The organism is Arthrobacter sp. KUASC02, from assembly GCF_059739395.1.
The window spans coordinates 1930567-2159315 of the sequence record NZ_AP046053.1 but is presented as its reverse complement, the minus strand read 5'-3'; the positions used below and the strand labels follow the sequence as shown (position 1 = coordinate 2159315).

Here is a 228749-nt window from a genome sequence, read left to right as displayed (position 1 = left end):
CACCGCGCCGTGGAAGCACGCCGCCATTTCGGGCTGGATCCTCGACCCGGACCGCAAGAAGATGTCCAAGTCCAAGGGCAACGTGATCGTGCCTACCGATGTCCTCGAGGAGTACGGTTCGGACGCGGTCCGGTACTGGGCCGCCTCGGCAAAGCTCGGCGCGGACACGGCCTACGAGATCGCGCAGATGAAGATCGGCCGCCGCCTGGCCATCAAGCTCCTCAACGCCTCGAAGTTCGTCCTGAACCTGGGCGCCACGGAAAACTCGGTGGTGTCCACGGACCTGTCCGTACTGACCAACCCGCTGGACCGCGCCGTCCTGGCACAGCTGTCCGACGTGGTGGCACAGGCCACGAAGGCGTTCGAGAACTATGACTACGCCCGGGCGCTGCAGATCAGCGAGAGCTTCTTCTGGCAGTTCACGGACGACTACGTGGAACTCATCAAGGACCGGGCCTACGGGGCGGCCGGCGAAGCAGAGCAGGCATCAGTGCTGGCGGCGCTGGCCACCACCCTGGATACGTTGCTGAGGCTGTTCGCGCCGTTCCTGCCCTTCGCCACCGAAGAGGTCTGGGGCTGGTGGCGCACCGGATCAGTGCACCGTGCCGAGTGGCCCGCGGCGTCAGAGGTCTCCGACGGCGACACCACCATGCTCGCGACGGTCGGAATTGCACTGAGCGGTATCCGCAAGGCCAAGTCCGAGGCCAAGGTCAAGCAGCGCACCGAGGTGCTGTCCGCCACGATCACCGCCACGGAGTCGATCACCACGCAGCTGAAGGCCGGCCTGGCCGACCTGAAGGCCGCCTCGAATGCCCGCGAGCTCACCCTCGTGGCAGGCGACGGCGAATTGACGGTCAGCGATGTTGTGCTGGCCCAGCCGGAGCTAGCGCCGGGCGCCTAGCCCGCTCACCGGCTACCGGACACGCGTGAAGCCCCATCAGCGTTCGTCGCTGGTGGGGCTTCCGTCTTCGGGTGTCACCCTGTTTTTGGGCAAAGGGGAAGCCCCATCAGCGTTTTGCCGTTGGTGGGGCTTCGACTTTTTCGATTGTCTCGTGACGTCTGTGACAATCTGGCGGAATCCTCGGAATTTCAGGTCTTCCTACCTCGTCACTGGTAGCCAGCTTCTGACTTTGCCGAAGGCTGCGTCAGATGCGTGTCACTGAATCTTTGGTTTCCGTGTCCCTCTTCTTTCGAAGTGGGTAAGAACTATTGTTGTCCCACCCGGGCCGATCCGCAAGGGTCCCGAAAGAACTACATCCTAGTAATTCCGGTTCCCCCTGAGGGGCGTTAGGCGGAGCTTGTCAGTTGAATTCAGGCCGTTCAGTGCGGCTGCGCTTGATCTCGAAGAAATGCGGGTACGAAGCCAGGGTCACCGCGGCGTCCCACAGCCGGCCGGCTTCTTCGCCCCGGGGAATGCGGGTCAGGACCGGGCCGAAGAATGCCGTGCCGTTGAAGGCCACCACGGGCGTTCCCACATCCTGGCCTACAAGGGAGATGCCCTCTTCGTGGCTGGCGCGAAGCTGCTGGTCGAAGGCGTCCGAGGTCGCTTCGGCCGCGAGACCGGCAGGGAGCCCGCAGTCCGCCAGGGCCTTGCCGATCACGACGGCGAAATCCTTTTCGCCGGCGTCGTGGATCAGGCTGCCCATGGCGTCATAGAGCGGCTTGATGACCTGGTCACCGTGCTGCTCGCGGGCGGCAATGATGACGCGTACCGGGCCCCATGCCTTGTCCATCGCCTCGCGGTAGCCGGGGTCCAGTTCGCGGCCCTCATTCAGGACGGCAAGGCTCATCACGTGCCATTCGGTTTCAATGTCGCGGACTTCCTCCACTTCGCCCACCCAGCGGGACGTGATCCAGGCGAAGGGGCACAGGGGGTCGAACCAGAAGTCGGCTTTGCTCGCGGTGGTTTCAGGCACGGAGATCTCCTCGTAAAGTCATCGGGGCGTGGCGCACCTCAGGCGCACATCAAGCAAGAGCGAAGAACTAAGCGGATTTATTCCGGCGCTTAGCCACAACGTCGTGCGCGATCATGGTGGGCTGCGCCTTTTTCGCCACGACGTCGGCAGTGATGACGACGCTGGCGATGTCGTCCCGGCTGGGGAGGTCGAACATCACGGGGAGGAGCACTTCTTCCATGATGGCGCGGAGCCCGCGGGCACCCGTGCCCCGTTCCAGTGCCTGGTCGGCGATCATGTCCAGGGCTGCGTCGTCAAACAGCAGTTCCACACCGTCCAGCTGGAACATCTTCTGGTACTGCTTCACCAAGGCGTTCTTCGGTGTGGAGAGGATCTGGATCAGGGCCGGACGGTCCAGGTTGGAGACCGTGGTGATGACGGGAAGCCGGCCGATGAATTCCGGGATCAGCCCGAACTTCAGCAGGTCTTCCGGCATGACCTCGCCGTAGGAGTCGGAATTGTTCTTGACTTCGTTCAGCGGAGCACCGAATCCGATGCCCTTCCGTCCCGAACGGGAGCCGATAATGTCCTCGAGCCCTGCGAAGGCTCCGGCAACGATGAACAGCACGTTGGTGGTGTCGATCTGGATGAATTCCTGGTGCGGGTGCTTCCGGCCGCCCTGCGGGGGAACTGAGGCCACCGTGCCTTCGAGGATCTTCAGCAAGGCCTGCTGTACGCCTTCGCCGGAGACATCACGGGTGATGGAAGGGTTTTCGCTCTTCCGCGAGATCTTGTCGATCTCGTCGATGTAGATGATGCCCTGCTCGGCCTTTTTGACGTCATAGTCAGCAGCCTGGATCAGCTTCAGGAGGATGTTCTCGACGTCCTCGCCCACGTACCCGGCCTCGGTCAGTGCCGTGGCATCAGCGACGGCGAAGGGAACGTTGAGGCGTCGGGCCAGCGTCTGGGCCAGATAGGTCTTACCGCAGCCGGTGGGGCCGATCAGGAGGATGTTCGACTTGGCGATCTCGACGTCGTCGTGATGGACGCCTTCGGCGAGGCTGCCGCTCTTGGGCGCGTGGCCGGCCTGGATCCGCTTGTAGTGGTTGTAGACCGCGACGGCGAGCGAGCGCTTGGCGGGCTCCTGGCCGATCACGTATTCCTGGAGGAAGTCAAAGATCTCGCGGGGCTTGGGCAGTTCGAAGCTGCCGAGGTCCGCTACTTCGGCGAGTTCCTCTTCAATGATCTCGTTGCAGAGTTCAATGCACTCGTCGCAGATGTAGACGCCGGGCCCGGCAATGAGCTTGCGCACCTGCTTCTGGCTCTTTCCGCAGAAAGAGCACTTCAGCAGATCCGTGCTCTCGCCAATCCGAGCCATATGTGAACCCCTTAGTATCCTGCTGCTACCGCAGCACTGCACCGGTTGCTGGAATCACGGTGGGTCCGGAAGGTCCGGCCGTGACATGTTCCACTCTAAGTCACATTCGGCCTGAGGGGTGGAACCTTACGTATTGAAAACGAAAGCCGGTGCGGTCCATTTTCCATGAACCGCACCGGCTCCGCGTGTCGTGCTTAATTACCTGCTGATCGCCTGCGGCTTGATCTTTCGGGAATCAAGAACCTGGTCGATCAGGCCGTAGGACTGTGCCTCGGCGGCGGTCAGGATCTTGTCACGCTCGATGTCGTTGTTGACCTGCTCGGACGTACGGCCCGAGTGCTTGGCCAGGGTGTCTTCGAGCCAGGACCGCATGCGCATGACTTCGGCTGCCTGGATCTCAAGGTCGGAGGCCTGTCCGCCCTGGCCGCCGGACAGTGCCGGCTGGTGGATGAGTACGCGTGCGTTGGGCAGTGCCAGGCGCTTGCCGGGCGTGCCGGCCGCCAGCAGGACAGCCGCCGCACTTGCCGCCTGGCCCAGGCACACGGTCTGGATCTCGGGGCGGATGTACTGCATCGTGTCGTAGATGGCCGTCATGGCGGTGAAGGAACCGCCCGGAGAGTTGATGTACAGCGTGATGTCGCGGTCCGGGTCGGTGGACTCGAGCACCAGCAGCTGTGCCATAACGTCGTCCGCGGAGGCATCGTCCACCTGGACGCCGAGGAAGATGATCCGGTCCTCGAAGAGCTTGGTGTACGGGTCCTGGCGCTTGAAGCCATAGGGCGTACGTTCCTCGAACTGCGGCAGCACATAGCGGCTGGTGGGCAGGTTCCCGGCAGACGATCCGAAATTGTAGTTCATGTTCATTTCTCCTGGAATCATTTCTGTCTTCGCCGGTTACTTTTCCGAGCCGCTGGCGTTTTGCGTTCCGCCGCCGCCGGCAACAGATCCCGCGTGAGCGGCAATCTTGTCGAAGAAGCCGTACTCGAGGGCCTCAGGAGCCGTAAACCACTTGTCGCGGTCATTGTCCTTGAGGATGGTCTCCACGGTCTGGCCGGTCTGGTCTGCGGTGAGTTCCGCCATGACCTTCTTCATATGGAGGATGAGCTCAGCCTGGATCTTGATGTCCGAGGCCGTGCCGCCGATGCCGCCGGAAGGCTGGTGCATCAGGATGCGCGCATTCGGGGTGGCGTAGCGCTTGCCCTTGGTGCCCGATGAGAGCAGGAACTGGCCCATCGACGCGGCGAGGCCGGTGGCGACGGTTACGACGTCGTTCGGGATGAACTGCATGGTGTCGTAGATGGCCATGCCGGCCGTCACGGAGCCGCCCGGCGAGTTGATGTAAAGGTAGATGTCCTTATCCGGGTTCTCCGCGGACAGCAGCAGCAACTGCGAGCAGATCGCGTTGGCGTTCTCATCGCGGACCTCGGAGCCGAGCCAGATGATTCGCTCTTTCAGCAGGCGGTTGTAAATGTAGTTGTCCTGGGCTGCCGGATCGACAGTAGCCATCCGGGGGGCCCCTGCTTGCTGTGACATATGTACTTACCTCTCGCTGGCGACGGTGACGTCACGGGACGACGCCACTGAAAATCACTACTTGGACACTAACCGGTTTCGCGGCCGTTTTGTTCACGCGGATCGCGCTGTTCGCTGACGGCGCACGATTGCCGCAGCGGCCCACCGCACAGCACTGCACCGCCGGTGTGCGGGGTTGGCTCAGGGGTTAAACAGGAAGCCCCCGGATCAGGGATCCGGGGGCTTCCGTGCAACGTGGTGTTAGAACTTCACGGCTGCCGGATCGTCGCTTGACGCTTCGTCCTTGGCGGCAGCTTCGCCTTCAGCAGCTTCGCCGTCGACGGCGGGAGCTTCTTCAGCTTCGGCGGCAGGAGCTTCTTCGCCACCGGGGCGGACGAAGTCGCTCAGGTCAACCTTGTTGCCCTCGGAGTCGGTGACCTCGGCCTGGCCCAGCACAACTGCCAGGGCCTTGCGGCGGCGGACTTCGGAAACCATCATGGGAACCTGGCCGGACTGATCGATGATCTGTGCGAACTGGTTCGGGTCCATGCCGTACTGGCTGGCAGTGGTCACGATGTAGTCGATCAGCTCGTTCTGGCTGACGCCGACCTCTTCCTTGTCAGCAATGGCGTCCAGGATGATCTCGTTCTGGAAGGCACGCTCGGTGTTGGCCTTGACCTCGGCGCGGTGCTCCTCGGTGTCGTGGTCACCCTCGCCGTGGGAGTTCTCGGCCTTGAAGTGCTGCTCCAGCTGCTCTTCGACCACCGAGGCGGGAACGGGGACCTCGACGAGCTCAACGAGCTTGTCCAGGACCTTGTCGCGTGCCTCGACACCCTGCTCAACAACCTTGGATTCGGCAGCCTGCTTGCCGAGGTCCGCACGCAGTTCTGCAAGCGTGTCGAACTCGGAAGCCAGCTGGGCGAAGTCGTCGTCGGCCTCGGGAAGCTCGCGCTCCTTGACGGACTTGACCACTACCTTGACCTGGGCGGCTTCGCCGGCGTGGTCGCCGCCAACGAGGGTGGTCTCGAAGATGGCGTCCTCGTCAGCGCTGAGGCCGGTGACGGCCTCGTCCAGGCCTTCGAGCATGGTGCCGGCGCCAACCTGGTAGGACAGGCCTGAGGCGGAGTCAACTTCGGCTCCGTCGATGGATGCGGTGATGTCGATGGTCAGGAAGTCGCCGTCGGCGGCCGGGCGGTCCACGGACTTCAGGGTGCCGAAGCGGCCGCGGAGTTCGTCAAGGGCCTTGTCAACATCGGCTTCGGTGGACTCGGCGGCGGCTACCTCGACCTTGATGCCGGAGTAGTCCGGCAGTTCGATCTCGGGACGGATGTCAACCTCGGCGTGGAACTTGAGTTCGCCGTCGGTCGCGGTGGGGTCCGGAACCTCGGTGATTTCAACCTCGGGACGGCTCAGCGGACGGATGCCGGTTTCCTGGACTGCGTCCTGGTACCAGCCGTTGAGGCCTTCGTTGATGGCCGTTTCCAGCACGTAGCCGCGGCCAACGCGCTGGTCGATCAGCTTCGCGGGGACCTTGCCCTTGCGGAACCCAGGGACCTGGATCTGCGAAGCAACAGTCTTGTATGCCTCTTCGATGCTGGGCTTCAATTCCTCAAAAGGGACCTCAACATTGAGCTTGACCCGCGTGGGGGTGAGGTTCTCGACAGCGCTCTTCACAGTCTAAGTACTCCTGGTTTTGTGGGATGGGGTTCTGCAAACGCAATGATCTGACAAGCTGCAGAGTCGGGGTGACAGGATTTGAACCTGCGACTTCCTGCTCCCAAAGCAGGCGCTCTAGCCAAGCTGAGCTACACCCCGTAAGTGCACAGAACAGTCTACGGTCATATCGGCCGGATATGCACATTTGACACCGGGGCCCTGAATTAGGTTTAGTTATATCCGGCTCGAGCAGCCGACCGGAAGTGCAGCGCCGCAAGCGACGTACAGCATGTAGACGTACAGTAGTAGCAGCGCACTCCCGGGGACGTAGCTTAATGGTAAAGCCTCAGTCTTCCAAACTGATTACGCGGGTTCGATTCCCGTCGTCCCCTCCAGGACACCAGTCTTCTCCAAGACAACAAACAGCCCCTCTCCGGAGGGGCTTTTTTGTTCCCCTTTTTTGTTCCCTGCCTTGTTTTTGTTCCCTGCCTCGTTCCCTTAGGAACCCTGCTGGCACACAGGGCACCAGTAGAGTTTGCGGGCAGCCAGGTCCGTCAGCGCCACGGGGGTGCGGCAGTTGCGGCATTCGAGGCCCTGCCGCCGGTAGACGAAGTGGGATTCCTCGGGCGCCGGCAGTCCGGCAGCCGGCTCTGTCCAGTAGCTGGGAGGCGTGGTAATGATCCTGCCGTCGCGGACGCCGTCGGACATCACGGCAACGGTGTCCTCCCACAGTGCGCCGGCCGCACCGGCGTCCAGGGCACGGCCCGGCAGCCAGGGGTCCAATCCCTGGCGGAAGAGCAGTTCTGCACGGTAGACATTCCCGACGCCGGCAATCACCTTCTGGTCCATGAGCAGAGCCGCCAGGGGCGTCTTCCGCGCCGTCACTCCGGTGACGAAGGCTTCCCGGTCCCCGGGAAGGTTGCGGAGCGGGTCCGGCCCAAGCCGTGCCAGGACGGCGCCGGCCTCAGCCTCGGTGATGGCGTGGCAGGTGGTGGCGCCCCGGAGGTCAGCCCAGCCGTGGGCGCCTGCCAGCCTGACCCGGACCGCACCGACAGGCGCCGGCGGGCCGGAGTAAACCGAACCGTCGTCCGCTGAAGCTGCGGCGCCGTCGTCGAACACTTCCCGCTCCCCCACTTTCCGGGGCGCTCCGATGCTGGAGGCACCGCGGAAGGAGGCGTCACCGCCGAAATCCCACGCACCGTACAGGCCAAGGTGCACGTGCAGGACGAGCCCGCGGTCGAAGTGCAGGAACAAGTGCTTGCCGTGGGCCACCGTGCCCACGAGCGTGCTGGCGTCCAGCAGCGCCGCGCCGTCGGCGAACCGCCCCTGCGGACTGGAAACAGCGAGTCTCTGCCCGGAGAACACGTCCGCAAACTGGCGTGCCAGCCGGTGGACCGAATGCCCCTCCGGCACTAGGCGATAACCTCGCCGGTGTTCTCGTAGGCCGCGATCTTGCCGATGCGGCGGACGTGGCGTTCGTCGTTGCTGAACGGTTCCTGCAGGAAGGCCTCGATGATTTCCGTTGCTTCGTCCACGCTGTGCTGGCGGCCGCCGACTGCAACGACGTTGGCGTCGTTGTGCTCGCGCGCCAGCGTTGCGGTGGACAGGTTCCAGGCCAGCGCGGCCCGCACGCCCTTGACCTTGTTGGCGGCGATCTGCTCGCCGTTTCCGGAGCCGCCCAGCACGATGCCCAGGGCGTTCACTCCGGCAGCCTGGTCCGCCACGACGGCGAGCGCTGCGTTGATGCAGAAGGAGGGGTAGTCATCCAGGGCGTCGTAGACCTTGGGCCCGTGGTCCACCACGTCGTAGCCCTTGGCCGTGAGGTGGGACACGAGGTGGGCGCTGAGCTCCATGCCGGCGTGGTCGGTGGCGATGTGGACGCGCGGAAAATCGGAAGATGTGGTCACGGCAAGGTCCGTTCAGTCATAAGCACCGGTAGGCTTCCGGGCTGCTTCGGGGGGTCGCATTCAAGCGTACTAGGGTGCGGGCACAGGCTGCCTGCCATGAACACTCTGCGGACGCCCGGGCCGGCGGGCCCGGCGCCACGGCACCCAGGGCCGGCGGACTCAGGGCCGGCGGGCTCAGGGCCGGCGGGCTCAGGGCTGGGGCGGGCGCTTCTCGCCGCGGGCCCGGGCAGCTACGCGGGACAGGACGGCGGCCACCCTTTCGGCCGAGTCGGGACTGCCGCCGCTGACGGCCGCTTTCCGGCCGTCTGCGCGGTTGACGACGACGGCGGGTCCGCTGCTGACCAGCATGGCGGTGGTCCCGCCGTGGTGGCGGTAGCCCCAGCCGCCATAGTCTGCGGCGCGGACATCGGCCGGGGTTGCCGAGGAAATCGCCGACGCCGGAATTTCCATCACGCGGACGAATCCGGCGGCGAAAACCCGCAAACCGCTCCGGTCAACGATGATACGGGCGAAGAGGAAGGCGGCCGCCAGCACCGCCAGCACCACCAGGAGTGCACCCAGCCACGGGAGGGCGATGGAGACCAGCGCTGCCGGGAACAGCGAGGCGACGCCCAGCATCACAAACACCGAACTGCGCGCATGGACCCACAGCCGTACTGAATCCGACGCCAGCTCGGGGTCCGATTCGCGCTCCAGTGCGTCCCGCAAGGCGCGCTCATCGTCCACAGACCACCGCTCGTCGGCCTTGAAAACGAAGCCCATGATGACGCCCAGGGGTAGTGCCGCCCCGCTCCCGAGGGCCAGGACGGACATATCAACACGTGCTTCGCGGACGTCGGCGATTCCCGCCTGGCCCACGAGGACTGCTGCCAGCACCGTGGTGACAAAGAGACTTAGGGTGAGCCCGGCGCCCATTATCACACGTCGCATGACGGCGGGCCGGCTCAACGGCACGGCCTGCCCCAGGACGAGCCAGCCCACCACCGCGATGATCAGGCCGCCGCAGGTCACGAAGGCGGAGAACGGCGCAAAGCCGGCCGGTCCGGTCCCGGACCACAGCACCGCCATGGGGTCCGGCACGTCCGTCCGGAGCAGGAAGGCACAGACGACGAATGCGGCGGCCAGCAACGCAGGGAAACCCACCGCGAACCGCAAAGCCCTGACGTCCACCGAGTCCCTGAACTTTCCCATACCCCAACGCTACTCCGTGCCGATGCCGCGTGATCCACCTAACTTGCCATCGCCGGGTGAAGTGAAAGAATAACTTCACAGTGCCGGCGATGACCGTTGCCGGCCGGCAACCGCAACCCTTTCTGGAGGCCCCACCTTGCCAGGCATGAACCTGACGCGCGCCGAAGCCCGTGAGCGCGCCAACCTCATCTCCGTTGAGTCCTACGACGTCAGCCTGGACCTGACCCAGGGTGACAAAGTCTTCGGATCCACTACCGCCGTAAAGTTCAGCGCCCGGCCCGGATCCTCCACCTTCATCGACGCGGTTACCCACAAGGTTCACAGTGTCATGCTGAACGGCGTTGAACTCGACCCGGCGGAGGTGTCGGACGGTGTCCGCATCCAACTGCCGTACCTCGCGGCGGAGAACGATCTGCTGGTGGTTGCCGACGCCCCGTACATGAACACCGGCGAAGGACTGCACCGCTTCGTGGACCCCGTCGACAACGAGGTCTACCTGTATACGCAGTTCGAGGTTCCGGATTCGCGCCGGATGTTCGCGGTGTTCGAGCAGCCCGACCTCAAGGCGAGCTTTACGTTCACCGTCACCGCGCCGTCGCACTGGGACCTGGTGTCCAACTCCCCCACGCCTGTCCCCATCGAAACCATTCCCGGTGAAGACGGCGGCGCACGCTCGGTCTGGGAGTTCGCCGCCACACCCCGGCTGTCCTCCTACGTCACGGCACTGATCGCCGGTCCGTACCAGTCGGTGCGCAGCGAGGTGAAGTGCGCCGACGGGCGCATCGTTCCCCTGGGTGTGTTTGCGCGCAAGTCGCTCATGCAATACCTCGACGCCGACAACATCTTCGAACTCACCCGGCAGGGATTCGAGTTCTTCGAGGCGCAGTTCGGCTGCCCCTACCCGTTCGCGAAGTACGACCAGCTCTTCGTGCCCGAGTTCAATGCCGGCGCCATGGAAAACGCCGGCGCCGTGACCATCCTGGAAGGCTACGTTTTCCGCGGCAAGGTCACGGGCGCGCAGGTGGAACGCCGCGCCATCACCGTCCTGCACGAGCTCGCGCACATGTGGTTCGGCGATCTGGTCACCATGCGCTGGTGGAACGACCTGTGGCTCAACGAATCGTTCGCCGAGTACATGTCGCACCTGGCGGCGGTGGAGAACACCGAGTTTGACCATGCCTGGACCACATTTGCCTCGGTGGAGAAGTCCTGGGCCTACCGCCAGGACCAGCTGCCCACCACGCACCCCATCTTCGCCGAGATCAACGACCTGCAGGACGTTGAAGTGAACTTCGACGGCATCACCTACGCCAAGGGCGCCTCGGTTCTGCGCCAGCTGGTGGCCTGGGTCGGTCCGGAGCAGTTCATGTCCGGAGTGCGCGAGTATTTCAGCAAGCACGCCTGGCAGAACACCGAGCTCAGCGACCTCATGGTTGAGCTGGAAAAGGCCAGTGGCCGCGACCTGGACGAGTGGGGGCGGCTGTGGCTGGAAACCGCCGGTGTCAACACGTTGACTCTCGATGTGGCGGTGGATTCTGCCGGAGCCATCACCTCGTTCAGCATCGTGCAGTCCGCGGTGGCCGAGCAGCCCACCCTTCGCCCGCACCGCCTCGCTGTCGGGTTCTACGACGTCACTGACGGGCAGCTTGTCCGGGTGCACCGCGAGGAACTGGACGTCGACGGGGAACGGACCGAGGTGCCCGGCCTGGCCGGTCTGCGCCAGCCGGACCTGATCCTGCTGAACGACGACGACCTCGCCTATGCCAAGGTCCGGCTCGATCCGAAGTCGCTGGCCACCGCAACGGCCCACCTGAAGGACTTCCGCGAGAGCCTGCCGCGGACGCTCGTCTGGGGTTCCGCCTGGGACGCTGCCCGCGACGGCGAAACCCCGGCCCGCGGCTACGTCGAACTGATCCTCGCCAACATCGCGTCCGAATCCGATTCCTCGGTGATCCTGGTCCAGCTCCGGCAGCTGGCCACAACGCTCAGCTATTACGTAGCCGAGGAACACCGGGAAAAGACGTCCATAGCCGCAGCGGACACTCTCTGGGACCTGGCCGGTTCCGTGCCGGCGGGCTCGGATGCGCAACTGCAGTTCGTGAAGTCCTTCGCGCTGCTGGCGCGCAGCGACGGCCAGCTGGATACCGTTTCGGCGCTGCTGGACGGCTCGGCATCCCTGGCAGGCCTCACCGTCGACCAGGATCTGCGGTGGGAGCTGCTTGCTTCGCTGGTAGCCGGCGGCCGGGCAGGCCAGGACCGGATCGACGCTGAACTTGAGCGGGACAACACCGCGAACGGCCAGAACGCGGCCGCGCTGGCCAAGGCCGCCATCCCCACGCCCGAGGCCAAGGCTGCGGCCTGGGATTCCATCGTGGTGAAGGGCGAGCTGTCCAACGCCCTGCAGGCATCCGCGGTGGCAGGATTCACCCGGGTGCTGGACCCGGCTCTGCTGGCGCCGTACACGGAGAAGTATTTCGACGCCGTTCCCGGCATCGTTGCCAACCGCACCCATGCGCTTGCCCAGCAGATCGTCGTCGGACTTTACCCGGCCCAGCAGACCACGCAGGAAACTGTGGACCGGACGGACGAGTTCCTGGCCGCGCTGCCGGAGGACAGCACCGCGCTGCGGCGCATGATGCTGGAGAACCGCGACGGCGTGGCGCGCGCGCTGCGGGCCCGCGAGGCCGACATCGGATAGCCGCCGGCATCTGTTCCCACGAACCGGAACCCCGGAGCTGGCGTGCTGCTGCTCCGGGGTTCCGGCGTTCGGCCGATGTGGAGTTGCGGCGTCACTAGAATTGCGGCATGAAGCTTGATGAGCACCGCTACGCCGTGACTGTCCGATGGACCGGGAACCGGGGGGACGGAACGTCGACCTACCGGGGGTATTCCCGCGACCACGACATCGAGATCCCCGGCCTTCCCGTCCTCAAGGGGTCGGCCGACCCCACCTTCCACGGGGACAAGACGCGGTACAACCCCGAACAGCTGCTGTTGACCGCCCTCTCGCAGTGCCACATGCTCTCTTTCCTGCACGTGGCAGTGAAGCACGGCGTGGTGGTAACGGCGTACGAGGACCGCGCCGCGGGCCTGATGCGGACCAACCGCGACGGCAGCGGCCAGTTCGAATCCGCCACGCTCAGGCCCGAAGTGACGGTGGCCGCCGCCGTGGACGACGCGCTCATGGAACAGCTGCATCACGAGGCAAACAAGGTCTGCTTCATTGCCCGGAGCGTGAACTTTCCCGTGCTCCACGAACCCTCGGTGCACGTTGAGGAACCCTAGCCCCAGGCAGGGAATGGTCAGGGCAGGAATTCTTCCACGAGCCGCCGCTCAGTCCCGGCACTGAGCCCGGCTTTCCGTTCCCTGTCCAGGCCGCGGCGGCGTTCGTCCTCGAGCGTGTCCCGCAATGTCTCCTGCCACGGCCGCAGGTTGAGTCCGGCCGCAACAGCGGCCGCGTTGGAGCGTGTGGCGAAACCGTCGTGTCCCGCCGGGAGCCAGAGCGGCAGCGAATCCGGACCTGCCCAGTACCCGATCCCCCGGGCAACCAGCCAGTCTTCCGGGACGCTGTACGTCCGGCCGGAATACATACCCTGCCGCTGGGATTCATCCAGGTAGTCATCGAACCGCACGCCGGTGCCCACCGCATTCGAGGCACCCGTGATCTGCAGTCCGGCGGCCTTCAGGATCCACGCGGCGAGATCGCGGACGTCGATCACCTGCGTTGCACTGGAGCCGATGTCCGGAACGATGGCGGGTTTGCCATCCCGGGCAAACCGTGCGGGCCAGTAGCCGTAACGGTCCGAACTGTCGCCGGGACCACCGATCAGCCCCGCCCGGCAGAGGTGGACCTTACCCTCGGCGATGGTTGCCGCGTAGTGCTCAATCGCCGATTTAGCCTCGCCGTAATTCTCCGGGGCAGCGGCTGTGCCCGGGGTGAGCGGCGGTAACAAACCCGCGCTTTCGTCTTCGCCCGGCACCGAATGGTCTGCGTAAACGGAGCAACTGGACACCACGGTCCAGTGCGCTGCCACGGGCGCCAGAGCCTCCAGCGCGTCCCGGGCGTGCTCCGGATCACGGGTTACGTCGATGACGGCGTCCCAGTCCCCTGCGGCCTGTTCATAGGACTGGCGCCCGGCGGCCCGATCGGCCCGCAGCCAGGCCGTTCCCTCCGGCGGGACGGCCGCCGAGCCGCGGGCCAGGCAGGTAACATCATGGCCCGCGGCGGCCGCCTGCCGGGCAATTTCGGCGGACAGGAAAGCGGTGCCGCCAAGAATCAGGATGCGCATGTGGCCACGCTACGGCGCTAGTGTTGAAGGTGAACAGAGTGTTATGCGCCCGGCGAACGCCCGGCAGCTCCGGCGGAAGCCGATAAGCAATAAGGAGCATCCCTGCCGATGTACAGCATGTTGTCGATCACCCCGCCCGCCACACCGGATATTTCCGGAATCAACGCCGCAGGAATTGTGATCAGCATCGGAGTGGGCGTCACGATCTGGCTCGTCGCGTCCTTCGTGATAGCCGGAATCACCAAGAGCGTGGCCGCCGGCACCACCTTCTTCAAGAAACCGCACTTCCGCTGGGTGGCCCCGGCCCTGCGGGCACTGGACCACGAACGCCGGGTCCAGCGTGCCAAAACAATCGGATCCCTGCTGAACAGCGTGGCGGGTGTCCTCATCGCCGTGATCACGATTATGTACGTCCTCAAGAACCTGGACGTGGACATCGCGCCGCTGCTGACAAGCGTGGGTATCCTGGGTGTCGCCATCGGCTTCGGCGCCCAGCAGCTGATCCGCGACTTCCTCGCCGGCATCTTCATCACCATCGAGGATCAGTACGGCATCGGCGACATCATTGAGACCAGTGAAGTGGTGGGCACCGTCGAATCCATGGGCCTGCGCATCACCCGCGTCCGTTCCGACGACGGCGCCATCTGGTACCTGCGCAACGGCGAAATCCTTCGGGTGGGCAACCGCTCCCAGGGAAACTATGTAGCCCCGGTGGACGAATCCGCGGAGGCGCCCGCCCCTGAGACCGCACCCCAGCAGAAGGCCGGAGAATAGAACCATGACGATTCCCAGCGCCGGCGAACCCCGCCAGCCACAGCAGCTGATGCAGAACGATCCGTTCACGCAGCCTGGCTACACCGACAACTTCTACGACGCAGTGGGCGGCCACGAGACGTTCGTGAAGCTCATTGACGTCTTCTACGACGGCGTGGCCACCGACCCGCTGCTCCGGCCGATGTATCCGGAAGAGGACCTGGGGCCGGCGAAAAGGCGTTTCCTGATGTTCCTCGAGCAGTACTGGGGCGGCCCCACCACCTATGGCGAGGAACGCGGACACCCGCGGCTGCGCATGCGCCACATGCCGTTCCGCGTCACCCCCGAAGCGAAGGAGCGGTGGCTGCACCACATGCGCGCAGCAGTGGACGCGCTGGAACTTCCGCCGCTCTATGAAGGCACCCTGTGGGACTACATGGAGCGGGCAGCGCTGTCGATGGTGAACAGCCCCTCGGACGCCTGAGAACGCTTCCGCATCCCGGCCGACACGCGGTTAGCGCCGTTTCCGCCGCGTCGCGAGTGCGGCGCGTGCGTTGCCGCCGGCATGCACCAGCAAGGCAATCAGAAGGAACGCCACCAGCACCTGGGCCGTCGTCGTCAACGCGGCCGGCCAGCCGCCCTCGAGTGTCGGATCGAGGAAGTCGTATACGTACCACCCGTCGATTGCCCCGCGCATCCAGGAGTAGACCAGGAAAGCGGACGGGTAGATGAGCCAGGTGAGCGGCCGGGACAATTTTCCGCGGACGGTTTTCGTGACCAGGAGCCAGTCGAGGGCTATGAACAGCGGAGCCAGGCGGTGGTGTGCCAGCTGGGGCCAGTACATGTCCCAGCTCCACCACGGCTCGTCCGGCGGGGCGACGAGGACCGCGTAGATGATTCCTGTCATGACCAGATAGAACGTGAGTGCGCCCAGCAAATGGTCCCACCACTCCGGCAGCCTCGCCCGCGTCCGCGCGGCGGAATAAACAAGGACCAGTCCGAGGACGAGGTTCGACTGGACTGTGAACTCCGAGTAGAGCTGGCCGATGTCCACATCGCTGCCCGGAAGCGTGGCGTCGTACGTTTTCCGGACCAGGGCCACCAGGACGAAGAGGCCGACTGCAACGCGGAGCAGGCGGATCCAGACGCGGTCGGGATGCAGCGCATCGTTGAAGCCGGGGTGCCGCTCGATCGGGGGAACCAGGATGGCCACGTCGCTCATGCGGTCAGTATGTCAGGCTGCCGCGCCCGGCAGGGAGGAGCTAAAGTCCCGACCCTGTGCGCGCCAGGACGTGGCCGCGGGATCCGCTGAGCCTGAACCAGCACCGGCACATGTTCAGAGGACGGTGATCTCTCCTGCGAGATGGGCGACTGCGACGCCCGCGTGCACCCGGACAGCATCGACCAGACAGTCGTCGTCCGCGTAAAATCCCGGGCTGTGATTGGGGAAGAGTCCGCGGCCGCCCTCCAGCGGCCGCAGCTCATCGGCGTCCATCTGCGTATCCTGGACCCCGAAGCTCAGGTAGGCGCCGCCAAAGGCGTTGACGAACTCCGACATGTCGTCGTAGCCCAGCGTCAGCGGCACTTCGACGACCCTCCCCGGACCGAGGATCCGGCTGAGCGTTGGCAGCATGGCATCAATCCACTGCGGCCGGTTGACGACTGACGGCACGGGCTGCAGGAACTCCGTTTCGGCCGTGCAGCCGTAGGCCGCCGCCTGGTGCCCGGCAAGTCGCAGCAGTTTCTGCTGAACGGCGTGCATGTCGGATTCTACGGCGCAGCGGATTGTCCCGAACAGGGTCACCGTCTGGCCGATGATGTTAAACCGGCCCGCGTCCTCAACGTGGCCAACACTGACGGAGACGGCATGGTAGGCAGGAACCTGCCGGTAGAGCTCACCAATTCCGCCGATGATTCCCGCGGCCGCCGGCATCGGGTCTATCCCCATCCACGGCGTGGAGCCGTGCACCTGCAGGCCCGTGATGGTGATCCGCACGACGCACGAGGACGCATATGCGGTTCCGGCACGATAGCCCACCACGCCGGCAGGCAACGGCGAGACGTGCAGGCCGAACATCATCGTTGGTTCCGGGTCAGCCAGGGCTCCAGCGGCGAGCATGGCACGCGCTCCCCCGGTCTCGTTCAGCGGCGGCCCTTCCTCGGCTGGCTGGAAGACGAAGACAACTGTGCCGGGCAGCCGGTCGCGAACCTCCGCCAGGACACCGGCCGTGGCGAGCACCACCGCCGTATGGCAGTCATGGCCGCATGCGTGGGAGACCGGGTGGGGACCGCCCGGATACCCGTCGTCAATGGCTGTCGACGCGAACTCCAGGCCGGATGCCTCGGCGACCGGAAGGGCGTCCATATCCGCACGGAGGGCAGCGACCCTGTCCCCCGGCAGTCCCCCGCGCAGGACCCCCACGACGCCGTACCCGGCGATGCCGGTGCGGACCTCGTCGAGGCCAAGGGACCGCAGATGACCTGCGACCAGTGCGGATGTGGTTCTCTCGCGGTTGGAGAGCTCCGGGTGTTGGTGCAACCGGTGACGGAGCGCGATCAGCTCGGCACGGCGCGCCCGGGCCATGCGGTCAATTAGGGGGCCGAACTCCGTTGACATCGCTCGATATCCCTTCCGCCGGCAACAAGGGAGCTAAAGTCCCGACCCTGTGCGCGCCAGGACGTGTCCGCGGGATCCGCTGAGCCTGAACCAGCGACCCGCCCGGTAGAGCTGCTGTTCGCTGTCGGCGAGGAATCCGAGGGTGAGGGCGGCGAAGGCCGCTCCCAGCGGCAGCCCGGCAGCTCCGGGGAGTTCCCTGCCCCAGACTGTGGCCCGGGCGTTGTTGACGATCAGCGCGCCGGGTTTGTCCGGGATGATGGCGGCGATCTCGGTGATGCCGGCCTCGGCGGCCTGGCGCAGTTCAGCGTCCGCCAGTGTGGCCACGCGCTCCCAGCCCGTGCGTGGCGCGCCCACGCCCGCCCACGATTCGGTGACGGTCATGGGCGGCAGCGGCAGTTCGACGTCGTTCTCCCCTGCCCGGGCGAGCCGGTCCAGCACTGCCGAAATCGGGACGGTGACGTCCGTGTCCGCCGGCTGCGCGAGGGCCATGGTCCGCAGCCCGAGGATCGTCGGCGTCGCCTCGCCCAGCAGCCTGGGGCGCAGCACGCACACGTAGGCGGCCAGCACCGGGCCGGACGCCTGGAGGCGGATGGCGCCGTCGTCGATCGACTTGGCGCGGGTGGCAAAGGTGCGCAGATCGGCGAGGTCGCGGGGATCGGTGAACTGCAGGGGCTGGGTTAGGACGTCAGACACAATATCGACTCTACCGGCTGTGCCTCTTTGGGACGGCGCCGGAGTCACGTCTAAAGTCGAACCATGACTGAAGCCGACGCCGGACCGCAGGGGACACCGCCCCCGGACCCCACCTCCTCGCTCATTGAACTCCTTGACCTCGGCGAGCTTGAGGGGGCCAGGACCGATGAGGACATCTTCATGGGCCCGTCCCAGCGGCAGCCGCGGCAGCGCGTCTTCGGCGGCCAGGTCCTGGCACAATCGCTCATCGCCGCGAATCGTACCGTTGACCCCGCGCGCAGCGTCCATTCCATGCACGGATACTTCCTGCGCCCGGGTGATGCCAACAAGCCCATTACGTTCGGTGTCCAGCGGCTGCGGGACGGCCGTTCGTTCTCCGCCCGCCGGGTGCACGCGTACCAGGACGGCATGCCCATCCTGTCCATGATCGCCTCCTTCCAGGAGGAAGACGAGGGAATCGACCACCAGTCCGCCATGCCCGCGGGCATTCCCGACCCCGAATCGCTGCCCAGCACGGCGGACCTCCTGGGCAAGTTCGACCACCCGGTGGCACGGCACTGGGCCTACGAGCGTCCCTTCGATATCCGGCACGTGGACCCGCCGCTGTACGTTTCGGCCAACGGCGAGAGAGACGCCCGCAATGCCGTGTGGATGAAGACCTTCGGGCCGATGCCGGATGACGCCAACACGCACCGCGCGGCCCTTGCCTACGCCAGTGACTACACGCTGCTGGAATCCATTCTGCGCAGACACGGTCTCAGCTGGATCACGCCGGGCATGAGCGTCGCAAGCCTCGACCATGCCATGTGGTGGCACCGGCCCGTGCGCGTCGATGAATGGCTGCTGTACGTCCAGGAATCTCCCAGCGCCCAGGGCGCCCGCGGGCTGGCCACCGGCAAGATCTTCAGCCGGGACGGCCAGCACGTCGCAACGGTGGCCCAGGAGGGCATGGTCCGGGTTCCCACCGACCTCAAAAACAAGGTAGCGGGCGCTGTCCAGGCCAAGGTCCTCCAGCACCAGCTGCGCAAGGCCGGGAAGGGCTGACCCGGCAGTTCCGGTGAACAGCCGACGACGGCCCGCTCCTGCCCGTGAGCAGGAGTGCAAGAAGGCCGGCTCCCCTCGGGGGAACCGGCCTTCTTGCGTGACCGCGGTGGCTGTGGAGCCTAGTCGCGGGTCAGGCGGCGGTGCGTGACGCGGTGCGGCTTGGCCGCATCGGGGCCGAGGCGCTCCACCTTGTTCTCTTCGTACGACTCGAAGTTGCCTTCGAACCAGTACCACTTCGACGGGTTTTCCTCGTCACCTTCGTAGGCGAGGATGTGGGTGGCCACCCGGTCCAGGAACCAGCGGTCGTGCGATACCACCACGGCGCAGCCGGGGAACTCCAGCAGCGCGTTCTCGAGGCTGCTGAGCGTTTCGACGTCGAGGTCGTTGGTCGGTTCGTCAAGGAGCAGCAAGTTGCCGCCCTGCTTAAGGGTGAGCGCCAGGTTCAGGCGGTTGCGCTCACCACCGGAGAGGACACCTGCCTTCTTCTGCTGGTCCGGGCCCTTGAATCCGAAGGCAGCGACGTAGGCGCGGGAGGGCATTTCAACGTGGCCCACCTGGATGTAGTCGAGGCCGTCGGACACAACTTCCCAGAGCGTCTTATTGGGGTCAATGCCGCCGCGGCTCTGGTCAGCGTAGGAGATCTTGACGGAGTCGCCGATCTTCAGGTCGCCGCCGTCCAGCGGCTCCAGGCCCACGATGGTCTTGAACAGGGTGGTCTTGCCGACACCGTTCGGGCCGATGACGCCGACGATGCCGTTACGGGGCAGCGTGAAGGACAGGCCGTCGATGAGGGTCCGGTCTTCGAAGCCCTTCTGCAGGTTCTTGGCCTCGAGCACCAGGCCGCCGAGGCGGGGTCCCGGCGGGATCTGGATCTCTTCGAAGTCGAGCTTGCGGGTCCGGTCCGCTTCCGCGGCCATTTCCTCGTAGCGGGCCAGGCGCGCCTTGGACTTGGTCTGGCGGCCCTTCGCGTTGGAGCGGACCCATTCGAGTTCTTCGGTAAGGCGCTTGGCCTGCTTGGCGTCCTTCTTGCCCTGGACTTCCAGGCGGGCGCGCTTCTTCTCCAGGTACGTGGAGTAGTTGCCTTCGTACGGGTAAAGGTGCCCGCGGTCCACCTCGGCGATCCATTCCGCGACGTGGTCGAGGAAGTACCGGTCGTGGGTGACGGCGAGGACGGCACCGGCGTAGCTGGAGAGGTGCTGCTCCAGCCACAGGACGCTTTCGGCGTCGAGGTGGTTGGTGGGCTCGTCCAGCAGCAGGAGGTCAGGCTTCTGCAGCAGGAGCTTGCACAGTGCGACGCGGCGGCGCTCACCACCGGAGAGGAGCGTGACGTCGGCATCGGCCGGCGGGCAGCGGAGGGCATCCATGGCCTGCTCGAGCTGGGAGTCGAGGTCCCATGCGTCGGCTGCGTCGATGGCTTCCTGGAGCTGGCCCATTTCCTCCAGCAGGGTGTCGTAGTCAGCGTCCGGGCTGGCCATTTCCTCGGAGATCTCGTTGAAACGCTGGATCTTGCCGTAGATCTCGCCAACGCCTTCCTGGACGTTGCCCAGGACCGTCTTCTCCTCGTTCAGCGGCGGCTCCTGGAGCAGGATGCCCACCGTGTAGCCGGGGCTCAGCCGTGCCTCACCGTTGGAGGGAGTGTCCAGGCCAGCCATGATCTTGAGGATGGTGGACTTACCGGCACCGTTGGGGCCAACAACACCGATCTTGGCACCAGGGAAGAAGGACATGCTCACGTCGTCGAGAATGAGTTTTTCGCCAACAGCCTTGCGGGCCTTGGTCATTGTGTAGATAAATTCCGCCATGGTTCCAAATCTAGTGGGTCGGCGGGGTTAACTCACATTCGCGGTTGTCATTGGCAGGCGCCTTGGTGGCGGTTCGCGCCAGGCTCAGCCGCCGACGAAGCACTTTCCCGTTGCCAGCACGGGCAGGACTGTGACGACGACACTTCCGTCGCGGATCTGGCCGATCACACAATCGGCCCCCTGCAGGGCGGCGGCCTCAATGGCGTCGACCTCCAGGCCGGTGGGCGTGCGGCTGGCGGATACCTGCAACGAACCGGCGGGTATTCCGGCGCCGGTCAAGGCCGCTGCCAGCTGTTCCTGGCCCGGTTTGGGGTTGGCCGCGGCGACGCCCTGGAGCGCGTTGGTCACAGTGTCCTTCAACCTGGCAGTCGCCGCGTCCGGTTCCGGCGCCGCGGCACTACCAGAGGCGGTGGTCCCGGCCGTCGCTGTCGGTGCCGGCTGCGCGGCCCCGGCTGCCGGCACAGCGGCCGGGGAGGCCGACTGCTGGGCCTGGGAACCGGGATCGGCGCCAGTGCCAGTGCTGGTGCAACCGGCGAGTGCCACCGCAAGCATGGAAGCGGCGAGTGCCAGCGCGGGCGAGCCTGCCAGGCGCCGTCGGGGTCCGGACTGTCGGGGTCCGGACTGTCGGGGTCCGGACTGTCGGGTTCCGAACTGTCGCGTTCCGGACCGGCTGATCCGGTCCTTGCGAATTCCGGACTGTCGCTGGGATGTCTCTGCTCGGATCACTTGGCCATTCTGCCATGCGGCACCGCAGGGGGACGGTGCCGCACTGGCGGCATCAGCGGGATCTGTTCAGGCGGCGGCCCCGGTAAGTTCGCCGGTCTCGGAATCGAGCTGCAGGACGTCGCCGTTTTCGTCGTCAACGAAGATCCCGTCTGCGGACGAGTCGCCGGTTTCATCGGGGTCGCCATGGTCGCCGATGCTCTGGGTCTCGGAGGCAGAACCTTGCGGGTCCTGGCCCGCGCCCTGTTGCGAGGGGTTGCCGGCGTTGCGGATGAAATTGGCGGAACCCCACATGAGGTCGTGGCCGACGGAATCCGCGTCGATCTCGGCGGAGTGGTAGATCCGGCCCTCCTTTTCCCAGCTCCGCATTTTGAGCCTTCCCACGATGATGACCCGCTGGCCCTTTTTGATGCTGCAGGCCATGTTCCCGGCAAGCTGCCGGTAGCCCTGGACGGTGAACCAGTTGGTATTTCCATCGACCCACGTACCGGATGCGCGATCGTACCGGCGGTCCGTGGAGCCAAGCCGGAAGGATGCCGTTGGGACGCCCCCGGGTGTGGTGGAAGTCTTGATCTCCGTGGCGACGAAGCCCCGGACGGTCATGTTGTCAGTCATCTTGGTGTCCTGTCTCGAATGATGATGCCCTAGCAGGCACCTTCAGCTTCACGCCGCAACGCCGCCGTTTCGAGGCACAGCTCCCCCTATGTGCAAAACTACGGGGAGCACGGGGGTGTGGGGGATGAGTCAAAACGCCGCAAGCCGGCTGACTGGCCGAACCCGCGCGGCACTGTAAACTTTTCTAGGCGCCGCCGGAGCAGTCCGAAAGCGCCCACGTGCCCCAGTAGCTCAGGGGATAGAGCAGCGGCCTTCTAATCCGCCGGTCGGGGGTTCGATTCCCTCCTGGGGCACAAAAATGAAGCGGCCCGCCCCTGCAGCACTGCAGCCGCGGGCCGCTTCTGATTAGCGGTGATCAACGCCGCCGGGGTGCCCCTCCGGCGTGTCATCCATCTCAGCGATGTCGGGCTCGATCGTTGCGGCCAGGTCGCCGGCAATGGAATCCCGTGCTGCCTCGTCCGCCGGCCGGGACGTGCCGTCGTCGCCGCGCGCGCTGCCGTCTTCGTCTGGAATCTCGGTCATGTGCCCAAGCTAGCCCCGGACGTCCGGATTGTCGACGGGTCACGGCTCCGCCCCAACCCGCCGCCCCCGGCAGGCGCTATGCCGTCAGCTCTCCAGCAATTCCTTGAGGTTTCCCAGCACCATGTCCCAGAGTTTCGCGGACTCCTCCGCCTCGGAATCGCTCTTATTGTTTCCCTGCCTGATGCTGACCTGCGTTCCCGCCGGCGCCTCATCCAGCCGGTACTCCACAGTGTGGTAGTTTTCCGGCACGTCCGGCAGCCCCGAGAGCGGGCTGTAATGGGTGATGCGGAGCATCTCCCCGGGCCGGTTTTTGAGCACGATGCCCTTATCCTCGTAGCTCTTGCCCTTCCACTCCCCCGCGAACGTCACGGGGTCACCTTCCCGCCAGGTAGTGGTCAGGGTGGTGCCGAGGAAATATTGTTTGACGATCGCGGGATCGGTCAGCGCCTCCCACACCACGCTTACCGGTGCCTTCACGAGCACCGTGGCTTCAGCGTCTTTGATCTGGTCCTTCATGTGCTTGCCTCCTCCGCACGACAATACGCGCGAGCCCCCGCCCTGTTAAGGGTCAGGACGACTACGGAACAGGACGAAGGCCCGGCACCGCTTGGGGCGGTACCGGGCCTCAGGACGGGTGCGGTCAGGCGGGAGTCAGTCAGGCGTACGGCAGGACGAGTCCCGCGTAACGCTCCTTCATCGTTGCCAGGACGCTGTCGCCGTCGGCGTCCCAGATTTCCTGGTTGAAGATTTCCACTTCGATGTCGCCGGTGTAGCCGGCGTCCCGGACCCAGGTGCCGATCGTGGCGAAGTCGATGACGCCGTCGCCCATCATGCCCCGGGACAACAGCGCATCGGCCGCGATGGGCAGATTGAAGTCGCACACCTGGTAGGAAGCAATGCGGTGCTCCCGGCCGGCCCGTTCAATCTGCGCCTTCAGTTCCGGATCCCACCAGACGTGGAAGGTGTCGACGGCGACGCCGACCGCCTTTGCGTCGTACGGTGCCGCCAGGTCCAGGGCCTGGCCGAGCGTGGAGATCAGGGCGCGGTCCGCGGCGTACATCGGATGCAGCGGCTCGAGCACCAGCCGGACGCCATTTTCGACGGCGAACGGAACCAGGTCGGCGAGGCGGTCGGCAACGCGCTGGCGGGCAGCCACAACGTCCTTCTCCCCCGGGGCAAGGCCGCCGACCACCAGGAACAATTCCTGCGTGTCCAGGGCCACGGCTTCGAGGATGGCGGCGCGGTTGTCGGCCAGCGCAGCAGCTTGTCCCTCGGCGTCAACCGCCGTCAGGAAGCCGCCCCGGCACAACGAGGACACCCGCAGGCCGGCGTCGCGGATGAGCTTGGCCGCCTTGTCCACGCCCGCTTCGTGCACGCGGTCACGCCACGGGCCGATGGCGGGGATGCCGGCGCGGGCGCAACCGTCAACGGCCTCGGCCAGGGTCCATTTCTTGGTGGTGGCGCTGTTCAGGGACAGCCGTGAGAAGGGGGACGGTCCTGGGTTCAAGATCATACTCCCACCCCGTTGATCCGCAGGTAGTCCGACATCCGGAAAGCGGCCAGGGCAGGGTCTTTCAGCAGACCGGCCTGGTCGGCCAGTTCGAAGGTCTTCGCCAGGTGCACCACGGAGCGGCCCGAGTGCAGTCCGCCCACCATCTGGAAACCCGGCTGCTTGCCGTTGAGCCAGGACATGAACGCGATGCCCGTCTTGTAGTAGAACGTGGGGGCGCTGAAGATGTGCTTGCCGAGTTCCCGGGTGGAGTCCAGGATGGCTCGGGCCTTGACGGCGTCGCCGGCGTCGTAGCTCTGCAGCGCGGCCGATGCCGCCGGGTAGATGGCGGCGAAAATGCCCAGCAGGGCGTCCGAGTGGTGCGTTCCGTCGCCGTCGATCAGTTCCGGGTAGTTGAAGTCGTCGCCCGTGTAGAGCCGGACGCCTTCGGGGAGGCTGGCGCGGAGCGCTACTTCGTGCGACGCGTCCAGGAGCGAGACCTTCACGCCGTCGACCTTGTCCGCGTGTTCGCGGATCAGGGACAGGAACGTATCGGTGGCCGTGGCGACGTCGTCGGAGCCCCAGTAGCCGGCCAGTGCAGGATCAAACATGGTGCCGAGCCAGTGCAGGATGACCGGCTGGTCAACTTCCTGCAGGAGGGTCGAGTAAACGTGCAGGTAGTCGTCCGCTCCGCTGGCTACCTTCGCCAGGGCCCGGGAGGCCATGAGGATCACCTTGGGACCGGCTTCGGCCACGACGGCGATCTGTTCGCGGTAGGCGTCGATGACGGCCTGGATGCCCACGGCGCCTGACGGCAGGGCGGCCGGATCCAGTTGGTCGGTACCGGCGCCGCAGGAGACGAGGTCTCGGACGGACTTGCCGGCCGTCGCCGCGCCGCCGGAAGAGACCACTGAAGCGGCCTCCACGCCGGTGCGTTTGATCAGCTGCTGGGTGGCGGCCCAGTCCAGGCCCATGCCGCGCTGCGCCGTGTCCATGGCGTCGGCAACGCCAAGGCCGTAGGACCAGAGCTCGTGGCGGTAGGCCATGGTGGCGTCCCAGTCGAGGCGGGCGGGGGCGCCCGGGGTGTTGTCCGCGGTGACTTCCGGGATGACGTGGGCCGCCGCGTAGGCGTGGCGCGAGGTGATGGGCGCCGCTGGCCTGGACCAGGCCGGGGCGGACTGGAGCCGGTACTCGCGGGTTCCGCCGTCGTGGGTGGGAAGGATCAGTGATGTCATCAGAGTGAGATCTCCGGGATGTCGATGGTGCGGCGTTCGTTGTTGGACTGCAGGCCGAGTTCGGCGAGCTGGACGCCGCGGGCGGCGGAGAGCAGGCCGAAGCGGTGTTCGCGGCCGGCGACGACGTCGCGCAGGAATTCTTCCCACTGCAGCTTGAAGCCGTTGTCCAGTTCGGCGTTGGCGGGGACTTCCTGCCACTGGCTGCGGAAGGATTCCGTGACGGGCAGGTCCGGGTTCCAGACCGGCTTGGGGGTGTGGGCGCGTTGCTGGGCGACGCACTTGTTCAGGCCGGCGACGGCTGAACCGTGGGTGCCGTCGATCTGGAACTCGACCAGTTCATCGCGGTAGACGCGGACGGCCCAGGAGGAGTTGATCTGGCCGATGACGGGCTCGCCCGCGGGGGTTTCGAGTTCGAAGATGCCGTAGGAGGCGTCGTCGGCCGTGGCTTGGTATTCCTTGCCGGCTTCATCCCAGCGGGCCGGGATGTGGGTGGCGGTCTTGGCATTAACGCTCTTGACCTTGCCGATGATGCCTTCGAGGACGTAGTTCCAGTGGCAGAACATGTCCGTGGTCATGCCGCCGCCGTCTTCCTTGCGGTAGTTCCAGGACGGGCGCTGGGCTGCCTGGACGTCGCCTTCGAAGACCCAGTAGCCGAATTCGCCGCGGATGGACAGGATGCGGCCGAAGAAGCCTTCATCCACGAGGCGGCGCAGCTTGACCAGGCCGGGCAGGTACAGCTTGTCGTGCACGACGCCGGCGGTGACGCCCGATTCCTTCCCGATCCGGGCCAGTTCGATGGCCTCTTCGAGGGTTTCGGCCGTGGGCTTTTCGGTGAAGATGTGCTTTCCGGCGCGCATGGCCTTCTTCAGCGTGGCGGCCCGGAGGCTGGTCATGGAGGCATCGAAGATGATGTCCACCGTGGGGTCGTTGATGACGGCGTCCAGGTCGGTGGACCACTCGGAGACCTTGTGCAGCTCGGCGAGCTCCCTGATCTTCGCTTCGTTGCGTCCCACCAGGATGGGCTCGACCTGCACCTTGGTGCCGTCCTCGAGCGTGAAGCCGCCGGCGTCACGGATGGGGAGGATGGAGCGCAGCAGGTGCTGGCGGTAGCCCATCCGGCCGGTGATGCCGTTCATGGCGATACGGATCGTCTTTGTTTCGAAGCCCATGTGTCCTCCACAGTTCGTTGTCTCATCGAGCGTTGGGAAAGCGCGTTCCCACTGCATTTATGATGCATCTTCCGGCGCCTCATGGCAAGCGCTTTCCCGAAAGTCGTTCAAACTGCCATAATGGCCACTACGCGCACGTTGGCTGAACAGGAGAAACCGGTGGCTGCAAGCACTCTCACCGAGGTGGCACGACTGGCCGGGGTCTCACCGGCTACTGCATCACGCGTGCTCAACGGGTCCGCCCGCAAACCCGGTCCGGGGGTTTCCGAGCGGGTCCGGCAGGCGGCTGAAGCCCTCGGCTATATCCCCAACGCCCAGGCCCAGGCGCTCGCGAAATCCAGCTCGGGACTCGTGGGCCTGATCGTGCACGACATTGCGGATCCGTATTTTTCGGCCATAGCCCGCGGCGTGCAGGACGTGGCCCGTGAACAGCACAAGATGGTGCTGCTGGCCACCACCGGCGGGACGCCGGCCGATGAGAAGGAAGCAGTAGCCGCCTTTGCGGCCAGACGGGCCGACGCCATTGTCATTGCCGGCTCCCGTTCCAGCCGGCCGGAGGACGCTCAGGGCAATGCCGAGCTCGCCGCCGAACTGGACCGCTACTGCCGCAACGGCGGTCATGTCGGCGTGGTGGGGCAGGCGATCGTCGGAGCCGGCGCGCTGGACGGATACCACTTGGTGGAAGTGCCGAACGAAGAACTTGCTGCGGAACTCGCCGCGAAACTGGCGGCCAGCCATCCGGGTGACTTCGTGATCATCGGCGGGCCCGAGGGACTCATCACCTCAGACGACCGGGTCCGCGGCTTCCAGTCCGGCCTTGCCGCCGCTGGCCGCCCCGCAGCTGAAGTCCTCCGGGCATCGTTCAACCGCGCCGGCGGCTACGACGCCGGCCTCGCGCTGGCCGAACGCTTGAGGACTGCCCGGGAAGCCGAACCACTGAATGAGGGCGCACAGCCCGGCCTGTGCATTTTCGCCGCGAACGACGTCATGGCCATCGGCGCCACGGCGGCGCTCCGTGCCGAGGGATTCAGGATTCCCCGCGACGCCCTGATCGCAGGGTTCGACGACATCGAAACCCTGCGGGACTTCCGCCCGGGACTCTCGACCGTCCGCCTGCCGCTGGAGGAGATCGGCCGCCTGGCCACGCTGAGCACCGTGGGGTCCGGTCCCGGCGCTACGGAAGGACACCACGACGACGGTCCGGCCGTCACGGGTCAGGTGACGCTCAGGCGGAGCACCGAGTGGACCGCCTGAGCGGCAGTCCCGCGACGCCGGCCGGCCTCACCGTCATCCCGGCCCGCCAGCCTGCTGCCCGGAGGTCCCCGGCCATGCTGGTCCTTCCGGGCGGCGGCTACGAACACCACGCCGACCACGAAGCCGAACCGGTGGCCGAATGGCTGGCGTCGCTGGGCATCCACGCTTTCGTGCTCCGGTATCGGGTGGCGCCACACCGCCACCCGGCACCGCTGGCGGACGCGAAGGCCGCCGTATCCTGGATCAGGCGGGGCAGCCACGGGCTCGCAGTGGACAGCTCCCGCGTGGGCGTGCTGGGATTCTCCGCGGGCGGCCACCTGGCCGCCACCCTCGCCTCGGGACTTTCCGCCGGAGACGACGCTCTCGACCTGCCGTCGTCCCGGCCGGACCTTACCGTCCTCTGCTACCCCGTGGTGTCCTTCCAAGCGGCCGTCCACCAGGGCAGCATCAACAACCTGCTCGGCGACTCGCCGTCCGGTGACCTCCTGGCAGAGCTTTCTGCCGAGCTCACTGTCACGGACGGCACTCCCCCGGCCTTCATCTGGCACACATCCGACGACGACGCCGTTGATGTGGAACACAGCCTGCGCTATGCCTTGGCGCTGCGCCAGGCAGCCGTCCCTGCAGAGTTGCATATCTTTCCGCACGGCCGCCATGGGCTGGGCCTCGCTGACGGGGTGGCCGGCGTCGAGCGATGGACCGAGCTTTGTACCACCTGGCTCGCCGGACACGGCTGGTGCCCGTGACCGCCACGTCGGTGACCACAGCGCCGGCCGACTGGCCCGACGTCGAACGCCTTTTCGGAGTGCGCGGTGAGCCGTCGCGCTGCTGGTGCAGGTTCTTTGCCCTGACGGGAGCCGAGTGGAATGACGTCACGCCCGGGGACCGGAAGAAACAGTTCCGGGCGAAGTTCGACGCCGATACCCCGGCACCGGGGGTCCTGGCCTTCAGGGAGGGACAGCCGGTGGGCTGGTGCGCGGTTGAACCGCGCGACTGCTACCCAAGGATCCTGCGTTCGAAGGTGTTCAAGGCGGCCGGACCGGCCGTGCAGAGCCCGCCGGAGGACGGTCCCGAAGGTTCCGTCTGGTCGGTGACCTGTTTCGTCGTCGCGCCGGGGCACCGTCGCAGCGGCGTGGCTGCAGCACTGCTTCGCGCCGCCGTCGGCCATGCCATGGATCACGGCGCCGGCGTTGTGGAAGGCTACCCGGTGGATCCGGAGATGCGTCCCAAAGCCGGCCCTGCTGACCTGTACCACGGAACGTTGAAGCTGTTCCTGGACGCAGGCTTCGAGGTGGTCAGCGATGCGGTGCCCGGCCGGGCAGTGGTCCGCCTCGCCGTTCGGGCCTGAGGCCTCGACGGACCCGAAGACCTAACGTGAAGACCTAGCGTGCCGGTCTCAACCCCTGCGGCGAAGCCAGCACCGAACGCAGGGCGCTCCCGGCCGCGCCCAGGAGGGCGGCCGACTGGCCGAGTTCCGAGATTGCCACACCGGCCGGGCCGACGACGCCGGGCGCAAAGTCCGCCAGGCTCCGGACAACGGCGGGTCCAATCCACGGTCCCATCCGGGTGAAATGGCCGCCGAGGACAACTGCTGAGAGATCCATCAACCGGGCAGTGGACGCCGCGGCAATCCCAAGGTAGTGCCCGGCGCGCGCCACTGCGGAAATGGCGTCCGCATTTCCGGCCGCAAGCAGCTCGGTGAGGTGTTCGAGCCGCGCGGACGCGGTCCCGTCGGGAATGCCGGCTTCAGCGAAGATGGCTTCCTGGCCCGCGAACGTTTCCAGGCAGCCGCGGCCGCCGCATGAACAGTCCGGCCCCGAAGGATCCACCACTACGTGCCCCACTTCGCCGGCCTGCCCGCGGGGTCCCGAAAAGAGCTGCGAGCCGATGACGAGGCCGCCACCGACGCCCACTTCGCCGGAGACAAAGAGGTAGTCCTGGAAATCAACGCCGTGCCCGTACCAGAGCTCCGCCAGCGCAGCGCAGTTTGCCTCGTTGTGGAGGAGTGTGCCCTGCGGTGCCCCCGGCAGCAACCCGTGCAGCTCAAGGGCAACCCCGTGCCATTTCAGGTTGGGGGCGCTGGAAACAGTTCCGGACCCCGTGTCCACAAGGCCGGGAACAGCCAGCCCCCCGCCAAGGATTTCGACTCCGCCCGCGGATGCCTCCGAAGCAACATCGGCGGCGAGACCCGCCAGCAGGGCCATCACGGCTTGCGGTGATTTGCCGCGGTTGCCGCATTCCAGTGTCCTGTGGATCCGCAGGGTCCCGCCAAGGTCAAGGAGCCCGGCCGAAATGTAGTCGACATTGATTTCCATGCCCACCACGCCGCGACGGGTGCTGAGCTCAAGGCCCACGCCAGGGCGGCCGCGCTCACCGTCCCGGGCCGCACCGGATTCCGCCACCAGGCCGGCGTCCACGAGCTCGGCGACGAGGCTGGACACGGACGCCTTGGTCAGGCCGGTCCTGGCGGCCAGGTCGGCGCGGGTGGGGCGAACGTCCGGATCGGTCCGAGGCTCCGCGAGGGACGCCAGGATGCGCACCAGGTTTCCGCGCCGGACATCCTCGACTCGCCCGGGCGCAGGACGGACCGTACCGCCGTCGGCATTTTTTCCCAGTGACATTTCCGCCGCCTTCATCATTGACCTTAGTCAATCATGATGCATATAGTTCAGATTGAAAACTAATTGATCCACTGCCGCTTCGGCGGTGGGCCGCAGCCGGGACTCCACCCTCCACAACCCTGAACCAAGGATGCTTCATGACTCTTCAGCCCACCCCTGCAGACCGCTTCACCTTTGGCCTTTGGACCGTCGGCTGGACCGGCGCCGATCCGTTCGGCGTCGCCACCCGCCCGGCCCTGGACCCCGTCGAGGCCGTTCACAAGCTCAGTGAACTCGGCGCGTACGGCATCACCTTCCACGACAACGACCTGGTTCCGTTCGATGCATCAGCGTCCGAACGCGAACTGATCCTGAAGAACTTCAAGACCGCCCTGGCCGAGACCGGCCTGAAGACACCCATGGTGACCACCAACCTCTTCAGCCACCCGGTCTTCAAGGACGGCGGCTTCACATCCAACGACCGCTCCGTCCGCCGGTTCGCCCTCAGCAAGGTCCTGCAGAACATCGACCTTGCCGCCGAGCTGGGTGCAGAAACCTTCGTCATGTGGGGCGGACGCGAAGGCAGCGAGTACGACGGTTCCAAGGACCTCTCCGCCGCCCTGGACCGGATGAAGGAAGGCGTGGACACGGCTGCGGCGTACATCAAGGACAAGGGCTACGGCCTGCGGATCGCCTTGGAGCCCAAGCCCAACGAGCCCCGCGGAGACATCTTCCTGCCCACCGTCGGCCACGGACTGGCCTTCATCGCCCAGCTCGAACACGGCGACATCGTGGGCCTCAACCCGGAAACCGGCCACGAGCAGATGGCAGGACTGAACTTCACCCACGGCATCGCCCAGGCACTGTGGGCCGGAAAGCTCTTCCACATCGACCTCAACGGCCAGCGCGGCATCAAATACGACCAGGACCTCGTCTTCGGCCACGGCGACCTCACCAGCGCCTTCTTCACCGTGGACCTCCTCGAAAACGGCTTCCCCAACGGCGGCCCCACGTACGACGGCCCGCGCCACTTCGACTACAAGCCCTCCCGCACCGACGGCTACGACGGCGTCTGGGAATCGGCGAAGTCCAACATGTCCATGTACCTGCTCCTGAAGGAGCGGGCCCTGGCCTTCCGCGCCGACCCGGACGTCCAGGAAGCGCTGGCCACCTCCGGGGTCTTCGAACTCGGCGAGCCCACGCTCGCCGCCGGGGAGACCGCCGCGGAGCTGCTCGCTGACGCGTCCGCTTTCGCGGAGTTCGACGCCGATGCTGCCGCGCAGCGATCGTTTGCATTCGTCCGGCTCAACCAGCTGGCCATCGAGCACCTGCTCGGAGCACGCTAGGCCCGGCTCCCCCGCCCAACAAACACCCGCTGCCGCCGGACCCGTACTCCCGGGTCCGGCGGCAGAGCCCTTCAGAAAGAACCGACATGCCGCTGGTAGCAGGAATCGACAGTTCCACGCAGTCATGCAAAGTGGTGATCCGGGATGCGCAGACCGGCACCCTCATCCGCCAAGGGCGCGCGGCCCACCCCGAAGGCACCGAGATCCACCCGGACCACTGGTGGACCGCCCTCCAGGAGGCCATCGCCCGGGCCGGCGGCCTCGATGACGTTGCCGCCGTCTCCGTTGGCGGCCAGCAGCATGGCATGGTGTGCCTGGACTCCTCCGGCACCGTGATCCGTCCCGCACTGCTGTGGAACGACACCCGCTCCGCAGGCGACGCGGAACAACTTATCGCAGCTGCCGGCGACGGCGATGCGGCGGCAGGCGCCGACGTCTGGGCGCAGGCGACGGGTACGGTCCCGGTGGCATCACTGACCATCACGAAACTCCGCTGGCTTGCCCGCAACGAACCGGACAACGCGCGCCGCGTTGCGGCCGTGTGCCTGCCGCACGACTGGCTGTCCTGGCGCCTGGCCGGCCACGGCCCGGGAAGCGGGCCGTCGTCGCTGCAGCTCCTGCGAACCGACCGATCGGACGCGTCCGGCACCGGATACTTTTCCACCGCCTCGGGAACCTATCTCCCGGAAGTCCTCGAAAAGGTACTGGGCCATCTTCCGGCGCTTCCCGCCGTCGTCGGCCCCCTGGAAGCCGCCGGCAGGACGCCGGCCGGCGCACTCATTGGCCCCGGCGCCGGCGACAACGCTGCCGCAGCCCTCGGCGTGGACGCCCGGCCGGGTGACGTTGTGGTGTCGCTGGGGACATCAGGAACGGTATTCGCCGTCTCGGAGACCCCGTCCGCCGATGCCACCGGACTCGTGGCAGGCTTCGCAGATGCCACGGGCAACTTCCTCCCGCTGGCCTGCACCCTGAACGCCACCCGGATCTTCGATGCCACGGCCGCGCTGCTGGGAGTAACCCTTGCCGGACTCACCGAACTGGCCCTCGCCGCCCCGGCCGGTTCCGGCGGCCTCACACTCGTGCCGTACTTCGAAGGCGAGCGCACGCCCAACCTGCCCGACGCCACAGGATCCCTGCACGGGGCCACCCTGGCCAGCTACACCCGAGACAACCTGGCCCGGGCCGCGATCGAGGGCGTGGTCTGCTCCCTTGCGGACGGCCTGGCCGCCCTGCAGGCCCAGGGAGTGAAGGCCGGCCGGATCATCCTGGTGGGTGGCGGGGCGCAATCAGCGGCCGTGCAGCAGATTGCTGCGTCCGTTTTCGGACTCCCCGTGGTGGTGCCCGAACCAGGGGAATACGTGGCCGACGGCGCCGCCCGCCAGGCGGCAGCCGTCCTGACGGGTCAATGGCCGCAGTGGGGTTCCGGCGGCACCGAAGTAGAGGCAGCCGACGGCGGTGCACCGGAGGTCCTTGCACAGTACCGGCGGTACGCCAGCAACTATCTCGCCGGCTGACGCCTACCTCAGCGACTGATTGCGCGGACGGTCCAGCTGGCCTCGTGGGACTCCCCCGGGGCCAGCCGGACCACGTCGGTTCCGCTGTTGAAGGCGTCAGGCGGGCACGTCATGGGTTCAACCGCGAGGCCCAGCCGGGATGGCCCTGCGGGCTTGTCGGCCGTGTGGATCTGCAGCCACGGCCACGCAGAATCCCATTCCAGTTCGACGCCGGTGCCGGACGGGTCGTAGGCCCGAACTGCCGCGAGTCCGTCCTCGTTGGGAATCAGGCCGGCAAAGGCGTGGTCGATTTCGACCGCACCCAGGACCCGCTCAAACCGGAAGTCAAAGGCATGGCCTTCGACGCCGGCCATGCCCTCCGGCAGCAGCCGGTCGGCGGACACCTCCATGAATTCGGTGGCCGGGATCTGCACGGTCCACTCATCCAGCGGGGCAGGTCCGGCGAGGAGGTACGGATGCGGGCACACACCGTAGGGCGCGGCGTCCGGGCCAACATTCTCGGCGCGCACCGTGCCGCGCAGCCCGTCAGCCCGGAGTTCGTATTCAACAGAGATGTCAAGGCGCCCCGGATACCCCTTTCCCGGTTCAACACGGGTACCGAGGCGGACGGAGGATGCGGTGTGCTCCTGGAGTTCCCACAGCGCGCCAAACACCAGGCCGTGCAGTGCAGTCCCCCGGGCTTCCTCGTTGACCGCGGACCGGAACTCCTTGCCGTCGAAGCTGTACCGGCCATCAGCCAGCCGGTTGGGCCACGGGGCGCAGATGACGCCGCGGTAGTCAGGAATCTCCCCCTCGGACCCGAAGCCGATGACCAGATCGCGGCCTTCGTGCTGCAGCTCCCGGAGTGCTCCTCCACGGGCCGTCGCGATTGCGGTGTAGGGGCCGAAACTGATCTCATGCTCGGTGGGGGTCATAGGTGTCCATTTACTGCCGGAGATGGTGTGTTAGCGCTCACTATTCTAATACACCGCCTGTCGGACAGGGCAAGGATGACGTGACCGTCCGCCAGTAGAGTTGCCACCATGGCGAACGAAGAACTGATAGCCGGAATCCGCAGCCGGCTGCGGGACTCGGCAGACCCGGTGCGGGCAGCCGGAAGCCAGGCCTACATGAAGTCGGACATGCCGTCGCTTGGAGTCAGGGTTCCCGAGGTGCGGAAGATCACCCATGGCGCCGCCGCGCAGTGGCCCTGCAGTTCAATCCAGGACCTGAGCAATACAGTCCTGGCGCTCTGGCGTTCGGCCGCATTCCGGGAAGAGCGGTATGCCGCCATTGACCTGACGGGTTCGCGGCTGGCCGTCGGCCGGCTGGAACTGCTGCCGGTATACGAAGAGATTATCCGGACCGGGGCGTGGTGGGATCTGGTGGACGGGGTGGCGCACCGGATGTGCGCCCTGCTGCAGGCACACCGTCCGGAGCTCGACCGGATCCTCCGCGCCTGGAGCAAGGACCCCGATATGTGGATCCGCAGATCCGCCATCACCGCCCAGCTCGCGGCAAAGGCCGCCACCGACCCGGAGCTGCTCGCCTCGGTCATCGAGGCCAATCTGTCCGACCCGGAGTTTTTCATCCGGAAGGCCATTGGTTGGGCCTTACGCGAGTACGCGAAGACCGATCCGGCCTGGGTCCGGGAGTTCGTTGACCGCCACGGCACGGAGCTCAGCCCGCTCTCCCGCCGCGAGGCCCTTAAGAACCTCCCGGCCGGGTGACTTCCGGCCCGGTGACTCCCGGCCCTGCGGCCGCCTCAGATGACCGGGCGGGTGGTAACCGGCTCATCCGGCTTGCTGAACAGCTGCTTCGTTTTGGGATCCAGGAAGATCAGGTACAGCGCGAACAGCAGCGCGATGATGGCCGCGGCGTTGCGTGCCAGTGCCAGCGGAAGGCCCAGGTCCTCCGTCTGCAGGTAGGGGAAGACCTCGAGCTGGTCTGAGATGGCGTAGACCATAAAGAAGGACACGATGAAGTAAAGAGCTTTCACCTGCCAGTCGTCCCGGATGCCGGTGACGGCGAACAGCGGGATGAGCCACACAACGTACCAGGACTGGATCATGGGAGCGAGCAGGACCACGGCCGCGAACCCCAGGGTGAGCCGGCGCATCAGGCGGTCGTGGTCGCCGCGGAAGATCTGCCAGGCGACAATTCCGACGGCCAGCAGTTTGCCGGCGTCGTAAACCCATTTGGCCAGTCCCCAGCCGTCCAGCCCGAAGGCGTTCGAGATGGATGCCACCACAAGCCCCAGCAGGCCCACCGGTGCGTACCAGATCCAGATACTGCCCGGCGCGGAGAGTCCGTTCACCCAGCCGAAGCCAAAGCCGTTCACCAGGCTCATGGCGTACAGCATCGCCAGGCTGATGCCGGCAGTGAGTCCCCAGAAAACGAACTTCCGCGGCCAGCCGGCGTTCTTTCCCGCCCATAGGAGCCCGATAAACGGCAGGAACACGATGGTGATCGGCTTGACGGAGATCGACAGCGTCACGAGGACCAGCCCGAACACCACGCGCTTGGTGGCGCAGTAATAAAGTCCGGCCAGCGCCAGGCCGATCATGAGCGCATCGTTGTGGACACTGGCGATGAAGTTGGTCAGGAACAGCGGATTGGCTGCGGTGAGCCACAGCGCGCGGTGCGGATTCACGCCGTGCAGCTCCGCCAGTTTGGGAACGTACACAATGCACAGCACCACGCCCACCAGGGCGGCACCACGGAAGAGCATGATGCTCGCCTCGGGCTGCACGTTGGTGGACCACACCACCAGTTGTTCGATCCACAGGAACAACTGCCCGTAGGGAACGGGTGCCTCGGTCCACATCTTGTCGGCCCCGAGTTGGAAATAGTTGGAGAGTGCCGAAATCCCGTTTTCGTAGGGATTGAAGCCTTCAACCATCAGCCGGCCCTGGCCGATGTAGGCGTAGACGTCACGGCTGAAGAGCGGGACCGAGAACATCATGGGAAGCCCCCACAGGGCCACAGCCTGCAGGGTGGCCTTCCGGGCACCCGCGCCCCAGACGCGGACACGCTGGCCAAGGCGAAGCCAGGCCCGCACCAGGAGCATGCCGCCGACGGCCAGCAGCACGATGGACAGTGCCACCCCTACCGCTTCAGTGCGCATCCAGATGAACAGCGGCAGCCGGCGAAGTTCAGAGACGGGCGCAAGCCAGCCGACGCCCAGCGAGCCGATCGCCATGAACATCGAGCCGGCGAACCCCGAGAGGAGCGGCGAGAGGGCGTTGTCCACTTCAGCCTCAACCGGCTCCGGTGACGTACCGGCAGCCACTCTTCCCGCCGCAGGCACAGGCGCCGTCATCTCAGGATCGTCCAATCTGTTGTGGGGCATTGTTCACCCGCTAGCAGCCGGTCACGCCGGCGGGGGTGGGGCCGCGGCAGCAAAAACAGCGCACCGCCACGTATCGAAATCCTAGCACCGGACAGCTCCGTGGCAGCGGAACGGTAGGCTGGTCGGGTGCCTATTACTAACGAACGCATTGTCTGGATCGACTGCGAGATGACCGGCCTGGACATCAAGAATGACGCCCTAATCGAGGTGGCCGCACTGGTGACGGACTCCGAACTCAACATCCTGGGTGACGGCGTCGACGTCGTCATCCGGCCGGACGACGCCGCGCTGGCCCAGATGAACGATTTCGTCCGCGACATGCACACCCGATCCGGGCTTCTCGAAGAGCTTCCGCACGGAAAGACGATGGCAGAGGCCGAAGCCGTGATCATGGAATACATCGCCAAGTGGGTTCCGGATCCGCGCAAGGCTCCGCTGGGCGGCAACTCCGTGGGCACGGACCGCGTCTTCCTTGCCCGGGACATGCCGGCGGTGGTGGAGCACCTGCACTACCGGGTCATTGACGTCAGCACCATCAAGGAACTGTCGCGGCGCTGGTTCGCGCGGGCCTACTTCCAGGCTCCGGCCAAGCACGGCGGGCACCGCGCCCTCGGCGACATCAAGGATTCCATCGATGAGCTGCGCTACTACCGGGAGGCAGTCTTCGTCCCGGCGCCGGGACCGGACAGTGCCACCGCCCAGCGCATTTCGAAGTCCGTCATGGCCTCCGCCGAGTCCCTTGCAGCGGCGACGGAAAAGTAATCTGCGCCACGTTTGAAGGAAATTTTCCTAAAACCGGCAAAAGTGGCAAAAACAGCCCCGCGGAGCAGGTAAGCTATATGACGTTGCCTTCCAAGACAGCCGGTAACCCGGACGGTCTCGCGGGGCACATGGTGGGCTTAGCTCAGTTGGCAGAGCGCCTGGTTGTGGTCCAGGAGGTCGCGGGTTCAACCCCCGTAGCTCACCCTCATGAAGGGCAGGATTTTCGCCCTTACCTAAAGGCCGCACCGGTTATCCGGTGCGGCCTTTACTTGTTTCCGCACTGCATCAAAGGAACCACCTGACATGACCGTTCTGCCGATCACCATCTGGGGCGAGCCGGTTCTCCACCGCCGGGCCGCCGAAGTGGAAGTCTTCGACGACGAACTCCGCACCCTTATCGCCGACATGTTCGAAACGAACGACGCCGCCAACGGCGTGGGGCTCGCCGCCCCCCAGGTGGGCGTTGGCAAGCGCATCTTTGTGTACAAGTTCGCGAACGACGACGGCGTGCCCCCTGCCGGCGCCGTGGTGAACCCGGTCCTGACGCTGTCCAAGGTTTCCGGCGCCCTCCCGGACCCCGATGAGGAAGTGGAGGGCTGCCTGTCCTTCCCCGGCGGCCAGTACCCGCTCAAGCGCGCGGAGTGGGCTCGGGTGCAGGGCTTCGACGGTGACGGGAATCCGGTGGACTTCGAGGCCACGGACTGGTTCGCCCGGATAATCCAGCATGAATACGACCACCTGGACGGCAAGCTCTACGTGAACCGGCTGATGGACCGCTACGCCCGCAAAGCCATGAAGCAGGCCAAGCGGAGCGGCTGGGGCGTTCCCGGCCTGACGTGGATGCCCGGCGTCGACCCCGACCCGTTCGGGCACTGATTTTTAATCGGGCACCGGTTTTCGTCGGACACCGGTTTTAATCGGACACCGGGCGGCCGCCCCTAGCGGTCGTCCTATCGCGGAATGAGGGTCTGCTGCTGCGGGCACGAGGCCAGGACACGATTCATGGCGTCTTTTTCGGCCTGGGTCACCCACAGCGCGTAGGCAGCTTTCACTGAGATCTGGCGGGCCACGTAGTGGCACCTGAAGGCCTTGTTTTTCGGAAGCCAGCCGGCTGCGTCCGAGGCGCTCTTTTCCTGGTTGGCGGGACCGTCGGCGGCCACGAGGTTCAGGGGATCGTTGGCGAGGTTTTGACGCTGTAGCGGCGTCAATTGCTGGGCGCCCTTCTGCCACGCGTCGCCCAGGGCCACGACGTGGTCAATCTGGACGGCTTTGCTGCTCTCCGCTCCCCTGGTGAAGGTCACCACCGCTCCGGTGTACGGCTCATGGAATTCCCCGCGTGCCACGCGGCACCGGGAACCCTCGGTGAACTGTGCCCCGCCGAGGTCCCGCCGGAGGATGTCATTGCGGGTGTCGCAGCCGTTGCGGTCCACATCCAGCCAGGCCTGGCCGAATGCGGTGCGTTCGTAGTTGTCGTTGGCCGCCCGCCCTTTCACCTCGAGCGATTCCAGCGCATCGGCCGCACGGCCTTCCGGTACAGGCCGGACAGGCGGAACAGCTTTCATCCACGCCGGATCAAGCACAGGAGCGGTGCTGGGGCCCGTGACGGACGGCTCCGCCACGGCAAACTGGCCTGCCGTAAAGAACCAGCACACGGCTGAAACCAGGCCGGCGGCCAGCACTATCAGTACAGCCCAGGCCTGGCGGGAGCGGCGCCGTGCACGCCGGTAAGCCGCCCAGCTGATGGTCATGGTTGCAGAGCCCGATGTTGATTCCTACGCACCGGACGAGCTTAGGTGCGGCCACTGACAATGCGGCCGATATCCACAGTGTGGAGGGGCAGTTACTGCTCTTTCATCACACGTTTCAGGTCCACGGTGGCGAGGTCCAGCAGCTCCTCAAGCTGTTTGATCCTGCTATCGGGAATCTCTCCCGCAGCATGCGCCACTCGCGCCTGTTCGAGGAGGCGGGTAGCTTCCTTGTGGTTCTGCCGCGCTACGTCGAGGGCGTGTTCGAGGGTGGTTTCATGTTCGAGAGTCGATTCGTGTTCCATGACACCATTTTGGGTCCGTTTCCCGGCCGATGCCAGAGCACCGGCCGGGAAACCTCAGACCCGGATCCCGTCCGGACTGCTAGACCGCGATTGCTGCCAGCGCCGCGGCGGGTTCCTTGACGGGGAACGACGGCGGGTTGACACCGGCCATTTCCTCCATCACGCGGACCACCTGGCAGCTGTAGCCGAACTCGTTGTCGTACCAGACGTAGAGGACCAGGTTCTTGTCGTTGGAGATCGTGGCCAGGCCGTCAACAATGCCGGCACGCCGGGAACCGACGAAGTCCGTGGAGACGACCTCGGGGGAATCGATGTAGTCGATCTGCTTGCGCAGCTCGGAGTGCAGGGACATCTGCCGCAGGAAGTCGTTGACCTCGTCCTTGGTGGTGCCGTTCTCCAGGCTCAGGTTCAGGATGGCCAGGGAAACGTCCGGGGTCGGGACGCGGATGGAGCTGCCGGTGAGCTTGCCAAGGAGTTCGGGGAGCGCCTTGGCCACGGCCTTGGCGGCACCGGTTTCGGTGATCACCATGTTCAGCGCGGCGGAGCGGCCGCGGCGGTCGCCCTTGTGGAAGTTGTCGATCAGGTTCTGGTCGTTGGTGAACGAGTGGACCGTCTCGACGTGGCCGTGGACCACGCCGAACCTGTCGTTGATGGCCTTCAGGACCGGGGTGATGGCGTTGGTGGTGCAGGACGCCGCGGTGACGATCTTGTCCGAGTCCAGGATGGTGCCGTGGTTGATGCCGTGGACGATGTTCTTCAGCTCGCCCTTGCCGGGTGCCGTGAGCAGGACGCGGGAGACGCCCTTGCTCAGGAGGTGCTGGGACAGGCCTTCGGCGTCGCGCCAGCGTCCGGTGTTGTCCACCACGAGGGCGTCCTTGATGCCGTAGGCCGTGTAATCCACGGTGGAGGGGTTGTCCGAGTAGATGACCTGGACCTGGACACCGTTGGCCGTGATGGTGTTGTTCTCGGTGTCCACCTTGATGGTGCCCTCGAACGATCCGTGAACGGAGTCGCGGCGCAGCAGGCTGGCGCGCTTGGCGAGGTCGTTGTCCGAGCCGCGGCGGACCACGATCGCGCGTAGACGGAGTCCGTGACCGCCACCGGCCTTTTCGATGAGGAGGCGCGCCAGCAGGCGGCCGATGCGGCCAAAGCCGTAGAGCACGACGTCAGTGCTGGTGCGGTCGTCGCCGCCACGCTTGCCCACGACGTCCGCGAGTTCAGCGCGCAGGAACTCCTCCAGGCTCGCACCGTTGGCCTCGGCCTTGAACTTCTGGTTCAGGCGGGCGATGTCGATGGCAGCAGCACCCAGATCCAGCCCGGCGAGGGCATCCAGCAACGGGGCCGTCTCTTCCAGGAGCAGCTCGTCCTTGCTCATCCGGCGCGCGAAACGGTGCGCCTTCAGGATGTTCATGGTGGACTTGTTGATCAGGCTGCGGCCGTGGATGGAAGTCACCACGTTGTTCTCGCGGTACAGCCGGCCGATCACCGGGATCATGGCCTCGGCAAGTGCCTCACGGCCCATCCACGTATCAAGACAAGAATCTGACGTCTGGCTCACAGAACTACCTTCCTTGGGTCAACCACATACGTCCTCGTATGCGGATGTCGGCCACCGGAGGTATTCCGGGGCACAGGCATCGGCGGGGATTCGGTCCACCCCGGACACCTTGGAGAATCGCAAAGAAAAACCGCCGGCTGCGAACGCAGACCCGGCGGCAGAACTTCTACGTTCGCTATCCATTCTAGGGCGGCGACGCCGCCAGTACTGCCCCGCAAAGCGTGAAGTCACTCACATGCCGGTGACGGCAGATGTGCCGCCAAAGCGGTGATGGATGGGTTGACCGATACGCCGGGTTCTGTGTTCCCGCGCCGTTGCCGGTGCGGGAGTAGCGGCCATCCATCTACGAACGCCGTTGCCGACGCCCTCCAGCGGCCTACCCGGACACTCGGGCGAGCAGCCCTCGAACGTGCCCTGTCTGGCCTTGCTCCGGGTGGGGTTTACCTAGCCTTCCCGGTCACCCGGGAAGCTGGTGGTCTCTTACACCGCCGTTTCACCCTTACCTGCTTCGTGCCGCTTTCAAACCGGCGCGACGCAGGCGGTCTATTCTCTGTGGCACTGGCCTGCGGGTTGCCCCGAGTGGGCGTTACCCACCACCCTGCTCTGCGGAGCCCGGACGTTCCTCGAGCCACTTGCGTGACGCGCGGCCGCCTGGTCAACCCATCCGCATTTCATTCTACGTGCTGCACCGGCACCCGCCGTGCGGGACGTCCTGCGGACCGCCCCGGAGGGACGTTTCGGGCGCACGGAGGGACGTTTCGGGCGCCAGGTGGGACAATTGGACCAGGTCAACTCATGCAAGAAAAGAGGGGATCCTGATGGACCCCACCAGTACGTACATCGCTATCGCCGTCGCAGTGCTGCTGCTCATCTTCCTGAAGATGTCCATCCGGATCGTGCGGCAGTATGAGCAGGGGGTGCTCTTCCGGCTTGGCAGGGTCATGGGCATTCGGCTCCCGGGCCTGCGGTTCATCATCCCGGTTGTCGACCGCCTTCCGTTGGTCAGCCTGCGGATCGTGACCATGCCGATCCAGTCGCAGGGCATCATCACCCAGGACAACGTGAGCGTCGACATTTCCGCCGTTGCCTACTACCGCGTGGTCGACGCCGTGAAATCCGTTGTGGCCATCGAGAACGTCGCGGCCGCAATCGACCAGATCGCGCAAACCACGTTGCGGAAGGTGGTCGGCAGGCACAGCCTGGACCAGACGCTGTCAGAAACCGAGCGCATCAACAGCGATATCCGGGAAATCCTTGATGCCCTGACGCTGGCCTGGGGTGTCGAGGTGACCCTGGTGGAACTGAAAGACATCCAACTGCCCGAGAGCATGAAGCGCGCAATGGCCCGCCAGGCCGAGGCTGAGCGGGAGAAGAGGGCAAAGATCATCGCCGCGGAAGGCGAGGCCATCGCGGCAGCGGCGCTCGGCGACGCGTCGGACACCATGATGGCGCATCCGCTGGCCCTGCAGCTGCGGAACCTGCAATCGCTGGTCGAAATCGCGGTGGACAAGAACTCGACGGTTGTCTTCCCGGCGCCGCTGATGAGTACCATCGGCGAACTGTCCGCGTTCCTTGCCCGGGAAAACCAGGCGGCGACGGCCGCCGCCAAACCGCCGATCAAGGCGGCCTGAGCGGCGGGCCGGTATGGGGGCCTTCACGCCTATGATCGGCTTATGGAATTCCCGACGCTCGGACGCAGGCGGCTGCTGGAACTCGGAGCCGGCGGTGTGACCGCCGCTGTGCTGGCGGGGTGTGCGCCGGTCAGTGACGGCCTGACGGCGTCGAGGGCGGAAGTGCGCAGTGGTTCCTTCACGTCGAGGTTCCGCCCGGATACGGGGACGAACTGGTCCGTGGCGATTCCGGGCGGCAGTGCCGGCAGCGACCAGCAGCCCCTGCCCGTGGCACTCTTCCTGCACGGTACGGGCGCGGACCACCGGATGGTTTTCGACGACCTGCAGGCTGACCGGGTCCTGGCGCAGCACGTGGCCCGCGGCGGGCAGCCTTTTGCGATCGCGGCTGTGGATGGCGGCGAAAGCTGGTGGCACCGGCGCGCAACAGGAACGGACACGCAGTCCATGGTGGTGGAGGAATTCCTCCCTTTGCTGGCAAGCCAGGGGCTGGACACCGGCAGGACCGCCGTGTTCGGCCTGTCGATGGGCGGCTTCGGCGCCCTGCTCCTCGCCTCCCAGCACCGGCTGCCCGGCCTCCGTGCCGTCGCAGCGATGAGTCCGGCAGTGTGGAGCATGCACGACGCCGGGCGGGCGGACAACTTTGACGGCGCCGCAGACTTCGAGGCCAACGACATCTTCGCGCTCAGGCCGGAACTGGAAATGTTGCCCAAGAGGATCGACTGCGGCACCGCGGACAACCTGCTCTACAGCGTGAAGGACTATGTCAGCGGCCTGCCCGGGGAGCATGAAGGCGGGTTCCAGGACGGCGGCCACGACAGCGGCTACTGGCGCTCCATCCTGCCGGATGTCATCTCGTTCCTGGGGCGGAACCTGGCCTGACCACCGGCACAGCACTCCGCCCCCCCGCGCCGGTAAGATCGTACGGTGCTGATTCTGCTGCCCCCGTCTGAAGGCAAGACCCCCGCTGTCCATGGTGAAGCCGTCGACTGGACCGCCCTGAGCTTTCCCGTGTTGAACACTTACCGGGCAAAGGTGCTCGAAGCACTGGGGGACGTCAGCGCCCACCGGGACGCACTCGCGCTGCTGGGCGTCGGAGCTTCGCTCAGTGCCGACGTCGAACGCAACACCCGGCTGCACACGGAACCGGCGGCGCCGGCGCACCAGGTCTATTCCGGTGTCCTGTACGACGCACTTGGCTACCAGTCGCTGACGCCGGCGCAGCGCCGGAAGGCGGATGAATCGGTGCTGGTCATCTCCGCCCTCTGGGGCGCCATCCGCTTTGCTGACCGGGTGCCCGCCTACCGGCTGTCCATGGGTACGTCACTGCCCGACGTCGGCCGCCTGGCGTCATTCTGGAAGCCGCAGATTTCGGCGGCCCTGGCAACCGCAAGCGAAGGGGAGCTACTGGTGGACTGCCGCTCCAGCACTTATTACGCGGCTTGGGCTCCCCCGCCGGCGCAGACCGTTGCCGTCAACGTGTTTACGGAGGTGAACGGCGTGCGCAAGGTGGTCAGCCACTTCGCCAAGCACACGCGCGGCGAGCTGGCCCGCCACCTGCTGACGCGCCGGGGTGCCGCTCCCCGGACCCCTGCTCAGCTGCTCAAGGCGGCCAGCGAAAAGTGGGAAGCCGAGCTGGTCGAGGGCACTTCACGCAAAGCGCACGCCCTCAACATCATTCTCGCTGCCTAGGCCCATTCGGCGGAGCGGACCAGGATGCAGCCGGAGTCCGGGCAAAACACGATGTCGTCCTCGGCCGCTGCCTTGATCTCGGCAAGGTCGCCTGGGCTCAGCTGCATCCCCGAACCTTCGGATTTGCCGTGGAACAACCGAGCCGCCCCGACTCCGCGCTTGGCGAGCGTCTTGTCGTAAATTGCCAGCAATCCGGCATCAAGGCCGGCGGCGAACTCCGCACGAGCGGCGCCCACTTCGGCGGCCTCGGCGGCAATCTCCGCCAGGGCGGCGTCCAGCTCAGCCCGGATCCCGCCGAAGGATCCCTGGACGTCATCCACGATCTTCTGCTGGGCCGCCTGGCGTTCACGGAGTCCCTCCAGCCGTTCCATGACCTCGAGCTCCACGTCTTCAAGGGCCGAGCGCCGCTTGTTGAGCGAGGCGATGTCGCTTTGCAGGGCAACCAGGTCCTTGGACAGGCCGGTGCCGCTGTTCAGTCGCGCTTCATCGCGTTCGATCCTGGACGCCACCTGCTCCACATCGGCTTCCGAGCGCTTGAGCTCGGTTTCAGCGTCATGGACCGCCATTTTTGCGGCACCGAGTTCGCCGTTGGCCACGGACAGCGCAGCCTGCAGGTCGCTGATCCGGGGATCGTTTTCGAGGGTCCGGCGGCGGTTGGACAGCGATTTGAGCCTGGCGTCGAGTCCCTGCAGTTCGAGCAATTTCAACTGTTCTGCCGGTGCTGCCTTGGCCACTATTACCTCCGCTTGTTCCTACCGGCCACGGCCGGGCACCGGACCGGCGCAGTTTAGACTCTAGCGCCTAGCGTGCTCGCCTGCCTCGCTAAACCCGGCAGGGCCCCCGCACGCGAGGCTTAGCCCGGAGTCAGAATGAAGTCCCACGGATCACTGTTGGTGGTGCTGACCCGGATGTCGACGTCGTGGCCCTGGTCGCTGAGGACGTTTCCGAGTGCCTCAGCCGCGGCCGGCAGCCACAGCCACTCGCTGGCGAAGTGGGAAACGTCGATGAGGTACGGCCTGTCATTTACGGCATTCTCACGCGCCTCTGACGCCGGGTGGTGGCGGAGGTCCGCGGTCACGAAGAGGTCGGCGTTGCTCGCCCGGACCTCGTTGAACAGGGAGTCCCCCGCGCCACCGCACACGGCGACGCGCCGCACCAGGCCATCCTTGTCCCCGGAGACCCTGACGCCGCCGGCGACCGAGGGCAGGATGCCGTAGACGCGAGCTGCGAAGTCCCCGAGCGTCATGACGTCTTCAAGGTCCCCGACGCGGCCGATGCCTTCCTCCGGCAGGCCGTTCGTGGCGGGAGTCAGCGGCACAACATCATGGAGGCCAAGGGCGTCCGCAAGGACATCGGAGACGCCCCCGACCGCGGAGTCACCGTTGGTATGGACGGTCAGGAGCGCGGTTCCGGATTCGATCAGGCGGTGGACGGCTTTGCCTTTGGCAGTCGTGGCCGCAACGGAGGTAACGCCCTTGAGCAGAAGGGGGTGGTGCGTGATCAGCAGGTCAGCACCCCATTCGATGGCTTCTTCGATGACGTCAAGGGTGGGATCGACCGCGAACATGATCCTGCTGACGACTGCTGAGGGATGGCCTGCGACAAGGCCCACCTCGTCCCACTCCTCGGCGAGTGATTCGGGCCAGAGTTCTTCGACGGCCAGCAGGATCTCGCCCAGTGCCGGGGCATCCGAGGGTTCGGCAGCGTCAGACTCAGCACCGGCCGGATCAGCAGCGGTACGGGCGTCTTCTGCAACGTCGGTGTTCACAGGTTCCATACCCTCATTTTTACCCTATCCGCCGTCTTCGCCCGCACGCGCAGCAGTCTCGTAAGGTGGTTGGGGAATCATCGGCGCGCTTCAACCATTGAAGAGGACATGAAAACTTTTGTGCTTGGCGGAGGCTGCTTCTGGTGCCTTGACGCCGTCTACCAGCAAACCAAGGGTGTTACGTCGGTCATTTCCGGCTATACCGGCGGCCACGACCGCCATCCGGACTACTACTCGGTCTGCTCGGGCACCACAGGCCACGCCGAGGTGGTGGCGGTGAGCTTTGATGAGGACGTGATCCCGGCCGAGGTCATCCTGGACATGTTCTTCGCCCTCCACGATCCCACCACGCTCAACCGCCAGGGATACGACGTCGGTACCCAGTACCGCTCGTCCATGTTTTACGAGACCACGGAGGAAAAGATCCTTTTCGAGGAGGCGATCGAACGGAACCAGGCGCTGTGGGCGCATCCGATCGTCACAGAAGTCAGCAGGCTGCCCGTATTCCATGTGGCCGAGGATTTCCACCAGAACTACTACGGCAAGCATCCGGAACAGGGCTACTGCCAGGTGATCATCAACCCCAAGCTGGCCAAGGCAAGGAAATATTACTCTGCATGGCTTAATGCTTAGCTAGGCTCCGGCCGCCCTCGTTAGGCTGACCTCAGTATTCGCTGTTCAGAGAACTCTTCAGAGATAGGCACAAATACATGGCACGGATCTACGACGACGTCACCCAGCTTGTCGGCGGCACTCCGCTGGTCAGGCTCAACCGGCTGACCGAGGGCCTCGACGCCCAGGTGGCGGTCAAGCTCGAGTTCTACAACCCGGCCAACAGCGTCAAGGACCGTATCGGCGTGGCCATTGTGGACGCAGCGGAGAAGTCCGGCGCCCTCAAGCCCGGCGGAACCATCGTCGAAGGAACCTCCGGCAACACGGGCATCGCCCTGGCCATGGTGGGTGCCGCCCGCGGCTACAAGGTCATCCTGACCATGCCCGAGACCATGTCCACCGAGCGCCGTGTCATGCTCCGCGCCTTCGGCGCCGAAATCGTGCTTACCCCGGGTTCCGAAGGCATGCGCGGCGCCGTGGAGAAGGCCCAGGAGATCGTGGCCAACACGGAGAACTCCATCTGGGCCCAGCAGTTCGCCAATGAAGCCAACCCGGAGATCCACCGCACCACCACCGCCGAGGAAATCTGGTCCGACACCGACGGCAAGGTGGACATCTTCGTCGCCGGCATCGGCACCGGCGGCACCGTCACCGGCGTCGGCCAGGTCCTGAAGGAACGCAAGCCGGACGTCCAGATCGTTGCCATCGAACCGAAGGACTCCGCCATCCTGAACGGGGGCGCCCCCGGCCCGCACAAGATCCAGGGCATCGGCGCCAACTTCATTCCCGAAATCCTCGACACCAACGTCTACGACGAAGTCCTGGACGCCACCCTGGAGGACTCCGTCCGCGTTGCCCGCGACCTCGGCGTCAAGGAAGGCATCCTCGGCGGCATCTCCTCGGGTGCGATCGTCTGGGGAGCCCTCGAACTCGCCAAGCGCCCGGAGAATGCCGGTAAGCTCATCGTCGCGGTTGTCTGCGACTTCGGCGAGCGTTACATCTCCACCGTGCTCTATGACGACATCCGAGGCTAAGCCTTAGCCCGCCATTCACCGTTTCCTGTAGAAAGGTCTTTGTGAGCTTCTTCGCAAGACTTAAGGAAGACCTCGACGCCGCCCGGTCGCATGACCCGGCGGCTCGAGGCTCTTTTGAGAACTTTTTTGCCTACTCCGGCCTCCACGCGATCTGGGCGCACCGCCTGACGCACAAGCTCTGGCAGAATCCGTCGCTGCGCTTCCCGGCACGGCTGATTTCGCAGCTGGCACGGTTCCTGACCGGGATCGAGATCCACCCGGGCGCGACCATCGGCAAGCGCTTCTTCATCGACCACGGCATGGGCGTGGTCATCGGTGAGACGGCGGAGATCGGTGAGGACGTGATGATCTATCACGGCGTCACCCTGGGCGGACGCTCGCTGGCGAAGGTCAAGCGGCACCCCACCATCGGGGACCGCGTGACCATCGGCGCGGGCGCCAAGATCCTGGGCCCCATCACCATCGGCCGGGACAGCGCAGTGGGCGCCAACGCCGTGGTGGTGAAGGACGCCCCGCCGGAATCCATCATCACCGGTGTTCCTGCAACATGGCGCCACCGGGATGCCCAGCGCGAAACCAAACCGGCTGTGGACCCTGCCGAGTACTACATCGAGTACCGGATCTAGCGGCCCAGCCGCTGGTAGATAGTCCAGAACACTACGTCGAACGCGCGGTCCGGCAGGATCCTTCGCAGAGCCAGGATGGCGCGCGCGCCCTTGCCCACCGGGTAGCGCGTCTTCGGCCGGGCTGCCGTTGCGGCGTGGACAATGGCATCGGCGATGACAGCCGGGTGCGTTGACATGCTGGAACCTTCGGTGGAGGCCAGCGCCGCGGCAACGATTTTCGCCTGGTCCCGGTAGGGGCCATGCCCGGACGTTTCCAGCAGGCTCTCGCCCGAGATGCCTCCCCATTCAGTCTGCGTGCCCGCCGGTTCGATGATTGACACCTTGATGCCGTGCGGCTTGAGCTCCAGGCGCAGGGAGTCACTCAGGCCCTCGACGGCGAACTTCGTGGCGTGGTACCAGGCGCCCAGGGGCTCGTACATCTTGCCGCCGATGGAGGAAACATTGATGATCCTCCCTTCGGCGGCGGCCCGCATGACGGGCAGCACCAGCTGTGTCATGCGCGCCAGGCCGAAGACGTTGACGTCGAACTGCCGCCTGCCTTCAGCCAGTTCCACCTCTTCCAAGGACCCGTAGGACCCGTAGCCGGCGTTGTTCACGAGGACATCGATCCGGCCGTGCGCCTCGAGGATTCCGCCCACGGCCGCCGCCATGGACGCCTCGTCCGTGACATCCAGCGCCAGCACCTTCACCCCGTGGGCCTTCAGCGGCTCCATCTTCTCGACCCGGCGGGCGCCTGCGTACACAGTGAATCCGCGCTCACTCAGCTTCCTGGCGGCCTCGAAGCCGATGCCGGTGGACGCACCGGTAACAAACGCGACTGGCTGCGACATGGGCTGCACTCCTTGGAGACGACAATCATTGGACAGGCTGCGATGGGAAGCCGCTGCCACCGAGAGGGTAGTCCGCAAACGGCAACGGCCGGCACGTCCCAGAGTATCCGGGAAGCGCCGGCCGTTGCCTTCATAGCACGGTGTGGCTTGAAGCTAGTGGGTGTCCACTGCCTCGATTTCGGACTTGTCCTCGCCCCACAGGGTGTGGAACGTGCCCTCGGCGTCAACACGGCCGTAGGTGTGCGCACCAAAGAGGTCGCGCTGGCCCTGGATCACCGCGGCCGGCAGACGCTTGCGGCGCAGGCCGTCGTAGTATGCCAGTGACGAGGAGAACACCGGCACCGGGATGCCCAGCTGAACAGCCGTGGCCACCACGCGGCGCCATGCCGGCAGGACCTCGGCGATGGCCTTGGTGAAGGCCGGTGCGAACAGCAGGTTGGCGGGCTTTTCCTCAGCGGCGTAGGCCTTGGTGATTTCCTTCAGCAGTTCCGCACGGATGATGCAGCCGCCGCGCCACAGGGAAGCGATCTCGTCCAGCTTCAGGTCCCAGCCGTATTCCTTCGCGGCCGAGGTCAGCATGTCCAGGCCCTGGGCGTAGGAAACCAGCTTGGAGGCGTACAGCGCCTGGCGCACGTCCTCGACGAACGTTTCCGGAACCTCGACGGCGATTTCTTCGCCGGCCAGGAGTTCCTGGGCCAGCTTGCGCTGCTCGGCCTGGGACGAGAGAGCGCGTGCGAACACGGATTCGGCGATGCCCGACGTCGGGGATCCCAGCTCGAGTGCGGAGATAACCGTCCAGCGGCCCGTGCCCTTCTGGCCTGCGGCGTCCACCACGACGTCGACGAACGGCTTGCCGGTGCGGGTGTCGACGTGGCCGAGGACCTCGGCGGAGATTTCGATCAGGAAGGAGGCGAGCTCGCCCTTGTTCCACTCAGCGAAGATCTTGGACTGCTCGGCCGGTTCGATGCCGGCACCCGAGCGGAGAAGGTCGAAGGCTTCGCCGATGACCTGCATGTCGGCGTATTCGATGCCGTTGTGGACCATCTTGACGAAGTGGCCGGCGCCGTCGGTGCCGATCCAGGCGCAGCAGGGCTGGCCGTCAACATTAGCGGCGATCTTTTCCAGCAGCGGTCCGAGGGCGTCGTAGGACTCCTTGGAGCCGCCGGGCATGATGGACGGGCCGTTCAGGGCGCCTTCCTCACCGCCGGAAACACCGATGCCTACGAAGTGCAGGTCCTTCTTGGCCAGGGCCGCTTCGCGGCGGCGGGTGTCCTCGTAGTGCGAGTTGCCGGCGTCGATGATGATGTCGCCGGCTTCCAGCAGGGGTTCCAGCTGTTCGATCACGGAGTCGACCGGCTTGCCGGCCTTGACCATGATCAAAACGCGGCGGGGCTTTTCCAGCGAATCCACGAGCTCCTGGAGGGTCTCGGTACGCACGAAGTCGCCGTCGTGTCCGTGCTTTTCCAGCAGCGCGTCAGTCTTCTCAACAGACCTGTTGTGCAGGGCAACGGTGAAGCCGTTCCGGGCCAGGTTGCGGGCGAGGTTGGCCCCCATCACCGCAAGGCCGGTGACACCGATGTGTGCTGACATCAAAACTCCAATTCATTTCTGTGCAACGTGTGCATTCTGTTCCGCACTTCCTGCGGAACACGCTTCAAGAACTAGTGGCTGTCAATAAACCATATGTATTTCCGTCGACAACGGGAAAGTTGCGCCCACGTTTTGGAAGGTGGCGCGTCACAAAACAGTCTATGATGCCGCCAGCGTCATGCCGGGCGCAGATGCACGCCCGGGCCGGGACGGTGCCGCGCAGGACGGCGCCGCCAGCCAGATTATGCTTACGACTATGTCAACCAGCCTCCACCACCGCGCCATCGAAAACCTGGGCACCCGCATCGTGAGCGGCGCGCTGCCCACTGGCCATGTGATGCTGGCTGAACAGCTTGAGGACGAACTGAAAGTCTCGCGCTCCGTGGTCCGCGAAGCAGTCCGCGTCCTGCAGTCCCTCGGCCTGGTGGAAACCATTAAGCGTGTGGGAATCCGGGTGCTTCCGGCCCACCGCTGGAATCCGTTTGATCCGCTGGTCATCCGCTGGCGCCTGGCCGGTGACGGCCGCGGCGCCCAGCTCAGGTCCCTCGCGGAGCTGCGCTCCGCCGTCGAGCCCGTTGCCGCCGAACTGGCGGCCGCCAACGCCCCCCAGGCGATCCGGCAGGAACTGCTGGACGTCTCGCTGGCAATGCGCGACGCCGGCCAGGCCGGCAATGTGGCCGAATTCCTGGAGCTGGACATCAAATTCCACTCACTTCTCCTCACCGGATCCGGCAACGAAATGTTCGCCAACCTCGTCGGGCAGGTGGCGGAAACGCTGACCGGCCGCACGGTCCACGGACTCATGCCGGACCGCCCGAGGGAGACGGCCCTGCAATGGCACGTTGATGTGGCAGAGGCCATCGCCGCAGCGGACGCCGCCGGTGCCCGCGAGGCCTCCGGCAGGATCATGCGCGAGACGATCTCTGAGATGGAACCCGGCTGGCGGGACCAGCCCAGGGTTTTCATTCCGCTGCAGCAGGGCTGAACTCCAAGAGTACCTTGCCGGATTCGGCGGAGTTCCGGGCCATTTCGAAGGCTTCCAGGGCGTCCTCCAGCGGGTATTCGTGGGTGATGACCGGGTCGATGAGCAGGGTGCCGTCGGCGAGGGCCGTGATGACGTCGTCGATCTCGTCGTTGAAGCGGAAGGAGCCCTTCAGTTCCAGTTCGCGGGTGATGGCGAGTGAGATCAGGACCGGTTGCGGGCCGGTGGGCAGCAGGCCCACCATCACCACGGTGCCGCCGCGGGCGGCGCCCTGGATGGCCGAGGCCAGGCCGTGGTGGTTGCCGGAGGACTCAATCACGACGTCGGCCTCGACCGCGGCGATCGCCGCCGCGTCGGAGGCGGCGAGCACGTCGTCCGCTCCCACGGCCGCCGCGATGTCCAGCGGCTTGGCGTGCATGTCCACGGCCACGATCCGCCGGGCACCGGCCCGTTTCAGCACCGCGACGGCCAGCGCACCGATGGGGCCGCTGCCGATCACCAGGGCCGTTTTGCCGCTGACGTCCCCGGCCCGGGCCACCGCGTGCCAGGCCACGGAGGCGGGCTCGATCAGCGCCGCGGTCCGCAGGCTAAGGCCTGACGGCAGTGCCCGGAGCATCCGTGCCGGCAGGTTCACGTACCGGCTGAAGGCGCCGTCGGTGTGCGGGAAACGGGCGGCACTGCCCAGGTACGTGCACCCGGGTGAGAGGTTGGGCCGGTCCGCCGGATACCGGGCCGCGCCCGGGCCGGGCGTGGCCGGATGGACAGCAACCGGGGTCCCCGCGGCCGGTCCGGTGCCGTCCGCCGCGCCCTGCAGCACGGTGCCGACAATTTCGTGCCCCAGCACCAGCGGCGCTTTCAGGATCGATTCCCCGGCCGCGCCGTGCAGCCAGTAATGCAGGTCCGAACCGCAGATGCCACCGTAGCGGACTTCGATGACGGCCTCGTCCGGAGCAGGCGTGCCAAGAGGCACGTCCTCGATCCGGAGGTCACCGGCCGCGTGCGCCACCACGGCCGGGCCGCCGGCAGGAAGCTGGTGAACTCCGCCCATCAGACCACCACCGTCATTCCGCCGTCGATGAAGATGGTCTGCCCGTTCACGAAGTCCGAGCCGCTGGAGGCCAGCCACACCGCAGGACCGGCCAGGTCCTGCACGGTCCCCCACCGGTGCGCCGGAGTCCGGCCCAGGATCCAGGCGTTGAACTGCTCATCGTCCACGAGGTTCTGCGTCATCTCGGTATGGATATAGCCCGGCGCGATCCCGTTGATCTGCAGGCCCGAGGCCGCCCACTCCGCGGTCATCGCCCGGGTCAGGTTCCGCAACCCGCCCTTCGCCGCGATATACGGGGCGATCGTGGGCCGGGCCAGGTCGGTCTGCACCGAACAGATGTTAATGATCTTCCCCCGCCCGCGCGGGATCATGTGCCGCGCCGCCTCACGCCCCACCAGGAACGCGCTCGTCAGGTCCGTGGAGATCACCCGCTCCCAGTCCGCCACATCCAGCTCCAGCATCGGCACCCGGTGCTGGATCCCGGCATTATTCACCAGGATCTCCAACGGACCCACGTTCTCCTCCACCCACGCCACACCCCGCGCCGCCTCGGCATCGGACGTGACATCGAACGCGCAGCTGTGCACCCGCCCCGGCGGATACCCGGCCGCCATCGCAGCCTCCGCCGCCTTCAACCGCTCAACATTGATGCCGTTCAACACCACCGTCGCCCCCGCATCCGCCAGCGCCCGCGCCAACGCATTACCGATCCCCCGGCTCGAACCGGTCACCAGGGCAACACGCCCCGTCAGGTCAAAAAGTGCACTCATTTGGTGTTCCTCAATTGGTCTGGGCTGTTTGGTGGTCACAGAGATTGGCGATAGTTTGCCGGACGGCGGCGAGGTCGAGGTCCCCGAGTCCCTGGCGCTTCAGTTCGGCGTAAAGTTCGACGCCGGCCGAGGCCATGGGCACCGCCGCGTCCACGGCGGCGGCGCTTTCGAGGACGAACGAGAGATCCTTGTGCATAAACTTCGCCGGTCCTGTGGGTTCGTAATCCTTGGCGGCGAGTCGGGGCCCCACAACGTCCAGGACCCTGCTGCCGGCCAGCCCGCCGCCAAGCACCTCATACAACGCCGCAACGTCCATGCCCAAGCGCTCGGCGAGCTCGGCTGCTTCGGCGAGTGCCGCCGTCGTGGTTCCCACGATGAGCTGGTTGCAGGCTTTTGCCAACGACCCGGATCCCAGGGGCCCCAGCCGCCGGACGGTGCCGCCCATGGCGTTGAACAGCGGGAGGAGCCGTTGGAAGTCCCGTTCCTCCGCGCCGGCCATGATGGCCAGGGTCCCCTTCTCGGCGCCCTTGGTGCCGCCGCTGACGGGTGCATCGACAACCACTGCGTTGCCGCGGCTCACAGCCGCCACCCTCGCCCCGAAATCCTTCACGGCCGCGGGCGACACGCTGCTCATGACGACGACGGCGGTCCCGGGCGTGGGCGGCTCTGCGGCCCAGCCGGCGAAGAGCTCCCGGGCCGCGTCCTCTATGTAGGACAGGTCAGGGAGCATGAAGATGATGACCGGCTGGTCCCGCAGTGCCGCGACGTCTGCGGCGCGGATGCCGCCGCGTGCGGCAAAGTCGTCCAGGGCGGCAGTTGACCTGTTCCAGCCGGTGACGGTCCAGCCGGCCTTCAGCAGGTTGACGGCCATAGGGCCGCCCATCAGGCCCAGCCCGACGAAACCGGCCCTCTTTTCGTTAAAATTTTCGCTCAGATCAGGGTTTGCCTGCGCATCCATCGGCAGCGGCACCTCACTTCATCGTGGTTATCGTCGTGGTCAGTCGTTTGTTAACAGGAGGAAATCTGTTCAATATCCTAGCCTCCATTCAGTATGATGAACACTATGACGACTAAAACCACCGTCGCAATCGCCGTCCCGCTCGAAGCTGAGCTGGTTGAGCGCATCCGCGCCGTAGATCCCGCCGTGACCGTCCTCTATGAGCCCGACCTCCTCCCGCCCGAGCGGTTCCCGGCGGACCACTCCGGCGACCCGGAGTTCACGCGCACTCCCGAACAGGAGGAGCGCTACTGGGACATGCTGAACAAGGCCGAGGTCCTGTACGGCTTCCCCAACGAGAGCCCTGCCGGACTGGCCCGCATCGCCGGCAGCAACCCGCGGCTTCAGTGGATCCACGCAATGGCCGCGGGTGCGGGCGGAGCGGTCAAGGCTTCCGGCCTGGACCAGGAAACCCTGCAGAAATTCAAGGTGACCACCTCAGCCGGCGTTCACGCCCTGCCACTGGCGGAGTTCGCCGCGCTGGGAATCTTCAACGGCTTCAAACGCAGCGCAGAGCTAGCTGTGGACCAGGCCGCCAAGGTCTGGCCGGAACTGCGCACACCGACGCGCCTGGTAAACGGCTCCACGCTGGTGGTGACGGGCCTCGGCGAGATCGGGCTGGAAACAGCCCGCATCGCACGGGCACTCGGCATGAAGGTTAGCGGCACCAAGCGGAACGTTGAGCCGATCGATGGCATCGAAGAGGTTGCCGGAAACGACGGCCTGGCCGGCCTGCTCGCCTCGGCCGACGCCGTCGTGAACACCCTGCCCGGCACGCCGTACACGGAAAAGCTGTTCAACCGCGAGGTATTCGCCGCAATGAAGCCGGGGACGGTTTTCGTCAACGTGGGCCGCGGTACCGTGGTGGACGAAGACGCACTCCTGGAGGCACTCGATAACGGCCAGGTGGGCTACGCCTGCCTCGACGTGTTCGCCGTCGAACCCCTGCCGCAGGACAGCCCGCTCTGGAACCACCCGAGAGTCATGGTTAGCCCGCATACGTCGGCCCTGAGTGCCGCTGAGAACCGGCTGATCGCCGAGCGCTTCAGCAGCAACCTGCGCACGTTCCTCGACGGCGGGGAACTCCCCCACCTCGTGGACACCGTGCACTTCTACTAAGCCGCACCGCAGAACGATGCCACGAGGGCGGTGAGCGGAGGGGGTGCGTGTCCGGCCGGCAATGCGTCGACGAGCAGTGGCGCGTATCGGGCCTTGTTGCCGCTGCGTCCTCCGAAGAACCGGCGCAGCTGCATCGTAATCGGCCGTTCCCGCAGCGACGGCTGGCGCTGGAGGCGCCGGAACGATGCGAGCTCGCCTTGAGCCGCGATGACGTTGAGCACGCCATCGATCCCCAGGCTGCGGATGAGCTCGTCCTCCAGATCTGCGTGACAGACGTGGAACCCGCGCTCGGCCAGGGAACCGGACCCGATGCCGGCCCGGCCGAGCGCGCGGGCGATGCCACGGGATTCCCCGGCATCACACAAGCCGACTATCCTGTGGCCTGCGCCATTCGGGCCATAGCGGTCGAGGAAGTGCACGATGCTGGTCGCGCCGCCCATCGGGACGACTGACACCCGCAAGGCTGTCAGGTCATAGCCGAGGCGACGGGCCAGCGCCTCGACCGCCAGCCGGTCACTCTCACCCTCAACCAGCGCCGTCGTCGCCTGCATGGAAGTCGCCTGCATGGAACCAGTATGTAGGACGGCGTCTTGCGGCGGCATTCCTGGCCCCTGCCTAGTGCGGCTCTGCCTGGTGCGGCCTTGCCCGTTCCACGTCGGCGGCGCTCCCGGCGTGCCCCCGGGCCTTAAGTCCTGCCACCACGCCGTCGATGTCTGCTTCCGGCCGGTTCTGGCTGAGCTTGGTCTTCGCCTCGATCCGGGTGATCACCAGTTCCAGGCCCACGATGGCGCGCAACTGCCCGGAGATGTAACGCTCCGGTGCGTCGTCCACGCTCCACGGGTGGTCGAAGCCTGCTTCGTTTGCGTCGGTCAGCCGCCTGACCTGACCGGCGAGCCAGGCCGGATCGTCGTGGACAACCAAGGTTCCGTAGACATGCGCCGTGGAGTAGTTCCAGGTGGGAACAACGCGCCCGTGCTCGGCCTTCGATGCGTACCAGGACGGCGAGATATAGGCGTCCGCCCCCTGGATAATGGCGAGTGCTTCTCCGATCACCGGTTCGGACCACTGCGCGTTGTTCCGGGCCACATGGGTGTTCAGGGCACCGTGTTCGCCGATCGAGGGGTCATAGGAGAACGGCAACATCGTGGCGAGCAGGCCCTGCGATGTCATGGTGACCAGATTGGCGGCGGCCGGCCGGGCCAGGAGATCCTTGACGGCGTCGGGTCCGGCTGCGAAATGGGCTGGGGTGTACATGGTGCTAATCCTTTGCAGGCTGGAGGGAACTTGTGGCGTGCAGAGCCGCGGGTTGCGCCGCGTGCGGAGCGGGCAACGGTTTGAGGCGGACCCGCACGGCTGCGCCGGCGCAGACGATAACCGCCACGCCGCCGACGATGGTGGTCCAGGTCAGGGCCTCGCCCAGCAGGAAGCCGGCCCAGCAGATGCTCAGTACTGGCTGGACGAGCTGGATTTGGCTGACCTGCGCCATGGGCCCGATGGCCAGTCCCCGGTACCAGGCGAAGAAGCCCAGGAACATGCTCACCACACCGAGGTAGGCGAACGCTGCCCACTGGACCGGTGAAGCCGACGGCGGCTGCTGAGCCAGGGAGAGCAGCGTCAGGACCACCATCAGCGGCGATGCCAGCACCAGCGCCCAGGATACGGTCTGCCAGGGGCCCAGTTCGCGGGCCAGCAGGCCGCCTTCCGCGTAGCCGACAGCCGCTGCCACCACCGCGCCCAGGAGCAGCAGGTCCGCAGCGTGCAGCCGGGCGAACCCGCCGGACTGCAAGGAGGCGAAGGCAATAGCCGCCAGCGCGCCCAGACCGGTGATCAGCCAGAACACCAGGGGCGGACGTTCGCGCCCCCTCAGCACAGCGGCCGTCGCCGTCGCGGCAGGGAGCAGTGCGATCACCACCGCGCCGTGGCTGGCCGGCGTGGTGGTGAGCGCGAAGGATGTCAGTAAGGGAAATCCGATCACGACGCCGGCGGCCACCACGGCGAGCCGGGCCCACTGCACGCCGCGGGGAAGCCGCTGCCGTGAGATTGCGAGGGCAAAGGCAGCGAGGACGGCGGCCGCCACTGCGCGGCCGGACCCGATGAACAAGGGCGAAAGCCCCGCGACGGCGACCTTGGTGAACGGAACCGTGAACGAGAAGGCCGCTACTCCGAGGAGGCCCCACCAGAGTCCCGAAGGAGTGCGGGGCAGTACCACTGGGTTCAACATGGCAGTAGCGCTACTATTGTCTTCCATGAACAACGATAGCAGTTCCCGAATTGCGACGCGACTGCGGGAGTGGGTCGCCAAGGCCGCGCCAGGATCGAAACTGCCGTCCACACGGTCGCTGGTCGCCGAGTACCAGGCAAGTCCGGTGACCGTGCAGAAAGCCCTGCAGACCCTCACCGCGCAGGGGCTGATCGAGAGCCGGCCCGGCGTCGGAACGTTCGTCCGGGCCGTCCGGACTGCGCGGCCCTCGGACTATGGGTGGCAGACGGCGGCCCTGCGGTCACCGCTGGTACCGCTGCCCTTGGCCTCCAGCACCATGCGCGACGTCGCCAACAGCGCCATAGCTTTCCACTCCGGCTACCCGGACCGGGAACTCCTGCCTGAGCGCCTTGTCCGGGCGGCACTCGCCCGCGCGGCCCGGAGCGACGCAGCTTTGTCCCGTCCCCCGGCAGCGGGCCTGCCGGAACTGCAATCGTGGTTCGCACACGAACTCGGCGCCTCGACCCCGGCCGGAACCACGCCGCCGAACCCGAGTGACGTCGTCGTACTGCCGGGAAGCCAGAGCGGGCTCAGTTCCATTTTCAGCGCGCTGGCCGGCCGCGGACAGCCGCTGCTGATGGAATCACCAACCTACTGGGGCGCCATTCTGGCGGCCGCGCAGGCCGGCGTCCGCGTTGTTCCGGTGCCCAGCGGACCGGACGGTCCGGACCCGGCGGAACTGGCCCGGGCCTTTGACGAAACAGGCGCGCGCCTGTTCTATGCCCAGCCGAACTACGCAAACCCCACCGGTGCGCAGTGGGCGGCCGGGCGGGGTGACGAGGTTTTGGAGGTGGTGCGCGCGAAGGGTGCGTTCCTGGTGGAGGACGACTGGGCGCACGACTTCGGCATCACCACCAGTCCGGTGCCTGTCGCCTCCCGCGACGACTCCGGCCACGTGGTGTACCTCCGCTCGCTGACCAAGAGCGTATCCCCGGCCATCCGCATCGCAGCCGTTATCGCCCGCGGCCCGGCGCGTGAACGGATTCTCGCAGACCGGGCGGCCGAGTCGATGTATGTCAGCGGCCTGCTGCAGGCGGCAGCGCTCGACGTCGTGACCCAGCCCGGGTGGCAGACGCACCTGCGGAGCCTCCGGCACCAGCTCCAGTCGCGCCGCGACCTCCTGGTCACCAGCATGCGCGAGCACGCCCCGCAGGCACACATCGAGCAGGTTCCCAAGGGAGGCCTGAACCTGTGGGCGCGGCTGCCCGACGGAACGGACCTCGAACGGCTGACCCGCGACTGCGAAAGCGCCGGGGTCATCATCGCCGCCGGGCGGGAGTGGTTCCCGGCCGAACCCGCCGGCGCGTTCATCCGCCTCAATTACTCAGGGTCCAACCCGGGGGCGTTCCCCGAAGGGGCTCGGATCATCGGCCAGGCACTGGAGCGCAACAACGCTTAGCGACAGGCGGGCACGGCAAAGGCTGTGGCTCCCTCCGCGCGGAGGGAGCCACAGCCTTTGTTCCGAAGTGCAGTTGCGGCGGTGCGGGTGGTTCTAGCTCGCGTCCTCGGTCAGGACGAGGTCGCGGCCCACGGTCTCCGGAGTGAAGAACGTGGTGGCGAACGAAATGAGCGCCAGCACCAGCGAGTAGATGGCAAGCACCAGCCAGGAGTGATCCGTGGCCGCCAGCAGCGACGCGCCGACGAGGGGAACGAGGCCGCCGGCCAAGACAGCGGAGAGTTCGCGGCTCATGGCAACGCCGGTGAAGCGGTACTGGGAACCGAACAGTTCCGGCAGGAGCGGGCACTGCGGTCCGAGCATGGACTGGACGCCGATGGCGATACCCACCACCATGACCACCCAGACAAGGGTCACGTTGCCCAGCGTCACAAGGTAGAACGCCGGGAGTGCGATGACGGCCTGGAAGAGTGCGCCGTAGCGGTAGACCCGCACCCGGCCGAAACGGTCCGAAAGCGCCCCGAAGGTGACCACCATGACGGCGGCGAAGCCGGCGGCAATGAGCAGGCCCACGGGCCCGATGAACTTGTCGCCCGGGAACACCCCGTCCTTGGCTGCCAGGAAGGCGATCAGGAGAGCTGAGTAGATCGACGAGTTGCCGTTCTCGCCCATGCGCAGGCCGATGCCCACCAGGACGTTCTTCTTGGAGTGCTTCCACAGCTGGCCGATGGGATTCTTGACCACGTTCTTGTGCTTTTCGAGCTCCTGGAACACCGGAGTTTCCTTGAGCCGGAGCCGGATGAAGATGGCTACTGCAATCAGGAAGATGCTGGCCAGGAAGGGCACTCGCCACAGCCAGCCTTCGAGCACTGCCTTGTCAGCCATGGCAATCAGCGCAAAGGTTCCGGCGCCGAGGAGGGTGCCGAGCTGGATGCCGACGAACGGCAGGGAAGCAAAGAATCCACGACGGCGGCGCGGCGCGACTTCGGATATCAGCGTGGTGGCGCCGGCCTGTTCAGCCCCGGCGCCGAGGCCCTGGAGAATGCGCAGCGTCACGAGAAGGACCGCACCCAGCATGCCCGCCTGCTCGAACGTGGGAAGCAGGCCGATGGCGAAGCTTGCGGTTCCCATCAGGCCGATCGTGAGGATAAGGACCATCTTCCGGCCGAACCTGTCGCCGATGTAGCCGAAGATGACCCCGCCGAACGGTCGGGCCGCAAACCCCACGCCGTAGGTGGCGAAGGACGCGATCAGCGCGCCGTCTTCACCAAGGGGCTTGAAGAAAAGCGGTCCGAAGATCAAAGCCGAAGCGAGGCCGTAAATGTAGAAATCGTAGTACTCCAGAGCGGAGCCCACGGAGCTGGCAAGAGTTGCCCTCCGCAGTTGTTCCGGTTCGACGACGGCGTCGTCCGCATCGGCCAGTGGTGATTCAGTACGAGTTGTCACAAGCACTCCCTTAAGAACACTCCAGACCCCCGTTGGTCTGGTGGGATAGCGACGACACCGGTGGTGTCGATCACTATATTGAACAGCGTACAGCACCCTGAACGGTTCGCCAATGATGAAAGCTGATTTATTTTCCGGCGGAATCTGGGCCGGCCCTCAGCCTCCCCTTCTTACCCCATGGGATTGCCCAGCGACCGGGCCAGCTCCTGCAGTTCCTTGACCATCATGGCGCCCTGCTCCTCGGAGTAGGTGGCCTTTAGGGCGGTGACGGACAGCCCCAGGCTGGGCCCGTGCGCACCCCTGGTGGGAACCGACACCGCCAGGCAGACGACTCCCGTGGTGGACTCCTCGTCCTCGAAGGCATATCCGCGCTCCCGGATGAGGGGCAGCTGCTTCTTGAATTCAGCACCCGTCCGGAGCGACTTCGGGGTGAGTACGGGAAGTTCCTGGTCGTCGGGGAACATTTCGTCGATGTCGTGATCATGCAGCCTTGCAATGAGCGCCTTACCCACAGCGCACAACGACACCGGCATCTTGTCACCGATATTCGAGGTCAGCCGGACCGCGGGATGCCCTTCGTAACGGGCCAGGTAGATGACGTTGGTCCCGTCCAGCATGGCGATGCGGACAGTCTCGCCGGACAGGGTGGGTGCCTGCTCACAGAAGCGGTAGAACTCCTGCACCTCATCAAGCCTGCTCAGGTAGGCAGCGCCCAGTTCCACGAGTTTGCGCCCGAGCGTAAAGTCGGCCCCCTGCCGGTTGATAAGGCGCGCTTCCTCAAGGGCAAGCAGGAGGTTCGATGTTGATGACTTGGGGATTCCGAGTTCCCGGGAAAGATCACTCAGCGTCAGCCGACCCGTCGCGGAGGCGGCCAGGGCCTCCAGTACGGCGGCGGCACGCGTCACGGCCGGCGCAGGGGACGCACTCCCTAGTCCGTCGGAAGTGCGGGGAGCCCGGGAATCGGCCATGATTCTCCTTCAGTTAAAGCGCGTCCGTAAGTGCGCCGTTCATTCACAACTGTTCATTCAGCTGAACAGTAACCATCATAATGTCTGCCGGCCCGATTTGCTCGCCCTTCGCGGATCGCCGGAGAGGGGCGGCCGCCGGCGCCGAGGGGCCTTCGACCCTGGAAGGAGAGGCCGGGGCATGGAAATGTTTCACATTTCGAAAAATTCACTGTATATTCATTCCAAGCCTTCCACCGCGGCATCCCCCAATAGCCGCGGTGGAAGGCTTTTCCAATTCCCCGGGATTCCGCTGTCCATCAACGGTCCAGCGGATCACGCGGCGTCGGCAACGGCCTCCCGGAGCCGCCAGCCTCCACCGAGTCCGTCGCGGATCAGTTCCATGGTGGTCAGGGCCGAGTTCTCGTTCCGGCCCAGGCGGGCCTGGACCCGCCACACCTCGATGTCCACTCGTCCCAGGCCCCTGGGCATCCTGCGCTCGGCCTCCCACCAGCTGATGCGCTCAAACCAACGGACCGGCTCCGCGCCAATGGTCCATTCGCGGCCACCGCGGAGAACGGAAAGCGGCCGGCCGTCCGGTGCCAGCCTCATCATGACGTGTTCCATGCCGCCACACTATGGACGGGGTCCGACATTCTTCCCTGGCGCCAATGAACACGTCGCGGATAACAAAAAACCCCGCCGGCGCCTGCCTGATCGGCCTGCAACGACGGGGTTTTGCTGGTGGGTCCTACCGGGATCGAACCGATGACATCCACGGTGTAAACGTGGCGCTCTACCAGCTGAGCTAAAGACCCAAATCGCGGCTTCCGCGCCTCAGCGCTTCAACCAACGAACAGCAACTCTACCGGACAAGTCCCGGAGAACGCCAATCGGACAACCCGGCCAGGGGGCAGTGCGACGCACGTCACAGGTCCGGCAGTTCGGCGGCCAGCCACGTCAATGATTCACTGACCCCCGCCTCCAGCTTTATGGTGGCGAGGTCGTCGCCGCGCGTGGCTCCCCGGTTGATGATCACCACCGGCTTCTCCTGCTTTGCTGCGTGCCGGACGAATCGAAGGCCGCTCATGACCGTTAGTGAGGATCCGGCAACAACCAGGGCGCCGGCCTCGTCGACCATGGCATACGAGCGCTCCACCCGGTCTTTCGGTACATTTTCGCCAAAGTACACAAAGTCTGGTTTGAGGGTGCCTCCGCAGGCCGGGCAGTGAGCCACGACGAAACTGCCGATCAGGGCCGAGTCCTCCACTGTTGCATCGGCGTCGGGTGCAATCTCCACCACCCCGTCCGCCAGGGCCCGTTCCAGGAATCCGGGGTTCAGCTCCTCCAGGACTCCTGCCAGCAGGGTCCTGCTGTAGCGGCGGGCGCAGGACAGACAGGCCACCCGGTCGAAGCGCCCATGGAGGTCAACGACATTGACGCTGCCCGCATCTTCGTGGAGCCGGTCCACGTTTTGGGTGATGAGGCCGGTGAGAAGGCCCCGCTGCTCAAGCCGGGCCGCAGCCGCATGGCCCTCATTCGGATCAGCGCGCCGGAGGTGCGACCAGCCGATGTGGTTACGGGCCCAATACCGCTGGCGGTTACCGGCGTGGCCGATGAACTCCTGATAGGTCATGGGCGCCCTCGGGGCAGCTCCGGGCCCGCGATAGTCCGGGATGCCCGAGTCTGTGCTGAGGCCGGCTCCCGTGAGGAGCGCGAAGCGTTTTCCGGCTATGGCGTCCCTGATCTTCCCCAGGACTCCAAGTTCGTCCGGGGCGGGAGCGGCAGCACCCACCGGCGGCAGGCTGGCGAATCCAGTCATGCCAAGTCCGGGGTGCCGCTGCCTCATTCCGTCAGTTCCTGCCGAGCTCCGCCAGGGCCGCGCGGTATCCCGCCAGATCACGGGCCTGGCCGCGAGGATTCACCACGACGTACCGGATGATGCCGTGCGCGTCGATGATGAAAGTTCCGCGCTGTGCCATGCCGCTGCCCGGGTCGAAGACGCCGTAGTCCGATGCCACTGCCCCGTGCGGCCAGAAGTCGGCCAGCAGATCAAATCCGTAGCCTTCCTTTTCCGCATAGGCCCGCACCGTGAACTTGCTGTCCACGGAGATGGCCAGGACAGTTGCGTCCGCGTCTGCGAACAGCGAAAGGTTGTCCCGGATCTCGCAAAGCTCGCCGGTACAGATCCCCGAGAAGGCAAACGGATAGAAAACGACGACGATGTTGCGTCCCCGAAGCTCCGACAGCCGGACCGGTTCGCCGTACTGATTGACCAGCTCGAAGTCCGGGGCCGGCTCGCCGACCTCCGGAACCCTGGCCGTCGCGGAATTCTCTGCCTGTTGCAGTGGCTGAAGCGTCACTTGTTCTTCCTGGTGACCAGGCGCGTGGCGCTCCAGTCCTTGGAGACACCGGCCGAAGTGGTGAGGTGAAGCCCTGCCGTGGGTGCTGCTTCCTGGATCTCCGCCGGGGACACGTAGCCCTGCCGCCCCGACTTCGGAGTCAGAACCCAGACCACACCGTTCTCACTCAACGTGGTCAGGGAATCCATGAGCGTGTCAACAAGGTCCCCGTCGCCGTCCCGCCACCAGAAAATGACGGCGTCTACAACGTCATGGTCGTCTTCATCCAGGAGTTCGGACCCGGTGAGGTCCTCGATATCGTCACGTAAGTCGAAGTCGACGTCGTCGTCGTAACCGAACTCCTGAATCAGATCCCCGTTTTTGAAACCCAATTTTTCCGCCACATTTACCGAAGTGGCGGCGTCGGCCTCACTCACGTGTTCCTCCAATGCTTAGTCATTTGCATAAATCTAGTGATTTCCATTACTACAAGCCAACACCCTTTGTGCCTGCTCTTCAAGCTACTGCCCCCGCGATCCCACTTATTCTGCGTCACACCAAGGGTCTGGCGGGGGTCCGGCCCGGCGGCTGCCGTCACAAACCAGTATGACGTCAAATACGACGAGGACGTCAGGCAGCGGCTACGCATCGGATAGCTCTCACAGCTAGAGTGGCTGATGACGTCTATGCCGGCGGGGCGATCGCCCTGGATTTAAGCGGTCATAGACGTGATAGGACCCTGCCCGGCGCACATGACCGGGCTGTTGTAACCGATACGTCGCACACGTCGCGTTCACGCCAGGCAGTTACCCTGCCGGACCTGAGTGCGCCGATGCATGCGCGCAAAGAGAGGTTGGACGTGGCTGCAGGAGAAGATACCTCCCATATCCTCAGCGGGTTGACTAACCAGCTGCCTGATCGTGATCCGGAAGAGACCGCCGAATGGATTGAGTCCCTGGATACGCTGATCAGGGAACAGGGCACCGAGCGTGCCCAGTACATCATGCGCAGTCTCCTGCAGCGTGCCGGCGCCCAGAGCGTCGGGGTTCCGATGGTCACCACCACGGACTATGTGAACACCATCCCGGTGGACCAGGAAGCGGAGTTCCCCGGGAACGAGGAATACGAACGCCGCTACCGGGCCTACATGCGCTGGAACGCCGCGGTGATGGTGCACCGGTCCCAGCGGCCGAACATCGGGGTGGGCGGGCACATCTCCACCTATGCCGGTGCCGCGACCCTGTACGAGGTCGGCTTCAACCACTTCTTCCGCGGCAAGGACCACCCCGGCGGCGGGGACCAGGTCTTCTTCCAGGGCCACGCCTCCCCCGGCATGTACGCCCGCGCGTTCATGGAAGGACGGCTGACCGAGGAGGACCTGGACGGGTTCCGGCAGGAAAAGTCCAAGGCCGGGCACGCCCTGTCCTCCTACCCGCACCCGCGGCTGATGCCGGAATTCTGGGAATTCCCCACCGTGTCCATGGGCATCGGGCCGATGAACGCGATCTACCAGGCCCAGTCCAACCGGTACCTGCACAACCGCGGCCTCAAAGACACCTCCGACCAGCAGGTCTGGGCGTTCCTGGGCGACGGCGAAATGGACGAGCCCGAGTCCCGCGGCCTGCTCCAGCTCGCCGCGAACGAGAACCTGGACAACCTGAACTTCGTGATCAACTGCAACCTCCAGCGCCTGGACGGACCCGTCCGCGGCAACGGCAAGATCATGCAGGAACTCGAAGCGTTCTTCCGCGGCGCGGGCTGGAACGTGATCAAGGTCGTCTGGGGCCGGGAATGGGATTCCCTGCTGACCAAGGACGCCGACGGGTCCCTGGTGAAGATCATGAACGAAACCCCCGACGGGGACTACCAGACCTACAAGGCCGAATCCGGCGGGTTCGTCCGCGAGCACTTCTTCGGCAAGGACCCCCGCACCAAGGAACTCGTCGCGGACCTGACCGATGACCAGATCTGGAACCTCAAACGCGGCGGCCACGACTACCGCAAGGTCTACGCCGCGTACAAGGCCGCGACCGAATTCAAGGGCAAACCCACCGTCATCCTGGCCAAAACCGTCAAGGGCTACGGACTCGGACCGCACTTCGAAGGCCGCAACGCCACCCACCAGATGAAGAAACTCACCCTGGATGACCTCAAGTCGTTCCGGGACCACCTGCGCATCCCGATCACGGATGAGCAGCTCGAGGGCGACCCCTACCAGCCGCCGTACTTCCACCCGGGTAATGACGCACCAGAGATCAAGTACATGCTGGAGCGCCGGGCCGCCCTGGGCGGGTCCGTTCCGGAGCGCCGCAGCAAGCACGCCGCCCTTGCGCTCCCGGACCCGAAGTCCTACGAGGTGGCAAAGCGCGGGTCGGGCAAGCAGCAGGCAGCCACCACTATGGCGTTCGTGCGCCTGCTCAAGGACCTCATGCGGGACAAGGAGTTCGGCAAGCACATCGCCCCGATTATCCCCGATGAGGCACGCACGTTCGGTATGGACGCGTTCTTCCCGACGGCGAAGATCTACAACCCCAAGGGCCAGAACTACCTGTCCGTGGACCGGGACCTGGTCCTGGCCTACAAGGAATCCGCCCAGGGCCAACTGATCCACCCCGGCATCAACGAAGCCGGCGCCGTCGCAGCCTTCACCGCCGCCGGCACCGCCTACGCCACCCACGGCGTGCCGCTGATCCCGGTCTACGTGTTCTACTCCATGTTCGGCTTCCAGCGCACCGGCGACGCCTTCTGGGCAGCCGCGGACCAAATGACCCGCGGCTTCATCATCGGCGCCACCGCAGGACGGACCACCCTCACCGGCGAAGGACTCCAGCACGCCGACGGCCACTCCCCCATCCTCGCCGCCACCAACCCGGCAGTGGTCACCTACGACCCCGCCTACGGCTACGAAATGGGCCACATCGTCCGCGACGGCATCGAACGCATGTACGGACCGGATTCGACCGACCGCAACCTGATGTACTACATCACCGTCTACAACGAACCCATCACCCAGCCGGCCGAGCCGGAGGACCTGGACGTTGAAGGCGTGATCAAGGGCATTTACCTGCTTGCACCGGCCAAGATCGACGGCCCCCGCACGCAGATCCTGGCCTCGGGCGTTTCGGTGCCGTGGGCGCTGGAAGCCCAGCGCCTCCTGGCCGAGGACTGGGGCGTCTCCGCCGACGTCTGGTCCGTCACGTCCTGGAACGAACTGCGCCGCGACGCCATGGCAGCGGAAGAGGACGCGTTCCTCAACCCCGGCCAGCCGGCACGGGTTCCGTTCGTGACAGCACAGCTCGAAGGTGCCACCGGCCCCATCGTGGCGGTCACGGACTACATGAAGGCCGTCCCGGACCAGATCCGCCAGTACCTCCCGAACGAGTTCGCCTCGCTCGGCGCGGACGGCTTCGGCTTCTCCGACACCCGCGCCGCGGCCCGCCGCTTCTTCAAGAACGACATCCACTCCATCGTGGTCCGTTCCCTCGAGATGCTGGCCCGCCGCAGCGAAGTGGACGCCCAGGCTCCCGCCCAGGCGATTGAGAAGTACCGGCTGAACAACGTCAATGCCGGCTCCACAGGAAACGCCGGCGGCGAATCCTGATCCGGACGCAGTGAATCACGACGGCGGCGGTCCCCACCACAAGGCGGGGGCCGCCGTCGTCGTTGTGCTCCCGGCGTCGTTGTACTCTCGTCGCCGTTGTGCTCTCGGCGTTTGTGACGCAGCGCAAATCGAGTTGTAGCCTTTGCACAAATGGAGCTTGGCCGGCGCGCACCGTATGCTCGATGCATGGCAGAGCCAACCCCCACTCCCGCAAAGCGCAAGCCGGCCTCCCGCGCCCTGACGCCGGAAAAAACCCAGACGCTGAAGAAACTCCGGGCCAGCGTGGGGCAGTTGTCCACCACCACCATGCGACAGCTCGAAAAATCGCTGCCCTGGTACGGGCGGCTCAGTTCCGATGAGCGGTCTGCCCTCGGCATGGTGGCCCAGAACGGCATCGCCGCGTTTGTGACCTGGTACGAGCGGCCCAGCTCGCCGTCATGGATCCTCACGGATGTTTTCGGGACCGCCCCCACCGAGCTGACCCGCTCCATCAGCCTGCAGAAGGCGCTCCAGCTCATCCGGATCGTGGTGGAGGTGGTGGAGGACCAGGTGCCAGTCATCGCGCCGGAGGCGGACCAGCCTGCGCTGCGGGAAGCCGTGCTCCGCTATTCACGGGAAGTGGCCTTTGCCGCCGCCGATGTCTATGCCCGGGCAGCCGAGTCCAGGGGTTCCTGGGACACCCGCCTCGAGGCGCTGATTGTTGACGCCATCCTGCGCGGCGAAAACACCGATGCCCTGCGGTCGCGGATTGCCGCCCTTGGCTGGAAAGCACAGGAGCGATTTACCGTCATGGTGGGCAATTCGCCGTCGGAACCCAGCGCCAGCTACGTCAGCGAGCTGCGCCGGACCGCCGGCAGGTTCGCCGAGGACGCGCTGGTGGGGATCCAGGGGGACCGCCTGATCCTGATCCTTGGCGGAGTCCAGGACCGGGAGAGCGCCTACCTGAAGCTCAGCGAACTTTTCGCCCCGGGCCCTGTTGTCTACGGGCCGGAAGCGGGATCCCTGCTGGAAGCCAGCAGTTCGGCTCAGTCCGCCTTTGCAGGGCTGACCGCGGCGCGGGCCTGGCCCTCGGCGCCGCGCCCGGTGGCGGCTGACGACCTGCTGCCGGAGCGGGTGATCTCCGGGGACGACGCCGCACGCCGGTCCCTCATCAAGAACATCTACCGGCCGTTGATTGCCGCGTCCAACGGACTGGTGGAGACCCTGGGCACTTATCTCGAACTTGGACACTCGCTCGAAGCGACGGCGCGTGAGCTCTTTGTGCACGCCAACACCGTCCGCTACCGGCTCAAGCGCGTTTGTGACGTCACCGGCTGGGATCCGCTGCTCCCCCGGGAGGCATTTGTGCTGCAGGCGGCCCTTGTGGTGGGACGGCTTTCCGTGCCGCCCAAGGCGCCCACCGAACGCCAGACGTCCCGGAACGGCAACTGAACCGTTGTAGACTTCCTACAAACTGACCCAGTGAGCTTGGTGCATGAATACACCGAGAATCACGCGGTAATTTGGAAAGCTGGATACGTGCTTGCAATCGTCTGCCCTGGACAGGGCTCCCAGACCCCTGGTTTTCTGGCCCCTTGGCTGGAACTGCCTCCCGTCGCCGGCCATTTGGCCTCCCTCAGTGAAATAGCAGGCATCGACCTCACCGCACACGGCACCACGTCGGATGAGGAAACCATCAAGGACACGGCGGTGGCGCAGCCGCTGATCGTCGCGGCCGGCCTGGTCGCCGCAAAGTCTCTGTTCGACGTCGAACTCAGCGCCCTCCCCGTCATCCTCGCCGGACATTCCGTCGGCGAGATCACGGCGTCGGCGCTTGCCGGAGTCCTGACCGAGACCGAGGCGATGACCTTCGTCCGGGAGCGTGCCAACAGCATGGCCGCTGCCGCCGCTGTCACCCCCACCGGCATGAGTGCCGTGGTTGGCGGGGACCCGGCCGAGGTACTGGCCGCCATCGAAGCCGCCGGCGCCACGCCGGCCAACGTCAACGGCGCCGGCCAGACGGTCGCGGCGGGCACGTTCGAACAGCTCAAGGCCCTCGCGGAGAATCCTCCGGCCAAGGCACGCGTGATCCCGTTGAAGGTTGCCGGGGCGTTCCACACCTCGCATATGTCACCCGCCGTTGCGGCGCTGGAAGCGCTGAAGCCCTCGCTGCAGCCCCGGAACCCGCAGGTGCCGCTCCTGTCCAACTTTGACGGCCAGGAAGTGACCGACGGCGACGCAGCTGTCGGCAGCCTCATCGCCCAGGTCTCCCGCCCGGTCCGCTGGGACCTGTGCATGGAAACGCTGGTGCAGCGCGGCGTCACCGGAGTCATCGAACTTGCACCGGCCGGAACCCTGGCCGGACTCGCCAAGCGGGGCATGCCCGGGGTCAAGACCGTTGCCGTCAAGACGCCGGACGACCTCACCGCTGCCCTGGCCCTATTCGCAGAACTGGAGGGACAGGCATGAGCGCTCCCGCACTCAAGCAGGCGCCACTGCGCGAACACACCCGCATCCTCGGACTCGGTGCTTACCGGCCAGACGTCATCGTCACCAACGAAGACGTCTGCCAGTGGATTGATTCCTCGGATGAATGGATCCGGCAGCGCACCGGCATCGTAACCCGTCACCGGGCTCCCGCAGACGTCAGTGTCATTGACATGGCTGAAGGCGCGGCCCGCGAAGCCCTGGCGAAAGCGGGCATCGAGGCCAGCCAGCTGGGCGCCGTGATCGTGTCCACTGTGACGCATCCGTATGCGACGCCCTCAGCTGCTGCCAGCCTGGCGGACCGGATTGGGGCCACACCCGCTCCGGCCTTCGACATCTCCGCTGCGTGTGCCGGCTACTGCTACGGCATCGCGCAGGGCGACGCGCTGGTCCGTTCCGGCGCAGCCGACTATGTGCTCGTGGTGGGCGCCGAGAAGCTTTCGGACGTCATCGACAACACTGAACGCACGATTTCGTTCCTGCTGGGCGACGGCGCCGGCGCCGTCGTGATCGGCCCCTCCGACATTCCGGGCATCGGCCCGTCGGTCTGGGGTTCGGACGGCAGCAAGTGGGACGCGATCGGCATGACGCATTCCCTGCTCGACGTCCGTGAGCTTGCCCTTGCCGCGAACAAGTCAGGGGCGCTGAGCACCGAAGAGGCCGAGGTTACCGACGCCGCCATCTGGCCCACCCTGCGCCAGGACGGCCAGACTGTCTTCCGCTGGGCTGTGTGGGAGATGGCCAAAGTTGCCCAGCAAGCCTTGGACGCGGCCGGGATTTCGGCCGAAGACCTCGCAGCCTTCATCCCCCACCAGGCCAACATGCGCATCATCGACGAGATGGTCAAGAAGCTCAAGCTTCCGGAGACCGTCAAAGTGGCCCGGGACATTGCCGAAGCCGGAAACACGTCCGCGGCCTCCATTCCGCTTGCCACCCACCGCCTGCTCCAGGAAAACCCCGAACTCAGCGGCGGACTCGCCCTGCAGATCGGATTTGGCGCCGGACTGGTGTTCGGTGCCCAGGTCATAGTGCTCCCGTAGCCGAACCCTTTACCCACAACTGAATACGTTCTGAAAAGCACGGATTCGCGAACCAAGCCGTAATCGCGGCTTGAATCATTTCCGGCAGCACCTGCCGGCAACAACAAGAAAAGGAGCCATCAATGGCTAGCAACGAAGAGATCCTGGCCGGCCTGGCTGAAATCGTCAACGAAGAAACCGGCCTCGCCACCGAAGCCGTCGAGCTGGACAAGTCCTTCACCGAGGACCTGGACATCGACTCCATCTCCATGATGACCATCGTGGTCAACGCTGAGGAAAAGTTCGGCGTGCGCATCCCGGACGAAGAGGTCAAGAACCTCAAGACCGTCGGTGACGCTGTCAGCTTCATCGCTGACGCACAGGCCTAGTCCTGGCTCCTGCCGGCAACGGCCGAATCCGGTAGCCGGTCCGGGGCGCTGTTCCAGCGTTCCGGACCGGACACCGCTGAATGACCCCAAGTTTTCCCCACGCATCCCCGGCCAGGCATTTCCCGGACTCGGCATGCGCACCGATAGAGAGTGATCCCATGGCACGCAAAGTAGTCATTACCGGTCTGGGTGCCACCACGCCCATTGGCGGCGATGTCCCCACAATGTGGAATAACGCGCTGAAGGGCGTCTCCGGCGCACGCACGCTCGAGGACGACTGGGTAGCGAAGTATGAACTGCCCGTCCACTTCGCAGCCCGCGCCTCCACTCCCGCCCTGGACGTCCTGAGCCGCGTCGAAGCCAAGCGCATGGACCCGTCCACGCAGTTCGGCGTCGTGGCCGCCCGCGAAGCCTGGGCCGACTCCGGCATTACCGAAGTGGACCACGACCGTCTGGCCGTGGCTTTCGCCACGGGTATCGGCGGCGTATGGACCCTGCTGGACGCGTGGGACACGCTACGCGAGAAAGGCCCGCGCCGCGTCCTGCCGATGACCGTGCCCATGCTGATGCCCAATGGCGTGGCAGCAGCGGTAAGCCTCGACCTTGGCGCCCGTGCCGGTGCGCACACTCCGGTGTCCGCCTGCGCGTCAGGCACCGAAGCCCTGCACCTCGGCCTGGACCTGATCCGTTCCGGCAAGGCAGACGTCGTGGTCTGCGGTGGCGCCGAAGCGGCGATCCACCCCATGCCCATTGCCGCATTCGCCTCGATGCAGGCTCTGTCCCGCCGCAACGACGATCCCGAGCACGCCTCGCGCCCCTACGACACGGGCCGCGACGGCTTCGTCATGGGTGAAGGCGCCGGCGCCCTGGTCATCGAGGCCGAGGAACATGCGCTGGCCCGCGGAGCCCGGATCTACGGCGAGCTGGCCGGAACGTCCGTGACGGCAGACGCCTATCACATCACCGCCCCGGACCCGCAGGGCCTGGGCGCCACCCGCGCCCTGAAGGCGGCCATGTTCGACGGCCGGATCCAGCCCGAGGAAGTGGTCCACGTCAACGCACATGCGACGTCCACGCCCGTGGGTGACAAGCCGGAATACACCGCCCTTCGCGCCGCCCTTGGGGCGCACGTCGACAATGTTGCGGTCTCCGCGACGAAGTCTCAGATGGGCCACCTGCTGGGTGCCTCGGGCGCCGTAGAGGCCGTGCTGACCGTGCTGGCCGTCTACGAACGCAAGGCGCCGGTGACCATCAACCTGGAAAACCAGGACCCGGAGATCCCGCTCGACGTCGTCACCAAGACTGCCCGCGACCTGCCCGCCGGCAACATCGTGGCACTGAGCAACTCGTTCGGGTTCGGCGGCCACAATGCCGTGATTGCAGTCCGCAGCATCTAACGTCCCCCGCTGGCAATCGCAAGAGGCCCCTGCCGTCCGGCGGGGGCCTCTTGCATTATGGAGGGTGTAGCAAGGCGGGGGCCGGTCAGCCCACCTGGTGCAGCCAGCGCACGGGTGCGCCCTCGGCCGCGTGCCTGAAGGGCTCCAGCTCTTCGTCCCAGGCTTCGCCGAGCGCAAGTGACAGCTCGTGGTAGACGGCGGACGGGTCGCCGGCGCCGGATTCGTAGGCGTAACGGATGCGGTCCTCGGAGACCATGATGTTGCCGTGTACGTCGGTGACGGCGTGGAAGATTCCCAGCTCCGGAGTGTGCGACCACCGGCCGCCGTCAACGCCCTGGCTGGGCTCTTCCGTGACCTCATAGCGAAGATGCGCCCAGCCGCGCAGGGCGGACGCCAGTAGCGCGCCGGTGCCCGGGGTGCCGGTCCAGGACAGTTCCGAACGGAACATTCCGGGCGCAGCAGGCTGAGCAGTCCACTCAAGGTCCGTCCGCTTGTCCACGACCGACCCGATGGCCCACTCAACGTGGGGGCACAGGGCGGTCGGGGCCGAGTGAACGAACAAGACACCGCGGGTCATTGCAACAGACATTCCATCCTCCATAGCTGTAGGTACGTCTTCCCCAACGACCTCTGCCTGGATGTGTGTCTGCCGCGCCGGGTCCGCATGCTGCCGGTGGTCCCTGCAAAGCTATGAAATTAGTGCCGGCCGATGCCTGAAACCGCTTGAGGGCGAGCTTCAAGCCTGACTTGATAGTTGCCGGGCATGAGTCTTATTGTGCCGTACCCCGCCTAATTACGCCAGTGCAATTCGGCGCGCCGGAAGCGGCCTGGAAATTTCACGCGCGCGGGTGCGCCTGCTGGTAGCTTCGCCGGAGCCGGTCCACCGAGACGTGGGTGTAGATCTGCGTGGTGGCCAGGCTGCTGTGGCCGAGGATTTCCTGCACGGCCCTAAGATCGGCTCCGCCGTCGAGCAAATGGGTGGCCGCGGAGTGCCGGAGTGCGTGCGGACCGGTGGCAGCGGTGTCGCCCAGCGCATCGAGCAGGTCCTTCACCACCGCGCGAACCTGCCGTTGGTCCACCCTGCGGCCCCGGACCCCCAGGAAGAGTGCCGGACCGCTCCCCTCGGCGGCCAGCAGTGGCCGTCCGCGTCGCAGCCAGTCGTCGACAGCGACAGCGGCCGGGAGCCCGTAGGGCACCGTCCGTTCCTTGTTGCCCTTGCCGAGCACCTTCAGTGTCCGCCGGTCGGGGTCGAGATCGTCAACGTCCAGCCCTGCCAGCTCCCCCACCCGGACACCGGTGGCGTACAGCAACTCCACCATGGCGCGGTCTCGAAGGGCGAGGGCACCGCCGTCTTCTGCAGCAGCCTGCAGCCCGTCCAGGACACGGACAACCTGTTGCTGGTGCAGAACGCCGGGCAGGGATTTGTCCCGCTTCGGCGCCTTCAGGCGAAGCGCAGGGTCGGCATCGAGGAGCTCTTCACGGACTGCCCAGGCGGTGAAGGACCGTGCGGTGGCTGCCCGCCGCGCCAGTGTGGAACGGGACATGCCAGCTTCGCTCTGCGTGCCGAGCCAGCGCCGCAGGGTGGCCAGTTCGATCCCGTCGAGGTCGGTGGCCCCGTCGGCAGCGGCGGCCGACAACAGGCTGTGGACGTCGGACAGGTAGGCACGAACTGTGTGGGGCGACCTGGCGCGTTCATGTTCAAGGTAGCGGCCGAAGCCGTGGGCCGCGCCAGCGAGGGCTGCGGGAAGTTCGGGGGTGTCCACGCTCCCACTTTCCCACTGTTTGGCAGCCACACAACGGACCGCAGGGCTCAACACGCCTTGCGGGAACGCTTCCAGCCGCCGCGTTCGGATTCAGCGAGCCCCAGCAGCCCCAGCCTGCCCAGCCCCGCCCTGACGGAATCAGCACTCAGCCCGGCAACTGAGGTCAGCTTTTCGACCGAACTTGTGGACCGCAGCGGCAGCGCGTCGAGCAGGATGAGGTCCTCCAGCGTAAGCCCGTCATGGTCGGCGGGCTGTCCCGGGCCCGGTTCGGCCATCGATTCACCGCTGGGCGAGGCAAGTTCGGCAATCTCCCCGGCATCTGTGACGCACACGGCTCCCCCCTCGCGAATCAGCCGGTGGCAGCCGGCGGAATTGGCACTGTGCACGGACCCGGGGACGGCGCCGACGGCACGGCCCAGCGTTTCGGCATGGTGGGCTGTGTTCAGTGCGCCCGAGCGCCAGCGGGCCTCCACCACCACTGTGACGGAGGACAGCGCGGCGATGAGGCGGTTCCGCTGCAGGAACCGGTACCGGGTGGGAGCGGATCCGGGCGGGACTTCAGCCAGGACAGCCCCCTGGTTTGCGACGGCCCTGAGCAGGTCCTCGTTGCCGGATGGATAGAAGCGGTCCACTCCCCCGGCCATGACGGCGATGGTGGGCATGGTGTCGCCGGCACCGGCCAGCGCAGCCCTGTGGGCGTGGGCATCAATCCCGTAGGCCCCGCCGGAGACGACGGTGAAGCCCCGTTGGGCCAACGAATACGCGAGGTCGCCGGTGACGGCTGCACCGTAGCTGGTGCTGTCGCGGGACCCGACCAGCGCAATGGACCTTGACGCTGCGGGCAGGGGCTGTTCCACGCCACGCCACCAGAGGCAGATGGGTTCTTGAAGGTCCAGGTCCGTCAACTGCCGGGGCCACAGGGCATCGGAGGGCATGATCATGCGCCCGCCCAGCCGGTGCATGGTGGCGAGGTCCCGCTCCGGAGCAAGGTCCGGTATCCGGGGAGCCCAGCGTTTGAGTGAGGCGTTCATTCCCGGCCAGCTGCTGGTGCCGTTCTCTGCCAGCAGCGCGGTCAGAGCCTGTTCAAGCTCCGGACCGGATGCCAGTTGTCCGGTGGCGATTCGAAGCGCATCCACCGCGCCTGCGGTCCTCACGAGCGCCAGGCCCACGGCGTCCTGGGGCTCCATCAGACGCGACAGGGCGGCCCGCGCCAGGCGTTCAGTGTCAGTCATCGTATTCCTTTCAGGCCGCAGCCGAGGCAGCTTGCCGGAGACCCAGCGCTTGCCCGATATCGTCGTGGTCCGGGGTGTCACGCCCGGCGAGGTCCGCCAGTGTCCATGCGAGGCGCAGGACGCGATCGTATCCGCGGGCCGTGAGTACGCCGCGTTCGAGCGAGTGGTCCAGGATTCGCGTGGTGGGTGATGAGAGGCGCAGTGCCCCGCGGAGGACGCGGCCGGGCACTTGTGAGTTGGTTTCCAGCCCCAGGGGATGAAGCCTCAGCAGCTGACGCTCCCTGGCGGCACGGACCCTGGCGGCGATGGCGGGAGTGTCTTCCTCCGCGCCCGTCCGGCCGAAGTCCGCAAGCGATACCCGTTCCACCTGCAGCTGGATGTCCACCCGGTCCAGCAGCGGCCCGGACATCCGTGCCAGGTAGCGGCGACGCATCATCGGCGTGCAGGTGCAGTCGAGTCCTTTGCCCGATGCCTTACCGCAAGGGCAAGGGTTGGCGGCAAGCACGAGCTGGAACCTTGCCGGATAGGCGGCGGTACCGGCGGACCGGTGGATGACCAGTTCGCCGCTCTCCAAGGGTTGCCTGAGCGCGTCAAGGACCCGCCGCTCGTATTCCGGGGCCTCGTCAAGGAACAGCACGCCACGGTGGGCCCTGGACGCCGCTCCCGGCCGCGGCAACCCCGAGCCGCCCCCGATGATGGCGGCTGCGGTGGCGCTGTGATGGGGATTCTCAAATGGCGGCCGCCGCACGAGCTGCACGGCGGCAGTCGGCAACGCACACAGGGAGTGGATTGCGGTCACCTCCATGGCCTCGGTGTCAGCCAAATCCGGCAGCAGGCCCGGAAGCCGTTCAGCCAGCATTGTCTTCCCGGCCCCCGGCGGACCGGAAAGGAGGAGATGGTGCGCACCGGCGGCAGCAACTTCGAGCGCCCTCCTCGCATCACCCTGCCCGGAGACATCGCACATATCCGGCACCACCCCGGCCCCGGAGGCAGCGTCGCCTGAGGCATCTTCGTCGTCGGGTTCGAAGTCCAGGGCCAGTTCCTGCGGATCCGCCCCGAAGTCACAGGCGAGCCGGGCCAGGGTCCTGTACCCGCGGACCCTGGCTCCCGGCACGAGCTCTGCCTCAGCCGCATTTGCGTTCGCCACCACAATGTCCGGAAACCCGGCCTGCACGGCGGCCATCACAGCGGGGAGGATCCCCCGGACCGGCCTGAGCCTGCCGTCGAGGCCCAGTTCGGCGATGAACACAGTCCGCTCAGTTGATCTGATGTCATTCGCGGCGCGAAGGACAGCCATGGTGATGGCCAGGTCAAAGCCGGAGCCCCGTTTCGGCAGCGACGCCGGGATAAGGTTCGCGGTGATCTTTCGGCGGCTCAACGGGATTCCCGAGTTTTGCGCGGCGGACCGGATGCGTTCCTTGGCTTCGTTGAGTGAGGCGTCCGGAAGGCCGAGAATGACGAAGGCCGGGAGGGTCTGGCCGATGTCGGCTTCGACTTCGACGATGTACCCGTTGAGTCCCACAAGCGCCACAGAGTACGTCCTGCCCAGGGCCACCTACCCCACCCCCTTGAGGTGCTCGACACGCGGCTGGCCCGCCCCGTCATCCAGGACCGCAACGACGTCAACGCGGCGGAACGGCATGCGGAGTTCGTGGTCGCGGCACCATGCCGACGCGAGCCGGTGCAACCGGGCCAGTTTGGCAACGCCGACGGCTTCGAAGGGATGCCCGTAGGCAAGGGATTTGCGCGTCTTCACTTCGGCGATGACGAGCGAGTCGCCGTCCAGGGCGACGATGTCGATTTCACCTTCAGGGCAACGCCAGTTGCGGTCCACGATCCGCATGCCCTGTGATTCCAGATATCCGGCAGCTAATTCTTCCCCGCGCCGGCCAAGCAAGTCTTTGGCTCTCATTGTTACCTCCGCCACCAGCCTGCTGGAGGGCCGAAGGCCGGCATACCGGCGGAGGGAGCTATGTGGGAAACCCGGTCAAAAGGGTCCTGTGGAGGAGATGTTGACGCGTGGAGTCAGCCGCTAGGCGCGGGTTCCGCATCTCATGCAATGGGCCGACTGGTGTGGCCGCTCATCATAGAATCCGGCATGGCTGCTCCAGATGTGCCCAAGGAACCAACAGAGTATTTTCATGGTGAGATCTTCTCTGATTTCAGCCAGGTAGGCGGTGCCAGTAAGAGCCCGCGGTGCTCGTACTGAAGCACCGCCAGTATTTGTCTGCACGACGCGGAACCCCTCCGCACTGCGGCAGGCCGTCGGACAGAAACTACGAATCAATCCCTAAGAGTAGTCTCGCGCCAAGGACCGCCGGGAGGCCAGACCCCGGGCAAAAAACAGGTAGCGCAACCTGCAGATAAGGGGGTCGGCTACGGTGCCGGGCGCCCGGCCCGGCAGCGCGCGTGTCCGCCGCTGCGGTCAGTTGCCCAGGTCCACGTCCTTGGGAAGGGCAAGTTCCTCGTTTCGGGGCAGTTCTTCGACGTTGACGTCCTTGAACGTAATCACCCGCACGCTCTTGACGAACCGGGCCGAGCGGTAGACGTCCCATACCCAGGCGTCCTGGAGGGTGAGGTCGAAATAGACTTCGCCATCGGCGCTGCGCGCCTGCAGGTCCACGTGGTTGGCGAGATAGAAACGCCGTTCGGTCTCGACTACGTAGCTGAACAGCCCGACGACGTCACGGTATTCGCGGTAGAGCTGCAGCTCCATGTCGGTTTCATAGTTCTCAAGATCCTCGGCACTCATGGTTCCATCTTGCACCATTCCGCGCGGCCCCGCGGCCAGGGTCGGAGATCCGGGGTCAGAGAATCTGCCAGCTGACCCGGTGATAGGGGGTTGGCCCGGCAGCTTTGAGGGCCTCCTTGTGGGACGCCGTTCCGTAGCCCTTGTTTTCGTTCCAGCCGAAGGACGGGTACTCATCGTGCAGCGAACGCATCAGCTGGTCCCGCTCCACCTTGGCCAGGATGCTGGCTGCCGCCACGCTCAGGCACTGCATGTCCGCCTTGACCAGGGTGTGGACCGGCGCGTCGCAGCTGGGCCCGGCCGGTGCGTCGTCGAAGAGGGATGCCTGCGTTTCCGGTGAGAGCCAGTTGTGGCTACCGTCGAGCAGCACCACGTCGGGCGTGATGCCGGCTGCCAGGATCTGGAGCCAGGCCCGCGTCCCGGCTGTCCGCAGGGCCGCGATGATGCCCATCGCGTCGATCTCGGCCGCGGAGGCGTGGCCGACCGCCGACGCGACGCTCCAGCTCCGCACCAGGGGCTCCAGCCGTTCCCGGTCGGCTTCCTTCAGGAGTTTGCTGTCCCGGACGTCGTCGAGCAGCACTGGCCGGCTCAGGTCCACGACGGCAATTCCGACGGTCACTGGTCCTGCAATGGCGCCGCGTCCTACTTCATCGATCCCGGCCAGCAGCCGGGCACCGGAGCTCAGGAAGCGGTGCTCGTAGTCGAGGGTTGGTGCAATGGACATCTATTTTCCAGCCGGCGCGGGAACGTTCCGGAACACATCGGGATAGTTGCCCAGCCCTGTCAGCCGGTTGAGCGGCCAGGCAATGACGGCCGCCTTGCCCTCAATGTCAGGCATGTCGATGAAGCCGCCGTTGCTTTCCTGGTGGGCGCGGGAATCGGCTGAGTGGTTCCGGTTATCGCCCATGACCCAGATCTTGCCGTCAGGGACAACGACGTCGAAGTTGCGGATGTCCGGGACCTCCGCCGGGTTGATGTACGTTTCGTCCACGGCCTGGCCGTTGATGGTGAGTTTGCCGCCCGCATCGCAGCACACCACATGGTCGCCCGGCAGGCCGATGACGCGCTTGACCAGGTGCTGCTCCGAATTATCGGGCAGGAGCCCCACGAAGGTCAGGCCGTCCTGGACCCAGGTGAAGGGTCCGTCCGCCTTTTCCGGCGTGGGCACCAGCCACCCCTTGGTGTCTTTGAAGACCACCACGTCGCCGCGTTCGAGGGCAAACGGCTCCGGAACAAGGAGGTTGACGAAGATCCGGTCGTTCACGTCAAGCGTGCTGACCATCGATTCCGACGGGATGTAGAACGCCCGGAACAGGAACGTCTTGATCAGGAATGACAGCACCACGGCGATGGCCACCACCGTGAGCACCTCTTTGATCCAGAGGTACACCGGGCCATGGGCCCTGCCTTCCTTCGCCGGCTTCGACGGGCCCGATTTCGAATGTGCGCCTCTCGAACCGGCGGCCCGGCTGTCGGTCGGGTGAGCGGGCGCATCGGACTCTGCCGGCAGGCTCGTCGCCGGAGCCGCCTCCGGAAAGGAGGTGTCCCTGTCCGTGGCAGTCCCCGCGAGGTCGCGGCCGGCGCGATCGCGCTTGAACGGATCAGGAGTCCGGGGGTCAATCTCGGGCATCTACTGTCCGTCCTTCGTCGTCGTGCTGGTTTCTGCGGGCCGGGGTACGGCCGCAAATCTGTCGAGTGGCCAGATGATCTGGACCGGCCTGCCGATGATCCGGTCCAGGGGCACCATACCGCCACCCGGTGCGCCCAGCAGGCTTCGGGAGTCGGCGGACATGGACCGGTGGTCTCCAAGCAACCATAACCGTCCGGCCGGAACGATCACACTGAACTTCTGCTTGCTCGGAGCGTCTCCGCCATAGAGGTATGGTTCCTCAAGCGCCTGACCGTTCACTGTGAGCCGCTGCCGGTCATCGCAGCAGATCACATGATCGCCGGGCAACCCGATAACCCGCTTTATGTAGGTTGTATCACTGCCGGTGATGCCAAGCCAGTGGCCGGCCGCCGCCACGCCGTCCTGCAGCGGTCCGTTGCCGCTGTTGAGCGGGGCGAACGTCCCGCGGCCGTCGAAGACCACAACGTCACCGCGCCGGACAGGTTCGGACTGGAAGTCGGTGCGGGAAACGAGAATCCTGTCACCCGCACCGAAGAGCGGCTCCATGGAGGCGGACGGGATGTAATAGACATCCAGCCAGAGGCCGCGGACAAGCCCGCTGATGAGCAATGCCAGCGCGATGGCCAGCAACGCAAAACGCCAGCCCAGTTTCCTGGGCTGGCGTTCTGACTGGTCCATGATCCGTATCCTGTGGCGCTGTTGCGGAAGAGCTCCGGCGCGGGCCGGATCCGGGTTCTGAACCTGCCGTGGAAGTCCGGAGGACTTACTTGGCGGTGCTGAAGTCGCGCTTTTCCTTGATCTTCGCAGCCTTACCGCGCAGTGCACGCATGTAGTAAAGCTTGGCGCGGCGGACGTCACCCTTGGTGACGACCTCGATCTTGTCGATGATCGGGGAGTGTACCGGGAAGGTACGCTCTACGCCGACACCGAAGGAGACCTTGCGGACCGTGAAGGTTTCGCGGATGCCGTCACCCTGACGGCCCAGGACAAAGCCCTGGAATACCTGGACACGGGAGTTCTTGCCTTCGATGATGTTCACGTGAACCTTGAGGGTGTCACCCGCACGGAACTGGGGAACATCGGTGCGCAGCGAGGCTGCATCTACGGTATCGAGGATATGCATTGATCCACTCCTGGTGAACGCCACAGGTCATCCACTTTGGGTCACGACGGCCAAGCCGGGACTTGCCCGGAATCACCGCCGAAAGTTTTCTGATCCGGCCCCTTCACTGCTTGAAGGCGCCGGGGTGCCGGGCTGTTGGTGACGCTCCCCCTGTGGCAGGTGCGCACCCAGCAGGCACAAGGACTAATTTTGCCACATCCGGAGGATTCCGGCTAATCCGGTCCTGCCTGGGACGAGGCGCCGGCGGAACCTCTGTCAGTCTTCCGCCGGAGTGCCGTTCCCGCCCTCGGACGGGCGGCGCCTGAGGCGACCGTCGACGACGTCGTACCCCAGATCCCCGAGCGCGGTGCGGTCCGCGCGGGGAAGCTTGCCGGCGTCGAACTCGGCCAGCAGATCGGGGCGGCGTTGCGCCGTACGGCGGTACTGCTCGTGGCGGCGCCACTGGGCAATCTTGCCGTGGTTGCCGCTCAACAGGACGGGCGGAACGTCGCGGTCCCGCCAGGTGGAGGGCTTGGTGTACACGGGGTACTCCAGCAGGCCGTCCGAGTGCGACTCTTCAACGAGCGATTCCGGGTTGCCGACAACGCCGGGAAGAAGCCGGACGATGGCTTCGGTCATAGCCAGCACGGCTACTTCGCCTCCGTTGAGGACGTAGTCACCCAGGCTCATGGGCCGGACCGTGAAGTGCTCTTCCGCCCACTCTATGACCCGCTCGTCGATGCCCTCGTACCGGCCGCAGGCGAAGATCAGCTGGTCCTCCTCGGCCAGTTCGTGCGCCAGTGCCTGGGTGAACCGTTCGCCCGCCGGTGACGGGACAATCAGCACCGGCTTCCGGTCGGTGGCATCGTCCCTGGCTGCGGCCACCGAGCTGAGCGCCTGCGCCCATGGTTCCGCTTTCATCACCATGCCGGCGCCGCCGCCGTAGGGGGTGTCGTCCACCGACCTGTGCTTGTCCGTGGTGAAGTCCCGGAGGTCGTGGACGTTCAGGTCCAACAGGCCGTCCTGGCGGGCCTTCCCGATAAGGGAAAGTTCCAGGGGCGCGAGGTACTCCGGGAAGATGCTGACGACGTCGATCCTCATTTAGGCGTTGTCCCCGGCCTCAGACTTGCCCTGCCCTGTTGCGCCGGACTCATCGTCCCCGGAATCCTCAACGTTGATCTCGAACAGCCCGGGCGGCGGGGTGACCAGGATGTACTTCTCCCCCACGTTGACCTCGGGCACGATCTCCTCGACGAAGGGAATCAGGATCTCCTTGCCGCCCGCCGCCTCCACCACAATCAGGTCCTGGACCGGCATGGTACGGAGCCCGGAGACCTTGCCGACGACGGTGTCGCCCACGCGGACCTCGAGGCCGACGAGCTCGTGCTCGTACCAGCCTTCGTCGTCGTCCTCGTCGAGCTCTTCCGTCTCGATGAACAGCCGGGCGCCGCGCAGGGCCTCAGCCTGGTTGCGCGTCTCGACGCCCTCGAATCCCAGCAGCAGGATGTCCTTGTTCCAGCGTGCACTGTCCACGGTCAGCGTTCCGACCGAGGCGGGCTCAACCACGAATTCCGTGCCCGGAACGAAGCGGTCCTCCGGCGCATCGGTCAGGACCTGGACGGTCACTTCGCCGCGGATGCCGTGCGGTTTGCCGATTCGTGCCACCTGAAGCTGCATCTGTTCCTCTGTTCCGGGATTCGTTCTGTACTGGTTTTACTGCGGCCGGTTGCGGGGACTCGCTCCACCGCGCGCCCGCCGCCGCGCCGGGTTCTTCCTGAAAACAGTCCGGCCCCTCCACCATAATCTGGTGAAGGGGCCGGACTTGAGACAAATAGTGCGGGGCGTTTACCGGCGGCGGTCGGTGTCGACGACGTCGACCCTAACCTGTTCGCCGCCGGCCAGCGCCGCAACGACAGTGCGCAGTGCGCGTGCCGTGCGGCCCTGACGACCGATCACCCGTCCGAGGTCATCCTGGTGAACTCGCACCTCGAGGGTGTCCCCGCGGCGGTTGTTCTTGGCGCTGACCTTGACGTCCTCAGGACTGTCAACGATCCCGCGGACAAGGTGTTCGAGCGCTTCTGCCAGCAATTTACTCAGCCTCGGTGGTCTCTGCTTCAGCTTCGGTGGAAGCTTCGGCTGCTTCGTCCTTCTTGGCCTTCTTGGTGATGGCTTCCGGGATGATCACGGAACCCTTTTCCGGGGTAACGAAGGCAGCCTTGGGAGCCTTGGTCTTCAAGGTGCCCTCCTGGCCGGGGAGACCCTTGAACTTCTGCCAGTCACCGGTGATCTTGAGGATCGCGGCAACCTGCTCGGACGGCTGTGCGCCGACTCCGAGCCAGTACTGGGCACGGTCCGTGTCAACCTCGATGTACGAGGGCTCTTCGGTGGGGTGGTACTTGCCGATCTCTTCGATCGCACGGCCGTCACGCTTGGAGCGTGCGTCCATGACAACGATGCGGTAGTACGGTGCGCGCATCTTGCCGAAGCGCTTAAGGCGAATCTTTACGGCCACTTTTGTGGTCACTCCTGTTTCTGAAACGGGGTCGAGCCCGGCGTTCTGCACCCGTGGGGCGGGCCGTACTAGGGGGTTCTAAAAGGACAAGATCCGGACGCGGAGAGAGGGGCCACGCAGATCAAGTACCTGTTCATTGTGCCAGATCAGCGCCGGGATTTCGACTTGACACCCGGCGGCCCGGTCAGGCCGACCAAACGTACAGGCCGGTCCGGGCGTTGGCGTCCACGCTGCCGGCCATCTGCGCGAGCCGCTGGACATAGCCAAGGGCCTCCTCGGAGCCGAAGGGCATGTCCTCCTCGGCCGCCCACCTGGCGGCAACATCCTCCAGAACGTTGCCCTCGCCCTCGATCTCGTAGCTGAGGAGTTCCGCGAGCGCCCGGACCATGGCCGGCGGTACGCCCAAGAGGGAATCACTGGCCACGTCCACCATGGCGAGTTCATAGTCCGCGCCGGCCGCGTGCACGGCCGCTCCGGCCAGGTCGCCGAGCTGCTCAATCTCGAAATCGCTGATGTCCGGAATCCGCAGCGAGTCAGGAGCCGCGGGCCCGCCGCCCTCAAGTGCCCCCGCGCGCTTGAGCGCCTCATCGTGGGTGGAAACAAAGATTTCAGTAAAACCCATGGAAATCATCCTCACTCCGTCGGCGCTGCGATGGTCCCGCCGGGCACCTTTACAGCTGCCCCGGACGTCCGGAATCAGCCTAACGCAGAAGGACGCGCAGGTCAGCGACGCCTCAGCGGACGGCGACGCGGATCCGGTTGCGCCACGGATCCTCGAACCGCAGCTCCACTCCGGTGTGGTGCGACGCCACACCGGCAACCCGCAAACGGTCGGCGAGTGCGCCGACGTCGTCCGTTCCCGGCACTTCGATCAGGACTTCGCCCAAGCCCAAGGTGTCCTTCCGGGGCCCCGCTCCGCGGCTGTTCCAGACATTCATTGCCATGTGGTGGTGGTAGCCGCCGGCGGAGACGAACAGTGCCTGCCCGTGCCATCCGGCGGTTTTCTCGAAACCAAGAGTGCCCACGTAGAAGTCATGGGCCGACCGGACATCGCCCACCTGAAGATGGACGTGGCCGACGCCGGCATGGGACTCACGCTGGCCGCTTACCGCTTCCTCAGTGAGGAATTCCTGCAGGAACCGCTGCGGCGGGAGGGCAAGGCTGTCCATGACCACGCTGGTCCCCTCCCAGGACCAGTCACTGCGGGGACGGTCCCAGTACAGCTCGATGCCGTTGCCCTCGGGGTCGCTGAAGTAGAAGGCCTCACTGACGAGGTGGTCGGCGCTGCCGGTGAACAGCCGCGGCTCATACCGGGCCGCCGAAGCCACCGTGGCAGCGAGCGACGGCCTGTCTTCGAAGAGCAGGGCGGTGTGGAACAGTCCGGCTTCACCCCGGGCCGGAAGGTTGAGCCCGGGGGCGGGTGCCAGATGGACCAGGGGCGTTCCGCGCCGGCCAAGGTACACGCCGCCGTCCTGCTCAGCCACGACTTCCAGCCCGAGCGCGCGCTGGTAATAGTCCGTCATCAGCTTCATGTCCCCGACCTTGAGCATCACCGTGCCCATGGCGAGATCCGCCGGCAGCAGGTCCTTGCTGCTGGATTCTGTGGTCATGGCAACTCCAAACTCCCGAAACTCTGCCGCCGGTCCTCCGGTGACGCTTACATAGAATAAATTACTTGAACCTTCAATTTATTCCTGGCGGAGCCGACGTCCCCGAAGAATGATGTGCGCCAGGTTCCGCAGCGTTTCCGGACTGATCCTGGGGTCCTGTTCGCACAGTACGACGTCGGCGCTGGCACCCTCGGCGATACCCTCCGCTCCGAGCCACTTCCGGGCGCCCCACGACGCCGCGTCCAGCGCCGCCGCCGCCGGCAGGCCGGCGGTGTGGAGCGCCTGGATCTCGTCCACGATCCGGCCATGGCCGATGACGCTGCCCGCATCCGTCCCGGCGTAGATCGGCACACCCGCTTCGAAGGCTTCCACAATCCGCTCGTTCCGCCGCTGCCACAAGGCGCGCATGTGTGCGGCATACACCGGAAACTTCGCTTCCGCCCGGGCCGCGATGTCCGGGAACGTTGCAATGTTGATCAGCGTGGGAACAATAGGGACGCGCTGTTCCACGAAGCGCGGTATGTGCCGCGGGAGGAGTCCGGTGCCGTGTTCGATGCAGTCGATGCCGGCGTCGAGCATGTCATCCAGCGTGTCTTCGGCGAAACAGTGCGCGGTCACCCGGGCACCTTCATCGTGGGCGGCGCGGACGGCATCCCGCACCACGGCGGCCGGGAACGACGCCGCGAGGTCGCCGGCGCCGCGGTCGATCCAGTCCCCCACGAGCTTGACCCAGCCGTCACCCGCGCGCGCCTGCTTCCGCACGGCTTCGACCAGTCCGTCCGGCTCGACTTCAATGGCGAATCCGCGCAGGTAGCGGCAGGTCCTGGCAATGTGGCGTCCCGCCCGGATGATCCGCGGCAGCTCCGGACGCTGCTGGATCCACCGCGTGTCATGCACCGCTCCGGCGTCGCGGACCAGCAGCGTGCCGGCCTCAAGGTCTGTCACGGCCTGCTCTTCGGCGATGGACTCGGACACATCCCCGTCGGGTCCAAGGCCGATGTGACAATGTGCGTCCACGAGGCCCGGAAGCACCCAGCCGTCCAGCACCACGTCCGGCGGAGCGGCCGGCCGGGTGAATGTCAGCCTGCCGTCCAGGGCCCAAAGGCCGTCCCGTTCCTGGTCGGGGGCGGTCAGCACGGTCCCGGTGAATTCGATGATTCCACGCATGCCTCCAGCCTAGACCGCGGTTCCGGGTCGTGGATGTGAACCTCGTGTGACGTGGAGGCTGCCCGGGCCTGTGGTAGCTTCGTCTACGACCACACGGGTGCCCCTGCAGGGGCTGAGATCGGGCTGACGCGGCCTGCGACCGTCGAACCTGTCCGGGTAATGCCGGCGAAGGAAGTGAGTATTCCGTGAATACACCAGAAACACAGCTGAACCCTGCCCAAAATGGGTCCGCCGCCAGCCAGGCGGGCACTCATGAAACGCAGTCCCTGAAGTCCCATTCACTGGCGTTCATCGCCGACGAGGCCACCGGGATCCGGGTGCCGGTGACCGAAATTGCCCTGGAGGATTCGCCGGGGGGCGCGGCCAACCCGCCCTTCCGGGTCTACCGGACAGCAGGGCCCGGCAGCGATCCGGTGGTGGGATTGGAACCGTTCAGGACCCGGTGGATTGAATCCAGGGCGGACACCGAGCCGTACAGCGGCAGGGAACGGAACCTCCTCGACGACGGCAAGTCGGCCGTGCGCCGGGGCGCTGCGTCCGCGGAGTGGAAGGGCGCGCAGCCGGTGCCCCGCCGTGCGGTCGCGGGCCGCACCGTCACCCAGATGCACTACGCCCGGCAGGGCGTGGTGACTCCCGAAATGCAGTTCGTCGCGCTACGGGAAAACTGCGATGTTGAGCTGGTGCGCAGCGAAGTTGCCGCGGGCCGAGCCATCATCCCCAACAACATCAACCACCCGGAGTCCGAGCCGATGATCATCGGCAAGGCCTTCCTCGTGAAGATCAACGCCAACATCGGCAACTCGGCTGTTACCAGTTCCATCGCCGAGGAGGTCGACAAGCTGCAGTGGGCCACCCAGTGGGGTGCAGACACGGTGATGGACCTGTCCACCGGAGACGACATCCACACCACCCGGGAATGGATCATCCGCAACTCGCCGGTGCCGATCGGCACCGTGCCCATCTACCAGGCCTTGGAGAAGGTCAACGGCGAGGCCAACAAACTGACGTGGGAAATTTTCCGCGACACCGTCATCGAGCAGTGCGAACAGGGTGTGGACTACATGACCATCCACGCCGGAGTCCTGCTGCGCTACGTACCGCTGACGGCCAACCGCGTCACCGGCATCGTCTCACGCGGAGGATCCATCATGGCGGGCTGGTGCCTGGCCCACCATCAGGAAAACTTCCTGTACACGCACTTCGACGAACTGTGCGAGATCTTCGCCAAGTACGACGTTGCGTTCTCGCTTGGCGACGGGCTGCGGCCCGGCGCGACGGCGGACGCAAACGACGCCGCGCAGTTCGCAGAGCTGGATACGTTGGCTGAGCTGACGCAGCGCGCCTGGGAATTCGATGTGCAGGTGATGGTGGAGGGCCCCGGACATGTGCCGTTCCACCTTGTCAGGGAAAACGTGGAGCGCCAGCAGGAACTCTGCAAGGGAGCACCCTTTTACACGCTCGGGCCGCTGGTCACGGACATAGCTCCCGGCTACGACCACATCACGTCAGCCATCGGCGCCACGGAAATCGCCCGTTACGGCACGGCCATGCTCTGTTACGTCACACCCAAGGAACACCTGGGGCTGCCGAACAAGGACGACGTGAAGACCGGTGTGATCACTTACAAGATCGCCGCCCACGCCGCCGACCTCGCCAAGGGCCACCCGGGGGCCCATGAACGTGACGACGCCCTGTCCAAGGCCCGGTTCGAATTCCGCTGGCGGGACCAGTTTGCCCTGTCTCTGGACCCTGTCACGGCTGAGGCCTTCCATGACGAGACGCTGCCGGCGGAACCGGCAAAGACTGCGCATTTCTGCTCCATGTGCGGGCCCAAGTTCTGCTCCATGCGCATCAGCCAGGACATCCGGGACGAATACGGTTCAGCCGAAGCCCAGACCGCCCTGGCCGAGATGGCGGCAGGCATGCGGGAGAAGAGCAACGAATTCCTGGCAGCCGGCGGCAAGGTCTACCTTCCGGAACTGCAGCTTCCCCGCCAGGAACAGCCGGACCTGCGCAATGCCACAGCGGGTGAAGGCGCCGCTAAGACGCCTGTGAGTGCTGACGCCGGCTGACCTCTGCAATAAATGACCGGATGAACCGGTCTCCCTCCACGGAGTCCTGAGGCCGGTGCCCGCCCGCTGCAACGCGGTGCAGGGCACCGGTTTCGCGCAGGTACCCGGCAATCTCCTCGTACAGCGGCTCCCAGCCGCCGGTGAGCACAAGCGTAGGGACTCCCGGGACGATCTCCAGCGGCGCCTCCCACGGGGGCGCCTGCAGCCGGAGCCTGCGGGCGCTGTTGAGCGCTTCCGGTGTGGCCGGGCCGTCGCTGTGAACGGAAAATGCGCGCCGGACGAACTCCCGCTGGAAGTCGTCGTCGCCCAGCTGGTGCCGCACATCGAATAGGGGCTGCATCAGGGACCGGTGCGCTGCCGTCGCGGGCAGTTCGGCGGTCAGCGACAGGCACGCGGGCTCCACCAGGGTGAGGGAGTGCACCAGGTCCGGGCGCTCCACAGCCGCCATCATCGCCGCGATGGCGCCCTGGGAATGGGCCACCACATGACCGCCGGCAGCGCCGCGGCCTTCATCCGCCAAAGCGGCCAGCACAATCCGGGCGTCGGCCTGGAAGTCCGACTCAAGAGGTTCCGCCACCGGGTCAAAGCCGTAGCGGCGCAGGAACAGTGCGTCATAGGCAAGTGCCATGCCGTGCTGCTTGGGCCACGCGGCGGACCCGAAGGCCCCCGAACCGTGGACGAACACTACGCGCTGCTTAAACATGCCCCAACCCTATGGCAATGGCCGGATAATTCGGCGGGCGACATTGAACCGGCCGACAATCACGTTGCCCGCGCGGAAGACTGCCCTGCCGGTAACTTACTTGCTCCCGCCGAGGAACTTGTCGAAGCCCTTGGGCAGGTTGAGCTGGGACGGATCGAAATCCGCTCCCTGCTGGCCGAAGGCGGCACCGGTGGGCAGTGCCTTTCCGGCGTTGGCACGCCGGGCCTCCGCCTCGCGGAGCTCCTGGGCTGCCTTGGCCGGGTTTCCCGACTTGGCCTTCTTCTTGGGCGCGTTCTTGGCGCCCTTGCGGGCACCTCCCGCGCCGCCGCCCATGCCCGGCATCCCCGGCATGCCGGGCATTCCGCCGCCGGCTGCCATCTTCTTCATCATCTTCTGCGCCTGGGCAAACCGCTCCAGCAGGCCGTTGACGTCCGACACATGCATGCCCGACCCCTTGGCGATGCGGGCCCGGCGTGATCCGTTGATGATTTTCGGGGCCACGCGTTCGTGCGGCGTCATGGAACGGACGATCGCTTCCACGCGGTCGATTTCGCGTTCGTCGAACTGCTCCAGTTGCTGGCGGATGTTCTGCGCGCCCGGCATCATCATGAGCATTTTCTTCATGGAGCCCATGTTGCGGATCTGCTGCATCTGGGCGAGGAAGTCGTCGAGGGTGAAGTCTTCCTGGTCGGCGAACTTCTTCGCCATCCGCGCCGCTTCGTCCTTGTCCCAGGACTTTTCCGCCTGCTCGATCAGGGTGAGGACATCGCCCATGTCGAGGATGCGGGACGCCATGCGGTCCGGGTGGAACAGCTCAAAGTCGTCAACGCCTTCGCCGGTGGAGGCGAACATGACCGGCTTGCCGGTGACCGACGCAACGGACAGGGCGGCACCGCCGCGGGCGTCGCCGTCGAGCTTTGAGAGAACGATGCCGGTGAAGTTGACGCCTTCATCGAAAGCGAGCGCCGTGTTGACGGCGTCCTGGCCGATCATGGAGTCGATGACGAAGAGCACTTCGTTCGGCACGATGGCGCGGCGGATCTGGCGCGCCTGCTCCATCATGTCGGCGTCCACGCCAAGTCGTCCGGCGGTGTCAACGATGACGACGTCGTGGAGCTTCTGCCGCGCTTCCTCGACACCGGCGCGGGCAACCGCCACGGGGTCGCCCGCAGGATGGTCCAGTTCGGTGGACGTGGCACCCGGGTGCGGGGCGAAGACGGGAACTCCGGCGCGCTGGCCGACCACCTGGAGCTGGGTTACGGCGTTGGGCCGCTGGAGGTCGCATGCCACGAGCATGGGGCTGTGGCCCTGGGACTTCAGCCACTTGGAGAGTTTGCCGGCGAGGGTGGTTTTGCCGGCACCCTGAAGGCCCGCGAGCATGATGATGGTGGGGCCGGTCTTGGCCAGCCGGATGCGCCGGGTTTCGCCGCCCAGGATCTCTACGAGTTCCTCGTTGACGATCTTGACGATCTGCTGGCTGGGGTTCAACGCACCGGAGACCTCGGCGCCCAGGGCACGCTCGCGCACCCGGCCCGTGAACTCGCGGACCACTGGCACAGCAACGTCGGCGTCCAGGAGGGCCCGCCGGATCTCGCGGACCGTGGCGTCAACGTCCGCCTCGGTGAGGCGGCCCTTGCCGCGGAGATTCTTGAAGGTTGCTGTCAACCGGTCAGAGAGTGAATTGAACACGCGCCGTGCACTTCTTTCAGTGGATCTACAGCTGGCGGCCGGTGCGGCTCGCCAGAGTCGTGACTGTTGTTGGCCTGGACCAACTGCCTCGACAACGGGACTCGACTATCTAGGGTACCAAGACAGCCCTTCAAGATGGCATGCTGGCAGGATGGCCACCCAAACAACTGTAAAAACCCTGCTCATCCTTGGTGCGTCAGGGGATCTTACCGGCCGGCTGCTCCTGCCGGGGCTCGCACGGCTGGCCGCCCGGGGCCGCGCCGACGGGCTGACGCTCGTGGGGGCAGGGTCGGATCCCTGGACCCGGGAGCAATGGCTTGAACGTGTGGAGACGTCCTTTGCCGACTCGAACTCCCAGGCGGACGCCGCCGGCAAGCGCGAACTCAAGCGGATTGCGGGGTCAACGTCGTATCACCAGCTTGACGTGACTGCCCCCGGCGGACTTGCCTCCCTGCTGTCCGGCCTCGAAGCCCCGGTGGCCGTGTACTTCGCCCTTCCGCCCCACGTCAGCCAAAAAGCCTGCGAAGTGCTGGCCCCGGAGGACGTGCCCGCCGGCACGCGCCTGGTGATGGAAAAGCCGTTCGGCTCCAGTGAGGATTCCGCCCGCCACCTCAACGTGACCCTGGCGGCGCTGGTCCCGGAGGACCACATCCACCGGGTGGACCACTTCCTGGGCAAGGCGACGGTGCTCAACATCCTCGGCCTGCGCTTCGCCAACACCTTCCTGGAGCCGGTCTGGAACCGCGATTACATCGAGAAGGTGGAGATCATCTTTGATGAGGACCTGGCGCTGGAAGGCCGCGCACGCTACTACGACGCCGCCGGCGCGCTCCGTGACATGATCCAGAGCCACCTGCTGCAGATCATGGCCCTGATGGCCATCGAGCCGCCGGCAACCGTCGATGAGCGCGATCTCCGCGACGCTGTGGCCACCCTCCTGCGCGCCAGCAGCATCAAGGCCCCCTACCGCGCGAACACGCGGCGGGCCCGATACACCGCCGGGTCCATCGACGGCAGGCAGGTCCCCGACTATGTCAAGGAAGCAGGCGTGGACGCGGCCAGGAACACCGAAACACTCGCGGAGGTGCAGGTGGGCATCGACAACTGGCGGTGGCAGGGTGTCCCCTTCATCCTCCGTTCCGGCAAGGCGCTCGGAGCAAAACGCAAGGAGGCAGTTGTCACCTTCAAGCCAGTGCCGCACCTGCCCGCAGGATTCACCGGCGTCGACTCGCCTAACCAGCTCCGGATCGGGTTCGGACCCGACACCCTGCAGTTCGACGTCGACGTGAACGGCCCCGGCAACGTCCTGAGCCTCGACCGCGTAACGCTCAACGCCGAACTCAGCGCTTCCGACCTGCTGCCGTACGGCGAAGTGCTCGAGGGCGTCCTCACCGGCGATCCGCTGCTCTCAGTGCGGGCGGACACCGCCGAGGACTGCTGGCGGATCATTGAGCCGGTGATCAAGGCATGGGAACGCGGCAGCGTTCCCATGGAGGAATACGCGGCCGGAACGTCCGGTCCCGAGGGCTGGCCGGCCTAGGTGCTCCCAGCGCCGCCGTTACCAAGGTAACTGTTCCCAACACAGCGGTTCCCAACGCAGTTCTTCGCAACGCAGCGGTTCACAACGCAAAAGCGGGCCCGGCACCTTGTCAGGTGCCGGGCCCGCTTGAGGCAAAGCTCATTGGGCTGGCCGTCGGCTAGATGGCGGCTGAGCCGCGTTCACCCGTTCGTACCCTTACAGCTTCAAAGACGTCCACCGTCCAGACCTTGCCGTCACCGGCACGGCCTGTGTTGGAGCTGGCGATGATGACATCCAGGATGTCGTCCGCCTGTTCGTCCGTGGCCAGGACCTCAACGCGGATCTTGGGAAGCAGGTCCACGTTGTACTCAGCCCCGCGGTACACCTCGGTGTACCCGCGCTGCCTGCCGTACCCGCTGGCGGCGCTGACCGTGAGGCCCTGCACGCCATAGGATTCGAGCCCCTCCCGGATGGAGTCGAGCTTTTCCGGCCGGACGATTGCTGTGATCAGTTTCATGCCCCCACACTTTCCTTACCTGTTGCTGCGTCAGTCTTCTTGCCGTCTTCGGCTACCGGAGCGGACTCCTCGCCCTGCTTGCCGGTGATCAGTTCATGCAGCGGCTGGAAGCTCCCGCCGTGGCCGCCGACGCCGAATTCGTAGGCAGTTTCTGCGTGCAGGCTGAGGTCCACGCCCACAACTTCCTGCTCCTGGGAGACGCGGAAGCCCATGGTCTTGTGGATGGCCAGTGCGATCACGGTCGTCAGGACGGCCGAGTAGGCGATGGCAATGCCCGCCGCTGCGAGCTGGGCCCACAGCTGGGTCAGTCCGCCGCCGTAGAACAGGCCGCCACCGACACCTTCAACCGGGAGGGCGATGAAGCCGAGTGCCACGGTACCGATAACGCCCGAGACGAGGTGGACGCCGACAACGTCCAGTGAGTCATCGAAGCCCCAGCGGAACTTCAGGCCGACTGCCAGGGCGGAGGCCACACCGGCGACGACGCCGAGGCCCAGCGCGCCGATCGGGCTGACGTTTGCACAAGCCGGGGTGATGGCGACCAGGCCGGCCACCACGCCGGAAGCTGCGCCCAGTGACGTGGGGTGGCCGTCGCGGATGCGTTCGGTGATGAGCCAGCCGAGCATGGCAGCTGCCGGTGCGGCGAGGGTGTTGACCCAGATCAGGCCGCCCTGTTCCGCCGTGGTTGCTGCGCCGCCGTTGAAGCCGAACCAGCCAAACCACAGGATCGCTGCACCGAGCATTACGAACGGGATGTTGTGCGGGCGGTGGTTCGGGTCCTTGCCGAAGCCCCTGCGGTTGCCGATGATCAAAACGAGAATGAGTGCGGCCACACCGGCATTGATGTGCACCACGGTGCCACCGGCGAAGTCAATGGCAGGACCGAGAGCCTTGCCGACTGCGCCTTCAGGCCCGAAGAGGCCTCCGCCCCAGACCATGTAGGCGATCGGGCAGTAAACCAGCGTGACCCAGACCGGGACGAACACGGTCCAAGCGCCGAACTTTGCACGGTCCGCGATGGCGCCGCTGATCAGTGCCACTGTGATGATGGCGAAGGTTGCTGCGTAGCCGACCTTGATGAGTCCGTCCGGGGTGGTGATTCCCTCGAGTCCGAACGTTGCGAACGGGTTGCCGACGATCTGTATGAAGCCTTCGCCGGAGCTCATGGATGCGCCCCAGAGTACCCACACCACACCGACCATGCCGATGGAGATGAAGCTCATCATCATCATGTTCAGCGCGGCTTTCGCACGCGTCATGCCGCCGTAGAAAAATGCCAGCCCTGGTGTCATGAACAGCACAAGTGCCGCCGCAACCATAAGCCATACGTGACCTGCGGTAAGTTCCATGGTGCACGTCCTCCCTTGCCTAGATGCTTTGTTGATCCCGCGGAGTTCTCCGCATGCCCAACGCCTATTTGCGTTCTAAGAAGATTTTTGCCGGGCTGTGTTTCGCCGGCGGAGGAATTAGATGTCCGGGTTGTTACAAGAACCTCCCGGAAGTAAATGGTGCATATCTCACTTGTTACGGTTATGTTTCACCAGTCCCAAACGCCCTCCACAGCACTCCGCAAGGACAACGGCACCATGAACGATCGTTTCCGCCCCGGTAAGGCCTTGCCCGGCCGAAATGGCGGCCCACCAGGCCACCCCGGCCCCGCAGCACAGGCTGCCGGCACACGCCTTCCGCGCGATATTAAGGTGATGCTGGTCGCAGCCTTCCTGATTGCGCTTGGTTTCGGGCTGGTGGCGCCTGTGTTGCCCCAATTCGCCACCACCTTCGACGTCGGAGCAACTGCCGCCGCCGTCATTGTGAGCATTTTTGCCTTCATGCGGCTGCTGTTCGCGCCTGCCGGCGGCGCGTTGATCGTGAAGCTGGGCGAACGTCCCGTCTATGTTGCCGGCCTGTTGATCGTGGCCGTCTCAACTGCGGCGTGCGCGTTCGCCCAGGACTATTGGCAGCTGCTCATTTTCCGGGGACTGGGCGGCGCGGGCTCGGTGATGTTCACGGTCGCATCCATGGCCCTGGTGGTTCGGCTGGCACCGCCGGAAAGCCGCGGAAGGGTTTCCGGCGCCTACGCTTCCGCTTTCCTCATCGGCAACGTCTGCGGCCCCATCGTCGGCGGATTGCTCGCCGGCTTCGGCCTGCGCATCCCGTTCCTGGCGTACGCGGCCGCGCTGGTCCTGGCGGCACTGGTGGTCCAGACCCAGCTCAGCCATGTGCCGGGGAAATCACGGAAGGACGGCGGCACCGGGCCGGCGATGGGGCTGGGCGAGGCGATGCAGGACAGTGCCTACCGTGCTGGACTCTTTTCCAGCTTCGCCAACGGCTGGGCTACGTTCGGTGTGCGCATGGCCACGGTGCCGCTCTTCGCCGTGGCGGCGCTGGGTGGGGGGCCGGCTGCGGCGGGCTGGGCGCTGGCCGTCTTTGCCGGCGGCAACGCCGCGGCACTGACAGTCTCGGGGAAACTTGCTGACAGCCTGGGACGCAAGCCCCTGATGATTGCCGGTTTGGTCCTGACGGGCGTGGCGACGGCGGGAATCGGGTTGACCCACGACATGACCTGGTTCCTGGCGGCCTCCGCCGTCGCCGGAATAGGTTCCGGCCTGCTGGGTCCGGCACAGCAGGCCGCCATTGCCGACGTGATCGGCAACGGGCGCTCCGGCGGCCGGGTGCTGGCGGTCTTCCAGATGATGTCCGACGCGGGTGCCATCGTCGGCCCCGTCCTCGCCGGTGTGCTCGCGGACCGGTTAGGGTATGGCTGGGCCTTCGGCGTGACCGGTGGTGTGCTGATCGTGGCTGCCGCCGGCTGGCTCTTCGCGCGGGAGACCGTCCATAGGCCTGCCTGAGCAGTGCACGTAGTTCAGCAGCGCACCTAGTTCAGCAGCGCGTCCACGAAGCTCTCGGCGTCGAACGGTGCGAGGTCGTCCGCGCCTTCGCCCAGCCCGATCAGCTTGACCGGAACCCCGAGCGTCTTCTGGATTGCCACCACGATGCCGCCCTTGGCGGTGCCGTCCAGTTTGGTGAGCACGATGCCGGTGATGTTGACGACCTCGGAAAACACGCGGGCCTGGTTCAGGCCGTTCTGTCCGGTGGTGGCATCCAGCACCAGAAGGACCTCGTCCACTTCGGCCAGCTTCTCGATGACGCGCTTGACCTTGCCGAGCTCGTCCATCAGCCCGACTTTGTTCTGCAGCCGGCCGGCGGTGTCGATCATCACGACGTCGACCTCCTGGTCGATTCCTGCCTTGACCGCTTCATAGGCGACTGAGGCGGGGTCGGCGCCGTCGACGTCGGACTTCACGGTGGGAACGCCGACGCGCTGGCCCCACGTGGCGAGCTGTTCGGCGGCTGCGGCACGGAACGTGTCCGCAGCGCCCAGCAGGACGTCCTTGTCTTCGGCCACAAGGACGCGCGCGAGCTTGCCCACGGTGGTGGTTTTTCCTACGCCGTTGACACCGACCACCATCATGACGGAGGGCTTGTCAGCGTGGCGTTCGGTGCGGAGGCTGCGGTCCATGGTCGGGTCCACGAGCTTGATCAATTCTTCGCGAAGCAGGGCCTTGACCTGCTCGGGGGTCCGTGTCCCCAGCACCTTGACGCGTTCCCGGAGGGCGTCCACCAGCTGGATGGTCGGTGCGGTGCCAAGATCCGCCAGCAGGAGGGTTTCTTCGACTTCGTCCCAGACGTCTTCGTCAATCTTGTCGCTGGACAAGAGCGCGAGCAGGCCCTTGCCGAGGATGTTGTTGGACCTGACAAGGCGTTCACGGAGCCGGGTCAGCCGTCCGGCAACCGGCAGCGGAGTTTCGACAGCAATGGTTTCAAGCCCCGCCGCCTCGTCCGGGACCTCGGCCGGTTCCAGTCCTTCGAGGTCGACGGCGGCTGGCGCCTGGCGCTCGGTTGTCACCGCCGGGCGGTCCTCCACCAGCGTTCCGCCCGCGCCGCGCACGGGTTCGACAGGATCGTTGGCGTCGCGGGTGCCCGGGTACTTCGTGATGTTCCGGCGGGTCTTCAGGAGGACCGGGATCAGTCCGCCAACGACCACCAGGGCAGCGAGGATGGCAAGGATAATGGGGAGGATGTCATTCACTCCCCTAGCTTCTCACAATCGCGGGACGCGGCCGGAGACTGACGCCGGCGTCGGCCGCGGGGCCGCAGCCGGGCTAGACTTCGGCGCCGAGGCGCTGGCTGATGACCGTTGACACCCCGTCGCCCCGCATGGTGACGCCGTACAGGGCATCGGCAACCTCCATGGTCCGCTTCTGGTGCGTGATGACGATCAGTTGGCTGGACTCACGGAGTTCCTCGAAGATCGTGATGAGCCTGCCCAGGTTGGTGTCGTCCAAAGCAGCCTCCACTTCGTCCATCACGTAGAACGGCGACGGGCGCGCCTTGAAGATGGCCACGAGCAGGGCCACTGCGGTCAGCGAACGTTCGCCGCCGGACAGCAGGGAGAGCCGCTTGATCTTCTTGCCGGCCGGCCGTGCCTCCACCTCAATGCCCGTGGTGAGCATATCCGACGGGTCGGTCAGGACGAGCCGTCCCTCGCCGCCGGGGAAGAGCCGGGCGAACACACGGACGAACTGTGCCGAGGTGTCCGCGAACGCTTCGGCGAAGACCTTCTGGACACGGTCATCCACTTCCTTGATGATGTCCAGCAGATCCTTGCGACTGGATTTGAGGTCCTCCAGCTGGCTGCTGAGGAACTGGTGCCGTTCCTCCAGGGCCGCGAACTCCTCCAGTGCCAGCGGATTCACCCGGCCCAGGGAGGAGAGATCCCGCTCGGCCTTGCGAAGCCGTTTTTCCTGCTCGCCGCGGACGAACGGTTTGCCTTCCGGGATCGGCCTGCCGTCCTCGTCCACCGCCGCGCGGAGGGCCGCCCACTTGTCGGCGGATTCTTCGGCGGTCACGGGCACGGGCTGGTCCGGACCGTAGTCCGCTACCAGCTGGTCCGGAGACAAACCGAGCTCCTCGACCGAGCGCAGCTCGAGGGCCTCGATCCGCAGCCGCTGCTGCGTCCGGGCAAGCTCGTCGCGGTGCACCGAATCCGTCAGTTCCGCCAGCTCGCGGCCCAGGGCGTCATTCTGTGACCGTACCTCCACAAGTTCGCGATCCCTCAGCTCCCGCTCTTCCTCCGCAAGGTCCCGGGCGCGGAGGGCGAGATCCACGGAGGTGTCCATGAACGCGATGGCCTGCTCCGCCGCAGCCGAAACGGCAGCGGCCCGGCCCGCCTGGAGCCTGCGGCGGCGGGCACGCCGCGCCGCTTCTTCCCGCGCCCGGCGCTCGGCCGCCGCGGCACGTTCCAATGAAAGGGCCCGGTTGCGGGTGGCGGTGAGTTGTTCCTCGGCGCTCCGGAGCGAAAGCCTGGCCTCCATCTCGGCAGACCGTGCCGCGGACGCCGCCAGCGCCAGCTCGTCACGGAGCTCGGCCGAGGGCTCCTCGTCCGCGGGGGCCTGCCGGGCTGCATCGAGGCGTGCGGTCGCGGCTTCGAGGGCCTCCTGTTCGGCGACGATGTTTGCCTCGGCCCCGGCCAGCGACGCACCGAGCCTTTCGCTCTCCCCCACTGCGCTCCGGAGGACCGAGTTTAGATGGCCCAGCCGTTCCGCCACGGCGGCCAGCCGGGCATCTGATTCGTGGAGACGGTCCAGGGCGGCGTCTGCGCGTTCCTGGGCCTCGGCCTTTCGCGCCACCGCCGAGGCCAGTGCAAACCGGTTCCGTTCGAGATCGGCGCCAACCGCGGCGAGCCTCGTTTCGGCGTCGTCGACGGCAGCCTGCACTTCCAGCAGCGACGGTGCACTCGCCGAGCCGCCCCGGACGGTGAAGGCTGTGAAGACGTCGCCCGCGCGCGTCGCAACCGTCAGACCCGGCTGCTCGCGGATAAGCTCCGACGCCGCCTCCAGGCCGTCAACAACCACAGTGGCATCCAACACGCTGCGCACCAGGGTGTCCAGCAGCAGGTCCGCCGCGGCACCGCCGGCGTCAGATGCCCTGACCAGCTCCGCAGCCCATCGGGCACCCCGCGGAAGGGGACGTCGGGCGGACACAGCGGGTACAACAGACATCGCTTCCGGGTTGTCCTGCCCAGCAGGGGCCGCCAGCAGCAGCGAGGCGAGGCCGGCGTCGTCGTCCTTAAGCAGTTGCAACGCTTCGACGGCGGTAACGTCGTCCCGGACGACGACGGCGTCAGAGCAGTTCCCCAATGCGGCGGCGACGGCCGCTTCATAGCCGGATTCGACGGCGAGCATCGAGGCCAGGGGCCCGATGACCCCGGGCAATCCCGAGCCGGCCACGCGGCCGGACCCGTCCTTGCGGTTGAGCCCGAGCTGGAGTGCGTCGCGCCTGGCGAGCAGCGAATCGCGTTCCCGTTCCCCGTCGCGCCCGGCCGACGTGAGGGCTTCAATGTCGGTCAGGATTTCGTCCAGGGCAGCGCTGGCATCCTCGTAATCGGCGTCAAGGGATTCCTCGCCGTCCTCGACGCCGGCGACCTGCGATTCCAGCGCCGTAAACTCGCTCTGGGCGCGGCGCCGCCGCTCGTCACCGGCGGCCTGGGATTCCCGGAGCCGGCCAAGTTCGGCTTGTGCCGCCTCAACGCGTGACCGTGCCGCACCCACCTGGCCGGCCAGTTTTGCCAGCCCCTCCCGGCGGTCGGCAGCCGCACGAAGCACAGCAGCCAGCCGTTTGTCTTCGGCACTCGCCGCACTCTCGGCGTCCTGCTTGGCTGCCGTCGCGGCTTCCAGCGCGGTGCGTTTTTGCAGGATCCCGACTTCCAGTGCGGCTTGTTCTTCGCGGACGCGGGCAGCGTTTCTTTCAAGCTGTTCCGGATCCCGTCCCGAGTCCGGCATCTCGTCCGCGGCGCCCAGCAACCGGCGGCGTTCCTCCGCAAGCGACCCGAGGGAACGGAATCTTTCGCGGCCTGCCGAGAGCTGGTACCAGGTGTCCCGCGCAGCGTTGAGCTTGGGCGTTGCCTCGGCCGCCTGCCGTTCCAGCGCCGACTGCCGCTGACGACCGTTTTCGAGGCCCTGCTCCACAATCGCCCTGCGCGCCTTCAGCGCGGATTCATCCGCCACCTCCTGGGCCAGGACGGACCGCAGCTGCACAAGGTCGTCCGCCAGGAGCCGGGCTCGGGCGTCCCGCACTTCAAACTGCACGCTTTGGGCGCGGCGGGCCACTTCCGCCTGTTTGCCGAGCGGGGTCAGCTGCCGCCGGATTTCACTGGTGAGGTCACCCAGTCGCTGCAGGTTCGCCTGCATCGCCTCCAGCTTCCGGACCGTCTTTTCCTTGCGCCGGCGGTGTTTGAGAATCCCGGCGGCTTCTTCGATGAAGCCGCGCCGGTCCTCCGGTGTGGCGTGCAGGACCTTATCCAGCTGCCCTTGCCCCACAATCACGTGCATTTCACGGCCCAGTCCGGAATCGGAGAGCAGTTCCTGAATGTCCAGGAGCCGGCAGCCGGCGCCGTTGATGGCGTACTCCGACCCGCCGGTGCGGAACAGCGTGCGGGAGATGGTCACTTCGCTGTACTCGATCGGCAGGGCGCCGTCTGTGTTGTCGATGGTCAACGAGACGTGGGCCCGGCCCAGCGGCGGCCGGCCCGACGTGCCCGCGAAGATGACGTCCTCCATCTTGCCGCCGCGCAGTGTTTTGGCACCCTGTTCGCCCATGACCCAGGACAAGGCGTCCACAACATTGGATTTTCCGGAACCGTTCGGACCGACCACTGCAGTGACGCCCGGCTCGAAGTCGAACGTCGTGGCTGACGCGAACGACTTGAATCCGCGGACGGTCAGGCTCTTGAGGTGCAAGGTGGTTCGGATCTCCTGAGTGGCTGATGTTCTGAGCTGCTGAAATTCTGAGTGCTGAACTTCTGAGTGCTGAAATTCGGCGTGTTCCTGCCTCAAATCTACTGCGTGGCACCGACATTGCCCGGATTTGGGCATGTTCACGCCATGAGACCCTTGCCTCGCGTCCCCGCGTGCCCTTAGACTCGCGGCTAGAGGTTGCTTGACGCTGCTCGACCCGGTGGTCTCACACCGGATCGACTTGGCAGGATACAGCGAAGCTGGACTGGCCATGATGCAGTGAGGGGCGTTTTGGACGCAACCTTCTGTTGGACGACAACTGAATATCTTGGTTTGGCTGCGCCGGGGGGCGGCATGCAGGGCAGTGCATTGAGCACCGCCTGATCCGCAACTGCGCACTCACTCCAGGAGTTCACATGTCCGTATCCTCAGTCGATCGCACCATTAAAGCCTTCAAGCAGGTCGTCTTCCTGCTGGCGTTGGCCATGGTGGCCGCGCTTCTGCCCGCTGCGGCACCGGCCGCGCTGCTACCGTTTGCGTATGCGGCGGACCCCTGCGCCCCGGTTGTGAACGCCATAGCATGTGAAAACTCCAAGCCGGGAAGCCCTTCATCCGAGTGGGACATTACCGGCGCCGGCGATTCGGATATCCAGGGATTTGCCACCGATATCAGCGTCAACGCCGGGCAGCCGATCAACTTCAAGATTGACACCAACGCGTCCAACTACACGATCGCCATTTACCGGACCGGCTGGTACCAAGGCCTCGGCGCCCGCAAGATTGCGGACGTCACGCCCCTTGCCTTCCGGCAATCACAGCCGCAATGCCTGAACGATGCGGCAACCGGCCTCTATGACTGCGGTACGTGGGCCGTTTCCGCAACGTGGCAAGTCCCGCCGACTGCCGTCTCGGGCGTGTATGTCGCCCTCCTGAGGCGCCCGGATAACGGGGCTTCGAGCCATATCACGTTTATCGTCCGCTCCGATGGCAGCCACTCGGATGTCGTCTTCCAGACCTCCGATACAACGTGGCAGGCCTACAACGACTATGGCGGTTCGAATTTCTACTACGGAACCAACGGCAGGGCGTACAAGGTCAGCTACAACCGGCCGGTTGCCACGCGTGGTGGTCCGGCAGGCCGTGACTTCTACTTCAGCAACGAGTACCCCATGGTGCGTTTCCTGGAGAAGAACGGCTACGACATCAGCTACATCAGTGGCATCGACACCCACCGTAGCGGCGCGCAGCTCCTCAACCACAAGGTTTTCCTCTCCGTGGGCCACGACGAATACTGGTCCGGACCACAGCGGGCAAATGTGGAGGCCGCGCGCGATGCCGGCGTGAACTTGCAGTTCCTGTCCGGTAATGAGATGTACTGGCGCACTCGGATCGAACCGTCGCCAGTGGACAGCGCGGCCGGGCGGACAATCACGTCCTACAAGGAGACCTGGGCCAACGAAAAGATCGATCCCAGCCCCCAATGGACCGGAACCTGGCGTGACCCCAGGTTCGCTTCGCAGGCCAACGGAGGCGGTCTGCCGGAGAACGGACTGACCGGCACCATGTACATGTCCAACTTTACGGATCTTCCCGTTACCGTCAGCGCGGCGGAGGGCAAGTCACGTCTCTGGCGGAACACATCCCTGGCCTCCCTCGCCGCGGGAACCTCTGCCCAACTGGCACCCCATACAGTGGGCTACGAGTCCAACGAGGACCTGGACAACGGATTCAGGCCCGCAGGGCTGATCAGGTTGTCGACGACAACCGGCCCCACACCGGAGTATCTCCAGGACTTCGGCAATACAGTGAAACCCGGAAACACCACTCACAACACCACGCTTTACCGTGCTCAGAGCGGAGCGCTGGTCTTCTCGGCCGGCACGGTCCAGTGGTCGTGGGGACTTGACCAGGAGCACGACGGCAACGGTGCAGCCGCGGACCCTCGTATGCAACAGGCCCAGGTCAACCTGCTGGCGGACATGGGGGCCCAACCCGGGACGCGCGATGGTGCCTTGGCCGCGGCAAGTCCCAGCAGTGATACGGCAGCGCCAACAGCGACGATCTCGTCCCCCGCCGAAGGAGCTGCCGTTCCGCACGGCACCAGCGTCACAGTTTCCGGCACTGCAAGCGACGCCGGCGGCATTGTCGCCGGCGTCGAAGTCTCCACCAACGGCGGAGCCACCTGGCATCCCGCCCAGGGCAAGCAAAGCTGGACCTATACGTACATTCAGAAAGGCCTCGACACGGCAAGCGTTAAGGTCCGAGCTGTGGATGACAGCGCCAACATCGGCACCGCGGTGACGCGGAACCTGCAGCTCAGCGGCCCGTATACGGTGTTTGGACAACAGGTTCCCGCGGTACCGGATTCCCAGGACGGCGGCGCCTATGAGCTAGGCATGAAGATCACACCGAGCATCGACGGGTTCATCACCGGAGTCCGGTTCTACAAGAGCACGGCCAACACGGGAACCCACATCGGGTCCCTCTGGAACTCGTCCGGACAGCGGCTAGCCACCGCGACCTTCACCGCCGAAACGGCCTCGGGGTGGCAGAAAGTGCAGTTCAGCCAGGCCGTGGCAGTTACAGCAGGGCAAAAATACACGGCCTCCTACACCGCTCCCAAGGGCCATTACGCTTCGCAGGAGTATGCGTGGTCGAGCTTCGGGTCCAATGAGCCGCCGCTGACAGTCGCGGGAGGATTCGGCAGCGAACCGGCCGGCGTTTACGGCAGTCCCGATGCTTTCCCGCAGAACAGCTTTGGCAACGGAAACTATTTCGTGGATGCCGTGTTCGAGACGGTGGACACCACCCCGCTGACCGCTTCGGGACAGTGGCCGCTGGGCGGCTCAACCAGCGTTCCGCAGGCCACAACGGTCGGGGCGGTCTTCTCCAAGCCAGTGACGGCGTCAAGCGTTCAGCTGACTCTTAAGGCTGCCGACGGCACTACTGTGGCAGGCACAACCAGCTACGACTCCACAACCCGCAAAGTGACGTTCACGCCGGGCGCCCCCCTCGCGCTGGCAACCACTTACACTGTGACCCTCAGCGGCACTGCCGCCAGCGGCGGGGCCCTGACCGGCGGCGGGACGTGGTCGTTCACCACGGTCCTGTCGCCGCCCCCTCCAGGAAGCTGCCCGTGCAGCTTCTACGATGACTCGGTCCTGCCAGGAATCCAGGAGGTCAGGGACGGCGTACCGGTGACCCTGGGTATCCGTTTCTCCAGCACGGCAGACGGCACCGTTACGGGCATCCGTTTCTACAAGTCAGCCGGCAACACAGGCACCCATACCGGCACACTGTTCACGGCCGCAGGGCAGCAACTGGCAACAGTTACCTTCGCCAATGAGAGCACCGCAGGCTGGCAGACGGCGTACTTCAACCAGCCCGTGGGGATGTCCGCGAACACCGAGTACATCCTGGCCTACAAGACCTCGACGGGAGCCTACTCGGCGACGGTGAACGGCTTCGGCCCCGGACTGACCGTGGGTAACCTACGGGCGAACTCCGATGCCGGCGCCTATTCGTACAGCAACGACTTCCCGAATGTCCGTTCCACTGCGAGCTACCTGGTGGATGTCGTGGTGCAGTACCCGGAGCCGGCATTTGTGGCGGGCGCCCAAACCCCGCTCCCCGGTTCGTCCAGTGTTGCGCTGAACACAACTGTCAGCGCGACGTTCTCCAAACCGGCCACTGCAGCGAGTGTCCAGTTCACACTGGCTGGTCCCGGGGGCACAAACATCACCGGGACCACGAACTACGACCCGGCAACAGGCAAGGTGACATTCACGCCGTCGGCACAACTTGCGGCGGCCACCAGCTACACGGCGAGCCTGACGGCCACCTCCACCACAAACCAGCCGCTCAGCGCCGGGGGGACCTGGACCTTCACCACGGTGCCGCTCCCCCGGACCGACGGAGTCTGCCCCTGCACCCTTTACCAGGACACGGTCACCCCGACCGTTCTGGAAGTCAAGGACGGAGCCCCGCTGGCCCTGGGCGTACGGTTCGCCAGCTCCACCAGCGGACAGGTTACCGGCATCCGCTTCTACAAGTCCGCCGGCAACACCGGAACCCACACGGGAAGCCTCTTCAGCATCACGGGCCAGCAGCTGGCGACAGTGACATTCACGGCCGAGTCCAGCGCCGGCTGGCAAACGGCTACCTTCAGCCAGCCAGTGGCCATCGCAGCTGACACCGAGTATGTGGCAGCCTACAAGTCGCCCACCGGCACGTATTCGGCAACACCCGGCGGCTTCACCACCGGGTTTACGAGCGGACCGCTGCGGACGGCAGCCGACTCCGGCGGGTTCTCCTACAGCGGCGACTTCCCGGGTTCGTCGTCCAGCTCCAGCTACCTTGTCGACCTGGTCTTCCAAACGTCGGGTGTGGCGCCTCCGCCTCCGCCGGAGCCTTTGACGGTGACTGCGCAGTCGCCGGCACCGAATGCCACCGCGGTGGCGCTCAACGTCCAGCCGAGCCTCACGGTGTCCTCGGCCGTACAGCCCGGCGCTTCACTCACCCTGGCGGCCGGCGGAGCCAACATTGCAGGAGCGTCGGCGCTGTCCGCGGACGGCCGCACGCTGACGTTCACGCCGGCACAACAGTTGCCTGCCAATACCGTCATCACAGCGAGCGCGTCCAATGTCGTGTCGCTGGCGGGCGCGGCGCTGGCGCCCACCTCGTGGCAGTTCACCACACTCACTCCTCCGCCGCCCACGCAGTCCCTCTTCGCGTCCTTGCTGCCGCAGATCGCCGCGTCAACGGATGTCCGGGCTGTGGAGCTCGGCGTGGTGTTCAAGTCCTCCGTTGCCGGTTCTGTCACGGCCATCCGCTTCTACAAAGGGACAAGCAACACGGGCACTCACACAGGTTCGCTGTGGACGGCATCTGGTGTGCGGCTGGCCAAAGTGACGTTCACGAACGAAACGGCCAGCGGCTGGCAGACCGCATTGCTGCCGACCCCGATAGCGCTGACAGTAGGCACGAACTACGTCGTGTCCTACAACGCCCCGGTGGGCCGCTACTCCTATACGCCGAACTTCTTTTCCAAGGCGTGGACAAGCGGTGCCCTGACAGCCAGGGCCAACAACAACGGGCTGTACCGTTTTGGTTCGGGAACGGCGGTTCCCAACCAAACAAGCAATTCGACCAACTACTTCGTGGACGTTGTCTTCGCCCCGAAGTAATCCGGATCCGGAAAACGTGACACCCTGAGGGCCCCTCGGCCAAACATCGAGGGGCCCTTTGCTATACCCAGGGAGCCCTCGGGCCTCACCGCGGAAGAAGCCCTCGGCCGTACCGCTCACGGCGGTGCGGCGGGGACCCTCGCCTACGGCTGGGGTTGTGTTGCGGGGTAAGAGGTCGCCGGTGCGGCGGGCGGATCCTGCGGCGGGCGCTAGCGCACGACGGACGGCGACCAGGCGTGCTCTATGAAGAGCGAGGCAGGGGCAGAAGGATCTGTCCCGATCTGCCAGATATCGCTGTCGCCCGCGGCGCCGTCGCGGGGCAGCCCGTAGAGCAGTGTTCCGTCATCGAGCCACTCGATCTGGTCGTCGACGCTGCGGGCCTCTGACAGGACCGTTTCGACTCCGCTTTCCAGGTCCAGGACGGCGATCTTCCAGTGTGCGGCCATGGCCGTGCCGGTGTTCTTCTTGTAGGCAACGCGGGTGCCGTCCGGCGAAACCGAGGGGCACTCGACGCCGTCGTGGACTGCCGTAAGGGTCCTGGCCGAAATGCTTCCTTTAACGAGCCAGATGCGCCCTGACGACGCCGCCGTGGCATAGAACGCGTCAGCATCCCCGGGGACGAAGGTCACGCCCCAGATATTCCGGTCCGCCGCCGTCACCTGCACCCCGTTGGCCAGGAGGGCGAAGCCTTCCAGGCTCCCGGTTCCGGCGCCTCCGTCAGTCCGGCTGATGGACGTTTCGGTAGAAAAGCCGGCAGCGCCGTAGGAGTGGCCGGAGACAAACACCGTGGTGGACACCAGTGAGCCGTCAGCGCTCATCCGTGTACGGCTGGGGATCCCCGGCAGAGCCCACCGGCCGGTGGGCTGCCATTGCCGGTCCAGCAGGACTGCCTCGAAGTTGGTGACGAGCCCGCGGTTTGTCTTCAGGCAAACGAGGTTCCGGGCGGTGCCGTAGACCCGGTCGCAGGCCTCGGACGCCAGCGACCGCCGGCCGCCGGGTGCCGCCAGCGGAACGGTCCCGGCCATCCCGTACCCCTGTCCAGCCGCCGTGTTGCGGAACAGGACAAAGGGGGCTTCCGGGAGGGCACCGCCGGATGCCACGTTGACGGCGGACGCTGCCGAGCGGCTGTCCTGGAAGCGCTGGAAGGCGACGGCAGCGTAGGAGCCGGCAGCCGTAAGGACCACCACTGTAATCGCCAAAAGGATGATCCAGCGTTTCCTGCGGCTTGCGGGGTTCAAGCTGCTTGCCTCTGGCGTGCGCCCGCCCGCAGGATCAGCAACGAGGCAGGTACGGCGACGGCCAGGCAGCTGCCCACCACCACCATGGCCGTGGACGGACCCAGTGCGAACCACAGCACGCCAAAGCCGGCCGAAGCTGCCATCCGGCTCAGGGCCACGACCGTCTGGGCTGCGCCGATGCCCGTGGCCAGCTTGTCCGGCGGAGTGAGCTGGCTCGCCAGGGCGGCGAGGACGCCATCAGTCGCGGCGTAGAAGGCTCCGAGTAGGACCAGGCAGGCCAGGGTCGGGCCCAATCCGCCAAGCGGCGCCGCAGCGAGGAGATAGCAAAGCAGGAGGGCCACATGCCCCGCCACGAAGACTTTCGCTTTTCCCCAGCGGTCCGCCAGCTTGCCCAGCGGGATCGCAAGGACGAGAAACACGACGTTGGTGCCCACGTAGAGCAGCGGAAACCACTGCACCGCAAAGGAGTCCCGGTCCTGCAGGACGAGGTAGATGAATCCGTCGCCCACGGTCAGCAGTCCGAGCAGTCCCGAGGCGACGAGCAGCCTGCCCAATCCGGGCTCCCGCAAGAGGCTCCAGCGGAAGACGAACACCGGGCCCGGCCTCCGTTCCGGCGCGGGTCCCGCCGGGTTTCCCGTCTTCAGGTTGGGCACGAGCAGTGCGAGCGCGGCGACGCCGATCACCGCGAAGGCCAGGGAGACCACGAAAAGGGTGCCATAGCCGTTCGGAATCAGCATGAGGATGAAGAATGCCAGCAGCGGTCCGCTTGCGGCACCGATGTTGTCCAGCATCCGGTGGACGCCGAAGTGGCGCGCCAGGTATTCGGGCTGGGCGGACACCGTGATCAGCGCATCCCGCGGTGCCGTCCGGATCCCCTTGCCGATCCGGTCACCGGTCACGATCGCGGTCAGCGCCCAGAAACCGCCGGCGAAGAGGAAACCGATCCTGGCCACCATTGACAGTCCGTAACCGGCGAGTGCTATCCGTTTTGGATGCCCGCTGCGGTCCGCGGCCCAGCCTGCAGCGATCCTGACAATCGCGCTGGCCCCTTGGTTGATTCCATCCAGAATCCCGAACGCAATGGCGGACAGGCCGAGAAATCCGGTGATGTAGAGCGGGAGGACGGCGGATACCGATTCTGAGGAGACATCGGTGAACATGCTGACGACACCGAGCCAGAGGATGACGGGGGACAGCCGGAATGCCCGCGGGGGCACCGTGGAATCGTTGGCTGCCGGCAGCGCGTCCTTCTTGCCGCCGTTCCGATCCGAGACCGAGATATACATGGCCGCTACCCCGCCGTCGTGTGAAGGTTGCCGAGCAACATGAAGCGGGTACTGCCCGTGCCCGTCGCTGATGTTGTCAGGGTCACCGAATCGGCGCCCCTGACAAAACGGACCGCCCGTTGTCCCTCCGTTGCGGGGGCCGGCTCTGACCAGAAGTTGAGTTTTGCGAGCTGCTGCTGGAAATGGCCCACGACGGAGTCCTGGCTGGCCGCCGATATGGCATCGGCCGTCACCTGCAGCACCGTATCAGCGGCTGATACACCGGTGGAGACCACAACGCTTCCGTCCGGAAAGCGGAGGGATTCCTCGGGGAAGCCAGCCACGATTTTCCCTTGGGCCGAGGCTGTTGGCGGCAGCGGCATGCTAACCAGTGCCGCCGGCGTGGACGGCACCGGAAGCCCGGTGGGGGCCGCCGCCACAGGGGGAAGAACCTCCTGCAACCCGGCGGCCGGTGCGGGGCTTCCCGTTCCCTCCCCTGCTCCGGGAGATTGTCCGGTCCCGCTGTCTGTCGCCGTTCCAGGCGCGGCGGGTATCCCTGCGTCCGGACCTCCCTGCGCCGGAGAGGCTTCGGCCCCGTCCGGGGCGGCAGTGCCGGTGCCTGACGGAGCCGACAGGCTTGCGTCCGGGGCTCCCGCCAGCTGATCGAAGACAAGAGCGGCACCGCCCAGCGCTGCCGCGACACTCACCCCCACGATGACAAGCCTCTTCGCTAACATTGGGCCCCCGCCTCCCGTTCAGGCGTTGAAGACCAACGCGCCTGCGATTCCGGCAGCCTCGGCCGCCTTGGGCACAGTCTGACACCGGGAAAGACAGCTTCGATAGAGTGGCGCTACCTGCTTTTTCGGCCTACCACCGGCCGTTGCGGGGCCTCGGCTGGCAGACGGGGCAGGTGTAGGAGGACCGGTTCATGAATTGTTCGCGTTTCATGAGGCTCACTATTCCTGCAGCTGCGCAGCGCCTGCACTCCTGGTTTTCCCTGCCGTAGGCGTTGAGGGACCGGTCAAAGTACCCCGAGGCGCCGTTGACGTTGACGTACAGGGAGTCGAAGCTGGTCCCGCCCGCGGCGAGGGCATCCAGCATGACCTCACGGGCGGCGTCGAGAACCCTCAGGGCATCGGCGCGGCGGAGCGTATCGGTGGGTCGGGCGTAATGGAGGCGTGCACGCCACAGTGCCTCGTCCGCGTAGATGTTGCCGATGCCGGAAACAAGCCCTTGATCCAGGAGGGCACGCTTCAACCCCGTCTTCCGGTTCCGCAAGCGGCGGTAGAAGGAGTCGAAGGAAAAGTGCGGGTCCAGCGGATCCCGGGCGATGTGTGCGGCTTCCGCGGCAATGTAGGGTGCGGGCACCTCCCCCAGGCCGCCGGGTCCGCCGTCGGCCGTGGGAACCAGCGACGTCACGAACAGTCCGCCAAAAATGCGTTGATCCACGAACCTGAGCTGTTCCGGCATTCCATCAACAGGGCTCAGCCGCAGGCGGATTTTCAGGTGCTTTTCGTCCGGCACACCGGAATCCTGCATCAGCAGCTGGCCGCTCATTCCCAAGTGCGCCATCAGGGCCACGGCAGGACGGTCATTGGCCGGCGTCGCAGCTGCCGGTTCCTCCAGGGGAAGCCAGAGGAACTTGCCGCGGCGCACCACATCCATGACCCGGGCGCCCTCAAGGTTGCCCGCGAAGTCCTCGGCGCCGAGCACATGCCGGCGGATGGAACGCGGATCCAGGACGTCAACGGAGGTGATTGTCCGGCCGCAGACCCAGCTCACCAGGCCGCGGCGGACAACTTCAACTTCCGGCAGTTCGGGCACGAAGAACCTAGAGGCCGGCTTCGGATTCCGCCGGAACGCTAGCCTCGCCGGCAGCCGACAGCTTCCGCCAGGCATCGGCTGCGGCTTCCTGCTCAGCTTCCTTCTTGGAGCGTCCGGCCCCCTGCCCGTAATCGGTTCCGCCGATCCGGAGCACCGCCACGAACGTGCGCGCGTGGTCCGGGCCTGAGCCCTCCACCGCGTAGTAGATGCTGCCCAGCTGACGGCTGGCTGCGAGTTCCTGGATGCTGGTCTTCCAGTCGGTGCCTGCCCCGAGCGCGGCGGCATCCTGGAGCAGCGGGCCGATCAGCCGCATCACGAGTTGGCGCGCCGTCTCAATGTCGTTGGACACATAGGTGGCGCCAATGAGCGCTTCCATGGTGTCGGCGAGGATGGACGCCTTGTTCTTGCCGTCGGTGAGCTTTTCGCCCTGTCCGAGGTAGATGTATTCGCCAATGCCAAGGCTCCGGCCGATTCCGGCAAGTGCCCTGGTGCTCACCACGGCTGAGCGCCGCTTCGCGAGATCGCCCTCGGGCAATGCAGGGTTGTCCCGGTACAGGGCATCGGTCACGGAAAAGCCCAGGATGGAATCGCCCAGGAACTCAAGGCGCTCATTGGTGGGTATGCCGCCGTTTTCGTAGGCATAGGAGCGATGTGTCAGAGCAAGACGAAGCGTCCCGGCATCAATAGAGACACCGAGACGCTTCAAAAGCTCTTCAGTTGAAGACGTCATGTTCAGCCAGTGGGCCGATTAGACGTCCGCGACCTTGCGGCCCTTGTACTCAAGGAACAGCGCAGTGCCAGCCGAGTCGGTAACGACCTTTGCCTGGTGCGGCAGGCTGTAGGTAACCTGGCCGTTCTCAACGGTCTTCACCAGGTGGGGGGCGGTTGCCTTCCACTGGGAGCGGCGGGCGCGGGTATTCGAGCGAGACATTTTCCGCTTCGGGACAGCCACGGCTAACTCATTTCTCTCTAGAAAAACACTTACAAATCAATTTTGCCGGTCAGGCTTAGCCAGATCAGCTAGGGCAGCCCAGCGAGGATCTACGACCTCGTGGTGATGCCCCGGCTCGTCTTCCAGGCGTACTCCGCATTCGGAGCAAAGGCCCTGGCAGTCTTCCCGGCACACCGGCTGGAACGGCAGCATGGTTACAACTGCGTCCCGCAACACCGGCTCAAGATCGATTAAATCGTGCTCGATTCGATATTGCTCTTCTTCGTCTTCTTCAGCAGAGAACTGGGCGTCCTCGTAGAAGAAAAGTTCTTGCACATTGACCTCAAGGTCATACGCAAGGGGATCCAGGCATCGGCCGCACTCGCCGGTTACTTCGACGTGAACGGTTCCTGATACCAGGATTCCTTCGTGTACGGCCTCCAGCCGCAGATCCAGCCCGACATCCGAGCCTTCCTGCACGCCAATGAGGGCCACACCAAGGTCACTTGGTGCGGGTACATGTTCCGTCAGCGTCCGCATGCTCCCCGGACTGCGCCCGAGGTCCTTGACGTCGAACGCCAAGGGCGAACTAGCATCTCGTTTAATGAGAACTCCTGTTGAACATATGACCGACGTACTATCTTAGCCTGATCTTCCGGATGGACTCAAACCGGGCGAAAGCCACACAGTTCAGCACCGCGGGACAAACTAAGGAATGGGCCGCGAATCCGGCCGGGGCCGTTGCGTACCGATATAGCCTACCCTCTGCGGGGCTGATCCGGAGACGACTCGCCCGCCAGCAGCCGTTTCAGCACCGACCTCGGCACATAGTCCGACACACTTCCGCCCAGATTGAAGACTTCCTTGATCAGCGTTGATGACAAGTGCAGGTAGTGGCCCTCGGTGGGAAGGAAGACCGTTTCCACGCCGCTGAGCTGGCGGTTCATGGTGGCCATCGGGAGCTCGTAGTCAAAGTCCGAGGACGACCGGAGGCCCTTCACAATGGCGGACACCCCCCGCTGCCTGCAGTATTCCGCAAGCAGGCCCTCCCCCACGGGCTCCACCACAATGCCGCGAAGCGACGCAAGGGTCTCGCGCGCCATGTCGATCCGCTCCTCCAAGGTGAAACGGTACTTCTTGGCGTAGTTGGTGGACACCGCCACAATCACTTCGTCAAAGAGGCCGGCGGCCCTTGCGATGACTTCCAAGTGGCCATTGTGGATCGGGTCGAAGGAGCCTGGGCAAACGGCGCGTCTCATGTTCCGAACCTACCGCATACACGGAGCGGGATAACATGACTGGATGCCCGAGTCGAACATTCCCTTCACCGTTGCAGGGGGCGTAGTTCTTGTCACCGGAGCCGCCATGGGCATGGGCCGGCTGCACGCCCTTCGCGCCGCGGCCGACGGCGCTGCTGTCGTGATCCTGTGGGATGTGGACGGCGACCGGCTGCAGGGCGTTGCCCGCGAAGTCACGGAACTTGGCGCCCGCGCCGTGGCCCGGCAGGTGGATCTTGCGGACCGTGACGCCATTGCGGCGGCCGCACGGGAATGCGCGGCCGAAGGCCCCCTGACGCTGCTGGTGAACAATGCGGGAATCGTGCGCGGCGCCCTGTTCTGGGAGCACCGGTCCGGCCCGGACATCGCGTTGACCATGGACGTCAACGCCCTGGCGCCGATGTACGTCACCCTTGCGTTCCTGCCGGACATGATGGCCGACGCCGGGCGTCCCCGCCGGATTTTGAATGTCGCCTCTGCGGCCGGAACAGTCCCAAATCCGCGGATGAGCGTTTATGCAGCTTCCAAGTGGGCCGTGGTGGGCTGGAGCGACTCGCTGCGGATCGAACTGGAGCAGGAGGGCTACCGGCACCTCCGGGTCACAACGTTCTGCCCGAGCTACATTTCCACCGGAATGTTCGCCGGCGCCCGGGGTCCGCTGCTCACGCCGCTCATGACTCCGGATGACGCGGTCCGGCGGGCATGGCGGGCGATGGCCGCAGGGCGCCCGCTCCTGATCGCTCCGGCGACGGCCAATCTTGGCAAGGTCCTTCGCGGGATTCTCCCGGTCCGCGCCTGGGACTTCATCGGCGGACGAATCTTCCGGATCTATACGGGCATGGAAAAATTCACCGGACGGGCAGAGAACTCCGTCACCAACCGACAGGCAGGCAAACAGTGAGCACAACAGTTCCGGCACCGTGGCAGCGGGCAGCGTCGGGAGCCAACCTGCTGGCAGCCGACGGCCGCCTCGGTGTCACGATCTTCGAGGAAATGACCACCCTCGCGGTCCGGACCGGCGCAATCAACCTTGGCCAGGGCTTCCCCGATGAGGACGGCCCGGCGGAAATCAAGGCGGCCGCACAGGCGGCGATCAACTCGGGCGCCAACCAGTACGCGCCGGGCAAGGGAATCCTTCCCCTCCGGGAGGCCATTTCGGCACACCAGCAGCGGTTCTATGGACTGTCCCCGGACCCGGAAACTGAAATCATCGTCACCACCGGCGCCACCGAAGCCATCGCCGCCTCGCTGCTGGCCCTCGTGGAGCACGGCGACGAAGTGCTCACCTTCGAACCCTTCTATGACTCCTACGGCGCCATGATCGGGCTGGCAGGAGGCACGCATGTGACGGCGCCCCTGCTGGCTCCGGATTTCATGCCGGACATGGACGCCCTGGAAGCAGCCTTCAGCAGCCGCACCAAGGTTGTGCTCATCAACAATCCGCACAACCCCACCGGCGCCGTTTTTCCGCGTGAGGTGCTGCAGCGCGTCGTCGACCTTGCTGCCAGGCACAATGCCGTAATCATCACCGATGAGGTCTACGAACACCTGACCTTCGGTGCGCAGCACATCCCCGTGGCAACGCTGCCCGGGGCTGCCGGCCGGACCATCACCATCTCCTCGGCAGGCAAGACATTCTCCTTCACCGGCTGGAAGATCGGTTGGCTGAGCGGACCCGAACACCTCGTATCCGCCATCAGGACTGTGAAGCAGTTCCTCAGCTACAGCTCCGGCACGCCGTTCCAAGGCGCCATCGCCGTGGGGCTGGCCCTTCCGGACGATTTCTACACCGGGATCTCCGAGACCCTCAGGCGGAAGCGGGACATCCTCAGTGACGGGCTCAAGGCTGCCGGCCTGGACGTGTTCACGCCGCAGGGAACCTATTTCGTGAATGTGGACACAGCTCCCCTGGGGATCTCCGATTCCGTCGACCTGGCCCGGAGGCTTCCGGACCTGGTGGGGGTCGCCGCAATCCCGGTACCCGTCTTCTGCCACCCTGCGGGCGCCGAACGGACCCGCAGCCTGCTCCGTTTTGCCTTCTGCAAAAAGACCGAGGTCCTTGAAGAAGCCGCATCGAGGCTCGCTACGCTCCGCGACAGGCTCTGACGATGCCTCCGCGGCCCGCGGCGGGGTCACGCTTCCTCCGGACCACCGGCCAGCACGCGACCATCGAACCGGACGCCTTTACGGAGGGATCCTTCGTGCTGAGCATCGGCGGTGCGGAGCAGTCACACGTGAATCTTGCCGAGCCGGGAGAAATATTCTACGAGTACCTTCGCCGGATCGGACACGTTGTGGACCTGGCAGCCCCTGCCGGTGAGCCTGTCAGCGCCCTGCACCTCGGGGCCGGGGCACTGACGCTGGCCCGCTACATCCAGGCGACCCGGCCGGGGTCCCTGCAGTACGCCGTGGAGCTTGAGCGGGAGCTGCTGGACTTCGTCCTGCAGCAGTTGCCGATGCCGGCCGGAACGGTGCTGCACACGCTGATCGGCGACGCCCGGGACGCACTGGCGGAGCTCCCGGCGGGGCTGCGGTTCGACGTCGTGATCCTGGATATCTTCTCCGGACCGGAAGCGCCGGCGCACATTGCCTGCGCCGGGTTCTACACGGAAGCGGCTGCCCGGCTGACGCCGGATGGCGTGCTGATCGTCAACGTGGGTGACGAACCCGGGCTGACGCTGGTCCGGAGCCAGGTGGCAGCGCTGCGGCAGGTCATGGACGGGGTGGCCGCGTTCGCTGAGTCCGGCATGTTCGCCGGGCGGCATCCCGGCAACATCATCCTCATCGGCACGCGGGGTCCGTGGCCGGCGGGATGGACCGAAGAGCTGACGGCCCGCGGCCCGCACCCAGGGACGGTGCTGGCCGGCGTGGACCTCGACGGGCTCTCTGGCTAATCAGGCGCCATCCTAGTCAGCTGCCGCCGCCCACGGGTTCGGCAAACCACAGCTTGGTCTCGCCGTATTTCTTGTCCGCGAACCGTTCCAGCGACGCCGGCCACGCCGGTTCCGGGCTGCGGGACGAGCGCTCCACGACAACGACGGCGCCCTCCGCCAGGTAGGGTGACAGCTCCTCCAGCACAGCGGCCATGGCGGGCTCGTCCAGCGGATACGGCGGGTCCAGGAACACAAGGTCCCACAAGGTTCCCGGCACGGTCCGTCCCAGGAAGGACTCCACCCGGGACCGGTGGACCGACACCGCCTTGCGGCCCACGGACCCGTTAATAAGGTCAGCGTTGCGCTGGCAGGCCTCGCTGGCCTTGCCGTCGAACTCCACGAGGTCAACCGTTTCCGCCCCGCGGCTGGCGCTTTCCACGCCCAGCGCCCCGGAGCCCGCATAGAGGTCGAGAACGCGGGCACCTGCCACCACATTGAAGGCCTCAAGCCGTGAGAACAGTGCTTCCTTGACCCGGTCCGTGGTGGGACGGGTCATGGACCCGGGCACGCTGGCCAGCGTCATTCCACCGCCGGCACCCGCAATGATACGGCTCATGCGCGTACCCCCATGCCGCCTGAAGCTGTGCGTCCGCTCCTAGCCACGCTCAAGGAACGCCTCCTTTTCGGGGTTCAAATACTCTTCGATTGCCTCCGCCAGTGCGGAATGGTCCGCCAGGGCCGGATCCGCGGCCACGATCTGCTGCGCGTCCTGGCGTGCCTTCGCAATGACGTCCTCATGTTCCAGCACGCGGAGCAGTTTCAGTGCGGAGCGTCCGCCGGACTGCGAAGCCCCGAGGATGTCCCCTTCGCGGCGCAGCTTCAAGTCCTCCTGCGACAGTTCGAAGCCATCGGTGGTGGCTGCCACGGCATCCAGCCGGCGTCGGCTGGGGTGTCCGGGTTCCAGGGTGGTCACCAGGAGGCAGGTGCCGGGCAGTCCGCCGCGGCCCACCCGTCCGCGAAGCTGGTGCAGCTGGGATATGCCGAATCTGTCCGCGTCCAGGATCACCATCAGCGTGGCGTTGTGGACGTCAACACCCACCTCGATCACCGTGGTGGACACCAGCAGTTTGGTTTCATTCGCGGTGAAGGACGCCATGGTTGCGGACTTCAGGACCGGATCCTGCCTGCCGTGGAGCGGCGCCAGTGAAACGCCGGCCAGCGCAGGTTCATCCTGGAGGTGTTCGACGACGGCGGTAACGGACGCGAGCTCGCGGGCAGGTCCGTCCCCTTCCAGGTCCGCGGCTGTCGGTTCCGCTTCCCCGGGGCTGAAGTCGCCGTCGTCGTCCTCGCCGATCTTGGGACACACCACGTAGACCTGGTGGCCGGCGTCGATCTCTTCCCGGGAACGGGACCAGATGCGCCCGGCCCAGCCGGGATTTTCGGCGAGTCCCACCACGTGCGTGGAGATGGGGGCACGGCCCGCCGGGAGTTCGTCCAGCACCGATGTTTCCAGGTCGCCGAACACGGTCATCGCCACGGTCCGCGGGATGGGCGTGGCGGTCATGACCAGCAGGTGGGGCGGTTTGCTGGCCTTCGCGCGGAGGGCGTCGCGCTGTTCCACGCCGAAACGGTGCTGTTCATCCACGACAATCAGCCCGAGGTCGTAGAAGGAGACATTGTCGCTCAGCAGCGCATGCGTTCCGATCACGATCCCGGCAGTGCCAGAGGCCGCATCCAGCATGGCCTGCTTGCGGGCAGCGGCGGGCATCGATCCGGTGAGCAGCGTCACCTGGACGGCGTCCGGCCCGGATCCGCCCAGGAGTCCGTCCCGGGAGAGCGGACCGAGCGTCCGGCGGATGGATTCGAAGTGTTGCGCGGCGAGGACTTCGGTGGGCGCCAGCAGCGCGGCCTGCCCGCCGGCATCAACCACCTGGAGCATGGCGCGCAGGGCAACGATGGTCTTGCCCGAGCCCACCTCGCCCTGGAGGAGCCGGTTCATGGGGCTGTCCTGCGAGAGCTCCTCCGCAAGGGTCTTTCCGACGGCGGACTGGCCGGCGGTGAGGGTGAACGGCAGCTGGCGGTCGAACGCCGTCAGGATTCCGCCTGCGACCGGCCGCCGGGCTGTGGCCTCTTCGGCCGCCAGCTGGGCGCGGCGCCGGGCCAGGGCGGACTGCAGCACGAGGGCTTCCTGGTACCGAAAGCGGTCCCGGGCCCGTTGCCAGTCCCCCGGCACCTCCGGCGTGTGGATGAGCCGGTAGGCTTCGGCGGCCGGCAGGAACTTTTCCCGCGCCGAGACGTCGCCCGGCAGGGGGTCGTCCAGGAGTTCCAGGTCGACGGTGTCCAGGAGGGTTGAGATCACTTTCTGGATGGACCAGCTGGTGAGTTTTGCCGTTGCCGGATAGATCGGGATGGGCATGGCGGCGAGCTTCTCCGGATCCATGCCCGGAGTGTCAGGGTCCTCGTCGAGCAGCTGGAAGTCAGGGTTCGTGAGGCTCAGGTTGCCGGCGTACCGGGTGACTTTCCCCGAGAACAGGGCCCGCCGGCCCGGGAGCAGCTCCGCTTTGGCGCGGTAACCGTTGAAGAAGCTCACCTTCAGGGTGCCGTCGTCATCCGTGATCACAACGTCGGTCAGGGTGCCGCGGCGCGCCCGCATGGCCCGGGTGCTGCTGGACACGACGCGCGCGATCAGGGTGACCTCTTCGTCCAGCGGGACCTCGCTGATGGGCGTCAGCTCGCCGCGGTTGAGGTAGCGGCGCGGAAAGTAGTTGAGCAGGCCGCCGACGGTGGTGATACCGAAGTGTTTCTCAATGACGGCCGCGGAACGTTTGCCGATGCGGCGTTCCAGGCCCAGTTCCAGCTCAGCGTTCATCTCAGTCGGGGTCCCGCGGCAGGGCGAGCTGGCTGACAGAGATGTCCGTGGGTTCGCCGAGGGATCCGATCAGTGCCACGGCCGGTTCAGGGGCCGGGACGTGCACGTGCACCCGCCAGCGGTATTTCCCGTCGGCGTCAGTGGCACCGCCCACCTGGCTCATGATCACCGAATCACCCATTTCATCCAGCCGCTGGCGCAGTGTGGCGGCGTCCAACGGCGAAAGGCTGATGGTGCACATGACTTCCACGCCGTCGTCGTCGGGCATGTCCGCATGGATGTGCGGATCCTGGACGTCATAGCCGTGGAGGCCGTCCAGCATGTCGCTTTGAAGTTCCTCGCCGAGCACCGCTGAACGCAGGCAGTCGAGGATGAGGAGCATTCCGACCCCGCCGGCGTCCACGACATGGGCCTCGTGCAGGGCCGCCAACTGGTCCTCGGTCCTGACGACCGCTTCGAGGGCCGCCTCAACCGCCGCATCGAGGGCAAGGCCCAGGGCGTGGTTGCTGTCATCGCCGTTCTGGTCGGCATCCACGCCGGCGGCAGCGCGCGCGGCCGCCTCCATGACCGAGAGCATGGTCCCGGGAACGGGATCGCTCAAGGCGGACCAGGCCCTGATCTGGGCGCGGTTGAGGGCGGCTGCCAGCAGCGGCGAGCTCAGGCGGGCATGGCCGGCCAAAGGCTCAGCGGCGGCGCACAGGAACACCGAGAACAGGGTTCCCGAATTGCCGCGAGCCTGTTCCATGGCGGCCTGGCCTGCCCGCGCAAGCACGGCCCCGACGTCCTGCTGGCCCGGGGTCCTCCCGGGTTGCTGCGAAAGTTCGGGGTCGGGCGATATGGCGGCGCCGTTGACCGCCTGCGCAGCGGCACGGACCGTCAGGTAGAGGTTGGTGCCGGTGTCGCCGTCGGCCACGGGAAAAATGTTGATGGCGTTGAGGCGGTCGCTGTGGTTCCCGAGCGCTGTTTCGGCCTTGCCCAACCACCGCTTCATCGCTTGCGCGTTGGCGGCAATCTTAGTCTGCAAAGTGATCCCATCCCACAGTGTCCGCGGGCCGGCCCGCTATCTTCACGCCAGTGCTTTCCGTTGGTGCAAGGGCTTCTACTGAGCCTATCGCAGCGAAACCCGGAGGCAGCTGTACGTCCGCCGGGAATGTGGCAAGGAGCCCATGGTCTTCCCCGCCGCCCAGCACCCAGGCCATGGGGTCGGCGTCCACCTCGTCCGCGGCGGCGGCTAATGGTTCCGTGAGCAGCTTCAGTGCCGCCGGATCGAGGTTCAGGACGATACCGCTGGCGGCGGCCAGGCGGTGGCCGTCGCGGACCAGTCCGTCGGAAATGTCCATCATGGCCGAGGCGCCCGAAGCCAGGGCAGCCGGCCCGGCTGCCAGCGGCGGTAGCGGCCGGCATTGCCTGTCCATAACGGTTCGCAGCGCCGGAGACAGCAGGTCAACGGCCGGCCCGGATTCAAGCAGGGCAAGCCCGGCCGCCGCGTGCCCCACCGTTCCGGCCAGGGCGACGGTATGGCCCGGGCGGGCGCCCGAGCGCAGAACAGGCTGCTTCCCGGCCAGGGTGCCCAGGATGGCCACCGTGACCGCGAGTTCGCGGCCACGGCCGAGGTCGCCGCCGGCCACCGAACATCCGTCGGCGCCGAGGTCGTGGATGGCATGGGAAAGCCCGTCGGCAAAATCCTCGACCCAGGAAACGGGCGTCTCGGGCGGCAGGGTCAGGCTCACCACCATGGCCGTGGACCGCGCGCCCATGGCGTTGATGTCGCTGAGGTTTTGCGCTGCAGCCTTCCAGCCGACGTCGAAGCCCGTGGTCCGGTATCCGTTGCGCCACACCAGCCGGAAATCCTGGTCCTGGACCTGGGTGTCAATGCTGACCACGGTCCGGCCGTCCGGGGCTGCCACGATGGCGGCGTCATCACCCGGTCCCAGCAGGAGCGCCGAGGCCGCTGCTCCGCCGTTCGGGTGCAGATTGTTCAGGCGCGGGAAGATCCTGGCGAGGAGTTCGGATTCGGAAAGTCCGGCGACAGTGAGGTGAGATTCAGGCACACCACTACGCTACAGTCCGGGACCGACATCCGGTTCCGGGGCCGGGCGCCGGCATCTCCTGTCCGTCCGGCCGGGCGCCCGGGCCGGGATAGGCTTAAACCATGCACCAGCTCCGCACCCCGGCTTCCCTCCGTTCGCTTCGCCTGCCCGCAACGGCGGCGGCTGTGGTGCTGGCCCTCAGCGGATGCGCCCCGGTGGTGGATGTGGCGCCGGCCAAGGATGCGGCCAACCCGGCCTGCGCCCCCATGATGGTGGCCCTGCCGGACACCATGGGGGATGCGGGGCTGCGGAAGACCAACAGCCAGGCAACCGCCGCGTGGGGCGATCCGTCCAAGGTCATCCTCCGCTGCGGGGTCAATGTTCCCGGCCCCACCACCGACCGCTGCGTCAGCGTCAACGGCATCGACTGGGTCATCAAGGAAGGCGACCCCGTGTGGACGCTGACGACCTTCGGCCGCGAACCGGCCACGGAGATCCTCATGGACCCCGACCAGATCAGTTCCGCGACCGTGCTGGCGGAACTCTCGGCCGCTGCCGGGAAGATCAAGGCCACGAGGAACTGCGTGGGCCAGGAAGAGCTGCAAAACCTGCCCACCGGGCAATAGGGTCCCGACCAATAGGGTCCCGACCGGCCGGGGCCAACGGCACACGCGTCCCGGCCGGGCGACGCTAGCGCAGCCCGGTCTTCCGGTTCAGCGCCAGGTAGATCAGTTCGTCAATGAGTTCCGCGTAGCCAAGGCCGGAGGCGGCCCACATCTGCGGGTACATGCTTTTCGGCGTGAAACCGGGCATGGTGTTGATCTCATTGATGATCAGCTCACCGTCGGGGGTGTAGAAGAAGTCCACGCGGCTCAGCCCTTCGGCCCCCACGGCGTCGAACGCAGCGGCGGCAAGCTCGCGGACCCGGGCGATCGCCTCATCGGGGAGGTCTGCGGGGCAGCTGAGCGACGCGGCGTCGTCCTCCACGTATTTTGCGTTGAAGTCATAGAACTCGTGTTCGCCAGGTGCCACGGCGATCTCTCCGGGCATGGACGTGCGCGGTGCATCGGTGCCGCGCCCTTCGAGGACGGCGCATTCGATTTCGCGGCCCACGATTCCGGCTTCGATCACGAGTTTGAGGTCATGCTCACGGGCCGCCTCGATGGCCGCATCCAGGCCCTCCAGTGAATCCACCTTGGAGATGCCCATGGAGGACCCCGCCCGCGCCGGCTTGACGAATACGGGGTACCCCAGCAGGTCAACGCGTTTGCGGACGGACTCGGGGTCCGTGATCCACTGGCGGTCCGTCACGGCAATGTAGGGTCCCACCTGCAGGCCGGCGGCTTCGAAGACCACTTTCATGTAGTGCTTGTCCATGCCCACGGCGGAGGCCAGCACGCCGGCACCCACATAGCGGGTATCCGACAGTTCCAGCAGGCCCTGGATGGTGCCGTCCTCACCGAACGGACCGTGGAGCAGCGGGAAAACAACGTCCACGGTGCCGAGTTCCTGCGGCACTTCGTTCGGGGACGCCACGATGAGCTGGTGTTCGCCGCCGATCTCAGCAAGCGTTACCGTCCGGGCCGACGGCGCCACCTCGGGAAGCGATGAGGCCGAGAGGGACCACTGCCGGGTGTCCCCCGGGGCGAGGACCCACTGGCCGGTCTTGGCGATGCCGATGGGGATGACATCGTACTTGTCGTAGTCGATGGCCCCGAGAACGCCGGCGGCCGTGACGCAGCTGACGGCGTGCTCGCTGGAGCGGCCCCCAAACAACACGGCGACGCGGGGTTTGGTGTGGCCGTGGCCGTTCTTGTTCACTTGTACTTCCGACACAGTCAGTAATCGCCTTCGGATTTCAGGTCCCGGGCCAGCAGCAGCGGTCCCAGTTCGTCAACGGACAATTTTCCGGCCAGCACGGCAACCACTGCCGCGGTGATGGGCATCTCGACGCCGAGCTTTCCGGCAAGTTCGTGCACGGCCTGCCCGGACTTGATCCCTTCGGCTGTCTGGGTCATTTCGGCGGTGACCTGTTCCAGCGTCAGCCCCTTGCCCAGCAGGCGTCCGGCGGTGTGGTTACGGGACAACGGCGAGGAGCAGGTGGCGACCAGGTCGCCCAGGCCCGCCAGGCCGGCCATGGTCTGCGCTTCTCCCCCCAGTGCCAGGGCGAGCCTGGAGGTCTCGGCAAGCCCGCGGGTGATAACCGAGGCTTTGGTGTTGTCACCCATCCTTTTGCCTTCGCAGATACCTACCGCCAGGGCGATCACGTTTTTCACGATGCCGCCGATTTCAACGCCGACGACATCGGTGGTGGTGTACGGCCGGAAATACGGCGCGGTGCAGCTGCGGGCGATCCAGGAGGCCACCCCGGCGTCGGAACATGCCACCACGGAGGCGGTGGGTTCCTCGCGGGCGATTTCCATGGCCAGGTTCGGCCCCGACACCACAGCGATGCGCTCGGCTTTGATACCCAGTTCCTCGCAGATGACCTCGCTCATGCGGGCATCCGAACTGAGTTCGAGGCCTTTCATCAGGGAAACCACGTAGGCATCCGGGGAGATCAGGTGCCGCCACTCGCGCAGCTGCAGCCGCAGCGACTGGGCGGGAACCGCCAGCACCACCAGGTCTGCGCCGGAAAGCACCTCGGCGACGTCGGTGGAAGCGGTGATGCTGTGCGGGAGGTCGATGTCCTTGAGGTACTGCGGGTTCCGGTGCAGGGTGTTGATCTGCTCAACGACCTCGGCGCGGCGCCCCCAGAGCCGTATGCTCCGCTGGACACCGGATGCCGTTGCTGCATCGGCAAGGATCTTGGCAAAGGTGGTGCCCCAGGAGCCTGCTCCGAGGACAGCGACCGACATGGCTGAGCCCGCTGCGGCCTGCTCAGGGGTCATTTGCCGCCCCGATCGATGTTGCGCCCGTGCTTGCTCTGGTTGTGGGCGGCCGGATCCCACCGCTCAGCGGGAGGCTGTTCCGACCGCAGGGTGGCCAGGAGTCCGGTGATGGCGTCCATGATGACGCCGGTGGCAGCCGTCAGCGTGGCCTTGTCCAGCGGCCGGCCCTCGAAGGCGCTAAGGTCCACGGGGTCGCCCACGATGACGCGTGAGGTGCGCCGGGGAAAAAGGTGGAAGCGCTTCGCATAGCGCGGGAACACCTGGTGCGCTCCCCAGTGCGCCATCGGAACCACGGGAATGCCGCTTTCGAGCGCCATCCGGGCGGCACCGGTGTGCCCCTTCATCGGCCACAGCTCCGGGTCCCGGGTCAGCGTGCCTTCGGGGTAGATGACGATGGCCCCGCCTTCGTCCACCACTTCCTTGGCGACGTTCAGCGACCGGTTGGCGCCCGCCGTCGAGCGTTCCACCGGGATCTGCTTGGTGGCCCGCAGCACCGCTCCGAGGACCGGCACCTTGAACAGGCCGCCCTTCGCAAGGAAGTGCGGCATCCGCTTCTGGTTGTACAGCATGTGGCCGATGACCAGCGGGTCGATCTCGGTGCAGTGGTTGGGGGCGGCAATGAAGCCGCCCGCCGGGAGCTTTTCCAGCCCTTCCCACTTCTTATTCATCATCAGGTTCATCACAGGCCTGACGATTCCGGCGACGATGACAAAGGTGATGCGGCTCTTGGCCGTTTCCTTCACTGGGGCCCCGTTACTTGGCTGAAGTGATGTCGAAATCGGCGCCCAGCCCGGCGAGCTTCTCCGTGAAGCGCTCGTAGCCGCGGTTAATGATGTCTATTCCGGTCACCCGGGACGTGCCCGTGGCGGCCAGTGCGGCGATGAGGTGGCTGAAGCCGCCCCGGAGGTCCGGGACGTCGATGTCGGTGCCCTTGAGCTGCGTGGGTCCCGAGATGACGGCGGAGTGCAGGAAGTTGCGCTGGCCGAAACGGCACGGCACGCTGCCGAGGCATTCGCGGTGCACCTGGATGTTGGCGCCCATCCGGATGAGGGCGTCAGTGAATCCGAAACGGTTCTCGTAGACGGTTTCGTGGACGATCGACACGCCCTCGGCCTGGGTCAGCGCAACCACGAGCGGCTGCTGCCAGTCCGTCATGAAGCCGGGGTGGACGTCCGTTTCCAGGACGAGCGGGTTCAGTTTGCCGCCGCGGTGGTAGAAACGGATGCCGTCCTCACCGATGTCCATGCCGCCGCCCACCTTGCGGTAGGTGTTCAGGAACGTCATCATGTCGCGCTGTGAGGCGCCCTCCACGAAGATGTCTCCGCGGGTCACGAGTGCCGCTGATGCCCAGGATGCGGATTCGTTCCGGTCCGAGAGGGCGCGGTGGTTGTAGCCCCCGAGGTCCTTCACGCCTTCGATCCGGATGGTGCGGTCTGTCTGGACGCTGATGATGGCGCCCATCTTCTGCAGCACGGCAATGAGGTCGATGATTTCCGGTTCCGTGGCGGCACCGGAAAGCTCCGTGATGCCCTCAGCCCGGGTGGCACTGAGCAGAACCTGCTCGGTGGCGCCCACCGACGGGTACGGCAGCGAGATCTTGGCGCCCTGGAGTCCCTTGGGCGCGGAAATGTGGATGCCGCCCGGACGCTTTTCCACAACGGCCCCGAACTGGCGGAGGACGTTCAGGTGGTAATCGATGGGGCGGTCGCCGATTTTGCAGCCGCCAAGGTCGGGAATGAATGCTTCGCCGATGGCGTGGATCAGCGGGCCGCACAACAGGATGGGAATCCTGGAGTCGCCTGCGTGGGCATCGATGGCGGTGCTGGATGCGGTCTTGGCACCCTTCGGATCCAGGGTCAGGTCACCGGTCACCGGGTCCTTTTCGACCGTGACGCCGTGGAGCTGGAGCAGGCTGGTGACAACCTCGACGTCCTTGATTTCAGGGACGTTGCGCAGCACGGACGGCTCGTTGCCCAGCAGGGCGGCCACCATGGCCTTGGGGACAAGATTCTTGGCCCCGCGAACGGTGACGCGCCCAGTTAGCGGGACGCCTCCGCGGATTGTCAAAACACTACTCATATACCGGTTTCCTCACGACTACTCGCCCCCAAATCCTTACAAAGGCTCCAGCTAAGCATAGGAGCTAGCGTTACCGATCTGAAATACGGCGCGATTTTCCCAACACTGCAGAGGGGATCTGAAGCGGGCGCGGCGCGGACCGGTTAAGGGTGCGGCGTGTACCAGGCGGGGGTGCGGCAGGGATCCCGGGGACCGCCCCGCCTAGGACAGCCGTGCGGGCAGTGTCTTCGGCTTGAACGCGGGCCTGGTGGCCTCGTAGGCCGTGATGTCTTCCTCGTGCTGGAGGGTCAGCCCGATGTCGTCCAGGCCTTCCAGAAGGCGCCAGCGCGTGTAGTCGTCAATCTCGAACGGTGCCACCACATTGCCGCACATCACGGTCTTGGAGACGAGATCCACGGTCACTTCGGTGCCCGGGGCGTTCTCCAGCACCTTCCAGATGAGTTCGATGTCATCCTGGGCGACTTCAGCCGCCAGCAGGCCCTGCTTGCCGGAGTTGCCGCGGAAGATATCGGCGAACCTGGAGGACAGGACGGTCTTGAAGCCATAGTCCTTCAAGGCCCAGACGGCGTGCTCGCGGGACGACCCGGTGCCAAAATCCGGACCGGCCACCAGCACGGAGCCGGCGTTGAAGGGGGCCTGGTTCAGGATGAAGGCCGGGTCCTTGCGCCAGGCCGCAAAAAGCGCGTCTTCGAAGCCGGTGCGGGTGATGCGCTTGAGGTATACGGCGGGGATGATCTGGTCGGTGTCCACGTTGCTCTGGCGCAGCGGTACGCCGATCCCGGTGTGGGTGCTGAACTTTTCCATGGCGGATCCTTCGGTGCTGAGTGGGTCTGGGCTGCGTGCTCTGGGCTGCGCGGGCTAGTCGGCGTTGCCTAAGAGGCGTTATCTAAGCAGCGCTGCTGCGGGCTGCGGCGGACTCCGGAGCGGGGTCCAGGTCCGACGGCGAGCTGAGCGTGCCGCGGATTGCAGTGGCTGCCGCGACGACCGGTGAAACGAGGTGCGTGCGGCCGCCCTTGCCCTGGCGTCCTTCGAAGTTGCGGTTGGAGGTGGAGGCGCAGCGTTCGCCCGGCTCCAGCTGGTCCGGGTTCATGCCCAGGCACATGGAGCAGCCGGCGAAGCGCCATTCGGCACCGAAGTCCTTGAAGACCTTGTCCAGGCCCTCCGCTTCGGCCTCGAGCCGGACCCGGGCCGAGCCGGGAACCACGAGCATGCGGATGTTCGGGTCCTTGGTGCGGCCCCGGACGATGTCCGCCGCCGCGCGCAGGTCCTCCATCCGGGAGTTGGTGCAGGAGCCCAGGAAGACCGTGTCCACCCGGATCTCCTTCATCGGGGTGCCGGCTTCCAGCCCCATGTACTGCAATGCACGTTCAGCCGCGGCCTTGGCGTTTTCGTCGCCGAAGTCCTCCGGCGACGGCACCTTGGCGGACAGCGAAACGCCCTGGCCGGGGTTGGTACCCCAGGTCACGAACGGCTCCAGGGTGTCGGCGTCGAGGTCCACCTCGATGTCGAACGTTGCGTCGTCTTCGGAGCGGAGCGTGTTCCAGTATTCGACGGCGGCGTCCCACTCAGCTCCCTGCGGCGCGTGCGGGCGTCCGTGCATGTAGTCGTAGGTGGTCTGGTCCGGAGCAACCAGGCCTGCGCGGGCGCCGGCTTCGATGGACATGTTGCAGATGGTCATCCGGGCTTCCATGGACAGCGCACGGATCGCCGAGCCGCGGTACTCGAGCACGTAGCCCTGCCCGCCGCCGGTGCCGATCTTCGCGATGACGGCCAGGATGATGTCCTTTGCCGAAACACCCGGGCGCAGCGTGCCCTCCACATTGATGGCCATGGTCTTGAACGGCTTCAGGGACAGCGTCTGGGTGGCCATGACGTGCTCCACCTCGGAGGTGCCGATGCCCATGGCGAGTGCGCCGAAGGCGCCGTGCGTGGACGTGTGCGAGTCGCCGCAGACCACGGTCATGCCGGGCTGGGTCAGGCCAAGCTGGGGACCGACCACGTGGACGATGCCCTGCTCGGCGTCGCCCAGGGAGTGCAGGCGGACGCCGAACTCCTGGCAGTTGTTGCGGAGCGTCTGGATCTGCGTCCGGCTGGTGAGATCGGCGATAGGCTTGTCGATGTCCAGCGTGGGGGTGTTATGGTCCTCGGTGGCGATGGTGAGGTCCGGGCGGCGCAGCGGCCGTCCCGCCAGGCGGAGGCCTTCGAAGGCCTGCGGCGAGGTCACTTCGTGGACCAGGTGGAGGTCGATGTAGAGAAGGTCCGGCTGGGCGTTGGCACCTTCGCCGTCGCCTTTGCGCACCACGTGCGCGTCCCAGACTTTCTCGGCCAATGTCTTTGCCATGGCCATCTCCCTTCACTGCTGTTGGCTGTTTACATCCACTGAACCAGCACGCCCGCGTAATACGCCAGCCAAATGATTTGCATCTCAGATATTGAGACGGCAATATCATTACATGGACAATTCTAGTGGAGTCGGTGTCATCGATAAAGCGGCCCATGTGCTTGACGCACTTGAGGCCGGCCCCACCACTCTGGCGCAGCTGGTGGCTGCCACCGGACTGGCCCGGCCGACCGTACACAGGCTTGCCCTGGCGCTGGTCCACCACCGGCTTGTCAGCCGCGACATCCAGGGCCGCTTTGTCCTGGGAAGCCGCCTGGTGGAGCTCGCCTCCGCCGCCGGCGAGGACCGGCTGATCGCTTCCGCCGGACCGGTGCTGATGCAGCTGCGCGACGCCACCGGCGAAAGCGCCCAGATCTTCCGCCGGCAGGGCGACTGGCGTGTGTGCGTCGCGTCGGCCGAACGCCCCATCGGGCTCCGCGACACCATCCCGGTGGGTACGCAGCTCTCCATGAAGGCCGGCTCCGCCGCCCAGGTGCTGCTGGCGTGGGAGGACCACGACCGGCTGCTCGAAGGACTGCAGGCGGCGCGTTTCACGCCCACCGTCCTGGCGGGAGTACGACGGCGGGGCTGGGGCCAGAGCCTCGGCGAACGCGAGCCGGGGGTCGCCTCCGTCTCCGCGCCGGTCCGGGGACCGTCCGGACGCGTGATTGCCGCCGTCTCCATTTCCGGCCCGATCGAGCGCCTGACCCGCCAGCCCGGCCGGCTGCACGCCGAAGTCGTCTGCAACGCTGCACGGGTGCTGACCGAGGCGCTCCGTAAGAACAACGACTAAGTAGGCTGTGCCCATGAACAGCTATGGGGTATTCCTTCGCGGCATCAACGTGGGCGGCATCAACATCAAAATGGCGGACCTCCGCAGTGCGCTCGAGGAACAGGGTTTCGCGGGCGTCAAGACGCTGCTGGCCAGCGGCAACGTGGTGGTGTCCAGCGGTCTCGGCGCGGCGGCGGTCAAGAAGGACGTCGAAACCTGCCTCCGTGAGGCCTTTGGCTACGACGCCTGGGTGGTGGTGCTGACCGCAGACCGCGTTGCCGCGCTCGTGGAGGCGTGCCCGTACCCGGCTGAGGATAAAACGACGCACACGTACGTCACGCTGAGTTCGGACACAGCCGTTCTGGACGAGCTGTACGAGGCGGGTTCCCGGCTGGACGGTACGCAGCAGCACCGCCTGGGCCCCGAAGCGATGGCGTGGCTGGCGCCGGCGGGCGGCACCCTGGACAGCCCGTTCAGCAAGCTGTCATCCAAGGCCCGCTACAAGTCCACAACCACCACACGCAACCTTCGCACCATGATCAAGGTGCGCGACGCCACGCAGGCCCTGGACGACCGCTAGTCGCGGCGGGCGGATTTCAACGCGGCGTTGAAGGACTTCAGCCTGCTGACCTCCACCTCCACCGGCTCCACCACCAGCCTGTCCGCGACCGCAGCCACGGCGGTCCTGAGCTTCTTCCCGGCCGCGGCGGCCCGCAGCCCGGCAGCGGCGGCCGCCACGAACTTCCCGGCGAGGGCAAGCACAATACCAAGCACCGCTCCCCCGGCGATCATCAGTGTGGGAACAGGCCACCCTTCCACCCTGGGAACCTCGGGAACCGGGAGCTGGAGATACGCCAGGCCGGCCAGGACGCCCAGCCACGCCAGGCCGCCCAGTGCCGTGACGAGGGCCAGCCACTGGATGACGTTGAACAGTCCCCACCACCACGATTTCCGGCCGGCCATCAGCTCGGTGCCGGCAATAGCCTGGTCAAGTGCGTCAGGCAACCGGTCACGGCCTTCACGCGCCGCGCTGCGGATGGCAGCACGCCAGGGACCCGGGGCTCCGGCGCTGGCTGCATCCGCGAATTCCCGCACGGCCGCGTCCGTCCTGGCACGTTCCGGTGCCCCCGCGGGCGGCAGCGAGGTCCGGTTGACCTCGGACCTGGCTCCCTCCCGGCGCAGGTTCAGCCGCCGCAGCGGGTCGGGCCGGAACCGGACCAGCCACCGGGTCAGCGGCCAGCCGGTGCGCCGGGTGGCTTCCTGCCGGTAGGACCGCGACACAGCGTCCACCACCAGCTGGACGTTGGCGGCAGCCGCAAGCTCAGCCGCCAGTTGCGACCGTGTGCCCGCCGTGACCCCGGCAGCCTCTCCCGCCCCGGAGGCCTCCGCAAGCTGCGCCGAGGCCTTGGAGACGTCCGCGGCCAGCCGCTGCGACAATGCCTGCCGTTGCACCACCACGTGGCGGATGGCTGCCCGCACCTTGTCCACTCCCGCTCCAGTCAGGGCAGAGGCGCCGAGGATCTGGACCTTGCCCAGTCCGTCCCGGGCAAGGATGGCCTTGAGGGACTCCAGGACCGGCTCGACGTCCCGGGGCGGAAGCCGGTCGATCTGGTTGAGGACCACCAGCGTGACCGCTCCGTGGGAAGCCAGCGGCGTCAGGAAGTCGTTGTGCACAGCGGCGTCCGCATATTTCTGCGGGTCCAGCACCCACACCAGGACGTCCACCAGTCCCACCATGCGCTGGACGATCTCCCGGTTGGCGGCCTTGGTTGAGTCGAAATCGGGCAGGTCCAGCAGGACCAGTCCGGTGGATTCATCGGCGAACCCCGGTACCGCTGCGGAATGGTGCCGGCTGGTGACGCCAAGCCAGTCCAGCAGCGGCTCACTGCCCTCCGCTCCCCAGACACCCGCCAGCGGTTCCGACGTCGTGGGGCGGCGGGCCGCCGCCGTCGCGATTTCCGCGCCGCTGACCGCGTTGAAGAGCGACGACTTACCGCTGCCCGTGGCGCCGAAGAAGCCCACCACCGTGTGATCCGAGGACAGCGAACGGCGGGAACTGGCTCGCTCGAGCACCTGGAGCACGTCGTCCAGGGCCTCGTCGGGCACTACGCCCCCGGCGAGCTCGCGTGCGTCGTTGAGGGCTTCCAGGCGGGAGCCCAGGCGGGAGGCCTCCCTGGTTCCGCTGTGCCGGCTCATGCTGACTCGGCCAGACGCTGAAGGGCGCGGGCATGGCCTGAGAGAACATCCGGCGATACGCCTGTGCTGACGTCGAGGCGGTCCAGGAAACGCTGCTGTTCGGCCTGCAGCAGCTTGTGGCACCTCGCGTTCAGGTCCTCCCGTGCAGTCTTCGCGAGGCGCCTGACCGCATCCTCGCCAAAGACCGCTTCCAGGAGCCGTTGGCCGACGACGGCGGTGCCGCCCGCCACGCCGATTTCCAGTCCGGTGAGCCCTGCGGTCATCGAGAAAACGACGATCATCAGGGCGGCCCCGAGTCCGTTGACCCCGAAGGACAGCCACCGGGCCTGGGTCCGTTTGCCTTGGCCTTCCGTACGGATGAGCTCCATGAGGGCTCCCTGCCATGCGCGGATCTCCGCGGCCACCTTGTCCGGGAAACCGGGGCCGGTGCCGGAAAGGTCGTCGGTGCCCAGCAGTTGGCGTCCTGCCGGGTCGGAGCGCCAGCGCTGGTCGGCGTCCTCGGCCGCAGTGGCGGCTTCGTCGATGATGACCGCCTGGAGTCCGGTTTCAATGGCTGTTTCGACCTTGACCGCCGGAGCCGGCTCACCGCGGAAGAACGCACCCATCCGGTCCCGCATGCGCCCGATGTTCTGCTCCAGGACACGGAAGAACTCCCCGGTGCCGACGAAGTCCTGCCACCGGGCAAGGACCTCGCCCCGGAGCAGGGCGCCGTCCCTGGTAGCGTCCAGAATCCGGGCCACAGCATCCTGATAAGCGGCTCGGGCATCCTTGGCCAGGACATCCCGCGATTGCTGCTGTTCCAGCGAAGCCTGCGCCAGCGCGGCCACGCGGCCGCTGAGCGCACGAACAGTGCCGTTCAGGGTCCGGCGGGCGATGTCGGCCCTCCCGGCGGCGTCCGCTGCCAGTTCACGCACCCAGCGTGCCAGCGGCTCCACGGCCCCGTCGGGCAGCATTCCGAGGCCGTCGAGGGTGACCTCCGGAATGATGAACAGGCGGGCCGCGCCCAGGCCCTCCCGCTGCAGCATCAGGCGCAGGTCTGTGCTGACCTCCGCCTCGGCTGCCGGCGGCACCCGGTCCAGGACCACTGCCACCATGATGTCCCTGGAGGCAGCGTCCAGGAGCAGCTTCCAGGGAACGGCGTCGGCGTAGCGGTTCGCGGTTGTGACGAAAAGCCAGAGATCCGCGGCGGCAAGCAGCTGGCCTGCCAGCTTCCGGTTGTCATCCGAGACGGAGTCGACGTCGGGAGCATCCAGGAGGGCGATTCCTTCCGGCACGGCAGGGTGCCCCACCAGCACCAGGGACGATATTGACGCAGCGTCCGGCGCGGCTCCGGCCCGGTTGGCGGGCAACTGCGTGTCCACAACAGTGCCCCTGATACGGCTCAGGCTCGGCAGGACCCGCTGGTCCTCGAACCAGGCCGCGTCCGCCGGGTGGTGAAGCAGGATCGGCTGCCTGGTGGTCGGCCGGATGGCACCGGCCCTCGTGACAGGGTGGCCCACCAGTGCATTGACCAGGGTGGACTTGCCGGCACCGGTGGATCCGCCCACCACCGCCAGCAGCGGGGCGTCCAGGCTGCGGAAGCGCGGGAGGATGTAGTCGTCCAGCTGCGCCAGCGCGTTCCGGATATCGAGGCGCGCGGCGTCCGCGCCGGGCAGTGCGAGCGGCAGCCGGGCCGCGCCAAGGTCCGTGCGCACAGCTTCGAGCAGTTCCACGGCGGCGGCCGCCCGCGTGTTTTGCGCGGCAGGTCCCGGGGGCGAGCTCTCAGATGGTGACGTCACAGCTTCATCATGCCAGTTCAGCGCTGGTCCGGCTCGAATCCGGCGCTGGCCGCGCGGCTGCAGCGGCTGCTCAGGATACAACCGGAATTAAGAACAAAACGGCCCCGGGCTGTTGCCCGGGACCGTTTCAGTGGTGACCCCAGCGGGATTCGAACCCGCGTTACCGCCGTGAGAGGGCAGCGTACTAGGCCGCTATACGATGGGGCCGCGTACTTTCCAGATAGCATTTCTGCTATCAGGCTCAGTGAGTATTTCACACACAAAGCCAGTGTTTCAAATCGGATAAACCGCTCGAAACCCCTGATCTTCCGCATCGGAATGCAGCTTTCTCAGAGCTGGGATACCAGGACTCGAACCTAGAATGACGGTACCAGAAACCGTAGTGTTGCCAATTACACCATATCCCAATGGAACTTTCGGGCCGGACTTTCAGGCCTAAACCTTCGCTCTCAGCGCCTCAGCACGAGTAATTACTTTACCCGAGAGTTTTGGATGGCACAAATCGGGGCCCGACTCCCCTTCCGCTGCACGCCCAGCCCGCTGCGATGACGCACGATTCGGGTCGCCCCGCGAGAAAACCCCTTGCAATTCCGGGGCAAACAAGTTTACGCTCGGTAAGTTACCGCAGAGTAACAACGTCCCCGAAGCAGGCCTGACCGGCAGCTCTACGCCCAGTTCGGAATGTTAGCTGCATCACGGCTGGAGGCTTCCGGGGCCACACACGCTTCCGCCAGGACCGTCGAGAGGAACCAACCGTGCCACAGAGTCGTGCCACCGCTCCCCCGAATCCCCGCACGCGCGGCCAGCAGATCGCCATAGCGCTGCTTGCTTTGCTCCTTATTGCCTTGCTGGGTTTCTACACCGTGGTCACCGGCCGCATCACCGAAGGATCATCCAGGCTCAAGGACGGAGCCGGCCAGGCCTCCGCAGGCGCCGATCAGCTCAAGGACGGAGCCGGGAAGCTCGCCGCCGGCGCCACGCTGGCAGACACCGGGGCCGGCAAGCTCGCCGCCGGAGCGCAGAAGGTCCGCGCCGGCATCACCGACAAGCTGGCCCCCGGCGCGGACCAGCTCCAGGCCGGAGCCGAGAAGCTTGCGGCCGGTGCGGTGAAGATCGAGACGGACGTCACGACGAAGCTCGCCCCGGGTGTCTACAAGGTCGATGACGGTGCCGGCAAACTGGCTGCAGGTGCGGTGCAGCTCTCCGCAGCGCTGACGCCCACTGCATCCGGGAACGCGGAGAACAACCTCGCCGACGGCGCGACCCGGCTCAGTGCCGGTGCATCGAAGCTGGAAGCAGGGGCCGGCCAGCTTGCCGCCGGAACAGACCAGCTCAAGGGCTACCGCGGGGCAAACGGCAACCCGGAAACAGGCACGGGGACCGCTGCCCTTGCGCAGGCTTTGGAGCTGCTGCAGGCTGCCGCGAACGATCCCGTGCAGGGACTCGTGCCGCTCTCGGTCGTCAAGGACAAGATCGCAAAGATCACAGCAGGTGCCCACAAGCTGGACGCCGGCGCCGCCCAGCTGCAGTCCGGCGCCTCACGGCTCCACGACGGCACGGGGGAACTGCAGGCCGGGGCCGGCAGGCTGACCGCGGGCTTTGCCACCCTGAGCGGCAAGCTCAACAGCCAGGATCCGGAAAACCCCGGTGTTGTGCTTGGCACCCGGCTCCTCGCCGACGGGACTGCCAAGATCAGGGTGGGCATGGACGGCGTACCCGGAAACCCCGACCGCCCGGGCCTGCTCAACGCCGCCGCAAGCATGACCGAAGGTTCCGCCCGGCTCGCCGCTGGAACCGGAACCCTGAATGCCGGCATCAAGGGGGACCCGGCAGATCCCGCGAACCCCGGCCTGCTGGGCGGTTCGGAGGCCCTTGCCGTCGGAGCGGCACAGCTCTCGGAGGGCAACACCAAGCTCGCTTCCGGTTCCACGCAGCTTGCCACCGGGTCCGGCAAGCTCGCGGAGGGGAACGCGAAGGTGGCTGCCGGCACGGAAACGCTCTACTCGAGTGCGGCCGCGGTCTCGCCATCCGACATGGTGGGCCAGCCCGATGCGGTCACGGCCGTCGGCATGGTGGGCGTTCTGGGGCTTGGTTCGGTTGGCGCGTACGTTGCCTTGCGCAACCGGCGGAAAGCCGGCGCCACGGTGTGATCACGCCGGTGGCCCCGCCCGGACCGGGCGGGGCCACCGGCAGGGGGCTATCCCAGCAAGTCGACGAGCGACCCTACCTGGTGGCCGGCAAAGGCGGACTCCGTTTCACCGCTGCGGTTCAGCCATACGCCCAGCAGGCCTGCCGCCGTCGAACCTTCCGCGTCCAGCAGGCGGTTGTCTCCCACATAGAGCGTTTCAGCGGCATTGCTGCCAAGGAGGCGTACGCCCTCGAGGTAGATGGCCGGATCCGGTTTGGGCACGCCCACGGTGTCCGTGCCCACCAGCACCCGGATCCGTTGCAGCCCCGCAGTATCCAGCTTCACGCGCTGGTAATCGTGGACGTTGTTGCTCACCGCTCCGTACGGAATTCCTGCGGCGTCGAGGGCGTCCAGAACAGGGGCCACATCTTCGAACGCCCGGACATAGCCGTGCTGCAGGGCAGCGTAGGACGTAACCCACGCGTGGGATTCCTCCCCCTCTTCCAGTTCCACCCCGAAATGTCCCAAGGCGGCCCGGCCGCGGAGGAGCCGCTGCTCGTTGAACGTCAACTCGCCGGCCAGGTAGCGGTCGTAGAAGTGTGTGGTCTCGTGCGTGAAGATGCGCCCGAATTTCTCCCACCCGGCCTGGTCCAGGCCGGGCAGGAGATGCTCGCTGACATCACGCAGCGCCGTGGTCATGGCGTATTCGAGGTCCACCAGGGTGTCGTCAATGTCGAACAGCACGCCCCGGATGACACCGAAGCCCGTGTGCAGCACACGGCCGCCGTCGCCGCGCAGTGCAGTCATCAGCCGCGGAAAGCGTGCAGGCGGGCCAGTGAGGATGCCTTGCCCAGGATCACCATTGACTCGAAGAGCGGCGGTGAAATCCGGCGCCCGGAAATGGCGGTCCGGACCGGTCCGAAGGCCAGCCTTGGCTTGACGCCCAGGCCCTCCACGAGCGCCTGCTTCAGCGCTGCCTGGATGCTCTCGGCGTTCCAGTCAGCCACGGCGTCGAGGGCTGAGATTGCCGCGTCCAGGACCTCGGTGAGGTTTTCCGGGAGCCCCTTGCGCGCGTCATCCGCAACGTCGATGGCGTCGTCCTTCTTGAACAGGAAGGAAATCATCTCGGGAGCCTCGCCCAGCAGGGCGATGCGCTCCTGGATCAGGGGTGCTGCCTCGGCAAGGATTTCCTCTTCGCGGGCCGTGAGCGTCTCCCCCACGAGGTTGGCTGCGCGCAGGTACGGAACCAGGCGGCCCCTGAAGTCGTCCGCTTCCAGCATCCGGATGTGCGTGCCGTTGATCGCTTCGGCCTTCTTGATGTCAAAGCGCGCCGGGTTGGCCAGTACATCGTGGACGTCGAAGTGCTCGATGAGCTGTTCCACCGTGAAAATGTCTTCGTCGGCGGACAGGCTCCACCCCAGCAGGGAGAGGTAGTTGAGCAGGCCTTCGGGGATGAATCCGCGGTCCCGGAGCAGGAACAGGTTGGACTGCGGATCACGCTTGGACAGCTTCTTGTTGCCCTCGCCCATCACATAGGGAAGGTGGCCGAACACCGGCATGTAGCTTGCGACGCCGATGTCCATCAGCGCGCGGATCAGCACTACCTGGCGGGGGGTGGAGGACAGCAGGTCCTCGCCGCGCAGGACGTGGGTGATCCCCATGAGCGCGTCATCCACCGGGTTCACCAGGGTGTACAGCGGGGAGCCGTCGGCGCGGACAATCACGTAGTCCGGGATGCTTCCGGCCTTGAAGGTAATTTCGCCCCGGACCATGTCGGTGAAGGTGACGTCCTCATCGGGCATGCGGACACGGAGTACCGGTTCGCGGCCGTCCGCCTTGAACGCGGCCACCTGCTCGGCGCTGAGGTCGCGGTCGAAGTTGTCGTAGCCGAGCTTGGGGTCGCGGCCGGCGGCACGGTGGCGCGCCTCAACTTCATCCGGGGAGGAGTAGCACTCGTAGGCGTAGCCGGCTTCCAGCAGCTTGGCCACGACGTCCTTGTAGAGATCCAGGCGCTGCGACTGGCGGTAGGGCTCGTGCGGTCCGCCCGTTTCCACGCCCTCTTCCCACGAGATGCCCAGCCACTTCAAGGCCTCGAGCAACTGCTCGTAGCTCTCCTCCGAGTCCCGCGCCGCGTCCGTGTCCTCGATGCGGAAAACGAAGGTTCCCTGGGTATGCCGGGCGTACGCCCAGTTGAACAGCGCCGTACGGATCAGGCCGACGTGCGGCGTGCCCGTGGGGGACGGGCAGAACCGCACCCGGACCGGGGTTTCGGCGGTGACGGCAGGACTGGAGACGGCATTGGACACAGAAGGAGTAGTCATAGTGACTCCAACTTTACCGCCTGCCCGGGGGGCCGGGCCTCGCCGCTAGCGCCGGACGATCGGGTTGGACAGGCGGCCGATGCCTTCGATCTCCACCTCAAAGCGGTCGCCGGCCGCAACCACGCCCACGCCAGCGGGTGTACCGGTCATGATCACGTCGCCGGGAAGCAGCGTGAAGGCCTGGGAGACTACCGAGACGAGCTCGCGGACGCCCCGGATCATCTGGCTTGTGCTGCCGTCCTGGCGCAGCTCCCCGTTGAGCCGGCCCTGGATCCGGAGGTCCTCGGTGTCCAGCTCGGTTTCGATCCACGGGCCCAGCGGCGCCGATGTGTCAAAGCCCTTGGCCCGGGCCCACTGCAGGTCCGTCTTCTGGACGTCGCGGGCGGTGAGGTCGTTGCCGCAGGTGTAGCCGAAGATGACGTCATCCACGCGGTCCTCGGGCACGTCCTTGCAGATCCGGCCGATGACGACGCAGAGCTCGGCCTCGAAGGAGACTTCCTCGGAGAATTCCGGAAGCACGATGGGATCGTTGGGGCCGATCACCGAGGTGTTCGGCTTGAGGAACAGCAGCGGCTGCTTGGGGACCTCGTTGCCCAGTTCCGCGGCGTGCTCCACGAAGTTGCGTCCCACGCCCACCACTTTGCTGCGCGGAATGATGGGGGCAAGCAGCCGCACGTCCTCCAGCTTGTACTTTTGGGCGGTTCGTTCCACGCCGTGAAAGAAGGGGTCGCCCTTGATAACAGTGACTTCCTCACTGCCGGGCTCGCCTTCAACAACACCGTAGAGGGGATCAGAATCAGCTACAAAACGGGCGATACGCATGGTTCCTAGCGTACAGTCTCCGCCCGCGTGTCCTGCCGCGGGCACTGCCGCCCAAGCACCGCGCCGGAGCTCGCATCCCGGTGCTCAGCTGCGGAGGAATTCCAGCTGGGCGGCCACTGAGTTCTCCGCGGCCGCCCGGACGGCGGGCTCGATATCCGCATAGACGGCATCAGTGATTTCGCCCACTCCCGCAGAGGGACCAAGGTCCGCCAGGGCGGCCCGGATCTGCGCGAGCCGTTCGTGCCGGTGGTTCCGGTAGGCACGGACTACTGCATCGAGCGCCGGGAGCACGGCTCCGTGCCCGGGCAGCACGGTGGCCGGCCCAATCCCTTCGAGCCTGTCGAGGGTTGCCAGGTAGTCGCCCAGTTTCCCGTCGGGAAAGTCCAGCACCGTGGTGCCGCGGCCCAGGATGGTGTCGCCGGTCAGCACCGATCCGTGCCGGCCGTCGGCGGGCAGGTGAAAACAGAGCGAATCAGAGGTGTGGCCGGGCGTGGCAATCACACGGATCTCAACCCCCGCCGCGAGGATGGTTTCACCGTCAGCCAGGGGAATCCCTCCGTGGCAGTGCCCTGCATCCGCTGCGCGCACCGGCGCCCCCGTGAGTTCGTGGAAGCGCGCGGCCGCCGCCGTATGGTCCGCATGACGGTGGGTGATGAGGATCAGCTCCACCCTCCCTGCCCCGGCAAGTTCCTGCAGGTGCTGTTCATCCAGCGGCCCGGGGTCCACCACGACGGTGCTGCCCGCACCGGGGCTGCCCAGCAGGTAGGAATTGGTCCCGTCCAGGCTCATAGGGCCGGGGTTGGGGGCAAGCCGGAACCGTGTCAGGTCGCTGGCCGGAAGAATCGACGGAAAGGATTCGGGATTCACCCGTCCATCTTCGCATTGTTAACGCACGACGCCGGGTGGGCCGCTTCGATTGCGGCCCACCCGGCGTCGTGCGTCAGGAAAGTGGGGAATCTCAGGCGAGGCGCGTCAGCCAGCCGTGGGTGTCCTCGACGGTGCCCGTCTGGATGCCGAGAAGCTGCTCACGGATGGCCATGGTGGTCTCCCCCGCTTTCGCATCCTCGGAGCCGATGAACTCGGTGGCGTCCTTGAGTACTCCGATGGGCGTGATGACAGCGGCAGTTCCGCAGGCGAAGACCTCCGTGATCTCGCCCGAGGCGACGCCGTCCCGCCATTCGTCCAGGGTGATCTTGCGCTCGGTGACGGTGCGGCCCATGTCCTTGGCCACCTGCATGACGGACATCCGGGTGACGCCTTCCAGGATGGTCCCGGTCAGCGCGGGGGTGACCAGCGAGCCGTCCTTCATCACGAAGAAGACGTTCATGCCGCCGAGTTCTTCCACGGCGTTGTCATTGAACTGGTCCAGGAAGAGGACCTGCTTGCAGCCGTGGGCCTCGGCCTCCTGCTGGGCGATGAGGGAGGCTGCGTAGTTGCCGCCGCACTTGGCCGCACCGGTGCCGCCGCGGCCAGCGCGTGCATACTCCCGGGAGATCCAGATCGACACGGGCTTCAGCTCGCCGCCGAAGTAGTTTCCGGCCGGTGATGCAATCACGCGGAAGGAGACTTCCCTGGCCGCGCGGACGCCCAGGAACGCTTCGGTGGCGATCATGAACGGGCGCAGGTAGAGCGCCTCGCCGTCGCCCGCCGGAACCCACTCACGGTCGGCCTGCACGAGTTCGCGGATGGCGCCGAGGAAGTACTCTTCCGGAAGCTCCGGCAGCGCCAGCCGGCGGGCGGACTTGTTCAGCCGGGCGGCGTTGGCCTCCGGACGGAAGGTCCAGACCGACCCGTCGGCATGCCGGTAGGCCTTGAGGCCCTCGAAGATCTCCTGGCCGTAGTGCAGCACCGCCGCTGACGGGTCAAGCGAGATGGGACCGTATGCCTCGATGCGCGCGTCATGCCAGCCGCCCTTGCCGTTCTCGTCGACGCTGTAGTCGACAATCGCAGTGTGGTCGGTGAAATAGTTGCCGAAACCCGGGTTCGCCAGGATGGCTGCTCGCTCTTCAGCAGACTTCGGGGTTACCGAAGGCTGATGGGTGAATTCGACGCCATGGGCAGTCTGAGTCATGGTTCCTCCACGGTCGGCTGCCTGGTGTGTGAACGTGGTTCAGCGTCGGACCACGGCAGCATTATTGGTGATTCGAAACTAGCTTACGCCCGATGCGTGGCCCTAAACGGCGGCGGCGATAGCGTCACCGATCGCGCTGGTGGTACGCTCCCGGCCATCCCGGGTTTCGACGTCGGCAATGACTGCCGCTTCGATCTTCTTTGCCGCCTCGGCATAGCCCAGGTGGTCCAGGAGCAGTGCCGCCGACAGGATCGCCGCCGTGGGATCGGCTTTTTGCTGGCCGGCAATATCGGGGGCGGATCCGTGCACGGGTTCAAACATGGACGGGGCGGTGCGTTCCATGTTGATGTTGCCGGAGGCTGCGAGGCCGATGCCGCCGGTGACTGCGGCGGCGAGGTCGGTGATGATGTCGCCGAAGAGGTTGTCCGTGACGATGACGTCGAAGCGTGCCGGGTCCGTGACCATGAAGATCGTGGCTGCATCGATGTGCAGGTAGTCGTGGGTGACGTCCGGGAATTCCTGCGCCACCGCTTCAACGGTGCGCTTCCACAAGTGGCCGGCGTAAACCAGGACGTTGTGCTTGTGGACCAGGGTGACGTGCTTGCGCGGGCGTTCGCTCGCCCGGCGGAAGGCGTCCCGGACAACCCGTTCCACGCCGTGGGCCGTGTTCAGCGAAACCTCGGTGGCAACCTCGTGCCTGGTCCCGGCACGCAGGGTACCGCCGTTGCCTACATATGGACCTTCGGTGCCTTCGCGGACCACGATGAAATCAATGTCGCCGGGATTGGCCAGCGGGCTGCCGACGGTGCCGAAGAGGCGTGACGGTCGCAGGTTGACGAAGTGGTCCAGGCTGAAGCGAAGCTTCAGGAGCATCTCCCGTTCGATGATGCCGGACGGGATCCGGGTGTCACCGGGGGCAGCACCGACGGCGCCGAACAGGATGGCATCCCGGGTGCGGAGATCGCTGAGCACTTCCTCCGGAAGGGTCTCGCCGGTCTCCAGCCAATGCTGGGCTCCCAGCTTGTAGTGGGTCTGGTCCAGCGTGACGCCTTCGGCGGCTACAACCTTCTCCAACACTTTCAACGCTTCGGCGATGACTTCGGGGCCGATGCCGTCGCCGGGAATGACAGCAAGATTTATCGTGGATGCGCTCATCTTTTCAGGGTAGCCAAGCCATCCACATGATGGTCAAGTCGTCTCAATATTCGAACACATCGGGAGCCCGGATGGTGCCGTGTCAGCGGCCTGGCACGGGCGACGCAACCACGGCAACGTTCTTACCCCACGGATCCTCCGTGTAGCAGCTGATCAGGACCAGCCGGTTGGGGACCACCGCCCAGATGGGGCTGTCCTTCAAGGTGGCCTTTGTGTACGTGGTCACCGAGTCCACCCGGTAGGTCATGGCGCCGGTTGAGGTCGCGACTGAGAGTTCGTCCCCGGCCGCCGCGGCGGAACTCAAGTGGTTGAACGGCGCGTCGAGCCCCTCCCAGCTGTGGCCGATGACATAGCTGGTATTTACGGAGCCGGTCCCGGGCATCCCCAGGTTTGCAAGCCAGTAGCCATCCATCGTCTCCGGTGGCACGATGCTGTGGCTTGCGGCGTCCACGGATTCCGGTTCGAGCGGATGCACCACAACGTCCATGCCGGCGGCCGGGTAGATGATGCGCCGGGGTGCCGCCGCGGCGGGATAGGAAGGAGCAGGCGGTGCCCCGGGCGACCCGCCGGCGGCCAACGGTGCGGCAGGCCCCGGCACGGCGGGCAAGGCAACTGGATCCGACGTTGCAACGGACGCGGCGTCCGCCGCTTCGGCGGCAGGCACCGTGGCCGGCGCCAGCGGATCCGGCAAGCGCCCGGACAGGACGATGGCCGCCGGTTCCCCGGCAGCGGATGCTCCGTGGTCCCCGGCTCCGGTCACGCCGTAGGCCAGCCACGCCCCGAGAATCCCCGCCACGCAGAATGCCAGCACCAGAAGGTCCCTGCTGCTAAGAACCAGGCCGCGGATGCGGGCGGCATGCCGGTGCCGGTTCCGGACGTGACAGACCATGCGGGGCTCCTGAAGATTTTGGGAAGGTGATGCCAAAACCGGAGGACGGGTGCCGCAAGGTCTCGGCACCCGCCCCGGGTTTACTGTCCTAGCTGCCTGCTCCGCGGGACCGCAGGCCGCTCTTCACGAGCACCCACGCTCCTGCAGCGGCAAAGAGGCCGGTCAGGATGGACAGCCAGGCGGGAATTCCGCCCGGGGAGCCAACGGCAGTCTGGACGTTGTAGCCCGTGTTGCTCGCTGCCGGAACGTAGGCCGCGGCAGCCCCCGGGGGCGTTGACGCAACCGGGGTCACTACGGAGCCTGCAACTGGCACAGCCGCGGGCGGCGCCGCTGCCGGCGGGGCAGCCGCCGGCGGGACAACGGCCGGCGGCACGACGGCATCCAAAGGGGTTACAACCACTACCCCGTCACCCGGATCCACCGGGCCAGGATCCACCGGGCCCGGATCCACGGGACCCGGATCCACCGGATCCACCGGATCCACCGGATCCACCGGATCCACCGGATCCACCGGATCCACCGGATCCACCGGGTCCACCGGGTCCACCGGGTCCACCGGGTCCACCGGCGCGGCCACGACGCAGTTGTTAGCGAGCAAAATGACGTTGGCTTCTGTCAGGTTCTGCCCATAGGGCATGTCGTCACCGCCGTTGGCCGGAACGATGTCGCCTGTGTCGCCAACGTGTGCCCCAAGGGCACTGAGGTTGATTGTCTGTGCGAGATAGGGGTTTGATGCCGAGCCGGTGGCGTGGCAGATGGTAATTTTCTTTTCCGGGGCGGCGTTCGCCGCTACGGTTGCCCCCAAAAACCCGAGGCCCACCACCCCCAGAGTGGCTATTGTCCGTTTCATGTTCGGTCCCTCCATACCAATCCGATTCGAACTGACCAGACTGCGCGGAGTAACCGTCTTCGAGACCAGTGAAAACAAAACCTGTGTGAGACCTCAAACAGCGAAGTGAAGGCGACAGTTACTCCCCAGACAGTGTCATCAGTTCGCTTGCCTTTTCAGGCTAGGTTTGCCGCTCCGGTTAAACCCGAGTAACAGGTACGCGTTTACTCAAACTGGCACAGGTACCAATTACCTGCTTCGTGAAAATATTCACTCGCACGCATACGGCTGACTACTTGGATACCTGGACCCTTGCTGCCGCACCCAGGGCCCCGCTCCGGGATAACAGCGGGCACAAAAGCGCTCCCCCGCTTGCTGCGGCAAGCGAGGGAGCGCCGGGGTAACTATGGCGGGACGACAGGGCGTCCGGAAGGACTACGCTTCGGCGGGTTCCTCGTACTTCGGGAAAATCGGGGCCGGGGCAGGGAGCTCGGTGCCGGGGACGAGCGGCACGGCGACCGCCGTGAACAGGCGGGCGTCGCCGTCGTGCTGGCCGAGGGTTTCCAGGAGGGCGGCGGACGCCGTCGGCATGACCGGCTGCACCAGGATCGCAACGATCCTGAGCACCTCAAGCGTCACGAACAGCACCGTGTGCATGCGCTCGACGTCGGTCTTCCGCAGCACCCAAGGCGCCTGCTCGGCGAAGTACGCATTGGTGTCGCCAAGGACGCCCCAGATCGCTTCCAGGGCACGGCTGAATTCCTGCTTCTCGAACGCGGCCCGGGCGGCCTCCAGGAGGCCGTTGGCCTGCGCCAGCAGCGCGGAATCCTCCGCTGTGAATGCGCCGGGAACCGGGACCCGGCCCTCGCAGTTCTTGGCGACCATCGACAATGAGCGCTGTGCCAGGTTGCCGAAGTTGTTGGCGAGGTCGGAGTTCATCCTGCCCACAATGGCTTCGTGGCTGTAGCTCCCGTCGGCGCCGAAAGGCACCTCACGCAGGAAGAAGAAGCGCACCTGGTCCAGGCCGTACTGTGCCACGAAGTCCGACGGAGCCACCACGTTGCCCAGCGACTTGGACATCTTGACGCCGTTGTTGTTCAGGAACCCGTGGATCATGATCCGCTTGGGCAGCTCCAGCCCGGCGCTCATGAGGAACGCCGGCCAGTAAATGGCGTGGAATCGCGAAATGTCCTTGCCGATCACGTGGACGTCCGCCGGCCAGAACTTCCGGAACGACTCCGAATCGACGTCCGGGTAGCCCACGCCGGTCAGGTAGTTGGTCAGCGCATCCACCCACACATACATCACGTGCTTGTCGTTACCGGGAACCGGAACACCCCAGTCGAACGTCGTGCGGCTGATGGAGAGGTCTTCCAGCCCCCGCTTGACGAAGCTGATGACCTCGTTGAAGCGGGACTGCGGGGCACCGAACTCAGGGTGTGCCTCGTACAGTGCCAGCAGCTTGTCCTGGTAGGCGGAGAGCCGGAAGAAGTAGCTTTCCTCGGCCGTCCAGGTCAGCTCGGTGTCCGTCTCGCGCGAGTAGCGGAGGCCGTCTTCCTTGACGACGGTCTCGTCTTCAACGTAGTAGGCCTCATCGCGGACCGAGTACCAGCCCTCGTACTTGGACAGGTAGATGTCCCCGTTGGCCTCCATCTTCTTCCAGATGGCCTGGGAAGCGGCGTAGTGGTCCTCGTCCGTGGTGCGGATGAAGCGGTCGTACGAGATTCCCAGGGCGGAGTGGGCGGCCTTGTAGATTTCGGCGTTCCGATCCACCAGCTCCTTGGGCGTGATGCCTTCCTTGTCGGCCGTCTGCGCGATCTTCATGCCGTGCTCATCCGTGCCGGTCAGGAAGAAAACGTCGTAACCGTCCAGGCGCTTGAACCGGGCCATTGCGTCGGTGGCAATGTACTCGTAGGCATGGCCGATGTGCGGCACGCCGTTGGGGTACGTAATGGCGGTGGTGATGTAGAACGGGGTCTGGGCTGAAGACGACACTCTGGGAAGTTACCTTTTTTCGGAAGCGGTGCGGGCCGGGAGCTGGTGGAACGCTACCCCTAAATCTAGATCAGTTCGGTCAGGGTATCGCTGAGCCGGACAAGTTCGTGGTCATGTGACGCCACCAGCACGGCAATTCCGTCGGACGTGGTGTCCTTCAGGATGCTGATGATGCGGTTGGCCGAGGTACGGTCCAGGCTCGCCGTCGGTTCGTCGACCACCAGGACGCGGGTGCCCAGGATCAGGGCACGTGCGATCGCCACGCGCTGACGCTCGCCGCCGGACAGCTGGGCCGGACGGTGGCGCATCCGCCGCCCCAGGCCGACAAGGTCCAGGAGGTCCTTTGCCATGTCGCGGCGCTGGTCCACTTCGCCGTCCGGCACGGCCGGCAGCAGGACGTTCTCCAGTGCGCTCATGCCGTCAATCAGCGCGCCGCCCTGGTCCACGTAGCCGATCAGTGCCCGGCGGCGGTCGGCGATTTCGTCGTCGCCCATGCTCTCGAGGGACTGGCCCTCCCAGTACACCCGGCCCGACGTCGGCAGGGTAAGGCCTGCTCCGACGGTCAGGATACTGGTCTTGCCGGAACCGCTTCGGCCGGCGACGCAGTGCATTTCCCCGGCGTGGAGGGTCAGGTCAAAGCCTTCGACGACGTTGACGGCGTCGGCTCCGCCCTTCTGGCCGCCGTAGCGGATGGTGATGTTGCTCAGTTCCAGCGGGGTCCCGTGGTCTGCGGCCTTCAGGATGGTGTTGGCACGGGTCTGGAGCGAGCCGTCCCCGGCATCATCCTGGGGAATCCGGTCGAGATTCAGGTCGTTGTTCATTGGACCACTTTCGTTGCAATTGGAATCCAGCAAAGTACAGCCACGAGTCCGGCCAGGGCGGCCCAGAGCGCGGCATAGGGAGCGAGCAGGAGGCCGATGCCGAGGGCGCCGACCACGCCCAGCGGCAGGGCCACCGTGCCCACGAGGGCGTTTTCGAACAGCCGGACCTGGCCGAGCATGTCCGGGTTCCAGCCCATGGCTTCGAGCGTGCCGAGGTACTGGCGCTTGGCCTGGAGCTCGAAGCGTCCGGTGACAAGGGTCAGCACCAGGCCCACAGCTACGCCGGAGAGCGCCAGGACGATGCTGGGCAGCGCCACGCTGGCGGCAGCGAGGCCGCTGAGGGCACTGGCGCCGGCGGCTCTCGGGATGTCGATCAGCAGGGCGATCAGGCCGCCGACGGCCGCACCAAAAACGCCTACTGCCACGGCCAGCGAGATGGTGTTGAATTTGTTGGTGCTCAGCTGGCGGTTGGCGAACGTGAGCGGGGAGTCGACGGCGATCAGCCGCTCGTCGTGCTGCGGCTCCTGGTCGATCTCGTCACGGTGCCTCAGCTGCCGGGCCGCGAAGTAGGCTGCGGCAGCGTAGAGCACCAGCACAGAGGCGGAAACAATGACCGTAGCGAGGTTCCAGCTGACCAGGCTCAGGATGGTGCCGGCAATTGCCAGCATGGCCGCTCCCACGCCGAACTCGGCGAGGACCCAGCTGCGGATCCTGTTCTGCGTCCAACCCATGGCCCGCAGGGTGCCGGCCTCGCGGCGGCGCTGGCGGATGTAGCTGACCGTGGAGGCACCAGTCAGCAACGCGGCACCGCACAGGGTGAGGAACAGCAGCGTCACATTGGTACCGGTCAGGGAACCGGACACGGCGTCGGCCGCATCCTGGCGGACCCACGACTGGGTGACGGTGCCCAGCGGGGATTCCTTGCCGGCGCCGTCTTTGGAGTATCCGGGAACGAAAATGTTGGCGTCTTCACGCGCCGAGCCGGCAACAACCGTCGCTTCGAGGCCCATGTCGCGGATTTCGTCCGCAAGCTTCTCGACCTCCGGCTGGGACTCCTTCCAGCTGCCCGGCGCCTTGGCCTTGACGCGGACTGCGTCGATGACCGAAGCGTTCTGTTCGAATCCCCGGGCGGCGGCGAGGCCGTAGTAGTCGGTGATCGCACCGGCAGACTGGCTGACCAGTCCCGTGGCGCTCAGTGACGGCTTGAGTTCGGTGTTCTCCACCTTCTTGCCCTGGGCGTCCTCGGTCAGGGTGAGCGGCGACGGATCGTAGCCGCCCAGGGGCAGCCGGTTGATGTCCCCGGCGGCTTCCTTGACCTTCTCGGCGTCGAACGTGCCGTAAACCATGGCCAGCGGCGCGGCGACCTTGGTGCCGGTCTCCAGGCTGTCGCGGTAGGAACGTTCGTCAACAGGCTCGCGCTGGGTCTGGTCGACGGGCGCTCCGCCGGCACCCTTCTCCGGAAGGCGGTTGACGGTCACCCACTCCCCCGGTGTGGCGGTCTTGTCCACGGCGCCGTTGCCGGCGGTGGCACCGTCGGTGTATTTGGGGGCGGACGCGAAGGCGGTGCTCCACGTTGCCGGGTTGTAGAGGCCCTGGCTGAAGTTGCCGGTGTTCCCCAGCAGCTGGGAGAAGTCCTGCGAGCCCGGCCAGGACAGGGCGAACGGCGACTTGGAAACGAACGGAAGGTAGTCCTTGTCCAGCGAACGGGTCACCGTGCCCACGTCTTTGACCACGTTTCCGGAGTCGTCGATTTCCTCGATCTTGACCGAGTACTTGAGGTCTAGGGAGGTGCCGGAGCGGACGATCAGCGGGATCGCCTGGGAATCGGCCGTGAGCTGGCCGGCGCGCTTTGCCTGCTGGTACTGGGTCATCAGGGGTGCCCAGTACTTGAGCTTGACGCCGAGGAAGTCGGGCCCCTCTTCCAGTTCCTCCATGCTGATTCCCGTGGTGAACAGGCTTTCGAAGTGCCGGCCGATCGCTCCGGCGTTCCGTGCGTCTGCCGGCGGCGCCTTTTCGAGCGGTGCGAGGAAGTCGCCTGCGGTGCCCAGGAGGGCCCGCTCGGACACGGGGTCGACGGCGACGACGGACTCCGTCACCTGCGGCGCCAGCGGCAGCGATACCGAGAGGTTGAACAGGTTGTGTTCGGAGCCGCCCGCGGGGGCCGGGAACTTGATGCCCGTTTCCCCGTCGGCGCCCGCGATGCGGATGCTCTTGCCGCCGGCGGTCTGCTCTTCGACGAGCTTGGCCTTGCCGAGGGAACCCTCGGCCATGGACTTGAACAGGGTCTGTTCCGACTGGCCGTCGGAGCTGACGGCGCTGGCCGTCACGCGGTATTTCTTGGCCTCGTCAGTGAGGACCGATTGCGCTGCCGGCCACTTGCCGGGGTCGGTTCCGCCGGGCTCCCCTGCGGTCGCCGTGCCCACCAGGCCGGCGTTGAATCCCAGGTAGTCCATGGCGTCAAGCCGCGGCGCTTCGAGGTTCTGCGATACCCGTGAGACGAGGCTGATGGGGGCCGCCACGGAGGTGCCGGTGAGCTTCCTGATGCCATCCAGCTGATCGAAGCTGATGCCGCCCTGGCCGTTGGCGATTTCCGGCTGCATGAGTGCGCCGCCGGAACCTGCCTTGGCCTGGACGAGGATGTCATAAAGTCCGCGGGAATTCTGGTCGACTGTTCGGTTGAGCGCCGCCTGTGACTGGCCCTGGACGAGGACGGACAGGCACATGGCGACGATCAAAATGGCCGCGGTCAGCAAAAGCACTCGGCTTCTGATGAACCTCTGGACGGCGTTCATTGGGCTCCCTGAAAGCTGGATTGCGTGAGCGCACACCTCTGTCCACACCTAACGGATGTGAAGGCGTCCCCTGCCGGGTGTGCAAAAAATAATGGCCGGTCTGCCGGCCGGATCCGAAAATCGGACCCAGCCATTGTACGCAGACCGGCCAATCATACGTGGCAGAAGTTAACGTCTGTCACGAGAAGTTCACCGAATAGGCGGGATGTCAGTCTTCGAGGTCGACTTCCCGCACCATCTCGGCACCGATGCCGGCCTTGATCGCGTCAAGGACCTGCTGCGGAACCGAGCTGTCAATGGTCAGGAGCGCCAGGACCTGGCCGCCCTCGGCCTGGCGCGCAACCTGCATGCCGGCGATGTTGATGTTGTTCATGCCCAGGATGTGGCCGATGGTGCCGATCACACCGGGACGGTCCGCGTAAGCAACCACCACAAGGTGTTCGCTGATGGGAATCTCCACCTCGTAGCCGTTGACGCCCACGAGCTTCTGGATCTGCTTGGGGCCCGTCAGTGTGCCGGCGACGGAGATCTGGCTGCCGTCGCTCAGGGCACCGCGCAGCGTCAGGAGGTTCCGGTACGACTCGGTTTCCGGCGTGGTGATCAGGCGGACGTTGATGCCCCGCTGCTCGGCGATGACAGGGGCGTTGACGTAGGAGACCTGTTCGGTCACGACGTCGGCGAAGATGCCCTTGAGCGCGGCCAGTTCCAGTACCTTGACGTCCAGTGAGGAAATCTCGCCGGCAACTTCGACGTCGAACTGGGTCAGGGAGGCGTGGGTCAGCGCGGTGAAGATGCGGCCGAGCTTTTCGATCAGCGGGATGCCCGGGCGAACGTCCGGAGCAATGACGCCGCCGGCAACGTTCACTGCGTCGGGGACCAGTTCGCCGGCCAGGGCGAGCCGGACCGATTTGGCCACGGAGACGCCTGCCTTTTCCTGGGCTTCGTCAGTGGAGGCGCCCAGGTGCGGGGTCACCACCACGTTGTCCATGTCGAAGAACGGCAGGTCGGTGCTGGGTTCCTTGACGAACACGTCAACGCCGGCACCGGCGATCTCGCCGTCCTTCAGGGCAGCGTGCAGGGCTTCCTCGTCCACCAGGCCACCGCGGGCGACGTTGATGACGTAGGCGGTCTTCTTCATCTTCTTGAACGCCTCGGCGCCGAGCATGCCCACCGTTTCCGGCGTTTTGGGCATGTGGATGGTGATGAAGTCCGACTGTGCCAGCAGCTCGTCCAGGGTGACCAGCTGCACGCCCAGTTGGGCGGCGCGGGCGGAGGTGATGTAGGGGTCGTACGCCAGGATCTTGGTGTCGAAGCCCTTCAGGCGGGCTGCCACGAGGGCGCCGATCCGGCCGAGGCCGATGATACCGATCTTCTTCTCGTAGAGTTCAATGCCCGTGTACTTGGAGCGTTTCCATTCGCCGTCCTTGAGCGCGGCACTGGCCTGCGGAATGTGGCGGGCGAGGCTCAGGATGTGGCCGACCGTCAGTTCAGCGGCGGAGACGATGTTCGACGTCGGCGCGTTGACCACCATGACACCGGCCTGCGTGGCAGCTTTGATGTCGACGTTGTCCAGGCCCACTCCGGCGCGGGCAATGACCTTCAGGTTCTTGGCCGCAGCGATGGCCTCAGCGTCCACCTGCGTGGCAGAACGGACCAGGATTGCGTCAACGTCCACGATGGCAGAGAGCAGCTGGGAACGGTCGGAGCCGTCTGTCTGGCGGATTTCAAAGTCCGGGCCGAGGGCCTCGACTGTGGCGGGTGAAAGTTCTTCGGCGAGCAGTACTACGGGTTTTGACACGGCTGATCCTCTGCGTTGCAGTCCTGGGGATAAATCAAGTCTAGGCGGACGGAAAGGCCGGGCTCACATTGTTAAGTGTGAACCCGGCCTCACTACTGCCTTGTGAAGGGCACCTGGCCGACGGCCTTGGTGGCGGCAGCCTTAGCGGGCTGCCGAGCCCTCTACGTAGTCCTCGTCCTGCTGCTGCCAGGAGAACAGGCCACGCAGTTCGCGGCCGACGCTCTCGATGGGGTGCTGCTCAGCCTTGGCACGCAGCGCCTTGAACTCCACGCCGCCGTTGTCCTGGTCTTCAATGAAGCGCTTGGCAAACGCGCCGTTCTGGATGTCGCCGAGGACAGCCTTCATGTTTTCCTTCACCTCGGGGGTGATGACGCGCGGGCCGGAGACGTAGTCGCCGTACTCTGCGGTGTCGGAAACGCTCCAGCGCTGCTTGGCGATGCCGCCTTCCCACATGAGGTCAACGATGAGCTTGAGCTCGTGAAGCACCTCGAAGTAGGCGATCTGCGGCTGGTAGCCGGCTTCGGTCAGGGTCTCGAAGCCGTACTGGACCAGCTGGGAGACACCGCCGCACAGGACGGCCTGCTCGCCGAAGAGATCGGTTTCGGTTTCCTCGGTGAAGGTCGTCTTGATGACACCGGCGCGGGTGCCGCCAATGGCCTTGGCGTAGGACTTGGCCAGGTCCCAGGCTGCGCCGGTGGCGTCCTGCTCGACCGCGATGATGTCCGGGATGCCGCGGCCGGCTTCGAATTCGCGGCGCACGGTGTGGCCGGGAGCCTTCGGGGCGATCAGGATGACGTCAACACCCTCCGGCGCCTCGATGTAGCCGAAGCGGATGTTGAAGCCGTGTGCGAAGGCCAGGGCCTTGCCGGGGGTCAGCTTGTCCTTGATGGAGTCGTTGTAGATCGAGCGCTGGTGCTGGTCCGGCGCCAGGATCATGATGACGTCTGCCCATTCGGCGGCGTCGGCGACGTTCTTGACCGTGAATCCGGCGTCCTGTGCCTTGGCGATCGACGCCGAGCCCTCCTTGAGGGCGATGGTAACTTCAACGCCGGAGTCGCGCAGGTTCAGGGCGTGGGCGTGGCCCTGCGAGCCATAGCCGACGATGGCTACCTTCCGGCCCTGGATGATGGACAGATCAGCGTCGTCGTCATAGAACATTTCAGTCACTTGCGTAACTCCTTTTGAGTGGATTCTCGGGTGTAAATAGTCTGTGGTGTTGCGTTACTGCACGGGCTGTACGTGGCGCCTAGGCGCTGCGCAAGGCCCTGTCGCTCATGGAGCGGGATCCCCGTCCAACGGCCAGGGTGCCGGACTGCACAATTTCGCGGATGCCGAAGGGCTCGAGCACTGACAGCAGTGCGGTGAGCTTTTCGGGGTGGCCGGTTGCTTCAATGACCACCGAGTCTGTGGAGACGTCGACCACTGAAGCGCGGAACAGGTCTGCAGCCTGGGTCACCTGCAGGCGTGTTGCGGCATCCGCACGTACCTTGACCAGGATGTGGTCTCGCTGTACGGAAGATTCTGAGGTCAGTTCAACAATCTTGATCACGTTGACAAGTTTGTTCAACTGCTTGGTGACCTGTTCGATCAGGTCACCGTCGGCGTCGACGACGACGGTCATCCGGGACATGCCCGGAACTTCCGTCGGGCCGACGGCCAGGGAATTGATGTTGAAGGCCCTGCGCGCGAAGAGGCTCGCGACTCGGGTCAGCACACCGGGCTTGTCTTCGACCAGAACGGACAGCGTGTGGCGGGTCATGATCAGTCCTCCTCTTCCCATTCCGGGGTCATGTTGCGGGCGACCTGGATCTGGTCGTTGCTCACTCCGGCGGGCACCATCGGCCACACCATGGAGTCGGGGCTCACTACGAAGTCGATGACCACGGGGCGGTCATTGATCTCAAGGGCCTTCTGGATGGTGGCGTCGATGTCCTCAGCGCGTTCGCACCGGAAGGACGCGCAGCCGTAGGCCTCGCCCAGTTTCACGAAGTCCGGGATGCGGACTGTCTCGTGGCCGGTGTTCAGGTCGGTGTTCGAGTAGCGGCCCTCGTAGAAGAGGGTCTGCCACTGGCGAACCATGCCCAGCGAGGAGTTGTTGATGACCGCAACCTTGATGGGGATCTTGTTGATGGCACAGGTGGCCAGTTCCTGGTTGGTCATCTGGAAGCAGCCGTCGCCGTCGATGGCCCAGACCACACGGTCCGGTGCGCCCACTTTGGCGCCCATGGCCGCGGGAACGGCGTAGCCCATGGTGCCGGCTCCGCCGGAGTTCAGCCAGGCGTGGGGGCGTTCGTACTTGATGAACTGCGCAGCCCACATCTGGTGCTGGCCGACGCCCGCAACGTAAATCCCTTCGGGGCCGGTGAGGGCACCGATGCGCTCAATGACGCGCTGCGGTGCGGTGAGGCCGTCTTCGGGCTCGGTCCACCCCAGCGGATACGTATCCTTCAGGTTGTTCAGGAACGCCCACCAGTTCTCCAGGTCCGGCGTGCCGGAAGCAGCGAACTGCGTCTTCACGGCCTCGGTCAGTTCCGGGATGATCTCCTTGACGGAGCCCACGATCGGAACGTCCGCGGTGCGGTTCTTGGAGATCTCGGCCGGATCGATGTCCGCGTGGATCACCTTGGCGTTCGGCGCGAAGGTTTTCAGGACGCCGGTCACTCGGTCGTCGAAACGGGCGCCCAGGGTGATGAGCAGATCGGACTGCTGCAGCGCGGTAACGGCGGACACCGTGCCGTGCATGCCCGGCATGCCGACGTGCTGCGGGTGTGAGTCCGGGAACACGCCGCGGGCCATCAGGGTGGTCACCACCGGTGCGCCGGTGATTTCGGCGAGCTCCCGCAGTTCCGCCGAAGCATGCGCCTTGACCACGCCGCCGCCGACGTAGAGGACGGGCTTGCTGGCCGCAGCAATCAGCTTCGCTGCTTCGCGAACCTGCTTGTTGTGGCCGCGGACCACCGGGCGGTAGCCGGGCAGGTCGATCTTCGGCGGCCAGGAGAACGTCATCTGGCCCTGCTGGGCGTCCTTGGCGACGTCCACCAGCACCGGACCGGGACGGCCTGTGGAGGCGAGGTGGAATGCCTCAGCCATGACATGCGGGATGTCGTTGGGGTCGGTCACCAGGAACGAGTGCTTGGTGATGGGCATGGTGATGCCCACGATGTCAGCTTCCTGGAAGGCGTCCGTGCCGATGACACCGCTGGATACCTGGCCGGTGATGGCCACCAGCGGCACGGAATCCATGTGCGCATCCATGATGGCGGTAACGAGGTTGGTGGCGCCGGGACCCGAGGTGGCAATGCAGACGCCCACCCGCCCGGTAACCATGGCGTAGCCTTGCGCGGCGTGGCCGGCTCCCTGTTCGTGACGGACCAGCACGTGATTCATGCGGGAGGCCATCAAGGGGTCATAGGTGGGCAGGATCGCGCCACCGGGCAAACCGAAAATATCGTCCACGCCGAGTTCTTCGAGCGAGCGGACAATAGCTTGTGAACCGGTCATCACCGTCGGGGGTACGACGTTGTTCGGTCCGAGTACAGGAGAGACAGCAGCAGCGTGCTCGACACCGGCATCGGCCGTGCGGTCGGCGCGTTCCGGAGCTTTGGGGGCTCCAGCGGACTTTGTAGCCATCAGCGAGGGGCTGATCGGCGATCCTTTGCTCATCGGACTCTTCCTTTGTGGATCTTTATTAGCGGGTAAATCTCATGACGGGTTCAATATGTGCAACAAATAAAAAAACCCCTCAGCCGTGAGGCTCTTCGAGGGGTTTGCGCGTGACGGTTCGTTACCAGTCGGGCTATTGAGCCACGCGCTTGGTAAGGACGACGACTGCCTCTGCAGCAGCGAAGCTAGTAACGAATGCGATCATGCGTTCAGTTTTCCCTCTGGTGAGAAGCGTGTCAACGACGACGGTACGCATCTCACTATGTGGACGCCATTGTCCACGGATTGGGCTGCGGGTACTACCCGCAGTATGCGCCGGTGGAGGCGCCGTGCACCAGCTTGGCGTACTTGGCGAGCACGCCCTTGGTGAACTTGGCAGGAAGCGGCTCCCAGCCGGTCTTGCGGGATTCCAGCTCGGCCTCGTCGACCAGGAGGTCGAAGGTTCGCGCGGCGATGTCGACACGGATCCTGTCGCCGTCCTGGACGAAGGCGATGGGGCCGCCGTCGGCTGCTTCCGGGGCAACGTGGCCGATGCACAGGCCGGTGGTCCCGCCGGAGAAGCGGCCGTCCGTCAGGAGCAGGACGTCCTTGCCGAGGCCCGCGCCCTTGATGGCGCCGGTGATCGCGAGCATCTCGCGCATGCCCGGACCACCCTTCGGACCTTCGTAGCGGATGACGACGACGTCGCCGGCTTTGATGTTTCCGTTGTCCAGGGCATCCAGGGCGCCCTGTTCGCGCTCGAAGACGCGGGCGGTGCCCTCGAAGACGTCGGCGTCGAAACCGGCGCTCTTGACGACGGCGCCTTCCGGTGCCATGGAACCGTGCAGGATGGTGATGCCGCCGGTCTTGTGGATCGGGTTGTCCAGCGCACGAAGGATCTTGCCGTCGAGGTCCGGCGGGTTGATGGACTCGAGGTTCTCGGCAAGGGTCTTGCCGGTAACGGTGAGGCAGTCGCCGTGCAGCAGTCCGGCATCGAGCAGTGCCTTCATGATGACCGGCACGCCGCCGATCTTGTCCACGTCGGTCATCACGTAGCGGCCGAAGGGCTTGAGGTCGCCGAGGTGCGGGATCTTGTCGCCGATGCGGTTGAAGTCGTCGAGCGTCAGTTCGACTTCGGCTTCACGGGCAATGGCGAGCAGGTGCAGGACGGCGTTGGTGGAGCCACCGAATGCCATGGTCACGGCAATGGCGTTCTCGAAGGCCTTCTTGGTCATGATGTCGCGGGCAGTGATGCCAAGGCGGAGCAGGTTGACCACCGCTTCGCCGGACTTGCGGGCGAACTCATCACGACGGCGGTCTGCCGAGGGCGGGGCAGCGGAGCCCGGGAGGGACATGCCCAGGGCTTCGCCGATGCAGGCCATGGTGTTGGCCGTGTACATGCCGCCGCAGGCGCCTTCACCCGGGCAGATGGCCTTTTCGATGCGTTCCAGGTCTCCGAGGCTCATCTTGCCGGCGGCGCAGGCACCCACGGCTTCGAAGGCGTCAATCAGGGTGACTTCCTTCTCGGAACCGTCCTCCAGCTTGACCCAGCCCGGCATGATGGAGCCGGCGTACAGGAACACGCTGGCGAGGTCCAGGCGGGCAGCTGCCATCAGCATGCCCGGGAGGGACTTGTCGCAGCCGGCCAGGAGCACCGAGCCGTCGATGCGCTCGGCCTGCATCACGGTTTCGACGGAGTCGGCGATGACCTCACGCGAGACCAGGGAGAAGTGCATGCCCTCGTGGCCCATGGAGATGCCGTCCGAGACGGAGATGGTGCCGAACTGCATGGGGAAACCGCCGCCTGCGTGGACGCCCTCTTTGGCGCCCTGGGCCAGCCGGTTCAGGGAAAGGTTGCAGGGAGTGATCTCGTTCCACGAACTTGCCACGCCAATCTGCGGCTTCGCGAAGTCGTCGTCGCCCATGCCCACGGCGCGGAACATACCGCGCGCGGGGGCGGCGTGGATCCCGTCGGTGACGACCCGGCTGCGGGGCTTGATGTCAATCTTGTTCTCGATTGCTGCTTGGGTGTCCTCACTCATGGGTCAAAGTCTATGACTCCGATCGGGACGCCAACGACCCGGAGGGGACCGTTAAGCCGAAAACCGGGAATATTTCGATCAAATAGTGGACTCTCGTCTCGAATAATGAGATCGGCTGAGGCCCGAGCTGCCTTGGATTGTGTCAGGCATCACGGAGGCCGGCGGCATCGATTGATGCAGCTTCGGCCTCCAGCATGGACAGGACCTGCGCGATTGTGGTCCGTGCCGCCACATCAGGGCGGGCGAGCGCCACGATGCTGCGGCGGGCAGTCACCCCGAGCAGCGGGCGCAAGACGAAGCCGCGCTCCTGGTTCCGCAAGGCGGTGTACCGGGGCAGCAGGCTCAGCCCGTGACCTGCACTCACCAGTGCCTCCAGGACGCGAAGATCGGGAAACAACTGCGCGCGTACCGCCGGCGACCCTGCCTGGACCTCGATCTGGCGCAGTACCGTGTCGAAGGGGAAACCCTCCGGGACGCCCATCCACGGAAAACCCACTACGTCGCCGGCGGTCAGCGAGGACTTCGCCGCCAGGACGTGGCCGGCCGGCACGGCGACGTCCAGCGGCTCGTTCAGCAGGGGAACCACCACGAGCCCCTGCCGGGCGAAGACATCGGGACCATCAACGCTGTGGGCCAGGACGATGTCGTAGTCGGCGGCCAGGGCAGCGAAGCCCGCGACGCCGGGGTCCTCGAAGGAGGCCTCGAACCGGAGTCCTTCCACCGCCTTGACGCGGTGCAGGAGACCTGGGAGGAACATTTCCGCCGCACTCGGAAAGAAGGCTGCCTTAACGTGCGTCTGCCAGCCCTGCCGGTACGTGTCGATGGTGGCTTCGGCGCGGGCCATGGCAGTGGACACATCCGCCGCTGCCGCCGCCATCGCGCGCCCTGCCTCGGTCAGGCGCACTCCCCTGCCGGACTTCTCCACCAGGACAACGCCCAGTTCGTCCTGGAGGGTCTTGAGTTGCTGGGAAACGGCCGACGGCGTCACCTCCATGGCCTCGGCGGTGGCGCCCACGGTTCCCCGGTCCGAGAGTTCACGGAGAATCCGGAGCCGTTTCAAATCCATGAAGCGAGGCTACAGGACAGTGCTGCAGGACAGTGCCCGCGCACTGAGCCCGCATGCAGCCCGGACATGACAAGGCATCCTGCGCCGGCTCTGGTAGCGTGCAAGCCACCCTGCCGGTCGACCATCAGGACTTCACTGTGAACAGCAAGCCCGCGCCGGTCAACCCGGACGCGACCAACCCGGAATCGGACACTGACGCCGCTCCCCCGCTCAGCAGCGAAGAGCTCAAGGCCAGGCTCCGCGCCGTTTTTGATCACCAGATTCCCAACTACGGCGACTACAACCTCGTCTGCGGCTCCAACAGCTTTGAGGGTGCGGGTGCTGCGGCCCGGGGCTGGGCTCCTCCGCGCCGGCGGAGCTTTGTTATCGGCTACCGCTGGCATCCGGCCGAGATCATCGTGGCCCCTTTTGATGAAAAGTCCCTGGCCGCGGCCGGGGTTCCGGTGGCGATCAACATGACAAACCTTTCGCATGCCCTCCGGCTGCCCGCCGTCAAGTCTTCGCTGGGCGGTTACGAAGTGGCCGCAAGTACCGGGAAAGCCTTCCGTTTCGGGGTGGAAAACAGCATGCGCCTGGCTTCGCCGCCGGGAGGACCGGCTCAGCGGGCCGGTCGCGGGACCCGGAGCATCGAACAGGCCGACGACGCCGCGGACTTCCATGAATTCATGGCTGACTTCATCCGGCGCGGGCTGCCCCTCTGAACCTTTACAGCCCTAATCACACCGACGTAACGTCAAGCAACGGCAACCTTGCCTTATGGACAGAAGGGCTCTGCTATGGACTGGATTATCTGGGTCATCGTCATCGTAGTCATCGTCGGAGTTGTTTGGTGGCTCCTGAACCGCAACAGTTCGGGAAATACCACCGGAACATCGACGCCCTCCGATGCCGGCGTGTCCGTTCCACCGTCAGGGCAGGCAGGAACTCCGCGGCCCGTTGCCGGCGCACCGGCCGGAGGCAGTGCAGCACCTTCGGCAGACGCAGCCGCCACCGCCGGGATGCCGGGTGCCGCAGGGTTCAGCTCGGCAGCCAAAGCCGCACCGATGACGTCAGCACCGGCAGCGTCCGCACCCGCCGGTGGAGATGTGGATGACTGGGACGAAGACACAGCAGCCACGACGGCGGCGCCCGCCGCAGGTAAGGCAGCGGTGTCCGGCGAAGCAGCCGTCTCCGACAAGGCAGCCGTCTCCGACAAGGCAGCCGTTTCCGACGAGGCAGCCGCCTCCGACGAAGCAGCTGCGTCCGACAAGGCAGCCGTGTCCGACAAGGCAGAGTGGGAGGCGCAGTGGTCCGAGGCGGCAAGCACGCCGCACGCGGCGGAAGCCCACGCCGAACCGCACACCCTGGCGGCCCCGGCTCAGGAATCAGCAGGGGAATCCCTGGCCGCCGGGAAGGCTACCGCGGCGCCTGTCCATCACCCCGAGTACACGGAGCCGCATTCTCCCACGCTCCCCGGCGCCGAATCCGCCGCAGCGGAAGACGTCCCGGAAGCAGCTGTCCAGGAAAAAGAAGTCCAGGAAAAAGAAGTCCGCGCAGAAGGAGCCGGGGCGGAACTGCCACCGGCCGGCGGGACCGGGCCAGCCGTTGCGGGCGACACACGAGCCCCGTCCCATGGGGATGCCGAAACCATGCAGGCGGCCGCCTCGTCAGCCGCGACTGAAGGGTCCGCAACCCACACGGCCGAACCCGCCGGACACCTTGCGGCAGACAAACCGTATGGGGAAGGCTCAGCCGCCCCGGGTCCGGATGGCAGCGCACCCGAGGGCTACACGGTCAAGGGCAATGCGCAGTCGATGATCTACCACGATGAAACCAGCCCGGCCTATGAGGAAACCGTAGCGGAGGTCTGGTTCGAGTCGGCAGCCCATGCCGAAGCGGCCGGCTTCCGTGCGCCGCGACGGAGCCGGCACTAGGTCCGGCATCCGGAGGGCCGCCGTCACCATGAACCGGGACAAGGAGCGGCGCCGACCCGGGCCGGCGCTCCTGCTGCGGCCTGTCACCGCCGTCGGGCCCGTCACCGCCGTCGTGTCGTTGCTGGCGCTGGTTGCCTGCACCGGTGGCGGCAGCAGCATCCCCACGGGTAACGCCGGCCAGGTCACAGGCAGCAACAGTGCGGGCCAGGAACCCCGGGTGCTGCGGACAGTGGAGGGGCTGCGCCTGCCATGGTCCACGGTGTTCCTGCCGGACGGCACGGCCGTTATTTCCGAACGGGACAGCGGCGAACTCAAAGCGGTCCGGGACGGGAACACAACGGCACTGGGGAGTGTCCCCGGAGTAGTCCCGGGCGGTGAAGGCGGCCTCCTTGGGCTGGCGGTGTCGCCAAACTTCGCTTCCGACCGGTCACTTTTCGCCTATTTCACGGCCCGGTCCGACAACCGGATCGCCCGGCTCACACTGACTGAGCGGGTTCCAGGGGGCGCGCTGGAGCTGGGCACGCCCGAGACGATCTTCGCCGGCATCCCGAAGGCCTCGACCCATAACGGCGGCCGCATCCGTTTCGGACCGGACGGGAACCTCTATGTGGGAACCGGAGACTCGCAGCGCCGCGACCAGCCCCAGGATCCGAGCGCGCTTGGCGGGAAGATCCTTCGGATCACCGAAAAGGGCGAGCCGGCGCCCGGCAATCCGTTCGGAGACAACCCGGTCTACAGCCTTGGCCACCGCAATGTGCAGGGGCTCGACTGGGACGACGCGGGCAGGCTCTGGTCCAGCGAATTCGGTCCGAACGTGGATGACGAACTGAACCTGATCAAGCCCGGCGGGAACTACGGGTGGCCCGAGGTCACCGGAGCTCCGGGAAGGGCCGGCTTCATTGACGCCAAAGTCGTCTGGCCGTCCACCGCGGAATCCTCTCCAAGCGGACTCGAGATCGTCGGCTCCACAGCGTATCTGGGAGCGCTGCGGGGCCAGAGACTGTGGGCAGTCCCCCTCGACGGTGAAAATGCAGGTAATCCTGTGAGCCATTTCACAGCGCGGTTCGGGCGCATCCGCGACGTTTCGCTGGCCCCGGACGGCACCTTGTGGATGCTTACCAACAATCAAAACCCTGATTCCGCGCTGATTTTGGCGCCTCCGGGCAGCCCCGGAGGCTGATGCAGGCGCCGATTTCACACCGGGCTAAAACTCGTGTAGAGTTTCATGTCGTTGCGGAGATGAACGAGGGAAACAAAAGCCATCGGGAAGAACCAAAACAACAGCTGCACCTCTAGCTCAACTGGCAGAGCAATTGACTCTTAATCAATGGGTTCCGGGTTCGAGTCCCGGGGGGTGCACCAGAGAAACCCCGTCTTCACAGGCCACAAGCCGTGAAGGCGGGGTTTCGTTTTGCCCGAAAACAGTGCATCGGGCCTGGCCGCAATTCTTTAGGAAATATTCACCTTAAGCATCGGAGAACCTGCGCGGCACTGGATAGAGTGACGTCACTACTAGGTGTGGGAGGGGCTAACCATGGCTGTCTTTCGGTTTACTGTGACGGGCACGATCGAAGCCGACGCCGACGCGCTTGGCGCCGCGATGGCGGCCTCCCTGCCTGCGCCCTCCACGGATGCCGACGCGCTGGGGATATTGGAAAGCAGCCTCGAGTTCAGCGAAAACCCCGGTTCGGCTTTACAGGCTTTGCTGGAGATGGGCGTAATGGCCGTCCTGCAGGCCAAATTGGGTCCCTTGAATAAGGGCTGGGACGTCCAGGCGCTGGAGGCCATTGCCGTCCGGCTCCTGGGGTAGTCAATCAGCTGGTCAGTTGGCGCTGTTCGCGTCGACAGTCAGTCCGGATTCGGCACTTGCCACAATGGCCTTGGTCTCAGGCGAGGAAAAACGGCCGGCCAGGACGGTCACCACCGCCTGGAGCTCCTGGCGAAGGATGTCCGGGTCGATGGAAGCGGCGGCAAGAACTGTTCGTTCCATGTCCGCCGCAGCGGCCACAGCTTCCACCCCGCGCTCGGTCAGGGACACCACGTGGCTTCGGCGGTCGGACGTGCTGCGCTCGCGCCGGATGTGGCCGTGGACCTCGAGCCGGCTGAGTGTTTTTCCCATGGTCTGGGCCTGGACGCGGACCAATTGGGCCAGCTGGGCCTGCGTCATGGGTCCGTTAAGGGAAAGTACCTCCATGGCGATCACTCCGGCATGGGTGAGCCCGATGGCTCCCAGCTTCTCGTTCCAGGAGTGTTCCACGAGACGTGCCGCGGTGGACAAGAGGCGCCCTGTGGGCCAGCGATCCATATCAGGCATACAACTTAGTATAGCCAGCGTGGGATTCGTCCCTCGCTCCCCCGCTTACTAAGCTTGGATGTCCAGAACATTCCTAAGGAGAAAATCTTGGCTGAACGACTCACTCCCGGTACTCCGGCACCCGACTTTACGTTGAAGGATTCCGCAGGGAAGGACGTCAGCCTGAAGGATTACCGCGGCCGGAACACCATCGTGTACTTCTACCCGGCGGCGTCGACGCCGGGCTGCACCAAGGAAGCATGCGACTTCCGCGACACGCTCGCCTCCCTGCAACGCGAAGGCTACGACGTCGTCGGCGTGTCTCCGGATCCGGTCGGGAAGCTCGCCACATTCGCAGAAAAGGAAGGGCTGACCTTCCCGCTCCTGTCCGACGAAGACCACGCCGTGGCTGAGGCCTACGGTGCCTGGGGGGAGAAGAAGAACTACGGGCGGACCTATGAGGGCCTCATCCGGTCCACCATTGTGGTGGACGCGGACGGCACGGTCTCCATAGCCCAGTACAACGTGCGGGCCACCGGCCATGTGGCCAAGCTGCGCCGGGACCTCGGACTGTCCTAGTCGTTTTCGCCAGGCCGCGTGCGGCACACCGGCCCATCGAGCGGATGGCGCCCCCGGCAGGTACACTGGAGCCTGGAATCCGCCGTCGGACGTTCCCTGCATCCGCAGGAACAGCAGGAAGAACATGCACGACGGCGGCGCGCGCGAGTGGTGAAATTGGCAGACACGCAGGATTTAGGTTCCTGTGCCTTCGGGCGTGGGGGTTCAAGTCCCCCCTTGCGCACAACAGCACAACCCTTGGAATCCCGGGCCTCACGGTCCGGGATTCCTTCGTTTAACTTCCCTGCGCCAGCGTCCGGGGGAACCTCGGAAAAAAGATTCTCCCCGTCCACCCATCCATTCCCGCCGAACGGCCGAATACCCATTGAGACACCAACCAAGGGTCGGTGCCCGCAGTCGGAAATTCAGCCAGTGCAGTGATCGGCAAAGTCGTTCACCGCAGGCAATGGTCGGCACTAACAAGGAGAATCGAAATGCAGTCATTCAAGCGCACAACTTTCACCGTCGCAGGTGTTGCAGCTGCAGCACTGCTCAGCCTGACCGCCTGCGGCGGTTCGGCCACGACGGCGAACAGCTCTTCCGCACCGGCTTCGACGCCGTCCGCCTCGAGCATGGCACCGTCACCGTCCGCCAGCTCTTCGGCCGCCATGGATCCGGCCGCCAACCTGGTTGGCCCCGGCTGCGCCGGTTACGCGGAAAAGGTTCCCAGCGGCGCCGGCTCGGTAGCAGGGATGGCCCTCGATCCGGTTGCGGTTGCAGCCTCGAACAACCCGCTGCTGACCACCCTCACGGCAGCCGTGTCCGGCAAGCTCAACCCGAAGGTCAACCTCGTGGACACGCTCAATGGCAGTGAATTCACGGTCTTCGCACCGGTGGATGACGCGTTCGCCAAGATCGACGCCGCCACCATCGAAACGCTCAAGACCGACGACGCCCTCCTGAGCAAGATCCTGACCTACCACGTGGTTCCGGGCCAGATCACTCCTGACAAGATTGTGGGCACCCACAAGACCGTCCAGGGCGGGTCGGTCACCGTGACAGGCACCAAGGATGCGCTGAAGGTCGATGACGCCAGCGTCATCTGTGGCGGCGTTCAGACGGCCAACGCCACGGTCTACCTGGTGGACTCCGTCCTGATGCCGAAGTAGGCAACCCTGCACGCTCCTGCTCCGGCTCCAGACTGACTCCCTGGACCGATCCTGGAGAAATCGAGGCCCGCACCGCACGGTGCGGGCCTCCTTTTTTGCCCTCAGCAAAGGCTGGCGGCAGCCCGGCATGCACCGCGGCGCGCGGCCGGCACGCACCCGGCGGGTGTCCAGGATCGGTCAATTAGACTGGGGACCGGTCCGTTGTCCGCGGGCCTTCCTGCCGTCCAGAGGTGATCATCGAGTGCCCAGCAGTAAATCGCGCCGCATTGCAGTCAGTATCGGCGCAGGGGTCCTGTCGCTGCTTCTGGCCTCGTGCACGGGCACGCCCGCTCCGGCACCGGCGTCGTCGTCTGCGGTTCCGACCAGCTCGGCACCCGCCGCGCCCACGGCGACATTCACGTTCGGCACCGCGGCCCAGCCGCTGGGACTCGATCCTGCCCTGGCCTCTGACGTCGAGTCCTACCGGATCACCCGCCAGGTCCTCGAAGGCCTCGTCGGAGTGGACCAGACAACCGGACTTCCCACTCCACTGCTGGCCACCGAGTGGGCAGAGTCCAGTGAAGGCCGCGCCTACACCTTCAAGCTCCGTGAAGGCGTCACCTTCCAGGACGGCTCCCCCTTCGATGCGGCAGCGGTCTGCACCAACTTCAACCGGTGGTTCAACTTCCCCGAAAGCCTGCGGAAGCAGGCCCCGGGCACATCGTTCAAGGGCGTCTTCAAGGCCCACGCCGACCAGGCCTCGCTGTCCATCTACAAGGGCTGCACGGCACTTACCCCCGGAAATGTCCGGATCGACCTCACGCAGCCCTTCACCGGGTTCCTCCAGGCCCTGACGCTCCCGGCCTTCGCGATGTCCTCGCCGACTGCCATGGCGGCGCAGAAAGCGGACAGCCTCAGCCAGAGCCGCGACGGCCAGCCGGTCTCGGCCTATGCCCTGCATCCCGTGGGCACGGGCCCCTACAGCTTCGCAGCCTGGGAGGACTCCAGCGTGAAGCTGGTCAGCAACAAGGACTACTGGGGCGACAAGGGCCAGATCGGCACCATCAACTTCGTCACCTACGACCATCCGCAGTCCCGGCTCCAGGCCCTCCTCGACGGGAAGATCGACGGTTATGACGCCGTCACCGTGGGCAACTTCGACCAGCTCGTCAAGCGCGGGAAGCAGATCATCCAGCGGGACCCGTTCTCCGTGATGTACCTCGGCATGAACCAGGATGTGCCCATCCTGCAGAACATCAAGGTGCGCCAGGCAATCGAGCTGGCGGTGGACAAGGAAACGCTGATCCGCCGCTTCTTCATCGACAACACCGCCCAGGCGTCCCAGTTCGTTCCGCCCAAACTCAGCGGCTTCAATAACAACGCCCCCTCCCTGGGCCATGATCCGGCCAAGGCCAAAGCGCTTCTGGGGGAGGCCGGCTACAAGGGCGAGGAACTCAAGTTCTACTACCCCCTGAATGTGACCAGGCCGTACCTGCCGACACCCGAAAAAATCTATGCGGAACTCAGCAGGCAGCTCACCGCCGTCGGCCTGAACATCAAGCCGGTCCCGGTGGACTGGACGGACGGGTACCTGCAGAAGGTGCAGTCTCCGGGCGACCATGCCCTGCACCTGCTGGGCTGGAATGGTTCGTACTCCGATCCGGACAACTTCGTGGGGCCTTTGTTCGGCGAGAAAACCGGCGAGTTCGGCTACCAGGATCCGCAGGTCTTTTCGAAGATTGCGCGGGCCAGGGGCCTGCCGGAGGGACAGGACCGGACGGAGCAGTACCGCACCATCAACGCCCAGATTGCGGAATCCGTCCCTGCCGTCCCCATCGCCTTCCCCATTTCTGCCCTGGCGCTCTCCGACCGGGTGCTGAAGTACCCCGCCTCGCCGGTATTAAACGAGGTTTTCACAAAGGTGGAGCTTAAGCCTTGACGGACCGCCCCAATTTCAGTTAGAGGGGCGATCGGGATATTCTGTGACAGCCAGAGCCGCTGCTATCGGAGACTGATTGTGACTTTCATATCCAAGACCCAACATGCCGACGTCGTCCTGATTGGCGGCGGCATCATGAGCGCCACCCTGGGTGCGTTCATCAAGCAGCTCGAACCGAACTGGACCATCTCGCTGTTCGAACGGCTCGACGAAGCCGGCCTGGAAAGCTCAGGCCCGTGGAACAACGCAGGTACCGGCCACGCCGCGCTGTGTGAGCTTAACTACTCCCCCGCAGCCAAAGACGGCTCGGTTGATCCTTCCAAGGCACTGCACATCAACGAGCAGTTCCAGCTGTCCCGCCAGTTCTGGTCCCACCTGGTCAGCAACTCCCTCATCGGGTCCCCCAAGGGCTTCATCAACACCGTCCCGCACATGAGCTTTGTGATCGGGGACGCCAACGCCGACTTCCTGAAGGCCCGGTATGAGGCGCTGAAGCCGAATACCCTCTTCCGCTCGATGGAGTACTCCGAGGACCACGCGCAGATCGCCAAGTGGGCGCCGCTGATCGTCAAGGGCCGGGACGCCAAGCAGCGGATCGCTGCCACCCGCGCAGCCGAGGGGACCGACGTCGACTTCGGCGCCCTGACCCGCGAGCTGACCACGTACCTGGGCAACAACGGTGTGGAGATCAATTACGGCCACGACGTCAACGGCATCCGCCGTGCACCGGGCGGCGGCTGGGACCTCACGCTCAAGCACAAGCAGTCCGGCGAGCACGGCAACATCCGCGCCAAGTTCGTCTTCGTCGGCGCGGGCGGCGGCGCGCTCCACCTGCTGCAGGCCTCCGGAATTCCGGAGAGCAAGGGCTACGGCGGCTTCCCGGTCTCCGGCCAGTTCTTCCGCTGCACCGACGAGGCCCTCGCAGCCCAGCACAGCGCCAAGGTCTACGGCCAGGCCTCCGTCGGGGCACCGCCCATGTCCGTACCGCACCTGGACACCCGCTACGTCAACGGCAAGCGTTCACTGCTGTTCGGCCCGTATGCCGGGTTCTCCACCAACTTCCTCAAGAACGGCTCGTACCTGGACCTGCCGCTGTCCATCCGCCCGAGCAACATCATCCCGATGCTTGCCGTGGCCAAGGACAATATGGACCTCACGGCCTACCTGGTCAAGGAAGTGGCCAAGCGTCACGGCGACAAGGTCGAGGCCCTGCGCGAGTACTACCCCGAAGCAAAAGACGGCGATTGGGAACTCATCACCGCCGGCCAGCGTGTTCAGATCATCAAGAAGGACCCGAAGAAGGGCGGTGTCCTGCAGTTCGGCACCGAGGTGATCGCGGCACGCGACGGTTCCATCGGAGCGCTGCTGGGGGCTTCCCCGGGAGCATCCACCGCCGTTCCCATCATGATCGAACTCCTGCAGAAGTCCTTCCCCAAGGACTTCAAGGGCTGGCAGTCCAAGCTCAAGGAAATGATGCCCGGCTACGGCATCAAGCTCAACGACAACCCGGAGTTGGCCGCACAGCTGGAGGCAGAAACTGCCAAGGCCCTCCAGCTGGAAGCCGTGGACGCGCCCTCCAGCTGACGCCCTGCTCGGGTTACGGCCGGTTCCACCTCCAACCACTAGACCGTCAACCCACCAGGAGACCATGAGATGTACCGGCTGGCTAAACTTTCGCTGGCAAACAGGGCACTGATCGCGCTGATCACCGTCTTTGCGTCGGTGTTCGGCGTGATCACCATGTCCTCGCTGAAACAGGAGCTCATTCCCTCCATCGAGTTTCCGCAAATAACGGTCATCTCGGCCATGCCCGGGGCCTCGCCGGAAGTGGTGGACAAGCAGGTGAGCGGGCCCCTCGAGACCGCGCTTAATGGTGTCGAGGGGCTGGAGTCGACGTCGTCCACGTCCCGCACCGGCGTTTCCCAGATCACCATGGTGTTCACGTACGGTTCCAACCTGGACCGGGCACGGAACCAGATCGACCGTGCCATCTCCAATGCCAAGCGCGCGTTGCCCGACGACGTCCAGCCGCAGGCCATCGCGGGCAGCATCAGCGATTTCCCGATTGTCTTCCTGGCGGTCTCCTCCGACAAACCGCTCAGTGAGCTGAACGCCGATCTCCAGCGCCTCAGCGTCCCCCGCCTCCAGAAGCTCGACGGCGTCAGGGGCGCCGACGTCACCGGCGGTGCGTCCCAGCACATCCAGATCCTCCCCCGCCCCGAGGCCATGGCAGCCAAGGGCGCCACCCTCCAGTCCATCACCAACGCCCTGAAGAACAACGGGGCGCTGGTTCCGGCAGGCACCATCGAGGAACAGGGCAAAACGCTCTCGCTGCAGATCGGCAGCCCGGTGGACTCCCTGGACGCCGTCAAGGCCCTGCCGCTAGGTGGCGCCAGGGACGCCGCCACCATCGGCAGCGTGGCCGATGTCAGCATCAAGGACGACACACGCACCTCGATCACCCGGACCAACGGCAAGGAGACGCTTGCCCTCTCCGTGACGAAGAAGCCCGAGGGCGACACCGTGGCGATCTCCCACGCGGTGAAGGACTCCATCAGCCAGCTTGAAGCCGAGCTGGGATCCAACGCCAAGTTCACCCCGGTGTTCGACCAGGCCCCGTTCATCGAAAAGTCCATCAAGGACCTCACCACGGAGGGTCTCCTGGGCCTGGGCTTTGCCGTCGCGGTGATCCTGGTGTTCCTGATGTCCGTGCGGTCCACGCTGGTTACCGCCGTGTCCATCCCGCTCTCGCTGCTCATCACGTTCATCGGGCTCTCCGCCACGGGATACTCGCTGAACATCCTGACCCTCGGAGCACTCACCATCGCGATCGGACGCGTGGTGGACGACTCGATTGTGGTCATCGAGAACATCAAGCGGCACCTGAGCTATGGCGAAACCAAGCTCTCCGCCATCCTCACATCCATCCGGGAAGTCGCCGGTGCCATTACGGCATCCACCCTGACCACCGTGGCCGTCTTCCTCCCCATTGCCTTTGTCGGGGAACTGGCAGGCGAACTGTTCCGGCCCTTCGCCCTGACGGTGACCATAGCGCTGCTCTCGTCACTCCTGGTGTCCCTCACCATCGTTCCCGTCCTGGCGTACTGGTTCCTCAGGACGCCGGCCGGCAGTGCTGGCGCCGAGCTTTCCGCAGAGGCGGCCCGGGAAGCCGCCGCCAGGGCCCATGAGAAGGAGCAGCGTAGCCTGCTCCAGCGGGGCTACCTGCCAGTCCTCAACAAGACACAGAAACATCCGGTGGTGACACTCATCGCGGCTGTCCTGGTGCTCGGCGGAACGGCGGCCATGACCCCCCTGCTCGCCACCGACCTGCTGGGCCGCTCCGGCGAGAACAGCATGACGGTCCGGCAAGTCCTGCCCGCCGGAACCAGCCTCACGGACACCAGCGCGGCCGCCGTGAAGGTCGAGGAAGTCCTGCGGGACATCGACGGCATCAAGGACGTCCAGGTCACGTCAGGGAACGCACAGACGGGCTTCACCGCGCTGACGTCCAGCGGCGCTTCCAACTCCTCGTTCACGGTGGTCACCGAGGAGAAGGCCAACCAGGCCAGGCTCCAGGAAACCGTCCGCACCGAACTAGCCAAAATCAGTGACGTCGGCAAGATCTCTGTAGGCTCCCAGCAGGGCGGGTTCGGCACCACGTCCACGGTGGACATCACCCTGAAGGCGGCAAATTCCGCAGACCTCAGGGCGGCCAGCGACGCCATGGTCAAGGCCATGGAAGGCGTACCCGGCAGCACCGAGGTTGCCACCAACCTTGCGGCCAGCCAGCCGGTGGTCCAGGTCAAAGTGGACCGCGCCAAAGCCGTCGCGGCGGGGTTGAACGAGGAGCAGGTGGCAGGTGTCCTGGCCTCCACCATCAGCCCCTTGCCGGCCGGAACGGTGCGGATCGACACCAACGACTTCCCGGTCCAGATCGGCGAGGGAACCCGCTTCACCAGCGTTAGCGCCGTCCGGAACATCCCGCTGCCGGCCGCTGGCGGTGCCGTTACGCTGGGAAGCGTCGCTTCCGTGGAACAGGTGGACATCCCGGTGTCCATTACCGCCAGCAACGGCCAGCGGACCGCGCGGGTCTCGGTGACGCCGTCGGGCGCCAACCTTGGCGCCGTGAGCACAGAGGTGCAGAACCGGCTCAAGGGAGTGGAACTGCCCGCAGGCGTGACGGCGGAGATCGGCGGGGCCACCACCCAGCAGACAGAATCCTTCCAGCAGCTGGGCCTGGCCCTGCTCGCCGCCATCGCCATCGTGTACGTGATCATGGTGGCGGCGTTCAAATCGCTCATCCAGCCGCTCATCCTGCTGGTGTCCGTCCCGTTCGCCGCCACGGGAGCCATCGCGCTCCTCCTGGTGACCAGGGTGCCGTTGGGGCTGCCCTCCCTGATCGGCATGCTGATGCTGGTGGGCATCGTGGTGACCAACGCCATCGTCCTGATCGACCTCATCAACCAGTACAGGCAACCGCGGACCGGGCCCTCCGGAATGAAGGCCCCCGGAATGAGCGTGGCCGATGCCATCACGCACGGGGCCCGGCAGCGCCTCCGCCCCATCCTGATGACCGCGCTGGCCACCGTCTTCGCCCTGACGCCGATGGCGCTCGGCCTGACCGGCGGCGGCGGATTCATCTCCCAGCCGCTGGCGATCGTGGTGATCGGCGGCCTGGTGTCCTCGACGGCGCTGACGCTGGTGCTGGTACCGGTCCTGTACCGGCTGGTGGAAGGGCGCCGCGAGAAGAAAGCCCTACTCCGGGCAATGCACGAACGTCCGGACTTCGGCCCCCCGGACGACGTCGACGCCGAGTTCCGCGACTGGACAACGGGCATGGTGCCGAAGGTATCCGGCCGCCGCGCTGCGGCCGGCGAGCCCGAATAGCGGCGGTACACGAACGCCTTTCCGCAGCCGAACAACAGCCGTGCCCGTGCCACGAAGTGGCACGGGCACGGCCGTTTAAGCGTGCGGGAATATCCTGGCGTGCCTGACGTTACATCCACCGATAGATGCAAATGCATGTATATCGGGTACACTGAAACCAGACCCGAACAGTTCAGGAACGGAAGGCACATCATGCAGATCGGCGTATTCAGTGTCAGTGACATCACCACCGACCCCACCACGGGCCGCACGCCCACGGAGCACGAGCGCATCAAAGCGTCCGTAGCCATCGCCAAGAAGGTCGAAGAGATCGGCATGGATGTCTACGCCATCGGCGAGCACCACAACCGCCCGTTCTTCTCGTCCTCCCCCACCACCACGCTGGCCTACATCGCGGCGCAGACAGAACGCATCATCCTGTCCACGGCGACCACCCTGATCACCACCAACGATCCCGTGAAGATCGCCGAAGACTTTGCCATGCTGCAGCACCTCGCCGACGGCCGCGTGGACCTGGTGATGGGCCGCGGCAACACTGCACCGGTGTACCCCTGGTTCGGCAAGAACATCCAGGACGGCATCGAACTGGCCATCGAGAACTACAGCCTGCTGCGCAAGCTGTGGGACGAGGACACGGTGAACTGGTCCGGCAAGCACCGCACGCCGCTGCAGAACTTTACGTCCACACCCCGCCCGCTCGACGGCGTCGCCCCCTTCGTGTGGCACGGTTCCATCCGCACGCCGCAGATCGCCGAAGTGGCCGCGTACTACGGCGACGGCTTCTTTGCGAACAACATCTTCTGGCCCAAGGAGCACTACCAGCAGCTGATCGGCCTCTACCGCGAACGCTACGAGCACTACGGCCACGGCAAGGCCGACCAGGCGATCGTGGGCCTCGGCGGACAGTTCTTCATGCGCAAGAACTCGCAGGACGCCGTCAAGGAGTTCCGCCCGTACTTCGACAATGCCCCGGTCTACGGCCACGGACCCTCCCTGGAGGACTTCACCTCGCAGACCCCGCTGACCGTCGGCAGCCCGCAGGAAGTCATCGAAAAGACCCTGACGTTCCGTGAGTACTTCGGCGACTACCAGCGCCAGCTGTTCCTGATTGACCACGCCGGCCTGCCGCTGAAGACCGTGCTGGAACAGCTCGACCTGTTCGGCGAAGAGGTCCTGCCGGTCCTGCGCAAGGAGTACGCCGCCCTCACGCCCGCGCATGTGCCGGAACCGCCCACCCACGCCGGGCGGGTGGCAGCCCGGCTGGCCGCCCAGGTGCAGGAGGATGCAGTGACCAATCCGACAGCCCAGGACGCCTGATGAACGCCCAGCCAGGCGGCTCGCCCGTCAGACTCGCTGCGGAAACCTGGGAGTCGCTGTTCCGTGCCCAGGTGGCGGTGATGCGAAGGCTCCAGTCCGGCCCTGCCTTCAAGTCGCTGGCCGTCAACGAATACGACGTCCTTTTTACCCTCTCGCGCTGCCCCTCCGGCTGGCTGCGGTTGAATGAGCTGAATGACAACGTGCTCCTCAGCCAGTCCAGCCTCAGCAGGCTTGTGGAGAGGCTGGAGAAGCGGGGACTGGTGGAGCGTATGCCGGCACCTCAGGACGGACGCGGGGTCCTCCTGAAGCTGACAGATGCCGGGCGGGAGCTGCAGAAGCAGATCGGACGCGAGCATGTCCGCGACATTTCCGCGCTGATCACGCCGGCGCTCACCGCCAGTGAACAGCGCGAACTGCTGCGGCTTACCGAGAAACTGCGAGGGTCCCTGTCAGGGCGCTAGATGCTTAGCCAGGGCAGGCGTCAGGTTAGCGCGACGAGCCTGGCGGGGTCCTCCGCAGGCAGTTGCCCGTCCACTACTGCGGTCACCCGAAGTTCCCGCAGGGACAGGCTTCCGCCCACCGTGGACAGGAAGGCCGTGTCCGAGGAGTCCCGGCCCGCGGTGATCCTCAGCATGCTCTCGCGCGGGGCCAGCCCGGTGGGGTCGATGACATGCCAGGCGCCGTTGACATAGGCCTCTGCCACGGCATGGAAGTCCATCGGGCTCAGCCCGGGTGCGTATACCGCCACGAGCCTGGCCGGGACGTCCTTCGAGCGCAGGAGGGAAATGGCCAGGTGCGCGAAGTCCCGGCACACGCCGCGGCGGTTCAGGAGCGTCTCCACCGCCCCGTCGGTCCCCCGGGAGGAACCGCTGACGTAGCGAAGCTCGCTGAAGACCCAGTTGCGGACGGCCAGCAGGAGCTCTTCGCCCTGGAGCCCGCCGAATTCCGCGTAGGCCGTGGGCAGCAGCCGGTCGGACTCCGCGTAGCGGCTGGGCCGGACGTAGCGGATGAGTTCCATCCGGGTGGGCTCTTCCGGAAGGGCCAGCCCGGAAACCGTGGCCGAGTAGTCCACGGTCACCTCCGTGGGATCCGCGAACTCCATGTAATGGAAGCGGCCCCCGTGGTGGTCGGACAGCTCCGTCACCGGCACCGGGTCCGTGCCGGAGGTCACCGACAGCGTCTCCACGAGCGACGAATAGCCCGGATTCCTTGCGACGGCAACCGCCAGCGCGACTTTGGTTTCAGCTGCGGTCTTGAAGACGAGGCGGGCGGCCACGCTGCGTTCCATGTATCTCCGGGGTGTGAGGTAGTTGCCGAACAGTCCCCGGTGCCGGCCGGTTGGGTTTACGGGCGGGCGGCGGGACTAACTTTTGATCTTCAGAGACATTAGCATCCGCTGGACATTCGCAAATTCAGAGCCCTCGTTGACGTACCTGGCCGCCTGGTCCAGGGTGTCGAAAGCCTTGGCCGGGGCCACCTTCTCATCCGCGGCGAAGGCCCTGATCGCGGCCAGGTCACCGAACGAGACGTCGCCCTTGCCTTCGGGGCCACGGACCACGTTTTGCAGCGCGCACGCTTTGCCGTCGCTTCCTCCCACCACGTTGGTGATGCCGAAGGAGCCGAAGTACTTGTATCCCTGGATCACGCGGAACACCACGTGCGGGGTGATCAGCCCGTCGCCCTCACGGTGCGGCAGGTCCAGCGGAACACTGCTGACCACCACGTACGGCCTTCGGGCCGCGTCCGCGCAGGCAGCCGGGGATGGCGATGGCAGGCCGGTCTGAAGCGTTGCCAGATACGTGCCCTTGGCGTCCTTGACTTCGACCTTGAGGGCCCCCGGAAGCGTCCCCTGGTCCGGTGTGACCGACTGCGCGATCCAGTCCTGGGGCAGTTCGAAACTGACCACCTTGGCGGGGTCCGAAAAGACCTTCCACGCGGCGGCCGTCGCTCCGGCGGACGCGGATTCCGTACCGGACGCCGAAGGCTGTCCGCCGGTTGCGGAGGGTCCGGGAGTTGCGCCTGTTGCCGACGCCGACGGCGTTCCTCCCGCCGTCGAACTCTCGGACGGGCTGCTGCCCGCTGTCCAGGCCGGTTGCCCCTTGCCGTCGCCGCTGCATCCGGACATCACCGCGGCCGCAACAATGAACGCCGCGCCCAGCCGTGCCCTGCGGGCCATTGCCTTCCCTGTCATGAGGCAAGAGTAGCCGCGCGCCCGGCGCGGCCGCCGCCTTCGGGCCGGAGTGTTGACACACGGGCTTTCCCGCCCGCAAAGAGGGCTACGCTGGGGGCATGGCGGAACAGCACTTTGAGACGGAGCAGGACAGCGTGGCGGACATCTCGGCCCTGGACATTGCCGACTGGCGGGTCCGGACCTTCGCCATGTACCAAAACGTCCGCAGGATAGCCGTGGACAGCCCCGCCGAGGCGCACTCGTATTGGCGGCAGGAACGCGACAGGATGTTCGGCACCCACCCGGCGTCGGCACTCACCGCCGCCTCCAAAGCCACGTTCAGCGGCCTCCGGACAGCGGACTACGATCCCATCTACAGGTTCCACGTGCGCCTGACGAAAGAGGGAGCCGGCCGGGAAATGAACGTTGAGACGGGCACCGACGGGGTGGTCAGGTTTGTCCGCCTGGGCACCTTCGATCTTCCCGAGATGGGCCAGCTGGCCGTCTGGAAGCTGCACGGTTACGGCGGCGGCATCTTCGTGCCGTTCCGGGATGCGACGGCGGGTCAGCCCGGCGGCAGCTACGGCGCCGGACGCTACCTGCTGGACACGATCAAGGGCGCCTTCCACGGCGTGCTGGGATCAGGGCCGGACGCCGAGTTCATCCTGGACTTCAACTTCGCCTACAACCCTTCCTGCGCCTACAACGAGGCCTGGGCCTGCCCGCTGGCCGGCCCGTCCAACCGGCTGGCCGTGGAGATCCCGGTCGGCGAACTGTACTGACGGGCCCCCGCCACAATGGCGGGCGGGCGACACACTCCGCCAACACGTCCCGGCGGGACGTAGGATGTCTTGATGACCGCACCGACACGCCGCATTGCCCGCGTCCACCCCCACTCCGCCGCCTCGGAGCTGGAACACTTCTTCGTTGCCAATGACGCTCCGGACTTCGGCAGCGAAGCAGGCAAACTCTGGACTGTTATCGACAGCCCCTTCCCCGGGTCACTGGCGAACGCTTCGGCCGCCCCGCGGGCAGGCTGGCAGCCCGGCTCCACTGTCGGCGAAGACGCATTCACCTTCCTGGCCCCCAGTGTTCCGGCCAACGTGCTGGGCATGGCGCACAACACGGGCCGGGCGGGCCGGGACCTTCCTCCGCAGGCCTTCCACAAGGCGGCCACCAGCGTGGTGGGACCGGGCGATGCCATTGAACTCGCGCCAGGAGTGGGGCATGTGGACCCGGAGGCCGAGCTGACCGTCGTCATCGGGCGCAAGGCACGCGGGTTGACGCCGGAGAAGGCACGGGAGGCCGTCCTCGGCTTCACCATCGGCAACGACGTCACTGCCAGGGACCTGCAGAAAGCGGACGAGCTGTGGATCAGCGCCAAGAGCCAGGACACGTTCACGCCGGTGGGACCGTGGATCGTGACAGGCCTGGACCCCGTCCTGGACAGCGCGGCCCTTTCCATCGGGATTGTGCACAACGGCACCGAACTACGGGCTGCCAGTTCCGCGGACCTCGGCTGGGGCGTGGACGAAATCCTGGTTTATCTGACGTCCTTCATGACGCTCCACCCCGGCGACCTGGTCCTCACCGGGTTCCCTGCCGAAACGGCGCAGCTGCACCGCGGTGACACCGTCACCTGCCGGGTGGAAGGAATCGGCGAACTGACGAATCCGGTCAGGGACGCCGCCTGACCGGATCCGTAGGCACGGTGTGGCAGGCTTGAGCGATGGAATCACCTGCCGCGGCCACCGTCCCGCTGACGCAACAGTCCGGTTCCACCACCCCAGCACGGCGCCCGCCGGCCACGAAGCACTACCGTGGCATCCTGCGGTTCCCCGCCGTCCGGCAGCTCATCCGTTTCACCGGTGTGGGGATTGTGTGCACGGTGACCTCGCTTGCCCTGTACGCACTGCTCCGGCCCTGGCTGGGGCCGCAGCTGGCCAACGCCGCGGCGCTGATCATCACCTCGGTGATGAACACTGCCCTTAACCGGCGGCTCACGTTCAAAATTGCCGGACGCAGCAAGGCCGGCAGGGACCACCTGAGCGGCTTGGTGGTCATCGTGATTGCGCTGGTGCTCACCGGCGGCAGCCTCGGAGTGCTGCACTGGTTCAATCCTGACGCGAGCATGTCCGATGAGTTGTGGACCACCACATTGTCCGGCTTCGCGGCCACTGCAGTGCGCTTTGCGCTGCTGCGGCACTGGATCTTCCGCCGCGCACGGCACCGCTGACGGCACTTCCAACGGCACCGCTAGCGGATGCCCAGCGTCTGTACGCTTCCCACCGCGTTCCGGACGGCCAGGGCTGCTTCGTGCAGTTCCGCCGCCGTCACCGAGGCATCAAAGCTGAAGCGGACGGCGGTCTGGGCGACCTCTGACGGAATCCCCATCGCCAGCAGCACCGGCGAGGCGGCATCGGATCCGGCCGCGCAGGCGGACCCGCTGGAGCACACCACGCCTTGCCGTTCCAGTTCAAGGAGCACCGATTCGCCGCTGGTCCCCGGGAAGCAGAACGAAGCCACCGAGGGCAGCCGCTCGGCCGGGTGTCCCGTCAGCTGCGCGCCGGGCACGCCGGCCAGGACTTCGCGGATAAAGTCGTCCCGCAGGGCTTCTGCGTGTTCCCGACCGGGGCGGACCAGCGCCAGCGCGGTGGCCAATGCCACGGCGCCGGCCACATTCTCGGTCCCGGAGCGGCGGCCGCGTTCCTGCCCGCCGCCATGAAGCAGCGGTTCAACCCGCGTGCGGCTCCGCACGAACAGCGCCCCGTTGCCCTTCGGTGCACCCAGCTTGTGGCCGGAGATGCTCATGGCGTCCACACCGAGGAACTTCGTATCCAGTGGAAGCCAGCCCGCGGCCTGCACAGCGTCCGTGTGGAACGGGATGCCCTTCTCACGGCACAGCGCGGCGAGTTCACGGATTGGCTGGACCGTTCCCACTTCATTGTTCGCGTACATCACGCTGACCAGCGCGGTTTCCGGACGGAGGACAGCGGCGAGAGCATCGGGTGTCACTTGCCCGAAGCCGTCCACCGGGACGGTGTCCACGGCAAAACCGTGGAACCGTTCCAGGTACCGTGCCGATTCTTCCACGGCGGGATGTTCGACGGCGCTGATCACCACGCGGTTGAGGACCGGGTCCGCAGCCTGCCGTGCCAGGGCAATTCCCTTGACGGCCAGGTTGTCCGCCTCAGTGCCGCCTGAGGTGAAGGTAATCTCCGCGGGCCGGCAGTTCAGCGCCCGGGCCGTGGCCGTGCGGGCGCCGGCGAGCGCCGAGGCGGCGGACTCACCGAGCGAGTGGTGGCTCGACGGGTTTCCGAAGTCGCCGGTGAGGTAGGGCCACATGGCTTCCAGCACTTCGCGGCGGACCGGCGTGGTTGCTGCGGCGTCCAGGAAGATCATGGCGGGTTCAGCCCACCGTCAGTTCAACGTCAGTCAGTTGAATGTCGAGGCCCAGGTCGAGGGCGATGACACTGTGGGTGAGGCCGCCGATGGAAATGACGTCCACACCGGTGGCCGCGATTGCTGCCACCGTACCGAGGTTGACGTTGCCGCTGGCTTCCACCCGGGCCCGGCCGTCCACAAGCGCCACACCGGCGGCCAGTTCCTCCAGCGTGAAGTTGTCCAGCATAATCGTGTCCACTCCCGCGGCGAGCACAGGCTCCACCTGCTCCATCCGGTCCACTTCAACCTCGAAGTGCGTGGTGTGGCCGAGCTGCGCCTTCGCGGACTTCAGCACTGCAGTGAGTTTAACCGGGTCCCCGCCCGTGATGACCGCGAGGTGGTTGTCCTTGGCCAGCACGGCATCGGACAGGCTGAAGCGGTGGTTGGCTCCGCCGCCGCAGCGCACTGCGTAGCGTTCCAGCACGCGCAGGCCCGGCGTCGTTTTCCGGGTGTCGGTGATCCGGGCCTTGGTTCCCTGGACAAGGTCCACGAATTCCGCCGTTTTTGTCGCGATCGCACTCATCCTCTGGACCAGGTTCAGGCCCACGCGCTCGGCCAGCAGGACTGCCCGGGCGTTGCCGGTCACCCTGGCCAGCGGCGTACCTGCGCCGAACCTTTCGCCGTCCGCCACCAGCAGTTCGACGACGGCGTCCGGGTCCGTGAGTTTCATGGCGGCAGCGAACACGGCTCCCCCGCTCAGGACACCCGGGACACGGGCGTTCAGCACCGCCGTCGCGCGTGCCTGCGCCGGAATCAGGACCTGCGAGGTGATGTCACCGTAGGGGGCATCCTCGGCGAGCGCGGCGCGCAGCACACCCAGCACGGCCGCTTCGGGGAGGCTGCCGGTGAGCTCAACGCCCGTCCGGGCCGGTATTTCCTGGGCGGTGGTGGTCATGAGGAAATCCTTTGCATCGAAGGTGAAGGGGCGGCCGCGGGATCCGTATCCGCCCGGTAGTGGGCGCCCACGGAGGCAGTCCGGTTCCGGGCGGCCTCCACGAGCAGCCGGGCGGCCAGCAGCAGGTTGCGGTCTTCAAACTCCCGCGGGTCCCTGGGCTCGGTGGCACCGATGGAGTCGGCCCACCGGGCCAACCGAGCGGCAGCGGCATCGAGTTCAGGACCCGTCCGCAACACCCCAGCAGCACCTGTCATCAACCGCCCCAGAGCGTCCCGGGAAAACGCCCCGGGATCAGGCACAAACTTCATATCAGCCTCGAGAACGCTGACCGGGGACGTTTTTGGAGCGGCACCCAGGGCGACCTGTCCGCCGTCGTTCGAGGGTGTTCCGGAAGCGCGCGTCAAGGTGAGGCCGCCAGCGGCCGAGACAGCACGCGGAGGAACAGCGTCGCACGACGCCCCAGGCGAGTCGTGCGACGGCTCACCAAGGAAGGCCTCCACGGCACGCCGCCCGAAGACCAACCCTTCGAGCAGCGAGTTGCTGGCCAGCCGGTTGGCGCCCTGGGCGCCGGTGCAGGCCACTTCACCCGCTGCGTAGAGTCCCGGGACGGTGGTCCGTCCGTCCAGGTCTGTGGCCACACCGCCCATCCAGTAGTGGGCTGCCGGAGACACCGGAAGCGGTTCGGCCGTCCAGTCGTATCCTGCCGCGGCCGTGGCGGCGGTAATCGTGGGGAACCGCCGCGCCAGGAAGCCGGAGCCCTTGGCGGCAGCAATGCCCCGGGCGTCCAGGAACACCGGGCTGTCCGCCGGGGCCCCGGTCCGGGCCAGGTGCAGCGCGATGCTGCGGGAGACGACGTCGCGCGGTGCAAGTTCGGCGTCGGGGTGATAGTCCGGCATAAAGCGGTGGCCGTCGGCATCGAGAAGCACCGCACCCTCGCCGCGGACGGCTTCGGACACGAGGAGCGGCGGCGGACCGCCCGCCGTCTCCGTCATCGCCATGGTGGTGGGGTGGAACTGGAAGAACTCGAGATCGCTCACGGCGGCGCCTGCGCGCCAGGCCAGCGCCAGGCCGTCGGCCGTGGCTACCGAGGGGTTGCTGGTGCGTGCGAAAATCCTTCCGGCACCGCCGGTGGCGAGGAGCACGCCAGTGGCTGCCAGGTGCTTGAGTTCGCCGTTCTGCAGGTAGGTCACGCCGGTGACCCGGCCGTCCGCCGTCGTCAGTTCCGTGACGAATGCGCCTGTTTCCAGCCGGAGCCGGCCGGACACCGCCCGTTTCAGGACCGCGGCGATCAGTCCGCGGGCAATGCGGGCGCCGGTGGCGTCCCCGCCGGCGTGCAGGATGCGCGGCGCCGAGTGGGCAGCTTCCAGTCCCAGTGCGGTGTCGCCCTGCGCGTCGGCATCGAAGGTGACCCCGTACCGGCGCAGCCCGGCGATGTCCCGCACCGCCTCCGAGCAGAGGATCCGCACGGCCTCCAGGTTGTTCAGGCCGGCCCCGGCTGCCAGCGTGTCGGCCATATGGGCCTCCACCGAGTCGCCGGGCGCGGCTTCGCCCGGTTCCAGCACGGCCGACACGCCGCCCTGGGCGTAAAAGGTGTTGCTGTGCTCCAGCTGCCCCTTGCTGAGCAGGACCACTTCCGCTGCGGAGCCGTCGTCGGCGTCGGCCGCCAGAAGCGCCGCGTAGAGTCCGGCAATACCGCTGCCGGCAACCACAAGCCGCCTGGTCACGGCCGCGCCGCCAGCATCCGCTCGAGGGCCACGCGCGCCGGAGCGGCAACGTCATCATCCACAGTGATGCGGTTGAGGACTTCGCCGTTGACCAGCGCTTCCAGCACCCAGGCCAGGTAGCCCGGGTGGATCCGGTACATGGTGGAGCAGGGGCAAATGACCGGGTCCAGGCAGAAGATGGTGTGCTGCGGGTATTCTGCCGCCAGCCGGTTGACCATGTTGATCTCGGTGCCGATCGCAAACGTGGTGGGTTCCGTGGCGGCGGCAATAGCCTTCCGGATGAAGTCGGTGGAGCCGGCGGAATCGGCGGCGTCCACCACCTCCATGGGGCACTCCGGGTGCACAATCACGTTGACGCCCGGGAAGTCGGCGCGAGCCTTCTCGATCTGCCCCACGTTGAAGCGCTTGTGCACCGAGCAGAAGCCGTGCCAGAGGATCACGCGGGAATCCAGCAGGGTCTGTTCGTCGTTGCCGCCAAGGTCCTTGCGCGGGTTCCACATGGGCATCTGCTCCATCGGCACGCCCATGGCCTTGGCGGTGTTGCGGCCCAGGTGCTGGTCGGGGAAGAACAGGACCCGCTGGCCGCGCTGGAAGGCCCATTCGAGCACGGTGGCGGCGTTGGAGGACGTGCAGACGATGCCGCCGTGGTCCCCGCAGAAGCCTTTGAGCGCCGCGGAGGAGTTCATGTAGGTGACGGGGATGACCGGAACCCGGCCGTCGGCGTCGGGTTCGGTGCCGTAGAGCTCTTCGAGCTGCTCCCAGCAGTCAGTCACGGAATCGATGTCCGCCATGTCCGCCATGGAGCAGCCCGCTGCAAGGTTCGGCAGGATGACTGCCTGGTCCGGCTTCGACAGGATGTCCGCGGTTTCGGCCATGAAGTGGACGCCGCAGAAGATGATGGCCTCGGCGTCCGGCCGGGTCAGCGCGGCATTGGCCAACTGGAAGGAGTCGCCCACGAAATCGGCGTACTCAATCACCTCGTCCCGCTGGTAGAAGTGTCCGAGGATGACCGCCTTGTCCCCGAGGGCAGCCTTGGCCGCCCGGATGCGGGTGTCCAGTTCGGCGTCGCTGGCCTTCTTGTATTCCTCGGGCAGCTGCCCCTGGCGCGGGGTGGCCGCGGGGGCGACGTCCGAGCTGGAAGCACCCGGGCCGTACGCGGGCACACCGGCGAGGGCCTCGGCGAGATCGTAATCCCATGGCCCGCGGGCCAGTGCCGGGCTGCAGGTGGAGGCGGCTGTTGCAATACCTGTGGCACTGCTGGCGGCCTGTTCGCGAGTGATCAACTGGATTGCCGTGTTGACGCTGCTCATGGTGTGCTCCTGTTATCTGGGTCAAGGCCGGGGCGGCCGGTAAAGCGGTAGAGGCGGGGAGGGCGGTGTTTTCCGCCCTGCAGGTATTCGCCGGTTTCTTCGATTTCCGGCGTGGACTTGAGCTGGCGGCGGAAATTCGCGGGATCCAGCTCCCGGTCAAGGACGGCTTCGTAGACCTCCCGGACCTGGGCCAGGGTGAAGTACTCCCCCAGCAGGTGGTAGGCCACCGAACCGTAGGCCAGCTTGTTGCGCAGGCGCCCGAGGGCATAGTCCACGATCGCGTTGTGGTCGAAGGCCAGCTCTCCCAGGCGGTCTGCCCGGAACCACTTGACGTTCTCTGATTCGTCGGCGAGCGCGGCTTCCGTCGGCTGGACCAGCGCCCAGTACACGATGGACACCACACGCTGGGACGGCGAGCGGTGCAGGCCGCCGAAGGCGTAGAGCTGTTCGAGGTAGTTCGGCGCCAGCCCGGTGGTTTCCCGCAGGTTCCGCGACGCCGCGTCCTGAAGGGATTCAGCGTGGGTCAGCGGGCCTCCGGGCAGTGCCCACAGATCCTTGAACGGCTCACGGATGCGGCGTACCAGCGGGAGCCACAGCGTGGGCCGCCCGGATTTCTCGCTGGGACGGAGGGCGAAGATCACCGTGGAAATGGCGAGCGACGGCGGTGCGGCCTGGCGCTCGGCAACGTTGGCAGAGCTTGTATACACGGCGGTTCACCCCGCTTTCTTCGCACGCGACGGTGCCTCTGGGCTTCGACCGGTGACCCGTCCGCGGGTACTCCGGTTAGTTATAGTCAATATGACTAGAACTAATGGTACGACTGCAGGGCCCCTACACAAAATGCTTCAGGTCACATTGCGGCTGCCGCTTCGAGCAGCGGCAGCGTCCGGCCCTGGAAGTGTGTGTTCAGGACAATCACGGACGAGGACCTCAGCACGGTCTTCGTGGCGATCATGGCATCAAGGACACGCTGCAGGTCGGGGTTGGACCGCGCCGCGATCCGAGCCATCAGGTCCGAGCTGCCGGAAACGGTGTGGATCTCGATCAGTTCAGGAATCCCTGCCAGCGCTTCGACCACGGCATCGTGCCCCAGGTCCTGGTTGATGGTGAGCGAGCAGAACGCCACCACCGGGTAGCCGAAATGGGAGGGGTCCGGCTGCGGCACCCACGAACCGATGACTCCTCCGGCCGTCATCCGGTCCAGCCGGGACTGGACGGTGGCGCGGGCGATCTTCAGGACGCGCGAGGCTTCCAGCACCGACGCCCTGGGCGAATCCGTGAAGAATCGGACAATTTTGGCGTCCATTGCGTCCACATTCATTGATTTCCCTTTCAGCCCGGCCCAATAGTTTACAAATCGCCGCACAAGCGGGCGATACTAATGCAAACTGCCACCATGCTCTCACGGAAGCTGTGCGAGGAGGCCCGCGCGGGACGGTAAATTCAATATGTCCCAAAAGGACCAACCACCGACCACAAGAAGGTTCGCAAGCATGACGATGAAGTCCACCGCAGAGCGCCCATCCACTTCGCTCGGCCACAGCATGAAACCCCGCCAGCTGACCATGATGGGGCTGGGCAGCGCCATCGGGGCGGGCCTGTTCCTCGGCTCAGGCGCTGGCGTCCAGGCCGCGGGGCCGGCCGTCCTGATCTCCTACCTCGTGGCCGGCACGCTGATCATCCTGGTCATGTGGGCGTTGGGCGAAATGGCTGCCGCCAACCCGAACAGCGGAGCATTCTCGGTGTACGCGGAAAAGGCCATGGGCAGGACTGCCGGCGCAACCGTGGGGTGGCTGTGGTGGCTGCAGCTGGTAGTGGTCATCGCCGCCGAAGCCCTCGGCGCGGCGGGCCTCCTTTTTACGGTGTGGCCGGTGATTCCCGTCTGGGTGCTCTCCCTGGTGTTCATGGCCCTCTTCACCGCCATCAACCTGGCCGGCGTGAACAACTTCGGCGAATTCGAGTTCTGGTTCGCCATCCTCAAGGTGGCCGCAATCCTGATGTTCCTGGGGATCGGCACGGCGCTCCTGCTGGGCCTGCTGCCTGACGCACCAAGCCCGGGCCTGGGCAACATCACCGGAAACTTCGCCCCCGCCGGCCTCGGCGGAATTGCCACTGCGCTGTTCGTGGTGATCTTCGCCTTCGGCGGCACCGAGATCGTCAGCGTTGCCGCCGCCGAAACCGAAAACCCCCGCCACAGTGTGGCCCAGGCGATCCGTACGGTGCTGTGGCGGATCCTGGTGTTCTACATCGGCTCGGTCTTTGTCATTGCCGCCGTCCTGCCCGCGACCTCCGCATCCCTCGCCTCGCCGTTCGCCGGCGTCCTCGATGCCGCACGGATTCCGGGAGCCGGCACGGCCATTACCCTGGTGGCCGTCATTGCACTGCTGTCCGCGCTCAACGCGAACCTCTACGGCGCGTCCCGCATGATCTATTCGCTGGCCCAGCGCGAGGAAGCCCCGCGTTTCCTATCGAAGCTGAACAAGGCCAGGGTGCCCATGATTGCCGTGGGCGTCTCCGTGGCCTTCGGCTTCATCGCCGCCGTACTGGAACTCCTCTTCCCGGAACAGATCCTCCCGGCACTCTTCCAGCTGGTGGGCTCAACCTGCCTGATGGTCTGGGGCTCCGCCCTCGTCTCCCAGCTGATCCTGCGCCGCAAGGCGGATCGAGAGGGCACCGAGCTTCCGCTCCGGATGAAGGGCTTCCCGGGCCTGACGATCTTCGGGCTGGTCCTGCTGGCCCTGATCTTCGCCGTAGGTTTCAGCAGCCCCGAGAGCAGCCGCCAGCTGGTGAGCACCATCATCCTGGTCGCCGCGATTGCAGCGGCCTGCAAGATCGGCGCCAAGGTCACAGCGTCCCGCCAGGGCAGCGAAGCCAGGTAGCTTCCGCCCAAGTAAGTAGCAGCAGGTGTCGTTTTGAGCCCTCAAAACGACACCTGCTGCTACCCAGTTGGGGAATGGCCGCAGGGAGGCTGCGTGCAGCAATCCAGGCTCACTTAGCAAATTGCTAAGCGATACGGTCCATGCCATGGCAGCTTTTCGCAATCTGGTCAGTGGATCCTGAACTGATTGCCCGGCCTTTCGCCCGTGACTAGGGTCACAACCATGGATACCTTGCCTTCCCCTTTCAGCGGCAACGACGCCGGGCAACTGTCGGGACCACGTTCCGAACCCCTGACCGCCGAGCAGCTTCGCGAGCTGTATTCGCTGATGGTGGCAGTCCGGCACCTGGACTCCTCGGCCATCGCCTGGCAGCGCCAGGGGATCATCCCCGGCTATGCCCCGGAACTTGGCCAGGAGGCCGCGCAGGTGGGAAGCGGCTACGCCGTGGACACCACCCGGGACTTTGTCTTCCCCACCTACCGCGAAATGGGTGTGGCCAGGGCCATGGGCGTGGACATGGTGGCCTATATGTCCACGCACAAGGCCACGTGGCACGGCGGGCTCTATGACCCGCTGCAGTCCCGGCTCGCACCCATCCAGGCCGTGGTGGGCGGGTCGGTGCTCCACGCCGTGGGCTGGGCCCACGGCCAGACGCTGGATCAGAAGGACGGCGTGGCCATGACGTACTTCGGCGACGGCGCGTCGTCCCAGGGCGACATCCACGAGGCGATGAACTTCGCGGCGGTCATGAAGGCTCCAGTCGTCTTTTTCGTCCAGAACAACGGCTGGGCCATCTCGGTCCCCACCGAACGCCAGGTAGCCGGCGGCTCCGTCGCAGCCCGGGCCGCAGGCTACGGCATGCCGGCACTGAGGATCGACGGGAACGACGTCGTTGCCGTGGTCGAAGCGACGCGGCGCGCCTTCGCGCATGCGCGTGCCGGCAACGGTCCGGTGCTCATTGAGGCCATGACCTACCGCCGCGGCCCGCACTCCACTTCCGATGACCCGGGACGGTACCGGTCGCTCAATGAAGAGCGCGACGACGCCGGCGAAGACCCGCTGGAACGGTTCCGGAGGCGGCTGCTCGCCGACGGTGTTGCCGACGAAGCCTTCTTCGCCGAAGCACTCGCAGCCGCCAAAGCCGAGGAGGAACACATCCGTGCCGGGATCCAGGCGCTCGGCTCCCGCCCGGGCACCGAAATGTTCGACCTGGTCTTCCAGGAAACCACCCTTGCACTGCAGGCCCAGGCCGCCAACTGGCGCGAGGAGTCCGAACATGTCTAATGCCATCCTTGAAAGCGGGGCCGCCATGGCTGACGGAACTCCACGCCGCGGAGTTGAACAATTGTCCATGCAACAGGCACTGAACCTTGCCCTGGACGAGGTGCTCGCCGCGAACCCGAAAGCGCTGGTCTTCGGTGAGGACTGCGGCCGGCTCGGCGGCGTTTTCCGCGTTACGGACGGCCTCCAGGCGAAGTACGGAACCGGCAGGGTCTTTGACACGCCGCTCGCCGAGTCCGGCATCCTCGGCATGTCCGTGGGGCTGGCCATGGCCGGCTTCCATTCCATCCCGGAGGTCCAGTTCGACGGCTTCGCCTACCCGGCCATCAACCAGATCGTCTGCCAGATTGCCCGGATGAACTACCGCAGCCGCGGCACCATGCCGATGCCCATCACCCTGCGCGTACCCAGCTTCGGCGGCATCCGCGCCCCCGAACACCACGGCGAAAGCCTCGAGGCGCTCTTCGCGCACGTGCCGGGCCTGAAGGTGGTCTCGCCGTCGAATCCGCACGAGGCATACCACCTGCTCAAGTACGCCGCCGCGCGGCCGGATCCCGTGGTCTTCATGGAACCGAAGTCCCGCTACTGGCAAAAAGGCGAGGTCGACTTCGACTCAGCGGACCCGGCAGGCTCCCCCGCCGGCGGTTCCCCCGCCGGCGCGAAGGTCGTGCGTGCCGGCCGCCACCTCACGCTCGTCGCCTGGGGCGCCATGGTGGCACGCTGCCTGCAGGTGGCCGAACTGGCCGCCGAGGACGGGATCGACATCGAGGTCCTCGACCTGCGCTGGCTGAAGCCCATCGATGAAGCCGCGCTGGCGGCGTCCGTACGGAAGACCCGGCGCGCCGTCGTCGTCCATGAAGCGCCGCTCACCTCCGGGCTTGGCGCCGAAGTGGCCCAGCTCATCACGCAGGCCCGCTTCGACACGCTCAAGGCCCCCGTGGAGCGCGTCACCGGCTTCGACGTGCCGTATCCCTCGGGCGATCTGGAAGATGAATACATCCCGAACATTGACCGGATCCTCTTCGGCATCCAGCGAGTATTGGAGTACAAACGTGGCTGAAATTTCCTTCCCGCTCCCCGACCTCGGCGAGGGCCTGATCGAGGCAACTGTGCTGGAATGGCTGGTTTCCCCGGGCGACCAGGTGGAGCGCAACCAGCCGCTGGTCGAAGTGGAAACCACCAAATCCGCTGTTGAACTGCCCAGTCCGCAGGCAGGTAAAGTGGTGCGTATCCACGGCGGGCCCGGTGACAAGATCAATGTCGGCGAGCCCCTGATTGTGTTTGAGGTGCCGGACAACACTGCCGGCATCGTGGGCACGGTCCCGAAGGAAGAGGCACCAAAGCGCCGGGTCCGCCTGAGCGCCGTACTTGATGAGGACTGACACCATGAGCGGCAGGCACACCGGCGAGCAGCACCACCACACCGTGGAGGGCACCGACCCCCAGCTTTACGTGGAGGTGCACGAGCCGGAAGCCGACGCCGGGTTGCGCCCGGTCCTGCTGCTGCACGGATTCTCCTCCTCCACCAAGCTCAACTGGCAGGACACCGGCTGGCTGGCCGCCCTGCTGGAAGCCGGCCGCCGCGTCATCACCGTTGACCTGCCCGGCCACGGCCGCAGCGGGGCGCCGGAAGACATGGACTCGTACAGCCCCAGCCGGATCCGCGCGGACCTCCTGCAGGTGGCGTTCGACGCCGGCGTCCGCCCGTTGCGGGACGGCGACCCCGCCAGCGGGCTCGACGTGATCGGCTACTCCCTGGGGTCCCGGCTCGCTTGGGAATTCGGCGCCACGCAGCCGGAGCTCGTTCACCGCCTGGTGCTCGGCGGCCCCAACATTGCCGATCCGCTGGCGGCCTTTGACCTGGTGGCCGCACAGCGCTACCTTGCGGACGGCACGCCCATCGCGGACGAGTCCACGGCGGGGCTGCTGAAGATGGCCCAGGGGCTGCCCAGCAACAACATCTTTGCGCTGTTGTCGCTCGTGGAGGCGATCAAGGGGGAACCCTTCGACCCGGCCGAAGCCATTCCCCACATGCCCATGCTGCTCGTGGCCGGGGAGAAGGACGACCGCGCCGCGACCATGCCCGAGCTCGCCGAACTGGGCGCCAAATCAGGGGCGCTCGTGGAGCAGCTGCTGATTCCCGGCCGCAACCACAGCAATGTGATCACCAGCAGGACGTTCAAGCAGGCTGCAACGGAGTTCCTGGGGGTTTAGTTCCTGGCACAAAAACGGCGGGCGCGGACCGAAGTGGTCCGCGCCCGCCGTCGTGCTTGTCAGGAAGGCTGCACTGTCAGGAAGGCTGCACTGTCAGCCTGCCGCCTAGTGGTGGCTGCTGACGCCCAGCGGGCGGCCCTTGGTTTCGCCGGCCAGGAGAACACCGACTGCGGAAATCACACACAGGATCATGATGTAGATGCCGATGGAGCCGGTCCACTTGGTGCTCTGCATCAGCGACTCGGCGATGGTGGCCGCGAACGCACCGCCCAGGATGGCACCGAATGCGTAGCCGATGGAAATGCCCGAGTAGCGCACGTTGGCGGGGAACATTTCGGCGTACATGGCGGACATCGGACCGTAGGACAGCCCGAGGCCGACGGTGAGCACAAAGAGCGCCACGCCGTACAGCATGATGTTCTTCGTGTCGATCAGGGCAAACATCGGGATCATCCAGGCGAACACAATGCCGTAGCCGATCAGGAACGTCTTGACCCGGCCGATCTTGTCGGAGAGCCAGCCGCCCACGAGCGTGAAGATCAGCCAGCCGAACGAAGCCAGGGTGGTGGCCAGCAGGATCTCGGCGACCGGCATCTTCAGCGTCTTCGTGGCATAGGAGATGAAGAACGCGATCAGCAGGTAGCCCGCCGCGTTGTTGCCGATGAAGATCATGGTGGAGTAGAGAACGGACTTCTTGTGGGACTTGATCAGCTGTCCCAGCGGAGCCCTGGCCTTTTCCTTGCGCTCGATCATTTCCTTGAAGACCGGGCTTTCGGCCACCGCGCGGCGGATCAGGTAGCCCACCACGATCAGCACGATGGACAGCAGGAACGGCACACGCCAGCCCCAGGCCGCGAAGTCTTCCTTGGACATGCTGGTGTTCAGGAAGTACAGCAGGCCCGTGGCCAGGATCATGCCGACGGGAACGCCGATCTGCGGGTAGGCGCCAAACAGGCCGCGCTTGCTCTTGGGAGCGTGCTCCACGGCCATCAGCGCCGCGCCGCCCCATTCGCCACCGGCGGAGAAGCCCTGGATGATGCGGAGGGTGATCAGGAGGATCGGAGCCCAGACACCGATCTGGGCATACGTCGGCAGCATACCGATCAGGGCGGTGGCCGCACCCATCATGATGAGGGTGAAGACCAGCATGGCCTTGCGGCCCAGGCGGTCGCCCAGGTGGCCCGCGATAACGGCGCCGAGCGGACGGAACAGGAAGCTGATGCCGATCAGCGCGAAGGAAAGAATCTGCGCAAGGCCGGGGTTGGACTGCTGCAGCGGGGTCAGGAACAGCGGGGACAGCAGCGTTGCCGTCAGCTGGGCGAAGATGAAGAAGTCGTACCACTCGATGGTGGTACCGACCAGCGTCCCTGCGAGGACTTTGCGTTCCTCATGCTTGCTGCTGGGACCCGCCTCTGAATCGACGTGTGAAGTTGCGGTCATTGGAACTCCGTGGCTGTGGGCAGTGCCTGGTAGTGCTACTGCCGAATGTGGATTGACGCCGAGCGAATTACCGATCGAACGGTCAGTTGGTATGAGGATACTCGAATGTGTGACAAAGCGCACTAGGACTTTTGGGCCAACATGGACGCCGGGCTCGTGGGCGGCGGCAACATGGACCCGGCGGGCCGGACGGTCAGTCCGGCCTGCTCAGGAATTCACGGACCCTGGCCCGGACCGGTTCGCGGTCATAGGTGTTGACGAGGGCACCGGCCATCCGAACGGGATCACCGAAGAAAAAGTACTCATAGAGGGACTGCCGGCCCGAGAACCCTGAGATGGAGGCATCAAAGGCCAGCTTGAACAGGCGGACCCGCTCGGGGCCGGTGAGGGTCTTACCCTGCAGGTACATGTCGATGTCCGCTCTGGCCCCGCTGTTGACATCGGCCTCACCCGGCAGCGCCATCAGCCCGGATGCGGAGAACTTCCGGATGATCTGCGGGAAGCGCTGGGCGATTTTGGGGTACCAGTTCCGGGCGGCATTGAGCGTGGTCCACTTGGGCAGCATCACGCCCGCGTCGTTGAGGCTGGCGTCAGCTTCCGATGCGCGAACCAGGGCCTTGCCGATTTCGACGTCGATGATCAGTTCGGCGATGTCCTCCTGGATGTGCTGGAAGCCGTCGATCCCGATGGACTCGGCCAGCTCCGACGCCAGGCCGAGGAAGAACTCGCTCTTGGCGATGGTCCGGGTGACCACCTGGTGTGTCATGAGGGCGCCCGCACCGGTCTCCGTGTAGAAGCTGTTGCAGAGCTCCGGGTGGCCGAGCATGAAGATCCGTTCGCCCGGCACGAATACGTTGTCGAAGATGGCCACCGCGTCCATTTCCTCGTAGCGCGAGGCCAGGGGCTCGTCATGGGTACTGCCGCCGTTGTACAGCGAGGTGCGGCAGAGGTACCGCAGGCCCGGAGCATCGTTGGGGATGGCGAACGCGTAGGAATACGGGGCGTCCTCCGGGGTGCCCCGCAGCACTGTGGAAGGGAACACCAGGAGTTCGTCGGCAATGGGGGCGATCGTGGCCAGCATCCGGGCACCGCTGATCACAATGCCGCCGTCCCGTTCCTCGACGATGTGGGCCGACAACTGTCCGCCCATCTGCTCGGAGCCCGAGACGGAGCGGTTGACCTGCGGCGGGATGAGCGTGTGCGTGGCCAGGACGTCATTTTCCCGCGCCCACTCGTAGTAGTTGCGGATGTTTTCGCCGAACTTGGGGTCGGCCTGCGAGAACCATTTCTCCGCGGTACTGAGCGCCGTCAGGGATGAGTTCATATAGTCCCCTGAGCGGCCCAGGAAGCCGTTGGAGGACTCGGCCCAGGTGGAAATGGCCCGGCGCCGGCGCTGCAGGTCCTCGATGGTCCGGGGAACCAGGAAGGACGCGTTCACCAGGTCGCCGGTGGAGGGCGAGGTGTATGTCAGCGCCTCCTGGTACGCGGGGTCGTGCTGCATGTCGAAGAGCTTCGCGTAGGACCTGGCCACGTTGTGGAACGCCGGATGCTCAGCGACCTTTTCACTGACCACCTCCCCGTCGATCACCACATGGGGCTTCATGGCGTTGAGCTTGTCCAGGTATTGCCGGCCGGTGCGGATACCCATTGTTCTTCCTCCAGTCCTCGTTGAGCTGCAGCGGGTTTGTTCGGATAGGGGTGCCGGGCTAGAGGAGGTCCTCCATGCCCAGCTCCCGGTCCGGGATGGTGGTGTAGGTGCCGTTGGCAAACGCCAGGGCGTCGCCGTGGCGGTAGTCGAAGTCCGCCACCTCGCCGAGATACAGGGTGTGGTCGCCGCCTTCGTAGGCAGCCCAGGGCCTGCACTCGAAGTACGCCAAGACCCCGGCGAGGCGCGGCGCCGTGGCACCCTCCACCCACCGGGGTTCGTACCCGGGGCGGCCGGCGAAATGCGTGGCGAGGTGCCGCTGCTCGGCCCCCAGGATGTTCACCGTGAACGGACGGCCGGCAAGCTCATCGTGCGCCTTGGCGGTCCGGGCAATGCTGACCAGGACCAGGGGCGGCTCCATGGACACGGACGTAAACGAGTTCACGGTGATGCCGTGGCGCTTGGTGGCGCCGTCGAAGGTCACGATCGCGACGCCGGTGGCAAACCTGCCGAGGCTCCCGCGGAAATGGTGGTCCTTCGGCGTAGACGTCCTGCCCGCAACTTCGGAGGCCTCTCCCGGACGTGGTGTGGAAATCATCATTGATCCCTTGGATTGTCTGCTCTATAGTCGATCTCGACGACCCAACTGTTCTATAGTTGAACATATAGTTCCCATATGGAACGCTAACCCAAAGTGGGGCGCAACACAAGACCCTCCGGGTGGAGCGCCCCGGAACCCGGCCTAGGATGGACAGCATGACTCAGACTGCCGGCGCCGGCACACAGGCCGCGACCGCCCAGGCTTCCCCGTCGCAGACCCTCTCGCGCGGGATCCGCGCGCTGGAAATTCTCGCGGAAGCAGAGCAGCCGCTCACCATTGCCGAACTTGCCGATGCGATGGGGGTCCACCGTTCCGTGGCCTACCGCATCCTGCGCACACTGGAGGATCACTCCCTGCTGGTCCGGGACGACTCCGGCAAGGTCCAGCCCGGCCCCGGACTGGCCGTCCTGGCGCGCGGCGTCTCGCGCAATCTGCAGTCGGCCGCATTGCCTGAGCTCACGCAGCTTGCCAACACCCTGAACATGACGGCCTTCGTCGCGGTGTGGGACCACCAGGACTGCATCACCCTGGTGACGGTGGAGCCCCGGCACTCGGCGGCCACCGTGGTCCAGCACCCCGGTTCACGGCACCCGATCAGCGCCGGCGCCCCGGGGATCGCCATCCAGTCCGCCCTCACGGAGCAGGGCTGGAACCTGCTGGCGCCGGACATCCCCTACCGGCCCGAGGCGGCCGAGGCCCGGAAACGCGGCTATGCGGCCAGCCACGATGAAGTCATTGCGGGGGTTTCCTCGCTGGCGGCCCCCATCAACGTGCCGGGCGGCCGCCCGGCCTCGGTCGCCGTCGTCTACATCCGCTCAACGCAGGACCCGGCTGAAGTGGCGGCCGCCCTGATGTCCAGCGCCGCGCGCATCGAAAAGCAGCTGCTCTAAGGCGCCGGCGTGCCGCTGGTTAGCGGCTGCCGGCCAGTTGGGTTCCGCGGCGGGCCTTGCCGTTTCGGAGGACGACGGCGGCGGCCGCCCCCAGCAGGAACAGCGCCGCTGCGGCGCATACCGGCACGAGGAATGCCGCCGAATACCCTTGGTGCTGCGCCAGCTGACCGGCAACGGAGGACCCCAGCGCCGTGCCGGCGACAATGCCGCTGGCGAGGGCTGTCATGACGGTTCCCAGCCGCCCGGCCGGGGCCACAACGCCGCCGATAGCGAATACGGTGACCATCAGCGGGCCCACCGGCAGTCCGAGGACGAGCAGCACCAGCACCATGGAGAACGCCGAAGCAGGCACCAGTAGGAGCACCGCGAGGCAGGCCATGAGCACGGCACTCACCATCCACCGTGCCGACAGGGTAAAGCGCGTCGGCCAGTAGGCAACGCTCAGCGCCGCGGCAGCCGAGCTCAGCCCCATGACCGCGTACAGCAGCCCGGCAAGTTCGGCCGTGGCAAAGCTTGCGGAGAAGGAGCTCAGGCCCGTCTGGGTGGAACCAAAGAAAGTTCCCATGCACACCATGGCCAGGAATGGCAGGGCAACGGCTGCCATGCCATTCCCGCGGGCGCTGGCTGTCCCGGAGCCTGCGACGGGACGGCGCCGGCGCACGCTCAGCGGCACGGCCAGATGGGTGCGGTGGACGGCGAATGCGGGCACCAAGGTGAGTGTCAGGGCCGCGGCGAGGGCAAGCGGAAGCCACGGAGCGACCAGGCTCGCAAGGATGCCCACCAACGCTGGGCCGAGGACGAACGTCAGTTCATCCGCGGTGCTTTCGTAGGACAGTGCCGCGTCCAGGTCCTTTGCATTCCCGGCCGTGCTGCCCCGGGCGGTCAGGGCCATCCAGCGGACCCGGGCCAGCGGGCCCACCTGGGGGCAGCTGGCTCCGGCAACGAAAGCCGCGACGAGGGCCGGTACAGCCGCGGCCAGATCCTGGCCGGACGGAACCAGGTATGCGGTAAGGATCAGGGCCACTACGGCGGCCGTGTTAAAGACTGCAGCAACCAGCAGCACCGGCCGCTGGCCGAGCCGGTCTGCCCAGGCCCCGAGCACTGGTGCTCCCAGTGCGGATCCGATTCCCACGGCCCCGGCTGCCGCTCCGCCGACCGCGTACGAGCCCGTGACGGCCGTGACCAGGGTCAGGGCGCCAACGGTCAGCATGGCCAGGGGAAGTCGGGCGAAGAGTCCCAGCGGGATGAAGCCCTTGCCGGCCAGCAGCGGAAGCCGGGCGTACCGGCCACCCCGGCTCGAATGGGCGCGCGGGAGATCCTGCTTGGCGTGTGGTGCGGGGTGCGCTGCGGCTTCGGCTGCACTGGCAGCTGCACTGGCAGCTGCACTGGCAGCTGCAGTGGTAGCTGCACTGGTAGCAGGGGAAGGTGCGGTGGATGCCTGCGAAAACATTGAAGTGGTCATTATTCCGGGTTCGCTCAAAGATGCGCATCGTCCCTCCTCCCGATGCGCGCGACCCGGTAACCCTTAAAGTGTAGCCGAGGCTCCGGAACGCCGGGCCCGGCCGGTGGAGCGTGGACTGGTGGAGCATGGAACCGCCGCGCCGGGCCCGAGACTCAGGCCACTGGGGCTCAGACCAGGGCGTCGTCGGAAATGTGCAGCGTGGAGCCGTTCCGCCCCTTGACCACCTGGAGCTGGGTGCTGATGCGCTGCTTCATTTCCGGCACGTGGCTCACCAGGCCGACCACCCGGCCGCCGTCGCGCAATCCCTCCAAAGCGTCCATGACCTGTTCCAGTGCCTGCTCGTCCAGGCTGCCGAAGCCCTCGTCCACGAAGAGTGTCTCGATGTCGACTCCGCCGGACTCCTGCTGCACCACGTCGGCGAGGCCAAGCGCCAGGGCCAGCGAGGCCATGAACGATTCACCGCCGGAGAGCGTGGACGTATCCCTGCGGTGCCCGGTCCACTGGTCCACCACCTCGAGGCCAAGGCCGGACTTGGCTCCCCGGGCAGCCTTGGCGTCCGTGTGCTGCAGGGTGTACCGGCCATCGCTCATTCCGACCAGCCGCTCGGACGCGGCGACGGCCACCTGCTCCAGCCTGGCCGCGAGCACGTAGCTGTTCAGGCTCATCCGGTAGGAGTTGTCGCCCGCCCCGCGGGCGGCGTCGGCCACCGCGGTGAGCAGCTCCGCGCGTTCCCGCGGACCCTGGCCTGAGGCTGCCAGCCGGGTGTAGTCCCCGGCAATCCGCCGGATGGATTGCACGGATTTGTCCGCGAGTCCGGCCGCGATGACGGCTTGCCGGGCGGCATGTTCCGCAGCGGTGTCCTCCGCGCGGAGCTCTTCGAGCACGCCTGGCTCAATCGGGCCGTCGGACGCCAGCTCGCGGGCGGCCTGTGTGAGTTCCTCACCGGCGAAGAGTTCGCCGACGCGGGCTGCTTCATCCTGGCCCGCCCGGATGGCGGCCTCTAGCGTGGCGGCGTGAGGGGCCGGGAGCAGGACTGATCGGGCCGCCTCTGCGGAGGCGAATCCGGACTCCGGAAGCGCCTGGTCCAGCTGCTGGCGTGCCTCCGTGCTCCGCAGCATGGCCTGTTCGAGACCGGTCCGCGCGGCGTCTGTTCGTTCCAGGAGGGCCGTGGACTGATCCAGTGAGGTGAGCCGGCTGCCAAGGGTCGGGTAGCCGGCACGCAGCTTCTGCAGCGTAGCCTCCAGCGCAGCTTCCTGTTCGAGGACCGCCGTGCGGGTGGACTCCGTCGTCGCAATGCTGGACTCAGCGGCCGCCTGCTTGGATTCGGCGGCTGCGACCTGTTCGTCCAGATCCGCCAGCCGCTCACGGCTGGCCACGAGTTCCGCTGCCGCCTGGACGGCCTCGCGCGCACGTTCTTTCGCCATGACGGCTTCGGTGCGGGCATCCTCCGGCGGGGTGTCGCCGCCCTGTGCGGCCAGGATTGCGACCTGCTGCCGGGCTTCGGCAAGCTCCTGGTCCAGCGTTGCGAGGACAGCTTCTGCCGCCTCACAAGCGTCCTGGGCTGCCTGTTCCGCTTCAGCGATGGCCAGCGCGGCCGTGGCCGCGGGCGCCGGCGAGGGGTGCTCAGGGCTGCCGCACACCGGGCACGGTGCGTCCGGCCTGAGCTGGGAAGCGAGCTCGGCAGCCGCGTTGGCGAGCCGCTCTTCCCGCAGATCCAGCCACCGCTGGCGGTGGTTTTGCTGATCGTCCCGGGCAACACGGTGCCGTTCGTCAACGCCCGAACATAGCCGCGCCGCCGTGGCGTACCGGCCGACGACGGCCACGAGTTCCTCTGCGGCGGCGGCTTCCTTGGTCCGCAGCTGGGCTTCGGCAGCCAGCTCCTCGAGGGGCGCCACACCAGCCAGCAGCCCGGCTGTTTCCACGCGCAGCGCCTCAAGGGCCACGGCGCCGGCACGCCGTCCCTCCCTCAACTGTTCCAGGGTGTTGCGAAGCTCTGTGCTACGGGCTGCCAGCCCGGACAGCCTGGCTTCGTCCGGCAGCCGTTCCTCGAGCACGGCGCGGAGGGAGCGCAGGCGGCTGAGTTCGCTGCGCAGGACTGCGGCTTCGAAGTAGGGTCCGCCTTCACTGCCGCCGGCGTGGCGGCTTGTGGTGGCGCCCGCTCCGTCGGCCAAGGCGGCAAGCTCGGGGTCCACGAGAACCGCGGCGTTCAATTCGGTGGCGGCGGCGGCCATGGCGCGGGATGCACGCTCTTCGGCGTCCCTCGCTTTGTCGACGGCCTGCAGTTGGCCGCCGAGCACTTCGGCCTTGCGGTGGAGGCCAAGCTGCCGGGCCTTTTCACCGAGTTCAGGGGCTGCGGCGTCTGCGGCCGATTTCCGCAGTTCCGCGGCGGCGAGTTTTGCCTGTCGGGCAGCACGTGCGGCCGCGGACTCAAGGCGCCGGGCGGCGCCGGCGCGCGCTGCCGCGGCCTGGTCCGCTTCGGCCTGCAATGTCCCGGCCCTGGCGGCGGCGGTGTCCTGCAGCCAGGCAAGAAGGTGGTCGGCGCCGTCCGGCACAGGCGGGGCGTCCTGCAGATCCTCGTCGGACGGGGCCGCCTCAGCCCGGGCCTGTGCCAGCAGCAGGTCCAACTGGTTGTTGAGGCCGGCCACCTCCGTGCGGGCCTCTGCCGCCTGACGCACCAGTTGCTGTTCGACAGCTTCGAACCGCTGCGTGCCGAAGAGGCTTTGAAGCAGCTCCAGCCGGTCGGAGGGCTTTGACCGGAGGAATGCAGCGAAGTCCCCCTGGGGCAGCATGACCACCCGGGTGAACTGCTCCCGGTCCATGCCCAGCACTGAACTGATTTCCGCTCCGGCCTCATCGTTCCGGCCGGACTTTTCTATCCATTGCCCGTCAACGCGTTCCCGCAGCAGCGTGTTGGCCTTCTGCTCCGTAAATCCGTTTTTTCCCCTGGCGCTGGGCCGGTTCCATGCAGGGATCCTGGAGACTTCAAAGCGCCGGCCTTTGGCAGAAAACTCGCAGGTGACCCGCGGTTCGGCGGCGGCATCCGCGTGATCGCTGCGGAGCCGCTTTCCGTCCTGGCGTGCGCCCGGCACCGACCCGTACAAGGCAAAGCAGATGGCATCCAGCACGCTGGTCTTGCCGGCGCCGGTTGCGCCGTTCAGCAGGAAAAGTCCATGAGTGCTGAGCCGGTCAAAGTCGATGTGCTCCGTGCCGGCGAAGGGGCCGAAGGCGGAGATTTCCAGTCGGTGGATCCTCATCGTGACATCTCCCCCAGACGCACGGCTTCGAGCGCTTCCGCGAGGGCAGCCGCCTCTAACTCATCGGTGCTGCGGCCCCGAACATGCTCCAGGAACCCGCAGCAGATGGACAGATCGTCATCCGCCGCGGCGAGCCTGGAGCTGTAACTCGTCGTGGTGGCGGCGGCGGCGCCTTCGGGATCGAAACCGAGGACCAGGGTGTCCGGAAAGCGGGCGCGCAGTTTGTCCATGGCCTGGGCGGGGCGCTGGGAGTCCGTCAAGGTGATCTGGCAATACGCGGTCTCGGCCCAGGCGTGCTCCTCGGCCGTGAGGAGGTGGTCCAGCGTGCCCCGCAGCACCGCGAGCGCGCGCGGCGCGTCCCATCGGACCTCCCTGACGTCGGTGATACCGGTGGCATCCACTTCGACCAGCCAGCCGCCTTTTCGGTGCTTCGCCTCTGAGAAGGAATAGGCAAGGGGTGAACCGGAGTAGCGCACGGTCGGCGACAACGACTGCCTCCCGTGCAGGTGCCCGAGCGCGGTGTAGGCAAAACCGTCGAAGAGATCCAGGGGGACCGCCCCGACTCCACCGATGCTCAGGTCCCGTTCACTGTCCGAGCTGATCCCGCCGCTCGCGAACGTATGGGCCAGCACGACGGAATGCACGGTCCTTCCGCTGGCACGGGTGGCCACATCGGCCCGGATCTTTGCCGTGGCCGCGCGCGTCACTTCGAAGTGGCTGGCGGGCTCAACGCCCAGCTGCTCGGCGACCAGCCTCGGCTCCAGCCACGGAATGCCGTAAATGGCCAGCAGCGGACCGTCCTCCGCCGTATCCAGCGGAAACAGCACCGGCACGTCGAGTTCGGCGAGCCGTGTACGCAGGTGCACTCCCCCGCGTTCCAGGAGCCGCGACGCGAAACCCAGGCGGATGGCGGAATCGTGGTTTCCGCTGGTGAGGACCACCTGCGCTCCGGCGTCCGTCAGGCGGACCAGGGCATCATCCAGGAGCCGGACCACGTCGACGCCGGGCAGGGCGCGATCGTAGACATCTCCGGCAATCAGGACGACGTCCACTTTCTCCGTGCTGACGAATTCGACCAGCTGGTCAATGAAGTCCTGCTGGGCGTCCAGCATGCCGACGCCGTGGAAGGACCGGCCCAGGTGCCAATCGGAAGTGTGCAATAACCGCATGTTCTTAAGCTATCCGCGGGTACCGACAGTTTTGCGGCACAGACACGGCTTGGCCGGGCAACTACCGTCCGCGCTTGCCGTCAAAGAAGTCGCGGGCGTCGTCGTCAACGGCGCCGGCTGCACTGTCTGAAGCACTGCCTGAAGCACTGTCAGCGGCACCGCCGGTGGCATCGTCGTCGTCGAGATCGTCGTCGTTGGTGACCAGTTCGTCGTCGTCCACATCGTCGCCAGCGTCGTGCGCGCGGGCCGGCGCAGCAGCCGGGGCTTCGGCAAACCCGCGGAACACGAGCCCTGCGATGGCGGCGCCCACCAGCGGGGCTACCCAGAAGAGCCACAGCTGTTCAAGGGACCAGGAGTTGCTGAAAATGGCCGAGGCGGTTGCCCGTGCCGGGTTGAACGGCGTGTTGCCCACTGCCTGGCCCAGCTGCAGCAGGACGGCGAGCGTAAGGCCCACGGCGAAGGGCGCGGCGGCCTTGCTGGTGTTGCGTGCAGCCGTGGTGCCCAGGAAGACGGCCACCAGGATGGCGGCGCCCAGGACCTCCACGAGCAGGACGCCGGCCATGGGCGCCTGGATGATGGAATGCTCGCCAAAGCCGGCGGTCACGGTGTCAAAGGCGGCCCGGGTGTCTTCGATCTTGGGAACAGTCCGCAGGATTCCGAACAGTGCGAGCGCTCCGGCCACGGCGCCGACCAGCTGCGCTCCGAGGTAGGCCGCGGCTTCCGGCAGGCGGATGCGGCCGGCGATGGCGTTGCCCAGGGTTACTGCCGGGTTGAAATGTCCGCCGGAAATGTACGCGAAGGCGAGCATGGCCGCGGTGACGGCAAGGCCGGCGGCCAGCGAGGCGGACAGCGGGTTCGACTGCGGAATCGTGAACAGCGGAACTCCCAGGCCTGCGATCACCAGGAACAGGGTGCCAAAGGCCTCCGCTGACAGGCGTGCAACCAGGCCCGGTTTGAAAGCCTCCGGAGCGGCAGGCAAATCGGAACTTGGAGTCGGGCGTGCAGGCACAGGGGCGGTCATGGTGTGGAAATCCTTTGCTTCGATGCGCGGCCGGTGAACCCGGTGCGCGTGCGGGCGGCGGTGCGCCCGGCAATGTACTGTCCGACGTATTCTGCCAACCGAGTCTGGACGCTTGCTGGATTCGAGCTTAGCGGTCGACGCACCGCCGCGGCGACTGCGCGACGTGCTTCCCGGGGAATCCGGATGCCGTCCCCGGGGTAAATTTACAGATATGAGCACTGAACATTCCCGCCTGACGGCGCCGACGCCCCAGTCCCGGATCCATGGCTGCCTGCTGGGCGGCGCACTGGGCGATTCCCTCGGCTACGCCGTGGAATTCGATGATATTTCCACCATCCGGAGCCGCTTCGGTCCGGCGGGACTCCAGGATTTTTCAGCGCTCGACGCCGGCAGCCACTTCTCGGACGACACGCAGATGACGCTGTACACGGTTGACGGCCTCGTCGAGGCACTGGAGTGGGCAAATGAGGGCACGGCCGCCGATGCCAACGCCTGCGTGTGGCTCGCCTACCTTCGCTGGCTGGCAACGCAAGGGGTGCCGGTGCCGTCCTCGGCTCCAGCCCCGCAGCCGCGCTGGATCGACGGACAGGCAGCCCTGAAGCACCGTCGGGCGCCCGGGAATGCCTGCCTCAGCGGCCTGGCCTCCGGCGAAATGGGGACCATTTACCGCCCGGTCAATCCCGATTCGAAGGGATGCGGCACGGTGATGCGCTCTGCGCCGTTCGGCCTCATCCCGCACATTCCGGCGGAGGCGGTGTACAAGCTGAGCTCCGACGCGGCGTCGTTGACCCACGGCCACCGTTCGGCGCGGCAGAGTGCTGGAACTTTCAGCCTCCTGATCCACGCCCTCATGGGTGGCCAAAGTCTCACGGAAGCGGCCGACTACGTGCTCGAAGATGCCCGTGGACGGGACGACGCCGAGCCGGCCCTCGTTGACCGGCTGGAACGGTCCGTCCACCTCGCGGCGGTTTCCCGGCAGGAGCCGGCCGCCGCAGACCGCCTCGGCCCCGAAGACCTGGTCCGTGAGCTCGGGGAAGGCTGGGTGGCCGAGGAAGCCCTCGCCGTCGCCCTGTATGCGGTGCTGGCCACAGCCCCGGCAGGGGATATTGACGGCGACACCGCAGCGGGGGCTGCCGGCGGCGTGTCCCGTGCAGGCATCGAGGCGCACTTCCGTGAGGCCATTGCGCTGGCCGTGAACCACAGCGGAGACAGCGACTCCACCGGCTCCATCGCCGGCAACATCCTGGGCGCCTTCTACGGCGAGGAGTGCCTGCCTGCCGCGTGGCTGGAGTCGCTGGAGGCCCCGGAGGTCATCCGCGGGATGGCCGGGCAGCTGGTCTCGGTGACCATCGCCTGAGTCAGGGCCGCTTCAGGGAGATGTTGTTGCAGGCTTCACAGATGTCCGCCGGAATGAGTCCCCGGCGCTGCAGGAAGCCGAAGATCGCGCAGCCCAGGCAGAACCCTGCGAATGCTTCCAGCGAGGCTGCCACGATAAGGACGGCCAGGAGCGTCCAGGCGGCGGGAGCCAGGCCGGCCGCGAGCAGCAGGGCTGCGGCGGTTGACATGCCTGCACCAATGCCTTGGGCGAAGCGCTTGGGCGGACCGGGCACCAGCTTGGCCCGGTCCAGACGCGGCGCCAGGACCTTGACGGAGAGCTGGGCCAGCGGTGAAATCCTGGGACCGAACAGCACGCGCAGCCAGAAGCCGGCGGCGATGAGGGCAAGTCCCCAGCCCCAGCCGGTCAACAGCGTGGCGGCCGCAACCACGACCACCAAAGCTGCGGTGATCCTGGCCGCATACTCGTTGACCGGGTTCGGGAATGCGAACACCGTGCGCCAGTCGAGGCCGGTGCGCCCGCCTGCCGCCGCGGCAGTGGTAGGAACGGCGTCGGCCGGGGAGTCGATCTGGAGTTTGCCCATGGTGCAAGGCTAGGAGCCCGCCTCCGGCACCGGAAGGATTGTTGCGCCGTATGACCGCCGGCTAGATCAAGGCGGCGGCTGCCGGAACCTGCCCGCCCACCATCTGCAGGAACTCACCTTCGGACAGCACCTCGATGGCCTGCCCGCGCTCGTGGAGTTCCAGGACCCTCCGGGCTTTGCCGGTCAGGCGGCCGGAGCGGAGATCCGAGGCCACAAAGCCGTCGCCAACCACCAGAACCGTGGTCCGTCCGGTCACCCTGCTTTCGGGCTGCGCGCCGTATTCGGCCGACAGGACCTTGGCCTCGGGCCGGGGCATGGCAAGCTCCCCCGTGAACACGACCGTCTGCCCGAACAGCGGGTGGCCGGGTTCGGCGTCGGAATTCGGCACGGGGTTGGCCCCTTCCTCGGGCCAGCCGGATTTGAACGGCCGCGCCGCGGCTGTTCCGGTGCCGCCGGCTGCCCCCAGGGCAGTCAGCGTGGCCTTGGACAGACCGTCACGGGCGGGATCGAATGCCTGTTGATGCGGGAGCTCAAGTCCCAGGGACAGGAAGAGTTCCGCAATGCTGCCGGCGCCGTTGCGCCGGGCAATGTCAATGAGGATTCCCGCGCACGCCCTGGCATCCTCAGCTGCGTCGTGGTGGTTGACCAGCGGAACGCCGGCTTCCTCCGCCGCATAGGGCAGCGAGTTGGATACCAGGGAATAGCACCGGCGGGAAAGCATGACCGTACACACGTAGTCGTAGGCAGGGCCAGGCAGCCCGGACACTTCCAGCCCGGACCGGATGACGCCCAGGTCGAAGGCCGCGTTGTGGGCAGCCAGGACATCGCCGCCAATGAAGGCACCGATCTCCGGGAAGAGTTCGCCGAAGCGCGGCAGGCCGGCCACATCCTCGGCCCTGATGCCGTGGATCCGCACATTGTGGTAATCGAAACGGTCGTGGTTTTCGGGCGGGCGCATGAGCCAGGACGCTTCCTCCACCACCACGCCGCCGCGGACCTTGCTGAGCCCAACGGCGCACGGCGAACCGCGGAAGCCGTTGGCTGTCTCGAAGTCGATCGCCGTAAAGTCCAAACCCACGGCTCAAACTTTACCGCCGGCCGGCCCGCGCCCCGGCACGCCGGCCCGGTTTGTCGCGGGTGTCGATGGTCACGCAACGTCCCTGCGGGGAAGGCCCGGCACCGGGGGTCCAGTAACCTTGGAGGGTGAACCTACATGCGATGAGTGACTTTGCCGTGTCCACCCTCGGGGGTGCGGGACCGGTGCAGCCGCACCTGGCCTCGTTCCTCCCCGACTGGCTCAACCCCCAGATCTTCCTGGCAGATCCGGCGCTGGCCCCCTGGGTGGTGCTGCTGGTCTGCGGCATCATCTTCGCCGAGACGGGCCTGCTGATCGGCTTCTTCCTCCCCGGCGACTCCATGCTGTTCACTGCCGGCCTCCTGGTGGCCACGGACACCATCAAGTTCAACATCTGGCTGTTCGCGGCCCTGATCATCGTTGCGGCCATCGTCGGCAACCAGACCGGCTATTTCATCGGTTCCAAGGCCGGGCCGGCCATCTTCAACAAGCCGGACTCCAAGCTGTTCAAGCGTGAAAACGTCGAAAGTGCGCACGCCTTCTTCGAAAAGCACGGCGGCAAGGCGCTGATCCTGGCCCGTTTCGTTCCCATCATCCGCACGTTCGTGCCGGTGATCGTGGGCGTCGCGCAGATGAGCAAACGCAAGTTCTTCCTCTTCAACGTCATCGGCGCCGTGCTCTGGGGCGGCGGCGTCACGCTGCTCGGCTACCTGCTGGGCGACCGCGTGCCGTGGGTCCGCGACAACCTGGACATCATCTTCATCATCATCGTGCTGGTCTCCGTGATCCCCATCGGCATCGAAGTACTCCGCGGGCTGTCCGCCAAGCGCCAGGCGGCGCACTTCGGCACGGACGCGGTGGATGAGTTCATCGAAGAACACGAACCCCAGGACGAGCGCAAGACGAACATGTAGCACGGAACGAGCGAAGGCGCCCCGCACTGCGGGGCGCCTTCTGTCGTTAATCTGACGGCTAGGACCGGCTCCGCGTGCGGTGGTCGGCCAACGCCTCAACGATGGCCGGCAGCAAGGCCCTGAACGCCTGGCCCCGGTGGCTGATGGCATTCTTTTCCTCGGGGCTCAATTCAGCGCAGCTGCGGTCCAGGCCGCTTGGCTGAAGCACCGGATCATAGCCGAAGCCGCCTTGGCCCCGCGGTTCGCGCAGCAGCGATCCTTCGAGCTGGCCGTACTCCACCACTTCGCGTCCGCCGTCCGCTGCCGCCCCCGGCACCGCGAGCGCGGCGGCGCAGACGAAAGCGGCGCCGCGGTACTCGTCGGGGACGTCGGACAGCTGGTCCAGCAGGAGCCGAAGGTTGGCGGCGTCGTCACCGTGGCGGCCGCTCCACCGGGCCGAAAAGATCCCCGGCGCCCCGCCGAGGACGTCCACCGACAGGCCCGAATCATCGGCAATGGCCACCAGGCCGGTGGCCTCGGCCACGGCCCGGGCCTTCAGCAGGGAGTTCTCCGCGAACGTCACGCCGGTCTCGACAACGTCCGGGGCACCGACGGCGCCGGCGTCCACGACCTGGGTATCGACGTCGAGCCCCGGCACCTGCCCGCGCAGCAGCTCACGCAGTTCGCGGAGCTTGCCCTTGTTGTGGGTCGCGAGCACCAGCACCGGACCGGCGGGGTCCGCCAGTTGCCCGGCGGAGTCCGTCACGGGGCCTCCGCCAGCGTTTCGCGCTGGATGGCCGCGAGCTGCTCCGTACCCAGCAGGGCAAGGTCCAGGAGCTGGTTCAACTCGTCGCGGTCGAACGGGGCGCCCTCGGCCGTGCCCTGGACTTCCACGAATTTGCCTGACCCGGTGACCACGACGTTCATGTCGGTCTCGGCGCGGACATCTTCGACGTACGGCAGGTCCAGCATGGGGATGCCGTCGATGATGCCGACGGACACGGCAGCGATCGTGTCGATGAGGGGCTGTGCATTCTTGGAGATGATCTTGTTTTCGCGCGCAAAGCGGATGGCTTCGGCAAGCGCCACATAGGCGCCGGTGATGGCGGCGGTGCGGGTTCCGCCGTCGGCCTGCAAAACATCGCAGTCCAGCACAATGGTGTTCTCGCCCAGCGCCTTGGTGTCGATGATCGACCTCAGCGAGCGGCCGATCAGCCGGGAAATCTCATGGGTGCGGCCGCCGATCTTGCCCTTGACCGACTCGCGGTCGGAGCGGGTGTTCGTGGCGCGCGGAAGCATGGCGTATTCGGCCGTGACCCAGCCGCGGCCCTCGCCCTTGAGCCAGCGCGGCACGCCTTCGGTCAGGGAAGCCGTGCACAGCACCCGGGTGTTGCCGAACTCGATCAGGGCCGAGCCTTCGGCCTGCTTGGACCAGCCGCGGGTGATGCTGATCGGGCGGAGCTGATCAGGGGTACGGCCGTCGGCACGAATGACGGGGGTTGCAATTGCTTCAGAAGTCATGTTGCAAGCTTAGCGATCGCACAGCCCCGGCCAGGACCCGTTCCACCCAAGTAGGTAGCAGCAGGTGTCGTTTTGAGCCTTCAAAACGACACCTGCTGCTACTTAGTTGGGCCTCAGACGGTGTAATGGACTCCGGCCACGGCAACGGCGACGTCGCCGCTGAACACGGGTTTGGCCTCGGCCATGACTTTGGTCTGCGACGTCCATACCGGAATGTGGGTCAGGAGCAGCCGGCGCGCCCCTGCCGCGGCGGCAGCCTCGCCGGCGCGTTTGCCCGTCAGGTGCACGTCCTTGATGTCGTCGTCGCGGCCTTCCTCGAAGGCGGCCTCGCACAGGAAGAGGTCGGCGTCCTTTGCGGCTTCCTCCAGCCCGGCACACGAGTCGGTGTCCCCCGAGTATGTCAGGACGCGGGTGACCGGCACACCGCCTGCGGACGGTTCCGTCACCTCGACGCGGAGGGCGTAGGCCTCCTCCACGGGGTGGTTCACCGCGAACGGCGTCACGGTGTACGGTCCCACCGTGACGGACTGCCGTTCGGTCCAGTTGGTGAAGTCGAATTCCTCGTGCATGCCCGGGTCCAGCTCCAGCCCGTACGCCGTGGCCATCCGGTCCGCCGTCGCCGCCGGGCCCCAGACCTTAATCCGGTCCCGGCCCCAGCCGCCCGGCTTCCAGCGCACGGCCACATGGAGGCCGCACAGGTCCATGCAATGGTCCGGGTGCAGGTGGGTGAGGAAGATCGCGTCAATGTCCTCAAGGTCCGTGTACCGCTGGATCGCCCCGAGGGCCCCGCTGCCGAGGTCCATCACGATCTTCCAGGTCCGCTCGCCGTCATGCGCGGTCAGCAAATAGCACGACGCCGGGGAGCCCGGACCCGGGAAGGAACCGGTGCAGCCAACAATGGTCAGTTTCACAGCCGTGTTCCCCCGGCCGCGGATCCGCCGACGAAGTTGGAAATCCGCGGCCGGGCGGCGCCGGCCCGGGCTGCCGCGATCATTTCCGGCGTTATCTTCGCCAGGCTGCCGGTGGGGTACTGCGCGGCAACGTGGTCCACGTGCTTCACGCTGAGCACTTCGGGACCGAGGAAGCGCCTGGCCAGGGTTTCGAACTGGCTGGCTTCGCCGGTGGCGATGAAGTGGTGCTGGGGCGGCGCCTCGACGGTCCGCTGAAGATCGTGTGAAACGAGTGCCCGGTAAACATCCTTGGCGGTTTCCTCGGCACTGGAGACGAGGGTGACGTCCTCCCCCATGACATAGGAGATCACACCGGTGAGCAGCGGGTAGTGCGTGCAGCCGAGCACAACGGTATCCACGCCGGCGCTGCGCAGCGGCTCAAGGTACTCCCGGGCAACGGCAAGGAGTTCCGGACCCGTGGTGATGCCGGCCTCCACGTAGCTGACGAATGCCGGGCAGGCCACGGACGTGATGTGCAGGTCCGGGGCTGCGGCGAAGGTGTCCTCGTACGCCCGGGAACCCACGGTCGCGGAGGTCCCGATGACGCCCACCCGGCCGCTCCTGGTGGCGGCCACAGCCCGACGCACCGCAGGCTGGATCACTTCGATCACGGGAATCCCGTAGCGGGCCGTGTACCTCTCGCGGGCGTCCCGGAGCACAGCGGCGGAGGCGGAGTTGCACGCGATGGTCAGCAGCTTGACGCCGGAATCCACCAGCTCATCCATCACGCCAAGGGCGTTGGCGCGGACCTCGGCGATGGGCAGCGGGCCGTAGGGGCCGTTCGCGGTATCGCCCACATAGAGGATCGATTCGTTGGGCAGCTGGTCGATGATGGACCGCGCCACGGTCAGTCCGCCGACTCCGGAGTCGAAGATGCCGATGGGCCGCGAGCCCATGGGGCTGTCGTCCGCGCTGCTCGCTGGGGAATCCGCCACAGCGTCCGCTGCCGGATCCATGCTCGATGCTGAAGTCATGATTATTCGAGGATAGGGCTTCCCTGTTGGTGCGGCCATCACATTGTGTCGTCCGACTCATGTTGGATAAGTCACACAATTTGGCGTCAGGCCCGCCGCACGCACGCCGAAGCGCTCAGGCCCGCGGTTCCATGGACTGGAGCATGGCCTGCACCAGCGATTCCTGCAGCCACGTGGTGAAGTTGTACACCAGCGCCAGGTAGCTTTCCACGTCTTCGGCCTGGGACCAGTCCTGCATTGTGTGGACGTGTTCGGCGTCGGCGTCGTCCCGGATGTCAAGCCGTTCAGCCAGGACCAGCCGGACGTCGTTCAGCGCCTGCGACCAGTGCCGGGCGTCGGCGGGCGAGAGGACCACGTCGTTGGTGTCCAGGCCCAGCGCCGCCGCCCGCAGGGCGCCGATCTTGTTTTCCCGCAGTGAGCGTTCGGTGAGCTGGCGGAACTCCAGGGCGGCGGCGTCGTCGGTCCGGGTGACGTTGGGCAGCAACCGCCGCAGCGCACGGTCCGACGGTTCCTGGACATTCATGTCCAGCCCGATCAGGGCTGTCAGCGGGTCTTCGCTGGCGCTTTCGGCCGGTTCGAGCATGGAGATGACGTCGTCGATCAGGCTCCGCAGCAGTTCCCGTTCCGCCGGTTCGAGGTATCCGGTAATGCCTTTGAGCCCGTATTTGAATGCCTTAGCCACGTTTGCCTTTGCCCTTGCCGGATCCGCCGTCTTTGCCGCCGCCGGTGGCTTTTTCCACCGTGGCCCACAGGCCGAAGCCGTGCATGGCGACGGCGTGCTGCTCAACCTGTTCCTTGCTGCCGTGCGCCACGATGGAACGTCCCTTCTTATGGACCTCCATCATGAGCTTGTTGGCCTTCGGCTCCGAATAGCCGAAATAGCTCTGGAAAACGTAGCTCACGTAGCTCATCAGGTTGACGGGATCGTTCCAGATCACCAGGTTCCAGGGAATGTCCGGGGCCGTCAGGGCGTCGGTGGACGTCACTGTTCCGGTCTGGGTGCTCTCCTGGGTGTCAGGGCCGAGCGCAACGCTTAAGGTCATCTGTCCATTCTAGGGCGATGCGCACTAGAGTGAATTCGTGAGTACCCCTGCTGGCTGGGATCATCCCCGCACGTCCTTGTACACCGACCACTACGAGCTGACCATGCTCCAGGCGTCGCTGCATTCAGGTGCCGCACACCGGAAGTCGGTGTTTGAGGCGTTCGCCCGCAGGCTTCCCGACGGCCGCCGCTACGGGATCGTGGCCGGAACGGGCAGGCTGCTGGAGGGCATCGCGGACTTCCGGTTCGGCGGACCCGAGCTCGATTTCCTCCGCCGCACGCACGTGGTCAACGACGAAACCCTGGACTACCTGGCCGGGTTCCGTTTCACCGGGGACATCTGGGGCTACGCCGAGGGCGAAGCCTATTTCCCCAACTCCCCCATCCTGATTGTGGAGTCCACGTTCGCCGAGGCCTGCATCCTGGAGACCTACATCCTTTCGGTGCTCAACCACGACAGCGCCATCGCCTCCGCTGCGTCGCGCATGATCACCGCTGCGGGCAACCGGCCCTGCATCGAAATGGGGTCCCGGCGGACCCAGGAGGAATCCGCGGCCGCCGCCGCCCGTGCGGCCGTCATCGCCGGCTTTGACAGCACCTCCAACCTCGAAGCCGGGCGCCGGTACGGCATCAAGACGGTGGGCACCGCCGCCCACTCGTTCACACTCCTGCACGACACTGAACGGGAAGCCTTTGAGGCACAGATCGCCTCGTTCGGCGCCGGAACGTCGCTGCTGGTGGACACGTACGACGTCGAAACGGCCGTCCGTACGGCCGTGGACCTTGCGGGTCCCAAGTTGGGGGCAGTCCGGCTCGACTCCGGAGACCTCGTGGCGCAGGCCCAGTGGGTCCGCCGGCTGCTGGACGACCTCGGCAACGAAAACACCAAGATCGTTGTCACCTCGGACCTGGATGAATACGCCATCGCGGCTCTGCAGTCCGCACCGGTTGACTCCTACGGCGTGGGCACCTCGCTGGTCACCGGCTCCGGCGCCCCCACCGCGAGCATGGTCTACAAACTCGTCAGCCGCACCGACGACTCCGGCGAATTCGTGTCCGTTGCCAAAGCAGCCAAGAACAAGACGAGCAAGGGCGGCAGGAAGTACGCGCTCCGCAGGCTCAACGAACGGGGCGTCGCCACCCACGAGATGGTGGGAGTAGGGCACCGGCCCGAAGACGACGGCAATGACCGCCAGTTGCTGCAGCAGTTCATCAAGAACGGCGAACTGCTCCCCGGCTGGACCGGGACCGAGGGCGTGTTCCGTGCCCGCCAGCGGCACATTGACTCCATGGCGGAACTTCCGGCAGTCGTCAACCGCCTGCAGCGCGGCGAGCCGGCCATCCCCACCGTCTACGAGGAGAACTGATGTCACGCGCCCTGATCATTGTCGACGTGCAGAACGATTTCTGCGAAGGCGGCTCCCTGGCCGTCAAAGGCGGAGCGGACGTGGCCGGGGCCATCAGCGAATACGTGGACGCCCATCACGGCCAGTTCGACCACATCGTGGCCACCCAGGACTGGCACATCGAGCCCGGCGCCCACTTCGCGGAGAACCCCGACTTCATCGACTCGTGGCCGCCGCACTGCGTCGCCGGCACCCGCGGGGCGGAACTGCACCCGGACCTGGACACGGAGTACATCCAGGCCTATTTCCGCAAAGGCCAGTTCACCGCAGCCTACTCCGGTTTTGAAGGCATCCTTGCACCCGAGGACGCGGTCCCCACAGGCGACCGGAAGCCCGGCGCCCTGCCGTTGGAGGACGCGGAGGCATTGACTGCCAGTTCGTTTGCCGACGAGGACGCCATCGGCCTGGACGACTGGCTGCAAAGCCACGATGTGGAGGACGTGGTGATTGTGGGAATCGCCACCGACTACTGCGTCATGGCCACCGCCCTGGACGCCGTCCAGGCCGGCTATTCGGTGACGGTGGTCCGGAACCTCACGGCCGGAATCGCAGCCGACCTCGACGACGCCTACGCCGAGATGGAACTCGGCGGAGTGGACCTTGCCTAGCCTGGATCTGGCCTGAGCCTCGCCGCCCGCGTTGCCGGCGGGCTCCGGACCTGGCGGTCCGGGCGCCTATTTCCGGCCGATGAACCAGTCCTGAAGCTTCCGCAGCCTGGCCTGCAGCTGTTCCTCGTTGGCCTGTGCCACCGGCGGGCCGCCGCAGACGGTGCGGAGTTTCGTATGCACCACCCCGTGCGGGGTTCCCGTTCGCGCGGACCACGCGGCCACGTTCTTGGCCAGTTCGTTGCGCAGGTCCATGAGCATCCGGTGATCGGGAACAGCGGGGGCAGCCTGCGAGGCGGCAGATTCACCCGCCCGGAGCTTCTTCCGGCTCTGCTGTTCATGCTGGCGCTGGCGCAGCAGCGTGCCCACCTGTTCGGCGTCCAGGAGTCCCGGAATGCCGAGGAAGTCCAGTTCGTCGTCGGATCCGATGTCGCCGCCGGTGCCGAACTCGCCGCCGTCGAACAGCACGCGGTCGAATGATGCCTGCGAGTCGAGGGCCTCAAATTTGCCCTTGGTGAGGCTGTCGGACGCCTTGTCCTCCCGGTTGGCCTCGTCCATGAGCGAGTCTTCGGGATTGAACAGGCCGTCCGGGTCTTCTTTCTCCGGCCGGTCCAGGGCGTGGTCGCGTTCAGCTTCCATCGAGTTCGCCAGCGCGGTCAGCTGCGGAACCGACGGCAGGAACACCGACGCTGTTTCGCCGCGCTTCCGGGCGCGGACAAAACGGCCGACGGCCTGGGCGAAGAACAGCGGCGTGGACGTGGATGTGGCATAGACGCCCACCGACAGTCGGGGAACGTCCACGCCTTCGGACACCATGCGGACCGCCACCATCCAGCGTTTGTCGCTGGCGGTGAATTCCTCGATCTTGCTGGATGCCTTGACGTCATCGGAAAGGATCACGGTGGGTGATTCACCGGTGATCTTCTTCAGCTGGCCGGCGTAGGCGCGGGCGTCCTCGTGGTCGGTCGCAATCACCAGGCCGCCGGCGTCGGGTACGGTCCGGCGGACCTCGCTCAGGCGTTTGTCCGCTCCGGCCAGCACAGCCGGGATCCATTCGCCGGCCGGGTTGAGGGCGGTCCGCCAGGCCTGCGAAATGATGTCCTTGGTGACGGCCGACTCGCCGAGGGACGCCGCCATCTCCTCGCCGCCGCTGGTGCGCCAGCGCATCTGGCCCGAGTACGCCATGAACATGACCGGACGGACCACGTGGTCACGCAGGGCGTTCCCGTAGCCATAGGTGTAGTCGGCCTTGGAGCGGCGGATGCCGTCCCGGTCCTCGGCGTACTCCACAAAGGGAATGGGTGACGTGTCGGAGCGGAAGGGCGTGCCCGTGAGAGAAAGCCGGCGTGCGGCCGGGTCGAAAGCCTCGCGGAGTCCGTCACCCCAGGACAGGGCTTCGCCGCCGTGGTGGATCTCGTCGAGGATCACCAGGGTACGGGCTGCTTCCGTCTTGGCGCGGTGCAGCATGGGCTTGCTGGCAACCTGGGCATAGGTCACGGCGACGCCGATGAAGCCGCGGCCGTGCTGCCCGTCCGCATTCTTGAAGTTGGGGTCGATCGCGATTCCCACGCGGGCCGCGGCGTCAGCCCACTGCCGTTTCAGGTGGTCCGTGGGCGCCACAATGGTCACACGGTTAACGGTGCCCGCCTCGATCAGCATCGACGCCACACGCAGCGCGAAGGTGGTCTTGCCTGCGCCGGGCGTTGCCACCGCGAGGAAGTCCCTGGGACCGGTGGCAAAGTAGCGGTCGAGCGCTTCCTGCTGCCACGCACGGAGCTTCTGCGCGGTTCCCCACGCTGCCCGCTCGGGATAGGCCGGCGGCAGCGTTGGCCCGCCAAAGAGTGTCTCGGTCACGCAGAGCCCTCAATTCCCCGCATTGCGGCAGCCGTGAGCGAAAGACACATAAACATAAACACCAATCTGTTCCGGAGGAGCCGCACTGCTCCGGTCATCAAAAATCATCGTGGTCACGGGAGGTGCGCAGCAGGGATTGCGCCCCCATGGTTGTCTTGCCCCGCCCTGGCCGGGCGGGCCGGTCACCGACTTAAGCCAGGTGACCGGTGAACGGCCCTATTTGCCGGAATCGCCGTCGGAGCCCTTGCCGCCGTCGTTCCCGGGACGCAGGCCTTCGTAGACCTCTTTGCATTCCGGGCAGACCGGGAACTTCTGCGGATCGCGGCCGGGAGTCCACACCTTGCCGCACAGAGCGATGACCGGCTCGCCCGTCATGGCTGACTCCATGATCTTCTCTTTGCGCACGTAGTGGGAGAACCGTTCCCGGTCACCGGGTTCCACTTCCTCGCGCACTTCCTCGCGCTCGATAGTGGCCGTGGACGTTCCTGGTCCGGAAAGCTCGCGCATCGGGTCGTTTTCGAGGGGGTCCGTCATGCTAGTCATGGCATCCATCTTAGCCGTTGTGCCGGACAAAAAACCGGACCTCTGAACTACAGGCCCTGCCAGGCGGGCTTGTTGTCATACGTCTGGCGGTAGTAATCGGCCAGCCTGAGCGATGACGCGGCGGCCTCGTCCACCAGCACGGTGACGTGGGGGTGCATTTGCAGGACGGACGCGGCGCAGATGGCAGCCACCGGTCCTTCCACCAAGTCCCGGACAGCCTGGGCCTTTTGGGCGCCGGTGGCAATCAAGATCACATGGCGGGCCTCCATGATGGTGCCCAGCCCCTGGGTGATCACGTGGTGGGGAACATCATGGATGCTTTTGAAGAACCGGGCGTTATCCCGGCGTGTCTGCTCGATGAGGCTCTTGATCCTCGTCCTGGACGCCAGGGACGAGCCGGGCTCGTTGAAGCCGATGTGGCCGTCAGTGCCTACGCCCAGCAGCTGGAGGTCCACCCCGCCGGCAGCCCTGATGGCGTCCTCGTAGACCTGGCAGGCCGCGGGGATGTCCGCCGCCTGGCCGTCGGGAGTATGCACGTTTTCGGGTGCGATGTTCACCCGGTCGGTGAACTCCCGGCGGATGACCTCCCGGTAGGACTGGGGGTGGCCTTGCTCCAGGCCCACGTATTCGTCCAGGGCAAACCCGCGCGCACGGCTGAAGTCGAGGCCGCCGTCATTATGACGCCGGGCGAGTTCGTCATAGACCGGCAACGGGGACGCTCCCGTTGCCAGGCCGAGCACCGCGTCGGGCTTACGGCGCAGCAGGGCCTCGACGGCGTCGGCTGCGAGGGACCCGATCTGTTTGCTCCCCGGAAGAATAACCACTTCCATGGCGTACCGCCTTTCCGCATCCAGTACTACTAATCATGGCCCCACCGGCCTATCGGTTGACTGAAAGCTGTGCCAGAAGTTCGGGGCCCCGGGCATCGAGCCATTTCCCGCCCAGGCGGACCCCTGCCGTAAAGAGGACCAGGCCCAGCACCGGGCCGAGCGCCAGGTTGATCCAGCCGGGCACCGTGCTGCCCGTGACGGACTGCGCAATGACCAGGGCTGCTTCCGGCAGCACCAGCACCAGCAGGACGCCCATCCCGCCGAACTGGACCGCCATGGTCTGCGCGACGTTCCCGGGCGGCTTCTTGAACGGGCTGTCGCCGGGCAGGGGCACCGCCACCGTATACCGGGCCGAGACTACGGATGCCAGGCCGAGTCCGGTGAACAGTATTCCCAGGGCCAGTCCCAGCAACGCGGGCAGCCAGTCCCAGTTTCCGGTGAAGAAGAACGGCCCGACGCTAAAGACCAGCACGATGGGAAGTGCAAACGCCAGGCAGGCCAGGGCGCGCCCCAGCCTGTCGTGGACGCCGCGGACGCCGCTGGACAGATGGAGGGCAAACGCCGTGTTGTCGTAGGACACGTCCGCTGAAATCGACCATGCCAGCAGGAAGGCCGCCAGCGGACCGATGATCGCCAGCACGCCGTAATCACCCGTCTGCCCCGCCTGGAAGAACATGAGGACGGGCAGCAGCGGAATGACCACCAGGGAACCCGAGTAACGGGGGTCCCTGATCCAGTACGTGAGGGCCCTGGCCGTAATGGCGCCGACAGGCGTGGCCGGCATGACACCGAAGAGGCCCATCCGGCCGCCGCGCTTCCTGCCGCCTGCCGCGAACGGCGGAGTGACCAGGGCACGCTGCAGGAGCACCTTCCAGCACCAGGCCAGGCCCGCCAGTGTTGCCACCGCGATCAGGAACTTGAGCCCGGCCGGTCCGTACCGGGCCGCCGCCGCGTCGCCGCCGAGTGACCATGCGGCACCGGCCGGCGTCCACGCCACGATGCGGGCCAGGTCAGCCAGGAATCCGGCGGAGCCCGCGGCACCCTGGGCAACGAAAGCCACGATCGGTCCCATGAGCATCAGCGGCACCATAAAGGCGAGTGCGCTGACATCCTTGAACCGCCGGGAGGAAGCCAGGCCGGCAGTCGCCGTCGTCACCACTTTGGACAGGACAATGCACGTCAGCACGCCCAGCACGGCTCCCGCCACGGCGGCCACGACAGCCGGCGCTCCCCTGCTCCACGTGCCCACCGTGGCAAGCGCCACGAGCGCCGTGGCGATGCCGGGAATCCCGATCAGTCCGCCGAGGGCCAGTCCGGTCAACAGTTGCGGCATGGGGACTGCCGCCGTGGTGAACCGGGCCGGGTCCAGGGTCATGTCCGCCGAGGACGCAATGACGGGGACCACTCCCCAGCCCAGGACCGCTGCCGATCCGCCCAGCACCACCACGGTCTGGGCGAGCTCCAGGTCGGCCGTCCGGAGCAGGACGAGCGCCACCCCAAAGAACCCGGCAATCCCGACGGCGTACAGCCCGCCGATGATCAGGCCCAGAAGCTGCCACGGGCTGCGCCGGAGGCTGTTGCGCAGGAGCGTCAGCTTGAGCCTTAGAAGGTGCGCAACCATTCCAGGCCCTCCGTCTGGCTCCGGCCCCCGACGAGCTGGACGAACCGGTCCTCCAGCGAGGCGCCGGCCCGGACCTCCTCCACGGTGCCGGCGGCCAGCAGCCTGCCCGCGGCAACCACCGCCACGTGGTCGCACATTCTCTGCACGAGGTCCATGACATGGCTCGAGACGATCACCGTTCCGCCGGAAGCGACATAGCGGTCCAGGATGTCCCTGATATTCGCAGCGGAAACCGGGTCCACCGATTCAAAGGGTTCATCCAGCACCAGCAGCCTGGGCGCGTGGATGAGGGCCGAGGCGAGGGCGATCTTCTTGGTCATGCCGGCCGAATAGTCCACCACGAGCGTTCCGGCGTCGGCACTGAGATCAAACGCCGCCAGGAGTTCCGCCACCCTGGCGGACACCACGTCCTTGTCCATCCCCCGCAACAGGCCCGCGTAGCTCACCAGCTGTTCACCGGTCAGCCGGTCAAACAACCGCACGCCGTCGGTGAGGATTCCCATCAGCTTCTTGGCTTCGAGCGGCCGCGTCCAGACATCGGTGCCGTGCACCAGGGCCGTGCCGAAGTCCGGCCGGAGCAGCCCCGTGGCCATGGACAGCGTGGTGGTTTTCCCTGCGCCGTTGGGACCCACGATCCCGTAGAAGGACCCTGCCGGCACGTCCAGGCTGATGCCGTCCACGGCGATCTTCCCGCCGAAGCGCTTGGCGAGGCCGCGGATGGACAGGGCAGGAACGGCTAGCGGGGCCGGAACAGCGAGCGGGGCCGGAACAGGGTGGTCCTGGCGGCCGGCAGCCGGATGCGGACCGGGTTGCGGTTCAGTCATGGTGCCAGCGTAGCCTCACCTCCGCGGTGGGAGGATCGTCCCAAAGGGTTACTTCCTAGAACGAGTGGCGGGGAACCGCACGCTCGTACTGCGGCACCCACGGCATCTCGTGGCCGAGCTCGAAGGCCGCGCGCAGCCACCAATGCGGGTCGCGGAGCGCGGCACGCGCGATGAAGACAGCGTCGGCCTGGCCCGTGGCGACGGCGTGTTCGGCCTGCCCGGCCGAGGTCAGGAGTCCCACTGTGCCGGTGCGGATGCCCGCCTCGCGCTTGATCCGGGCTGCGAACCCGGTCTGGTAGCCGGGACCGGCCGGAATCTGCTGGTGCGCCACGGCGCCCCCGCTAGAGACGTCGACCAGGTCCACGCCGTGCTCGGCGGCGGCACTGGCCAGCCTGACGGAGGCGGCGGCGTCGATGCCGCCCTCTGCCCAGTCCGAGGCGGAGATCCGCAATAGCAGCGGCATGGAGTCGGGAATGACGTTGCGAACGGCGTCCACCACGGCCAGGGTGAGCCGGTTCCGTCCGGTTTCGTCCCCTCCCCAGGCGTCCGTCCGGTCGTTGATGAGCGGGCTCTGGAACTGGTGGAGCAGGTAGCCGTGCGCGCCGTGGATTTCGATGGTGTCGAACCCTGCCTCGACCGCCCGGACGGCGGCCGCTGCGAAGTCGGCTATCACGCCGTCAATCTCTGCCGCGGTCATGGCGGCCGGTGCCGCATAGCCGTCGAATGCGCCGGTGCCGGGACCCACGGTCTGCCAGCCGCCGTCGGACGCCGGCACTGACCCCCGTTTCCCCGAGAAGGGCCAGTACGTCGAAGCCTTCCGGCCGGCGTGCGCCAGCTGGGTGCCGATCTTTGTGTCAGCGGCGCCGTAGCGGTGCACGAACGCCGTGATCCGCTGCCACGCCGCCGCCTGCTCGTCGTTGTAGAGGCCGGCGTCAAGCGGGCTGATCCGGCCCGCCGCATTCACTGCCGCCGCCTCGGTGAGGATCAGCGCGGCCCCGCCGGTTGCGAAGGAACCCAGGTGCATGAGGTGCCAGTCGTGCGGAACGCCTTCACCGGTGTCCGGCCCGCAGCTGTACTGGCACATGGGGGAAACCCAACCGCGGTGGCGGAGCGTCAGTGAGCGCAGCGCCAGCGGCGAAAAAAGTGCCGACGACATTAAAACAGCACCCGTGCCAGCCCCTGCCGCGCTTTGGCGACTCGTTCATCGGACGGGCCCACCACTTCGAAGAGCTCCAGCAGCCGTACCCGGGCAGTCTCCCGTTCCGGGCCGAAGTTCCGGCCGATGAAGCCGACGATCCGGCCCAGCGCATCCTCAATGTGGCCGCCGGCGATGTCCAGGTCCGCCACGCCCAGCTGGGCATCAAGGTTGTCCGGCTGGTCGGCGGCGAGCTGGCGCAGCGCTTCACCGTCGGGACCGGTCAGGGACTGCAGCCGGTCCATCAGCTCCACCTGGGCGAGTCCGGCCTTGGCCTCGGCATCCGCGGGCATCTCCAGCAGGGCCTGCCGGTAGGCGGCGGCCGCGGCGGCGAAGTCTCCGGCTTCAATGGCGTCGTAGGCCGCCTGGTGCAGCGGCGGCAGCGGGGCCGGCTCGGCCTCGGCAGGGGCGGCTCCGGCGCCCAGGCTGCCGGTAACTCCGTTGGCTGCGGCCACCTTCAGCAGTTCATCCAGCAGGCTGCGGACCTGCTGTTCGTCGGCTCCGCCCTGGAACAGGGGAACGGGCTGGCCCTTCACCACTGCCACCGCGGTGGGCACGGCCTGTACCTGGAAAGCCTGCGCAAGCTGCGGGAAGGCGTCGATGTCCGCGGCACCCAGGACCAGGCGCCCGCCGTAGCTGTTGATGATGTCTTCGAGGACGTTGAGCAGCTCGCCTGAAGCGGGCGAGTAGCCGGCCCACAGGCCGAAAACCACGGGCACCTGCGCCGAGAGCTCAACGAGCTGCTGGAAGTTGGCCTCGGTGACCTCGACCCGAAGCGGCTGGCCGCCGGTGTCCGGCGCGCCCGGGGCCGTTGCTGACGGCGGGACTGCGCCGGACGGCCCGGCAGGAGGGGCTGCGGCCGGCTGCCCGGCCGGCGGCGCGGTGCGCTGCTTAAGGCTGGAAAGGTCGACGGCGCCGCGCAGGTTAAGCTGGCTGGCAGCGGCCGGAGGGACTGGACGGGAGGCTGGCGAACTCATAGCCTCCACTCTAGCCACTCAGGCCGCTGCCGGTCATACGCGGAGCGGGCTACTTGAAGCTGGCCCCCACGAGTCCGCGGGTGGCGGCCACGAGCTTCATCGGATCCTTCGAGCCGGTCGGCGGGATGTAGACCGCCATGGACTCGGCGAAGTTGAGCACCATGCCCGTGCTCGTTTCCTTGCCGCCGGCCAGCACGGCTGCGTCATCCCCGATCGCCAGCTTGTCGCCCTCGGCCTTGGGCGTGCCATCGAAGGCGAAGTTCAACTTGCCCATGACCAGCGCGCCGCCGTCGGCAGTGCGGAACACCACGGTGTCCTCCGGAGACACCTTGTGCGTGAAGCTGAAGTTGCCGTTCACCCCGGTCTTAGCCACATCTGCCTGGTAGGCCAGCGTGTCGGCGATGTACGGCGACGACTGGCCCTCCACGAGCTTGTCCTTGAAGGTAGAGTCGGCCTTCGTCAGGCGGTCCCCCAGCCCGGCAAGGGCTTCAGCACCGCTGTACAGCAGGCCCGACTTGTCGTCCGCGGCCAGGGTTTCCGTTCCGGTGCGTCCGATGGCCGGGAACGTGGTGCCCGGCTGCAGCGGCGTGGTCTGCACCAGCTTGTAGTTCTCCCGCGGCGACTTCTGCACGAGGGTCAGCAGCTGGGGCACAACATTGCCTTCGCCCTGGGTCACGGCCATCACCGAACGCGGCCAGGCACGCTTGCTGGTGACAACGGTGGTCAGCAGCTTGGTGGCGCGGACCGGCATGCGCGCCTCGTAGGCGCCCACCTGTGAGCGGATCTTGTAGTTCTGTGTGCGGACTTCAAGTTCGGTGCGGTCCACCCGGGACTTGAGCTTCGCGGCATCCTTGGCGGCGTCGCCGGCGTCCACCGTGCTGGAAACCTGTTCCAGGATCCGGCGGAACTGGGCGTCCAGGAGCACCGGTGAGTCGGGGGCGGTGTCGGCCCCGGCGGTCTCGCTGCTTGACGGCGACGGCGCGGGGGTGGCCGCCTGCGCAGCCACACCGGTTCCGGCCACGATCGTGGCGGCGAGCGCAACCATGGCCACGCCGGCCCGCTTTGCGGTGAACGTTGCGGTGAAGGCGGAGGTCCCGGGCTGCTTTTCAACCGGCGGCTCGACGGGCGCAGGAGCGGCGGGCCCCGGCTTGCCGGCCGGACGGACCGCACGTGCACGGCGGACCAGCTTGTCCTTCATGGATTCGTCCGCGACGGACTCGCCGGCATCATCCCCGCCCGCTCCGGGCTTGCCGGCCTTGGGCTTGAGCACCAGCAGGGCCAGTCCGGCCAGCATGAGCAGGCCGCCCAGCACCATCAACGGCACGGCCCACGGTGTGGACGTGTCGTTGGGGAAGGTCATCGAGATGGACGACGGCGCCGGCTTGGTCCCGTCCGAGGCCAGCAGCAGCGACCATTCGCCGTCTGCCGGGGCGCTCCAGGTGTAGTTCAGTTCCCCGCTGGCATTCTCGGTGGTGACCCAGAGATCGGAACCTGCCGGCGAGGGAGCGGCGGCTTCGCCCTCCGTGTGCGCAAGCTGCAGCGACTTGCTGTCTTCGGAAACTCCGGAGACCGTGTTGTGGGCCGTCTTGCCAACCCAGGCCTCCACGTCATCGGGGCGTCCTGCTGCCAGCATGAAGCTGCCTTCGCCCTTGACGTTGATCTTGACCGTACCCCCGTGAAGGGTCCGCAACTTTTGGTCGATAACGGTCAGTGGTGCGGCGGTGCCGTCGGCGGGAGCCGTGGCCGTAACTGTCTCGGCCGGGGCCCAGATGGTCTTCTGTCCTACGCCGGCCAGCAGTGTCAGGAGGCCGAGCAGCACTAGTGCAACTGCAGTCTTGAAACGCAAAGGGATACCTATCATCAGCGGGGGTTTACTTTCAATAGTAACCGTTTTGTTACCAATGAGTCAGGTCGGGACCCGGATCACAGCCTAGGACAGCAGGCCGCGCCGGGAGTAAACCCGGGCACTGACAAGCCTGCTGATAGTGTTTGCGATGATCATCACATGGGCCGCAGCAGCGGCGCCACAGAAGGTAAAGGGCCCCCACAAGCAGTGACTGAACACACGGATTCGTCCACCCCAGGACATGACGACTCGACCGGATCCGGTGCCCAGGAAAGTCTACCGGCCGGTACCCGGCACGAGCACAAACCGCTGTTGCCGGGCCTGGCCGCGGCGGTGGTGCGCAGGCTCCGGACGCCTCTTCCCGGCGCCCAGCCCCGGCTCCGCTTCGAGATGCCTCCCGAATCCGCCGAGGACTCCGCCGAACCTGCGACCGAGACCAGCACCCGCTTTGGACATCCCGGCCCGCGCATGTCGTCCCAGCATCCCTTATATATGGGCTTCATGGGCACCGTGGGCGTGGGCCTTGCCCTGCTCGTCTACTGGATCGGCTCCAACACCACGCAGCTCCTGCTCTGGATCGTGACCGCGCTCTTCATCGCCCTGGGCCTGGACCCGGTGGTGCGCTGGCTGGAAGGACGCAAGCTTCCGCGGCCCATCGGCATCCTGGTCTCCGTCACGGTCCTTGTCTCCGCTGTTGCCGGTTTCTTCGCCACACTGATCCCCACCATCGTCCAGCAGGTCACCCAGATCGTGCAGGAAGCACCCCGCTGGATCCAGGACTTCATCGATTCGGACTTCTTCCGCAGCGTGGACGACCAGTTCGGTGTCCGGGAGCGCATTACCCAGGAACTGGAAAAGTTCGTCAACAATCCGGACGCCATGGGCGGCATTTTCGGAGGCGTCGTTGGCTTCGGATCCACGGTGGCCAACGGGCTCTTCGGAACCCTGATTGTCCTCGTGCTCAGCCTGTACTTCCTGGCCGCCCTTCCCGCCATGAAGAAGTGGGGCTACCGGCTGGCACCGCGTTCGCGCCGTGTCCGGGTCGAAGCGCTCTCTGAAGAGATCACCGGCTCCGTGGGCAACTATGTCATCGGCCAGGCCTGCGTGGCCCTGCTCAACGCGACCTTTGCGTTTATCGTGATGTCGATTGTCGGAGTCCCGTTTGCCGTCCTGCTGGCGTTCGTCGTGGCGCTCCTTGCCTTCATCCCCCTGGTCGGGGGAATGATCGCGGGTGTGCTGGTCACGCTGATCGCCCTCACCGCGGGCTGGCAGACCGCCCTGGCGTACGGCATTTGCTACTTTGCCTACCTGCAGTTCGAGGCGTACTTCATCTCGCCACGCATCATGCAGAAGGCGGTGGCCGTGCCCGGTGCCGTGGCCGTCATCTCAGTGATCGCAGGCGGCAGCCTCCTGGGCGTCCTCGGAGCGCTCATCGCCATTCCCACCGCGGCGGCGGTCATGCTGCTGGTGAAGGAAATCTTCATCGTCCGCCAGGACAAGCACTAGGAAGGCTGCCGCCTGTGCGGCAGGCTTAGGCGGCTGCGGAGGCCACGGGTCCGTTCCATTCCTGGGGCAGGCCCTCGGGCCCCGCTCCCTGCGCCGTGACCTCGTCCACGATTTCGTTGAGCACCCGGGCGGCGTACTTCTCGCCCACCCACAGGTGCTTGGCGCCGTCGACGCCCACAACGTCAGCCTGCGGCACCAGGCTGAAGCGCTCGGCGGCGGCCGCCGGCCGGAGGTAGTCGTCGTGTTCGGGAACCAGCACCTTCAACGGCTTTCCTGAGGCAGCCCATGCCAGCAGGTGCTCATCCGTGGCACGGTGCAGCGGCGGGGACAGCAGGATGGCGCCCTCCACTGCGGAGGCGACCGGCTCCGTCGCCCCGTACATGAGCGCCAGTTCCGTGCCGAACGACCACCCCACCAGCCAGCGGTTGGGAAGGTTCCGGGACGCCGCGAAGCGGACGGCCGCCTCGACGTCCAGCCGTTCACCGATGCCCTCTTCGAAACGGCCGCCGCTGGTGCCGCGGGGCGAGGTGGTCCCCCTGGTGTTGAACCTGAGGACGGCGACGCCGGCCAGTGCGGGCAAGCGGAAGGATGCCTTGCGGTACACATGCGAATCCATGAAACCGCCGTGGGTGGGCAGCGGGTGGAGGGTGATCAGCGTGGCGGTGATGTCGCCCGATTCCGGGACGGCGAGTTCGCCGACGAGGACGCAGCCGTCCTCCGTTTGGATTTCCACGTTCTCCCGGCGGGCCGGCAGGACTGTTGAAGCCCGGATAGCTGTTGCTTCGGAAGGCTGGCTGAAAACGAACGACGCCGGGTCAAAAGTCATGACTAACAGCTTAGCGATAGCGGTACGTGCGTGACGTCCAGCAGTTGGAGTGCCAGTGCCGCCGTTCCGACAGCCCCGCGGCCGCACCGAACAGATGGTCCTCGGACCAGACCACCAGGTGTTCGACGCCGGGCAGGACCGCGGTGGAGCAGCCCGGGCAGATGTAGGACTTTTCGGCCCGTTTGGCCGTCATGGTGCGCACCATCCACTCGCCGTCGGGGGCGCTCTCCCGCCGTGAGATCCCCGACCTTGCCCGCTCCAGGTCCAGTTCCGGCACGGGGCCGCCGGCGTGCTTGCGGCTGGCCTGTCCCAGTTTTCCGGAGGCGGCACGGCGGGGGCGGTTGGAACGGGGCATGCCTCCATTCTGCCCCAGGCCCGGGCGCCGCGCTGTTCCTGCCTTGCACCCAGACGGTAGTGTTTACCGGGTGCGTTTAGTCATAGCCCGATGTTCTGTTGATTATGTAGGCCGGCTCAAGGCCCATCTCCCCCTTGCCACCAGGCTCCTGCTGGTCAAGGCCGACGGGTCCGTCCTGGTGCACTCCGACGGCGGCTCCTACAAGCCGCTGAACTGGATGAGCCCCCCGGCCAGCCTTCGGGTTTCCCTGCCGGATGAAGTGGACCTGGAGCTCGGCGTCACCGAGCAGTGGACCGTCCAGTCCGCCAAGACCGATGACCGGCTCATCATCAATATCCATGAGCAGCTGCACGACACTTCCCATGAGCTGGGCCAGGATCCCGGACTCATCAAGGACGGTGTAGAAGCCGACCTGCAGCGGCTGCTGGCCGACCAGATCGAACGGCTCGGAACCGGCTTTTCCCTGATCCGCCGGGAGTACTTCACCGCCATCGGCCCGGTGGACATCCTGGCCAGGGATGCAGACGGCGCCACAGTCGCCATCGAGCTCAAAAGGCGGGGCGACATCGACGGCGTCGAACAGCTGACCCGCTACCTTGAGCTGCTCAACCGGGATCCCCTGCTGGCACCCGTCCGGGGCATCTTTGCCGCGCAGCAGATCAAACCGCAGGCCAAGGTTCTGGCTAACGACCGCGGGATCGACTGCGTCACCCTGGACTACGACGCCATGCGCGGCGTTGACGACAGCGAATCCCGCCTCTTCTAACGGGCCCGCCCCAATAGGCAGCGCGTCAATAGCCGGGTGCTCTGCATAACGAAGCGGTTCACGTCGGCTTTACGCAAAATTTATCGAATTCCCCCTTTTACCCGTTGACCTGACGCACCCCACATGAAATTCTTATCTAAGTCTTTGTGTAGGTGTTTTTCATGCTCGCAAGACATGTTGCGAGCGCGAAGCTTCGTCAGCTAGTGTCCGGTTCCACCGGGCGGCAAGCCAGGATTCTTCTCGCGGAGTGACCAAGTGCGGCACGAAGTGTGCCGGACTTAAGCAAGTTCCATAATGAGGAGATATACATGGCACAGGGAACCGTCAAGTGGTTCAACGCTGAAAAGGGCTTCGGCTTCATCACCCCGGACGACTCCGATGGCGATGTCTTCGTTCACTACTCGGAGATCCAGACCGGTGGGTTCAAGACCCTCGACGAGAACCAGCGCGTTCAGTTCGAAATCGGCCAGGGCGCCAAGGGCCCCCAGGCTACCGGCGTAACTCTGGTCTAGTCCCGCTTCGGATCGCCGCCTTCGGCGGCGTCCTGCGAAAAAATGATCCCCGGCACAAGTGCCGGGGATCATTTTTTTGCGCTTTATCCATTCATCTGCCGCCGCATTGTTTCTTGTCACAAATGTTTTCGGAATCTGAAAACATGGCTCCGATAATCGTTACCCCGCCGTGCGCAATTAGCCCACCAAAGTCCTCAGCAGCCGTGCGCTCTGGCGGACCGAGAGTCCGGGCAGGTAGGCGCGGCTCAGCGCCCGCCCAATGGCGGGCAGCTGCAGCGGATCCTGGTAGTAGAGGTAGAGCGTGCGGTAATCGGGTTTGAACCGTGATTTGAAGGTGGCCAGGGAGCGGAATCCGTACACCGGCTCCAGTGCCCGTCCCACCACGTCCAGGATTGCCGTGAGGGCGTCGGGCTCCCCCACTGACCCCCGTTCGGCTTCACTGCCCGGGTCCGGCCCAGGGTCCTGCGCCGCGCCGCCCGCCGCCTCGTCGGCAGGCTCCTTGGCCAGCGGTGAGCCGGACAGGGAAATAACTTCAACCGAACTGCGCAGCTCCAGCACGGCGGAGGCAATGAGGAACTCCATGGCGCCGGGGAGACCGTTCTCCCGCCGGCGCATGAAATCGAGCGTCCAGCTGACCACGCGCCCCTCATCGAATACCGGGAGCCAGCTGGTGACGCCGTGCACCAGGCCCTCGGCGTCGACGGCGACGCAGCACAGCACGTCGTCGTCCATCAGTTCGTCCATGCCGCCGAGCGTAAAGCCCATCTCCGGAACGGACTTCTGCGCAGCCCATTCCTCGGATACTTCCAGCAGCTGGGCGCGCAGGACCGCCGGGAAGTCGCTGTACCGTCCCCAGACCGCCGTGACGCCGGTCTTCCGGGCACGGTTGAGGGCAGTCCGGACGTTCTGCCACTCCTTGCCCTTGAATTCAAGCTCCCTGACCGCCAGCCGGGTTTCCTGGGCCACAGCCACGCGACTGAACCCGCGGGACTGGAGCAGGGGCCACAGCCCGTCAGTGCAGGAATAGAAGCAGGGCACCATCGCATGTTCGGCGCAGTACCGCATGAAACCGGCCGCGGCTTCCTCCCGCAACGCGGCATCACCGAAGGGGCCGCCCAGCGTCAGGGCCACGCTGCCGTGCTGCTGGTAGGCAACCCCGGCATCCAGGCCGGGCGTGAACCAGTATTTGTTCGGTTCCCAGAGCGCCATCCAGGACAGGGAGTCACCGCCCCGCCGCACCAGGCGGCGGGCCACGTCCCGCTCCTCAACGCCGGCACCGGCACCGTGGTGCTGCCCCAGGAGCACCACCCAAACTCCGGCCAGTGCGACGGCCCAGAACACGATGCCCGAGTAGGCAAACAGGAAGGCCTCAACCGATTGCCGGTCCTGGAAGATCCGGTTGTACAGGCTGGGGATGGGCACCGGAAGATACTGGCGTGCCAGCTCGGCCGCCAGACCGGAGGGTCCGCCGTCGCGCGCCATTCCACCGGCTCCCAGCCAGGCAACGGTATAACTGCCGGCAAGTGCCACCCAGGTCCCTACCAGCACCCTGGTCAGGTTGCGCCTTGCCACCGCCGAGGTTTCCACCCTGAACTGGCGCCTGTTGATCCACAGCAGCATCACGAGCAGCAGCGGAACCGCCACGAGCGGGAGCACGTGGACGAACCCTGAGCCCATGACGGCCGTGTGCGGCCGTTGCGGGTAGTGCGGGATCCGGGCAAACAGGGTGAGGTACACGGCGGACAGCGCGGTGACGGCCAGCTGGACTCCGATCGTGATCCGCCAGGCAAGCCGGCGTCCGCGACGCAGCCCGTCGGCGCAGATCAGCAGGAGCAGCACCGGCACCACCGCCAGGGCAAGGCCCAGCGGTCCGGCGAATCCCGTCCGCCCGATCTCCAGGCAGTTCACGTCCACCGTGCCGCCGCAGTTTTGCTCCAGCTGGCTGAGGGTGGGCAACGGGTTCAGGACGACGTCCCGCAGTAGCGCCAGTGGCCCGGTGGGGCTGCGGACGGCGGCCGTCAGTATGGGCCCAACGGCGAAAATTCCGACGATCAGGGCCAGCAGGTTGCGCGTCTCGCGGCCGGTGGAACGGTGCCGGTGGAGGGTTCCCTGGTCGCTCTGGATCCACCAGCCGGCGGCAAGCCCGGCGAGTGCCCCCAGGAATCCCACTACGGTCTCCGGATGCCCCACGTAGAGGACAAGCAGCAGCGACGCCGAGACAATGCCCGTGCGAAGGCGCCGTTGCCAGAGGGTGGGCACGAGCCCGCTGGCCCCAAGGACGGCGGCGAGGACAGCGGCGTACGGCCCGATGAGCCGGGCGTCCACCATGAGCCCCAGCCATCCGTCGCCGGCATAGCGGGCCAGCTGCGTGAGCAGCAGGAACAGCGAGACGGCCGCGAACTGCCCGCCGAAGAAGAACCCTGCCGTCCGCAGCGTGCCAAGCCTGCGCTCGGCGAGTCCCAGCAACAACAGAATCATGAGTCCGGCCGTGAGATAGGCAGCAGGGTTCGTGGCGAAAAACAGTGAGGTGAACATGGACCACCAGCGGCCGTCCTTCAGCGCGCCGGCGTGCACGGATGCGACGTCAAGGAGGGCCTCCGGCGGACCGGACAGGAAGCTGTTGGTGGCCGCGCCCGCACCCAGGAACAGGCCCAGGACGACGAGGGTGAACGGCACGGCCTTGAAATGCTGCCGGATACGGCGCAGCGCTCCCAGCATGACATCGGCCCAGGTGACGCTGCCGGCAGCCGTTGACGCCTTCCTGCCTGGTTCCGCAACGGCCTCCCGCTGGTTCGTCATGGCCGGATTCCCCAGCGGGCCGCCACGAAGTCGAGAGCGGCAGGAAGGCCCTTGGATGCGGCCTCCCAGGAATGGCCGGTGTTGACCACCGGTTGCGCCTCAACGGTGAAGCCGGCACGGCTGGCCGCAGCCGACAGTTCATCCATGTAGGCAAGGAATTCCGGATCCCTGGAACCTGCCCCGAAATAAATGGCATGACCCTCGAAACGCGTATTCTGCATGATGCTCAAGGGAGTCAGGCGGTCGAAGGTTGCCACGTCGCCCCCGAACGCCGCGTCGACAGTCTTCTGCCGTTCCTTGGCAAGCGCCGGCTCACGCTCGCTGGAAAATGCGAGCACCGAGGCGTAGACGTCGGGATGGCGCGTGCCCATCTGCAGGGCGCAGGTGGCTCCGAAGGAAAAGCCGCCGGCGGCCCATTGCCGGTGGTCCGGATCAACGTCAAGGGTCTGCTCGATCCACCGGGGAACATCCCGGGCGAGAAAAGTGTCCGCGTTGGCAATGCGGCTGTCCATGCAGAGGGTGTTGGCCGACGCGGTACCGTTCGGATCCACCACCACGGCAACCGGGGCCACGCCGTCGTGATCCTCTGCGAAGCGGTCCATCCTGCTGCGCAGGGCCCCGCCGGTGAGCCAGTCCGACGGCCCGCCGGGCTGGCCGGAAAAGAGGACCAGCACGGGAAGGGCGGGACGGGGTGTGGCCTGGTAGGCGGGAGGCAGGTAGACGTAGGCCTCGCGGCTGCTGAAGCCCGAATCAGTGCCAGGGATGACGGCCTTCCTCACCACACCGTCCGAGGGCATGCCTTCCGGCGGCCGCCAGGCGTTGAGGGCGACGGGGGCAGCGGCCGCAGCCTGACGCATGAGTCCGGCTTCGAGCGGCTGGATCCTGGCCACGGCGGTTCCCATGAGGTCGCTGACCGTATGGTTGAGGCCGAAGTAGGCGTTGATCTGGACAGCGCCGAGCAGGCACACCCCGAGCATGGCTCCCGTTGCGGCTGCCCTTCCCCGCCATGCTGTGCTTCCCCGCCAGGCACCACGGTCTTTCGCAGGGGAAGCACGCCGGAGATTCCAGAGCCGGAGCACCCACAGGAATAAGCCAAAAACCATCGCCACGAACCACGCGAGCACTTCGCGCGGGAGACTCTCGGGCAGGGTCGAAAACGTGTACAGCAGAAGCCAGTGCACCGCGGCGACGGCGCCTGCGGCCAGCAGGAGGGCGGCTCCGGCGCTCAGGAGCCAGCGGCGTCCGCGGCCCCATAACAGCCAGCCGAGGCCGGCAGCGCCGGCGGCCCAGGCAAACCAGAGCAGGGGTCCATCGGTGAGATGGACGTCAGCGATAAGGTCCACCGGCGTTAACGCCAGGTGCCCACACCGATGACCGGCCCGGCTTCAAGCCACGAGGACAGTCCGGTGTAGGCATCGAACTTCATGGCCAGCAGGACTTCCTGGCCTTCGTAGTGGAGTTCCACGATGACGGAGTCGGGCTGGACTTTCACGAGTTCCGCCTCGGTGGGCTGGCGGCGGCCCACCAGTTCCAGCGAACTGCGCCGGAAAGTGTATTTGGGGCGGACACTGAGCGAGAGCAGCTTGAACCACTCAAGGTCGTTGTCCTGATAACGACAAACCCCCATCTGCCAGCTTTTTCCAGCCGTGCAAATGGAGGCGTCCACTGTGCCCAGGGCACGCCGCAGGTTAAAGCGGCGTACCCCGGACAGGCACAGTGCAAAAATCAGCAACGCAAAGACTGTTGCCAATGCGATGAACGGAAAACCAGGATCGTTCATCAAGGTCGTGCTAGCGGATCCCCGCGGTAGCCGCTTCACCCATTTGGGCGTTGTCAGCAACTATGACCACCCTGTTGTTGTCGACGGAGAAGAATCCGCCATCGACAACCACAGCAATGCGCTCACCGGAAACAGGCTCAATGGCCAGTTCACCTTCGGCCAGAATCGCCAGCAGGGGCGAGTGGCCGGGCAGGATTCCGATTTCACCATCGCTGGTGCGGGCCTTGACCATCTTGGCCGCTCCGGACCACACGAAGTGATCCGCTGCGACAATCTCAACCTCAAGCTCAGCCATATTACTTGGTCTGTTCCTGGATCTTGGCCCACTGGCGCTCAACGTCATCCAGGCCGCCGACGTTGAAGAACGCCTGCTCTGCAACGTGGTCAAGCTCGCCGTCGCAGATAGCGGTGAAGCCTTCAACCGTGTCCTTGATGGAAACGGTGGAGCCTTCGACGCCGGTGAACTGCTTGGCAGTGTAGGTGTTCTGCGAGAGGAACTGCTGGATACGGCGTGCACGCGACACGACGATCTTGTCCTCTTCAGACAGTTCGTCAACACCGAGGATGGCGATGATGTCCTGGAGTTCCTTGTTCTTCTGCAGGATCTGCTTCACACGGACTGCCGTGTTGTAGTGGTCCTTGCCGATGTACTGGGGATCCAGGATTCGGGAAGTCGACGTCAGCGGGTCCACGGCCGGGTACAGGCCACGCGAAGCGATTTCACGGGAAAGTTCCGTGGTCGCGTCAAGGTGTGCGAACGTGGTGGCCGGAGCCGGGTCGGTGTAGTCATCCGCGGGAACGTAGATGGCCTGCATCGAGGTGATGGAGTGGCCCTTGGTGGACGTGATGCGCTCCTGGAGGAGGCCCATCTCGTCAGCAAGGTTCGGCTGGTAACCCACGGCGGACGGCATGCGGCCGAGAAGGGTGGAAACCTCGGAACCTGCCTGCGTGAAGCGGAAGATGTTGTCGATGAAGAGCAGCACGTCCTGGTTCTGCACATCGCGGAAGTACTCCGCCATGGTCAGCGCCGACAGCGCAACGCGCAGACGCGTTCCCGGCGGCTCATCCATCTGGCCGAAGACAAGGGCGGTGTCCTTGAGGACGCCGGCCTCTTCCATTTCAACCCAGAGGTCGTTACCTTCACGGGTACGCTCGCCGACGCCGGCGAACACCGAGGTGCCACCGAAGTTGCGGGCAACACGCGTGATCATTTCCTGGATCAGAACGGTCTTGCCGACACCGGCGCCGCCGAAGAGGCCGATCTTTCCACCCTTGATGTACGGGGTGAGGAGGTCGATGACCTTGATGCCGGTTTCCAGCATCTCGGTGGAGCCTTCGAGGGTCGCGAAGGCGGGAGCCTTGCGGTGGATGGCCCAGTGGTCCGAAGCCTGGATCTCGGACTCGTCAACGTCAAGCGGCTTGCCGAGGACGTTGAAGATGTGACCCTTGACGCCGTCGCCGACAGGCACGGTGATGGGCGAGCCGGTGTCCACAACGTTGGTACCGCGGACGAGTCCGTCAGTAGCCTGCAGGGAGATGGCGCGAATGAGGTTGTCACCCAGGTGCAGGGCAACCTCGAACGTGATGGTCTTGGTCTCACCGTTGAGAGTAATCTCCGTGGTGAGTGCGTTGTAAATCGAGGGGATTGCGTCAGCCGGGAATTCGACGTCGACAACCGGGCCAATAACACGTGCAATACGGCCGGTAGCACCGGACGTTGCGGCTACGTGTTCGGTAGCGGTGGCAGTCATCTCTCTCACTTCACTCAGTAGATGGCGTGGGGGTTAAGTTTAT

208 protein-coding genes, 9 tRNA genes, 1 other RNA gene and 1 riboswitch (1 of these 219 running past the window's edge) are annotated in these 228749 nt (G+C 66.1%); of the genes, 72 read left to right on the top strand and 146 right to left on the bottom strand.

Features of this window, described 5'->3' with window-relative positions:
* A protein-coding gene (valS, locus tag AC6JAC_RS09905; RefSeq protein ID WP_497964498.1) for a valine--tRNA ligase crosses the window boundary here: on the top strand, positions 1 to 901 show its 3' portion. It extends 1721 nt beyond the left edge of the window; only the last 901 of its 2622 coding nucleotides appear in the window; its start codon lies beyond the left edge, outside the window; its stop codon occupies positions 899 to 901.
* Positions 902 to 1301: 400 nt separating this feature from the next.
* Here the strand turns inward: valS and AC6JAC_RS09900 are convergent, their stop codons facing one another.
* The 6 genes from AC6JAC_RS09900 to AC6JAC_RS09875 form a co-directional block, all read right to left on the bottom strand.
* Positions 1302 to 1916, bottom strand: coding sequence for a mycothiol-dependent nitroreductase Rv2466c family protein (locus tag AC6JAC_RS09900; RefSeq protein ID WP_497964496.1), 615 nt, complete (start codon positions 1914 to 1916; stop codon positions 1302 to 1304).
* Positions 1917 to 1983: 67 nt separating this feature from the next.
* On the bottom strand, positions 1984 to 3273 hold the full coding sequence (gene clpX / locus AC6JAC_RS09895) for an ATP-dependent Clp protease ATP-binding subunit ClpX (RefSeq protein ID WP_028268994.1): 1290 nt from the start codon (positions 3271 to 3273) through the stop codon (positions 1984 to 1986).
* 198 nt (positions 3274 to 3471) lie between these two features.
* Positions 3472 to 4131, bottom strand: a complete 660-nt coding sequence (locus AC6JAC_RS09890; protein ID WP_028268993.1) for an ATP-dependent Clp protease proteolytic subunit — start codon at positions 4129 to 4131, stop codon at positions 3472 to 3474.
* Between the two features lie 36 nt (positions 4132 to 4167).
* Positions 4168 to 4779: an ATP-dependent Clp protease proteolytic subunit gene (locus tag AC6JAC_RS09885; protein ID WP_011692247.1), complete on the bottom strand. Its 612-nt coding sequence runs from the start codon at positions 4777 to 4779 to the stop codon at positions 4168 to 4170.
* A 267-nt stretch (positions 4780 to 5046) separates the two neighbouring features.
* Positions 5047 to 6459, bottom strand: a complete 1413-nt coding sequence (tig, locus tag AC6JAC_RS09880; RefSeq protein WP_454698775.1) for a trigger factor — start codon at positions 6457 to 6459, stop codon at positions 5047 to 5049.
* A 66-nt stretch (positions 6460 to 6525) separates the two neighbouring features.
* A tRNA-Pro gene (locus AC6JAC_RS09875) sits at positions 6526 to 6600 on the bottom strand.
* A 162-nt stretch (positions 6601 to 6762) separates the two neighbouring features.
* Here AC6JAC_RS09875 and AC6JAC_RS09870 point away from each other — a divergent pair.
* Positions 6763 to 6836, top strand: a tRNA-Gly gene (locus tag AC6JAC_RS09870).
* 103 nt (positions 6837 to 6939) lie between these two features.
* On the opposite strand, the gene AC6JAC_RS09865 is transcribed toward AC6JAC_RS09870, so the two are convergent.
* The 3 genes from AC6JAC_RS09865 to AC6JAC_RS09855 form a co-directional block, all read right to left on the bottom strand.
* Positions 6940 to 7854, bottom strand: a complete 915-nt coding sequence (locus AC6JAC_RS09865; RefSeq protein ID WP_347896188.1) for an Fpg/Nei family DNA glycosylase — start codon at positions 7852 to 7854, stop codon at positions 6940 to 6942.
* Positions 7854 to 8348 (bottom strand): ribose-5-phosphate isomerase, encoded by a 495-nt coding sequence (locus tag AC6JAC_RS09860; RefSeq protein WP_055803575.1) that lies wholly within the window; start codon positions 8346 to 8348, stop codon positions 7854 to 7856. Before AC6JAC_RS09860 ends, AC6JAC_RS09865 begins: the two co-directional genes overlap by 1 nt.
* Before the next feature lie 189 nt (positions 8349 to 8537).
* Complete coding sequence (locus AC6JAC_RS09855) at positions 8538 to 9539, bottom strand: hypothetical protein (protein WP_497964492.1); 1002 nt, start codon at positions 9537 to 9539, stop codon at positions 8538 to 8540.
* A 145-nt stretch (positions 9540 to 9684) separates the two neighbouring features.
* On the opposite strand from AC6JAC_RS09855, the gene pepN reads away from it, so the two are divergent.
* Both pepN and AC6JAC_RS09845 read left to right on the top strand, forming a co-directional pair.
* The gene (gene pepN / locus AC6JAC_RS09850; protein ID WP_497964490.1) at positions 9685 to 12237 is read left to right on the top strand and encodes an aminopeptidase N; all 2553 of its coding nucleotides are present in this window, start codon (positions 9685 to 9687) and stop codon (positions 12235 to 12237) included.
* 107 nt (positions 12238 to 12344) lie between these two features.
* Positions 12345 to 12824, top strand: coding sequence for an OsmC family protein (locus AC6JAC_RS09845; RefSeq protein ID WP_497964488.1), 480 nt, complete (start codon positions 12345 to 12347; stop codon positions 12822 to 12824).
* A 17-nt stretch (positions 12825 to 12841) separates the two neighbouring features.
* On the opposite strand, the gene AC6JAC_RS09840 is transcribed toward AC6JAC_RS09845, so the two are convergent.
* A complete protein-coding gene (locus tag AC6JAC_RS09840) occupies positions 12842 to 13828 on the bottom strand; it encodes an NAD-dependent epimerase/dehydratase family protein (protein ID WP_497964486.1) in 987 nt (328 codons plus the stop codon).
* A gap of 108 nt (positions 13829 to 13936) precedes the next feature.
* On the opposite strand from AC6JAC_RS09840, the gene AC6JAC_RS09835 reads away from it, so the two are divergent.
* Together AC6JAC_RS09835 and AC6JAC_RS09830 are read left to right on the top strand one after the other, a co-directional pair.
* Positions 13937 to 14602 carry a mechanosensitive ion channel family protein gene (locus AC6JAC_RS09835; protein WP_028268984.1) on the top strand — a complete coding sequence of 222 codons (666 nt, stop codon included), beginning with the start codon at positions 13937 to 13939 and terminating at the stop codon, positions 14600 to 14602.
* A 4-nt stretch (positions 14603 to 14606) separates the two neighbouring features.
* A complete protein-coding gene (locus tag AC6JAC_RS09830; protein ID WP_028268983.1) occupies positions 14607 to 15065 on the top strand; it encodes a globin in 459 nt (152 codons plus the stop codon).
* Between the two features lie 30 nt (positions 15066 to 15095).
* Here the strand turns inward: AC6JAC_RS09830 and AC6JAC_RS09825 are convergent, their stop codons facing one another.
* From AC6JAC_RS09825 to AC6JAC_RS09815, 3 genes are all read right to left on the bottom strand, one after another.
* On the bottom strand, positions 15096 to 15803 hold the full coding sequence (locus tag AC6JAC_RS09825) for a Pr6Pr family membrane protein (protein ID WP_028268982.1): 708 nt from the start codon (positions 15801 to 15803) through the stop codon (positions 15096 to 15098).
* Between the two features lie 114 nt (positions 15804 to 15917).
* Complete coding sequence (locus AC6JAC_RS09820; RefSeq protein ID WP_497964484.1) at positions 15918 to 17198, bottom strand: M20 metallopeptidase family protein; 1281 nt, start codon at positions 17196 to 17198, stop codon at positions 15918 to 15920.
* Between the two features lie 33 nt (positions 17199 to 17231).
* Complete coding sequence (locus AC6JAC_RS09815; RefSeq protein ID WP_497964482.1) at positions 17232 to 17891, bottom strand: DUF8185 domain-containing protein; 660 nt, start codon at positions 17889 to 17891, stop codon at positions 17232 to 17234.
* A gap of 63 nt (positions 17892 to 17954) precedes the next feature.
* Here AC6JAC_RS09815 and AC6JAC_RS09810 point away from each other — a divergent pair, with 63 nt between their 5' ends.
* Positions 17955 to 18935 (top strand): acyl-CoA thioesterase, encoded by a 981-nt coding sequence (locus tag AC6JAC_RS09810; protein WP_497964480.1) that lies wholly within the window; start codon positions 17955 to 17957, stop codon positions 18933 to 18935.
* Positions 18936 to 19054: 119 nt separating this feature from the next.
* Here the strand turns inward: AC6JAC_RS09810 and ettA are convergent, their stop codons facing one another.
* The 3 genes from ettA to ssb all read right to left on the bottom strand — a co-directional run bounded on the left by ettA (position 19055) and on the right by ssb (position 22075).
* On the bottom strand, positions 19055 to 20737 hold the full coding sequence (gene ettA / locus AC6JAC_RS09805) for an energy-dependent translational throttle protein EttA (protein WP_028268978.1): 1683 nt from the start codon (positions 20735 to 20737) through the stop codon (positions 19055 to 19057).
* Positions 20738 to 20821: 84 nt separating this feature from the next.
* Positions 20822 to 21085, bottom strand: a complete 264-nt coding sequence (locus tag AC6JAC_RS09800) for a DUF6993 domain-containing protein (RefSeq protein ID WP_497964478.1) — start codon at positions 21083 to 21085, stop codon at positions 20822 to 20824.
* A gap of 444 nt (positions 21086 to 21529) precedes the next feature.
* Positions 21530 to 22075 (bottom strand): single-stranded DNA-binding protein, encoded by a 546-nt coding sequence (ssb, locus tag AC6JAC_RS09795; protein WP_497964476.1) that lies wholly within the window; start codon positions 22073 to 22075, stop codon positions 21530 to 21532.
* A gap of 220 nt (positions 22076 to 22295) precedes the next feature.
* On the opposite strand from ssb, the gene AC6JAC_RS09790 reads away from it, so the two are divergent.
* Positions 22296 to 22368: transfer RNA gene (locus AC6JAC_RS09790), tRNA-Arg, on the top strand.
* Between the two features lie 52 nt (positions 22369 to 22420).
* Here the strand turns inward: AC6JAC_RS09790 and AC6JAC_RS09785 are convergent.
* The 5 genes from AC6JAC_RS09785 to AC6JAC_RS09765 form a co-directional block, all read right to left on the bottom strand.
* Positions 22421 to 22597 carry a hypothetical protein gene (locus AC6JAC_RS09785; protein WP_156037030.1) on the bottom strand — a complete coding sequence of 59 codons (177 nt, stop codon included), beginning with the start codon at positions 22595 to 22597 and terminating at the stop codon, positions 22421 to 22423.
* Between the two features lie 84 nt (positions 22598 to 22681).
* Positions 22682 to 23113, bottom strand: coding sequence for an SRPBCC family protein (locus tag AC6JAC_RS09780; RefSeq protein WP_497964474.1), 432 nt, complete (start codon positions 23111 to 23113; stop codon positions 22682 to 22684).
* A gap of 139 nt (positions 23114 to 23252) precedes the next feature.
* A complete protein-coding gene (locus tag AC6JAC_RS09775) occupies positions 23253 to 24110 on the bottom strand; it encodes a sugar phosphate isomerase/epimerase family protein (protein WP_497964472.1) in 858 nt (285 codons plus the stop codon).
* Complete coding sequence (locus tag AC6JAC_RS09770) at positions 24107 to 25321, bottom strand: dihydrodipicolinate synthase family protein (RefSeq protein WP_497964470.1); 1215 nt, start codon at positions 25319 to 25321, stop codon at positions 24107 to 24109. The genes AC6JAC_RS09775 and AC6JAC_RS09770 overlap by 4 nt, the downstream gene beginning before the upstream one ends.
* Positions 25321 to 26490, bottom strand: coding sequence for a Gfo/Idh/MocA family protein (locus tag AC6JAC_RS09765; protein ID WP_497964468.1), 1170 nt, complete (start codon positions 26488 to 26490; stop codon positions 25321 to 25323). The genes AC6JAC_RS09770 and AC6JAC_RS09765 overlap by 1 nt, the downstream gene beginning before the upstream one ends.
* A 159-nt stretch (positions 26491 to 26649) precedes the next feature.
* Here AC6JAC_RS09765 and AC6JAC_RS09760 point away from each other — a divergent pair, with 159 nt between their 5' ends.
* The 3 genes from AC6JAC_RS09760 to AC6JAC_RS09750 are packed head-to-tail and all read left to right on the top strand — an operon-like array spanning position 26650 to position 29092.
* Positions 26650 to 27744, top strand: a complete 1095-nt coding sequence (locus AC6JAC_RS09760; protein ID WP_497964466.1) for a LacI family DNA-binding transcriptional regulator — start codon at positions 26650 to 26652, stop codon at positions 27742 to 27744.
* Entirely contained in the window at positions 27732 to 28490 is a 759-nt protein-coding gene (locus AC6JAC_RS09755; RefSeq protein ID WP_028268970.1) for an alpha/beta hydrolase, read from the top strand. The genes AC6JAC_RS09760 and AC6JAC_RS09755 overlap by 13 nt, the downstream gene beginning before the upstream one ends.
* A complete protein-coding gene (locus AC6JAC_RS09750) occupies positions 28487 to 29092 on the top strand; it encodes a GNAT family N-acetyltransferase (RefSeq protein WP_497964464.1) in 606 nt (201 codons plus the stop codon). The genes AC6JAC_RS09755 and AC6JAC_RS09750 overlap by 4 nt, the downstream gene beginning before the upstream one ends.
* Positions 29093 to 29126: 34 nt before the next feature.
* On the opposite strand, the gene AC6JAC_RS09745 is transcribed toward AC6JAC_RS09750, so the two are convergent.
* Positions 29127 to 30365 (bottom strand): ROK family transcriptional regulator, encoded by a 1239-nt coding sequence (locus AC6JAC_RS09745; RefSeq protein WP_028268968.1) that lies wholly within the window; start codon positions 30363 to 30365, stop codon positions 29127 to 29129.
* Positions 30366 to 30502: 137 nt separating this feature from the next.
* On the opposite strand from AC6JAC_RS09745, the gene xylA reads away from it, so the two are divergent.
* Positions 30503 to 31690: a xylose isomerase gene (xylA, locus tag AC6JAC_RS09740; protein WP_028268967.1), complete on the top strand. Its 1188-nt coding sequence runs from the start codon at positions 30503 to 30505 to the stop codon at positions 31688 to 31690.
* A gap of 86 nt (positions 31691 to 31776) precedes the next feature.
* Positions 31777 to 33204, top strand: a complete 1428-nt coding sequence (gene xylB / locus AC6JAC_RS09735; RefSeq protein WP_028268966.1) for a xylulokinase — start codon at positions 31777 to 31779, stop codon at positions 33202 to 33204.
* An 8-nt stretch (positions 33205 to 33212) separates the two neighbouring features.
* Here xylB and AC6JAC_RS09730 read toward each other — a convergent pair whose 3' ends face one another.
* On the bottom strand, positions 33213 to 34118 hold the full coding sequence (locus AC6JAC_RS09730; RefSeq protein WP_028268965.1) for an aldose 1-epimerase family protein: 906 nt from the start codon (positions 34116 to 34118) through the stop codon (positions 33213 to 33215).
* Between the two features lie 108 nt (positions 34119 to 34226).
* Between AC6JAC_RS09730 and AC6JAC_RS09725 the strand changes: the two genes are divergently transcribed.
* The gene (locus AC6JAC_RS09725; RefSeq protein WP_028268964.1) at positions 34227 to 34913 is read left to right on the top strand and encodes a DNA alkylation repair protein; all 687 of its coding nucleotides are present in this window, start codon (positions 34227 to 34229) and stop codon (positions 34911 to 34913) included.
* Between the two features lie 35 nt (positions 34914 to 34948).
* Here the strand turns inward: AC6JAC_RS09725 and mptB are convergent, their stop codons facing one another.
* Positions 34949 to 36505 (bottom strand): polyprenol phosphomannose-dependent alpha 1,6 mannosyltransferase MptB, encoded by a 1557-nt coding sequence (gene mptB / locus AC6JAC_RS09720; RefSeq protein ID WP_028268963.1) that lies wholly within the window; start codon positions 36503 to 36505, stop codon positions 34949 to 34951.
* 156 nt (positions 36506 to 36661) lie between these two features.
* On the opposite strand from mptB, the gene orn reads away from it, so the two are divergent.
* The 3 genes from orn to def all read left to right on the top strand — a co-directional run bounded on the left by orn (position 36662) and on the right by def (position 38173).
* Complete coding sequence (gene orn / locus AC6JAC_RS09715) at positions 36662 to 37297, top strand: oligoribonuclease (RefSeq protein WP_081818762.1); 636 nt, start codon at positions 36662 to 36664, stop codon at positions 37295 to 37297.
* 131 nt (positions 37298 to 37428) lie between these two features.
* Positions 37429 to 37501 (top strand) — tRNA-His (locus AC6JAC_RS09710).
* Positions 37502 to 37600: 99 nt separating this feature from the next.
* Positions 37601 to 38173 (top strand): peptide deformylase, encoded by a 573-nt coding sequence (gene def / locus AC6JAC_RS09705; protein WP_028268961.1) that lies wholly within the window; start codon positions 37601 to 37603, stop codon positions 38171 to 38173.
* A gap of 74 nt (positions 38174 to 38247) precedes the next feature.
* Here the strand turns inward: def and AC6JAC_RS09700 are convergent, their stop codons facing one another.
* The 4 genes from AC6JAC_RS09700 to rnpB all read right to left on the bottom strand — a co-directional run bounded on the left by AC6JAC_RS09700 (position 38248) and on the right by rnpB (position 41568).
* On the bottom strand, positions 38248 to 39045 hold the full coding sequence (locus tag AC6JAC_RS09700; protein WP_028268960.1) for an HNH endonuclease family protein: 798 nt from the start codon (positions 39043 to 39045) through the stop codon (positions 38248 to 38250).
* A 92-nt stretch (positions 39046 to 39137) separates the two neighbouring features.
* A complete protein-coding gene (locus tag AC6JAC_RS09695) occupies positions 39138 to 39347 on the bottom strand; it encodes a hypothetical protein (protein WP_028268959.1) in 210 nt (69 codons plus the stop codon).
* Between the two features lie 79 nt (positions 39348 to 39426).
* Entirely contained in the window at positions 39427 to 40905 is a 1479-nt protein-coding gene (locus tag AC6JAC_RS09690; RefSeq protein ID WP_081818761.1) for a glyceraldehyde-3-phosphate dehydrogenase, read from the bottom strand.
* A 271-nt stretch (positions 40906 to 41176) separates the two neighbouring features.
* An RNA gene (gene rnpB, locus AC6JAC_RS09685) (RNase P RNA component class A) lies at positions 41177 to 41568 on the bottom strand.
* A 155-nt stretch (positions 41569 to 41723) separates the two neighbouring features.
* On the opposite strand from rnpB, the gene AC6JAC_RS09680 reads away from it, so the two are divergent.
* The 3 genes from AC6JAC_RS09680 to AC6JAC_RS09670 are packed head-to-tail and all read left to right on the top strand — an operon-like array spanning position 41724 to position 44225.
* Positions 41724 to 42536, top strand: coding sequence for a slipin family protein (locus AC6JAC_RS09680; protein WP_028268957.1), 813 nt, complete (start codon positions 41724 to 41726; stop codon positions 42534 to 42536).
* 42 nt (positions 42537 to 42578) lie between these two features.
* Complete coding sequence (locus AC6JAC_RS09675; RefSeq protein WP_028268956.1) at positions 42579 to 43415, top strand: alpha/beta hydrolase; 837 nt, start codon at positions 42579 to 42581, stop codon at positions 43413 to 43415.
* Between the two features lie 45 nt (positions 43416 to 43460).
* Entirely contained in the window at positions 43461 to 44225 is a 765-nt protein-coding gene (locus AC6JAC_RS09670; RefSeq protein WP_497964459.1) for a YaaA family protein, read from the top strand.
* Here AC6JAC_RS09670 and AC6JAC_RS09665 read toward each other — a convergent pair.
* Both AC6JAC_RS09665 and AC6JAC_RS09660 read right to left on the bottom strand, forming a co-directional pair.
* Complete coding sequence (locus tag AC6JAC_RS09665; protein WP_028268954.1) at positions 44222 to 44959, bottom strand: zinc ribbon domain-containing protein; 738 nt, start codon at positions 44957 to 44959, stop codon at positions 44222 to 44224. The two genes, AC6JAC_RS09670 and AC6JAC_RS09665, sit on opposite strands and share 4 nt — an antisense overlap.
* 119 nt (positions 44960 to 45078) lie before the next feature.
* Complete coding sequence (locus AC6JAC_RS09660) at positions 45079 to 46002, bottom strand: Nif3-like dinuclear metal center hexameric protein (RefSeq protein WP_028268953.1); 924 nt, start codon at positions 46000 to 46002, stop codon at positions 45079 to 45081.
* A 99-nt stretch (positions 46003 to 46101) separates the two neighbouring features.
* Between AC6JAC_RS09660 and msrA the strand changes: the two genes are divergently transcribed.
* From msrA to epsC, 3 genes are all read left to right on the top strand, one after another.
* On the top strand, positions 46102 to 46626 hold the full coding sequence (gene msrA, locus AC6JAC_RS09655) for a peptide-methionine (S)-S-oxide reductase MsrA (protein ID WP_028268952.1): 525 nt from the start codon (positions 46102 to 46104) through the stop codon (positions 46624 to 46626).
* Between the two features lie 77 nt (positions 46627 to 46703).
* Positions 46704 to 47639, top strand: a complete 936-nt coding sequence (gene cysK / locus AC6JAC_RS09650; protein WP_011692288.1) for a cysteine synthase A — start codon at positions 46704 to 46706, stop codon at positions 47637 to 47639.
* Between the two features lie 41 nt (positions 47640 to 47680).
* On the top strand, positions 47681 to 48265 hold the full coding sequence (gene epsC, locus AC6JAC_RS09645) for a serine O-acetyltransferase EpsC (protein WP_011692289.1): 585 nt from the start codon (positions 47681 to 47683) through the stop codon (positions 48263 to 48265).
* Here the strand turns inward: epsC and AC6JAC_RS09640 are convergent.
* Together AC6JAC_RS09640 and gnd are read right to left on the bottom strand one after the other, a co-directional pair.
* Complete coding sequence (locus AC6JAC_RS09640; protein WP_497964455.1) at positions 48262 to 49095, bottom strand: oxidoreductase; 834 nt, start codon at positions 49093 to 49095, stop codon at positions 48262 to 48264. The two genes, epsC and AC6JAC_RS09640, sit on opposite strands and share 4 nt — an antisense overlap.
* 153 nt (positions 49096 to 49248) lie before the next feature.
* Complete coding sequence (gnd, locus tag AC6JAC_RS09635) at positions 49249 to 50685, bottom strand: NADP-dependent phosphogluconate dehydrogenase (protein ID WP_028268949.1); 1437 nt, start codon at positions 50683 to 50685, stop codon at positions 49249 to 49251.
* Between the two features lie 256 nt (positions 50686 to 50941).
* Between gnd and AC6JAC_RS09630 the strand changes: the two genes are divergently transcribed.
* Positions 50942 to 51670 (top strand): FadR/GntR family transcriptional regulator, encoded by a 729-nt coding sequence (locus AC6JAC_RS09630; protein WP_454698801.1) that lies wholly within the window; start codon positions 50942 to 50944, stop codon positions 51668 to 51670.
* Here the strand turns inward: AC6JAC_RS09630 and AC6JAC_RS09625 are convergent.
* From AC6JAC_RS09625 to AC6JAC_RS09615, 3 genes are read right to left on the bottom strand one after another with little or no spacing between them, the layout of a single operon-like run.
* The gene (locus tag AC6JAC_RS09625; protein ID WP_497964452.1) at positions 51648 to 52715 is read right to left on the bottom strand and encodes an L-idonate 5-dehydrogenase; all 1068 of its coding nucleotides are present in this window, start codon (positions 52713 to 52715) and stop codon (positions 51648 to 51650) included. The two genes, AC6JAC_RS09630 and AC6JAC_RS09625, sit on opposite strands and share 23 nt — an antisense overlap.
* Entirely contained in the window at positions 52715 to 53485 is a 771-nt protein-coding gene (locus AC6JAC_RS09620) for an SDR family oxidoreductase (RefSeq protein WP_454698803.1), read from the bottom strand. Before AC6JAC_RS09620 ends, AC6JAC_RS09625 begins: the two co-directional genes overlap by 1 nt.
* A gap of 10 nt (positions 53486 to 53495) precedes the next feature.
* Entirely contained in the window at positions 53496 to 54443 is a 948-nt protein-coding gene (locus AC6JAC_RS09615) for an NAD(P)-dependent oxidoreductase (protein WP_497964449.1), read from the bottom strand.
* Between the two features lie 93 nt (positions 54444 to 54536).
* On the opposite strand from AC6JAC_RS09615, the gene AC6JAC_RS09610 reads away from it, so the two are divergent.
* On the top strand, positions 54537 to 55601 hold the full coding sequence (locus tag AC6JAC_RS09610; RefSeq protein ID WP_347899945.1) for a D-2-hydroxyacid dehydrogenase: 1065 nt from the start codon (positions 54537 to 54539) through the stop codon (positions 55599 to 55601).
* On the opposite strand, the gene AC6JAC_RS09605 is transcribed toward AC6JAC_RS09610, so the two are convergent.
* From AC6JAC_RS09605 to AC6JAC_RS09595, 3 genes are read right to left on the bottom strand one after another with little or no spacing between them, the layout of a single operon-like run.
* A complete protein-coding gene (locus AC6JAC_RS09605) occupies positions 55598 to 56167 on the bottom strand; it encodes a TOPRIM nucleotidyl transferase/hydrolase domain-containing protein (protein WP_454698805.1) in 570 nt (189 codons plus the stop codon). The two genes, AC6JAC_RS09610 and AC6JAC_RS09605, sit on opposite strands and share 4 nt — an antisense overlap.
* Before the next feature lie 49 nt (positions 56168 to 56216).
* Positions 56217 to 56855 carry an FMN-binding negative transcriptional regulator gene (locus AC6JAC_RS09600; protein WP_497964447.1) on the bottom strand — a complete coding sequence of 213 codons (639 nt, stop codon included), beginning with the start codon at positions 56853 to 56855 and terminating at the stop codon, positions 56217 to 56219.
* A gap of 4 nt (positions 56856 to 56859) precedes the next feature.
* Positions 56860 to 57849, bottom strand: a complete 990-nt coding sequence (locus tag AC6JAC_RS09595; protein WP_497964445.1) for a DMT family transporter — start codon at positions 57847 to 57849, stop codon at positions 56860 to 56862.
* On the opposite strand from AC6JAC_RS09595, the gene AC6JAC_RS09590 reads away from it, so the two are divergent.
* Positions 57848 to 59260 carry an aminotransferase-like domain-containing protein gene (locus AC6JAC_RS09590; RefSeq protein ID WP_497964443.1) on the top strand — a complete coding sequence of 471 codons (1413 nt, stop codon included), beginning with the start codon at positions 57848 to 57850 and terminating at the stop codon, positions 59258 to 59260. The two genes, AC6JAC_RS09595 and AC6JAC_RS09590, sit on opposite strands and share 2 nt — an antisense overlap.
* 93 nt (positions 59261 to 59353) lie before the next feature.
* Here AC6JAC_RS09590 and AC6JAC_RS09585 read toward each other — a convergent pair whose 3' ends face one another.
* The 7 genes from AC6JAC_RS09585 to AC6JAC_RS09555 all read right to left on the bottom strand — a co-directional run bounded on the left by AC6JAC_RS09585 (position 59354) and on the right by AC6JAC_RS09555 (position 64426).
* On the bottom strand, positions 59354 to 60703 hold the full coding sequence (locus AC6JAC_RS09585; RefSeq protein WP_497964441.1) for an MFS transporter: 1350 nt from the start codon (positions 60701 to 60703) through the stop codon (positions 59354 to 59356).
* A gap of 170 nt (positions 60704 to 60873) precedes the next feature.
* Complete coding sequence (locus AC6JAC_RS09580) at positions 60874 to 61671, bottom strand: IclR family transcriptional regulator (protein WP_028268939.1); 798 nt, start codon at positions 61669 to 61671, stop codon at positions 60874 to 60876.
* A 312-nt stretch (positions 61672 to 61983) separates the two neighbouring features.
* The gene (locus AC6JAC_RS09575; protein ID WP_028268938.1) at positions 61984 to 62274 is read right to left on the bottom strand and encodes a hypothetical protein; all 291 of its coding nucleotides are present in this window, start codon (positions 62272 to 62274) and stop codon (positions 61984 to 61986) included.
* Between the two features lie 115 nt (positions 62275 to 62389).
* Positions 62390 to 62465, bottom strand: a tRNA-Val gene (locus AC6JAC_RS09570).
* A 110-nt stretch (positions 62466 to 62575) separates the two neighbouring features.
* The gene (locus AC6JAC_RS09565; protein ID WP_028268937.1) at positions 62576 to 63496 is read right to left on the bottom strand and encodes an NAD-dependent protein deacetylase; all 921 of its coding nucleotides are present in this window, start codon (positions 63494 to 63496) and stop codon (positions 62576 to 62578) included.
* A gap of 4 nt (positions 63497 to 63500) precedes the next feature.
* The gene (locus tag AC6JAC_RS09560) at positions 63501 to 64010 is read right to left on the bottom strand and encodes a peroxiredoxin (RefSeq protein WP_231510968.1); all 510 of its coding nucleotides are present in this window, start codon (positions 64008 to 64010) and stop codon (positions 63501 to 63503) included.
* Positions 64007 to 64426, bottom strand: a complete 420-nt coding sequence (locus AC6JAC_RS09555) for a DUF3052 domain-containing protein (protein ID WP_028268935.1) — start codon at positions 64424 to 64426, stop codon at positions 64007 to 64009. Before AC6JAC_RS09555 ends, AC6JAC_RS09560 begins: the two co-directional genes overlap by 4 nt.
* Positions 64427 to 64821: 395 nt before the next feature.
* On the opposite strand from AC6JAC_RS09555, the gene aceE reads away from it, so the two are divergent.
* The 6 genes from aceE (at position 64822) to fabF (ending at position 72861) form a co-directional block, all read left to right on the top strand.
* Positions 64822 to 67590, top strand: coding sequence for a pyruvate dehydrogenase (acetyl-transferring), homodimeric type (gene aceE, locus AC6JAC_RS09550; RefSeq protein WP_497964437.1), 2769 nt, complete (start codon positions 64822 to 64824; stop codon positions 67588 to 67590).
* Positions 67591 to 67776: 186 nt separating this feature from the next.
* The gene (locus tag AC6JAC_RS09545; protein ID WP_028271676.1) at positions 67777 to 69021 is read left to right on the top strand and encodes a PucR family transcriptional regulator; all 1245 of its coding nucleotides are present in this window, start codon (positions 67777 to 67779) and stop codon (positions 69019 to 69021) included.
* An 87-nt stretch (positions 69022 to 69108) separates the two neighbouring features.
* Complete coding sequence (locus AC6JAC_RS09540) at positions 69109 to 70038, top strand: ACP S-malonyltransferase (RefSeq protein ID WP_028271675.1); 930 nt, start codon at positions 69109 to 69111, stop codon at positions 70036 to 70038.
* Positions 70035 to 71096 carry a beta-ketoacyl-ACP synthase III gene (locus tag AC6JAC_RS09535; RefSeq protein ID WP_028271674.1) on the top strand — a complete coding sequence of 354 codons (1062 nt, stop codon included), beginning with the start codon at positions 70035 to 70037 and terminating at the stop codon, positions 71094 to 71096. Before AC6JAC_RS09540 ends, AC6JAC_RS09535 begins: the two co-directional genes overlap by 4 nt.
* Positions 71097 to 71218: 122 nt before the next feature.
* On the top strand, positions 71219 to 71464 hold the full coding sequence (locus AC6JAC_RS09530) for an acyl carrier protein (protein ID WP_028271673.1): 246 nt from the start codon (positions 71219 to 71221) through the stop codon (positions 71462 to 71464).
* 158 nt (positions 71465 to 71622) lie between these two features.
* Positions 71623 to 72861, top strand: a complete 1239-nt coding sequence (gene fabF / locus AC6JAC_RS09525) for a beta-ketoacyl-ACP synthase II (RefSeq protein WP_028271672.1) — start codon at positions 71623 to 71625, stop codon at positions 72859 to 72861.
* An 85-nt stretch (positions 72862 to 72946) separates the two neighbouring features.
* Here the strand turns inward: fabF and AC6JAC_RS09520 are convergent, their stop codons facing one another.
* The 17 genes from AC6JAC_RS09520 to AC6JAC_RS09440 form a co-directional block, all read right to left on the bottom strand.
* The gene (locus tag AC6JAC_RS09520; RefSeq protein WP_028271671.1) at positions 72947 to 73450 is read right to left on the bottom strand and encodes a DUF3145 domain-containing protein; all 504 of its coding nucleotides are present in this window, start codon (positions 73448 to 73450) and stop codon (positions 72947 to 72949) included.
* Positions 73451 to 73697: 247 nt separating this feature from the next.
* Positions 73698 to 74624 carry a tyrosine recombinase XerC gene (locus AC6JAC_RS09515; RefSeq protein WP_028271670.1) on the bottom strand — a complete coding sequence of 309 codons (927 nt, stop codon included), beginning with the start codon at positions 74622 to 74624 and terminating at the stop codon, positions 73698 to 73700.
* 47 nt (positions 74625 to 74671) lie between these two features.
* A complete protein-coding gene (dprA, locus tag AC6JAC_RS09510; protein WP_051628959.1) occupies positions 74672 to 75856 on the bottom strand; it encodes a DNA-processing protein DprA in 1185 nt (394 codons plus the stop codon).
* 10 nt (positions 75857 to 75866) lie between these two features.
* Positions 75867 to 77411, bottom strand: coding sequence for a YifB family Mg chelatase-like AAA ATPase (locus AC6JAC_RS09505; protein ID WP_028271668.1), 1545 nt, complete (start codon positions 77409 to 77411; stop codon positions 75867 to 75869).
* Positions 77412 to 77768, bottom strand: coding sequence for a YraN family protein (locus AC6JAC_RS09500; RefSeq protein WP_028271667.1), 357 nt, complete (start codon positions 77766 to 77768; stop codon positions 77412 to 77414).
* Between the two features lie 513 nt (positions 77769 to 78281).
* A complete protein-coding gene (locus AC6JAC_RS09495) occupies positions 78282 to 78608 on the bottom strand; it encodes a DUF2469 domain-containing protein (RefSeq protein ID WP_003806068.1) in 327 nt (108 codons plus the stop codon).
* Between the two features lie 55 nt (positions 78609 to 78663).
* Positions 78664 to 79329, bottom strand: coding sequence for a ribonuclease HII (gene rnhB / locus AC6JAC_RS09490; RefSeq protein WP_028271666.1), 666 nt, complete (start codon positions 79327 to 79329; stop codon positions 78664 to 78666).
* Positions 79330 to 80235: a signal peptidase I gene (gene lepB / locus AC6JAC_RS09485; protein ID WP_028271665.1), complete on the bottom strand. Its 906-nt coding sequence runs from the start codon at positions 80233 to 80235 to the stop codon at positions 79330 to 79332.
* Positions 80236 to 80913, bottom strand: coding sequence for a signal peptidase I (lepB, locus tag AC6JAC_RS09480; protein ID WP_028271664.1), 678 nt, complete (start codon positions 80911 to 80913; stop codon positions 80236 to 80238). It lies immediately after the preceding gene.
* A gap of 85 nt (positions 80914 to 80998) precedes the next feature.
* A complete protein-coding gene (gene rplS, locus AC6JAC_RS09475; RefSeq protein ID WP_011692321.1) occupies positions 80999 to 81358 on the bottom strand; it encodes a 50S ribosomal protein L19 in 360 nt (119 codons plus the stop codon).
* Positions 81359 to 81613: 255 nt separating this feature from the next.
* Positions 81614 to 82438 carry a tRNA (guanosine(37)-N1)-methyltransferase TrmD gene (trmD, locus tag AC6JAC_RS09470; RefSeq protein ID WP_028271663.1) on the bottom strand — a complete coding sequence of 275 codons (825 nt, stop codon included), beginning with the start codon at positions 82436 to 82438 and terminating at the stop codon, positions 81614 to 81616.
* A complete protein-coding gene (gene rimM, locus AC6JAC_RS09465) occupies positions 82439 to 83014 on the bottom strand; it encodes a ribosome maturation factor RimM (protein ID WP_028271662.1) in 576 nt (191 codons plus the stop codon).
* A gap of 168 nt (positions 83015 to 83182) precedes the next feature.
* A complete protein-coding gene (locus AC6JAC_RS09460) occupies positions 83183 to 83425 on the bottom strand; it encodes an RNA-binding protein (RefSeq protein WP_011692324.1) in 243 nt (80 codons plus the stop codon).
* Position 83426: 1 nt separating this feature from the next.
* Positions 83427 to 83849 (bottom strand): 30S ribosomal protein S16, encoded by a 423-nt coding sequence (gene rpsP, locus AC6JAC_RS09455; protein ID WP_028271661.1) that lies wholly within the window; start codon positions 83847 to 83849, stop codon positions 83427 to 83429.
* Positions 83850 to 84033: 184 nt separating this feature from the next.
* Positions 84034 to 84471, bottom strand: a complete 438-nt coding sequence (locus AC6JAC_RS09450; RefSeq protein ID WP_028271660.1) for a hypothetical protein — start codon at positions 84469 to 84471, stop codon at positions 84034 to 84036.
* 112 nt (positions 84472 to 84583) lie between these two features.
* Complete coding sequence (locus tag AC6JAC_RS09445) at positions 84584 to 85459, bottom strand: VOC family protein (RefSeq protein WP_028271659.1); 876 nt, start codon at positions 85457 to 85459, stop codon at positions 84584 to 84586.
* Positions 85460 to 85537: 78 nt separating this feature from the next.
* Complete coding sequence (locus tag AC6JAC_RS09440) at positions 85538 to 86626, bottom strand: amidohydrolase family protein (protein ID WP_028271658.1); 1089 nt, start codon at positions 86624 to 86626, stop codon at positions 85538 to 85540.
* 83 nt (positions 86627 to 86709) lie between these two features.
* Positions 86710 to 86817: riboswitch (TPP riboswitch) on the top strand.
* On the opposite strand from AC6JAC_RS09440, the gene thiC reads away from it, so the two are divergent.
* A complete protein-coding gene (thiC, locus tag AC6JAC_RS09435) occupies positions 86812 to 88698 on the top strand; it encodes a phosphomethylpyrimidine synthase ThiC (protein ID WP_028271657.1) in 1887 nt (628 codons plus the stop codon). It overlaps the preceding riboswitch by 6 nt.
* Here the strand turns inward: thiC and AC6JAC_RS09430 are convergent.
* Both AC6JAC_RS09430 and ffh read right to left on the bottom strand, forming a co-directional pair.
* Complete coding sequence (locus tag AC6JAC_RS09430) at positions 88667 to 89401, bottom strand: alpha/beta fold hydrolase (protein ID WP_028271656.1); 735 nt, start codon at positions 89399 to 89401, stop codon at positions 88667 to 88669. The genes thiC and AC6JAC_RS09430 overlap by 32 nt on opposite strands.
* Before the next feature lie 96 nt (positions 89402 to 89497).
* Positions 89498 to 91090, bottom strand: coding sequence for a signal recognition particle protein (gene ffh / locus AC6JAC_RS09425; protein WP_028271655.1), 1593 nt, complete (start codon positions 91088 to 91090; stop codon positions 89498 to 89500).
* A 151-nt stretch (positions 91091 to 91241) separates the two neighbouring features.
* On the opposite strand from ffh, the gene AC6JAC_RS09420 reads away from it, so the two are divergent.
* A complete protein-coding gene (locus AC6JAC_RS09420; protein WP_028271654.1) occupies positions 91242 to 92630 on the top strand; it encodes a glucose-6-phosphate dehydrogenase in 1389 nt (462 codons plus the stop codon).
* Between the two features lie 157 nt (positions 92631 to 92787).
* On the opposite strand, the gene AC6JAC_RS09415 is transcribed toward AC6JAC_RS09420, so the two are convergent.
* A complete protein-coding gene (locus tag AC6JAC_RS09415) occupies positions 92788 to 93126 on the bottom strand; it encodes a P-II family nitrogen regulator (protein ID WP_011692333.1) in 339 nt (112 codons plus the stop codon).
* Positions 93123 to 94475 carry an ammonium transporter gene (locus tag AC6JAC_RS09410; RefSeq protein WP_028271653.1) on the bottom strand — a complete coding sequence of 451 codons (1353 nt, stop codon included), beginning with the start codon at positions 94473 to 94475 and terminating at the stop codon, positions 93123 to 93125. The genes AC6JAC_RS09415 and AC6JAC_RS09410 overlap by 4 nt, the downstream gene beginning before the upstream one ends.
* 354 nt (positions 94476 to 94829) lie before the next feature.
* On the opposite strand from AC6JAC_RS09410, the gene AC6JAC_RS09405 reads away from it, so the two are divergent.
* Positions 94830 to 95975, top strand: a complete 1146-nt coding sequence (locus AC6JAC_RS09405) for an MFS transporter (protein ID WP_051628958.1) — start codon at positions 94830 to 94832, stop codon at positions 95973 to 95975.
* A 26-nt stretch (positions 95976 to 96001) separates the two neighbouring features.
* Here AC6JAC_RS09405 and ftsY read toward each other — a convergent pair whose 3' ends face one another.
* Together ftsY and smc are read right to left on the bottom strand one after the other, a co-directional pair.
* A complete protein-coding gene (gene ftsY, locus AC6JAC_RS09400; protein ID WP_028271651.1) occupies positions 96002 to 97216 on the bottom strand; it encodes a signal recognition particle-docking protein FtsY in 1215 nt (404 codons plus the stop codon).
* A gap of 73 nt (positions 97217 to 97289) precedes the next feature.
* Positions 97290 to 100925 carry a chromosome segregation protein SMC gene (gene smc, locus AC6JAC_RS09395; protein ID WP_028271650.1) on the bottom strand — a complete coding sequence of 1212 codons (3636 nt, stop codon included), beginning with the start codon at positions 100923 to 100925 and terminating at the stop codon, positions 97290 to 97292.
* Between the two features lie 413 nt (positions 100926 to 101338).
* On the opposite strand from smc, the gene AC6JAC_RS09390 reads away from it, so the two are divergent.
* Positions 101339 to 106108, top strand: a complete 4770-nt coding sequence (locus AC6JAC_RS09390) for a DUF4082 domain-containing protein (protein ID WP_028271649.1) — start codon at positions 101339 to 101341, stop codon at positions 106106 to 106108.
* A 209-nt stretch (positions 106109 to 106317) separates the two neighbouring features.
* Here AC6JAC_RS09390 and AC6JAC_RS09385 read toward each other — a convergent pair whose 3' ends face one another.
* From AC6JAC_RS09385 to coaD, 8 genes are all read right to left on the bottom strand, one after another.
* On the bottom strand, positions 106318 to 107346 hold the full coding sequence (locus AC6JAC_RS09385; protein ID WP_028271648.1) for a TolB family protein: 1029 nt from the start codon (positions 107344 to 107346) through the stop codon (positions 106318 to 106320).
* Complete coding sequence (locus AC6JAC_RS09380; RefSeq protein ID WP_028271647.1) at positions 107343 to 108632, bottom strand: MFS transporter; 1290 nt, start codon at positions 108630 to 108632, stop codon at positions 107343 to 107345. Before AC6JAC_RS09380 ends, AC6JAC_RS09385 begins: the two co-directional genes overlap by 4 nt.
* A 5-nt stretch (positions 108633 to 108637) precedes the next feature.
* Positions 108638 to 109348, bottom strand: coding sequence for a hypothetical protein (locus AC6JAC_RS09375; protein WP_028271646.1), 711 nt, complete (start codon positions 109346 to 109348; stop codon positions 108638 to 108640).
* A gap of 130 nt (positions 109349 to 109478) precedes the next feature.
* A complete protein-coding gene (gene mutM, locus AC6JAC_RS09370; RefSeq protein ID WP_028271645.1) occupies positions 109479 to 110435 on the bottom strand; it encodes a bifunctional DNA-formamidopyrimidine glycosylase/DNA-(apurinic or apyrimidinic site) lyase in 957 nt (318 codons plus the stop codon).
* Positions 110436 to 110442: 7 nt separating this feature from the next.
* A complete protein-coding gene (gene rnc / locus AC6JAC_RS09365; protein ID WP_028271644.1) occupies positions 110443 to 111165 on the bottom strand; it encodes a ribonuclease III in 723 nt (240 codons plus the stop codon).
* Positions 111166 to 111183: 18 nt separating this feature from the next.
* Positions 111184 to 111387: a 50S ribosomal protein L32 gene (gene rpmF, locus AC6JAC_RS09360; protein ID WP_009356569.1), complete on the bottom strand. Its 204-nt coding sequence runs from the start codon at positions 111385 to 111387 to the stop codon at positions 111184 to 111186.
* 36 nt (positions 111388 to 111423) lie between these two features.
* Complete coding sequence (locus AC6JAC_RS09355) at positions 111424 to 111948, bottom strand: YceD family protein (RefSeq protein ID WP_081818924.1); 525 nt, start codon at positions 111946 to 111948, stop codon at positions 111424 to 111426.
* 176 nt (positions 111949 to 112124) lie between these two features.
* Positions 112125 to 112625 (bottom strand): pantetheine-phosphate adenylyltransferase, encoded by a 501-nt coding sequence (gene coaD / locus AC6JAC_RS09350; protein WP_347899864.1) that lies wholly within the window; start codon positions 112623 to 112625, stop codon positions 112125 to 112127.
* A 43-nt stretch (positions 112626 to 112668) separates the two neighbouring features.
* Between coaD and AC6JAC_RS09345 the strand changes: the two genes are divergently transcribed.
* From AC6JAC_RS09345 to AC6JAC_RS09335, 3 genes are read left to right on the top strand one after another with little or no spacing between them, the layout of a single operon-like run.
* Positions 112669 to 113544, top strand: coding sequence for an SDR family NAD(P)-dependent oxidoreductase (locus AC6JAC_RS09345; protein ID WP_497964423.1), 876 nt, complete (start codon positions 112669 to 112671; stop codon positions 113542 to 113544).
* Positions 113541 to 114749, top strand: a complete 1209-nt coding sequence (locus AC6JAC_RS09340; protein WP_497964421.1) for an aminotransferase class I/II-fold pyridoxal phosphate-dependent enzyme — start codon at positions 113541 to 113543, stop codon at positions 114747 to 114749. The genes AC6JAC_RS09345 and AC6JAC_RS09340 overlap by 4 nt, the downstream gene beginning before the upstream one ends.
* A gap of 2 nt (positions 114750 to 114751) precedes the next feature.
* A complete protein-coding gene (locus AC6JAC_RS09335) occupies positions 114752 to 115537 on the top strand; it encodes a spermidine synthase (RefSeq protein WP_028271639.1) in 786 nt (261 codons plus the stop codon).
* Between the two features lie 16 nt (positions 115538 to 115553).
* Here the strand turns inward: AC6JAC_RS09335 and rsmD are convergent, their stop codons facing one another.
* The 4 genes from rsmD to thiL are packed head-to-tail and all read right to left on the bottom strand — an operon-like array spanning position 115554 to position 120436.
* The gene (gene rsmD / locus AC6JAC_RS09330) at positions 115554 to 116132 is read right to left on the bottom strand and encodes a 16S rRNA (guanine(966)-N(2))-methyltransferase RsmD (RefSeq protein ID WP_497964419.1); all 579 of its coding nucleotides are present in this window, start codon (positions 116130 to 116132) and stop codon (positions 115554 to 115556) included.
* Between the two features lie 39 nt (positions 116133 to 116171).
* Entirely contained in the window at positions 116172 to 118385 is a 2214-nt protein-coding gene (locus AC6JAC_RS09325; protein WP_497964417.1) for an ATP-dependent DNA helicase RecG, read from the bottom strand.
* Position 118386: 1 nt separating this feature from the next.
* Complete coding sequence (locus tag AC6JAC_RS09320) at positions 118387 to 119376, bottom strand: DAK2 domain-containing protein (protein WP_347899859.1); 990 nt, start codon at positions 119374 to 119376, stop codon at positions 118387 to 118389.
* A 22-nt stretch (positions 119377 to 119398) separates the two neighbouring features.
* Positions 119399 to 120436, bottom strand: a complete 1038-nt coding sequence (thiL, locus tag AC6JAC_RS09315) for a thiamine-phosphate kinase (RefSeq protein ID WP_497964415.1) — start codon at positions 120434 to 120436, stop codon at positions 119399 to 119401.
* Positions 120437 to 120537: 101 nt separating this feature from the next.
* Here thiL and AC6JAC_RS09310 point away from each other — a divergent pair, with 101 nt between their 5' ends.
* A complete protein-coding gene (locus AC6JAC_RS09310; RefSeq protein ID WP_497964413.1) occupies positions 120538 to 121041 on the top strand; it encodes a DUF3515 domain-containing protein in 504 nt (167 codons plus the stop codon).
* Positions 121042 to 121105: 64 nt separating this feature from the next.
* On the opposite strand, the gene AC6JAC_RS09305 is transcribed toward AC6JAC_RS09310, so the two are convergent.
* From AC6JAC_RS09305 to leuC, 6 genes are all read right to left on the bottom strand, one after another.
* Entirely contained in the window at positions 121106 to 122251 is a 1146-nt protein-coding gene (locus AC6JAC_RS09305) for a D-alanine--D-alanine ligase family protein (RefSeq protein WP_051628955.1), read from the bottom strand.
* Between the two features lie 2 nt (positions 122252 to 122253).
* Positions 122254 to 123306, bottom strand: coding sequence for an NAD(P)H-dependent glycerol-3-phosphate dehydrogenase (locus AC6JAC_RS09300; RefSeq protein WP_028271632.1), 1053 nt, complete (start codon positions 123304 to 123306; stop codon positions 122254 to 122256).
* The gene (locus AC6JAC_RS09295) at positions 123303 to 124049 is read right to left on the bottom strand and encodes a lysophospholipid acyltransferase family protein (protein WP_347899856.1); all 747 of its coding nucleotides are present in this window, start codon (positions 124047 to 124049) and stop codon (positions 123303 to 123305) included. Before AC6JAC_RS09295 ends, AC6JAC_RS09300 begins: the two co-directional genes overlap by 4 nt.
* Before the next feature lie 10 nt (positions 124050 to 124059).
* A complete protein-coding gene (murA, locus tag AC6JAC_RS09290) occupies positions 124060 to 125385 on the bottom strand; it encodes a UDP-N-acetylglucosamine 1-carboxyvinyltransferase (protein ID WP_028271630.1) in 1326 nt (441 codons plus the stop codon).
* Between the two features lie 201 nt (positions 125386 to 125586).
* Complete coding sequence (gene leuD / locus AC6JAC_RS09285) at positions 125587 to 126189, bottom strand: 3-isopropylmalate dehydratase small subunit (protein WP_028271629.1); 603 nt, start codon at positions 126187 to 126189, stop codon at positions 125587 to 125589.
* A gap of 82 nt (positions 126190 to 126271) precedes the next feature.
* The gene (gene leuC / locus AC6JAC_RS09280; protein WP_497964410.1) at positions 126272 to 127726 is read right to left on the bottom strand and encodes a 3-isopropylmalate dehydratase large subunit; all 1455 of its coding nucleotides are present in this window, start codon (positions 127724 to 127726) and stop codon (positions 126272 to 126274) included.
* A gap of 112 nt (positions 127727 to 127838) precedes the next feature.
* On the opposite strand from leuC, the gene AC6JAC_RS09275 reads away from it, so the two are divergent.
* Positions 127839 to 128558 (top strand): IclR family transcriptional regulator, encoded by a 720-nt coding sequence (locus AC6JAC_RS09275; RefSeq protein WP_011692361.1) that lies wholly within the window; start codon positions 127839 to 127841, stop codon positions 128556 to 128558.
* Between the two features lie 13 nt (positions 128559 to 128571).
* Complete coding sequence (locus AC6JAC_RS09270) at positions 128572 to 129117, top strand: DUF1697 domain-containing protein (protein WP_454698832.1); 546 nt, start codon at positions 128572 to 128574, stop codon at positions 129115 to 129117.
* Here AC6JAC_RS09270 and AC6JAC_RS09265 read toward each other — a convergent pair.
* The 4 genes from AC6JAC_RS09265 to AC6JAC_RS09250 form a co-directional block, all read right to left on the bottom strand.
* Complete coding sequence (locus tag AC6JAC_RS09265; RefSeq protein ID WP_454698833.1) at positions 129114 to 130733, bottom strand: GTPase; 1620 nt, start codon at positions 130731 to 130733, stop codon at positions 129114 to 129116. The genes AC6JAC_RS09270 and AC6JAC_RS09265 overlap by 4 nt on opposite strands.
* A complete protein-coding gene (locus tag AC6JAC_RS09260; protein WP_497964407.1) occupies positions 130730 to 132511 on the bottom strand; it encodes a dynamin family protein in 1782 nt (593 codons plus the stop codon). The genes AC6JAC_RS09265 and AC6JAC_RS09260 overlap by 4 nt, the downstream gene beginning before the upstream one ends.
* A 131-nt stretch (positions 132512 to 132642) precedes the next feature.
* Positions 132643 to 132718: transfer RNA gene (locus AC6JAC_RS09255), tRNA-Glu, on the bottom strand.
* A gap of 128 nt (positions 132719 to 132846) precedes the next feature.
* Positions 132847 to 132918: transfer RNA gene (locus tag AC6JAC_RS09250), tRNA-Gln, on the bottom strand.
* Between the two features lie 348 nt (positions 132919 to 133266).
* On the opposite strand from AC6JAC_RS09250, the gene AC6JAC_RS09245 reads away from it, so the two are divergent.
* The gene (locus tag AC6JAC_RS09245) at positions 133267 to 134661 is read left to right on the top strand and encodes a hypothetical protein (RefSeq protein WP_497964405.1); all 1395 of its coding nucleotides are present in this window, start codon (positions 133267 to 133269) and stop codon (positions 134659 to 134661) included.
* A gap of 47 nt (positions 134662 to 134708) precedes the next feature.
* Here the strand turns inward: AC6JAC_RS09245 and AC6JAC_RS09240 are convergent, their stop codons facing one another.
* From AC6JAC_RS09240 to AC6JAC_RS09160, 17 genes are all read right to left on the bottom strand, one after another.
* Positions 134709 to 135446, bottom strand: a complete 738-nt coding sequence (locus AC6JAC_RS09240; protein ID WP_028271623.1) for an HAD family hydrolase — start codon at positions 135444 to 135446, stop codon at positions 134709 to 134711.
* On the bottom strand, positions 135446 to 136960 hold the full coding sequence (gene gltX / locus AC6JAC_RS09235; RefSeq protein ID WP_454698836.1) for a glutamate--tRNA ligase: 1515 nt from the start codon (positions 136958 to 136960) through the stop codon (positions 135446 to 135448). Before gltX ends, AC6JAC_RS09240 begins: the two co-directional genes overlap by 1 nt.
* A gap of 45 nt (positions 136961 to 137005) precedes the next feature.
* Entirely contained in the window at positions 137006 to 137782 is a 777-nt protein-coding gene (locus AC6JAC_RS09230) for a fumarylacetoacetate hydrolase family protein (RefSeq protein ID WP_497964402.1), read from the bottom strand.
* Positions 137783 to 137866: 84 nt separating this feature from the next.
* Positions 137867 to 138649 (bottom strand): MBL fold metallo-hydrolase, encoded by a 783-nt coding sequence (locus AC6JAC_RS09225; RefSeq protein ID WP_497964400.1) that lies wholly within the window; start codon positions 138647 to 138649, stop codon positions 137867 to 137869.
* Between the two features lie 91 nt (positions 138650 to 138740).
* A complete protein-coding gene (locus AC6JAC_RS09220) occupies positions 138741 to 139853 on the bottom strand; it encodes a branched-chain amino acid aminotransferase (RefSeq protein ID WP_011692370.1) in 1113 nt (370 codons plus the stop codon).
* Positions 139854 to 139955: 102 nt separating this feature from the next.
* Complete coding sequence (locus tag AC6JAC_RS09215; protein ID WP_454698839.1) at positions 139956 to 141008, bottom strand: 3-isopropylmalate dehydrogenase; 1053 nt, start codon at positions 141006 to 141008, stop codon at positions 139956 to 139958.
* An 82-nt stretch (positions 141009 to 141090) separates the two neighbouring features.
* Positions 141091 to 141897, bottom strand: coding sequence for a class F sortase (locus AC6JAC_RS09210; protein WP_497964397.1), 807 nt, complete (start codon positions 141895 to 141897; stop codon positions 141091 to 141093).
* 88 nt (positions 141898 to 141985) lie between these two features.
* Positions 141986 to 142747 carry a hypothetical protein gene (locus AC6JAC_RS09205; protein WP_497964396.1) on the bottom strand — a complete coding sequence of 254 codons (762 nt, stop codon included), beginning with the start codon at positions 142745 to 142747 and terminating at the stop codon, positions 141986 to 141988.
* A gap of 414 nt (positions 142748 to 143161) precedes the next feature.
* A complete protein-coding gene (gene metG, locus AC6JAC_RS09200) occupies positions 143162 to 144721 on the bottom strand; it encodes a methionine--tRNA ligase (RefSeq protein WP_497964394.1) in 1560 nt (519 codons plus the stop codon).
* A gap of 65 nt (positions 144722 to 144786) precedes the next feature.
* Positions 144787 to 145542, bottom strand: coding sequence for an ABC transporter ATP-binding protein (locus AC6JAC_RS09195; protein ID WP_028271615.1), 756 nt, complete (start codon positions 145540 to 145542; stop codon positions 144787 to 144789).
* Complete coding sequence (locus AC6JAC_RS09190; RefSeq protein ID WP_028271614.1) at positions 145539 to 148334, bottom strand: ABC transporter permease; 2796 nt, start codon at positions 148332 to 148334, stop codon at positions 145539 to 145541. Before AC6JAC_RS09190 ends, AC6JAC_RS09195 begins: the two co-directional genes overlap by 4 nt.
* Positions 148335 to 148542: 208 nt before the next feature.
* On the bottom strand, positions 148543 to 150132 hold the full coding sequence (gene serA, locus AC6JAC_RS09185) for a phosphoglycerate dehydrogenase (protein ID WP_028271613.1): 1590 nt from the start codon (positions 150130 to 150132) through the stop codon (positions 148543 to 148545).
* Between the two features lie 141 nt (positions 150133 to 150273).
* On the bottom strand, positions 150274 to 151299 hold the full coding sequence (gene ilvC / locus AC6JAC_RS09180; RefSeq protein WP_028271612.1) for a ketol-acid reductoisomerase: 1026 nt from the start codon (positions 151297 to 151299) through the stop codon (positions 150274 to 150276).
* Positions 151300 to 151378: 79 nt separating this feature from the next.
* Positions 151379 to 151891 carry an acetolactate synthase small subunit gene (gene ilvN, locus AC6JAC_RS09175; RefSeq protein ID WP_028271611.1) on the bottom strand — a complete coding sequence of 171 codons (513 nt, stop codon included), beginning with the start codon at positions 151889 to 151891 and terminating at the stop codon, positions 151379 to 151381.
* 2 nt (positions 151892 to 151893) lie between these two features.
* On the bottom strand, positions 151894 to 153795 hold the full coding sequence (locus AC6JAC_RS09170) for an acetolactate synthase large subunit (protein ID WP_028271610.1): 1902 nt from the start codon (positions 153793 to 153795) through the stop codon (positions 151894 to 151896).
* A gap of 299 nt (positions 153796 to 154094) precedes the next feature.
* Positions 154095 to 155816 (bottom strand): dihydroxy-acid dehydratase, encoded by a 1722-nt coding sequence (ilvD, locus tag AC6JAC_RS09165; RefSeq protein WP_497964390.1) that lies wholly within the window; start codon positions 155814 to 155816, stop codon positions 154095 to 154097.
* Between the two features lie 142 nt (positions 155817 to 155958).
* On the bottom strand, positions 155959 to 156882 hold the full coding sequence (locus AC6JAC_RS09160) for a LysR family transcriptional regulator (protein ID WP_028271608.1): 924 nt from the start codon (positions 156880 to 156882) through the stop codon (positions 155959 to 155961).
* Positions 156883 to 157019: 137 nt separating this feature from the next.
* On the opposite strand from AC6JAC_RS09160, the gene AC6JAC_RS09155 reads away from it, so the two are divergent.
* From AC6JAC_RS09155 to AC6JAC_RS09135, 5 genes are all read left to right on the top strand, one after another.
* Positions 157020 to 157583, top strand: coding sequence for a hypothetical protein (locus tag AC6JAC_RS09155; RefSeq protein ID WP_497964388.1), 564 nt, complete (start codon positions 157020 to 157022; stop codon positions 157581 to 157583).
* A 75-nt stretch (positions 157584 to 157658) separates the two neighbouring features.
* Positions 157659 to 158795: a sunset domain-containing protein gene (locus tag AC6JAC_RS09150; protein ID WP_497964386.1), complete on the top strand. Its 1137-nt coding sequence runs from the start codon at positions 157659 to 157661 to the stop codon at positions 158793 to 158795.
* Positions 158749 to 159975 (top strand): PQQ-dependent sugar dehydrogenase, encoded by a 1227-nt coding sequence (locus AC6JAC_RS09145; protein WP_497964384.1) that lies wholly within the window; start codon positions 158749 to 158751, stop codon positions 159973 to 159975. Before AC6JAC_RS09150 ends, AC6JAC_RS09145 begins: the two co-directional genes overlap by 47 nt.
* Positions 159976 to 160081: 106 nt before the next feature.
* A tRNA-Lys gene (locus AC6JAC_RS09140) sits at positions 160082 to 160157 on the top strand.
* A 172-nt stretch (positions 160158 to 160329) separates the two neighbouring features.
* Entirely contained in the window at positions 160330 to 160605 is a 276-nt protein-coding gene (locus tag AC6JAC_RS09135) for a hypothetical protein (RefSeq protein WP_156037146.1), read from the top strand.
* A 12-nt stretch (positions 160606 to 160617) separates the two neighbouring features.
* Here AC6JAC_RS09135 and AC6JAC_RS09130 read toward each other — a convergent pair whose 3' ends face one another.
* Positions 160618 to 161100, bottom strand: coding sequence for a MarR family winged helix-turn-helix transcriptional regulator (locus AC6JAC_RS09130; RefSeq protein WP_497966795.1), 483 nt, complete (start codon positions 161098 to 161100; stop codon positions 160618 to 160620).
* Positions 161101 to 161196: 96 nt separating this feature from the next.
* Between AC6JAC_RS09130 and bcp the strand changes: the two genes are divergently transcribed.
* The 8 genes from bcp (at position 161197) to AC6JAC_RS09090 (ending at position 171398) form a co-directional block, all read left to right on the top strand.
* Complete coding sequence (bcp, locus tag AC6JAC_RS09125) at positions 161197 to 161667, top strand: thioredoxin-dependent thiol peroxidase (protein ID WP_028271603.1); 471 nt, start codon at positions 161197 to 161199, stop codon at positions 161665 to 161667.
* A gap of 141 nt (positions 161668 to 161808) precedes the next feature.
* Positions 161809 to 161890 (top strand) — tRNA-Leu (locus tag AC6JAC_RS09120).
* A gap of 250 nt (positions 161891 to 162140) precedes the next feature.
* Positions 162141 to 162815 (top strand): fasciclin domain-containing protein, encoded by a 675-nt coding sequence (locus AC6JAC_RS09115; RefSeq protein WP_028271602.1) that lies wholly within the window; start codon positions 162141 to 162143, stop codon positions 162813 to 162815.
* 241 nt (positions 162816 to 163056) lie between these two features.
* Positions 163057 to 164733, top strand: a complete 1677-nt coding sequence (locus tag AC6JAC_RS09110; RefSeq protein WP_497964381.1) for an ABC transporter substrate-binding protein — start codon at positions 163057 to 163059, stop codon at positions 164731 to 164733.
* A 78-nt stretch (positions 164734 to 164811) separates the two neighbouring features.
* A complete protein-coding gene (locus tag AC6JAC_RS09105; protein ID WP_028271600.1) occupies positions 164812 to 166317 on the top strand; it encodes a malate:quinone oxidoreductase in 1506 nt (501 codons plus the stop codon).
* A 69-nt stretch (positions 166318 to 166386) separates the two neighbouring features.
* On the top strand, positions 166387 to 169620 hold the full coding sequence (locus AC6JAC_RS09100) for an efflux RND transporter permease subunit (protein WP_497964379.1): 3234 nt from the start codon (positions 166387 to 166389) through the stop codon (positions 169618 to 169620).
* 192 nt (positions 169621 to 169812) lie between these two features.
* On the top strand, positions 169813 to 170937 hold the full coding sequence (locus AC6JAC_RS09095; protein WP_028271598.1) for an LLM class flavin-dependent oxidoreductase: 1125 nt from the start codon (positions 169813 to 169815) through the stop codon (positions 170935 to 170937).
* The gene (locus AC6JAC_RS09090; RefSeq protein ID WP_347895494.1) at positions 170937 to 171398 is read left to right on the top strand and encodes a MarR family winged helix-turn-helix transcriptional regulator; all 462 of its coding nucleotides are present in this window, start codon (positions 170937 to 170939) and stop codon (positions 171396 to 171398) included. Before AC6JAC_RS09095 ends, AC6JAC_RS09090 begins: the two co-directional genes overlap by 1 nt.
* Positions 171399 to 171418: 20 nt before the next feature.
* Here the strand turns inward: AC6JAC_RS09090 and AC6JAC_RS09085 are convergent, their stop codons facing one another.
* Both AC6JAC_RS09085 and AC6JAC_RS09080 read right to left on the bottom strand, forming a co-directional pair.
* The gene (locus AC6JAC_RS09085; protein WP_028271596.1) at positions 171419 to 172225 is read right to left on the bottom strand and encodes a transglutaminase-like domain-containing protein; all 807 of its coding nucleotides are present in this window, start codon (positions 172223 to 172225) and stop codon (positions 171419 to 171421) included.
* Positions 172226 to 172300: 75 nt separating this feature from the next.
* On the bottom strand, positions 172301 to 173128 hold the full coding sequence (locus AC6JAC_RS09080; RefSeq protein WP_028271595.1) for a hypothetical protein: 828 nt from the start codon (positions 173126 to 173128) through the stop codon (positions 172301 to 172303).
* Positions 173129 to 173226: 98 nt separating this feature from the next.
* Between AC6JAC_RS09080 and AC6JAC_RS09075 the strand changes: the two genes are divergently transcribed.
* The 3 genes from AC6JAC_RS09075 to AC6JAC_RS09065 all read left to right on the top strand — a co-directional run bounded on the left by AC6JAC_RS09075 (position 173227) and on the right by AC6JAC_RS09065 (position 175343).
* A complete protein-coding gene (locus AC6JAC_RS09075) occupies positions 173227 to 173889 on the top strand; it encodes a DUF1684 domain-containing protein (protein WP_347895500.1) in 663 nt (220 codons plus the stop codon).
* A 72-nt stretch (positions 173890 to 173961) separates the two neighbouring features.
* Positions 173962 to 174801, top strand: a complete 840-nt coding sequence (locus tag AC6JAC_RS09070; RefSeq protein WP_497964376.1) for a fumarylacetoacetate hydrolase family protein — start codon at positions 173962 to 173964, stop codon at positions 174799 to 174801.
* A gap of 35 nt (positions 174802 to 174836) precedes the next feature.
* A complete protein-coding gene (locus AC6JAC_RS09065) occupies positions 174837 to 175343 on the top strand; it encodes a GtrA family protein (protein WP_028272973.1) in 507 nt (168 codons plus the stop codon).
* A gap of 20 nt (positions 175344 to 175363) precedes the next feature.
* Here the strand turns inward: AC6JAC_RS09065 and AC6JAC_RS09060 are convergent, their stop codons facing one another.
* The 6 genes from AC6JAC_RS09060 to AC6JAC_RS09035 all read right to left on the bottom strand — a co-directional run bounded on the left by AC6JAC_RS09060 (position 175364) and on the right by AC6JAC_RS09035 (position 181801).
* A complete protein-coding gene (locus AC6JAC_RS09060) occupies positions 175364 to 176509 on the bottom strand; it encodes a cysteine desulfurase family protein (RefSeq protein WP_497964374.1) in 1146 nt (381 codons plus the stop codon).
* Positions 176510 to 176516: 7 nt separating this feature from the next.
* The gene (gene nadC / locus AC6JAC_RS09055) at positions 176517 to 177446 is read right to left on the bottom strand and encodes a carboxylating nicotinate-nucleotide diphosphorylase (RefSeq protein ID WP_028272971.1); all 930 of its coding nucleotides are present in this window, start codon (positions 177444 to 177446) and stop codon (positions 176517 to 176519) included.
* A complete protein-coding gene (locus AC6JAC_RS09050; protein WP_497964372.1) occupies positions 177443 to 179170 on the bottom strand; it encodes an L-aspartate oxidase in 1728 nt (575 codons plus the stop codon). Before AC6JAC_RS09050 ends, nadC begins: the two co-directional genes overlap by 4 nt.
* Positions 179167 to 180480: a quinolinate synthase NadA gene (gene nadA, locus AC6JAC_RS09045; protein WP_454698855.1), complete on the bottom strand. Its 1314-nt coding sequence runs from the start codon at positions 180478 to 180480 to the stop codon at positions 179167 to 179169. The genes AC6JAC_RS09050 and nadA overlap by 4 nt, the downstream gene beginning before the upstream one ends.
* Positions 180477 to 181187 carry an NUDIX hydrolase gene (locus AC6JAC_RS09040; RefSeq protein ID WP_347895511.1) on the bottom strand — a complete coding sequence of 237 codons (711 nt, stop codon included), beginning with the start codon at positions 181185 to 181187 and terminating at the stop codon, positions 180477 to 180479. Before AC6JAC_RS09040 ends, nadA begins: the two co-directional genes overlap by 4 nt.
* 143 nt (positions 181188 to 181330) lie before the next feature.
* Complete coding sequence (locus tag AC6JAC_RS09035) at positions 181331 to 181801, bottom strand: Lrp/AsnC family transcriptional regulator (RefSeq protein ID WP_055796136.1); 471 nt, start codon at positions 181799 to 181801, stop codon at positions 181331 to 181333.
* Positions 181802 to 181973: 172 nt separating this feature from the next.
* Here AC6JAC_RS09035 and AC6JAC_RS09030 point away from each other — a divergent pair, with 172 nt between their 5' ends.
* From AC6JAC_RS09030 to AC6JAC_RS09010, 5 genes are all read left to right on the top strand, one after another.
* Entirely contained in the window at positions 181974 to 183359 is a 1386-nt protein-coding gene (locus tag AC6JAC_RS09030; RefSeq protein ID WP_497964369.1) for an amino acid permease, read from the top strand.
* 222 nt (positions 183360 to 183581) lie between these two features.
* Positions 183582 to 184643: a thiamine pyrophosphate-dependent enzyme gene (locus AC6JAC_RS09025; protein WP_497964367.1), complete on the top strand. Its 1062-nt coding sequence runs from the start codon at positions 183582 to 183584 to the stop codon at positions 184641 to 184643.
* Positions 184636 to 185700: an alpha-ketoacid dehydrogenase subunit beta gene (locus tag AC6JAC_RS09020; protein ID WP_497964365.1), complete on the top strand. Its 1065-nt coding sequence runs from the start codon at positions 184636 to 184638 to the stop codon at positions 185698 to 185700. The genes AC6JAC_RS09025 and AC6JAC_RS09020 overlap by 8 nt, the downstream gene beginning before the upstream one ends.
* A complete protein-coding gene (locus tag AC6JAC_RS09015) occupies positions 185693 to 186022 on the top strand; it encodes a biotin/lipoyl-containing protein (RefSeq protein ID WP_043482513.1) in 330 nt (109 codons plus the stop codon). Before AC6JAC_RS09020 ends, AC6JAC_RS09015 begins: the two co-directional genes overlap by 8 nt.
* A gap of 4 nt (positions 186023 to 186026) precedes the next feature.
* Complete coding sequence (locus tag AC6JAC_RS09010; RefSeq protein WP_454698859.1) at positions 186027 to 186854, top strand: alpha/beta fold hydrolase; 828 nt, start codon at positions 186027 to 186029, stop codon at positions 186852 to 186854.
* Between the two features lie 105 nt (positions 186855 to 186959).
* Here AC6JAC_RS09010 and AC6JAC_RS09005 read toward each other — a convergent pair whose 3' ends face one another.
* The 3 genes from AC6JAC_RS09005 to AC6JAC_RS08995 form a co-directional block, all read right to left on the bottom strand.
* Positions 186960 to 188294, bottom strand: coding sequence for an MFS transporter (locus AC6JAC_RS09005; RefSeq protein WP_497964363.1), 1335 nt, complete (start codon positions 188292 to 188294; stop codon positions 186960 to 186962).
* A 193-nt stretch (positions 188295 to 188487) separates the two neighbouring features.
* The gene (gene hpaB / locus AC6JAC_RS09000; protein ID WP_497964361.1) at positions 188488 to 189942 is read right to left on the bottom strand and encodes a 4-hydroxyphenylacetate 3-monooxygenase, oxygenase component; all 1455 of its coding nucleotides are present in this window, start codon (positions 189940 to 189942) and stop codon (positions 188488 to 188490) included.
* Between the two features lie 58 nt (positions 189943 to 190000).
* On the bottom strand, positions 190001 to 190537 hold the full coding sequence (locus AC6JAC_RS08995; RefSeq protein ID WP_497964359.1) for a flavin reductase family protein: 537 nt from the start codon (positions 190535 to 190537) through the stop codon (positions 190001 to 190003).
* Positions 190538 to 190695: 158 nt separating this feature from the next.
* Here AC6JAC_RS08995 and AC6JAC_RS08990 point away from each other — a divergent pair, with 158 nt between their 5' ends.
* Positions 190696 to 191430, top strand: a complete 735-nt coding sequence (locus AC6JAC_RS08990) for an IclR family transcriptional regulator (protein WP_497964357.1) — start codon at positions 190696 to 190698, stop codon at positions 191428 to 191430.
* Positions 191431 to 191449: 19 nt separating this feature from the next.
* Here AC6JAC_RS08990 and AC6JAC_RS08985 read toward each other — a convergent pair whose 3' ends face one another.
* The 4 genes from AC6JAC_RS08985 to AC6JAC_RS08970 form a co-directional block, all read right to left on the bottom strand.
* Positions 191450 to 192880 (bottom strand): MFS transporter, encoded by a 1431-nt coding sequence (locus AC6JAC_RS08985; protein ID WP_497964355.1) that lies wholly within the window; start codon positions 192878 to 192880, stop codon positions 191450 to 191452.
* A gap of 179 nt (positions 192881 to 193059) precedes the next feature.
* Positions 193060 to 196146, bottom strand: coding sequence for an AAA family ATPase (locus tag AC6JAC_RS08980; RefSeq protein ID WP_497964353.1), 3087 nt, complete (start codon positions 196144 to 196146; stop codon positions 193060 to 193062).
* On the bottom strand, positions 196143 to 197315 hold the full coding sequence (locus tag AC6JAC_RS08975) for an exonuclease SbcCD subunit D (RefSeq protein ID WP_497964351.1): 1173 nt from the start codon (positions 197313 to 197315) through the stop codon (positions 196143 to 196145). Before AC6JAC_RS08975 ends, AC6JAC_RS08980 begins: the two co-directional genes overlap by 4 nt.
* Before the next feature lie 61 nt (positions 197316 to 197376).
* Positions 197377 to 198336 (bottom strand): MIP/aquaporin family protein, encoded by a 960-nt coding sequence (locus AC6JAC_RS08970; RefSeq protein ID WP_028270063.1) that lies wholly within the window; start codon positions 198334 to 198336, stop codon positions 197377 to 197379.
* Positions 198337 to 198547: 211 nt separating this feature from the next.
* Here AC6JAC_RS08970 and AC6JAC_RS08965 point away from each other — a divergent pair, with 211 nt between their 5' ends.
* Positions 198548 to 199693, top strand: coding sequence for an ADP-ribosylglycohydrolase family protein (locus AC6JAC_RS08965; RefSeq protein WP_497964349.1), 1146 nt, complete (start codon positions 198548 to 198550; stop codon positions 199691 to 199693).
* 1 nt (position 199694) lies between these two features.
* Here AC6JAC_RS08965 and AC6JAC_RS08960 read toward each other — a convergent pair whose 3' ends face one another.
* Both AC6JAC_RS08960 and AC6JAC_RS08955 read right to left on the bottom strand, forming a co-directional pair.
* Complete coding sequence (locus AC6JAC_RS08960; protein WP_497964347.1) at positions 199695 to 200255, bottom strand: DUF4395 domain-containing protein; 561 nt, start codon at positions 200253 to 200255, stop codon at positions 199695 to 199697.
* Between the two features lie 61 nt (positions 200256 to 200316).
* Positions 200317 to 201333, bottom strand: coding sequence for a 3'-5' exonuclease (locus tag AC6JAC_RS08955; RefSeq protein ID WP_028270066.1), 1017 nt, complete (start codon positions 201331 to 201333; stop codon positions 200317 to 200319).
* Between the two features lie 140 nt (positions 201334 to 201473).
* On the opposite strand from AC6JAC_RS08955, the gene AC6JAC_RS08950 reads away from it, so the two are divergent.
* Positions 201474 to 202244 carry a VTT domain-containing protein gene (locus AC6JAC_RS08950; protein ID WP_043437936.1) on the top strand — a complete coding sequence of 257 codons (771 nt, stop codon included), beginning with the start codon at positions 201474 to 201476 and terminating at the stop codon, positions 202242 to 202244.
* A gap of 58 nt (positions 202245 to 202302) precedes the next feature.
* Here AC6JAC_RS08950 and rdgB read toward each other — a convergent pair whose 3' ends face one another.
* From rdgB to clpS, 6 genes are all read right to left on the bottom strand, one after another.
* Positions 202303 to 202989 (bottom strand): RdgB/HAM1 family non-canonical purine NTP pyrophosphatase, encoded by a 687-nt coding sequence (gene rdgB / locus AC6JAC_RS08945; RefSeq protein WP_497964344.1) that lies wholly within the window; start codon positions 202987 to 202989, stop codon positions 202303 to 202305.
* Entirely contained in the window at positions 202986 to 203744 is a 759-nt protein-coding gene (gene rph, locus AC6JAC_RS08940; RefSeq protein ID WP_028270069.1) for a ribonuclease PH, read from the bottom strand. The genes rdgB and rph overlap by 4 nt, the downstream gene beginning before the upstream one ends.
* A 113-nt stretch (positions 203745 to 203857) precedes the next feature.
* Positions 203858 to 204655: an MBL fold metallo-hydrolase gene (locus tag AC6JAC_RS08935; protein WP_028270070.1), complete on the bottom strand. Its 798-nt coding sequence runs from the start codon at positions 204653 to 204655 to the stop codon at positions 203858 to 203860.
* Positions 204652 to 205707: a glutamate racemase gene (murI, locus tag AC6JAC_RS08930; RefSeq protein WP_454698868.1), complete on the bottom strand. Its 1056-nt coding sequence runs from the start codon at positions 205705 to 205707 to the stop codon at positions 204652 to 204654. Before murI ends, AC6JAC_RS08935 begins: the two co-directional genes overlap by 4 nt.
* 76 nt (positions 205708 to 205783) lie before the next feature.
* A complete protein-coding gene (locus tag AC6JAC_RS08925; RefSeq protein WP_347895545.1) occupies positions 205784 to 206350 on the bottom strand; it encodes a DUF2017 domain-containing protein in 567 nt (188 codons plus the stop codon).
* Positions 206343 to 206711, bottom strand: coding sequence for an ATP-dependent Clp protease adapter ClpS (clpS, locus tag AC6JAC_RS08920; RefSeq protein WP_028270073.1), 369 nt, complete (start codon positions 206709 to 206711; stop codon positions 206343 to 206345). The genes AC6JAC_RS08925 and clpS overlap by 8 nt, the downstream gene beginning before the upstream one ends.
* Positions 206712 to 206748: 37 nt before the next feature.
* Between clpS and AC6JAC_RS08915 the strand changes: the two genes are divergently transcribed.
* Together AC6JAC_RS08915 and AC6JAC_RS08910 are read left to right on the top strand one after the other, a co-directional pair.
* Positions 206749 to 208077, top strand: coding sequence for a nicotinate phosphoribosyltransferase (locus AC6JAC_RS08915; RefSeq protein WP_028270074.1), 1329 nt, complete (start codon positions 206749 to 206751; stop codon positions 208075 to 208077).
* Positions 208077 to 208724, top strand: a complete 648-nt coding sequence (locus AC6JAC_RS08910; protein ID WP_028270075.1) for an isochorismatase family protein — start codon at positions 208077 to 208079, stop codon at positions 208722 to 208724. Before AC6JAC_RS08915 ends, AC6JAC_RS08910 begins: the two co-directional genes overlap by 1 nt.
* Positions 208725 to 208790: 66 nt before the next feature.
* Here AC6JAC_RS08910 and AC6JAC_RS08905 read toward each other — a convergent pair whose 3' ends face one another.
* The 8 genes from AC6JAC_RS08905 to AC6JAC_RS08870 form a co-directional block, all read right to left on the bottom strand.
* Entirely contained in the window at positions 208791 to 210575 is a 1785-nt protein-coding gene (locus AC6JAC_RS08905; protein ID WP_028270076.1) for a DEAD/DEAH box helicase, read from the bottom strand.
* 216 nt (positions 210576 to 210791) lie between these two features.
* Complete coding sequence (locus tag AC6JAC_RS08900; protein WP_028270077.1) at positions 210792 to 211127, bottom strand: DUF3039 domain-containing protein; 336 nt, start codon at positions 211125 to 211127, stop codon at positions 210792 to 210794.
* 38 nt (positions 211128 to 211165) lie between these two features.
* The gene (gene nagB, locus AC6JAC_RS08895) at positions 211166 to 211948 is read right to left on the bottom strand and encodes a glucosamine-6-phosphate deaminase (RefSeq protein ID WP_497964340.1); all 783 of its coding nucleotides are present in this window, start codon (positions 211946 to 211948) and stop codon (positions 211166 to 211168) included.
* A gap of 49 nt (positions 211949 to 211997) precedes the next feature.
* Complete coding sequence (locus AC6JAC_RS08890; protein ID WP_497964338.1) at positions 211998 to 213569, bottom strand: transporter; 1572 nt, start codon at positions 213567 to 213569, stop codon at positions 211998 to 212000.
* Positions 213551 to 214393, bottom strand: coding sequence for an ABC transporter ATP-binding protein (locus AC6JAC_RS08885; protein ID WP_028270080.1), 843 nt, complete (start codon positions 214391 to 214393; stop codon positions 213551 to 213553). The genes AC6JAC_RS08890 and AC6JAC_RS08885 overlap by 19 nt, the downstream gene beginning before the upstream one ends.
* 55 nt (positions 214394 to 214448) lie before the next feature.
* The gene (locus AC6JAC_RS08880) at positions 214449 to 215549 is read right to left on the bottom strand and encodes an NADH:flavin oxidoreductase/NADH oxidase (protein ID WP_454698871.1); all 1101 of its coding nucleotides are present in this window, start codon (positions 215547 to 215549) and stop codon (positions 214449 to 214451) included.
* Positions 215549 to 216565, bottom strand: coding sequence for a co-chaperone YbbN (locus AC6JAC_RS08875; RefSeq protein ID WP_497964336.1), 1017 nt, complete (start codon positions 216563 to 216565; stop codon positions 215549 to 215551). The genes AC6JAC_RS08880 and AC6JAC_RS08875 overlap by 1 nt, the downstream gene beginning before the upstream one ends.
* A 49-nt stretch (positions 216566 to 216614) precedes the next feature.
* Complete coding sequence (locus AC6JAC_RS08870; RefSeq protein WP_497964334.1) at positions 216615 to 218426, bottom strand: hypothetical protein; 1812 nt, start codon at positions 218424 to 218426, stop codon at positions 216615 to 216617.
* A 192-nt stretch (positions 218427 to 218618) separates the two neighbouring features.
* Between AC6JAC_RS08870 and AC6JAC_RS08865 the strand changes: the two genes are divergently transcribed.
* Positions 218619 to 219917, top strand: coding sequence for an AI-2E family transporter (locus tag AC6JAC_RS08865; protein ID WP_028270084.1), 1299 nt, complete (start codon positions 218619 to 218621; stop codon positions 219915 to 219917).
* Positions 219918 to 219942: 25 nt separating this feature from the next.
* Here AC6JAC_RS08865 and AC6JAC_RS08860 read toward each other — a convergent pair whose 3' ends face one another.
* Both AC6JAC_RS08860 and AC6JAC_RS08855 read right to left on the bottom strand, forming a co-directional pair.
* Positions 219943 to 220743: an alpha/beta hydrolase gene (locus tag AC6JAC_RS08860; RefSeq protein WP_497964332.1), complete on the bottom strand. Its 801-nt coding sequence runs from the start codon at positions 220741 to 220743 to the stop codon at positions 219943 to 219945.
* A gap of 10 nt (positions 220744 to 220753) precedes the next feature.
* Positions 220754 to 221098: an Rv1322 family protein gene (locus tag AC6JAC_RS08855; RefSeq protein WP_028270086.1), complete on the bottom strand. Its 345-nt coding sequence runs from the start codon at positions 221096 to 221098 to the stop codon at positions 220754 to 220756.
* Positions 221099 to 221168: 70 nt separating this feature from the next.
* On the opposite strand from AC6JAC_RS08855, the gene nucS reads away from it, so the two are divergent.
* Both nucS and AC6JAC_RS08845 read left to right on the top strand, forming a co-directional pair.
* A complete protein-coding gene (nucS, locus tag AC6JAC_RS08850; RefSeq protein WP_028270087.1) occupies positions 221169 to 221864 on the top strand; it encodes an endonuclease NucS in 696 nt (231 codons plus the stop codon).
* A gap of 308 nt (positions 221865 to 222172) precedes the next feature.
* Positions 222173 to 222376: a cold-shock protein gene (locus AC6JAC_RS08845; RefSeq protein ID WP_011692441.1), complete on the top strand. Its 204-nt coding sequence runs from the start codon at positions 222173 to 222175 to the stop codon at positions 222374 to 222376.
* A 177-nt stretch (positions 222377 to 222553) separates the two neighbouring features.
* Here the strand turns inward: AC6JAC_RS08845 and AC6JAC_RS08840 are convergent, their stop codons facing one another.
* The 5 genes from AC6JAC_RS08840 to atpD are packed head-to-tail and all read right to left on the bottom strand — an operon-like array spanning position 222554 to position 228706.
* Positions 222554 to 225175, bottom strand: coding sequence for a bifunctional lysylphosphatidylglycerol flippase/synthetase MprF (locus tag AC6JAC_RS08840; RefSeq protein WP_497964330.1), 2622 nt, complete (start codon positions 225173 to 225175; stop codon positions 222554 to 222556).
* Positions 225172 to 226518 (bottom strand): alpha/beta hydrolase, encoded by a 1347-nt coding sequence (locus AC6JAC_RS08835; RefSeq protein ID WP_497964328.1) that lies wholly within the window; start codon positions 226516 to 226518, stop codon positions 225172 to 225174. Before AC6JAC_RS08835 ends, AC6JAC_RS08840 begins: the two co-directional genes overlap by 4 nt.
* 5 nt (positions 226519 to 226523) lie before the next feature.
* Positions 226524 to 226955: a DUF2550 domain-containing protein gene (locus AC6JAC_RS08830; RefSeq protein ID WP_028270090.1), complete on the bottom strand. Its 432-nt coding sequence runs from the start codon at positions 226953 to 226955 to the stop codon at positions 226524 to 226526.
* 10 nt (positions 226956 to 226965) lie between these two features.
* Positions 226966 to 227250, bottom strand: a complete 285-nt coding sequence (locus tag AC6JAC_RS08825; RefSeq protein ID WP_011692445.1) for a F0F1 ATP synthase subunit epsilon — start codon at positions 227248 to 227250, stop codon at positions 226966 to 226968.
* A gap of 1 nt (position 227251) precedes the next feature.
* Positions 227252 to 228706, bottom strand: coding sequence for a F0F1 ATP synthase subunit beta (gene atpD / locus AC6JAC_RS08820; RefSeq protein ID WP_011692446.1), 1455 nt, complete (start codon positions 228704 to 228706; stop codon positions 227252 to 227254).
* Between the last annotated feature and the right edge of the window lie 43 nt (positions 228707 to 228749).

Coding starts and splice junctions, on each gene's coding strand:
- AC6JAC_RS09430 (WP_028271656.1), bottom strand. CDS start 89,401: ATGTTTAAGCAGCGCGTAGTGTTCGTCCACGGTTCGGGGGCCTTCGGG.
- AC6JAC_RS08900 (WP_028270077.1), bottom strand. CDS start 211,127: ATGGATGCCATGACTAGCATGACGGACCCCCTCGAAAACGACCCGATG.
- AC6JAC_RS08910 (WP_028270075.1), top strand. CDS start 208,077: ATGTCACGCGCCCTGATCATTGTCGACGTGCAGAACGATTTCTGCGAA.
- xylB (WP_028268966.1), top strand. CDS start 31,777: ATGCCGCTGGTAGCAGGAATCGACAGTTCCACGCAGTCATGCAAAGTG.
- rnhB (WP_028271666.1), bottom strand. CDS start 79,329: ATGTCCATTGCACCAACCCTCGACTACGAGCACCGCTTCCTGAGCTCC.
- AC6JAC_RS09205 (WP_497964396.1), bottom strand. CDS start 142,747: ATGAAACGGACAATAGCCACTCTGGGGGTGGTGGGCCTCGGGTTTTTG.
- AC6JAC_RS09415 (WP_011692333.1), bottom strand. CDS start 93,126: ATGAAACTGATCACAGCAATCGTCCGGCCGGAAAAGCTCGACTCCATC.
- AC6JAC_RS09130 (WP_497966795.1), bottom strand. CDS start 161,100: ATGGATCGCTGGCCCACAGGGCGCCTCTTGTCCACCGCGGCACGTCTC.
- AC6JAC_RS09885 (WP_011692247.1), bottom strand. CDS start 4,779: ATGGCTACTGTCGATCCGGCAGCCCAGGACAACTACATTTACAACCGC.
- AC6JAC_RS09030 (WP_497964369.1), top strand. CDS start 181,974: ATGACGATGAAGTCCACCGCAGAGCGCCCATCCACTTCGCTCGGCCAC.
- AC6JAC_RS09530 (WP_028271673.1), top strand. CDS start 71,219: ATGGCTAGCAACGAAGAGATCCTGGCCGGCCTGGCTGAAATCGTCAAC.
- AC6JAC_RS09835 (WP_028268984.1), top strand. CDS start 13,937: ATGTACAGCATGTTGTCGATCACCCCGCCCGCCACACCGGATATTTCC.
- murA (WP_028271630.1), bottom strand. CDS start 125,385: ATGAGTAGTGTTTTGACAATCCGCGGAGGCGTCCCGCTAACTGGGCGC.
- cysK (WP_011692288.1), top strand. CDS start 46,704: ATGGCACGGATCTACGACGACGTCACCCAGCTTGTCGGCGGCACTCCG.
- AC6JAC_RS09190 (WP_028271614.1), bottom strand. CDS start 148,334: ATGAACGCCGTCCAGAGGTTCATCAGAAGCCGAGTGCTTTTGCTGACC.
- AC6JAC_RS09150 (WP_497964386.1), top strand. CDS start 157,659: ATGGACTGGATTATCTGGGTCATCGTCATCGTAGTCATCGTCGGAGTT.
- AC6JAC_RS09770 (WP_497964470.1), bottom strand. CDS start 25,321: ATGACATCACTGATCCTTCCCACCCACGACGGCGGAACCCGCGAGTAC.
- AC6JAC_RS09075 (WP_347895500.1), top strand. CDS start 173,227: ATGGCGGAACAGCACTTTGAGACGGAGCAGGACAGCGTGGCGGACATC.
- AC6JAC_RS09335 (WP_028271639.1), top strand. CDS start 114,752: ATGCCTCCGCGGCCCGCGGCGGGGTCACGCTTCCTCCGGACCACCGGC.
- rimM (WP_028271662.1), bottom strand. CDS start 83,014: ATGCAGCTTCAGGTGGCACGAATCGGCAAACCGCACGGCATCCGCGGC.
- AC6JAC_RS09830 (WP_028268983.1), top strand. CDS start 14,607: ATGACGATTCCCAGCGCCGGCGAACCCCGCCAGCCACAGCAGCTGATG.
- lepB (WP_028271665.1), bottom strand. CDS start 80,235: ATGCCCGAGATTGACCCCCGGACTCCTGATCCGTTCAAGCGCGATCGC.
- AC6JAC_RS09820 (WP_497964484.1), bottom strand. CDS start 17,198: ATGTCAACGGAGTTCGGCCCCCTAATTGACCGCATGGCCCGGGCGCGC.
- hpaB (WP_497964361.1), bottom strand. CDS start 189,942: ATGGGTATCCGCACCGGCCGGCAATACCTGGACAAGCTCAACGCCATG.
- AC6JAC_RS08845 (WP_011692441.1), top strand. CDS start 222,173: ATGGCACAGGGAACCGTCAAGTGGTTCAACGCTGAAAAGGGCTTCGGC.
- AC6JAC_RS09765 (WP_497964468.1), bottom strand. CDS start 26,490: ATGGGCTTCGAAACAAAGACGATCCGTATCGCCATGAACGGCATCACC.
- AC6JAC_RS08840 (WP_497964330.1), bottom strand. CDS start 225,175: ATGACGAACCAGCGGGAGGCCGTTGCGGAACCAGGCAGGAAGGCGTCA.
- rph (WP_028270069.1), bottom strand. CDS start 203,744: ATGACTTCTGAAGCAATTGCAACCCCCGTCATTCGTGCCGACGGCCGT.
- AC6JAC_RS09450 (WP_028271660.1), bottom strand. CDS start 84,471: ATGGGTTTTACTGAAATCTTTGTTTCCACCCACGATGAGGCGCTCAAG.
- AC6JAC_RS09840 (WP_497964486.1), bottom strand. CDS start 13,828: ATGCGCATCCTGATTCTTGGCGGCACCGCTTTCCTGTCCGCCGAAATT.
- AC6JAC_RS09170 (WP_028271610.1), bottom strand. CDS start 153,795: ATGAGCAAAGGATCGCCGATCAGCCCCTCGCTGATGGCTACAAAGTCC.
- rsmD (WP_497964419.1), bottom strand. CDS start 116,132: ATGAGCCGTATCATTGCGGGTGCCGGCGGTGGAATGACGCTGGCCAGC.
- AC6JAC_RS09080 (WP_028271595.1), bottom strand. CDS start 173,128: ATGACAGGGAAGGCAATGGCCCGCAGGGCACGGCTGGGCGCGGCGTTC.
- AC6JAC_RS08830 (WP_028270090.1), bottom strand. CDS start 226,955: ATGAACGATCCTGGTTTTCCGTTCATCGCATTGGCAACAGTCTTTGCG.
- AC6JAC_RS09095 (WP_028271598.1), top strand. CDS start 169,813: ATGCAGATCGGCGTATTCAGTGTCAGTGACATCACCACCGACCCCACC.
- AC6JAC_RS09890 (WP_028268993.1), bottom strand. CDS start 4,131: ATGAACTACAATTTCGGATCGTCTGCCGGGAACCTGCCCACCAGCCGC.
- AC6JAC_RS09745 (WP_028268968.1), bottom strand. CDS start 30,365: ATGTCACTGGGAAAAAATGCCGACGGCGGTACGGTCCGTCCTGCGCCC.
- AC6JAC_RS09300 (WP_028271632.1), bottom strand. CDS start 123,306: ATGACCCCTGAGCAGGCCGCAGCGGGCTCAGCCATGTCGGTCGCTGTC.
- AC6JAC_RS08870 (WP_497964334.1), bottom strand. CDS start 218,426: ATGATAGGTATCCCTTTGCGTTTCAAGACTGCAGTTGCACTAGTGCTG.
- xylA (WP_028268967.1), top strand. CDS start 30,503: ATGACTCTTCAGCCCACCCCTGCAGACCGCTTCACCTTTGGCCTTTGG.
- AC6JAC_RS08985 (WP_497964355.1), bottom strand. CDS start 192,880: ATGTTTTCGCAGGCATCCACCGCACCTTCCCCTGCTACCAGTGCAGCT.
- nagB (WP_497964340.1), bottom strand. CDS start 211,948: ATGGAAGTGGTTATTCTTCCGGGGAGCAAACAGATCGGGTCCCTCGCA.
- AC6JAC_RS09115 (WP_028271602.1), top strand. CDS start 162,141: ATGCAGTCATTCAAGCGCACAACTTTCACCGTCGCAGGTGTTGCAGCT.
- leuC (WP_497964410.1), bottom strand. CDS start 127,726: ATGGCAAAGACATTGGCCGAGAAAGTCTGGGACGCGCACGTGGTGCGC.
- AC6JAC_RS09195 (WP_028271615.1), bottom strand. CDS start 145,542: ATGAACAACGACCTGAATCTCGACCGGATTCCCCAGGATGATGCCGGG.
- AC6JAC_RS08825 (WP_011692445.1), bottom strand. CDS start 227,250: ATGGCTGAGCTTGAGGTTGAGATTGTCGCAGCGGATCACTTCGTGTGG.
- AC6JAC_RS09500 (WP_028271667.1), bottom strand. CDS start 77,768: ATGAGAGCCAAAGACTTGCTTGGCCGGCGCGGGGAAGAATTAGCTGCC.
- dprA (WP_051628959.1), bottom strand. CDS start 75,856: ATGACTGACACTGAACGCCTGGCGCGGGCCGCCCTGTCGCGTCTGATG.
- AC6JAC_RS09240 (WP_028271623.1), bottom strand. CDS start 135,446: ATGACTGCACTGCGCGGCGACGGCGGCCGTGTGCTGCACACGGGCTTC.
- AC6JAC_RS09310 (WP_497964413.1), top strand. CDS start 120,538: ATGCACCAGCTCCGCACCCCGGCTTCCCTCCGTTCGCTTCGCCTGCCC.
- rplS (WP_011692321.1), bottom strand. CDS start 81,358: ATGCATATCCTCGATACCGTAGATGCAGCCTCGCTGCGCACCGATGTT.
- ilvN (WP_028271611.1), bottom strand. CDS start 151,891: ATGACCCGCCACACGCTGTCCGTTCTGGTCGAAGACAAGCCCGGTGTG.
- AC6JAC_RS09785 (WP_156037030.1), bottom strand. CDS start 22,597: ATGACCGAGATTCCAGACGAAGACGGCAGCGCGCGCGGCGACGACGGC.
- AC6JAC_RS09020 (WP_497964365.1), top strand. CDS start 184,636: ATGTCTAATGCCATCCTTGAAAGCGGGGCCGCCATGGCTGACGGAACT.
- AC6JAC_RS09100 (WP_497964379.1), top strand. CDS start 166,387: ATGTACCGGCTGGCTAAACTTTCGCTGGCAAACAGGGCACTGATCGCG.
- AC6JAC_RS09600 (WP_497964447.1), bottom strand. CDS start 56,855: ATGTACACCCCAGCCCATTTCGCAGCCGGACCCGACGCCGTCAAGGAT.
- clpS (WP_028270073.1), bottom strand. CDS start 206,711: ATGACCTTAAGCGTTGCGCTCGGCCCTGACACCCAGGAGAGCACCCAG.
- nadA (WP_454698855.1), bottom strand. CDS start 180,480: ATGAGCAGCGTCAACACGGCAATCCAGTTGATCACTCGCGAACAGGCC.
- rnc (WP_028271644.1), bottom strand. CDS start 111,165: ATGACGTCTTCAACTGAAGAGCTTTTGAAGCGTCTCGGTGTCTCTATT.
- atpD (WP_011692446.1), bottom strand. CDS start 228,706: ATGACTGCCACCGCTACCGAACACGTAGCCGCAACGTCCGGTGCTACC.
- coaD (WP_347899864.1), bottom strand. CDS start 112,625: ATGAGACGCGCCGTTTGCCCAGGCTCCTTCGACCCGATCCACAATGGC.
- lepB (WP_028271664.1), bottom strand. CDS start 80,913: ATGGACCAGTCAGAACGCCAGCCCAGGAAACTGGGCTGGCGTTTTGCG.
- AC6JAC_RS08855 (WP_028270086.1), bottom strand. CDS start 221,098: ATGCCCCGTTCCAACCGCCCCCGCCGTGCCGCCTCCGGAAAACTGGGA.
- AC6JAC_RS09590 (WP_497964443.1), top strand. CDS start 57,848: ATGAACAACGATAGCAGTTCCCGAATTGCGACGCGACTGCGGGAGTGG.
- AC6JAC_RS09565 (WP_028268937.1), bottom strand. CDS start 63,496: ATGAGGCAGCGGCACCCCGGACTTGGCATGACTGGATTCGCCAGCCTG.
- AC6JAC_RS09675 (WP_028268956.1), top strand. CDS start 42,579: ATGGAATTCCCGACGCTCGGACGCAGGCGGCTGCTGGAACTCGGAGCC.
- AC6JAC_RS09220 (WP_011692370.1), bottom strand. CDS start 139,853: ATGACTCAGACTGCCCATGGCGTCGAATTCACCCATCAGCCTTCGGTA.
- AC6JAC_RS08950 (WP_043437936.1), top strand. CDS start 201,474: ATGAGTGACTTTGCCGTGTCCACCCTCGGGGGTGCGGGACCGGTGCAG.
- AC6JAC_RS09775 (WP_497964472.1), bottom strand. CDS start 24,110: ATGATCTTGAACCCAGGACCGTCCCCCTTCTCACGGCTGTCCCTGAAC.
- AC6JAC_RS09445 (WP_028271659.1), bottom strand. CDS start 85,459: ATGACCACAGAATCCAGCAGCAAGGACCTGCTGCCGGCGGATCTCGCC.
- AC6JAC_RS09580 (WP_028268939.1), bottom strand. CDS start 61,671: ATGGCCGATTCCCGGGCTCCCCGCACTTCCGACGGACTAGGGAGTGCG.
- AC6JAC_RS09700 (WP_028268960.1), bottom strand. CDS start 39,045: ATGACCATCAGCTGGGCGGCTTACCGGCGTGCACGGCGCCGCTCCCGC.
- AC6JAC_RS08875 (WP_497964336.1), bottom strand. CDS start 216,565: ATGAGTTCGCCAGCCTCCCGTCCAGTCCCTCCGGCCGCTGCCAGCCAG.
- AC6JAC_RS09640 (WP_497964455.1), bottom strand. CDS start 49,095: ATGTCGCAGCCAGTCGCGTTTGTTACCGGTGCGTCCACCGGCATCGGC.
- AC6JAC_RS09410 (WP_028271653.1), bottom strand. CDS start 94,475: ATGGAACTTACCGCAGGTCACGTATGGCTTATGGTTGCGGCGGCACTT.
- AC6JAC_RS08980 (WP_497964353.1), bottom strand. CDS start 196,146: ATGAGGATCCACCGACTGGAAATCTCCGCCTTCGGCCCCTTCGCCGGC.
- AC6JAC_RS09090 (WP_347895494.1), top strand. CDS start 170,937: ATGAACGCCCAGCCAGGCGGCTCGCCCGTCAGACTCGCTGCGGAAACC.
- AC6JAC_RS09575 (WP_028268938.1), bottom strand. CDS start 62,274: ATGGAACACGTCATGATGAGGCTGGCACCGGACGGCCGGCCGCTTTCC.
- AC6JAC_RS08970 (WP_028270063.1), bottom strand. CDS start 198,336: ATGACCGCCCCTGTGCCTGCACGCCCGACTCCAAGTTCCGATTTGCCT.
- AC6JAC_RS09625 (WP_497964452.1), bottom strand. CDS start 52,715: ATGGGCGGAGTTCACCAGCTTCCTGCCGGCGGCCCGGCCGTGGTGGCG.
- aceE (WP_497964437.1), top strand. CDS start 64,822: ATGCATGCGCGCAAAGAGAGGTTGGACGTGGCTGCAGGAGAAGATACC.
- AC6JAC_RS09545 (WP_028271676.1), top strand. CDS start 67,777: ATGGCAGAGCCAACCCCCACTCCCGCAAAGCGCAAGCCGGCCTCCCGC.
- leuD (WP_028271629.1), bottom strand. CDS start 126,189: ATGGAAAAGTTCAGCACCCACACCGGGATCGGCGTACCGCTGCGCCAG.
- AC6JAC_RS08860 (WP_497964332.1), bottom strand. CDS start 220,743: ATGACTTTTGACCCGGCGTCGTTCGTTTTCAGCCAGCCTTCCGAAGCA.
- AC6JAC_RS09610 (WP_347899945.1), top strand. CDS start 54,537: ATGATGAACACTATGACGACTAAAACCACCGTCGCAATCGCCGTCCCG.
- AC6JAC_RS09615 (WP_497964449.1), bottom strand. CDS start 54,443: ATGGATGCGCAGGCAAACCCTGATCTGAGCGAAAATTTTAACGAAAAG.
- AC6JAC_RS08965 (WP_497964349.1), top strand. CDS start 198,548: ATGAGCACTGAACATTCCCGCCTGACGGCGCCGACGCCCCAGTCCCGG.
- AC6JAC_RS09730 (WP_028268965.1), bottom strand. CDS start 34,118: ATGACCCCCACCGAGCATGAGATCAGTTTCGGCCCCTACACCGCAATC.
- AC6JAC_RS09270 (WP_454698832.1), top strand. CDS start 128,572: ATGAACAGCTATGGGGTATTCCTTCGCGGCATCAACGTGGGCGGCATC.
- AC6JAC_RS08995 (WP_497964359.1), bottom strand. CDS start 190,537: ATGATTTCCACACCACGTCCGGGAGAGGCCTCCGAAGTTGCGGGCAGG.
- AC6JAC_RS09065 (WP_028272973.1), top strand. CDS start 174,837: ATGGAATCACCTGCCGCGGCCACCGTCCCGCTGACGCAACAGTCCGGT.
- AC6JAC_RS09725 (WP_028268964.1), top strand. CDS start 34,227: ATGGCGAACGAAGAACTGATAGCCGGAATCCGCAGCCGGCTGCGGGAC.
- AC6JAC_RS09210 (WP_497964397.1), bottom strand. CDS start 141,897: ATGGTCTGTCACGTCCGGAACCGGCACCGGCATGCCGCCCGCATCCGC.
- AC6JAC_RS09535 (WP_028271674.1), top strand. CDS start 70,035: ATGAGCGCTCCCGCACTCAAGCAGGCGCCACTGCGCGAACACACCCGC.
- AC6JAC_RS09390 (WP_028271649.1), top strand. CDS start 101,339: ATGTCCGTATCCTCAGTCGATCGCACCATTAAAGCCTTCAAGCAGGTC.
- AC6JAC_RS09325 (WP_497964417.1), bottom strand. CDS start 118,385: ATGAACGCTGAGCTGGAACTGGGCCTGGAACGCCGCATCGGCAAACGT.
- AC6JAC_RS09070 (WP_497964376.1), top strand. CDS start 173,962: ATGACCGCACCGACACGCCGCATTGCCCGCGTCCACCCCCACTCCGCC.
- AC6JAC_RS09440 (WP_028271658.1), bottom strand. CDS start 86,626: ATGCGTGGAATCATCGAATTCACCGGGACCGTGCTGACCGCCCCCGAC.
- AC6JAC_RS09345 (WP_497964423.1), top strand. CDS start 112,669: ATGCCCGAGTCGAACATTCCCTTCACCGTTGCAGGGGGCGTAGTTCTT.
- AC6JAC_RS08890 (WP_497964338.1), bottom strand. CDS start 213,569: ATGGTTGCGCACCTTCTAAGGCTCAAGCTGACGCTCCTGCGCAACAGC.
- ssb (WP_497964476.1), bottom strand. CDS start 22,075: ATGACTGACAACATGACCGTCCGGGGCTTCGTCGCCACGGAGATCAAG.
- AC6JAC_RS09380 (WP_028271647.1), bottom strand. CDS start 108,632: ATGTATATCTCGGTCTCGGATCGGAACGGCGGCAAGAAGGACGCGCTG.
- gltX (WP_454698836.1), bottom strand. CDS start 136,960: ATGACTACTCCTTCTGTGTCCAATGCCGTCTCCAGTCCTGCCGTCACC.
- gnd (WP_028268949.1), bottom strand. CDS start 50,685: ATGTCAGCACACATCGGTGTCACCGGCCTTGCGGTGATGGGGGCCAAC.
- trmD (WP_028271663.1), bottom strand. CDS start 82,438: ATGAGGATCGACGTCGTCAGCATCTTCCCGGAGTACCTCGCGCCCCTG.
- AC6JAC_RS08960 (WP_497964347.1), bottom strand. CDS start 200,255: ATGGGCAAACTCCAGATCGACTCCCCGGCCGACGCCGTTCCTACCACT.
- AC6JAC_RS09520 (WP_028271671.1), bottom strand. CDS start 73,450: ATGTCTGTTGCAATGACCCGCGGTGTCTTGTTCGTTCACTCGGCCCCG.
- AC6JAC_RS09085 (WP_028271596.1), bottom strand. CDS start 172,225: ATGGAACGCAGCGTGGCCGCCCGCCTCGTCTTCAAGACCGCAGCTGAA.
- AC6JAC_RS09845 (WP_497964488.1), top strand. CDS start 12,345: ATGAAGCTTGATGAGCACCGCTACGCCGTGACTGTCCGATGGACCGGG.
- AC6JAC_RS09825 (WP_028268982.1), bottom strand. CDS start 15,803: ATGAGCGACGTGGCCATCCTGGTTCCCCCGATCGAGCGGCACCCCGGC.
- AC6JAC_RS09630 (WP_454698801.1), top strand. CDS start 50,942: ATGTCAACCAGCCTCCACCACCGCGCCATCGAAAACCTGGGCACCCGC.
- nadC (WP_028272971.1), bottom strand. CDS start 177,446: ATGACCACCACCGCCCAGGAAATACCGGCCCGGACGGGCGTTGAGCTC.
- AC6JAC_RS08990 (WP_497964357.1), top strand. CDS start 190,696: ATGACTCAGACTGCCGGCGCCGGCACACAGGCCGCGACCGCCCAGGCT.
- AC6JAC_RS09595 (WP_497964445.1), bottom strand. CDS start 57,849: ATGGAAGACAATAGTAGCGCTACTGCCATGTTGAACCCAGTGGTACTG.
- AC6JAC_RS09010 (WP_454698859.1), top strand. CDS start 186,027: ATGAGCGGCAGGCACACCGGCGAGCAGCACCACCACACCGTGGAGGGC.
- AC6JAC_RS09405 (WP_051628958.1), top strand. CDS start 94,830: ATGCTGGTCGCAGCCTTCCTGATTGCGCTTGGTTTCGGGCTGGTGGCG.
- AC6JAC_RS09275 (WP_011692361.1), top strand. CDS start 127,839: ATGGACAATTCTAGTGGAGTCGGTGTCATCGATAAAGCGGCCCATGTG.
- AC6JAC_RS09605 (WP_454698805.1), bottom strand. CDS start 56,167: ATGCAGGCGACTTCCATGCAGGCGACGACGGCGCTGGTTGAGGGTGAG.
- AC6JAC_RS09375 (WP_028271646.1), bottom strand. CDS start 109,348: ATGTTAGCGAAGAGGCTTGTCATCGTGGGGGTGAGTGTCGCGGCAGCG.
- AC6JAC_RS09135 (WP_156037146.1), top strand. CDS start 160,330: ATGGCTGTCTTTCGGTTTACTGTGACGGGCACGATCGAAGCCGACGCC.
- clpX (WP_028268994.1), bottom strand. CDS start 3,273: ATGGCTCGGATTGGCGAGAGCACGGATCTGCTGAAGTGCTCTTTCTGC.
- AC6JAC_RS09035 (WP_055796136.1), bottom strand. CDS start 181,801: ATGAATGTGGACGCAATGGACGCCAAAATTGTCCGATTCTTCACGGAT.
- AC6JAC_RS09230 (WP_497964402.1), bottom strand. CDS start 137,782: ATGCGTATCGCCCGTTTTGTAGCTGATTCTGATCCCCTCTACGGTGTT.
- AC6JAC_RS09025 (WP_497964367.1), top strand. CDS start 183,582: ATGGATACCTTGCCTTCCCCTTTCAGCGGCAACGACGCCGGGCAACTG.
- pepN (WP_497964490.1), top strand. CDS start 9,685: ATGAACCTGACGCGCGCCGAAGCCCGTGAGCGCGCCAACCTCATCTCC.
- AC6JAC_RS09620 (WP_454698803.1), bottom strand. CDS start 53,485: ATGAGTGCACTTTTTGACCTGACGGGGCGTGTTGCCCTGGTGACCGGT.
- AC6JAC_RS08880 (WP_454698871.1), bottom strand. CDS start 215,549: ATGTCGTCGGCACTTTTTTCGCCGCTGGCGCTGCGCTCACTGACGCTC.
- AC6JAC_RS09320 (WP_347899859.1), bottom strand. CDS start 119,376: ATGAAGCGGTGGTTGGGCAAGGCCGAAACAGCGCTCGGGAACCACAGC.
- AC6JAC_RS08885 (WP_028270080.1), bottom strand. CDS start 214,393: ATGACTGAACCGCAACCCGGTCCGCATCCGGCTGCCGGCCGCCAGGAC.
- AC6JAC_RS09810 (WP_497964480.1), top strand. CDS start 17,955: ATGACTGAAGCCGACGCCGGACCGCAGGGGACACCGCCCCCGGACCCC.
- AC6JAC_RS08975 (WP_497964351.1), bottom strand. CDS start 197,315: ATGCGGTTATTGCACACTTCCGATTGGCACCTGGGCCGGTCCTTCCAC.
- AC6JAC_RS09145 (WP_497964384.1), top strand. CDS start 158,749: ATGCCGAAGCGGCCGGCTTCCGTGCGCCGCGACGGAGCCGGCACTAGG.
- AC6JAC_RS09660 (WP_028268953.1), bottom strand. CDS start 46,002: ATGGAACCTGTGAACACCGACGTTGCAGAAGACGCCCGTACCGCTGCT.
- AC6JAC_RS09780 (WP_497964474.1), bottom strand. CDS start 23,113: ATGAAGGACCAGATCAAAGACGCTGAAGCCACGGTGCTCGTGAAGGCA.
- AC6JAC_RS09215 (WP_454698839.1), bottom strand. CDS start 141,008: ATGAGCGCATCCACGATAAATCTTGCTGTCATTCCCGGCGACGGCATC.
- ettA (WP_028268978.1), bottom strand. CDS start 20,737: ATGGCGGAATTTATCTACACAATGACCAAGGCCCGCAAGGCTGTTGGC.
- AC6JAC_RS09005 (WP_497964363.1), bottom strand. CDS start 188,294: ATGACCGCAACTTCACACGTCGATTCAGAGGCGGGTCCCAGCAGCAAG.
- AC6JAC_RS09855 (WP_497964492.1), bottom strand. CDS start 9,539: ATGGGAAAGTTCAGGGACTCGGTGGACGTCAGGGCTTTGCGGTTCGCG.
- AC6JAC_RS09160 (WP_028271608.1), bottom strand. CDS start 156,882: ATGGATTTGAAACGGCTCCGGATTCTCCGTGAACTCTCGGACCGGGGA.
- AC6JAC_RS09495 (WP_003806068.1), bottom strand. CDS start 78,608: ATGAGTGCCGAGGATCTTGAGAACTATGAAACCGACATGGAGCTGCAG.
- AC6JAC_RS09265 (WP_454698833.1), bottom strand. CDS start 130,733: ATGAGCCGGCACAGCGGAACCAGGGAGGCCTCCCGCCTGGGCTCCCGC.
- fabF (WP_028271672.1), top strand. CDS start 71,623: ATGGCACGCAAAGTAGTCATTACCGGTCTGGGTGCCACCACGCCCATT.
- AC6JAC_RS09420 (WP_028271654.1), top strand. CDS start 91,242: ATGGCCACCCAAACAACTGTAAAAACCCTGCTCATCCTTGGTGCGTCA.
- def (WP_028268961.1), top strand. CDS start 37,601: ATGACCGTTCTGCCGATCACCATCTGGGGCGAGCCGGTTCTCCACCGC.
- ilvD (WP_497964390.1), bottom strand. CDS start 155,816: ATGAGTGAGGACACCCAAGCAGCAATCGAGAACAAGATTGACATCAAG.
- AC6JAC_RS09695 (WP_028268959.1), bottom strand. CDS start 39,347: ATGGAACACGAATCGACTCTCGAACATGAAACCACCCTCGAACACGCC.
- msrA (WP_028268952.1), top strand. CDS start 46,102: ATGAAAACTTTTGTGCTTGGCGGAGGCTGCTTCTGGTGCCTTGACGCC.
- murI (WP_454698868.1), bottom strand. CDS start 205,707: ATGGCCGCACCAACAGGGAAGCCCTATCCTCGAATAATCATGACTTCA.
- AC6JAC_RS09680 (WP_028268957.1), top strand. CDS start 41,724: ATGGACCCCACCAGTACGTACATCGCTATCGCCGTCGCAGTGCTGCTG.
- mptB (WP_028268963.1), bottom strand. CDS start 36,505: ATGACGGCGCCTGTGCCTGCGGCGGGAAGAGTGGCTGCCGGTACGTCA.
- AC6JAC_RS09060 (WP_497964374.1), bottom strand. CDS start 176,509: ATGATCTTCCTGGACGCCGCAGCAACCACGCCGGTCCGCCGCGAAGTG.